Here is a 186,982-nt window from a genome sequence, read left to right as displayed (position 1 = left end):
GAAAACCATTTACAGTGCCAATACGCTCATTGAGGCTGAAATGGCGCTGGATGCCTTTTCTGCCAAATGGGATGGCCAGTATCCATCAATCAGTGCTTCCTGGCGCAGGGATTGGGAGCGAGTCATTCCATTTTTTGATTATCCAGCGGATATTCGACGGGCGATTTACACCACCAATGCGATTGAGTCATTGAATATGACCTTGCGGAAAGTAATAAAAAACAAGCGCATGTTTCCTTCTGATGAATCCGTTTTTAAATTGCTTTATTTAGCGATTGAACGAATCTCTCGGAAATGGACCATGCCGATCCATAACTGGAAACCAGCTATGAATCGCTTTATGATCGAATTCGGTGATAGAGTCACCGGGTAATAGAATGGCTAGTTACACAGAATTTCGGATAGACTCGATTTTTTAACTATGGAACGATAGGTGCTACTTAGGTGTAGTAGTTCAAACTTGATCTGACAGTTGCCGGTTTTTCAGAAGTGTCTGTCAGGTCAAATTTAGTTTATAAATTTTTCCTTCCAGATTTGTTTTCCATCTGTCAAAGTTAGCATAGGAGTTCGTCCACAGCACATTTTGCCTTGATGGGTGCGCTCATTATTATAATAATGAAGCCATTCGTCCAGATCTTTTTGCAATTCTTCAATGTCATTATAGATTTTCTTACGAAATGTGACCTGATAAAACTCCTGTAAAATAGTCTTATGGAAGCGTTCGCAAATGCCATTCGTTTGTGGTGATTGCGCCTTGGTTTTAGTGTGTTCTATATTGTTTATAGCTAAATAAAGCTGGTAATCATGCTGTTCTATCTTCCCACAATATTCTGTGCCACGATCGGTTAAAATTCGCAACATAGGTAATTGTTGTTGTTCGAAGAATGGCAATACCTTGTCATTGAGAATATCAGCTGAGGTAATTGGTGTTTTGGTGGTATACAGCTTAGCAAAAGCGACTTTGCTATAGGTATCTACAAATGTTTGCTGGTAAATCCTACCAACCCCTTTGAGCGTTCCAACATAAAAGGTATCTTGTGAACCAAGGTAACCAGGGTGGGCGGTTTCAATTTCACCGCAAGCTTCATCGTCGTACTTCTTCCTCTCTAACGCTGCTATTTGCGCTTCTGTAAGAAGAATCCCTTCCGATGCTACTTTTACTTCCAGCGCTTTTAATCGGTCTTTAAAATTGGCTAAATTATGTCTAAGCCAGACACTCCGCACACCACTCCCTGAAACAAATACTCCTTTCTTACGTAGTTCATTACTGGTGCGCTGTTGGCCATGAGCAGGATATTCTATGGCATACTCTTTTACAGCAAGCTCAATAGACTCTTCAACTCGATTCTTGTGGTTAGGTTTTCTGCGGGTTTGATCGAATAATGCATCTACTCCACCAGACTCCACGGCTGATTTATAGCGATAAAAAGTATCTCGAGACAAGCCCATTACTTTACAGGCTTTCGATACATTACCCAGTTCTTCTGCTAAGTTTAACAGCCCAACTTTATGTTTAATGATTTTAACGGTATTATCTATCATGAGAGTTTTCCTCTTGGTTTGATTAAAAGTTCGCACTTCTATCAAAACCGGAAACTCTCACCTTTTCAAGGGGTTATGTCAGATTAAGTCAAAACTAATTCATCTAATACCTATAATCAACACCTGTTTGAGTCACTGCATTCTGTACAGTGACTCAGTAAGTACCAAGGCCCAACCTTGTGACTTTTTTAATGGTACAAATTTAGTTAGTTCTTTGAGAAGGCAAGGTCTGTACCAAACAATTTGATATCACTCTCCAAAGCTTTAAATGTCTCAGATTGGACTGCTTTATCAACATTACCAAGAATTCTCTTATTAATTTTTTCCTGTTGAACTGGTGAGATTGAGTTTTTTAACTTTTGCGCATTATCTGCTTTTTGTTGAATGATATTCCAAAGCTCTGCTGGAAAATTATAATTCATAGGCATTATTTGCCCCTGATTTACACAAACCCTTGTTTTTCTCCACTCTCTAGAATTACCTAAATTGATATACCCTATGCTCAATAAACCAGGTAATTTATTATACACAAATGCAACTTCTCCATTACTGATTACATCTATTTCAACCGCTCTTTGCAAATAACGGTTAATATTCGAAGACATTTCCATATTTGGGCTTTCTATCTCACCAAAAAAATTATACAAATGTTGCTCGTATCTACATGGATGATGAATATTATCAAAAAGGAAGTTTTTCCAAGTAACAATTGCTCTGTTAGATGCAGTTACAATCTTGGGGCTGAAAGAATCTATTGCCCTTAATTCTATGGAATAGGCTAATACTCTCCATGATAGTGAAACTAAAAACTTCAACAAATTTTGATTATAATTTGCTCGATCTTTTTTGCGCAATGTGTGAAAAATAGACTTGGCAAAATATGACTCCCATCGACTAAACCTCTGTTCGCAATCAAAGCAAAGCCACTGCAACTTTAAACCATCTTGAATAGGTTTATTAATTTCAGTTCCTTTACGTAAGAGACCAGTTGCAGAAGTTTGCTTGAGCCATCTGAAAATTAGTTTCGGGATTATATGGCTTTCTTTTAATTCAGCTTCCTTCTCACATAATTTACAAATATCTGCATTCATATTTTTCACTAATTTTAAATTCTCAATCCATTATTTCATAGCCAGCGCTATTTCAAGTGTCAATGATTATTTCAACAATAGATCTTTTTCTTAACGTGTGAATTGGATCATTGCTCATTACTATCTTTGTCATAATTAAATTTCTTCATCAACAAACAGCCGGCGTAGCCTGGGAGTAGGCCCAAAGGGCCGTATCCCAGGTTTTCATTTTAGTTCCATAGTTCAACAAACCCCTATAAAATTCCATTCACAGGAAATCCAACTTTAAAAACAATGATGGTTTATTTTCGCAGAGACTTTACGCCTGGCGGCACTTATTTTTTTACTCTTGCCTTGAGAAATCGGAAATCACAATTATTAACTAGCCATATTGACCTGTTGGGTGAGGCATTTCGAAAAATGAAACAAAAATATCCTTTTAGTACAGAGGCTATAGTCGTATTGCCTGATCATTTGCATGCTTTGTGGAAACTGCCAGTCGATGATTTTAATTACTCATTACGCTGGCATCAGATCAAATCGTATTTTACAAAAAGTTTAATCAAGGAAGGCGTAAAAATAACAAAAGATCAACGAGGAGAGTATCATCTATGGCAACGTCGGTTCTGGGAGCATCGAATACGTGATGAATCAGACTTTCAAGCACATATCGATTATATTCACTTTAACCCCGTTAAACACGGATATGTATCCTCAGCTAAAGAATGGCCCTATTCCAGTTTTTATCGTTATGTTCAGAATGAAGTATTACATGAAAATTGGGGGTTTGATGGTGGCCAAGGTGGGTTTGGGGAGTAAATGAGTGGTGAATGTAAACCTGGGATACGGCCCCTTTGGGCCTACTCCCAGGCTACGCCAGCTGGGGCAGCTCAACCCAGTAATGATGCGGGTGTCCCGCTTGTCCCCGATGCCCCGTGGTCTTTCCGTTATGACGCCGTTCGCTTAAATGCCATGGAGATATCAAAACCACATGCATGCGCGTATTTTTCCAATGTTTTCCAGCTTGGGTTGCTACTCCCTTTCTCCAATCGAGAAATGTTCCCTTTTTGCGTTCCCATTCGCTCCGCAAGCTCTTCTTGCGTTAATCCGGCTTTTTGCCGCATCGAAAGTAATGAGTCAATCAATGCAAATTCTGACTCTAGTGCGTCATAGGCTTGCTTTACGTCCTCATTTTTAAGGGCTTTCTCTTTTAAGGTTTTAAGGCTCATAATTTTTCGACCTCTCGTTTTCTCTGCAAAGCCAAATTCAACTCCGGCTTTGGGGTTTTTGCACTTTTCTTTACAAAAGCATGTAAAACCATAATATGCTTACCCTTCATATAACAATAAAGCGATCGGCCAATGCCTTCCTGAGCTTTTGCACGAACTTCAAACAAGCCATTACCCATCGCTTCTGTATGGGGCGGCCCAAGATTAGCGCCATGCGTTTCAATTAACTCTAAAAGCTTAATCATTCGAGCCTGAATTTTTGGAGGCATTGCCAAGATAGCCTCCTCTACAGACTCATTATAAAAATCAACAGTCCAATGCACTTAATTTAATTCCAATGTTATCTTATATGATAACCTACCGTTATCATTTTTTCCAGTTTGATGACGCTTTATAAACATATTAGTTCCCAAGGCCAACTAGATCTGTAGACCAGCTCCTCGCAGTTAGGGATGCTTCTTTCTCAATTGAATCAAACTCTGTATATTCTAATTCACTCTTGAATGTACATAAAAAAACTTAATTGTCCGTATCTTTTGAAAGCGACTTTCAAACATAGGTAAAACCCATATAAATAAATGCATTGAGATAAGAAAATAAATAAATAAAATATGCATTTTATTGATTGATTCCCAAATGGTATTCCCAAGTATTAAGGTAGCAATAGCTATAAAAGCACCCGCTATTGGATGTTTATATAAAGAAGCATTACTGTTAGATTCTAAAAGCAAGAAAGCTTCGCATTCCGCTAAGGATTTATTTAGAAAATTTTTTTCATAGACTCTATCTTGCTGTAAATTTTTTTTAATTGAATATAACTTTAAGCTGCGATAACGGTGGTTTAATAATTTGTGAGTTTTAGGTGGGATAAATGATGCATAGTCTTTATCCATTGTATGGAAAACAGTATAGAACTGGAAAAACATTGATAGTATTAATAATAGAAAAATCGCTTCATGGACTGTGAAAGCTAAATAACACAATTCAAATAAAATTATAAAAATCCAACTTATAAGGAACATAGCCTTTCGAAAGTTATTCTTACAAACAGTTTCTCTAAGAAAATACCAATGATTAAATTTATTTAATAAGTCATATAAATAGCATAGATTTTCCATTTGTCCCTGGGCCTCACTTTTTGATTTACATAGGCATTATAACGACTATCCTGAATCATCTGCATTAATACTCATAATGCGCCTCTAAGGCAATTGCGAAACAGGCTGTTTCGTATGAACCTCTTGTTGAGGTTGGATCTCTAATACAGGGGCAGATGATTGAACACCCATACACTTCAAAGAATAATCGGTAATCTGCTGCATTGGTCTTCTCAACCGCTCAACGTCGGTTACGATGTACCCGGCAGTGATATCACCACTCTATAATTTTCAAAATGTCTAAACCCATAAGCCCTTCGTTGAATCAATTTTCATTTTTCGATGAAAGTCTTCAGTTATGTCATTTTTTTAGGATCCCCTGAGTTTGAACATCATCCTCAAAAAACTTAACAAAGAACGTTTTGCTCAGTTTTGGATTTTTCTTATTTTCACGCGTGAACTCTGCTGTAAAGCCACATTTTTTGTAAAATTCTGGTGCCTGAAAAGCGCTTGTAACCAGATTGATATTGTTAAATCCCTTTCCTTTGAATTTATTTTCCAATGTAAACATTAACTGCTTGCCATAACCTTTACCTCTATGCGCGCTATCAACCCATATATCATCAATATAAATTTCAGAAAAAGCAGTATAGGCATTTAACACACCAATGACTTCTTGCGATTCATTTTTTAAGACGAGGGAGAATCTTTTATAGTTAACATCAACTCCGTTACTTGCTTCATAGACTATAAGATCGTTTTGCATCTTATTTTCAACAGCCTTGGAAAGTTCATTGACCATTTCAATATTTATCATTAGTAATACTCTGTTTTAGTTAGGTAATAACTTTCTTTTTTGACATTCATTGAGAAGCCATTCAACATCATCCATTACCTTGGGTTGATTCAATATTTTCTCGATATGGTCAAAATAGATGGCAATACCCTCATAACATCCTGTAATCAAATTATGGTTGTCATGCCAAAAATATTCATATATAAGCTCCGTATGGCCCGTACAGGGTTCTGTAATTGCTCCAAGGTAAACGAGCTCTTCAGGTGATACCTTCGCCCCCAATTCCTCATATAGCTCTCTGACTATTGCCTGACTCGGTGTTTCCTCTTTTTCAATTCGACCACCAAAGGTGGTGATGTATCCCGGATATGGGTGCCAGTATTCAGGGCGCTTTTGCAATAAAATTTGCTTATTTTTGCTCAAAATAATGCACCCTGTAAAACATTTATTGTATTGACTGCGGTTTGGGTTATTGACTACTTTAATGTCCAGATCGTCTCTTTCAATAAGCATCAAACCTATTTCCTCATTGCCTTGATATGGGCATTCTTTAAATCCAATTTTTTCATAGGCTTTTACTGCTCGAATATTTGATTTTGTGGGATCAATGAATATGGTTTTGTACTTTTTCGGGATGATATTTTTGATAAAATCATGAATAATAACTTTGCCTAGTCCTAGCCCGATAAGCGATTCTTCACCAATAAACAAATCCATTCCAACGCTGGCGCGCATATCCACATTAAGCCGCATGGCTTCGTCATAGCCTAGCCCTTCAGGCATCGTAGTTTTTGAAAGAAGGTAATATTGAATAAAGCCAATTTTTTTAGAATCCAGATTAATAATAAAACTGGGGATGTTCTCCTGATCAATCAAGCGCGGTTTGTATTTGGCTTCGATATCAGCCAATGACCATGCTTTTCCTTGTGCGTACCACTTATTGATCTCAGGCACTTTAAACCAATTAAACATGCGTTTTAAGTCACTGGGCTTAAGGGGTTTAAATTCTAAGCCTTGTCTGGCATGACTCATAATTGATGCCTTGTTTTAAAATTGAGCAGTCAAAATAAATTTTAAATGGCAACAAGCTTGGATTGGAACGGCTCATGCCTGCATTTTATACCGGATTACCCCAGAAGAAACCAAAAAAATAACCGGTGACTAATCAATAATATGATAGCCGCTATCGATATAAATGGTATCGCCCGTTATGTTTTTGGCATAGTGACTCGCGAGAAAAACCAGCATGGCCCCCACATCGTGAATATCGGCCAGGGCATTAAGCGGTGACTTTTCTTGCGCCTGCTGCAATAAATTTTCAAATTGATCAAGCCCTGAGGCGGCCCGAGTCTTAAGCGGTCCCGGAGAAAGGGCTATCACACGAATATTGTGTGAACCTAACTCAACGGCCATGTAACGTACCGAGGCTTCCAGGGCGGCTTTTACCGGCCCCATTAAATTGTAATGTTTAACCACTTTTTCCGCGCCATAAAAAGACATGGCAAACAACGATCCGCCCTGTTTCATCAGTGGCTTAGCAAGATTGGCCATCCTTATAAACGAATGGCAGGAAATGTCCATGGCTAATAAAAAACCATCTTTTGACGAATTAACCAATGGCCCCTGCAAATCCTGTTTAGGCGCAAAAGCGATGGAATGGACGACGATATCCAGTTGCCCCCATGTTCTGGCAATGTCTGCAAAAAGAGCCGGTAAATCCTCTGGATTGGTCACATCACAAGGTGCATAAATAGAAGGCTGCAGGGCGTCTGCAACGTCATCTACAAAGGGTTTCGCTTTTTCATTTAGATAGGTGATAGCGAGTTCAGCGCCGGCTTCCTTCAGCATCTTCGCACAACCATAGGCAATAGAATGATCGTTGGCGATTCCTACCACCAGAGCTTTTTTTCCCACGAGTAACGACCGCTCCATATTACCCCCCTTTAATAAGTGTGTAGCAATGATTGGCAACGACCCATTCTTCATCCGTTGGAATGACATACATATCGACTAAACTATCATGAGCATGAATCCGTTGCTGATTACTTTGGTTTAACGAAACATCGATTTTAATTCCAAGCCATTCATTGTTCTGGCAAACCGCTTCACGAATTTGCCAGGCATGTTCACCAATCCCGCCTGTGAAGACCAGCATATCAAGACCGCCACAGCGCTCAGCGCGCCTAACTCCCGACGTATTCGGAAAACAAATAAATCGATGGCTTCTTGAGCGGATGGATGCTTGTCCGCAAGCAATTGCTGCATATTGGAGGAAATACCGGAAACACCCAGCAGGCCGGATTGTCTGTACAGTAAATCCTGAATTTCAGCGTACGACATTTTTTTTGCCTGTAAAAGATAGAGAATGACGCCTGGATCCAAATTGCCGCATCGAGTCCCCATCACCAGACCATCCAGGGCTGTAAATCCCATCGTACTATCCAGGGATTTGCCATTTTTAATCGCACACATACTGGCGCCATTCCCTAAATGGGCAATGATGATGCGGCCCTGGCGCCTTTCAATCCTCAAGGCCTGTAATTTATGCATAATCGATTCATAGGAAAGACCATGGAAACCATAGCGTTTCACGCCTTCTTCTGACAGACTTTTTGGGATACCGAAGGCGTCTGCTATGGGAAGATGGGTGGCATGAAATACCGTATCAAAACAAGCGATTTGTTTTAAACCTGGATACACGTGCGAAATGAGGGTAATGGCCTCAAGATTATAAGGTTGGTGCAATGGGGCAAAGGGGATGAACGCTTCTAACTGTTGGACTATCTCATCGGTAATCAGTAAGGGCGTATGAAATTCACGCCCGCCATGAACAACACGATGGCCAGCTGCCATAATCTGCAGTTGCTCTGATGCCAATAAGGAAAAGAGCAATTCATAAAAAAATCGATACTCGCACCCCGGGTCAAACGCCGCTTGCCTGATTAATTGATTGCTTTTATCAAACAGCTTAAGGGTCGGTTCAAGCTTTATGTTTTCCACCATGCCATACAGGCATTTCTCCAAAGGAACCGCCATTTCATACACTGCAAATTTAATACTGGATGAGCCGGCATTAATGACAAGCAAATGCTTATTATCCATCATTTCAAACCCTTACATGCCATCCTATGAATAATCCTTTCGAAAAACTTATCTATACTAACCTTAATTGCAGCCTAAAACGCGTTTTTTAGCAAATAGTGGCAGGATAACCAGCTTTCTTGATGCAGGTGAGTCTGTTCGTGACCTACAGAGCACCATAAGGCCAGTCTGTTCACGCTATTCTCTTTTTCAATCAATGGCTTAATTATCAGCTATACTCATAATGAATCCCTGCGGATTGATGGGAGAGTTATCATGTTGAATGAAATGAAGAAAATGGATTCTATTCTCAGAAACATTGAAGCATCCTCTGTCCGAGCGATCTTAAATGGCGATGTGGGGGATTTTATTTCCACTCAGCAACGCCTCAATAAATTAAATAGCGATTTCAGGTTGATGCTATTAAAATACCTGGAAGCGGCAGAAAAAAACGGGTTAATGCTACCGGAGCGTTAACCCTGTGGAGCAATAATGACCCAAACCATGGCCGAAGAGGCCTTTGCTGTTATCCAGACCTTCAATCACCTGAATGCGTCACGCGCACCCATCACCGCATTCGAGGCTATTATTGATATTGAACGTTTTGAAATCCGTCTGCGCGGCAGCGATATTTATTTTAAAGGCATTGCAGGCTTTGCCGATCATCAGATTGGGAAGCTCATTTATTTTGATCAGCATTTTGATTGTGAATTACTGCGCCACGAGCAAGAAGGTAACCAGATAACTGTTCATACCAAAGGGGCCTGGCATGCCAGATTGTGGCAATCCCCAGCCGCCTACAGTCAGCAATTAATTGCTGACATGACCCACACCTGGATTTTGTCGCGGCAAAATAAGGATTCGCCTCTATTAATCATATCCCATGTCTGTGAATCCTTTGCTTACCGCCAGGGTTATTCGCCGACCGATAAAGCCGAAGATTTCCACCTTCGGCTCAAATAACACGGCACTTAGCGGCCTGACATGTCACTGTAAGCGCGGCTCATTTGATCATAAACTGCGGCACCCCCATTGATGATATTTCGGAACGTGTTATTTAAATCATTATTGTTACTGCCTGCCACATGTGAAAAAAAACGATTGGCGGCATTCAGCAAATTGGAGCCCGGGCGTCGGCTTTGCCCCAAATCATGGAACGCCTTCAACAAGACCATGTTCAGCACAACCGACGCGGCCAGCCCAAAGGACGTGTCGATACAATAAAAGGGTAGAACAATAAGATTGGCAGCAACAAAGACCTGCCCAGTCTTTAATGTTTTATCTTCAATGGATTGCTTGGCTTCCTGAGGCATAATAACTCCTTTCAATTAGACGGTTACAGATTACTAAGCAATCGAGAAAGATGCAATCTTGGCACACATTGCCCATGCAAGGAACGGACGGAACTTACAAGGCACGATCTATACTTGTTATAAACAGAGAGGCGGCGCCATGAATCAAGTTGAACAAAAAATCAACGAAGCCATTAACAATCACCAGCGTTTAATATTTCATTACCAGAGGCATAGGCGTTGTGCAGAGCCTCATCATTATGGGCTGTTAAACGGCGTAAAACAGGTGCATGCCTATCAGGTATCCAATGGCAGCGCCAGCGGCCACATTCCGCAATGGCGTAATTTCAGGTTATCAGAAATAACACATCTGGCAGTTGATACCGTTTGCTTTAACCCCCGCCATGATCACCACCCGGACAATGCCCATTACAGCCAGATTTTTAACTCGGTTACCCCACTAAAGCGTAATTGACGCCTGAGAATCGTCCCTGTCGCGGGTAGGCAAGCGCGCAGCTTCCTCTTCCTGAGGCTGTAACTGTTCCTGATTTAAGTGATCATTAATCAGCGTCAAATAATGCGTCAGCGGTTTGGGCCTTGACATATTTAATTGAAGAATGAGGGACTTGATTAATTCGCCTTCTGGTGATTTGAAACAATCCTGATTGAAATTGTATTTGTATTTCCAATCGATGTAATGCCCCTTAATACTGACGGGTAATTGACCGGTCGTTAATTGATAAAGAGTATTAGCCAGTGTTTGGCGCTGCAGGCGTTCGAGATTGATGGCTTTACCCTCAAACACGGAGGATTGGTAATAGGCTTTCGAGGTATTGGTTTTGGAAGAAACCACTTTGGATTCATGGGACGGCAACAACCCTTTGATGTCGCTTATCACGATACCGCCCTGGCTATCGAGAAGGATATTGCTGGGCTTAAGATCGGTATACCAGACACCTCGTCTATTTAAATCCAGATAGAATTCAAGAAATTTGCGCGCATAAAGCAACACCATGGTCTCCTTGTCGGGAGAATCTTTCTTGTGGGCGTTTAGCTGTTTGAACAGTTCGTCAATGCTGCCCTGGGGATAGTAATGGCCAAATTCAATGTATGTCTTTTCTTGAAAGTCGCTTGCGACAAAATGCATAAGAAAGGGCTGAGGAACCTCTGGCATGCCGCTGGCTTGTTCCCGGGCCTGTTTTGGTGAAACTCCACGGTCTTCATCCTGACTGTCGACCCTGACAAACCGCATGATAAACTGCTGATCCTTATTAAGCGTTATCCGCAGAATAGGGTTATTGCCGCCGCCTAAGGACGTCACTTTATAACTTGTATCAAGTGCCATCAGCCTATCTTGCACCAGGCGTTTGAAACTGTCTTTATTGGTGTATTTACTGTATAAATTGTCGAGATCCAACTGTTTGACCAGTTTTTTAACCTTTTTTTCGAGTTGACGATGCTTCACCAATTCAATAATCTGCTGCTGGGTTTTATACAGAGGATGCGTGAGAAACCACTGTTTAATCACGTGGTCGGCTTCCCCTTTGCCCATGATCTTGCGATGCAAAGCCTCAAGCTTGCCATAATAATACGGTAATCGCTCCGGATCGCTTTTTTGGGTGTGATTCATTTTCTTCAGAATATCATTCAGAAGAACAATCTGTTTTCGTTTTTGGCTAAGCAAGCCGCCTTCGACAGGAAGTAGGTCAAACATAAGTCACCGTCCGTGATAACCCCATGTTTAAACTATAGTCAAGATTTAAATCTATTTGTTGTATTTTTGACCTTATTGGTTAATTTTTATAGATTTCAGGGGTGGTGATGCCGGCAGACCAAGCCCGGCATCGCACGTGAATACTACGGCGTCTGAATCTGCTCTTTAATGTAGAGGCCAGCGGGTTTTAAGTTACTGTCAACCCAGGCGCCACTGGCGCAAGTGTTGGTTTTCCAAATGGCTCCGGAACGAAAATCATCAGAATAATTCCAGTTCGTCCAGCCAATTTTTTTAGCAGTCATCAACGCCATGTAGCGATCAGCCATGTCAAAATCATTGTCGCCATCGCCGCTGAAGGTTTGCGTACCAAACTCCGTTACGAAAATCGGTAATACCTGTGACGCATTGTCGAGTGCCGCCAGGTAATTATCGCGATGCGACGCCGCATAGAAATGGAAGACATACATGATATTGGGGAATTGCACTGGATTATTGACTATTTCCTGATACGAACCCCCTTCCGATACCCCTAAAGAACTCCATGCGCGTGTGCCGACCAAGATAGGCGCTTTCGCGTCAATTGCGCGAATAACCGGAATAATTTCATTGGCATAGCTTCTAATTGTACTCCAGCTCACGCCATTGGGTTCATTGGCAATTTCATAAAGGATATTATTTTTATCTTTATGGGCGGTGGCAATGGCCGTAAAGAATGTCTTTGCGCGGGCCAGGTTATAATTTGGATCACCCGGGTTTAAGATGTGCCAATCCACAATCACATAGATTCCACGTTCATAGGCTTCATCAATGAGATGGCTGACCAGATTGGTGAATTGGGTCGGGTTGGTTTCGTATCCCCCTTCCTGGACATACAGGGAAACCCTGACCACATTCGCTTCCATCTGATCGGTCAGGTAGTTTAACGATGCTGGCGTAATGCAGTTTGCATACCACTGCAAACCATGCGTACTCATACCCTTTAGTTGAATGGGTGTGCCGTGCTCGTTACACAGCTTAGTGCCACAAACCGTGAGCTGACCATTGGCGCCAACCGGGGTGCTGGTATTAATCGGGGTCAGGGTGATGGTTTCAACCGCCTGGGGCGTGGCCGTCAAGGGTTGCGGTGAAAAGTGGATGATATAACCGGGCACGGCATCCGCGGAAAGGGTATAAATAACACCGTCCGTTAAGGTCATGGTCAACGAACCGCTGCCATTATTTAAGTCAATGGCGGTTGACAAAACCTCAGACCCATTATTAGGCGTTAGATGAATGGTTAATGCGGTTAAGCTGGCCGGTGCGCCGCTGACATTCATCGTGACGGAATCTTCTGCAACCTGAAGGCACTGATAGGTCAACTGGGTCACTGGCGTTGTTGAGGCGCTGGCGGTAAGGGTTGCTGGCTGGAAACCCGGCGTACAGCGATAGCCATTGTATTCAATCAACGCGGTAGAGAAGGTATAAACCGCTTCCTCTCGAAGGTTTAAAACGGTGGTGGACGCATTCCAACTGACTCCTTGCGTCACCGATTGCCCGGTTTGGCTTTGCGTAATCAGGACAAGCGGATTGCCGCTGTAACCGGATAATTCGGCCGGCAAAGCCTGCAGCTGAATAGCCAGTTTCCCCTTGGGCTGTAGCTGGGTGTAACTAACCGACGCATGGACTGTCTGATTCGCTGCCACGGTCAGCGTGCTGGGAACCACACTGCCCTGATAAACGTCGCCATTGCTGGCAGTGATGGTTTCCGCAGCCAGTGAATAATTGCCGACCGCCAATCCCGATAAGGTTTTTGGAGAAGACCAAGGCAATTGAATGCTATTGACTATCTGACCATTCATGGACAAGTGAACCAAGGCATAGTTCGCTGACACATTCGCTGGTTTGGTTGAAGCATTATTTAAAATCAGCGTTCCGGACTCCACCACAGTTCCAGTGTATACATTGACGCTGCCTTCGACATGGTTGTCACTGCTAACGCCATAGGTAATTTGGAAGGCGCTTCCTGGCGGCAAGGTGGAATTGGCCCCGGGATACGTGGGGAAATGCAAGGTCAATGTGGCCAGAAATTTCCCGTCTGTCTGAGGCTGGGAATTAATATTCAGGGCATTATCGGGGTAAGACAAGGGTGAAAATTCGCCCCAAAACGTAGTCGTCAGCGGCGTCGTACTTTTAAAGGTGATGGTCGAATTCTGAAAATCAACCGCCTGATTGCACTGATTGGTCAATTTTAAATTGACCGTTTTCCAATGCTGGTTTCCTGTGGTACTGAATTGGGACGTGATGCAGGCAGTGGGTTGTGCTGCGGTAATCTGAATCGGTTGGGCGGCAATGGCCGGTGTCAGGGCCATGAATGGGATTAAACACAATAGAGGATATTTCATGAATGTTGCTTCCTTTTAATCAATCAATCTTCGGGAAAACTACAACATGAAAAAACCCGTCTTGCGAATTTTTTCAGGCCTAAAATAGCCTAAAAAATCAAGAATGTAAAATAAGAGAGGGGGTAATTTATAAGCGTTTTAGAACAATCCGGAAACAGGGTGCATCTGACTGTTTCCGGACAGGTTAGTCATTACTGCTGTTTAGGCGCATACTCTTCTGAATAGGTTTTGGCCAGATCTTTAGCCTTCTGCAACTGCTCAGGCGTTAAGTTTTTTTCCAGATCGTCGCGGTTTTTAGTGGCGTCAGTAAACTTGTTATTGACGGCTGCGCTAAACCAGGCATAAGCCTCGACTGGATCAGCCGCCACACCAATTCCATCACGGTAAAACACACCCAAACGGTTTTGGGCGCGGCCATAACCCTGACGTGCGGCCTTGGCAATCCAGTCCACCGCTGTGGCTAAATTTTTCTCAACTCCATCGCCATAAAAATACATGTCGCCAATGTCGTATTGGGCGGTGGCATTGCCCTGATCCGCGCTCTTTTGATACCAATAAGCCGCTTTTTTCAAATCGACGCCGCCATATTTACCCGTGTCGTAAATATTACCCAGTTCCAGTTGCGATTTCGCATGGCCTTTCTCAGCTGCTTTGCTTAAATACTCAAAGGCTTTATTCATGTCTTTTGGTACACCGTCACCGTACTCATAAATGGTACCGAGGTTGAATTGGGCGCTGGTGTTACCTAAATCAGCGGCCTTGGTATACCATTTGACCGCCTCAGGGATGCTCTTGCTCACCCCAGTCCCCATGTCGTACATATACCCAATAGACATCATCGCATCCGCATTGCCTTTGGCCGCCGCTTTTTGATACCACATCATGGCCGTATCATAATTTTGTGCCACGCCAGCGCCAAAATTGTACATGTAACCGATGGCGTATTCGGCATTTGAGCTGCCTTGAGCAGCTGCTTTTTCATACCAGTTTAAGGCTTTGGTATAACCTTCGGGTGTTTTTTGGTACCAATAAAAATCAGCTAACAAAACCTGGGCATCGACATTGCCCTGATTGGCCGAGGCCAGCAGCCATTGTTCCGTTTTTTCAGCACTGTAGGGAACACCCTGGGCATGATAATACATGGAGCCAAGCAGGTATTGGGCTTTGGCATCACCTTTTGCCGCTTCCTCGGAAAGAAGCATGTACGCTTTGTCGTAACGTTGCTGATTATAGGCTTCCTCTCCTTCAGCTGTGGTTGCAAAAACAGGATAATTGCTCATTAGCGCGGCAAACGAAACAGCTAAAAGGCTCTTTTTCATCTCCATGATATGACCTTATTAAAGTGGTTTCAGCTTACTAATTTATAGATAATGTTTGGAAATTTTGCCAATAATCAAAGGAATAAAAAAAGAGATGGGGAAAATCCTAATCAGAATCAGAATCAGGATCAGGATGAAAGGTTTCAAAATCACCATCGGCCAAGGAATTGTATTCACCCACCCGTTCGTCACGTGTGTCAATGTCCCTGGGCGGCCCCTTCACCAAATCCTGATTTTCCGGGCGGCTGCTCTGATGGCTCTTTTTCCACTCCTTCAACGACTCTTTATTCAAACCAGCCATGATGATTGTCTTTTAATAAAACTTATTCAAAGCATAGTCAGAAATGTGCAATTCTGCTTCAAACTCCCGGCTAATCAGGCTACCATTACCCTATTCTTTTAAATGAAATGACGCCTATGGCCCACAATCTCATCGACAGGCTGCTAAACCATGTAGATACCGCTCTCAGAACGCTCTGTCCGCCAGAGCATCGGGTGTGCAGCCGCCCCATACCCAATGACGGGATCGTCAATACCGTCCCCTTAAGCGAACATGAAACCCGGCATGTGGCAGGCCTTATGCGGGTTAATCATGCCGGCGAAGTCTGTGCCCAGGCCCTGTACCAGGGTCAGGCACTCACCGCCCGCCTGACCGAAGTGCGTTTGCAGATGGAGCAGGCCGCGGCCGAGGAAGTGGATCATCTGGCCTGGTGCGAAAAACGCCTGGAGGAATTAAACAGCAGGCCCAGCCTGCTCAATCCTTTGTGGTATATGGGCTCTCTGTGCATCGGCGCGCTGGCAGGGCTTGCCGGGGACAAGTGGAGCTTAGGCTTTGTCGCCGAAACGGAACGTCAGGTAGGCGCCCATTTGCGTGAGCATCTCGATAAATTACCGGCCACTGATTTAAAATCCAAAGCCATACTCACCAAGATGCACGAGGAAGAGCGCCATCATGCGGAAATGGCCCAGGCGGCAGGCGCTGCCGCATTGCCCTTCCCCATTCAGGCCATGATGACGGCTGTATCCAAATTAATGACTAAAACGAGTTATCACCTGTGAGTCTTTTTAACCTGTTTCTGATTCTTGTCGGGCTGGCACTGGTGCTGCTGAACGGTTTTTTCGTGGCAGCAGAATTCGGCATGGTCAAATTGCGCAATACCCGCGTCGCGGCATTGGTGGATGAATACCCCATCCGCGGCAGCATACTCGCGAAAGTCCATGAGCAGCTGGATGCCTACCTTTCCGCCTGCCAATTAGGCATTACGCTGGCCTCGCTGGGCTTGGGCTGGATAGGAGAACCCGCTTTTTCGAGGCTTTTGACCCCCTTATTGCACGCCATGGGGTTTATGAGCAGCACTGTTATCGAATTCATCAGCTTTATCTTTGCCTTCTCCCTGATTTCCTTTCTGCATATCGTGGTTGGCGAGCTCATGCCCAAATCACTGGCCATCCGTCAAAGCGAACAAATTTCCCTGTGGACTGCCGTTCCGCTTTATGGCTTTTACTGGCTGATGTACCCCATCATCTGGGTGCTTAATTCCTGCTCCAATTTTTTATTGAAATTACTGGATCTCGATGTCATTCATCCCAGCGAGCAGGCCTACTCCAATGATGAAATCAAATTAATCCTGCGCTCAAGCCAGATTCATGGCGAATTAACCCCGCAAGCCAGCAGCATTCTTGCCCATACCCTTGAATTGGCGGATTTGCAGGCGATGGATGTCATGCGTTCTTCCGATGATATCGTCATGATTCATACCCCCATCAGCAAACGCCAACTGGTTGAAACCATTACCCGCACCCGCTTTAGCCGCTACCCTGTGTATGATCGCAAAAAAAAGCAGATCATTGGGCTGTTGCATGTTAAAGACATCCAGATGCTGCTTGAAGAACATCAGAGTGAAGACACCCTGCCCATACAGGATGTCATTCGCCCCATTCCCAAAGTGTCCTATCGCCTGCCCGCTCTGGCATTGCTAAGGCAGTTTCAGCGTGAAATTCCCCATTTTGCGCTCGTCTATGGCCGCCAGAAAAATATCATCGGCTTTATTACCCTTGATAATCTGTTGCATTTGGTTATCGGAGTAATTAAAGATGAATTTCACAAAACCCAGGATGCCTGGATTAAACATGGCGACGGCTCATTAACCGTGAAAGGCGATTGCCCTCTTTACGCGCTTGAGCGGGCTTTGGATATTGAAATCCTGCTCAACAATGAGGAAGAGGAGGAAGTATCCACCATCGCCGGTTTGATTTTATACAAGCTCGGCTCACTCCCCAAAGAAGGGCAGACGGTTCAATTTACTGATTTTTCCGCTACTATAGAGAACATCCAGGGTGCGCGCATTACCCAGATCCGTATCGTTCCTCGCAAAAATGAATTTGAGGATACGGTCGATAAAGAATAAGGATGACCTATGGACAGCGGCACATTATTTATCCTTCTTGTGATTGCCGTGGCCTTTATTTTTGATTTTATCAATGGCTTCCACGATGCCGCCAACTCCATTGCCACCATCGTCACGACCGGCGTCCTAACACCGAAAAAGGCCGTGCTTTGGGCTGCGTTTTTTAATTTCATTGCCTTTTTAGTTTTCAGCCTGTCTGTGGCCAAAACCATAGGCAGCGGTTTGGTGAACCCCGATGTAGTGAATCCGGCATTGATTTTCGCGGCCTTAATCGGGGCCATTTTCTGGAATTTAGCCACCTGGTATTATGGGTTGCCTTCCAGCTCCTCCCATGCCTTGATTGGCGGTTTAGCCGGGGCCGCGGTAGCCAAAGCGGGTTTTTCAACTCTTATCCTGGCCGGTTTTGTCAAAGTCATAGCGGGCATTTTTATCTCACCCCTGGTTGGCATGCTAATTGGTTATTGGTTAACAATGACCCTGACGCGTTTCGCCAAACGCCATGACAAAGCACGCATGGAGCACCTGTTTAAAGGTTTCCAACTCGCTTCGTCGGCTTTGCTCAGCTTGACTCATGGAGGCAATGATGCCCAAAAAACCATGGGGATTATTGCCGTTCTCCTTTATTCTGCCTCCTGGCTTAACGGCGACTTCCATGTGCCTTTCTGGGTGGTGGTTTCCTGCCATACGGTCATCGCCCTGGGCACATTGGCGGGGGGATGGCGCATTGTTCACACCATGGGGAAAAAAATAACTGAACTCACGCCCCTTCGCGGCTGCGCCGCTGAAACCGGGGCTGCTGCCATGATTTTTGCCGCGACAGAACTGGGTGTCCCGGTTTCTACGACGCACACAGTTACGGGGGCTATCGCCGGTGTCGGTTTTGTCAATGGGCCAAGTCTTACGCATTGGCCGGTTCTAAGACGCATTTTTTTGGCCTGGTTACTGACCATACCTGCTGCAGGCCTTGTCGCCGCCGGCATCATGCTGACTATCCAGTAAAATAATGAATCACTTCCCGCGTCAAGCCAATGAGCACCAGGGCATACACCATTGTACCGGCGTAGGCTAATACTAAAAAAAGCCCGTCTCGCTCAGCAATACCCAAACCAAACAGGATAATAAGCGCAGCAAAAATAAAATTGCTGAACGGAATAGGCAGCAATAATAAAATGCTTAACAAAAGCAGGACAGCCCCATGCACTCTTTCCATGAGCGGCGTAGAAAAAAAAGTCAGCCGCGGCCTAAGCAACCGTTCCACATACATTAAATAAGGCCGCGTTTTAGTCACCACATCGAGTAAAGTACCGCGTTCGATGCTGCGAGCGGCTAATTGTTTCGGCAACCACAGGCTGCGGCGGCCAATCAATAAATGAATGGCAATAAACAGAATGGGCAAACCAAAAATAAATGAAATACCCGGAATGGCAGAAACAGGCAAGGCACTTGGCAAGGCAAACAAAATCATAATCAACCCGAAGGCCTGATCACCCAATTCCCTGACCAACTCCCCAAACTGAAGGCGGCTTTCCTTTGCATGCGCCTGTGCAATTTTCTTAAGCAGGTGGGAAATCGAACGTTTTCTGCTGCCTGGTTTTAATTTTTCCTCATTCAAACGTAACTCCTGGCTGTTGGCCCTGCTCAATGCGATTTAGACGGCTGGCGAATCGACTGTAGCTAAAATAAATCACGATCCCCACCAGCATCCAGATGAAGAACCGCAGCTGTGTTACCCAGGGAAGGTTGATCATGAGATAAGCGCAACTCACGATGCCAAGAATGGGGATAACCGGCATCCAGGGCGTCTTAAACGGCCTCGGCATCTCAGGATGAGTATAGCGCAGAATAATAAGACCCAGGCAAACAATGGCAAACGCAAACAAGGTGCCGATATTCACCAGTTCCGCCAAATCAGAAATGGGAATTAAGGCAGAAATCAAGGCCATGACAATACCGCACAACAACACAATGCGGACCGGTGTTTTGGTGAGGGGATGTGTTTGGGCAAAATATTGCGGCAAAAGCCCATCTCGCGCCATGGCAAAAAACACCCGGGTTAATCCATAGAACAACACCAGCATGACTGTCGTTAAGCCGGCGATTGCCCCCACACCAATAAAACCGGCCGCGACTTTGTAATTCAGCATGATCAGCGCATGACTGATTGGCGATGACACATTCAGGGTGCTGTAGTGAGCAATGCCGGTCAGCAGGGCGGCCACAATCATGTAAATAACCGTGCAGATAATCAATGAGCCCAGGATACCGCGCGGCAGATCACGCTGCGGATTAATCGCTTCTTCCGCCGCCGTCGACACCGCATCAAAACCAATGTAGGCAAAAAAGATTAAGGCAGCGCCGCTCATCACGCCAGTCCAGCCAAAAGGCATAAAGGGCGACCAGTTGGCTGGATTCACATTCATGGCGGCAATGATGATGAACAACAGAATAACCGTGAGTTTAATCAGCACCATGACGTTATTGGTGCGCGAGCTTGATTTAACGCCGAGAATAAGCAAGGCGGTCAAAAACAGAATAATGCCCAAAGCAAATACATTGAGCCAGCCATCATTGAGCGGACCATGCAGAAGGTATGGCGGCAAATCCAGTTTCACGATTTTAAGCATGTCATTAAAATATCCGCTGAAACCAACCGAAACAGCAGAAACCGAAATGGAGTATTCAAGAATAAGATCCCATCCCACAATCCAGGCAATTAATTCACCAAAACCGGCATAAGCATACCCGTACGCACTGCCGCAGCCGCCAATTGAAGCCGCAAGCTCAGCATAGGACAGGGCTGAAAAGGCACAGGCAAACCCGGCCATCACATAAGAGAGAATAATCGCAGGCCCGGCATGGGTTGCCGCTACAATGCCTGTCAACACAAAAATACCCGCACCGATAATCGCTCCGACACCGAGGAACATCAGGTCAAAAGCCGTCAGGCACTGGGCCAGACGGGGCGCGCCATTGACTGAGTCATGTATGGCTTTTTTGCGAAACAAGTCCATGATAGTATGCTCTTTGTGCCGTTTTAATGTTGAAAGCAATAAGTGATCCAACATCTGGCCTTCGTGAGTTGTTATATAAATACGGAAGCGCAAAAATTAATGAACAAACAATCACTCATTTTTGTCTTATCTTTCCTATTGATGTGGCAACCGGCTTATGCTGATGAACTTAGCCCCTGTGCCAGAAAGCCCTGGTTGCTAAAAAAAATGTGTTTAAGGCTTCATCAAATCTGGTATGAGGGAAATAACGAGGCTTACCTGCCCTTTTACGCCTGGCATAACCGTTTTATGTATACCGAAGAAAAACTGCGCACCACCCATTACAATGAAAACGCCTGGGGCGCAGGCATGGGCAAAGGATTTTACGATGAAGACGGGGATTGGCACGGCCTCTACGCCATGGCCTTCCTAGACTCCCACAAACATGTGCAGCCGGTAGCGGGTTATGCCTTTTTAAAAACCCTGCAACTGTCACCCAACACCCGCGTTGGCGGCGGCTATTCCGTGCTGGTCACCATGCGTCCGGATATTTTTGATGGCTACCCATTCCCCGGGGCCGCCCCCTGGATAAGCTTGACCTACAAGCAAGCGTCATTGTCTGCAGCCTATGTTCCAGGCGGCACCAATATTGGCAATGTGCTCTTTGTTTTTGCACGCTTTGCCTTTGACAAGGCATAAAAATATTTATGCCCTGATGTCTTGCATCTTCTCCCGCCCCTTGCTACGCTGACCCGGCATTTTGCAACCTAAAGGAGAATTTTACATGAAGTTTACAGCCAAACTTGCTGCCTTTGCGAGCGCGTTATTTTTGGCCGGCGCCACCTATGCGGCCAGTCCAAACGCATCATCTTGCCCAGATACCGGCGCCATCAAGAGTGAAGGATTGGACATGGCCATGATGATCACATCCGATACGTTCCTGACTTACCACATGAGCCAATACAACACCAATAATACCTGGATTTTTGCGATGGCTCCTGTACCTGGGGCTGATGAAGACGAAGCCTTGCAGGAAGGCAATGCCTTGCTGTATACCTTATCCGGCCATCCCACACCCGAAGATGATGGGGAAGGTTTTACCGTGTGTATGTATGACTTAGACTCTGGCAGCGATATTCAAGCGATTGCCATTCGCCAGGCTGATATAACATCCATTCACCAACTCAGAAAATTCTTACACAAGTAAGCCAAAACCAGGCATGGGGAAACCCATGCTCATTGGAGTCTATTGTGGTCACACGCTGCGGGTGGTGTAAACAGGATCCCTTATACACCGCTTATCATGATGAGGAATGGGGCGTTCCGGTCAGGAATCCCGGCAAACTCTTTGAAATGCTCGTATTGGAAAGCATGCAGGCCGGATTGAGCTGGATTACCGTCTTGAGAAAACGCGAAGCCATGAGACAGGCTTTTATGCAATTCTCACCTGAGCATTTAGCCCAGGCGTCTGATGATGATCTTGCAGCCATGCTTTTAAATCCTGACATCATCCGTAACCGTTTAAAGGTACGATCCGTACGCACCAATGCTCAGGCTTTTCTACGCATCGCTGGCCGGGAAAATGCCGTGGATTATTTTTGGCAATTTAGCGACGGCGTCGTGAAAAAAAATCAGTGGAATGACCTAAGTCAAATCCCAGCGGTCACTGATGAATCAACCCGCATGGCCAAACAACTCAAGAAAGACGGCTTTGCTTTCATGGGACCAACCACCTGCTATGCCTTTATGCAGGCCGTGGGCATGGTCAATGATCATGTAACCAGTTGTTTTCGCTGGGCAAGACTTTAATACAAAAGTGGAGCTTTTAAACAGGGTGTGCTAACTTTTTAAGAAAAGAAAGCAAGGACTTCAGGATGAAAACCTTTATAGAACAAGCCCGTTTTTATGCGCAATATCACCAAAAAACGGCCACTTTTTATACCCATATCATTGGTGTTCCACTCATCATTCTGTCACTGATGATCCTGCTTGGGTTCGTAAGACTTGTCATTCCCCCGAACGTGTTGAATATCAGTTTCGCCGACATCGCCACCTTGCTGCTGTGGATTTACTACATGCGCCTTCACTGGCGTCTGGGGCTGCTTATTCTGCCGGTTCTTGTCATTCTACTCTGGATTGCCGACCTCATAACCTCTGCCGGACTCACCAGCGGCGCGTTCTGGACGTTTGTCGTTCTGTTCGTGTTGGGTTGGCTGTTGCAATTGGCTGGTCATTTCATTGAAGGCCGCCGCCCGGCTTTAATCGATAACTTCTATCAGGCTCTGGTCGCGCCTTTGTACTTAACCGCCGAAGTCTGCTTCATGGCGGGCTATATGCAGTCATTAAAACAGGCCATGCACGGTACTTCTGAGCATACCGAGATAGTCATGAAAGATCCTGAATCAAAAGAATAAGCTATAAAATTCCCGTCCTGATCGCCTCCGATCAGGACGGATTGATTACCCAACACGATAAAAATAATTAAACCCTGTTCTTCATTTTTACGGATTGCAATCATCACAATAAGTCGGTTCGGCCTTTAGCAGACCATCCCTTCGTTCTTTAAACTCCTGATAACTACACTGGACACAGGCTAAGACTTCTTCTTTATAAAAGGAGGTGGGTGCCTCACAGAGGCGGCAAGGCAAATGCCCCTGTGTTGTTTTGAAACCAAAACCGGGAGCCTGGCACTTCGGGCATAACGTTGCAATCCGTCGGGTCAGTTTATCCGCCAGCTCCCCCAATAAGGTCATCCGGGTAGGATTCATCATCGCCCTCATATCCGTTCCTAAAAGCAAGGTTTCTTCGCTTTTAAATCCATGCGCCATCCATCCCTTTAAAGAGGCTAAATCCTGAATGCCTTTAGCCAGCACACGTTTATCCGAACCGGTTTGCAACGTCAAGGCATGAGAAGGAAACGCTGCCCGGTTAAGAAAGGCCATGATATCGGTTGTTTTGTCGATGGTTATCATGGCATAGTTGGTTTTTTGACTGATTAACTGTTCTGCAATGACCCAACCCTGGTCTCTATCCACAAATACCATCCACTCTTGGGTGCTGGCGACAAAAGGAATGGCGGGATGCGGTCCGAAGCTTCCTTCGCTGGCAACCGACAAGCGATAGCCATGTTGGTCTGCCGCTGTCTCAGCCTTAAGCCGGCATGTTTCATAAGGGCTTAAGCGGCGTTCAACCTCACCCGTGAAGGTACCAAATTGATCCGTATTAAAATCATGAACCGCCAGAGTACAGCACAACCTGTCTAAAAATGGCCTGGCAATGGCCTGTTCTTTTCCATGCATGGAAGCGAGAAGCACCGTTTGATGATCATAAAGCATCCCTTTTCTCCCCTTGAGTGTCATTCCATAAAAGCCATTGACCCTGGGCATTGAGCTGATAAGGCAATTGGTTGGCTGGATCAATAACGATCAGATGAACCCATTGATTGAAGAACAGATGTTTTAACTGCTCATGCTTTGCAATAATGGCCAAGACCCGTTCTCTGGGCGCATAAACTACTGCGAGTAAACGCTGGGGTTGATGATAGGGTTGTTCATCACTCAGCATAACAGATTGCAGCGGAAGGCCATGCATTAAATCGCTGCCATTACCCTGCATAACCCCCACACGTCCTACAACGTTGTGCGTGATTTTGCTGCCGCTTCCGAAAGCCAGATGATCAATCGTCGAAAATAAGTACTGGGTGTTAATCCACTCAGCCACCACCAGGGGAGCGGTTAGAATCGTCTCCAGCAAGTCCCCTCCCTCATCGTCCTGCCAATGATAGGAATGCAGAAAACAGCGCCCCTCGAGTGACATATTCCTGGTTAGATCGCGCGGTGCGGCAATAAACGCAGCGTTTCGCGCCAATCCCCATTCAGGACGGGTTTCAGACCAATCGAGACTCCTGCGAATGGCATCCTGAGCAGGCTTTTTACTCTGTAAGGTCAGCCCGCGTTCCTGATTTGTTTTAAGTTGCGCCTCCCTTAAATCGCCTTGAAGCTGCTTTAAAAGCGCTGGATAAATGGGGGCAGGGCAAGCCTTAAGATCAATCTCAACAGCATCGGTGGTGGTATTATGAAGTGCGCCGTAGACGATTGTATCGAGGGGGATGTGAATGCCGCGCTCTTCAAGCCCCCACCGAACCCTGGGTTGATTGAGAATGGATGCCAATAATTGTGCATTAAGGCCGCCCTGATTACCGCCGCAGGCGCCACAATCCAGCGCAGAGGCATAAGGGTTATTTTTGGCCGCTCCCCCATGGCCGCAGAGAATAACCAGCCTCGCAAAATCAGACGTCAATCCCATGAGGCGCAAGGCCGTCTCGGCATAGTCCACCTGTTCTTTAATGGACAAACCCTGTTGTAAATCAGTTTCGTTCCATTCATAGGCTACCCGGGTTGGCAAAGAGGGAGCAAACCCCTGTTTGATTGATTGCACAGCTCGTTCAGTCAACCGCGGCGACAATGATTTAAACGCCAGGCTGACGCCACACCAGGGGCCTAAACACTCAGCCAAAGCAAAAGGAGATGATACATTATGTTTGATCTGAGTGTAGAGTCCCTTTAATCGCTGAATGAATGCGTTCCCTCGCTGGGAGCGGGCAAACAGGGCTCTATCCGCAGGGATTGGTGTTTCTTTGATTGTGAAACGGGGCTTAATCAATACGGGACAACAGGCTTTGGCCTTGCCCGTATCCCCTGTACGGACACGGACTGGAATCCCAAAAAAACCTGCAAACCCAAATGTTTCGTAGTCTCCCAGTGCCTCAATGGCGCGACGAAAAGGCTCTGAGCGGACATCAATACAAAACACCAATTGCGCGTTTTTTCTCGCCCTTTTAACGGCGGTGGTTTTTAATTCCGGCAAAAGCCGACCAAGCAGTGCCTGGCTATAGGCCCTTTCATTGACCTCCAATTGCTCAACAAGGGCTTTCGTCGCAGCCTGGTTATGGATAGGCTGTTGTTCTTTAGCCGCTGAAGGCGACAGCAAACAGGTCAGTACCAGACGAACAGCAAGAAAATCAATCAAGGTTACCGGTTTTTCCTGTGCAGGGTCGACGCACCACTCGGCATGCCATTTTACAAACCCACCCCATCCCGGCAAAGCAAGCAATGCCTGTGCACAAAAAGCCTCTTCTTGACCGGGCAGAACCCCGAGCATTGACAGGCAATGGATAATGGCCCCCTCCGCTTGGTCTGGCAATTTCCGTAAAAAATCCTTTGCTTCTCTTTTATTGCGGTGAAGCAATTTATCAAATGGGGCTAACTTTAAAAAAGCCCGATAAAAACCCGCCTGCCGGTTCGGCATGGTAATGCGGCTTTGCCCCTCATCAAAAAAGCCGGCGCACCATTTGATCATCTGCTGGTTTACGGCCAAAAGTGAAGCGGTTGCCTTTGGGCATTGCCTTTGTCTTTTTGCAATCGCCTCTTTAAAATCAAGCAATTCATACCCCTGCAGGGGGTTACAGGCAATAAATGTTTCAAGTGGCCACACCGGTGCCAACACTTCGGCAGCCCTTGTAATCAGCGCAGGAATGTCAAGTGATCTATGTCTTACCCGATAAGGAAGAACCCTGTCTCTATAGCCCCATTCCACCTGTTTTTCCGAAGTCATTTTTGCTCTAGTCATCTTTACTCCTCAATGCGCTTAGTAGCGATAATCCGTCCGTAAGGCAGTAACCGTCTTTGCAGAAGGCTGACTTGCATTGAACAGTGTCATGTAAAGCCAACCCCCAAACTTTGTTGCAAGCCACTTCTCAGAGACGCGCCAATTAAATCCAATCCACAAGATCCCAAACAGGATCATGATTGCCCAGTGCAACGACGACAGCGGCCGTGATGGCGATGCCATCACCTGAGGCAGCAACTGTTCGATACCACGAATGCTGAGTCCATATAAAATCCCGGCCAATGCTGTAGCGAATAATCCGGTAACCAGGCTTACCCAGCTTCGATAAGGGCTGGTCCAGGACAGCATGAACTGGACGCCAGCAATGAATGCAAAAAACAACACGAAAGCTGGCGCTTGCATCAACGACAAGGATTGGCTGGTCATCAGGTCAAACGTGTAAACCGCGGTGAACCCGCCGATAACCGAAACCACGAGGGAAATAAAAGAGGGCTTTAACGCCTTGTTTGTGGATTGATTTTGTGCAATCACGGACCCTGAACCTAAAAATAGATAAGCTTTAAATAAACCATGCCAGCAGAGGTGGGCAATCGCTGCGGCAAAAAGCCCCAGCCCGCATTGCATCATCATAAAGCCCATTTGGGCCATGGTTGAGCAGGCCAGCATTTTCTTAATGTCATGCTGCATCAGTTTAAAGATCGTGCCCAGCAGCGCTGACAATGCACCGAGCACAAATAAACCCGTTAATAATCGAGGGTAGGCCAATATAAGTGGCGCAAATTTAACCACAAGAATTCCACCCCCATTGATAAGGCCTGCGTGCATGAATGCAGAAACAGGCGTTGGGGAATTCAAAGAGCTGAGAAGCCAGCGATGAAACGGGAATAAAGCCGATTGAGTCAGCGCGGCAACAAAAAGAAGGCCGATTGACACAGACATCATACCCGCCTTGGGTGATGGAGGTGCTGCCGTTATGGCCTGAATAGAGCCCTTTAAACCGCACAAGTGAAAAAATACAAAAGCCAGGAGTAAGGCTAAGGCGCCGGCTGCCAGCGTGTAAAACGCCAGCATCCCGGCATTTTTTGCCGCAGGCCATTCCTTTTTATGCACCATCAACAGCACCAACAGCCCATTGGCAAACGACCAGAATACCCAAAACAAGACGACATGGTCTGCAAAAACCATCAAAAGCAAGCTTAATGTTAAGGATGACAACAAAATAAAAAACCGTCTGTAAAGCCGGTCTCCTTGCATATACCGGAATGAAAAACGATGCACGGCAAAACTGATGAATAACACCAAACTGCCTAACAAGGCATTTAAAGTATCGATATTTAGCCAAAACCAGAGCAAAGGCTGCTGAAACCGGGATAAATAATATAACAACGCGATGCCGGCTAAAAACCCTACTCCCATCAAATACCCCGCATATTGCGCACTGACTTGGGGACGCGTCAAAAAGACCCGGTGAAGGCCAAGGGCCATCAGAGGGCAACTGAACAGGACAGTTAAAAAGAACAGAATCATTCCTACACCATTAGAATTTCTTTTGTTAAAATGAAAAATATTAGATATACTGATATAAGTAAAGTTAAAAATATTTATTTTACCCATTAGGAATTCTAATGTCTCTGGATACAGTTACCTTACAATGCTTTCTTGCTGTGGCAGAAACACAGAGTTTTACTAAAGCCGCCCTGCGTGTTGGTCGTACCCAATCAGCTATTAGCCAACAAATTGCCAAGCTTGAACAATTGGTCGAAAAGCAACTCATTACTCGCGGCCGTGAACTTTCATTAACCCCGGATGGCGAACTTTTTTTAGGTTACGCCAAACGCATTTATGAACTTCACCGGGAATCGCTCGATCGCTTCAAAGCGCCCGAGCTTCAAGGTGAACTTCGCTTTGGCCTCCCTGAAGACTTTGCCGCCATGATGCTTTCGGATGTTTTGGTGGAATTTTCAAGACTTCACCCACGGGTCATGTTGAATGTAGAGTGTGACTTGACACTTCGTTTGGTTGAGCGCTTTCATCAGGGTGATTTTGATTTGATTTTAATAAAAACCAATGAACGGGATACCGCGGCAAAAGGACTTAATGTATGGAACGAGCCGGTGGAGTGGGTCGGAAAAAAAGAACTTCTCACCACCCTGAATCATCAATCCGTTATTCCTTTAGTCTTATCCCCTTCTCCCTGCGTTTATCGCGGCAACGTCATCAAATCGCTGAATCAACACCATTTGAAATGGCGTTTAGCCTTCAGCAGCCCCAGTTATGCAGGCAAAATGGCCGCCATTCGGGCAGGATTAGGGATTACAGCCATCCAACGCAGCATGATTCCCAGCTATCTTGATCGATTAGATAACGAATTTCTACCCTCTTTGGATGACATTCATGTATCGTTATTAAAAAGGGAAGAAGAAAGCAAAGCCATTGAGTCTTTAGAATTCTTTATCATGGATAAATTAAGGCATTAAGCAAAACACAGGTAGTGAATCAATGAGCCGCACAGATATGAATTCCATTACAGAGGTGTTGGATAAAACGACGCTCGCCTCCATCATCATGATTAGCGTACTCGTGAGCTTATTAACCTTAAGCATACCGATTGCCGCCCAAACATTAATAAACCTCATCGCCTTTGGCAAATTACTCCAGCCTGTGGTGACCTTAAGCCTCATTGTCCTGGTGTTAATGCTTGCTTTGGGGGCGTTAACCATTTGGCAGAGTGTCATCATTGAGGTCATTCAGCAAAAATTAATGGTCAAAATCAGCTTAAATCTTACCCGGCAATTTACTCATCTTTCCCTGGACAACTTCTCCGTTCACCACGGCCCTGAACTGGTCAACCGCTTTTTTGAGGTAACCAGCATCACTAAAGCCCTGGCCAGTTTGCTATTGTATGGGGTTAATTTAAGCCTGCAGCTGTTTTTTGGACTGGTTCTTCTTCTATTTTATCATCCACTCTTTCTGATATTTGACGGGTTTATCATTCTTGGCATCCTGCTTATTGTTTTTATTCCCTATCGCAAAGGATTGGCGAGCGCAAAGGAAGAATGTGCGCAGAAACATCAAATTGGGGCTTGGTTAGAGGAATTGCTCACCAATCGCTTTTTATTTCGCTTTAACCATTACGCCCAATACGCCACCCATCAGGCGGATAAACGCCTGGTTTCCTTTTTAAAAGCTCGTAATGCTCATTTTAAGCAGCTGATTAAACATCAGTTTGGTTTTTACCTTCTCTCCGCTTTGGCGAGCAGCCTGCTATTGGGTTTAGGTGGTTATTTAATTATTAATAACCAACTAAGCCTGGGCCAGTTGGTTGCAGCCGAGATTGTCCTCGGCGCATTAATCTATACCTTCAAGCGCTTCAGCGTTTTACTTGAAAATTACTATGATCTCGTTGCATCCGAACATAAAATCGATACCGTGTTAAACCTGCCTTGCGAATCAATTAAAACAGAACTCAGTGAATTGATTATCCCCATCCATAGCCTGACCTTGGTCACTCAAGACCAGAAAAAAGCCTCAAGCCGAATCGGGGAACCCCTTGTTATTGGTGTGGATGAATCAAAACCCGGTCAATACATCGCGGAATTAATCCTGGGGTTTAAAAACAGCCTGCCGATAACCATTCTGGTTAATGATATCCTCTGCCTTGAAGAGCATAGGCGCTCACTTCGGCAACAGGCCTTGTTAATTCGAGATCAAGAATGGTTTGCCGGCAGCATTTATGACAACTTAAGACTGAATCAACCTTCTTTTTCCACGGAGCAACTTAAGGAATTGCTCATTGCTTTCGGGCTTATGGATAAAATCATGCGTCAACCGCATGGTTTAAAGAGCATCATCTATGATTGGGAGTATGTATTTACACCCCTTGAACTCGTTCAACTCATGATCATTCGTGCGATTATGGCAAAGCCACAGCTCCTCATCATCGATGGCATCCTGGACAAATTAAATGAGAAAGACATTGAACAAATCCTGACGCATATTGCTGTACTGAATCACACCATCCTCATTCTCATCACGCGCTTCCCGGCCCTTATTCCGCTTTCTAACCGTCTGGTGCTCTCATGAAGTTACATGCTGACAAAATGATTGGCAAATTACCGAATCCACGCAAAATTGCCAAGATTATTTCTTTAATCCTGCTGATTTTATTCCTGTTTTTAAGCTTTACCCCCTGGCAACAGTTTGCTTTAGGGAGCGGTAAAGTGATTGCTTATTCCCCTACTGAACGGCTCCATACGGTCAATTCTCCCATCAACGGCCGCATAAAAAAGTGGTTTGTCGATGAAGGCATGCGCGTTAACCCCGGTGATCCGCTGGTGGATATCAGTGATAATGATCCACAACTACTCAAACGCCTCGCCCTCGAAAAAAAGGCGATTCTGTTGCGTATAGAAGCAGCAAAAAAAGCCTTGCTTGCAGGAAAAGCAAACCTCATACGCCAAAAAAACCTCTATGAGCAAGGGATTAACTCCAAACGCCAATACGAACTCGCTCAAATTGAATACACCAAATATCAAAACGAATTGGCTCAGGCCAATATCGATAAAGTCAATATCGATGTCCGCATTGCCAGGCAGCAATCACAACGCATCAAGGCCCATGTTAAAGGCATTATTTTTAAACGCTTAACCGGTCAGGAAAGCGTTGTTGTCAAAGAAGGCGACATATTAGCCCAGATTATTCCAGAGACTGAATCGCGGGCCGTGGAGCTGTGGATTGATGGAAATGACATTCCCTTTGTTCATTTGCAACAGAAAGCCCGGTTGCAATTCGAAGGATGGCCTGCCATTCAATTTCGAGGATGGCCACAGATTGCTGTCGGTACGTTTGGCGGGAAGGTGGCTTTTATTGATCCGACTGATAATGGTTTTGGCTTATTTCGCGCGGTGATCATTCCTGATGAGCCCTGGCCATCCCCGCAATTTTTAAGGCAGGGCGTACGTGTTCATGGCTGGGTTCAATTAGGAGAGGTCCCTCTATGGTATGAATTATGGCGCCAGTTTAACGGCTTCCCGCCTGAAAGCGTGACTGGGCAGGCAACACCATGATGGATGTCTACTTAAAAAAACAAGGCCTTATCCTCTTGGCTGGATTGGGTATTTTATTAAGCTCTCACGGCACCCATGCCTCACCGAACCCCCAAAAGCTTTATTTAACCGATCTGTTGCAAAGCATTGATCATCATTACCCTCAGGTGAAAATCGCTCGTCTTGATATTGCCAAAGCACATGGCGCATGGATAAAAGCCAAGGGGCAATTTGATCCTGAATTGGAGGCGTCCACCCGTTCCCAACCGGCAGGCGGTTATATCAACAATTATGGCGACACGCAATTTACGGTGCCTACGCTTTATAACGGCATCAAACTGTTCGCAGGTTATCGCAATGGAGAGGGCGATTGGCCTATTTATTATAAAAATTATCTGACCAATTCCGGCGGTGAATACCGGGCAGGATTATCATTGCCTTTGCTTCGAGATCGATTAATTGATAAACAACGCACTGATTTGCTTTCCTCTACGGAATTGATTTTGATGAAACAACAGGATGCCGAGGCAGTAAAAATTAAAATTTACCAGGAGGCCATCCAGGCGTATTGGCAATGGGTAGAGGCGGGCATTCAGCTGCAGACATTTAAGCAACTCCTGCAACTGGCACAAAAACGTCAGCATGCCATTGAACAGCAGGCACGCCAGGGCGATTTGCCCACGCTGGCTATCAGTGAAAATTTACAACAGATTACGCAAAGGGAACAATTACTCAACCAGGGGCGGATGATATTCGAACAGGCCAGCGTCAACCTATCGCTTTATTATCGCGATAATAAAGGGCATCCAATCACGCCGTCAGCCAACACGCTGCCTTCGTTGACACAAGCCGCCATACCTCTGACTAAAAACGGTTTACCGCTTCGCGAACATCCAGAACTTAAAAAGCTCAATCATTATGCCAACATCATGAGACTGAAGCGTGACCAGGCACGGAATGAACTCTTGCCGCAATTGGATGCAACGGCCTATACCTTCAAACAAAACGGCACGGGAGGCGACCCCTTGCTAATTCCTCAGGCAGCCATGGTCGGTTTATCGTTTAAATTCCCTTTACTGCAAAGGCAGGCGAAAGGAAACTTGATTCAGGCGCAAAGTGAACTGCATCAGATTAAGGTGGCCAGACGTTTCTTCTATGATCAATTACACAATGATTATCTCAACATGCTCATCGGCATCAGGCGGGGTATGCAACAAATAAACCTCCTGCTCCGGGAATTGAAACTGGCACAAACGGTACAACACGGGGAAACCAAAAAATTTTATGAGGGCGACAGCACGCTGTTTTTAGTTAACCAGCGCGAGCAAGCAACCACCCAAGTGCAGCTCAATACCCTGCATGCGCAAGTTGCAGTCGAAGAACTAAAAGCTAAAGTCCGCTATTTTGCTTCTACACAACGTGCACCTTGCGCCTGCGCGCCATGTCAACAGAAAACGGGCACTAAAGATAAGTAGCGCCCTGATGCCCACCTTTATTACCCGTGCTTCTTCTGAATCAGGAAGCATTGATGGATGCGTTTGTTTCGCTTGAAATCCTCATCAATGGTCTCAGCGGAAATGTCTTTGACAGCATACTGGCCGCTTAACATGGGCGACAATTTAAATTGCCTTAAATTGGTGGAAAAGTAGAGACTACCCTCAGGATTTAGCAGACGCATGGCCGCATGAATCAGCATTTCATGATCCCGCTGAATATCGAGGGTCGCAGACATACGCTTGGAATTAGAAAAACTCGGTGGATCAAGAAAAATGACATCAAAGCGATCCCTCGCCATTTTTAACCATTCCATGCAGTCAAACTGCACCAGTTGATGCCTGGAAAGATCAAGATGATTGAGTTTAAAGTTATCCTGCGCCCATTTCAGATAGGTATTGGATAAATCCACACTGGTCGTAATGGCACCCGCTAAAGCCGCCTGCACACTGGCCGTCGCCGTATAACAAAAACAATTAAGGAAACGCGTGCCCGGCGCCAGCTGTGAAAAACGCATGCGTAAGGGGCGATGATCCAAAAATAATCCGGTATCAAGGTAATCGAATAAATTGACAATCAATTTAGCCCGGCCTTCGGTCACGGTTAAGGTGCGTTTAAACTCACCCATTTTCTGATACTGATTACTGCCTTTCTGTTGTTTGCGCTGTTTGACAATCAGTTTGTCCGTGGATACGTTCAAAATCTGCGGCACCACCTGCATCACTTCAAGACTACGTTTTTCAGTCTTGTGAGCCGCAATCGATGCGGGGGCTGCATACTCCTGCAGCACCGCATAGTCGTTGTATAAATCAATAGCAAAATTATATTCAGGTAAATCCGCATCATAGACACGGTAGCAGCTGATGTGGTTACGTTTTGCCCATTTTTGCAAGTGTTGCGCATTCTTTTTTAACCGATTGGCAAACATTTGCGCACCACCGGATAGATTATCTCCAACCGAACTTTTAAGCAGATTAGTCTCGCTTAGGCTCAGGCAATACAATTTGCATTCAAGTGCCCCATTATAAAGGGTGTATTGTTTACCAGAACGCAATCCCGTGGCTTTAGCCAGCAACGGATTGGATGTAATGAACGCAGCTTCCCAGCCTTTGAAATGAGCATGCCAGGTAGCGCCTAATTGTTGATACAGTGGAATAAGCTGGGTGCTTTCCCCTAAACGCTCACCATAAGGCGGATTGCACAGCAATAATCCCTTGCTGCTGGCCGGACGAATCGCCGTAATGGCCTCTACGTCAAACTCAACCAGGCGCGACAAGCCCGCGCGCTCGGCATTCGCCCGTGCCAGGTTAATCATTTTATTGTTGTTATCCGTTCCTTTGATAGACACTTTCGGCGGCTTGACTTGCTGTAAGGCTTGGGCACGCAACTTTTCCCACAAGGACTGTTGATGCTGCACCCAATGGATTAACGATTGATCCTGTCGCAATAAGCCGGGTGCAATATGACTGGCCATCATCGCCGCTTCAATTACCAAGGTTCCTGAGCCGCAAAAGGGGTCGTGAAAAGCATAACCACTTGCTGCCAGTTGCGGCCATTTGGCGCGCAGCAACATGGCCGCAGCGACTGTTTCTTTAAGTGGCGCCTCACCTGCCTGAGTCCGGTAACCGCGTTGATGCAGGCTAAAGCCCGTTAAATCCAGGCTCACCGTGACCTTATCCTGCTTTAAGTGAGCCTGCAGACGAATCTGAGCCTGCTCCCTGTCAATGGAGGGGCGATTACCCTGTTGTTTACGGAAGTGATCCACAATGGCGTCTTTAATCACCTGTGCGCCAAACATGGAATTACGGATGTGGGCAGACGAGCCATGGAATTCAATGGCCAGCGTTTTATCCACGGTAAACACCGTTTGCCAGGGAAATTGATAACACAATGCATACAAACTTTGCTCATTATGGGCTTCACCGCTAAAGAGCAACAAATGTACACGATTGGCGAGACGTGACCAGATGCACAGTTGATAAATGACAGCCAGGCTTGTCTCACCAAAAACACCCTGTGGACTGACACGTTCGACATGCAACCCCAGTTGACACACCTCGTCTTCAAGCAGGTACTCAAGCCCTTTGGCACAGCTAATAAAAAGAGAATAATTCATTATAAACAGGACCTTAAAAAGCGAAACAACGCTTTAGATGCGCCGGTATGGGTATCCTTATCCCGTTCTTCAATGGCTTTTTTAACCAATTGGCGTAATTGCTGCACATCGTCTGGGTGATAGCAATCAATAAATTGCGTCAAAGCATCCTTCCCCTCCGTGATTAATCGATCACGCCATTGCTCCAACTCATGAAACGCTGCTGTTTTAGCATTGTCTTCTTCAATAAATTGATTATAGGCTTCCGCGATGGCCTCATAGTCGGACGCTCGCATTAATTTACCGATTAACTGGGACTGACGGCGTATTGCACCATGACTCTTGATGGTTTTAGCATCCATAATCGCCTGCCGCAAATTGGGCGGCAAGGGCAATTGATCCAGCTTGGCCTGACTTAAGCCAATTAATTCAACGCCCAATTTCTGTAATGCATCCGCCTCTCGCTTTTTTTGTGATTTACTTTTCGATTCTTCCATCAACTGGCCTTCTTCATCTTATTGTCAGGCAATACCGCCAACAAACCCGCATCATCAATGAGAGCCTTTACCTTGTCGGCAATAAAGCGATGCACAGTCGTGGTCGGATGAACACGATCCCAGAAAAGGTAGCCGTCGCATTGTAAAGGTTCATCCTGAAGTCGAGCGGGAAGTAACGCATGCAAATAATCGGTTAGCATGGCTTCATGCAACTCGGGGTTGGAGTTTATCATTAACCGCTGCTCTTCAGTAAGCTTAGGATAACGTTTCTGCATGTTTTCATACAAAGTGGCCTCATCCGGCATCAAAGCTTTAACCCAGCCCGTGTAGCCTCCCAGGTAGCAGGGTTCCTCGGTATTCGTCAATCCATAATCATTAGCATGCTGGGTGGCCTCTACAAAATAGCTGTAGATATCAAAATAGATGAAAATAACATCCTGGTATTTCGCCTTCAATCGCTCGACTTCGTCTTTCAGTTTGCGGTTGTGGGTCAGGGTCAATTGCGTCAATAACGCCCCATTATTATTTTCTTTGGCAAACGGAGCATGACCAATGTCTGGCAGGTTCACAATTAAAAATTTATTGCCGCCATAACTGATAAGCCGCTCGGCAGCGGAACCAATCGCCGCCACCACGCCATCCGTCAACGGTTCGACATTGGTTGGACCATTTAAATAATTATTGGCACCGATCCATAGGGTATATAATGTGGTTTCCTTATGCCCATAAGTATGCCAATACAAGTAATTGTCCACTTCAAACGTCAGAGTAAACGGCAGATTTTCCTTGTAGGACAACACAGCCCCTGCACCACCGACAGCATAATCCTGAAAGCCGATGGTGTAATCAGCGGGAAAATAATGCTGATAAAGGTATTCTATCCACAGGGGGCCATTGGAAAATCGGCCTTCGTAATAAGGAGGCGATGCCGGTAGATAATGCCAGAGGAAGCGGTAAATATTGCCATTGTCAGACATACTGTCCCCCAAAATAACCATGGTATCAAAGCGGTTATTTAAAGCATGACTTGAAAAACTTAACAGGATACTGGCTACAATGCTTGCAATTTTTTTCATGACTTCATCCTTAAAGCTTATCCAAAATTAACGGCTCAGGTGCACATCAGCAATGCCTGACTGCGGGCCCTTGTACGGTTTTGAAAATAGGTGCGGCTGATAGCATAAAGATTATAAATTAAAATAACCAGTAATAATGAATGCAGCCAAGTCACCGTTAACGACGTGAACACGGGAATGGTAATAAGAACGCCGATACAGCCGGCTAAACTTAAGACCAGCGTTTTTTTCATCGGTATTTTGTCATGTTGTAAAAAAACCAGCGTGGTCAATGGCTGCTGCATGGCTCCAGCCGTGGTCATAATGGGGAAGGCAACCACCGGCGACACATTTAATAAAAATAAAACGCTTTGCACCATCACAAACAGACCAATGCCCACCGAAGTCAAAGCACCGCAGACTATCATCGCCAAAAACCCAATGAGTAACTTGTAGCTATGCAAATCCACGGCGTCACCTCCGAATGGGATGAGGCGCAATTGATGGCATACCAGTAAGGCAATTAACAAAGGAAAGCAACACATCATGGCTAAGCGAATGGCTTGTTTACTAAGCCGGCTGACCACCGTGCCACCGATTAGTCCGCCCAGGCAGGCGCCGGAAACGAGGGTGATTAATGTCGTTAAATTAACATCAATGAGTTGCATAAAAAACAAAGACTCAATGGTACCCGGGATGACCTGGGCGCCGTTATTAACGGCCGGGAGTTCATCATCCGGGAACGTCCCTAAAAGTTTGGCAAGGGCCACATTCACAGCAAAGCTGCCAACCCCCAAGGTATCGGCAATGAAGGCAATAACGCCGCTCGCCATTAATTTAATGTAATCCAGAATGGACAAAATCACCTTAGGCTGGGTATAAAGACGATACAGCATCGCCGCCACGCAAATCATGCTTAAAAGAAGTATGGTAAAAATAATAAGAGGAATTGCCATCAGCCCCACAAGCCATAAAAAGTTAAGCTTAAGCCATATCAATTGACCAAGAAAAGCTAAACTAGCCATCGATATGCCGGAATGACCAGTGATTATACATCATTTGGCCATACCAGCCAATAACTCAATGGGCAAATTGTGCATTATAAGGGCAATTAAGACGAGTATCAGCCAAATAACCGTTTGGCCAGGGAGGCTACGTGGCGCCCTTGCGCACGAGCAATCGTCAGTTCAATGGCATTGGGTTTCAGTTTACCATCCGACCCGGCAATCGTTCCGGCGCCAAAGGGCGAACCACCCCGCATTTGGCTTAAGTCGGTCAATGCCGATTCCGAATAGGGAACACCCACTAACACCATGCCATGATGCACCAGGGTATTCCAGAACGACATGATGGTGGACTCATTGCCTCCGCCAGTCCCTGTCGAAACAAACACGCTGCCGACTTTGCCAATCAGGCCGCCCTTAACCCACATGCCGCCGGTTTGATCAAGAAAATTGCGCATTTGTGCCGCCATGTTACCAAACCGGGTCGGGGTGCCAAAAATAATCGCGTCATAATCAACCAATTCCTGCGGTGTCGCAACAGGTGCAGTCTGGTTGAGTTTGACACCGGCTTTTTTAGCTACTTCTTCCGGCATGGTTTCTGGTACGCGTTTGACCACTACTGTCACCCCATCCACTTCCTTCACCCCCTTTTCGACTTCATAGGCCATGGTTTCCACATGACCGTAACTGGAATAATACAATATCAATACCTTGGCCATTGACTCCTCCTTGATTAAAAACGGTTATTGCGAAAATCATCCAGAGCCTGCATGACTTCCTCCTGAGTATTCATAACAAAAGGCCCCAATCGGGCAATCGGCTCATGCAGTTTTTTTGCCGCGATGAGCAGACAACGCGCTTCCCCATCCATCGCCCGCAGCAGTAAATCGCCGCCGTTACTTAAGACAGCAAGGGTATGGGCCATGACCACATCACGGCCCACGGCTATTTTTCCTTTTAGAACAAAAAGCAGTGCCTGATGATCATTGGTAATCACGTCGCTTACTGTCTCTTCGGCTGATAGAGAAATATCAAGAAACAAGGGCTTGGTGGCTATGCCATGGATAGGTGACCGGCTTCCCTGCCGTGTTTCGCCAGCAACGACTTTGATTTGCCCGCCTGCCGGCAATTCTTCCACCGGCAATTCATCGGCAGTAAATTCCTGATAGCTTGGTTCAACCCATTTGCTGGCAGCCGGCAGATTAAGCCATAATTGCAAACCAGTCAGGCGGCCATCCGCCTGTTGCGGCATTTCAGAATGAATGATGCCTTTACCGGCCGTCATCCACTGCACATCACCAGGACCAATCAAACCATGCCGGCCGTTATTGTCCTCATGAGCGATTTGCCCCGCAAGCAGGTAAGTGACGGTTTCAAAACCACGATGGGGATGGGGTGGAAAACCCGCCATAAAATCCAGGGGATCCTCACTGTCAAAAAAATCAAATAATAAGAATGGTTCATAATTGTTTTGCCTGTCCGCCCCGATGTAACGAAACAGTTTTACCCCTGCGCCCTCACGCACCAGCGTACCCTGCAGGCGTTCTTTTACTTCGATTTGATTCATTGGCCTCTCGCTTCAATCCGAATGACTTTAGCATAGTTTAAAAACCTGAATATAGGGATGGTTATAAGCTGATTTATTTACCCCTGGTCTTTTTGCCGTTTTAAGATCCCTGTTCTATGATTACTATTCTGAGGCTCGCTCACTCAAACCTCAAGTTGCATCGCCGTTTCTACTTTATTCAACAACAAAAGGAGTTGTCTGTGGATACCAAGGAACATACTGCATTAGGCAATGCTTTAACATTTAAGGTTAAAAACAACCCTTATTTAAAAATCGGTGAGCAGGGGACATTACATCTACGCCTGATGCGTTTTTCCAACACGGGTTTTCCTGAGCCCATGGCGATGGAATTGTCTTTTGGTGAAATCATTGCCATGGCCGGCGATTTTTTTACCGATGCAACTTGGGTCATGGATTTAAATTTGCCGAAATGCCATGGGCAAAAAACCAAATCAATCGGTAAAAAATTAATCAATCAACCGGTCAGGCCAGAAGATCATCAGGCTTTGCTGCGGGCTTATAACAATCTTGCTTCGCCTGAAGTCAGCCGCGGTGACATTGATAAAATTTATCGCATTGACCAGACACGCTACCTGCCTTTTTCAGATACCTTAAATGATTATGTCAAACAGTTGATGTTTTATCTGCGTGTGAAAGATTATGGTGAAATGTTAAACCGTAACCAGACCCATTTCACACCCTGGTCCGTCCGGGTTTATACAATTGGCCATCATCTGGCCCTGGAGTTCACCCGCATTGCCTATGAACTTCAGCAATTGGCAAATGATCCAAACAGCATGCCCAAACAGGCGGCCACGCGTGACTTATTGGATCGTTTGAATAAAGGCAAGTCTTTAACTGCTGATGAATTGCGCGATCTGGCCTATCGTTATCAAGCCATGGGACTGGGACTGGAATTATTTACCCTCCATTATTACTCCGATCATTTTGCCTCAGGTCATATGTCCATGGTCAGTGATCTGCGTGTATTACTTCAGGAACGGTTTGGCATATTAGGCGGTATTCTAGCTAACGACCTCCATAACGAACTGAATCGTGTCGGTGTTTACACGACCCGCGCCTACGATCCAACCCCAACCCCGTCCGATCCGCCGAATCCGGCCCGAGGCGACAGTGATTTTGATGAGTGCATCAATCACTTTAATAAAACAGCCTGTCTTAGCGGCATGCAAAAATCACTGGGCGACCTGGAACGGGTTTTTCAGGGCGGTGAATTGCCCGCGCAGGATCAGTATGCCGGTCTTGAAGACCTGCCGGATGTTGATAAAACGTACCGTCAACCCCAACCCCTGCTTGTGCTGGATGCAAATGAGGGAATTTTTTATCGTAATGATTTAAGCAAAATCCATTTACTGTCGCCTTCGGATTACCAACAGCTGCGTGAAAATCCTGGTGCGCATGGTTATTCACCATTAACCAGCAAATGGAGCGCCTTCAATCTGGTCGCTAAATTAAGGCTTTTTCCTTATGTTTACCAAGGGAAGCTGCAAACGCTTTCACTCAATGAATCATTGCGTATTCAAAAGGAAGAGCAGGATTTAAATCCCGAACGGCAGCCCATTCCTATCCCGCCCTGCACAACACCATCCCTTCAGGTCAATGCCGATTGGCGCACACCGGTTACGGGAGCCTCATTGCAACAAGCCCTGCGCAAACATGGTTTGCTTGCAGCACCCGTAGTTAACTTGAAGGAAAAGGACGAGACACTGGAGACGACGCTTGCCCTCGGCTCCTGAATAAATAAATAGCCATTGAGGATAAGCAGCTCCTTAATGGCTTACCGATAGGGGCCCTCGCAATCAAAGCCTTTGGTTTGACCATTAATTCATAACAAAAGTGGGTGTTGGAAGCTCGTCGTCCACTGGGTAGGAGTATAGGAAATCCCCTTCCTTCGCTTTTCCTTCAGCCAATTTGGCAATGACGCTCATAATCATGTAAGAGGCTTCATACAATGCCCAAAGGAATGGGGAAAAATGAAATTTTTCTTCCGATTTTTGCGCGAGAAGATCAGAGACATCCTGATCATGCTTAAAATCTTCGTTGCGAATGGTCATAATATGAGCCGCCATGACAGTCTTGCCAATGCCAGGGAACGGTAAACCCTCTACTCGGTCTTTGCGATATTGTTCGATTTTGCCATTATAACTGACGGCCCTGTTTACTTTTATGTTGGGTTTACCCCATTGACCGGACAAAAACTCCACTTCTCCAAATCGTCGAATATCATCTTCTTCATGATAATGATGATAAACCCTTAAAAAATTATCGTCATGTGCGTAAGTTAATGCGGTAGCATCTTCATCTGTGATTCTGCCGACACCCGGAGAACCCAGAGCATAAACGGTGACACCTGCTAATTTTTTCAAACTATCCAGTTTTCCAAACTCTTTACGGTCAGCATCGAGTTTTTTTCTTAACCGCTCCGGATTGGTTGGTTTAAAACCTGCCTCTTCTATCTTACTGATAATACCTGCACCGTCTAGAGTATCCTGTTGCACCACGCAGGCTCGTTGAACGGTATGAGCAAATCCCTTGGCCAATGATCCACCGAGACTATGGCCAGCTACCCTTAATCTTATTTTTTTATCCGGGTGTTGTTTGGACAGCTGCAAAATCATGTCATTTACTTTTTTAATCAAGTCGCTTTCATATTTCTTTAACAGGTGCTGACCTGGACCCTCTTTGTCCACATCGGCTCTGAGGGAGGCGAAATCAATAGTGCCTAAAAAGTTAATATGAAGCTCAACTGTATCGCCTTCAATTTTATTGGCAACAGCGGCAGTGCAGCGAAATCCCGGCTTATTCAGTACGGGATGGACTGTATAACCCTGGACCGCCTGAGTCCTGGATTGGAAAATACTGCGGCGATGGTTATAGGTAAATTGGTACAGTTGATCGCGATAACTACCGTTAACAATATAATCCCTTTCTCTATGTTCATCATAAGGCGGTACAACAACCTCTACCGGTTCCTTGAGTTTTGCATCTTTTTTAAGGTGGACAACAGGTCCTCCCTTTTTATTAGAGCGGTTATCCTTATTTAACAGGTCCGGATTGTTTAAAAGTTGTGTTAATGAATAGTCTGGCATTGTTGGTTACGGGTTAGGTCTCTTGAAGTCATTATAAATAATAATGCTTAATAAATATTAACTATTTGTCACTTATTTCTCCATGTCATGGGTAGAGAAAGACCAATTGAATCCATAAAGAAACTGCCAGAAAATAAATGAACTATGATAACATAATTGATTTATACAAGAGCCTTCAAAACCAGAATCCCAATCGATTCCCCACGTCGTGGGTATTTGGTCTGGGTTACAGGCAACGCTCAATTTATTCTGGATTCTACCATGCCACTAAAAAAAATTGTTTTCCTTGGTTTACTTCTACTGGCTCACTGGGCACATGCCGGCGTCGTGTTAACCGACATTCAGGGTAGAAAAATTGCCATGAATGACCTAAAAGGTAAATGGGTGATGATTAACTACTGGGCCAGCTGGTGCCAGCCTTGTGTAGACGAAATCCAGGAATTTAATCGTTTTTACCGAATAGAAAAAGACAGGGTTGCTTTGTTCGCCGTGAATTATGAAGGATTGTCCGTAGCCGAACAACGCACTTTAATCAAACAACACCGTATCCGCTACCCCAGTCTGCAAAAGGATCCTCGCCATGCCCTGGATCTGGGGGATATTCGCGGGGTACCAGTAACCTTTGTTTTTAACCCGCGAGGAGAGTTTTTGACCGCGCTGTATGGCAGTCAAACCCTGGATACATTAAGGGAAATCATTAGTCGCGGCTAATACTCCGCTTCCTGTTCCTGATTATCGCTGCTCGAAGCAAACAAGCGCTGCTTTTGGTTTTGCGTCATGTTGATGGTGAGTTGCCACCCGCCATCCTCGTTACTGACTTCTTCTTTCACAGCCCCCAACTGATAGAGTTGAGCACGCAATCTGGCCTGCTCAGGGCCAAGGGTAACGGTTTCCTCAACGCTAATCCCATGAAGTTGCGTGGCGATGGCCCTAATCAATAAATCAAGTCCTTCACCGCTTTTGGCTGAAAGCCAAACCTTACAGGTGTCTTCCTGCTGATCCAGTTTTGGCTGCCAGTCGTCGAACTGGTCAATTTTATTAAAGACCTGAATAACCGGTATATCATCAACACCGATTTCTTTTAATACTTGCTGCACGGCAAACACCGTATCCCGCCAATGCGGATCGGCAATATCTATCACATGCAGTAATAAATCAGCCTGTGCTGTTTCTTCCAGTGTAGCGCGGAAGGCTTCCACCAGATCATGAGGTAAATCACGAATGAAGCCCACCGTATCGGCAAGAATGATGGACGAAGAGCCAGGAATATCCAGTTTACGCATGGTGGGATCTAAAGTCGCAAACAACTGATCGGCCGCATAACTGTGACCGCCAGTCAGTGCGTTGAACAGGGTTGATTTGCCGGCATTGGTATAGCCCACCAGCGAAACGGTTTTCAGATCGGCTTTTTGACGGGCGCGACGGTTTTGATCGCGGCTGCGCCGAACTTTTTCAAGCCGTTTATTGATGTATTTAATGCGCTCCCGCAATAGACGTCTATCTGTTTCAAGCTGGGTTTCACCAGGACCACGCAGACCAATACCGCCTTTTTGGCGCTCAAGGTGAGTCCAGCCGCGGACCAAGCGTGTGGAAAGATGCTGCAATTGCGCCAGTTCTACCTGTAATTTCCCTTCAAAAGTACGGGCGCGCTGAGCAAAAATATCGAGTATCAGGCCGCTTCGATCGACCACGCGGCATTGCAGCAGTCGCTCAAGATTTCGTTCCTGGGAAGGCGACAATTCATGATTAACCAAGACCAGTTCGGCCTGCTCGGCCAAGACCAGAGCCTGGATCTCCTCAGCCTTGCCCAGACCAACATAATACTTGGCTTCAGGGGTAGCGCGGGTGCCGGTAACGCAGGCTAACACTTCCGCCTGAGCCGATACAGCCAGTTCTTTAAATTCGGCTAAAGCCTTGCCGGCATCGACACCGGGAAGCGCCAGTTGCACCAGGATAGCGCGCTCGCCACCTTGCGGTCGTTCAAACAATACGTTAATTCCACTGCATTCAAAAGGCGTCAGTCTGCCACATTTTCATCCTCATCACCAGTAGGTACCTTGACCATCCGCGACGGCACCACCGTGGAAATGGCATGTTTGTATACCATTTGCGTGACAGAATTTTTTAACATCACCACGTATTGATCAAATGAATCAATCAAGCCGTGTAATTTAATACCATTGACTAAAAAAACCGATACCGGAACCTTTTCTTTACGGAGTTCATTCAGAAAGGGATCCTGCAGCAAGTGATTTTTATTAGACATTGCCTTCTCCTTGTTCTTGTTTTTTAAGGCAACCACACATTCATTAGTATAGTCGGCATTCGGTGAGAAAACTTAACAGCCGAATGAATTATTTATGAACGGCAGGTTTTTTAATAAAGCAAAAGCAGGGATTAATTTTTTCTTGCTGTTGGAGAGACAACTTTCGCCTGTTACACTCTTGATTGACCTCAATCGACCATTTGTGCATCAATACAAGGAGTATACAATGCCAACATATACACCAGAACAATTACGCAATTTAAAACCAATCGACGCCCATGCCCTGCTTGATGATGAGGATTCGCTGATTGCCAGCCGGGATGCTTTTGACAAACTCTCGGATAATGAAAAAAGACAACTGGTTTTTAATATGTTGTCCAATAGAACGGATATAAAAAACTTAAGCCATCTATCGGATGCGCTGCGTAACCCTACCCTGCAAACGGATAATTGTTTCCATGCCATGTTCTCAAGAGCATTAGAAATATGCCGTCGTCTTGATTCCATTACAGACACAAGAAACAACAATCCCGGACGAATATTTATCGGTAAAGAATTTAACGCCGATTTATACAATGAACACGCTAACCTCGTTCAGCATCGCCTGGCAGGACATGAAGATCAAATAGCCCAATGCCTGGCCAAATCGCCTGATTCTCATGCTGAAATTGCCAGAAGCTTAAGAATCCTGTCTATACAACCCACCGGCGATGTGTTTAAAACGATTAATGAGAAATTTGGGAAAATTGTTCGTGCCAAGAAAGAATCAAAAGAAGAAGAAATCAGTTTACTCGACGAGGATCTGTCGACCTTAGATGAGCATAAAAGCCCGTGTTGTACGTTGTTCTAATGGGTTTGATATTTTGACGCACCAAGCATGCCGCGGCCCGTCCGCGGTATTTCCATATCTCCTGGCGTACCATTTTTAGCCCACTATCAACACACCCTTGACGAAGTATAATCAATTGCTTAGCCCCAGTGCTCTAAGAGGAAGCAAACTGTGTTTTGAGATATTTCTTACAATTCATCGAGAAGTAATCATCAAGACTTTTTATGTGGACTGAGTAATACTTGAAATCAAAGGATGACACGGATTGTCTGACAGGAAGTCAAACAAGGGACCAGCACAATGGACGTGCTTTGCCGTAAGGATGCGGCTTTTTTGGAAAGGAATAGGTGATTCTGGCTTCCTCCGAGTGATTCACCTATCCCTTCACAATTTCAATAATATCCAGCCTTAAACATCAATATTTTCAGCTTCCAAAGCATTAGACTCAATGAAATCGCGCCGCGGTTCAACTTGATCACCCATTAAGGTCGTAAAGATTTGATCAGCCGCAACGGCATCTTCAATGCTGACTTGCAACATGCGTCTGACTTCTGGATCCATGGTGGTTTCCCAGAGTTGTTCTGGATTCATTTCACCCAATCCTTTATAACGTTGAATGCTTTGTCCGCGTTTTGCTTCGTCCATGAGCCAGGCCAGTGCATCCTCAAACGTCTCGGCGACTTGCTTTTTCTCACCGCGCTGGACATAGGCTCCCTCTTCAATGAGGTTAGCCAGTTTTGTACCTAAGTTATTGATTTCTTTGTAATCTTTCGAAGCAAAAAATTCGGGGCTTAGAGTAAGATAATTTTCTATGCCATGCTGCGTTATTGCCACGCGTGGGAAATAATAGTTATTGTCCTGATGGTATTGCGTATCCACGGCATATTGCTGACTCTTGTTATCGAGTTGTTGCAGACTGAGATGCAGTTGTTGAGCCCATCCGGCAACGATTTCCTGGTGACTAAAATCATCACTTTGTAATGAAGGCAGATACATGATGCGTTTCAGTACATGGTGATTATAACGGCGCGACAACCTCTTGATTATTTTTTCTACACGCCGATACTGCAAGACCAACTCTTCAAGCGCTTTGGCGATAATGGCAGGCGCGTCTTTGGCTGGGTAAAATGCGGCCTCATCCAATGCAGCCTGTGTTAAGTATTCATACAAAGCCTCATCATCTTTTACATATTGTTCCTGTTTTCCTCTCTTCACTTTATAGAGAGGTGGTTGAGCAATATAAATGTAGCCGCGCTCAATTAACTCTGGTGTTTGTCGGTAGAAAAAGGTTAGCAGCAAGGTGCGAATATGAGAGCCGTCAACATCGGCATCGGTCATGATGATGATGCGATGATAGCGAATTTTCTCAGGATCATATTCATCAGGACCAATGCCACAGCCCAAGGCTGTAATTAATGTGGCCACTTCCTGCGACGACAACATTTTATCAAAACGCGCCTTCTCAACATTAAGGATCTTACCTTTAAGCGGCAGAATGGCCTGAAATTTACGATCACGACCTTGCTTGGCAGAGCCACCCGCAGAATCACCCTCGACGATGTAAAGTTCTGACAGGGCAGGATCCTTTTCCTGGCAATCGGCCAATTTACCGGGAAGACCGGCAATATCAAGAGCCCCTTTCCGACGGGTCATTTCTCTTGCACGTCTAGCGGCTTCGCGTGCGCGGGCAGCATCAATAATTTTGCCAACGATTGATTTGGCCACAGAGGGGTTTTCTAAAAGGAAGTCGTTGAATTTTTCTGCAACAACCGACTCCACAACAGACTTTACTTCCGATGAAACCAGTTTGTCTTTCGTCTGGGAAGAAAATTTAGGATCGGGAACCTTCACAGAGAGGACAGCTGTGAGGCCTTCACGGGCATCATCGCCTGTGGTCGTGACTTTTGCCTTCTTAGCATAGCCTTCCGTTTCTATGTAAGTATTGAGGGTTCTGGTCAGCGCCGCTCTGAAACCAGCTAAATGGGTCCCACCATCTCGCTGTGGAATATTATTCGTGAAACAGAAAAATGTTTCTTGAAACGAATTGTTCCATTGCATGGATAAATCGACTGTGATGTTGTCCTTTTCAGCGGTTAAACTAAAAACCACCGGCATAATGGGCGTTTTATTTCGGTTGAGGTGCTCAACAAACGCCTGAATTCCCCCTTCATAACGAAAAGTATCCTGTTTTTGTGTCCGCTCATCAAAGAGATGAATGCATACACCAGAGTTTAGAAACGATAATTCTCTTAATCGTTTGGCTAATATGTCGTAATGAAACTCAATGTTGTTGAAGGTATTGGCACTGGGTTTGAACCAGACTTGGGTTCCTGTGGCATTGGCATCGCCGGTAATGGCTAAAGGCGCATCTGGAACGCCATTACGGTAGTGTTGCTCATGTACTTTGCCATTGCGTCGAATGGTTAAATGCAATTCTTCTGACAAGGCATTGACCACGGAAACACCCACACCATGCAAGCCGCCTGATACTTTATAGGAGTTATCATCAAACTTGCCGCCAGCATGCAGTATCGTCATGATAACCTCAGCCGCCGAACGCCCTTCTTCCTTATGGATATCAACCGGGATACCACGGCCATCATCTTTTACTGTGATGGATTCATCGGCATGAATCGTAACAAATATTTCTTTGCAATATCCAGCCAGTGCTTCGTCAATGGAGTTATCGACTACTTCAAAAACCATATGATGCAAGCCTGTGCCATCATCGGTATCGCCAATATACATCCCAGGTCTTTTTCTAACGGCATCCAAGCCTTTTAAGACTTTAATATTGGACGAATCATAGCTAGCATTAACAGTCATAAGTTTTCCTCTGTTACGAATTCTGCCTGTGCAAACCTTGGATTATAGCACTTTTCACCACAGGATTATACGTTCCGGCTATTTCTTTACATGGTTTTGTTAATTTGTTTCACGTGAAACAAAGAATGTTTAAATGGCCTGTTCATGGAGAAACCGTTCTATAGTTGCTGACCTTTATTCATGGTTATCAACTGATAATGATGCTCTGAGAAGTAGTCCGCAAACCACTCAGAGGTATTTGATGTGATGATAAATTGAGCCATATTCGTTTTAATATATTCCATGACCCGAGACAGGTGTGTTCGATCTAATTCTGCATTGATATCATCGATTAAATGAATGCAATGATGAGGTAATAATTCAGCTTGTGCCAATTTAAGAGCAAAAAGCACCACTTTTTGTTGTCCGCGTGATAGGTGTGATCGTGCTTTATGATCATCAATAGTAATGATTATATCCGCATGATGTGCACCATAATGGGTAAACTGCCGTTGCTTATCCATGTCTAATGTCCCTTCTAAAACATCACATAGACTTTTACCTTCTTGTTTCCTATCCCATCCCTTGTAATAACCAAGATGACAGGACAAATCAGAGAACGCCTTCAATATCAATTTAAATCGCTCATTTAGCGTCAGCAAATAACTGTTGCGTAACGCATCCAGCTGGTTGGCCAAATCAGATAATAGGCTATCCCAAGGCTTTAATTGCAGCATTGGTGCCTGTTGTTTGAGTAAACTATTCCTTTGCTTTAAAGCCCGACGATAATTTTTCCAAATGTGATGATAAGTATGTTCCACGTGAAACAATCCCCAATCCAATACACTGCGGCGAACAGTTGGACCGGAATCAATGATCTGAAAGATGTCCTGATAAAAAATCTGCGTTGGCAAAAGATAAGCAAGCTGACTGCTGGCAAGACAAGGAGCCCCATTGATTTTAACCATCGTCGCAGCCAAAAGCGATTTACTGATAGATATCGTCTGTTCATCTGCCGTTTTAGTAAAAACCGACAAAGCCGGTTGATGATAAGAAACGAGCTTAGAAATTTCACGGGTTCTGAACGAATGGCCATTCCCTAACAAATAGATCGCTTCAAGGAAAGAGGTTTTACCACTACCATTTAGGCCCGTGATTAAGTTAATGTGAGGATGCAATTGCTCCCGCAACGCATGCAGGTTTCGAAGGTTATGAATCTGTAATTCACTTAAAATCATAACTTCATAGGCATGATGATGTACTGGTAATTGCTATCCTGTAATGACTCAACCAAAATACTCTTATCTGTTGTGGACATGGATAACCGCACCAGGCCATCCGGTAAATACCCCAGCACATCCAATAGATAGCTGGCATTGATACCAATCTTGAGTTCATGACCATCCACGTGCGCCTCGAGTGATTCACTGGCCTCTTCCTGTTCCTGATTATTAGCAATCAGGTTGATGGTATTGGCCTGAATGTGAATAAGAACTGCACGTGATTTTTCATTAGCCAGGATTGCAATTCGAGACAACGACCGTTTAAGGATATCGCGGTCAATCAGGACATATTTATCCTGATCCGTTGGAATGGCTTTGGTGTAAGGAGGGAAACGAGCTTCAATCAATTTGGTTGAAAACGTATATTGTTCGGTCATTAACCGGAAATGACCTTTGCCTGCCGATAGAGCAATTGACTCATCACCAACTGCATTCAACAATCTGAGCATTTCCTGAACACCCTTGCGCGGCAGCAAAATACGTTGTGACGGCAAATGCTGATCACATTGAAATTTACAAATAGCCATGCGGTGACCATCGGTAGCTACTGTGGTTAAAAGCGTTCCTTCAATATCCAGCAACAACCCGTTAAGAAAAACACGAACATCTTGCTGTGACATGGCAAAATGGGTGGACTGCAAAAGATGTATAAGTGACTCACGCTGAATAGTAAACTCAATGTCACTTTTATCCAGATCATTCACAGGAAACTGATCCGCGGGTAATGTAGCTAACTTAAATTGGCTGCGTCCCGAGCGGATAGCTACTGCGCCAGCTGCTAACTTGATATCGGCAACTGCATCGTCATCAAGCGAGCGGATAATATCAATCAGTTTTTTTGCCTGTACTGTGATCTTGGCTGCAGCTTCAGCCGAATCACAGTCTAAAACAGCAGACATTTCAATTTCCAAATCAGTAGCAGTTAAAATCAGGCGATTATCAGATACCGCAAGGAGGATATTAGATAAAATGGCAAGGGATTGTCTCTTATCCACCGCCCCAGCCACGGTTAATAACGCAGGGAGCAACTTCCGCTTTTCTATAGCAAGTTGAAACATGTTCTTTTCCAGTTAGGACGACAAAATGCGTAACAGGTTTTTATAGTCTTCGGCAAAATCATTTTCTATCTGTACCAGTTCTTTGACCTTACGGCAGGCATGGATAACCGTGGTATGATCACGGCCGCCAAAATGATCACCAATTTCTGGCAAACTATGATTGGTTAATTCCTTTGCCAAAGCCATCGCCATCTGCCTTGGCCTGGCAATTGAGCGGCTGCGACGTTTTGACAACAAATCAGCAACTTTGACTTTGTAATATTCAGCTACTGTTTTCTGTATATTTTCAATGGTAACCAGTTTATCCTGCAAAGCCAGCAAATCCCGCAAGGCATCATGCACAAAGTCAATGGTGATGCATTTCCCGGTAAAATGGGCATTGGCTATAACCCGGCGTAAAGCGCCTTCCAGCTCCCGCACATTGGAGCGAATTCGTTTGGCGATAAAAAAAGCCACTTCATAAGGCAATTCAATGTTCGATTGCTCCGCTTTGCTGATTAAAATAGCAACGCGTGTTTCTAATTCGGGCGGTTCCACCGCAACCGTCAATCCCCAGCCAAAACGCGATTTCAAGCGTTCTTCAACCCCTTCAATTTCTTTAGGATAACGATCACTGGTCAGAATAATTTGCTGTTGACCCTCAAGTAAGGCATTGAAAGTATGAAAAAACTCTTCCTGGGAGCGATCTTTTCCCGCAAAAAATTGGATATCATCAATTAACAACGCATTCAATGAACGGTAAAAGCGCTTAAATTCATTAATCGTATTGGTCTGCAGCGCCTTGACCATGTCGGCAACAAAACGTTCGGAATGCAGATACAATACCTTGGCTTCTGGATTATTTTTTAAGATGGCATTACCAATGGCATGCATTAAATGCGTTTTACCCAGTCCCACCCCACCATAAATAAAAAGAGGGTTATAAGCATCACCAGGACGCTCGGCAACCTGAAGGGACGCCGCACGGGCCAGTTGATTTGAATTCCCTTCGACAAAGCTGTCGAAATGAAATTTTTTATTCAGATAGCTGTTTTTATAATCAGCAGTCTTTTTAGGAGTCGATTTAGCAACAACTGCAGCAGCATCAGCCGGGGCCTGACGTTCAGTTGCGGCAACGGGTTGGACAGATGGCTTACTGCCAATTTGAATGGTCACAGCAGAAATCAACTCACCGCCAATTTGCGTCGCCAATTCTCTTATTCGTGCAAAAAAATGCTTATTGACCCAGTCCACTACAAAACGGTTAGGTGCTAATAAAATAAGATTGTTGTCTTGCACTTTCGCATGCAACGGACGTAACCAGGTATTAAATTGCTGTGGAGGATACTCCTCCTCCAGAAGACCCAGACATTTCTGCCAAACGTTCGCAGACACAAAAACTCCCCTTACCTACAAAGGCCGCACTGAAAGAAAGGCAACCCGAATTTAAATAGTGCCACTATCATGTATAACGAGCAAGCTCAGACAAGTAAATGCCTGTGCTCAACTAACCAAAAGGATTCACCGCAATGAAGGAATGTCATCGACACATGAGAAATCATTATACCCACCAAAACACAAAAGAACAGAGTTATCCACAGGATTATGGAAAATATTCATGAAGCACCCCAGGCAAATTTATAAATAAAACAAACCATGGGATTTCCGTCTAATAAAAAAATACCAGGAATAAATAGAGGATAACCTGATACAAACGGCGTGGATAAAAGGCGTATAAATACAGGAAAAAAACAAATATTAAATCTATCAAGAAGATATCCTAGCGATTACAGCTGTATTATCAACACCTTTAATCATGAGATAACTTTATGATTATATTATAAAATACCAGGATATTAACAGTTATGCGCTTCCTAATAAAAAAAACAAAATTTTAAGATCTTAATTTTTTATGTTAATTGACAGCGCCAATAAATGATCGATCCATCGTATTCTTAACGGGATGGTTTGACAGAAGATGTAAAGTTTTCTATCATTGCCACCCTCAAAATTTAATTTTTTAAACAGGTTCATCATGAAACGCACCTTTCAACCCAGTAATCTAAAACGCAAACGCGATCATGGTTTTCGCCAACGCATGGCAACCCGCGGTGGTCGTCTGGTTTTAAAGCGACGCAGAGCTAAAGGACGTAAACGTTTATCTGCCTAAGTGTATTGTTTTGACAAGAAACGTCGATTGTTGAAAAAAAAAGACTTCGATGTTGTATTTAATCAACCCAATAAAACAGTAACCTCAGAATTTGTGCTCTTACATAGAGCAAATACTCTGGGGTATGCTCGTCTGGGTTTGGCTTTGTCAAAAAAACTGGTGCCCAAAGCGCATCAGAGGAATCGTCTGAAGCGTTTACTCCGTGAAAGTTTCCGCACCCATCCATTGCCAGCAGTAGATGTTATCGTTCTCGCCAGACATGGGGTGGCCAAAGTAGAAAATAAAGTCATTGCAACCAAGCTAGGTTTAACATGGAACAAATTAATCGCATTTTACGGCAACTAGTTGCTTTACCGATTATTATGTATCAGTTATTCATCCGGCCTGTCATGAAACCTAGCTGCCGATTTTATCCAAGTTGTTCACAATACGCCCTAACGGCTATCCGCAGTTACGGCGTACTAAAAGGCATTAAATTAGCCTGTTGCCGTCTAATGCGGTGTCATCCCTGGTGTGATGGCGGCTACGATCCGGTATTACCTAACGAAGAGAAACATTAATGGATACAAGACGAGTTATTTTATATGCTGCACTGGCTCTGATTGTCTACTCCCTTTGGACGAGTTGGCATCAGGATTACCCTGGAATACCAGCAACGCAGCCGCAAACGCAGGGTATATCAAACGAGCACCAGCTTCTTCCTGATGTGGACACGGGTTCATCGTCTGAAAATCAAAACCCGAAAGAGGCGCTCATTACTCCTGATGCAAGCGCTAAAAAGACCCACGCAGGCAATGTAAGGGTTAAAACGGACGTTCTCGATATCCAGATTGATACGGAACATGGCGATATCGTCAATGCTCGTTTACTGGATTACCCTGCCAGTGTTGAAGAAAAAAACAACCCCATCACGTTACTTAACAATAATCCCGATGAACGGTATGTAGCCAACAGTAACCTCCTGGTCAGTTCAACGAAGGGGGTCTTGCCGGTTGATCTCAATTTTACCAGTCAGGAAAGTGTTTATCAGCTGGAGAACAATCAAAAGACGCTCAGGGTGGTATTGACGGGAAAAAGTGCCAGCGGCCTTGATGTGAAAAAAATATTTGAATTCACCCGCGGCAGTTACCTCATTCAAGTCAATTATCAGATTGCAAACGAAAGCAATGCCGATTGGCAGGGGTATCTGAACGCGCAATTGCTGCGAGATTCCCCTAAAGAAGATCAGTCCAGCATTTTCCATGTCGGTTCTTATGTCGGAGCCTCCTATTCAGTGCCTGGGCAGCATAAGTATCAGAAAGTCACGTTTAAAGACATGGCCAAATCCAATCTCAACACAGACAGTACTGGCGGTTGGGTTGCCATGCAGCAGCATTATTTTTTAAGCGCCTGGGTTCCTGATGCGTCAAGCAAAAATGTGATTTATACCCGTTCAGCGGACAATAATTACACCATTGGGGTTGTCAGTTCACCGATTACCATTAAACCCGGTGATAGCAAAACCATCGGTGCAAAATTATATGTCGGTCCTGAAATTACCCATGTTTTGCAAACGATTGCTCCGGGGCTCGATTTGACGGTGGATTACGGATGGCTATGGTTCCTTTCGTCTGCCCTGTTTGCCGTCATGAAAGCTATCCATGGCGTGGTGGGTAACTGGGGATGGTCTATTGTTCTGGTCACCTTGTTGATTAAGCTCGCCTTTTACCGTTTGTCTGCCAGCAGCTACCGCTCCATGGCCGGAATGCGTCAGTTGCAACCGAAACTTCAGGCTTTACGTGAGCGTTATGGGGATGACAAAGCCAAAATGAGTCAGGCGACGATGGAGCTATATCGTCAGGAAAAAGTAAATCCCCTGGGCGGATGTTTACCCATTTTAGTCCAGATCCCCGTATTTATTGCACTTTACTGGGTCTTACTGGAGAGTGTTGAGTTAAGGCAGGCTCCGTTTATTCTGTGGATAAACGATTTGGCTGCAGCTGATCCTTACCATATTCTTCCTATTATCATGGGGGGAACCATGCTCATTCAACAACGATTGAATCCTGCTCCACCCGATCCGATGCAGGCAAAAATCATGATGTTTTTACCCGTGTTATTCACTGTATTATTCTGGAACTTCCCTGCGGGTTTGGTCCTTTACTGGATTGTCAACAACACCTTGTCCATCCTGCAACAGTGGCATATCACCCGTAAATACAGTGATGACAAGCCCAGTCAGAAAAAGCTTGCAACAGCCAAATAGCCATGCAGGAAGAAACCATCGTTGCTATCGCCACTCCGCCCGGCCGCGGCGGAGTCGGCATTATCCGCCTCTCTGGCCCAAATGCTTATGCGATTGGTTTGCATTTAACCCTTAAAAAACAATTATCTCCCCGCTTGGCGACCTACGCCTCTTTTTTAAATGATTTCGGTGACGTGATGGATAGTGGCCTTATCCTTTTTTTTAAGGCACCGCATTCCTTCACTGGCGAAGATGTGGTTGAAATTCAAGCCCACGGCTCTCCGGTCGTTTTAGACATGCTGATGAAGCGATGTGTGAATTTAGGTGCCCGTCTGGCTCGACCGGGAGAGTTTTCTGAGCGTGCGTTTTTAAATGATAAAATGGATTTAACCCAGGCCGAAGCCATTGCCGATTTAATTCATGCCAGCTCCGAAACAGCGGCACGATTGGCCATTCGTTCTCTTCAGGGTGATTTTTCTAAAAAAATCAATGCATTAAATGAAAAATTAATTTACCTTCGCATGTATGTTGAGGCCGCTATTGATTTTCCAGAGGAAGAGATTGATTTTCTTGGCGATGGTAAAATTGCAGGCATGCTCTCTGATTTACTGCATGATGTGAAAGCGATACGCTCGATGGCAACTCAGGGCTCGTTGATTCGTGAAGGCTTAAGCGTCGTTATTGCTGGAAAACCCAATGCCGGAAAATCAACGCTAATCAATTCCCTGGCTGGTCGAGATGTGGCTATTGTGACTGATATTGCCGGTACGACCCGTGATGTGATGCGTGAACACATCCTTCTTGATGATTTACCCCTGCATCTCATTGATACGGCCGGTTTGCGGGAAAGTGATGATGTCGTCGAGAAAGAGGGGATAAAACGAGCCTGGCAGGAAGTCAGCCAAGCAGATTGTGTGCTGATGGTGATTGATATTCATGATAAAAACAAGGCCGCTGAACTCAGCCAGGCAATTCAGACAAAACTTCCACCCCATGTGCCTGTAATAAAAATTTTTAATAAAATTGATACGGCCAATCTTAAACCCTCCCAACGGGGCAATGATATTTTCCTGTCAGCGAAATCAGGCCTTGGGATTAATTTATTGAAGGCCAAAATCAAAGAGTTGGTTGGTTACCAACCCGCTGAAGGGCAATTCATTGCGAGACGGCGTCATTTAGTCGCACTTAATCAGGCAGAGGAATTATTGCTCAATGGCCAGTTGCAATTGCACGACGCAAGGGCTGGTGAGTTATTGGCAGAAGACTTGCGTTTAGCCCACCTATCCTTATGTGAAATTACCGGCGAATTTACCTCAGACGATCTTTTGGGAAAAATATTTTCCAGCTTCTGTATTGGCAAATAAGGTTTCATTAATGTTCGTGGTGTATATTAATTACACATTTTGTAATTAAGCTATTACCATGCAAACCAAATCCGAAGATAAATCATCCATTAAGCGGATTAAACTGGAACCCCCTTATAATGCCGGGGACTGTGGTTATTATGCCCTTTTTACCGGAATACTCTATCTTGCCTTACGGTCTGAAAAGGATAACGGCATAAAAAAAACACTTGATGACAGCCATGCCTTATCTGAAATACTTGAGATAATGCGGAGCAATACGTCTTTGTCGAATTCGAATACAACAATCTTGAAACAAATGCTCGATTCCCTGGCATCAGGGGAATGGGACAAGATTAGTTATTCTGAATTATTGGATGATTTCAGCAATGCCTTGCGTAACAGGCTGATGAATAGTTCCTGGGGTAGAGGCTATTTTAAAACGGTCATTCAGGAAGGTGCTTGGAGCTTTGATCATAGCAGCTGGAGTGAGCTGCCATCCTTTAAAAAGCTTGAAAATCGCATATTTGATCGCATGCTCGAAATCGTAGGGAATAGTATTGTCGAGGCCGAAGAGGCGGGGGAAATACGCTTCAGGGCAACGCTTGAAGTCTGCAAGAAACTGAATGAAAACGAATTAGAAAAAATGGCCGAAGAAGTCGTTAAGCAGCATTATGGCCCTGGTTCCCAGAAAGTATGGGTAAGTCGCGATTTCCTTGAATTCCTTTGTCAAACCCTGTTCTCGTCCACAACATTGTTATTTGATGAGAAAGGCGTTGAAATAAGCAGTAAAGGGGTTTCGGAATGCCATTGGTATCTCGATTTGCCGGATGATCAACCAGCCACTGCACTAATTGATGTCGCGAATAAGGGATATATGAAGGACTTACGTGTCATCGATCGTTTTGTCATCGTTAATAAGCCCATTGCAAACCTTAACGAAAAAAAAGAAGCCTTGAAAGAATTAGACCAAGTCTGTCAAAGTAATATTGCCGAATTCAAAGAGACGCTACAAATTGTCCAGTTGCAAATCAAGCCAGGCAACGAGCTTGTCACCGCTCTTGGCTATTTTGACAAGGAACCGCCGGATGAGCCAACCATTTCCACGGCTATTCTGCCCTTTTTGGCGGAAGAAGACAGCTTAATGACACATTACACCCAACTGGTGCTTCTCAGTAAAGCTATCCATCAAAGTCAAACAAAAATTGCACAGTTGCAGGAAGACATTAAGGTCATGAAAACACAGAGCTCTAGTAAGGTCACGGGCGTGACCGGGTTTTTCGCGACCACGTCAACAATCTCCCACATTGAGAAAGACTGCGATAACAGTCCTAATTGCTCATGAGATAAAATTCAGGGTGGTCACGCCGCTCGTTTCATTGTTCTTGGCTAACGATGCTTTAAAAAAGCCGTTAGCACGGGTAAGATGAATGCCCTGGATAGTAAGCGATTTCTGGTAACCTAGTTGATATAAGCCAATGAGCTTCTGCGCGGCCTCGTCGAAGGGTAAGTCAATAGACCAATGGTTATTATCGGTGGCACACCCGCTGATCATAGCCCCGTCATCATTAAACAAAAGGTCAGATGAACCCAATAAATCAGCGGTTATCGCTTTTAAAAACTCACTATCCACCCAGGCTTTTTGGGTGGATTCCTGATAATAATAGCGGATGACCTCGTTAACCGGCTCAAGCAGCTCGTCGTCCCTTAAGTCATTACAAACCATAACACGGGCATTAAACAGGATAGCTTGTATTTTTTCACTGTCGGATGCATCCTTTTTACTTAATTGGTTGTAAAGTTTGTCGATTTGATTGGTTATTTTCTTGTTGATTGATTTAAAGCTGGTGTAGTTTTCCCAACAACGGTAATCGTCAAACCAGAGTCCGCTTTTAATTTTTTGCTTCACCTGGTGACTTAACCAGGATGATTGATAGGCTCGCTGTTTTAAGGCCACCGTAAAGGCGGCTAGAATTTCATCAAAGCCAGGATTGTCCCACCTGTCTTTTAGGGCAACAGCGTGCAAATGGTTAAGCAGATTTTGTACGTTGTCTGACGGTTTCGACTGAGGCAGGCAGTGTGGTACGGGTGGGACTACCTGCTTTAATAAGTTCGTGAGGGACTCACTGCCATTGAGGATTTCTTGTAAAGCGGGTGAAGATTGACCTCGCAAGGCCAAGTAAAAAAGTCCCAAGGTTATGACCTGATAACCGCAATCGCCATCTTGTTGCTGGGGCGATAATTGGATTCTTTTTGGCAGCGTTTTACTTAACATGCACCCTCCTGGTTATTCCATTGTTGTAAAAAATAAGCAATATAACCTAAATTAATGCATTCGGTCTAATGAGAGTATGCAATTGACATATCGCAATATTCCGATATAATCCTTATTATGAATATTAATTTAGTCCTTAAAGCCCTGGCTAATGAGAAGCGCTTAAAGATTCTTGGGTGGCTTAAGGAACCGGCAAAACATTTTAGTTCATCGCATTGTGATGTGATCACCGATGGCGTTTGTGTCGGTTTGATTGAAAAAAAATCAGGGTTATCGCAATCCACCGTTTCGCAATACCTGTCGCAACTGCAGCAGGCTGGTCTTATCACCATGGAGCGACGCGGCCAGTGGACTTATTGTAAACTAAACCAAACACTCATTGAGGAGTTCCTTGCGGCATTAAAAACCGTGCTATAAAAAAATTTGGGTCAATATATCGGAAATTTGCAATATTTAAATTAACCGATTAATGGAGGCAGTATGTCATTACAACCGTTGTTTCAACCCTATCGCCTGAATGATGACATTCAGTTAAAAAATCGCATCGTCATGGCACCGATGACCCGGAATATGGCCCATGATGATTTAAGCCCGACGCAGGTCATGGCAGATTATTATGCAAGACGGGCTGATGCCGGATTAATCATTACCGAAGGAACCATCATCCGGCCGGATGGGCGCGGCTATAGCCATGTTCCAGGGATTTATACCGAAACGCAAATGAAAGGCTGGCGGGCGGTTACCGAGGCCGTTCATGCCCAGGACGGCAAACTGTTTTTGCAGATTTGGCATGTTGGCCGGGTATCTCATCCTGTCTTTCTTGACGGACAATTGCCGCTTTCTCCCTCAGCCACAACGATGACGGGGAAAGTCGCGCGGACAAAGGATTTGCATTACGGGACATCTCGAGCGGCCTCGCTTAATGACATTCGCTCATTAATCACAAGCTATGCCGCTGCGGCTAAAAATGCCATGGAATCCGGTTTTGACGGCATTGAAATCCATGGCGCCAATGGCTATTTGATTGATCAGTTTCTTCACTACCATACCAATTTACGTGAGGATGATTACGGCCGTACGACTCGCGATAAAGCCCGCTTTGCTCTGGAGGTGGTCACGGCCTGTATCACCGCCATCGGCAATCATCGGGTGGGTTTGCGTTTGTCGCCTGGTGCCTATTTGAATGAAATCGTTGGTGATTCGCGCGATGCGGAAGTCTTTCAGTATTTATTACAACAACTCAATGAAATCAAACCGGCCTATGTCCACACGGGTAATTTTAATGACAGTGTCGCCTTTAAGGAGCTAGGAAATCAAACCATGACCGCCTTTATTCGCCAATACTACACAGGGACGCTGATTGCCTCCGGCAGTTATACACCGGAGAGCGCATCACGAGGTCTTGAGCGACAGGATTTTGACTTAATCGCTTTCGGCAGGCCGTTTATCGCCAATCCCGATCTGGTGGCGCGCTTGAAAACGCAACGCCTGTTAACAGCTTATGATGCCAGTATGCTATCCACGCTGTGGTGAATACAAAAATTAGTTAGATATAAACACAACTGTTTGTATGCTTGCAACATGAAAAAAATAAATACATAATGATTTCTTTGTTGACTTTGAGTTGCAGTGATATTAACAACTTAAAAAGGGGAGTTACGCCTTGCAGTATGATTCGTTGTATCAAGATAAAATAGGTTTTTTTGAAAAGGCTGCTGCAAAGGCTAGTAAAGGAAAAGATCTTATTCAATTTGCCGATAAATATGTTGGTAAGGCAGAATATCCTTTTATTGCCAGGAACTACACCCTTCTACAGCGAGAGTTTGAACAATTGTTTACAAGCTTGGAGGCCAGAAAGAAAAATCCTAAGGACTTGTGGCTTTATTGTTATTATCGCGCCATGTTATTGGCTACTTACCATGAGCATTATGGTCAAAAGGCGAAAGCGGAAGAATACAAAAACACTGCTGGAAAAATTATAACCATTTGTGAACGTAATAGGGAAGTGAAAGAAAGAGAAGAAGAAAGCGCTGTAACACACCTTAAAAAAGAGACGGCTCTTGAGTCTTATGATGGGGCTATGCTATCTACTCTTTGGTAATTGTAAAAAAATTAAAAAATTTAACCCTTAATCAATTTAACTTACTGCATGTTTGCAACATGAAAAAAATAAATACATAATGATTTCTTTGAAAGCTTTAACGCCGCACGTCTTAACATCAACATAAAAAGGGGGCAATAAGATGGTCTACGCCTTGCCGGTTCAAGCGTTTTTCGACAATAAAATGGGCTTTTTTGAAGGGGCCGCTGCACGGGTTAGAGACGGCCGCGATCTCCTTGCCTTTGCTGATGAATATGCTCAACTATCCAAATACCCTTTCGTTGCCCGATCCCATATTCTTTTACAGCAGGAATTTGAGCAGCTTTTTGCCAGCTTGAAAGCAAAAAAGAAAAATCGCCGGGATTTGTGGCTGTATTGTTATTACTGTGCCTTGATGCTTGAGACTTATCATACCCATTATGGCCAAAAAGCCAAAGCGCAGGAATACCGGGCTATTGCTGATAAAATTAAAGCCAGCTACAAGGGTGAAAGACCGCCCAAAAGGGAAAAAAGCGAAGACGCCTTTTTTACTCGTGTGGGTAAAGCGATAAGTCAGGATCTGGTTGAGATGGCCAAGACACCCACTCAGGTATCAAAATTGCGGGATAAAGTCGGGTTTTATAATATTGTCCGTATCTATTGGGTTTTTTGCCGCCTGACGTTCACTAATTCTCTGCGCTTGCTGCGTGATGTCAAAATTCTCGAGTTGCTGGAAAACGCGATTGGTAAAAACATCGATGTGGATGCGGTGGTTGAAACCCTTGAAGCGCCTAACTCGATATTCAGAGCATTTAGCGTTGGGTTTTTCCTGGCTCGATTAATTCTCAACGGTCTGGTTGCGGCGAAACATATGGCAGGTTCTTCCAAAGAAGAGCGCACGCTGCCCTTTAAAGAACGTTTTGTTCTGGAAATGTATAAACGTCATCCGGTGTTCCTTAACGATGTAGTGTGGGCTGTAGTGAATGGCGTGACCAACTATGCCCAGGTGTTTCATATTTCCGCCGCCGCGGCGGGCTGGATAACCGCAGGGTTTATGGTTTTCGATTTTGCCCTGATTCTTTGGCGCCGCCATTTAGCAGAGCAAGAGTACCTGGCCAAAAAGGCGCAGTACACAGCCGAACTTGCCCACTGTGAACATCATCGGGATATGGAACGTTATGCCCTGGTTGTTGAGCAACTTAAAAACCTTGAAATCAATTGGCAGGCAAAAAATTCTACCTTCTTATTTAATGCCACCGCGGCCCTTATGCTCGGTGCTGGATTTTCAGCGTCCATGCTGTTTACTTCCCCGGTATTGATTGTTCTTTCCTATGCTGTGTGCATGGTGGCTGTTGCCATGTATCTGTCCGATGGGGCTTATAACAATTACAAAGAAAAAAGCTTAAGGTTACAGCAGATGCAGGTGGAGCAGCAGTTAGAGCAGGCGCATGAAAAAAATATCGTTGGCGAAGATCTGGCCCGTGTTTTAAAAGAATACCAGGCAGCAAGGAATGAGTTCATTTTTACCATGATTAAAAACACGGTGATGCCGACTCTGATTCTTGCGACCTTTGCTGTATGCTGGCAAGCGGCACTCGTATTGATTGCCGTGTATGCCGCCTATGAGTTATGGAATGCTTACTGCAAGAAAAAGGGCACACCCCAGGAACCGGATGTTTTTGAAATGGTACCTGCAAGGAATGAAAACTCGGTTGTTTTGATTGAAAGGGACGAAAACCCCGAGGTAGATGATCCTTATTGCGATAATGACCTAAAGGGTTTTTACGCGATTTAGCCTTTGCTCAAGGTGCCGCTGACTTTTTCGTATTTGCGGTTTTCACGTACGGAAAAAAGCGGTACCTGCAGAAATTTGCCATCACTGTTGCCTGCCAGGTAGACTTTAAGATTCACCTCGGCGCCGTCACGGTTACGGTAGAATGTGACAGCGACGGATTTATCGGAGAGCACCTGACAGGCGGCTTCATTAACGTCATAACCCCGGTTTTGCAATCGACTGTCTACAAACTGAATAAATGCCAGTTTCGTTTGCGTGCTTTTTGGCGCAATGGTTAATTTAACTGCACTAAAGGGCGATAATGCCCCTTGCCAGATGCCATCAAGATGACTGCAATTCATGGCCGCCAGCGCAGGGTTAATCCCTGCGACCAACGCGGTGGGCAACAACCAACGGTTAGATGTCTGGATACATGGCATTAATCGCTGCAATATCTTTTTCACTTAAATGACTCCTTTGGCCAATCTCAACCCCCTCTACCAATGGAATAATGGTTTTTTGTCCATTTTTTGAAAAGGCATACGGGCCATAATGCATAATCGACTGGTAGTCATACTCGCCGATATCTTTGCCGTCTGTCAAATGCTGATCGAAGTTATAGCGGTTATCCTCATCAATATTTTCCCATAGGATGTGGATATAATTAGCTCGATCGGCACGGGATTGTTCATGCCACATGCCCAAGGCATGGCCGATTTCATGCACCGTACTCATGGTCGTACAGCGGGGGGCCAGATTAATCTCCTGCCGCCCGCCCTTTTTACCAACATAAGAGGAACACGTGGTGCCCTCAGCTGGAATAAACGCGATAAAATCAGGATAATGTTCACGATTTTTTGAGGTCAATTCAACGAATTCAAGCGCGGTATGCTCTTGCCAGTGGGCAATAGCCTGCATGACGGCGAGTTTATTTTTAAACGGTAAATCTTCAGCGATTTCAAAAGGGACAATCCCGTGCGTCCAACGGCTGCCGCCGACTTTAGGGCGGATGACTGCACTGTGTCGCTTTAAATCAGATGCTTTGCCAATCAGAATATCACCTTCAACAACGGCATAGTCATTGATTTGTTCATAAACCAATTGCCGGCTGCCCAATACGGGATCAGCGACAGTAACTTGCCCCAGTGTAGCCGCTGTTAATGTGCTTGAAGCAAGGAAAGACAGGCTGAATAGAAAATAGCGGTTCGGCATAAAAGTCCTTAATTTCATGATTAAAATGTGCTTATATCACTGTCTTTGATGATTTGAAAGAGGGCTTAAGCGTTTTGACGATAACGGAGGGCGCGTTTGTCCATAGCAGCAAACCAGAGCGGTGGTACCAGGGACAGCATGACCATGCCCAGATAACCAGACGGCAGTTGTGGGCTCTCCTCGCAATGATGCAAAATCTGGTAGGGTTTTGCTCCCTGTGCATGGTGATCGGAATGACGCTGCAGATGAAACAAAATCACGTTGCTCAACCAGTGATTGGCATTCCAGGAATGCAAGCTTGAAACCGGTTCGTAACGGCCATTAGCGAGGCGTTTGCGTTGCAGGCCATAATGTTCAATGTAGTTGACTATTTCTAACAGGAAAATGGCGACGAAAGATTGCAGAAGAAAGAAGCCGAGAGCCAGCCACCCTCCATAAGCAAAAATGGCTATCATGAGTAACAAGGGTGCGCCGATTATCCACCAGAATTGATTGTGGATGCTGTGAACGGAAAAGCCCTTTTTATGCAGGCGTTGTTTTTCCAGGTGCCAGGCCGATTGGAATGAACCCATTACAGAGCGAGGGATAAATCGATAAACGCTGATGCCTAAAGGGGCGGAGGCCGGATCGTCAGGGGTTGCTACCCGCACATGGTGACCGCGCACATGTTCTATCATAAAATGCCCGTAGCAGACCATTACCAGCAGGCTTTTGCTGAGAAATTGCTGCAATTTCCCGCTCTTATGCATTAATTCATGCGCCAGGGTAATCCCCAATCCACCGGTGATTAATCCAATGGATAAACTGTAACCTAACCATTCATACCATGTAAGCGTCGTATGGCTGACAGCATACAGGGAAAATAATAATAACAGGGACTGAATCGGTACATACAGGTAGATTATCGCTGAAAAATAAGGATCATGGGCGAGCGCATTTTCTTCGGCGGTAGAGACATTACTGCCATCCCTAACCCAATAATCAATCAGGGGTACGGTGGTAAACAAGATAAAAAAGGCGAGGAAATTGTAAATTCCACCCATAAAAAATCCAGCGACCGGCAATAAGAGTAACAGGTAACCGGTAAGAAAGCTGAGTTTTTTGCCAAACGACATAATCCACCCAAAGCAAGGCCCTTCTCTTATAACTATAGATGAATTCCTTATCCTCTGCCCCATACGGGTTAAGACTGGCCCTGCAATTTAAGAGCCAGTTTATATAATTCGTTTTTCGGCGCATGGCTAAGGATACTTGCCAGCTTAACCGCTTGTTTTAATGGCAATTCGCTGAGCAGAATCTCCAATAGCTCTTCCTCTTTACCCGCATCATTCTGCCTGGGTTGCACTGGAAAAATCAGGACAAACTCCCCTTTGCATCGTGCTTTATCATCCATAAGCCACTGTTTAATGGTCAAAGCATTGCCATGGATAAACTGCTCAAACGCCTTCGTCAATTCTTTAGCCAGTACAAACCTGTAATCCGGACTGAATAGTTCCAGGATGTCGTCAATGCAGTCTAGGATGCGATGCGTGGATTCATAAATAACCGTGGTGTGCTGGCTGCGGCCAATGGCGTTCAATTGTTCTCGCCGGGCCTGCTGTTTGGCGGGTAAAAAACCCATGAATGTAAAGGTATCGCAGGGCACGCCGGCTGCAGACAGGGCGGTAATGGCGGCACAGGGGCCGGGGATGGGAATCACCTCAATCGCCTGGGAGCGTGCCTGCCGCACCAGCTCAAAGCCCGGATCGCTGATTAAGGGCGTTCCGGCATCGCTGACAAGAGCAAAGGATTTGCCGTTAAGAAGTGCAGCAATAATGCTGTCGCTGTGGCTGCCTTCATTATGGGCATGATGCGATAACAGCGGCTTTTCAATGCCCAGCGCATGAAGCAGTTTACCGGAGTGGCGGGTATCCTCAGCTAATACGGTATCTACTTGCTTCAAGGTATTGATGGCACGAAGACTGATGTCTTCCAGATTGCCTATAGGAGTGGCGACGATATAAAGGCAGCCTTTAGAGCTTGCTGAACGTTTATCCATAGTTTATCCTATTGCGTTCCTGCGTTTTGGACCCTTTCTTCATGGTAGCGAATTCAATCATTAAAAAACTCACGCTGATGATTATTTCAGCCATTATACTGGCTGGCTGTACAAAAGTTGCAGAAAATCGTCCTCAATCCACCCGTCAACAACCCACACCCTACACCATGCCGTCAACGGCTTATCTGGCCATGGCAAAAAACCAGGGAGGGGATGAGCGGCAGAATATGCTTATCATGGCCGCCGGCCGCGCCATGTATGACGGACAATGGCGGCAAGCCTTATCTATCCTGTCTGAAACGGACAATTTATCGCCCGTACAAGCCAGCGAAAAAAATATTCTTTTAGCCAAGGCCGATTTGTTACGGGACCAACCCCGTTCGGCTATTGCCAAACTGTCATCAGTGCGTAATAGTGCCAGTCTGCCGGCGTTCTATCAAGCGCAATACCATGAAATTCTGGCCACAGCCTACGAGTCGATAGGCAATTCATCCTATGCGGTTCCTGAGCGGATTAAATTGGAGCACTTGCTCCCGGATGAAGCGTCCCGCACCAATAATCGCCGTATTCTCTGGCTGACGCTGACACGCTTGCCGACAGCGGAGCTCAATACCCTGGCTGTTGAAGCGGAAGACGGTTCAGAATTGCAGGGTTGGATGAAACTCGCACTTATCCCAAGGCAGCAGCAAACCAGTCAATCCATCCTCACACAGGTTGAGGAATGGCAGGATAGTTTCCCAGGGCATCCGGGGCGCAATTTATTACCCTCCCCTCTGGATGCGGTAAAACCGTATTTGCACCGCAAGCCGCATAATATGGCCCTGCTGCTGCCGGTTACCGGCCCGCTGGCCGGCCCCGGCGGTGCCATACGTGATGGATTTATGGCTGCATATAACAGCAATGATTCAGGCAGGCGAGTGAGTGTCAGGCTGTATGATACGGCCGCCCAGGATGTGACCGTGCTGTATCAACAAGCTGTTGAGGACGGCGCTGACTATATTGTTGGTCCCTTAGCCAAAGCGGATGTCGCTAAAGTGGCCAAACTTAATCACCCGGTCCCCACCCTGTTTTTGAATGATATCGATGTCGGCTCAAGCAATAATGCGTACCGCTTTGGTTTATCGCCCACCAACGAAGCACGGCAGGTGGCCGCTAAAGCAAGTAAACAGGGGTTAAAGCGCGCGCTGGTGATTGCTCCGGCAGGTGCCTGGGGGGATGAAATTGTCGCCGCATTTAATGAGCAATGGCGTACGGGCGGCGGGGTCATTGTTGAACGCCTGGCTTTTGATGATCATACTAACCTGACTGCCGCTGTGCGTGATTTTTTGCATGTGTCTGAACGGCAGGCGCGGCAAAAGCAATTCAGGCCCGGTGCCGAACCTGAGGGACAACAATTGCCTAAGCGGCGACAGGATTTCGATATGATTTTTCTCCTGGCTTACCCCTCCAAAGCACGGCAGATCATGCCGCTGCTGAAATATTATTTTGCAGGCGATGTGCCTGTCTACGCGACGTCGTCAGTGTACGGAGGCAGCACCAATACCATGCGCGACCGGGATCTCGATGGCATCATCTTCTGCGATATGCCCTGGGTATTTAACCATCAATTGGCGAATAAAAACTGGCCTGAACAGTTAAACAGTTATAACCGTCTTTATGCCTTGGGCATGGACAGCTATGCCCTGGCGACTCAGTTAAATCAGCTGATCCTTTTTCCCGCATTGGGTATTGATGACAAAAGCGGTGTTTTATATCTGAATCGCGCCCAGCAGGTGGCCAGGGTTCTGGCCTGGGGTAAATTTAAGGGTGGTGTGGCCGAGCTCACCAGTCAAACCATCTAACAGGCGGGTTTGGCTGCGAACCCCCTTTCCTGCGAGTAGTCCATGTCAACAGGAGTTGGTGATAAGGCGGAGTTACTGGCCTGCCGTTATCTTAAACAGCAGGGTCTGTCGCTGTTAACCTGTAATTACCGTTGCCGTTTTGGAGAAATTGATCTCATTATGCGCGATGGGTGCTACCTGGTGTTCGTGGAAGTGCGGGCTCGTCAATCAAGCGCTTTTGGCGGCGCGCTGGCCAGTATTACTGCCAGTAAGCAAAAGCGGCTTATCCAGACTGCCCTGCATTACCAGTTAGCGCAAAATCAACAAAACCCATCACGCTTTGATGTGGTCTGTCTGCAAGGTACGCCTTTTCAGTTGGAATGGATAAAAGACGCGTTTGGATTGGATTATTAAATTGAATGAGGGTCATCTATCATGTCAACACCAATGGAAGACAGGATCAGGCAATTGTTTGGAATGAGTATCGAAGGAACCATTGCTGCCGCTGATATCTTGTCAGCTCCTATCGCCAGAGCTGGACTCCGGTTAGTCAATTGCTTATTAAATGACGGCAAAATTCTTTTATGCGGTAATGGCGGTTCTGCGGCGAATTGCCTGCATTTTGCCGCAGCGATGCTTAATCATTTTGATGTTGAACGCCCACCCTTACCAGTAATTGCTTTAACTGCGGATGTCGCCTCCATGACCTCCATTGCAGGGGATAGCCATTATGATCATGTATTTGCCCGCCAGATCCAGGCCTTGGGCCAGGAGGGCGATGTGTTAATGGTGTTGTCGACTTCTGGTAACACAGACAGTATTCTTCATGCGGTCAATGCGGCGAATGATCGCGGCATGGATACCATTGCTTTAAGCGGTCGCGATGGCGGCGTGTTAGCTAACCATTTAGGACCAGAAGACATCGAAGTACGAGTAATGGCCGATACGGATGCGCGCATCAGAGAAACGCATTTATTGATACTGCATTGTTTTTGCGATCTAATTGATCAATCATTATTTGGCCAAATGTTGGGGTAAGTATGAAGTTGCGAGCTGTTTTATTTTTGTTTGTCAGTGTTTTGTTAACCGGTTGTGTCGCTGCGGTGGTAGCCGGCGCAGCAGCAGGGATGGTTGTTTACGATAAACGCAGCGTGGTGACGCTGGAAAGCGATGCCCGCATTTTCCATCTGGTTCATACGGCCATTGTGACGGATCCAAGGTTTCGTGGTTCACGCATTCTGGTGAGCAGTTTTAACCGCGTTGTCCTTCTGGTCGGTCAAACCCCGACGGCGTCATTGCGGGTTGTGGCTGAAAAAATTGCCCAGAAAACACCCAATGTCCGTCGCGTCTATGATGAGGTCACCATCGAAGAGCCCCTATCCGTAACGCAACGCACCAAAGATACCTGGATTACTGGTCAGGTACGCAGCAAAATGCTGACTAAAAAAGGCCTGGAGTCCGGTTCAATTCGGGTTGTGACTGAAAATTCTGTGGTTTACCTCATGGGTATCGTGACTCAGGAGCAAGGTAATCTTGCTGTGGAAGTCGCCCGGCAGATTAACGGCGTTGGCAAGGTAGTTAAAGTATTCCAATGCATTAATTAATATGAAAAAACAGGGACGTTTCATTCTGGTCAGTCTGGTCTTGACCCAATTATTGGGCTGTGTGAGCAACCTCTGGACCGGTGCGTCCCTGGTTTATGACCGGCATAATGTTTATAAAAAGCTGGATGATTACAATCTGGCTGCTGTCGCACATCATGTCTTGTTTGACGACAAGGTGTTTAAACAGCCGGGTTGTTATCTGGATTTGGCTGTTTTTAACAATGATCTGTTATTGGCAGGGCATGTGCCTACGGATGCCCTGCGCGAGGTGGCGGCCAATCGCCTGCGGAAATTGGGTGGTTATCGGGAATTTTTTAATCAGGTAGCCGTGAAACAGGACAAGCACAATGCGCTGCAGGATACCTGGATCACGACCATGATCCGAACCCAGATGTTTGCTGATGCTGAAATTAATCCCAAAGAATTTAAAATTATCACTGTCGATGGCATTGTTTATCTCATGGGGGATGTTATTCCTGAGCAGGCTGAGCGGGTTATTGCTATTTCACGCCAGACTCGAGGGGTTGTGCGTGTTGTAAAACTGTTGAATTACTATAATTTGAGCGACACACCAAAGCCAGGCAAGCATTAATACTGTGGCCTGGGTTGAAACAGGCCACATTGTACTGCCCCGTACCAGGAAGTGGCTAACCTGGAGGTTATCCTTTACTCTATCAATGGAAACGACCTTTATCCAGTCGTTTACGAATTTTTCTTGCTTTAAATTCTCTTAAGAGTCCCGTCGATGTATTCACGCTGGTTTCATCTGAGCCATTTAAAGCCTTTGTGACGGGGTGGGATCGACAATGTTGTCGGTAAGGGTGGTGATTTTTATCGTGTTTATGGTGGGTTCCATCACCATAGCGGTTTAACATGCGTTCGCGCATACTCACTGAAGTACGCTGTTGCTTTTCAGACATAATCCATTCCTTATAACCTTGATAAAAGAGAGATGATCAACAAACATCCCGTTTCATATAAAAATATAGACAAAATGGTCATTTTTTGCCATTAAGGCGGTTTGTAAGTCGAAAATTAACCAACTGACATTGCTTCTCAAAATTGATTACTTTATAATTCGCCGCGAAGATGAACAGGTGAACAGTGAAAAACCAGCAGGCGACAAGCGTTGTAAGGTCCTTACTCATTACACAACTTTTAAGCACAGCTGTTATAGCACTGGTTTTATGCCTGTTTTATGGTCGTCACGACGCCCTATCCGCACTGTTGGGTGGTTTGGTCGCTGTGCTGCCATCGTTTTATTTTGCCAGGACGTTGTTCAGGCATCAGGGCGCCAGGGCGGCAAGAAAAATTATTAAAAGTTTCTATGCTGGAGAGGCCTTAAAAATCCTGATATCCATTGGGCTGTTTATCCTGGTGTTTGCCTTCTATAAGGTAAAGCCGCTGGCATTTTTTTTAACGTACATTGTGGTGGTTTTGAATTTCTGGTTCACGCCACTGTTTTTAGCAAATAAACAAAATAGGCCAAAAAGTGACTGAAATGGTATCAAGCACAGACTATATTAAACATCATTTGACATACCTGACTTACGATCTCAAATCAATGGAATTTGGTACGCATGGTGGTTTCTGGACTTTAAACCTTGATACGCTTTTCTTTTCAATTACCCTGGGTTCTGTTGTGCTCCTGCTGTTTTACATGGGCGCACGTCGCGTGACAACCGGTGTGCCGGGTAAGCTGCAGAATTTTGCCGAAATGCTGCTTGAGTTTGCCGACAGTCAGGTTAAAGACTGTTTTCATGGCCGTAACAAACTGATAGGTCCCCTGGCTTTAACAATTTTTGCCTGGGTCTTTTTAATGAACTTTATGGACATCATTCCGGTCGATGTATTGCCTCTGGTTGCTAAATCCATGGGTATCCATTACCTGAAAGTCGTGCCTACCAATGACTTGAACCTGACATTCAGTCTTTCACTCACGGTCTTTTTACTCATTCTGTTCTACAGCATCAAAATAAAAGGGATTAAAGGTTTCACCAAAGAGCTGACGCTGCAGCCGTTTAATCACCCTGGCTTTATCCCGTTTAACCTGTTGCTTGAATTAGTTGGTCTGATTGCCAAGCCAATTTCACTGGCCTTGCGTTTGTTTGGAAACCTGTATGCCGGTGAGCTCATATTCATTCTGATTGCCCTGTTAACCTTGAATGCGACAAGCACATCGGTTGCCGGTACAGCCACCTTAAGTGTGGCACAATTCCTTCTGGCCTTGGCCTGGTCCATCTTTCACATTCTAGTGATTACCCTGCAAGCGTTTATTTTCATGGTGCTGACTATTGTGTATTTAAGCCTGGCTCATGAAGAACATTAACCTGCATTTTATTGATTTTTAATTTAAACATTGTCCATTAAGGGGATTTATATGCAAGCTGCAAATTTAATCGCACAAGTTCAAGGTATGACTGTCATTGCCGTTGCGCTGTTGATTGGTCTTGGCGCTCTTGGAACGGCTATTGGATTCGGTCTGTTGGGCGGTAAATTTTTGGAAGGTTCAGCACGTCAACCTGAAATGGTTCCCATGCTGCAGGTTAAGATGTTCATCGTAGCCGGTCTGCTTGATGCTGTGACTATGATTGGTGTTGGTATTGCTCTGTTCTTCACCTTTGCTAACCCCTTCTTAAGCAACCTGGGTTCTTGATAACACCAAAGTGGGGCGCTTGGCGCCCTGAATTGTTACAAGGAGACTACATTGGATATTAATTTAACACTAATTATTCAAATGCTCGTATTTGCAGCATTTGTCTGGTTCACCATGAAATTCGTATGGCCTCCATTGGCCAAGGCGTTGGAAGAGCGTCAGGATAAAATTGCTGATGGGCTTTCTGCTGCGGAACGTGGCCGTAAAGAATTGGAGTTGGCTCAGCATCGCGTCCGCGATGAATTAAAGCATGCCAAGGCTCAGGCTAACGAGATCATTGAAAAAGCCAATCGCCGAGCCAATCAATTAATCGAAGAAGCCAAAGAAGCGGCTAAACTTGAAGCGCAAAAACAAGCCAAGCTGGCGCACGATCAACTGCTTCAGGAAGTGAATCATGCGAAAGAAGGGTTGAGAAAACAAGTGGCTCAACTGGCGATTGCAGGTGCCGAAAAAATTCTTATGAAAGAAATCGACGAGCAGGCAAACAGTAAATTGTTGGATAAACTGATAGAAGAGATTTGATATGTCCGAGACGATTACCATTGCCAGACCTTATGCAAAAGCAATTTTTGAGCATGCCTTGCATCAGGGAAAATTGACTGAGTGGTCAACGATCCTTTTTGCAGCCTCACAAATTGCCTTAAATGACCAGGTAATTAGTTTTATTAATAACCCGGCTGCCACTGTTGAGCAGCAAATAACCTTGATGGCTGAGCCTCTGAAAAAAATGGCAGATACCGGAGAAATCCCGGCCCTGGACAATTATGTCCGTACGCTTGCCGAAAACAAGCGCCTGCAGATTTTACCCGATATCTATGTCTTGTTTGAAGCCATGCGCTCAGAGCAGGAAAAGACATTAACCATCAATGTCACGAGCTATTCCACCCTTTCCAGCACACAGGAAAAAGAACTCATCGATGCCTTAAGCAAGCGCCTGCAACGTCAGGTGACACTCAAGGTAGCCATTGATAAATCCTTACTGGGCGGTGCAATCATAAAGGCCGGTGATTTGGTAATTGATGGTTCAGTCCGTGGAAAATTAAATAAACTCGGTGCCGGTTTGGCCGCGTAATAGAGAGGATAGTATTCATGTCAGAACATGTTGCATTAAACCCCGCTGAAATCAGCGATTTAATCAGAAAGAAAATAGAACAGTTTAACGTTGTTTCTGAAGCAAGAAACGAAGGAACTATTGTCAACCTGAAAGATGGTATCGTGCGCATGCACGGACTGGCCGATGTGATGCAGGGTGAAATGATTGAATTCCCTGGTGAACGCTATGGTCTGGCTCTTAACCTGGAGCGTGACTCGGTTGGTGCCGTTATTCTTGGTGATTACGCCGGATTGTCCGAAGGTCAAAAAGGAAAATGTACTGGCCGTATTCTTGAAGTACCTGTCGGCAGAGGTCTCCTGGGTCGTGTGGTCGATGCTTTGGGTAACCCCATTGATGGCAAAGGTCCTATTGACGCTGAAAAAATGTCACCCATTGAGAAAGTAGCGCCTGGTGTTATTTCCCGTCAATCGGTTGATCAACCTGTCCAAACCGGTCTTAAGGCAATTGATGCCATGATTCCCGTTGGACGTGGACAGCGTGAGTTAATCATTGGCGACCGCCAAACCGGTAAAACCGCCATTGCCATTGATGCCATCATCAATCAAAAAGGCACTGGCATTAAGTGTATTTATGTTGCTATCGGCCAAAAGGCTTCTTCTGTTTCGGCCATTGTCCGTAAATTGGAAGAACACGGTGCATTGGAGCACACCATTGTCGTGGTTGCTGGCGCCTCTGATTCGGCTGCATTGCAATTTATCGCACCTTACACTGGCTGTGCAATGGGTGAATACTTCATGGAAAATGGGGAAGATGCCCTGATTGTTTATGATGATTTGACCAAGCAAGCCTGGGCTTATCGCCAGATTTCTCTGTTATTACGCCGTCCACCCGGCCGTGAAGCTTATCCGGGTGATATTTTCTACCTCCACTCACGCCTGCTTGAGCGTGCGGCACGTATTAATGCCAGTGAAGTCGAGAAATTAACCAATGGTCAAGTAAAAGGCAAAACAGGATCCTTAACCGCATTGCCTATTATTGAAACGCAAGCAGGTGACGTATCTGCTTTCGTGCCGACTAACGTGATTTCCATTACCGACGGTCAGATCTTCCTGGATGTTGACTTGTTCAACTCTGGTGTTCGTCCTGCAATTAACTCCGGTCTTTCTGTATCGCGGGTCGGTGGTGCGGCGCAAACCAAAATTATGAAAAAACTGGGTGGCGGTACGCGTCTGGCACTTGCGCAATTCCGCGAGCTGGAAGCTTTTTCGCAATTCGCTTCCGATTTGGATGACGCAACACGTAAACAATTGGAGCGTGGTCAGCGTATCACTGAATTAATGAAGCAGAAACAGTATTCTCCAATGTCTGTCGCGGAGATGGGTTTATCGCTGTTCACCATTGAGAAAGGTTATCTGGATGATGTGCCTGTCGCTGAAGTGAGAGCATTTGAAGCAGCGCTGCAAGGCTACATGCAATCATCACATGCAAGCTTGATGCATAAAATCAATGAAGCTGGTGCTTATGATGCTGACATTGAAGCGCAATTAAAAGCAGCAGTTGAGGAATTCAAAAATACTGGAAGTTGGTAATGAATAGCCGCCCGCAACGACTGGCGGCTCAATAATTAAACAGGATGAGTTGAATCATCCTGGTAATTAAGGCGAAGCAGATATGGCTGGTGCAAAAGAAGTCCGTACTAAAATTGCAAGTATTAACAATACTAAAAAAATCACCAAGGCTATGGAGATGGTTGCCGCAAGTAAAATGCGTAAAACGCAGGATAGAATGCGCGCATCAAAACCGTATGCCTCTAAAATTTATGATGTGGTCAAGCATATTGCCCGTGCAAACTCCGAGTACCGTCATCCCTTTATGACCGGTCGCGATATCAAGCGCGTGGGTGTTATTGTGGTAACAACCGATCGCGGCTTGTGCGGCGGTTTAAATGCCAATTTGCTGCGGGAAACAGTCCGCCACATGCGACAATGGCAGCAGGAAGGCAAAGACATTGACATCAGTGTTGTAGGCCGCAAGGGTCAGGCATTCTTCAAGCGTTTTGGCGGTAAAGTCATCGCTTCAGTGGATCAATTAGGTGATAAGCCCGGCGTGAATGATTTAATTGGCGTGGTTAAGGTCATGCTCGATGCCTTTTATCGGGGTGAAATTGATGCACTGCACATCATTTACAATGAATTTGTAAACACCATGACCCAAAAGCCCATGTTGAAACAATTGCTGCCGCTTCCCGTTGCTGACGAAGATACACAGCGCTTGGGGCATCATTGGGATTATATCTATGAACCGGACGCCAAAGAATTGCTCGATGGTCTGTTAGAACGCTACATCGAATTACAGGCTTATCAGGCTGTTGTAGAAAACATTGCCTGTGAGCAGGCTGCCAAAATGATTGCAATGAAAAGTGCGACCGATAATGCCGGTGAATTGATTAAACAGCTTCGCTTGATTTATAACAAAGCCCGACAGGCTGCCATTACTCAGGAATTGGCTGAAATTGTCGGTGGCGCTGACGCTTTATAACGAGGGTATATCATGAGTTTAGGAACAGTAGTTGAAGTAATTGGGGCGGTTGTTGACGTGGAGTTTCCTCGTGATGAGGTTCCCAAAGTTAACGATGCCCTGCATTTGGTTGATGGCGATTTAACGTTTGAAGTACAACAACAGCTGGGTGATGGCGTTGTTCGTACCATTGCAATGGGATCTTCCGAGGGTCTAAAGCGCGGTGTAAAGGCTAAAAACACCGGCAAGCCGATCCAGGTTCCTGTCGGCAAAAAAACCTTAGGCCGTATTATGGATGTATTGGGACGTCCTGTGGATGAAGCGGGTCCTATTGAAGCAGAAGAATACTGGTCCATTCACCGTAAAGCACCCAGTTACGAAGAGCAGGCCGGCAGCCAGGAGTTGCTGGAAACCGGTATTAAAGTAATCGACTTGCTTTGCCCGTTTGCGAAAGGGGGTAAGGTCGGTCTGTTCGGTGGCGCGGGCGTAGGTAAAACAGTCAACATGATGGAACTTATCCGTAACATCGCGATTGAGCACAGCGGTTACTCCGTATTTGCGGGAGTGGGTGAGCGTACTCGTGAGGGTAATGACTTCTACCACGAAATGAAAGACTCCAATGTACTTGATAAAGTATCCCTGGTTTATGGTCAGATGAATGAGCCGCCAGGAAACCGTTTACGTGTGGCATTGACCGGCTTGACCATGGCGGAAAAATTCCGTGACGAGGGCCGTGACGTACTGCTCTTTATCGATAACATTTATCGCTATACCCTGGCTGGTGTGGAAGTATCCGCTCTGTTAGGCCGTATGCCCTCTGCCGTAGGTTACCAACCGACTCTGGCTGAAGAGATGGGCATGCTGCAAGAGCGTATTACGTCAACCAAGACAGGTTCCATTACCTCTATTCAGGCGGTTTACGTTCCTGCGGATGACTTGACTGACCCGTCTCCTGCAACCACCTTTGCTCACTTGGATGCGACCGTCGTTTTGTCACGTCAGATTGCTGAGTTGGGTATTTACCCTGCAGTTGATCCCTTAGACTCGACTTCCCGTCAATTGGATCCATTAATTGTTGGCCAAGAACATTATGATACGGCCCGACGCGTACAGCAAACGCTGCAACGTTATAAAGAACTGAAGGATATCATTGCCATTCTGGGTATGGATGAATTGTCTGAAGAAGACAAACGGGTTGTAACGCGTGCCCGTAAAATTCAGCGATTCCTTTCTCAACCGTTCTTCGTTGCGGAAGTATTTACCGGTTCCCCGGGCAAATACGTTTCACTGAAAGATACCATTAAAGGTTTCCAAGGCATCCTGGCTGGTGAATACGATGACTTGCCTGAGCAAGCATTCTACATGGTGGGTAGCATTGAAGAAGCCGTTGCCAAAGCGAAGACCTTATGAGGCAGGATAATATGGCGATTACCACGCATCTGGACATTGTCAGTGCTGAAAGGGAAATCTATTCAGGCGTTGTTGAAATGGTTGTGGCCACCGGTGAGCTTGGCGAAATCGGGATTACGCCAGGTCATGCGCCTTTGCTGACAATCCTTAAGCCAGGCGAAATCAGAGTGACTCTGCCTGGCGGTCAGCAAGAAATTTATTATGTATCAGGTGGTATGTTGGAAGTACAACCGCATTGCGTGACTGTATTGGCTGATACGGTCGAGCGTGCTGATAGTCTTGATGAAGCGGCTGCTCTCGCGGCAAAAACCAGGGCGGAAGAAGAGATTGCCAACAAAAATGCTGATCTGGATTACTCGCGCGCGGCGGCTGAACTGGCCAGAGCCGTTGCTCAAATCAGAGCTATTCAAAAAATTCGCAAGAATTTAAAGTAAGTCTGATTGATAAATCCCGCCCAGGCGGGATTTTTTTTACCTGAATCGTGGGCCGAAGACCAAGGTCTGTTCAGATGGATCTAGAAATCGATGCTTGCTTACCCATCAAACATGAGGATTAAACCAACCCTGAGCTTGTCGATAGACAGAAGCATTAGTTCTGGATTGCCAGTTTGTGCAAAAGGGTATAGCAGGAGCCCTGACGGGACGGTTTACTTTCCCACAAACAAATGTCTCGCACCGGGATAGTAACGGGCTCCGCACCGGTTAAATCCGGCGGTAAAAGAACTTTACCCTTGTGGCGCAGGCGGCCGAGGGTGAGGTGGGGACGGTAAGGCCTTCGCTCAATCGCATAGCCTGCCCGTATGATTCCCTCTCCTACACGCCCGGCCAGATTCGTCAGGGTGTCGTGAGCTTGCACCTGAAGGGAAATGACATGCGGCTTATGAGGCGAGGGAAATAATTCAACATGGCCCAATTGAACAAAGAAAGAATAAAGGCCCTGCACCTGCTGAGTCACCTGCTCAATTAAGAAAGGTATATCCTCCTTACCAACGGACTTTAAAAATTGTAAAGTAATGTGTAGATTTTCTGGTGCAGACCATCGAATATTTGTATCGGCCAAACGGGTTTGCAGAGAATGGACAAAGCCAATCAGTTTTTCGTTCGCTGCCTGTGGCAGTTGAATACCCCAAAAAGCCCGGATCGATGTCATAAGTAAAAGAAAGAGTTGATCACTAAGGACAGTGTAACACACAATAAAAAACCAATAGGAAAAGGAATGGCACTCAAATTTATTGACGTGGATGTTGATCTTAAAAATCACCCTGACAAAATCCTGTCTTTAAGGGAAGATGATGAAGTGACTATTGGAGATGGTCATGGAAATGCCTTGAAGATTGTCCACTTTTTGATAAAAACCGGCATTATGACCCTTGCACGCGGGGCAGAGGATTATCAACGCGTTGTGGCGATTTATGAACAGGAATTGGATCCGGAAGCGGTCGATTATGCACCTTATGAGAAAGCCATGGCAGATTTTATTCACATTCTTAAGCAGGCGAAATCGTGTCCGGTGGGCCTGTTACGATTTTTAGGTGATGGAGTAGGCGATCGAGGCAATAATGATCTTTATACTTTATTGATTTATGAGTGGCTTTTAATAGCCAAAATCCGGGTTGAAACCATGCTGTCCAATCACGACCTGGCCTTTATCAGCCTGGTTTTGAATGGTGAGTACTCCCCGCACATTGCGCTGACCGTGGGTTATGACCGAGTGGCCAAACATCAGATGCGCTCCACGTTTGGAGCCTTATTTTTTCTTTATAACAAGCTGTTTTCTGAAGATCGGTTTATTCATCTGTTTAGTTTGTATCGTTCCACTATAACCCTTTTTTCCTACAGCAAAGGGGATGGCAACGAACTTATCCTGTATGCCCACGCACCGGTGGGACTGGAAACGCTGCATGCGTTTTATAATGAATATAAACCGCGCATGACGGATGCGTTACTGGCAACGCTTAATCTGCCGGAAGAAGATGCAGAGGCTGATTTTTATCATCTGGGAGCAAATGAGTTATGCAAGGTCATTGATGCCGTGAATGCGGTCTTTGCCAGCCTTGATTTAAGACAAGCGATTGAGTTTGAGCGGTGTTATTTAGAGATCTTTTATCGTCATGGCCTCCCCAGACGGATACCGGTCGAGTGTCCGCTTTTTCGTCTGTGCTGGAATCGCGACATTGATCAATTGCAGGCTGGAACCACGGTTAAATTAACCCTGATTCATGGCCATGATCTGGCGTCACCGGCCTGGGGATACAGTCTGGATAATAATCTCGGAAAAAATTCAAAAGGCGGCTTGATTAACCTGATTGATTCCTGGTATACCCTGCCCCAGGGTGGATTGTCGTGTTTGAATGGTTACCGCTATGGTTCCCTGGCGTTGGCTGAAATCCCAATGGAAAAGGCACAATTGAGCTATGTCGTGGTTCATGCCAGGCCTGAGCCTTTGCTAAAGAAACGTCAATCCATTATTGGTTTTTTTGAAAAGAAAGACGATGACATGAACGCATTGCTACAGGCTAAACCAGCAGGTTTAACCCTTTATTACTAAGGTGAATCACATGACAGACAACGCGTTACAACACCTGTTGAATGTGGAAAAGGAAGCCCGTGATTTTGGTTTTCTCTGGCCCGATGCTGAAATGATCATTGATCAGGCCTTGAGTGAATGCGAAGAAGTTAGAGAGGCCCTCCGTCAGCAACAAACACAGCAGCGCGTGCAGGAAGAGGTGGGTGATTTATTACATACCGCCATTTCCCTATGCTTTTTTCTGGGGTTTGATGTTCAGGAAACCCTGGCCAAAACATCCGTTAAATTTGCAACACGTATGGAGGCGTTGAAAGCTGTCGCCAGGGAGAGAGGGTATGTTGATTTAAAGGGGCAATCCATCGCCTTGTTAGGTGAATTGTGGCAACAGGCTAAACTCGAAACGAAAGACTTGTTAGGATAGAATCAAACGGCGTTAACAGTAATTTCAGGTAGAAACCATGACTCATCTTAATCCAGTTGCAGGGTTTAAAAAACTAATTATTCTTTTCTGGTTTTTCTGGTGGCTCATTGCGTTTTGGACCGACATCGTGGGGGTTCTTGCGCACAATGGGTGGTTAATTAAAACTTGGGCGCCCGATGCCAACTATCCTTTCCTGGTTGAATCATTAAAAATGTATCCTGTGCCTGCCTGGGTGCCGCAGTGGTCCTTTGCCGGTATTATCCTCTGGTCTTTACTGTCGACCCTGGCTTTCGGCTGGGCAGCCTTGGCCTTATTCAAACCTGACGCGCGATGGAGGCGAAGGGCAGATTGGGCTTTTATTATATCGTTGTGTTACTGGCTGGCCTTTTTTCTTGCCGACCAACTGGTGATGAAATTTGATTTGGAAGAAAATCACATGGTTCAGGGTGGATTTGAACTGTTAACCTACTTGAGCCTGTATCTTCTGCCTGAAGCCCAAACTCAGGAAAAGACTGAAGTATAACAAACACTTGCATGGTTTATACGGATAAAATTCACAGGGTTATCCACAGGATATCGAACGGATTCGCAAGCGGTCTTTTATAAAAAAACATGTATAATCAAAAGGATAAGCATTTTTATATGCAAAATAAAGCAAGGCTGCTGAAAAGTTATTCACATCGGCGGCCTTTTTTGTTTCTTGCTGACAGCAGAGTTTGATAAAATAGGCTTTGCCAACTGGCGGTAGAGTACACTACGATAAACATTGAATAGGCCAGCCGATGAATACTGTTATGAATGATGCCATAGAGCGCAAACCGATTACGGAATTTACAGAAAAAGCGTACCTTGATTATTCCATGTACGTTATTCTGGACAGAGCCTTGCCTCATCTTGCCGATGGGTTAAAACCGGTGCAGCGCCGTATTGTTTACGCGATGTCGGAATTGGGCCTTAAAGCCACAGCAAAGCATAAAAAATCCGCACGGACAGTGGGGGATGTTCTGGGTAAATTCCACCCCCACGGGGATTCCGCCTGTTACGAGGCCATGGTGTTGATGGCTCAGCCCTTCTCTTACCGTTACCCGTTTGTTGATGGTCAGGGCAACTGGGGTTCTGCAGACGATCCAAAGTCCTTTGCAGCCATGCGCTATACCGAAGCACGGTTATCGCCCTATGCGGAGTTGTTGTTATCGGAGTTACAGCAGGGGACCGTGGATTGGGTGGATAATTTTGACGGTACACTGAAAGAGCCGTCTTTGCTGCCCGCCCGCCTGCCGAATGTGCTGTTAAATGGCGCGACAGGCATCGCGGTGGGTATGTCGTCTGATATCCTGCCGCATAATTTAAAGGAAGTGGCGGATGCTTGTGTGCATCTGCTTGACAACCCTAAGGCGAGCCTGGATGACATTTGCCATTATATTCAGGGGCCTGACTTTCCAACCAGCGCCGAAATCATTACGCCTAAAGATCACATTCGTACTGTGTACGAAACCGGTACCGGCTCCATCAAAATGCGGGCCGTATTTGTCATGGAAAAGCAAAATATTGTCATTACCGCCCTGCCGTATCAAGTATCTGGCGCGAAAGTGATTGAACAGATTGCAGCGCAAATGCAGCAAAAAAAATTACCCATGGTCGACGATCTGCGCGATGAATCCGATCACGAACACCCGACCCGCATTGTCATTATCCCCCGTTCCAATCGTATTGACGTGGATGGATTGATGTCCCATCTTTTTGCGACAACCGAGCTGGAGCGAAGCTACCGCGTCAATTTCAATATGATTGGTCTGGATGGCAAGCCCCGGGTAAAACCGTTATTGAGTTTGCTCAATGAGTGGCTGGTTTATCGTTTAATAACCGTCAAACGGCGCTTACAGCACCGGCTTGATAAAGTCCTTGAGCGTTTGCACGTGCTTGAAGGATTAATCATTGCGTTTCTTAATATTGATGAGGTCATTGCCCTCATCCGTGAGAGTGACGAACCGAAACAGGCATTAATTGAGCGTTTTCATTTAAGCGAGAGACAGGCTGAGGCAATCCTTGAAATGAAATTGCGCCATTTAGCCAGGCTTGAGGAAATTCGGTTGCGAGCTGAGCATGATGAGTTAAGCAACGAACGGGATATGCTTGAAAAAACACTGGCCAGTGAGGCGCGTCTTAAGACCCTTGTTAAAAAAGAAATTATGGCCGATCGCGATGCCTTTGGTGATGAGCGCCGTTCACCGTTGATGGAGCGTCATGATGCACAGGCTTTGAAAGAAGAAGATCTGTTGCCCAACGAACCGATCACCGCGGTGCTTTCACAAAAAGGCTGGATCCGCGCTGCCAAAGGACACGATGTCGAAGGGCGGGAATTAAGCTACAAAGCCGGGGATGAATTTAAAGCGCAGATTAATGCCCGCAGCAATCAGCAGATTCTCTTTTTTGACAGCGAAGGCAAGGTGTATACCCTTCCAGGCCATGCGCTGCCTTCTGCGCGTGGTCAGGGAGAGCCTCTTACCAGTAAGTTAAACCCGGCGGATGGGATGATGTTTGAAGCAATGGCCAGCGGCGAGGCCGATGATTGGCTTGTCCTCGCTTCGGATGCGGGTTATGGTTTCATTACCCGCATGGGTGAATTGTATGTTAAAAACCGCAATGGCAAGGCCTGCGTCAAACTGCCCGAAGGCAGCAGGCTGTTGATGCCGCGTCTTTTGGCGGACAAGGAAAATCAATTCCTCGCCTGTGTGACCAATGTCGGCCGTTTACTCGTTTTCAAAGCGTCGGAATTACCTGAACTCAATCGCGGCAAAGGGAACAGGATGATTAGTATACCCACCGCCAAAGTCGTGACGCGTGAAGAGTTTGTCATGGATATCCAGGTATTGCATCCTGAGGATGCCTTGACGGTGCATGCCGGCAAGCGCCATTTCACCTTAAAAAACGAGGATTTGAATCATTACATGGGTGAGCGGGGTCGACGCGGCAACCGCTTGCCGCGCGGGCTACAGAATGTGACGGCCTTGCAAATCACGGCCCTTAAGCCGGCTAACACATGAAGTTATCGGCAAACCAGTTGCGCTGGATTTTAAATGCCTGGCCCCCTTTTTGGGGCGCCGGCATCAAGGTCGAAGAACTTCACGATGATTTCTCGTATGCTCGTGTCTCCTTGGCTTTTCGCTGGTATAACAAAAACTACATGCGTGTCCAGTACGGCGGCAGCCTGTTCTCCATGACCGATCCCTTTTTTGTCCTGATGTTGATTAAACGGCTGGGGAAGGGCTATGTGGCTTGGGACAAGCTCAGTGAAATTAATTATCTTCGCCCCGGTAAAAGCCGGGTTTATGCGGAATTCAGGTTAAGCGATGAGCAAGTCGCTGACATCCGTGAAGCGGCCATACGCGATGAGAAGGTTTATCCTACGTTTGAAGTCGCCATTGTCGATGAGCGGAAGCAAGTTATCGCCACCGTGAAGAAGACGTTATATGTTCGGCGGGAAAAAACAACCTCCCCTAATCACGCGAAATCGCAAGACCCTGAATCGAGTGATTAGGCGGTATAGCGGCTTGGCATTCTCAATTGCCCACGGGTTAACTCATTGACTGGATTGCAACTGCCGGTAAAAATCAAAGGTGGAGCCGGTTAGATTATCGCTGTATATCACCCTCTCCTGAGTCTGCATGGGGCAAATGTAAATTACATTGCTTAGGGTACTCCAATCAAGGGGAATGATATTGCAAAAAGGGAAAATGCTTAAAATCGTATTATGGACCCGTTTGCTGAATGTGTTTTTAAACAACGGATTAGCGATGATATTAACCACTAAAAGCCCCGATGGTTTCAGGTGCGACGACAATTGCGCAAAATAATCCGCCGTGAGCAGGGAAGCCGGGATGTTTTGTTGGTGACTGTAAGCATCTGACACAATGACATCGAATTGCTCCTGCGTCTCATGGAGGTACCGCCGGGCATCCTGACCAATAAAACGGCCATTGATTTTACTTTCCAGAAAATGCTGCTCAGCCAGGTCCTTAATTTGTGGATCAATGTCGACATAGGTCACGTCATTCGTTTTAGCTCCCGCCGCTGTCAGAGAAAAACCGCCGGCTCCGATCACCAATATTTTTTTATGTTGCAAATGGAGCTGGTTAAATAAAAAATGACGGATAAATTCAATGTAGGCAAAGCCCTCTTTTTTATGGGTAATCATTGAACTGCCGGATAAATTAATTCTCAGCAGGCGCGCCTGTTGAGTCGTAATGATTTCATAATTACCGTAATTGTTGGTTAATTTAAAAAATTGCTTTTCATAATTGACGTTCAATAATTTGATAAAATACAAAATCAAGCCAAGAACAATCAACGTGGACAAGGATAGGCCGCTTTGGGGCTTTAGCAAAATAATCAGTAAAAAAAGAAGCGCACAATTCACCACCACCGTCCAGGCTACGCCAGCAAACTGAAAAAGCAGCAGGGAAGTAACGAGCGCCCCTGAAAAAGACCCCAGGGTACTTAAAAACAAAGCTTTGCCACTGATGCGGCTGACACGTTGCTCCTGATTGAACAAATTGGTTGTTAATGGAATGGTTTGTCCAAGCCAGAAGACAACGGGTGCTAAAATGAGCAGCAGGTATAGCGTCAGGCTCGCTAAAAAGGGTAAGGACAGCTGGTTGATAGTCCAATGGAAAAAGCTGCCGATGAAGCTGTAATTCAGCCCTATCCCTATCCAAATGAAGCTAACCATGAAATTGCGGCTCAATTTTTTATAAAAATCGTTGGGATGCATACCGCCGCGCCAATACCCCAGGGCGAGAAATAACAGGAAAACCCCAATGATAATGCTGGTAATAACCACGCTGCCGCCGAAGAAAGGCAACAGTTGCCGTATCGTTAAAATTTCTACGGAAATCGTGACAAATCCTTCGAGTAAAAGAATGGCCAGTAAAGTATGAAGCATGGTCTGGGTTTAAGGGGAAAATGTTAAGAGTATACTGAAATATCAAGCAGAAAGCATGCGTAAGACGTCCCTTCGCCTTTCACCGAAAATACTGGTAAATTGAGCGCTGAAAAGATGGGTCGGTTTGACCATTTGCGTATCAATCAGGACGATGTATGAAAATCAGAATGCTTTTTTTTGTCTCTCTGGGATGCCTGGCAAACCTGGCTTATGCTGCTTCAGAAAATCTGTTGTGGGGTGAAAGCAGCCGTCTTTTGCAGCAATACCAACGTATTCCCCTGCAGAAACCCGCCATCCTGATGCCGCTTAAAGGCATGTCAAATAGCCCCTATCAGTTGCGTTTGCAATCGGCTGTTCCTCATCATGCCCGGTATCAAATCCTGTATAAGGGGCTCCCGGTCTGGGGTTATCAACTGGTCTTTCATCAACAGGATAAACAGCCACCCTGGGTGACTGGTGTGAATGTTTACGGCATCGAAAAAGAAATTAAAACAACGCAGGGACTCATTTCAGCACAACAGGTTACACAAGCGGTTTTAGCGCAAGCCAAAGGACCGGTGAAGTGGCTTCATCATCAAAAAGTCATTTACCTTGATAATCAGCAGCGAGCTCATCTTGCCTACCACATTGCCTATTATACCCACACGCCGCACAAGCTGTTGTCAGCGCCCCAGACGCTGGTGGATGCCAATACCGGGCAACTTTTAAAGGCATGGGATGCTGTTCACCGCGAGCAATGGGGGCAGGGACTTGGCGGCAACGCGTTTCCCTTGCCGTATCGGCCCGGGGCGTTTCAACATGGTGATGCCTTGCCTGGCTTACCCTCATTAGGAAAATTTGAAGTCAAGGTGAAAGACGGACGATGTTATGTCGAAAGTGATTCTCTGCGCGTTATTAATATGGCCAATTTGCCGCTTGGTTATGAAGCCTTCCCCATCAGTACCGAGGATGAAAATACGTATGGATTAACGGCATTTTCCTACGCCTGCGATCCGTCATCGTATTATCTTAATTACAATGACGCGAACACCGGACCGGTGAATTATTCGTTTTCCCCCGTGAACGATGCCATGTATTTTGCCGCACAGACTTTAGCCATGTATGAAATGAATTATCAGCAACCCAAGCCCCTGGGTGCGGATTTGCCTTTGCGAATTTACACGCATTTGTCCGAAATGGACAATGCGTTTGCCATTCCAACCGTTTCACTGGATGGTCAATTGCTGGCTCATCAGCAAATCATCATCGGCAATGGCCATCAGTTTCTCACCGCTCCAGCGCAAACGGTCATCGCCCACGAGCTATCCCATAATTTTACCACGCTGCATTCGGCGCTGATTTATGAGGGCCAGCCGGGGGCCATTAATGAAGCATTTTCTGATATGGCGGCTATTGCGTTGCAGGACTATATACGCCAGAGCTATCCCTGGTATTGGGACGGTCAGGATTGGACTATAGGCCGTGAAGCCGTGCTGGGTGGATCGCCTTTGCGTTATATGGATGAACCCAGCAAAGACGGCATGTCCATTGATCATGTGAAGGATTATACAGACGACCTGGATGTGCATTTAAGCAGCGGCGTCTACAATAAAGCCTTTTACCGTCTCGCCAATAAACCCGGCTGGACTGTGCAGCAGGCCTTTCAGGTGATGATTGATGCCAATCGCTTCTATTGGTCACCCATTGCTTATTACGATTTTGCAGCGTGTGGCGTTATTCAGGCCGCACGGGATCGTCACTGGAGCACGGCAACCGTCAAAGAGGCTTTTGCAGAGGTGGGGGTTGTTTGTCCGGTTTCTCCTAAATAGGGCAACGGAGCAGAAGGGTAAAAAGCTTAAATTTACATCAATGGGGATGTTTTTTTTTCTAAATGAACAAGTATGAAGTATAATGGGCGTCCAGCCTGAAGGGGAGGATTTTCGATGGTTTATTTTATACACGGAACGGCAAAAAATGTAATTATTGACCTTAATCGTACCTCGCTGCTTATGAAACCGGAAAAGGACAGACGCAGTATCGTTGGCGATATCACACGCACGCTCTTTTTGGGAACACGCAGTGAATTAAATGTACACCTTAAGCGCTGGCAGGATGAGACCATACCCAATCATTTGTTTTACTGGCAAGGGGATATGAGTGCGGGCAATATCCAGATGCTTTTTCCTGACAGTGCATTTAAACGAGCGGATGAACCCAAAGAGCTGCTGAGCGAAGCCTATTTTAAACAAAAGAAAACCGCTTCGTTTGCCTATGTCGATAAAGCCGGCATTCCATCAGGATTCGGTTTTTGTTACCGTGCCGATGATCCAAGCCTCTGGCTGATTGCCATTACAAAAAACACCCACCTTCCGGTGGAGCAGCGCGAAGTCTATGTTCTCACCAGCTTTAATCCCGAACCGTATCTGGTCGAATCCGGTAAACGAAAAGTCTCAGTATCCTCCCAAACCCTTTTTCCCATTTCTGGAACAATCAAAACCCACATCAACTCGCCTCGTATGGAGTCCATAGCATGTAGTCTGGTTACAAATTTCAACAAATTTAACGTCCAGGCCGATATACTTATGCTCTGTGCTCAATACGTAACATCGGAGTCGGACCGGTTTGAGGATAACGAAACACTGCTGAACCTTTTGGAAGAAAAACCAGAACGAATTATCAATAATGCGCTTTTGCAAAAGCTTAACACCGTAGGCAGTCACTTAAGTCCCCGCCAGGTTATTGATTGTCTCACACCCGAATCGGCCTTACATAAGGTTTTGCTCCCCCTGGTCGACAAGCAGGGCATGACGCCAGATGTGCGCGAACGGGCCTATGTCATCTTAAGACTCGATAGGCTTGGTCTTTTGAAGCAATATGAATGGATAACTGACGATGATTCGCTGCTTGATTTTATCAAAAGTCTGCTGAATGAATTTGACGATCGATTAATAGCGCATTTCACCACCGAAAAGCAGGTCGCTTTTTTCCGCTTTTTAAACCGGTCCCCTTATAAAATGGAAATGGCCCGCTTATTGATAACGCAGAAAAAGAAACCCACGCCAGTGGTATGGAAAGCGGTCGAGTTTTTTCATGATGCGTTTTTAAAGCAGGATGACGATTATATTCAGGCGGTTGTTTTTCGCTTACTCCTCATTAATCCGGAGTTAACTCCACAAGAGCTGCTTGGCCTTATCAAAGCGCTTACGCCATCCAAATTCCTTGCCCAGGTGTTTAATCCGGTGGTGTTGGCCGATGATTTGGGTAAATACCCATTTAACCAGCAGCTGGAGCGCATCAGGGCCATGCAGAGCTATTTTGCGACTGTTCTACCCAAATTTGAACAGGCTCAGGCGTTGCGTAAAAAAAGCCTGCAATCTGATTTTTTAAAAAGCCTGGGAAAACGCTACACCGACGGACAAGATCTCAATGTGCTGGCCATTTGTGAAAACGAGGAGCAAATCAAGGCCTGTCAGGTTTTACTGGAACTTGAATTTTCAACCGAAATATTGGCTTTTACGGTACATAATGAGGCACTGGTAGCGGCCATTAATCATCTGGATGCCTTGAATCTTAAATCAGCAATCAGGCCTTTACTCGGTATGCCCCTATTCCACGTCATACTCCCCACACTATTTAAATGCCCCTTTTTACACCAACGTGCCTTGTTGATTTTTATTGCTCAGAAGCTAATCAAAATTGAGGAAATGGATGAATTAAGGCAGCGACTTGTTGAAGAGCCTTACCTGGCTAGCCTTATTATCGCGCTCCATGAACAGAAGCATTCCCCATCCGAGATTCTCAATATCAGTGCCGATCCGGTAAAATCTCGTGCCCTTCATCTCTTGATGACGCTAAAGCTTTCTGTCGAGCCCTCTGCCCTGGAGTCACCCATCGGTTATTTGGTGAGTCTGCTTTATAGCGCGTGTGAACATGCGTTGTATAAAGAGGAAGTCAAGGACTATTTAATCGATGTTTTACCCGGGCTTTTAAAAAACCAGTTTCCTGCGCCGGTGGATAAACCCGCTATGATTGCCCAGCTAAGCCAGATTATCTGTGATTATCAACAGGTTGTCACGGTGGCGGCTTCTTTAGCCATCAATTTGGACTGGCTAGACTTGCTTAAAAAGAAGCCAAGACTTCAGGCGATGGCGGTTGCTTTACGCGAGTTTGATGTCGATGCCAGGGAGCCAGGAAAAAAGCCAAGGCTTACCCCCTTGCTATTCACCGAGTTCGCATCGTATTTTATCACGCTGCATGATAAACCCGAGGACGATTCAATACGGCATGCGGCTTTGGCACTTACCATCACGCATAGTGAAGACCAGAGCAGTCAGGTAACGCATCATTTACCCGCCTTGATGACCAAACCGCAATTGGCTCCTGCCGTTTTGGCGGTTCATGGTCGAAACCTGCCGGTACTTCCGCTTTTCCAGGAAGACAATCAGGCTTCGCGCGTGGCACTGGTCACTCATTTGGCAAAGCTCGATTGCAGGAAGGCTCAGCATTATCAATTGGCTATGGACACGAGTGAACAAGGTTATGATTTTCGCAAAATCATGGATAACGTGAAGTGCTTTCCGGAGGTGCTGCAGCAGGATGCCACACAGTTTGTTGTCGACGCCATTATCCAGCGTCAACGTGGCGGATTTTTTAAACAGGGGCAAAAAAACCTGCTTGCAGAGGAGAAGAACCGCAATTATGGTAATGCCCTGGCGATGCGCGTCTTGTTAGTCAACCGCTTCCGACAGTTGGGCCTCGGTAATCACTTAATCGATCTTCTGCTTGAAGAAAGTGAAAAAGGCAGGCACTTTTTCAATTTAGTCACACAGGTTGAAACCCGGTTTCAGACTATTCGTAGGCGATTATTATCTCATGCCCCGGACAAACAGGCGCGTTACCTGGAGCCCGAACGTCAATACCGCACCCAACTTTACAAGATGATATACGATGCCTTATGCCATGAGCCGCGCCCAGACAAAGACGCTTTTTTACAACGCCTTAAGCATGCAGAGGCACCCTTGATGGCCATAGCCAATGAAGACAGGCATCCGCTGCTGCGCAAAACCTTGATGATGGTGACTAATCTACTGACCCTGATTTTTACGGTCGGTATAGCTAATGCCTACCATTACCGCCAATGCGGCGATTTCTTGTTTTTTGAACGGCCAGCTACCAGCGAAGGGATCAACGCGCTGGATATTGAGCTTGCTAAAACGATTGGAGCACCAGCGGCATGAAACGAAATGCCTTATTCATTGTCCTCGCCTTGATCTTCCTGGAGTGGTTGGATTTCAGCCTTTATTTGTATTTGGCCAAATCGGTTTTTGCCAAAGAATTCTTTCCGCCGTCCTCTTATAGCCTGCTGTTATCGTTCGCGCTTTTTGCCGCGGCGTTCCTTGCGCGCCCTCTTGGCGGTTGGTTGTTTGGTCGACAGGCAGACGCCAGCGGCCGGCGAAAGCCTATGGTCTTATCGGCGGGGTTGATGGGTCTTGCGACGGTTGGCATTTGCTTATTGCCGGATTACAACACCATTGGCATTGCCGCTGCGTTTGGCCTTTTATGCCTGCGTGTGGCGCAAGGTTTGGCTTTAGGGGGCGAAATCAATACGTCGGCTATGTTTCTGATTGAACATCATGCGCGACACCCATTGAAAGCAGGAAGCCTCGTTGCGGCCAGCGGTGCGGCGGGCATGTTTCTAGGTGGAGCAATGGCTGCTCTTTTGCAATACAGTCATATCCCGTGGATGTGGCGAATCATCTTTGCCAGTGTCGGTCTTTTGTCCCTGTGGGTTTGCCGGTTGCGCAAGCGGTTGACGGAGTCACCGGAATTTAAAACCAATCATGCCCCCATTATTGAGATTTGGCGTGAGCATGCCCAGGGATTGCTCAATATCGCCATGCTCGGTGCTTTTGTGAGTGTTACTGTGTACATTTGTAATGCATTTTGGGTTTCTTATGCCATTGACCAAGCGCTTTGGAGCAGTACGCAGTGTGCCTGGATTGGCTCATTGGCGCAGTTGAGTTCTGCCTTACTGGCCCTGCCATTGGCGCGCCTGTGTAAACCGGTGCATGTTTACCTGTTATTGCGTCTTGGAACCATGACTGCGCTATTCACTGCCCCGATGTTATTTTATTGTACAACAATAGCTTATAAACCCGGCGTGATCGTTGCCTTGTTTGGTTATGTTTTGACCAATGGCTTGATTTGTTCATCCATGTTCTATTTTCTGTATTTGCAATTACCGGCCCAATACCGTTGCCGTGGCGTGTCCACGGTTTGGGCATTGGCAGCCAGCATTGGTGCTGTAAGCCTGCCGCTTGCCGAACAGGCTGTCCAGTGGCAATGGTTTTGGGTTCCGCCATTATTAGAATGCGTGTTTGCTACGATTGCTTTTTTATTTCTTTACAAATCAGCGCCCAAGCCAGCGTCACTCCATGTAAAAACAGTCTAGATTGCTCAATTAATGGCTAATTATGGAGCTCACCGGTTTTATGTCCACGGAAAATGCAAACAATTTCATGTCCATGCACATTTGTTATAGAAAATACTATTGAATTACACCTTATTTTCTGCTTAATATGATTATTCTGCACCGACGGAAACTTAAGGATGAGCCATGACTCTGCCAAAGAAGGCGTTACGGTATGGCCAGTTAAAATTTACCAATGACAAGACAGTACCTTCCTCTGGTCATAAAATTGAAAAAGCAACTTTCGTAGATGCTGTTGATGGTGAGAAAACTGGATTTTTTAAACCCATAAGCGACTCTTATCCACGAGTACTGGCTCTTTACTCTGTAGCCGTCAGCGTTGTGCTGCGCAATTCATTGGGCGATAGTGCCGCGGAAGAGCGGCTGGTTTACGACGAAAAGGGCGAGATTTGTGGAACCTTGTCCATTAAACTTAAAAAATACAACCCCATGGCCGCTTCGGGCGCTACCCTGCCCACCAATGCCAGTGAGCGGGAGGAAGTTTACCCCAGCTACAATACCCTGTTATCGCACAATGTCGCCAAGTGGCTGATCGCCGCCTGGCGATACAAGTGCGACGATCGCCATCCTGGGAATACCGATCTGGATACTATTCTCGATTACGATATGATGCTTTGGGGCATTACCTGGATAATGAAAGGTGCCCGTGTTGTCGATGGGATTATCAAAGAGCATCCAGAGACGTCCATGGGTTTAAAAAGCACGGATCTTGATAATTTCCCCATCATTGATAGCCGTACTCACTGGCCCACGAATACCATGCCGGGCAATTTAAATCTTGCCAAGCGCCATATGTGCTATCAGGCCTTTCGCGATCTGGCCGCCAATCCGTCCATCAAGCTGGATTCAAGCAGCGAGCCGGTGAGTTTCCAGGAGCAGTTTTTTGGTGCCATTTTGCAGGAATTATTAACCTATGAGCCGGCGACCTTAAAAGAGCGTTTTGTCGAATATTTTGGTACCGAACCACTAAACTACCTGTCACTGCCGAGCGATAAAGCCGAATTATTAGCCAAAACTTACTCTCAGTGGTTTAATACCGAAACGGATAGGCAGCCTTTTGTTAATCATATCCTTGAGATTATGCAGAATGGCTATGATGAGTTTTACCGTAACACCGTGTTTTACAGCGGCATAGAAAAAAACAGTGCCGGTGTTCCAGTCATGAGTTTTTGTGATTTCCTCCAGGCTAAGCCTTCTGCGTTTAATCGAACCAAAGCATGGGCCGAGCAGGAAAATAAATTCATGGAGCAGTATTCACAGGAATATAAAAAGCGAGTCGATTCAGCGCCAGAGACAGCGGATGCAACGCATTATTATTGTTTACCCGAGGCAGCAAGGTATAATTTGAAGAAAATGGATGGCCGTTACCATCAAATATGGCGCGATGCTCACACCCTGCAATTTAAAGCCATTCTTTCCAATATTGACAAATTATTGGAAGGCTTGTGGGAAGAATTAACCCGTAAGACCTCTTTGGCCAACAAAGCGTTGGAAACAAGTAAAACCTTGCCCAAGCCCATGGAAGATATTACGCGCTCCATTCAACTGTTTGATTCGGATATGGCCTTGCCTAAGCTCGATTGTGATGAGGAAAATCCTCTGGCAAAAGGGTATCTGGAATTAAAGCGGTTAAGGCAGGAATTAACAAAGTGTACCGACCGGTATTTTGATCTCCAGGCCAGGGAATTAACAGACGAAGCCAACATACAGTTTTGCATTGACATTACCAATTGCTGCCACCGGTATGAAAATCCCCTGTTAAAATTATTTGGCCAGACGCCCAGCGCAGACGCCTGGCTTAACATCATTAAACAAATGCTGGAATTTAATAACAATTTTGGTTTTGTCCGACACCTTAAAGGCAAAGATGCACCGCTTGGCCGCCAGGATAAGCCTGAGAAAACCTCATTCGTTATGCGTAATCACACGGAAAAAGCGGTCATTGCAGCGACCATGCAAGCGCTATTTGACTGGGCAAACGACATTGACCGTTCGACGCTGGATGGTTACATTGGCGAGGTGATAGAGCACCAATACAAGCCTTCTGCTCTGAATGTGTTATCTAATAAATACCGGGTTGATCTTTTAAGCTACCTCAAAGACAGCAGTAAGGCAGAGAAAGGGGAAAATATTCTGGGTTATATCTTGGCTAAAGGTGGCACAGAAAGCAATTCACTGAATACCCTGCTCATCAAATACCTTGTGCCCAAGATGCTGGAACACCGGATTGGTCAAAGCGATGTCAATTTATCGTCGGTTTTGCGTGCTGTGCAAAAAGATGAATTCGAAATCAGGACGTATGCTGCGGAGGCGCAGAAATTTGTTCAGACGGATCAACGTTTTACTCATATATATTCTGCCGAAGCCCGGCAAGTGTTCACAAAAAGCCTGTATCAATGGGTCAGGAACATGGATGCTGAATTTAAAAAATTAGTCAGGGGTGTTTTAAAAGACTATAAGCCTTCCACGTTTAATATATTCAGTCCAAGGAAACGGGGCAAGGAAGTGGAGGGTTATCTCGCGGATACAAGCAACAGCAATGAAATGATACTGACCAAAATTTTTTGCGGGGGCGGGTTAGACAGCGCACTCACTCACGATTTGTTTAAAAAACTGGTGGAGCAGATGCAGGCCAGAAAAGACGATTACCCGCTTGCTCGTCAGGTGATCAATGATGAAACGCGGTTGCATTTTTTTAATGCAGTATATGAGGATGCGAAAGCGAAAAGCTTCAGCAGCAAAACCAAAACAACGTCGACGGAGTTCAGCCATTGAGGCTGACTCCCTGAGGCTGTAACGGAGACAGCGTCTCCTTTAACTCGTCCACTAAATCGCGCATGGATTCATTGTTATAATCCTGTGATGTTTCTGCTCTGCTCTTAAGGTAGTCAAATTCTTCCTGCATGCAGGAAGTTTCCATTTCTGGAAGCAGGTGCGAAGCAGCGGCTAACAAATCTTCGGCCTGCGTGGTCAATTGCTTAAAGTCCTCTTTGTTATTTGGTGTCTGTCGTCTTGGTGTGGGAGTCTGCCAGGCATCATACAGTAATTTGAGGCCAATAAAGACTAAAGGCAATAAAACCAGCGTACCCAAGAGGACCGGGGCGGAGATAGCGGCCGCTTCCGGACGGATGGCGGCGCGGGTTGATGGGTTGCTCTGGGCTACGGTGGTATTGCCTGAGAGCAGCGGTGCGGTACAGGGTTGATTAAGCGGGCAGGATGAAACCCTGACTGGCGTTTGCTGGGATTGCGCCTGGAAAAAAAGCGGTGCTTCCACCCGTTGGGTAAACGAAGTCTTTGGCAGGGATTTCGGTTTGGGGGCATCCGGTTGAAAGGGTTTAATGCCTAAGTCGGTTGTTGGTTGTTCCTGGTGGTGACTGATGGGCAGTGCCGGCTTATCCGGAATAGGTAAACCATTTATCTCCTGTTGGTGCCCAACCCAGGCATGCATGGAATCCATGACATGCTGTACAAGCTCGCGGGTGGAACTCACCATGGCAATTTGTTGTGTCTCTGTCCCTTGCTGTTTAAGATGATTAAGCACCTCATGGACGCCATCCAGTAACTCCTTGCTGGCTGCGCTTAAATCCGAAGCTGATGTCGGAAAGCGGGCCAGGTTATCCTGATTTTGAATAAATCGATCGATTTTTTCAACTTTGCCGGAGGTCATTCGTTGCCACCAGCTTAAATCCTGTTTGTCCTGAATCAGTTGATGATAAAGCCTTGAGTTAGCCTCCACCACGTTGACGATGTGTTGTTCCGATTGTTGAATAAATTGTTCTATTCCAAGCAGCAGATTGTTCATTTGCCTGCGAAACTGAATGAGCGTAAACACTTCGCCGGCTTGATCAAACAATTGCAGCAAGGAGTCTAAAATATGTTGAAAGCGCAAGACCTCCTGCAAATCGCTGATGCTCTGCCCATAAGCGGCTTTCGTCTCGGTCGTGGTTCTGTCAATCAATCCCAAGGCAGGGCAATCATCCAGAGTATGCGGCGTCAGCTTTAATTGACTTAATTGTGTATTTCCGGGCTGAGTCAAGGCATCGCTGGTTTTTTCTGCACAGCTTTTAGCGGATAAGGTAGGAAATTCTTGTTTACCCTCAAGCCCCCTGGGCGTCTCGGAAAAATGCTCCCAATAAGGGTGGGGATTAACCGACCCATCGGTCAGGGCAAAATGAAGCACCGTATGCCGTAATTCCGCAACGTGGTTTAATTGGTGTCTAACCTGCTCAAAATGGAGTCTTAATTGTTGTGATTGTTGCTTGGTTTTAATATCCCGGGCAATCCGATGCTCCAGGGTGTATCGGCAATCGGCGAGGAACAGGCGATCGCTCCCCTGCGTTGGTGAAACATGCGTTTCAACCACACGCAGGTATTTATTTAATAATTGCAATTGTTTATGAACATACCGTCCATCATGAACAACGGCCATCCGGTTAAGAATTTGCACGGTATCGAGATAGACATAATTAAGCGGCTGATTGAGGTGCCGGTCATCCAATTGATTATTGCGTATTAACAGGTAATCGCCAATGAAGCGGGTCATGGTGTTAAGCGCCGGCCAATGCAGTTGGCGGTTAATGAGGCCGATGTGAAAATCATCACGACTTAAGCCCTGTCTTGGGCGGTATTCGCTGCCAAAAATCCAGGAGCCTTCGTTGACATTGACTAAGGCTACCTGATTGTCAGGGGAGAACCAGGTCATGTCAGTCCGCAACAAATCGGGATCAAGGCCGCTTTGGCTGCGGGCGTTGAGAATGGTGTCGCGCAATTGCAATTCTTCCTGGGTATAGCAGGATTCATCATGGAGCGGGCGTGTAAACAAGCCAAACCGGGCTTGTTGTGGCATGGCGCGATAGGTAATTTGATGATGCCCTTCCCGCATAAATCCTCCCTGATTTCCTATAGAGCAATAACCATCCTAGTTGAGCTCTGATGCATTCATTTGTAGAACCAATTATTAATTAGCCATATAATTATCCAATTGTAAAATGATTTCTAAGCCGTTATTCACAATAGGCTATAATTCATGACAAACAGCGTATTTTCGAGGTATATTTCCTCATCCTGCTTTTTTAATGAATGCCCATGTCCCGTGATTTACTGAAAACCCTGCCGCAATTCATTGCGCCAAAACATACGTTGACGTCCATGGCTGGAAAGTTGGCCGAAGTAAAAGTCCCGGCGGTTAAAAACCGTTTAATCAAACGCTTCATTGCCAAGTACAACGTGAACATGAGTGAGGCCTATGAAGAAAATCCTGAGCGCTATGCCTGCTTCAATGATTTTTTTATTCGCCATTTAAAACCCGATTGCCGCCCCTTGGCAGATGCTGACATCGTTTCTCCGGTGGATGGTGTCATCAGCGAATTGGGTCGCATTGAAAGGGGGCAGTTATTGCAAGCCAAAGGACGCTATTATGCCGTGGATGAGTTTCTGGCTTGTGATTCGTCTCGGTATGAACCGTTTGTCAATGGCCGTTTCGCCACGCTTTACCTTTCACCTAAAGACTATCACCGCATTCACATGCCAATCAAAGCAACGTTACAAAGCATGATTTATGTTCCCGGCAAGCTGTTTTCTGTGCAGCCTGCAACGGCGAGAACGGTGCCGCGTCTTTTTGCGCGCAATGAGCGGCTTGTGGTTTTTTTTGAGACACAGGTGGGCTTGATGGCCATGGTATTAGTGGGGGCTGTCATTGTTGGCGCAATCGGCACGGCCTGGGAAGGGGATTTAAAGCGTCTGCATCAGGTGCAGGCCTTTAACTATGCTGACCAACCGCTTAGCCTTGAGCAAGGTGACGAGATGGGGTATTTCAAGCTGGGGTCAACGGTGGTGTTGATGTTTGCTGATGGGGAAAACGTGAACTGGCTTCCTTCGTTGAAGGCTGGCGATAACATTCGTTATGGCGAGGCTTTAGCCACTATTTCTCCTGAACCGGTTTAACGCTGCTAACCGGGATTGCTTTGGCTATCTTTCGGTGTTTGCGATGCACCATCAGGCTCTTCCAGTTCCCCTTTGTCGGTTATCTCGGTCTTGGGGGTATTTTGGAGGGGCTGCGCTTCATTGATAAGTACCGTGTATTTTTCACGCCAAAAAAGATTTTTATGCTCACTGTTGGGCTTTTTATCTGTAGTTGCCTTGCGTTGTTGCCATACCTTCTGCCATTGCTCATCCTGCCAGAAGGGTTTGACGACTGTGAGTACGTAACCCTTTTCTGAAGAGCTTAAGTGGACAAATTGAAAGGTGTCTTTAGCGACCTGACTTAATCCTTTGCCAAATTCATGGGCCAGTTTGTAACAGCGGCGCAATTCAGTCAGGGTGACGCCTTTGGCGAACTCATCATCGCTTCGTTCGGCTATCCTGGGTACATCATAGGTGTCGTCGCCTAAACCCACAATAAACAAGAGCGGGATGATGGGCTCGTTTTTAAGTTGCCGCTTGTAATTTTCAAGGACCAAATCATTGAGGATGTATTTAAAATGGTTATACATGGTATAGTGGGTTCGTTTATCCATGACCTCATTTTTTTCAACATAGTCATCAGAATGATACGCTTTCATGCCCTGTAGCTTGTTAATGGCTTCGCACAGTTCAAGGTACTTAAAATGACCGAAACCATACACAACCACTTCTTTGCTATCACCACAAATTACCCGCAACGAGCGCTCATCTATGTTCATATTTTGACTAAATGAAACTTTATATGTTCAGTATAGTTCAAAAAAAAAATCACATTCCGTCAGGTAGCAATGAGATGATAAAGGGAGACTGATAGCAGACTGAATAAACCGTTTTCTGATTCAGGGCAATGACGTGAGCCTAAAGTGATGTGATTTTGTCATGGATAGATGTGAGTAAGTCCGTATGAGTCAATGATGAGGGCATAAGACCGATTACCATGCACATTCCATGAGATCTTGCAGGCTGATTGATGTTATTCAACAAACGAATAGGGTAGAAGGATTTGATTGGAAGAAGTCAGTATTAGTCAATAATACTTAATAAACATGCGCGTTCTAACAATTAAGAATTGTTTTAAAAACGATCAATGGTACCGAGAAGAGGACTCGAACCTCCACGGGGTCACCCCCACTAGCACCTGAAGCTAGCGTGTCTACCAATTCCACCACCTCGGCATAGGACGGTAAATTACTGAAGAACGTTTGGTCTGTCAATGATTATTCCACAATTTTTTTGAAATAAAATGGTTTTTCGTCTCTTCATCGCCTGTGTATTCTTGTTATAGTTTAATTTTTACCAAAATACACGGTTTAAACCAGGGAAATCCATGTCATTACTGACGGTGATTGAAAATTGGATAAACAACCTCATGGCGGTCATTCCACGGCAAAGGCCGTCTTGTGCCATGCTTCAACAGGCGCGCTTGATTGCCCATCGCGGTGCACATGACCGTACCCTTGGTATTATCGAAAATACCGATGCCGCATTTGCCCGCGCACTGAGTTGCCAGTGTTGGGGTATTGAACTGGATGTGCAGTGTACGGCGGATGGCATGCTGGTTGTTCATCATGATTCTAACCTTTTTCGATTATGGCAGCGGCCTGAGGCGATTGCCGATCTGTCTTTTCAAACCTTGCGGGAAAAGGTGCCCGATATCCTCACACTGACTGAGGTCATCAGCCGTTATGGGAAAAGCCTGCATTTGTTTATTGAATTGAAAGTCTCAGTGGATGAAGCCATCTTGTATGAAACCCTGAAAAATTTAACACCCATTGATGATTATCACCTGATTAGCCTGGATGAAGCCTTGCTTCGCCCCTTAAAATGCTTCCCGCGGGCTGCTCTCCTGCTGGTGCCGGAGCACAATAATGTGAACCAGTTCTGTACTTAGAGTTTAAACGAAAACTACGGTGGGGTTTTAGGTCATTATTTGCTCTTAAGCAATAAAAAAATCAAGGCGCTTAAGGCTGCTGGCCAGCAAGTCGGTGTGGGGTTTATTGATTCTAAAAATAGCCTGTACCGTGAACTGAATCGCGGTATTCGGTGGGTGTTTACCAACAGGGCAGAACACATCAGTGCCCTGTTGAGTAAAATAAAGAGTAGTGGCAATGCTTAGCGGGGTGAAATCATCTCCTCTGGTTTAACATACTCGTTAAATTGTTCAGCGGTGAGGAAACCCAGTTTAACCGCGGCCTCCTGAAGCGACGTGTTGTCATGATGAGCAGTTTTGGCAATTTTGGCGGCCTTGTCGTAACCGATGTGTTGATTTAATGCCGTGACCAGCATGAGTGAGTTCTTAAGGTAATACTCAATTTTTGTCTGGTTGGCTTCAAGTCCCTCCACACAGAATTCCTGGAATGAATGGCAGGTGTCTGTCAGCAGATTAAGGGAGTGCAGGACATTAAAGATAATGACTGGTTTAAAGACGTTGAGTTCGAAGTTCCCCTGACTGGCGGCCACCGCGACACTGGTGTCATTGCCTATCACCTGGGCGCATACCATGGTCATGGCTTCGCATTGGGTAGGGTTGACTTTGCCAGGCATGATGGAGGAGCCGGGTTCGTTTTCAGGTAGAATCAATTCGCCTAAGCCGCAACGGGGGCCTGAACCCAACCAGCGCACATCATTGGCAATTTTCATTAAGGCACAGGCTAAGGCCTTTAAGGTGCTATGCGCCATCACCAGCGCTTCGTGAGAGGCTAGGGCTGCGAATTTATTAGGTGCCGACACAAAAGGCAGTTGCGTCAATTTTGCAATGTGGTTTGCGGCTTTGTCGGCAAATTGTGGATGAGTATTTAAACCGGTGCCGACGGCGGTTCCACCCAAAGCCAGTTCATACAGTTCTGGCAGCACGGCCTCAAAACGATGCAGACAGGCATCGAGTTGGGCCACATAACCTGAAAATTCCTGGCCCAGGGTCAGGGGGACCGCATCCTGCAGGTGGGTACGGCCAATTTTAACGATACTGTTAAAACGATCCATTTTGGCGGCGAGCGCATCGCGCAAATGGTGCACTGCGGGTATCAATTTCTGCTTAAAAGCCAGCGCGGCAGCGATATGCATGGCAGTAGGAAATGTGTCGTTGGACGATTGCGACATGTTGACATGATCATTGGGATGAATCGGCGTTTTACTGCCCATGACCCCGCCGGCCAGTTCAATGGCGCGGTTGGAAATGACTTCGTTGGCATTCATGTTGGATTGGGTGCCGCTGCCGGTTTGCCACACGTGCAGGGGGAAGTGCTCATCAAGAAGACCGGCACTGACCTCATCGGCGGCTTTGATGATTAAATCGGCTTTATCCTGACTTAATTTGCCAAGTTCAAGATTGGTTAAGGCCGCTGCTTTTTTCAAAATACCAAAGGCATGGGTGACTTCCCGCGGCATGATGTCGCGGCCAATGTTGAAGTGATGCAGCGAGCGTTCTGTCTGCGCGCCCCAATACCGGGAGGCGGGCACGGCAATTTCGCCCATGCTGTCCGTTTCAATGCGTGTGTTGCTCATAATGGGTTCCTGATTAGCAAAATGCTAATCTTAGCACAGCCACGGAGGCGGGCTGCAACAGAATCAATAAAAATCAACCCGCTTCTTCAACGTCGTTTAATTTCCAGCGCCGATGCGGCCATAACCATTGGGCTGGATTGGTCAGGATGAATTGTTCAATAGCCTGATTATACAATCGTGTGTTGTCATAAACCGCCTGTTGCCAGTCCTGGTTTTCTTTCCAGGGTAGTGCGGGGTGAAATTCAAGCACGTGATTCCCCGTGTTTAGCCTGTAATAGGAAGTCGGAACCACCTGGGCGCCTGATTTTCCAGCCAGAAAGGCGAGTGTTTTATAGGTTCCGGCTTTTATACCAAAAAAATCAACCGCAATACCATGGTTTTCATCGGTATTGGCATGTTGATCAAACGTGAAGAGAATGATCTTGTTCTCACGCAGCAGTTTAGGCATCGATTTAAGCATGCCCCGGCTTTCAAGAATCGGCAGATTGGCCTGCTCAAAGCGTTGGAACAGGGTTTTCTCCAGCCATTTACGGCGAATGGCGCGGCGAACGATATAAAAATGCCCCTGCAGGGTGGTTAAGGTGGGTAGGGCCAGCAGCGGCACGTATTCCCAATTTCCTACATGCCCCGATAGCAAAATGACCCCGCGTTGGTGTTGATGGGCTGAGAGAAGGTGGTGAAGCCCTTTGATGTCTATTTTCTTCCGCAGCGTTTCCTGATTACACCACCGGATTGATATAATCTCTTTAATGGTTGTTAAAAAATGGCTGTAAAAGGCTTTCGCCAAATTGATTTTCTGCTGTTTACTGGCACGGCTTTTAAAAACCCGATCAATATTCTGCATGATAATGCGTTTGCGTAGCGGAAAAAAATAATACATCAGGCGGCCAGAGAGGGTAATTTTAAGATTATCAAGAGAAGACGACACCGTTACATCCTTGTCAATATGAGTTAAGGCGAAATGTGCCAGCGATTATAGGACCAAATCCATTGTTCGGGATAGCGCAGAAGAATGTTCGCCAGCGTCTCATTGTAGCAAGCTGTATTTTTTAGCCAGGCGGCGGCTGGCTCTGGAGCGTCCTGCCAATGAAGCGCCGGGTAGAATTCGATGCGATGCTTTCCCTTTCCCACTCGATGACAGGATATCGGAACGACAGGCGCCCCCGTTCGTTTCGCCAATACGGCGAGGCTTTTGTAAGAGCGGGCCGGCAAGCCCAAAAATTCGCTGTCTAACCCTTCTTTGGAGCCTTCGGGTACGCGTTGGTCAAAAGGAAAAAGGATTAAACCCTGCTGCTTTAAGGCATGGGTGATGCTGCTTATGGCGTTGTCTTTGTGAATGACGGAAATCCCATATTTTTGATAGCGGCCAAAAAATAATTTCTCCGCCCAGGTTACTTTAAGGGATTTACGGATAGCGTACATTGGGTTAGGGATAGGAAGCATGTTAAACCCCAGCGGGGCGGTCAGTTCCCAGTTGCCAAAATGACCGGTGAGCAGCAGGACGCCCTTTTTCTTTTCTACAGCATCTAATAAATGTTCAAGACCTGCCATGTCTACCCGCTTTTTCAGGCGCTTCACGCCCCATAGCCAGGATATAAAGAATTCCTTGAGCAAGGTGAGCTGATGGGAATAAAAAGCCATGATTAGGCGTTTTTTTTGTTTGTCCGATAATTGTTTGCCGAAGACCGCGTGAATATTAAGGTGGGTGTGAGAGGCTGGTTTATGGAAAGCATAATAATACAGCCGACCTGCCCAGGTGACTGGTAGGGTATCGTATGATTTTTCTTCATGAGCCACCCGGCAAACTCCAATGCAGGCTAAACCCGGCATTTTATCAGTTTCAGGTGGATTGTAAAAAGCGTCAAGGTTCACTATATTGGCGTTTCATTGCACCGCCGTGAGTTTTGATGGAGCGTCCGATTAAGATAGCCATTGTAGCAGGGGAGCCTTCAGGCGATTTATTGGGGGCGGGATTAATGGCCGCACTCAAAGAACGACTCCAGCAGGTAAGCTTCGTTGGCATCGGCGGACCGCAAATGCAAAGTCAGGGTTTTCAGTCTCTTGTTCCCATGGAATACCTCTCGGTTATGGGAATTACCGATGTCTTGCGCCGTTACCCGCAATTGTGGTTATTGCGGAAAAAATTAATCAGGGAATGGACGATGAATCCCCCCGATGTCTTTATTGGTATCGATTATTCTACTTTTAATCTGGTTATCGAAAAAAAACTTAAACAACAGGGGATAAAAACCATCCACTATGTCAGCCCAAAAATCTGGGCATGGCGGCAAAAACGGGTTTACAAAGTCAAGGAGGCCGTGGATTTGGTCTTGACCCTGTTCCCCTTTGAAGCGGCATTTTATCAGCAGTATGAGGTGCCTGCCCGTTTTGTAGGTCATCCACTGGCGGACATGATTGACACGCAAATAGACAAAATGCGCCTGCGAAAGGAAGCGGGTTATACGGCGTCCGATAAAATCCTCACCCTGCTGCCTGGCAGCCGTCTGGGGGAGCTTCGTTACTTAGGTCCGCTGTACCTTGAGGTGATGAATCGCCTGCATCAGAAGCAGCCCGATATCACCTTCATCGTGCCGCTGGCTACACCAAAAGCCATCGTGCTATTTAAAGAGCAATGGCATGCATCAGGCTATTCCCATCTCAACATTAAACTTCAGCAGGGCGGAAGCAGAGAGGCGATGGCGCTCGCCAATGTCGTCCTGGTAAAATCGGGTACGGCAACCCTTGAGGCCATGCTGTTAAAATGTGATATGGTGGTCGCGTATAAATGGAGCGCCTTGAATCACCTGATTATTACCCCGCAACTTAAAGTCAAACACATTTCTTTACCTAACTTGTTGGCCAATGAGGCGCTCGTCCCGGAGTTCTTTCAAGAAAACGCCAGTCCGCTGACCATTAGTCAATGCCTTTTAGAGAAATTGAACCAGGTCGAAACCCCAGTCAAGGTGATGGAAAAATTTAATCATCTGCATTGGCAGCTGAAGCAGGATGCCAGTGTAAAAGCGGCGATGGCGGTTATGGCGCTTATCAGCAAAGAACCCTCATCGGCATAATTTTTTCAACATTAATGACTGTTTGTGCCATTGACGGGCTTCCATGGCTGGCGTTCCCCCGGCTTTAACGCCCGGGGCTACGTCCTTAATCACCAGGGCGTGCGCGAATACCATGGCTCCTGGGCCTATCTTGGCGTGATTGACGACGCTGACGCCGCCGCCTAATACGGCGAACTCACCGATTTCTGAACTGCCGGCAATGCCGGTATTGCCCGCGATAATGCTGCCGCGCCTGATTTTGACGTTATGGCCGATTTGCACCAGGTTATCGATGCGGCAGTGATCTTCAATGATGGTGTCTTTAACGGAGCCCCGATCCACGCAGGTATTGGCGCCTATTTCCACGTGATTGCCGATGATGACACTACCGACATGGGGGATACTGTAATGGCCTGCCTCATCCGTCGCAAAACCGAAGCCTTCCTGTCCGATTTTAGCACCGGTATAAATCACCACGTTATCACCCATCAGGGTATTGGTGATGCTGACATTGTTTTCAATGCGGCAATTTTTGCCAATGATCACATCATGTCCAATATAACTGTTAACACCAATTTTACTGCCCTCGCCAATGACGGCACGGTCACCAATATAAGCTCCATGCTCAATGGTGCATCCGGGACCAATGGATGCGCTTGCTGCAATGAAGGCTTTTGGGGAAATGGCCGGTTCTTCTCTTGAGGATGAGTAAAAATGCTGCATGACCAGCGCGAAGGCTTTGTAGGGGTTTGGATGAATCAGTAATTTCATCGAGGCCGGGGCGTGCTTCACTGCGTCGTTAAAAACAATGCAGGCCCCGGCGCGCGCCTGTTTAAAGGCCTGAATGTATTTGAGGTTATGTAAAACCGCAATGTCAGTGCGGTCAGCCTCATCCAGAGGGGCTGCATGATGGATAAGGAAGCGGCTATCCTTAAGGTTATGCAGGGTTGCGCCGGAAACCTGAGCCAGCTCCGCCAAGCTGAAAGGGCCGTGATTTTGATTAAAGCGCAATGATTTCATTCCCGGCTCCCCCGGCAAATGCCGCGCTCACTGTGACGAAGAAAGTGGAGCAAGTGAGCGATTTGCTCATCAGGCATCAAGTCCTCTTCAATGTCGGCTATGGCCGTGGGTAAATGATAATTGACACGATGTAGAATCTTGTATGCGCGCTGAATTAGCAAGCGTTGCTGGGGTTTAAACTGGTTGCGGCGCAGGCGCTCGATATTAACCCCGTATAATTTCGCTGGATTTCCCTGGACTAAGGCAAAAGGCGGGATATCTTTATTAATGTAACTCTTGGCGCCTATCATACTCATGCAGCCCAGTTTACAAAATTGATGGATAACGGCGATACCGCCAATGGTTACCCAGTCCTCAATAATCACATGCCCGGCAATACCGACGGCATTGGCAATAATATTATGACTCCCCATCTGCACGTCATGACCCACATGGCAACTGGCCATTAATAAATTGGCATGGCCAATGGTGGTTTCACCGCCGCCACCGGCGGTACCACGGCTGATGGTGACGTATTCACGCACGATATTATCATCACCCATGAATACAAAACTTTTTTCACCCTTGAATTTCAAATCCTGCGGGATAGACCCTATGACAGCGCCGGTATGAATGTGATTGCGTTCGCCAAGGGTTGTCCAACCCTCAATGACGACATGGGATCCAATGACGGAGTTAGCACCGATGGAAACATGTTCGCCAATCACAGTAAACGGGCCAATGCTGACATTTGCCCCGATTCTAGCTCCCTGAGCTATCAGGGCAGTGGGATGGATTTGCTGATGAATAGGAATAACTTTGTCGCGTACATGCTGCTGATCCAACTGACTCATTTGCACGACCATACCTCCAAAAAAACGAAACAAGGCTTGATAAACATCAAGCCTTGTGAGGATCCATTAGCAGAAATAACTGAATTTGATAAATACGCTTCTAATGGAAAAATGTTGAGGAATATAAAGGGTATTGTCCCCTTCCTTGCTGTGGTAGGAGTCGGGTGACAGATGGGGCAGATATTGTTCAGAACCGATACCGCCTTCAATGCGGATATGATTGCTGCTTCTGACATCAAAATCAGCCGCTACGGCCAGATTGCCGGCCAGCACAGGCGATACCCAGGCCCTGCTGTTGGTGACTTGCGTGTAGTTATGTACAGGACCTGCCGGGAGCTCGCCGAGGAACGCATCAACAGCCAGCGTTTCATTCCACTCGTTTTTATAAGAGCCGACTAAAATGGATGCCGACACATCACCGCCGACGCTGAAAATGTGATTTAAGCGCCACTTGCCGCCCATACCGATACGAGGACCGATACCATAATACTTGGCGGAATAATTGATGCTATCTGTTGAGGGTAAGTTTGCCGCCGGGAAAAGCGTGATAAATCGGCCGTTGTAATTGGCTGTGAATCCCTTTTTAAATTCCGTAGCTTTAATCCCATAAAAGCGGGAAAACTCGACGCGGTTAAACTGCTCAGACGGGAAATAATGATTGGTGATCAAATCGGCTGTTTGGTATTCATAATCGGCATTAATACCGGCTGATGCAGGACCTCTGACGTACTGGGGGCCAAAATTGGCAAGCTGGCTTAAACGGTTAATGATAAGGCCATCTTCACCCACCGCAATGCTTTTGCTGGTTTCGGTTGATAGGTGGGAGTAGCTCAGCACCAAATCGCGCTCATGGTTAGGATCAAACGCATAGCCCAGACTTAAGGTATAACCCCAGTCGGATTCACCATCAGGTAAAAAGGCTGTTACCTGGCCTGAGGGTGTTGCTTGCTCGGCAAAGACCAGTTTGTTAATCCCTTCGTCCGTGATGGCCCCATAAAATGGAGCGACGCTAAAGAAGAAATGATGGCCCTCATCGGTTGCCGCACCCATCGTCCCTGAAAATGCGGGGGCTGCAAAAGCTAAAGCCCAGGTTAAACAAGCAGTTTTTTTTACAAAATACGTCACGTTATTTACTCCCTTAAATCATTACATTACTTCCTGAAAAAGCGCTGTAATGATACCATTCCAAAAGACTTTGTCTATTCCTTATCACAAGCATTTAAATGACTGATTTAAAAATGGTCATGGTGGTCGGTAACAAGGGGTCCTGGTTTGAAATGTCGCTTTAGCCAAGGGAACCATTCAGGCGATAAAAGGAAACAACACATGTTAAAACGCGATATTTCAAGAACAAATATCCTGGTGGCTTCCGCAGGCGGCATGATAGGTTCAGGCTGGCTGTTTAGTCCATTCATCAGTGCGCAGATGGCCGGAAGCAATGCCTTGATCAGTTGGGTTATCGCCGCCTTGTTCATGTTGTTCATTGCGCTGCCCTTATGTGAACTGGGCACCATGTTTCCGGTGGCGGGCGGTATGTCCAATTACCCGACGTTTACGCATGGCCAGGAAGTAGGCTTTTTGTTCGCCTGGACGTCGTGGCTTTCCTATGTGGTTATGACGCCGATTGAAATTCAGGCCATATTGCAATACTCCAGCCATTTTTTCCCGGCCCTGATGACAGGCGATCCGGCATCGCTTAGCTTGTCGGGGTATGGGTATTTCGCGGCTGGCGCCATCATGCTCTTTGTGGTGATTCTCAATTCCTATGGCATTAAAATGCTGGCGGAATGTAACAAGTATGCCAGCATCATTAAATTTATTCTTCCCAGTATCGCCATTATCGCTTTGCTGCATAACAGCCCCTCACTGGCTAATATTTCTATCCATCTTGGGGATAAGCAAAGCTGGGTACAGATTTTTACCGCATTGTCCGCCGGCGGTGTGGCTTTTGCGTTCACCGGATTTCAAAATGGTCTGATTCTGGCCGGGGAAGTAAAAAACCCGCAGCGTAATATTCCCATTGCCATTCTGGGGGCGGTGTTAATTGGTTTTGCGCTTTATTTCATGCTGCAATTCAGTTTCCTTGCTGCCATGCCGCAAAAATACCTGGCTAATGGCTGGCAGGGGCTTCACTATCCTGGCGACAGTGGGCCTTTAGTCGGCTTAACCTTGCTGCTGGGCTTGACCGTGGTGGCTACCCTGTTAATGATTGACGCAGCGTTTTCGCCGTTTGGTACAACCCTGGTTTATACGGCGGCGACGTCGCGCATAGTCTACGGTATGGCCTTGAATAATCACCTGCCTAAAATCTTCCTCAAAGTAAATCGCCATAAAATCCCCTATGTCACGCTCTATGCCAATTTTCTGGTGGGGTTTTTTTCATTCCTGCCGTTTCCCGGCTGGCAAAAACTGGTGGCATTTCTGTCGTCAGCGAGCATCCTCTCTTACGGCATCGGCCCCATTTGTCTTTTGGCAATGAGGAAATTGCAGCCTGATACCCCGAGGCCGTTTAGACTGCCTTACAGCGGCTTTTTTTCGCACACTGCCTTTTACGTGTGTAATTTAATGTTGTATTGGTGCGGTTTCGCCATTTTATGGAAACTGTACGCCGCTCTGCTCGCGGGTCTCGTGATTAGCCTGATTTACAACCGCAAACCATTAAGTGCTTGCGGTCAGAGTTTGCTCTGGTTTTTATCCTACATGACCGTGTTGCTGGTGATTTCGTACCTGGGAGCCTTTGGCGGCCTCGGTATTTTGCAGTTCCCCTGGGACATGGTTTGTCTTTTGCCATTCAGTGTCATCATGCTGTACTGGTCAGAGCAGGTTATCGACAATGCGCACCACGAACGCATTGAGTTCGATATGAATGATGATTTAACCGGTGAGGCTGCATCATAGGGCTTAGAGGTAATCCGTGAGAGAAGTACGTATTTACCAGCCAGGTTATTATCTGGCTGGTCAGGAAATTACCCTGTCTGAAGAGGCGGGTCAACACGTCGGAGTGGTGCTTCGCATGCAGCCTGGTGAGGCATTGACCCTTTTTTCAGGGGATAACCGTGAATTTAAAGCCGAAATCACCTCGGTGCACAAAAAGCGCGTGACGGTAGCGCTTAACAGTGTGCATGCCGTTAACAGAGAGTCGCCGCTAAGGCTCCATTTGGCGCAGGGGATTTCAAAGGGTGACAAGATGGAGTGGGTGGTGCAAAAGGCGGTAGAGCTCGGTGTGGCAAGCATCCAGCCTGTTCTCACCGAGCGCTGTGCCGTCAAGCTCGATGGGCCGCGTCTTGAGAAGAAGCAGGCGCAATGGCAGGCGATTGCCGTGGCGGCTTGTGAGCAGTGCGGCCGAAACCAGATCCCGCTCGTGCACCCGCCGGTATCATTACATGATATGTTGGAGAAGAAAAACGGCTTTCCTGCTTTTATCCTGCAACCCGGTGCCTTGCATCGCTATCAAACCTATAAAGACCTTAAGATGGGCGAAGCGATGCTGCTGATTGGCCCTGAAGGCGGCTTAAGTCCCTCTGAATCAGCAGACGCCCAGCAAGCCGGTTTTCTGCCTTTAAGTCTTGGGCCGCGCATTTTGCGTACTGAAACGGCAGCAATTGCGGCTATAAGTGTTTTGCAAGCGGTGTTCGGTGATCTATAATTGCTATACTTTTTCAAATACCTAAACCAGGGGCTATATCCATGAGTGACTATATAAAGACGGTAACTGACGCGAGTTTTGAACAGGATGTGTTGAATTCTAACAAACCCGTTCTGGTGGATTTTTGGGCAGAGTGGTGCGGCCCTTGCCGTGCGCTGACCCCTATTCTCGAAGAGGTTGCCGCAAGCCATGGGGACAGTGTGACGTTTGCCAAAATAAACATCGATGAAAATCAACAAATGCCGTCCAAGTACGGAGTGATGAGTATTCCTACCCTCATTCTGTTTAAAAATGGACAGGTAGAGGCCGTCAAAATGGGATTGTTATCCAAATCCCAATTAAGCGCTTTTGTTGAAAGCAATGTGTGATGGGGGTTGCCCTGGCTGCCTGGCGCGGTCAGGGTAAAAAAAGATGGCTTTCATGGCCAAGGTGTGGTACGATAAAACTTCAATATGTGGCCAATTCTTCAAGGTCGCCAGTCCCAAGTTATTCTGACTTACTAAATTACACTGACCCTTCGTAATAAGTTATTTCAGAACTGAGGATTGGTTAACTGACGAATGACCCGTAGGCAGCAGTTTCCTTGCTGGCTTTCCCATAAAAATTTTCCTGGAAAATTCATTTCATTTAACAACACATCAAGTGAGAAGTATGAATCTTATAGAACTTAAGCAAATGCCCATAGGTGACCTCGTAACTATCGCCGAGGAAATGGGGGTCGAAAACACGTCACGTATGCGTAAGCAGGATATTTTATTCGCTATCCTCAAAGCGCACGCCAGCAAAGGGGAGGATATCCTCGGCGGCGGTGTGATGGAAGTATTGCCCGATGGGTTTGGCTTCCTGCGTTCAGTCGATGCCTCTTATTTGGCCGGTCCTGACGACACGTACGTCTCCCCCAGCCAAATTCGCCGTTTTGGGTTGCGTACTGGCGACACGGTGTACGGTAAAATCCGTCCCCCCAAAGACAGCGAACGCTATTTTGCTCTGTTGAAAGTTGACCAGATTAATTTTGATTCCCCAGACAGCACCAAGCGTAAAATCTCGTTTGAAAACTTAACGCCGCTGTTTGCTTCTCAACGCCTGGTGATGGAACAGGGTAACGGCAGTACAGAAGATCTGACCGCCCGCGTAGTCGATTTATGCGCCCCCTTTGGTCGCGGCCAGCGCGGTTTGATCGTGTCTCCCCCAAAAGCGGGTAAAACATTGATGCTGCAAAACCTTGCTCATTCTATTGAGAAAAGCTACCCCGATTGCTACCTGATTGTGCTGTTGATTGATGAGCGACCTGAAGAGGTGACCGAGATGCAGCGTTCCGTTAAGGGCGAGGTGGTTGCCAGTACATTTGATGAGCCCGCCAACCGCCACGTTCAAGTGGCCGAAATGGTCATTGAAAAGGCTAAACGTCTGGTCGAACACAAGCGCGATGTGATCATCCTCCTTGACTCCATTACCCGTCTTGCCCGGGCATACAACACCGTGATCCCATCTTCCGGTAAAGTGCTCACCGGGGGTGTGGATGCCAATGCCCTGCAGCGTCCCAAGCGTCTTTATGGTGCGGCCCGTAATGTCGAGGAAGGCGGTAGTCTGACAATCATCGCGACGGCCCTGGTGGATACCGGCTCCAAAATGGACGAAGTGATTTACGAAGAGTTTAAGGGAACCGGTAACATGGAAATCCACTTAAGCCGTAACATCGCTGAGCGCCGCGTGTTCCCTGCCATTAACATCAATCGCTCCGGTACTCGCCGTGAAGATCTGCTCTTAAGTCCGGAAGACCTTCACCGCACCTGGATTCTGCGTAAAATTCTGCAGTCAATGGAAGAGTGTGAAGCGATTGAATTCCTGCTTGAGCGCATGAAAAATCACAAGACCAATGCCGAGTTTTTTGATGCGATGAAGCGTCAGGAATAAGGCAGGTAGGCAAGCGCACATGAAGACTACCTTGATGTGCGTGCCGTCCCTTAACTCACCCAATCATTAAGAACAATGCCAATGCCGGCACTGGTGGTGCGGTGATTGTATTCAATCAGACTCTGTCCATAACCACTAAACACCTGGCCGTAAATAGACAAGGATTGCAGGATGGGGTAAGACAGTGTTACCTGCACAAATCCCCGCTGCAAACCGCTTTCAAGATTTTGCAATTCCAGACTGGCTTTCCAGTCGCCGAATAGTTCATGCGATAAAACCAGATTATCGTGCCCCAGGAAATGGGCGATATCGGGGTTATGCAAATCACTGGATTCCGCTTTATCAATCAAAGCCCACAGACGTAAATTCACCAGCCACCGGTCGCCGGTCAGTTTAAGCTGGGTGTAGGCGCGATTCCAGCTGCGCTCAAGCGAGCCGCCCCGACCATTGGATTGATGATTAAGGCCAAGTTGGGCGGCAAAATAGGGATTAAAGTAATTTTCCAGGAATATTTCCGGTTCGTAATTGGTTTCTCGAAAGTACTGTGATTTGGCATACACCTGCCAATACATTAACTGCGTATAGGAAAAATTAAGCGCTAAGGGTTTATCTTTGATGATGTGGCGGAAAATAGGAATTTTTAGGCTGATTTGTGCTTTGAATTCATCATTCTGAACTTCCTGATTATTGGGTGTCGCATTCTGATAAATGAAGTGATAGGGCTTGTTGGTGTAATAATAGGGTAAGACGTAGTTGGGACGATACAGTTCGATTAAGCTGGGGCTATTCTTGGTTTTTTTCTGCTGCATCACCTGTTTTTCCAGAAGAGTTGGTCTCGGCGATGCAGGTATTTCCCCATTTGTTGCTGCACGGCTTGCATGAGGAAGCATCAGATGGGTACAAAAAAATAAAAAATGTATTTTTCTCACAGGTCAATCTCAGACACAGACAACCTGACTTTATATCAATTTGGCAAGCAAATTTCCACTATGACGATTTTAGCCGCGTTTTGGCGTCAGCCAAGTCTTTAATTAACGAATCGTAAAAATTAAAGGCATTAACCTGGGCAAGCAGTTGTGGGTTGGTTTCAAAATAGTCAACCAGGGCCTGAGCCACCTGTTCATTGTCGGGGTAAAAAATGATGGCATTGTAGACTTTAGTGATGCCTTCATGCTGAGCTAAAATGTCATGTTCAATCGCAGCAACCGTTTGAGCATCATCCGCTTCTTTAAGGCGTTGCCGAAATAGTTCTTTTTGCGCCTCAAGCAATTGGGCAATGGAACTCAATTGTTTAAGCCGTTGCATAAAATCCTTGGCCATTTGCAGTTCATCCCCGCTTAGCTTGGCATACAGGGTTTGCTCGCCCAGGCGCTCACGGGTTGTGGTAATCAGGTTGGCTAAGCTGTTGTCCCCATTAAACACATCCATGATTTCTTTTAATTCATTGTCGTTCTGACTTTGTTGGGTAATAGCGTCAAACAGAGATTTATCTATTCCGGCGGCAGCCTGACGCAAGACCTGATTCAATTCGTTTTCCCGTTGGTTAATGTCCTGTACAAGCGTTGCCAACTCGTTCTCCTCATTGACGGTTTCAAGGCGCTTTTTAAAATCCTGCATGGATTCTTTAAATAAAATGATCTGGGGTTTAAGCTGCTTTAAGGCCTTAATGAGCGTTAGGAGTGTTGTTTGCTGGTTGTTGGGCATCATCAATCCGGATGGTGGGAACGACTGTATGGTAGCACAGAGTGGCGGTTTAAGAGAAAAAGGTTCTTAAGTATCGCCCAAAAGCATCTTGTGCGATAATCCTGCTTCAATCAACTCCTGTACTATGGCATGAAATATACTGATTTACGTGATTTTATCGACCAGCTCGAATCACGTCGTTTGCTGCAACGCATTGATTACCCGGTGTCGCCCATTCTGGAAATGACCGTCGTCAGTGATCGGGTGTTACGCAAAGCCGGTCCCGCCTTGTTATTTACTCAACCGAAAGAGGCGGCGATGCCGGTACTGACCAATTTATTTGGTACCGTCGAACGCGTGGCGCTGGGAATGGGCGAAGAAACGATCAGTGCCCTGCGGGAAGTAGGCGTTCTGCTGGCGGCGCTCAAGGAACCGGAGCCGCCTAAAGGATTTAAAGATGCGTTCAGTAAATTGCCTTTATTGAAACAGGCGTTGAATATGGCTCCCAAATACATCAGCCAGGCTCCCTGCCAGACCCATGTTTTTGAAGGGGACGCGGTGGATCTTGGCCGTTTGCCTGTCCAGACGTGCTGGCCTGGCGATGCGGCGCCCTTAATTACCTGGGGATTGGTCACGACGAAAGGGCCGCATCAGGTGCGTGAGAATATGGGTATTTATCGTCAACAGGTTATCGGCAGAAATAAATTGATTATGCGATGGTTATCCCATCGCGGCGGCGCACTGGATTACCAGGCCTGGCAAGCGGCCAACCCCGGTGAGCGTTTTCCTGTGGCCGTGACGCTGGGCGCAGACCCTGCCACGCTGCTCGCAGCGGTGACGCCTGTACCGGATAGCTTGTCAGAATATGCCTTTGCCGGCCTGTTACGTGGGCAGCGGACGCAATTAACGCAATGCCTGGGTAATGAACTTCATGTGCCTGCCAGTGCCGAGATTATTCTTGAAGGTTACCTTAAACCCGGAGAGGACGCCGCAGAAGGTCCCTTTGGCGATCACACGGGCTATTACAACGAAGTTGAAAATTTCCCGGTATTGACCGTCGAGCGTATCACCCATCGATCTGATCCCATTTATCACAGCACCTACACGGGCCGCCCGCCCGATGAACCGGCTATTTTGGGGATGGCCTTAAATGAGGTGTTTATTCCTTTATTACAAAAGCAATTTCCTGAAATTGTCGATTTTTATTTACCGCCGGAGGGTTGCTCCTATCGCCTGGCCGTGGTGACGATCAAAAAGCAATATCCCGGTCATGCCAAACGCATCATGATGGCGGTCTGGTCTTTTTTGCGGCAATTCATGTATACCAAATTTGTCATTGTTTGCGATGAAGACATTAACGCCCGTCAATGGGAGGATGTTGTCTGGGCACTGACTACCCGGGTTGATCCCGTGCGGGATACCGTCCTCATGGAGAATACCCCCATTGATTACCTCGATTTTGCCTCACCTGTCTCGGGATTAGGCTCCAAAATGGGTATCGATGCGACCCATAAATGGAAAGGTGAAACCCAGCGTGAATGGGGTAAGGCCATTGAAATGGATGACGAGATTCTTCATCGAGTCAATGGATATTGGGATTCTTTGGGGTTATCGCTATGACTGTTAAAAAGACCCTGGCGCAGGTGGATCGCGTCACTCCGCTAACGGATAGCATCATTGAACTGATTCTTTCGCCGCAGGACTTTATCGACTATCAACCGGGACAGTATCTAAAAATTCTCTGCGGTGAAGAGGCCTTGAGTTTTTCCATAGCCAATGCCCCATTGGGCTCGCATAAATACGAATTACACATTCGCCATGATCAGGGCAATCCCTATAACCAACCGCTGTTTGCAGCAATTAAACGCGAGGGCCGCGTGCAGGTCGCCCTTCCTTATGGCGATTGCTATCTCAATCAATTACAGCCTGACAAGCCGGTCCTGTTCATTGCCGGCGGCACCGGTTTTGCACCCATCAAAGCCATGATAGAGCAAATGCTGGCAACCGGCGATACCCGTGCGTTTGCACTGTATTGGGGAGCCCGTTCACAAAGCGATTTGTACATGGATGATAAAGTCAGGCAATGGCAGGCTCATGTCAGCCGCTTTCGCTACGTGACGCTTTTGTCGGGGGAGAGCCGTGAAAACCTCGCTTCGGTCGTGAAGATGGATTACTCGGGTAGCCTGCTCGACCATCAGATTGTTATCGCTGGACCGTTTGACATGGTGTATGCCATTCGTGACGCGCTGGTGGCGTCTGGCATGCCGCGCGAGCAATTATTTTCAGATGCATTCAGTTTTGAATCGGAGGGCAATTAATGGAAACGTTTTATCAATTACTTGGGCTTATTGGGGCGGGATTAATCATTTGGTATTTATTTCGCACGGTCAAAGGGCGGCCTGATTTATTCACCCGTGAAAATTTCAGTAAAAGTTTCGCCACCATGGGTCTCCTGGCCCTGGTATTAATTGCTTTTGTTGCCTTTCTGGTGTTCATGGTGCGAAGCACGTAGTTTAGTGGCGTTTGGAATTACTAAAATACCCGTTTTTCTTTTCAATGAGGTAATCACCGACGTTGGGATTGTCTATCCACAATGGGATATTATCGGGCCTGAGATGGCATTCTTCCACGTAGGTGATTTGGCTGCAATTGTCGACTAAAAGCCTGTACCAGGGATTACGGGTCGCAAAAGCCCGTTTACTGGCCTGGGGGTTATAACGTCCTGAAGCCTGAAAAACAGGATCGGCATCAATAATCACGGCACGGTAGCCCAATTGCTCATGCCATACACGATCGCCAATATTAAATTTTGCATTTTTAATCATGATACACCTCAACGCTTGATCAAATTTGCCTTTTAATTAATTTATCGGTTAGCCTGTGCAGATCTTGAATGCCAACGCAAGAATTAATGAATAAAGAGCTATTTCGGTATAAAACCGCCTTTGTGACCTGGGTTCTGGTTATAAGCTACGCCTTTATGCACGTGCGGTTAACGGGCATCTATATTGATACTGAGCTTGAAAAACTCTTAAACCTAAGCGCACGATTGCCGTTCGGCCAACGTGTGCTGGTGCCTGCTCTGGCCAATCTTGTGCATCGCGCCCTGCCCTTGTCTGCACAAGAGGTGTTTTTTCTGCTGGAAGTCTTATTTGTCGGCCTGTTATTTTTTACCCTGACGCGTTTGTTTCAGTTTGCATTTAACAAAAGCCAGTCGTTACTTTTCAGCTGGCTTTTTCTCCTGTTGCTGCCGTTGATGAGCGTGGTGAACTATCGGTTTACCAATGGGGAAGCCACGTTTTTTTACCCTTACGACAGTGCCTGTCTTTTTTTTATGGCGGCGGGTTTTTTACTGTGCCTTAAAAAACGCTGGATGCTGTTCATGGTGGTGGTGCTAGTGGCCACGTTTAATCGTGAAAGCAGTTTTTTGCTGGTCCTGCTGATTCCAGCGCTGCATTGGCAGGAGCGCCGGCAAATCTTAAAACCCTTATTGCTGGCTGCCATGGCCTATGCTGTCGCCCGGTTGATTATTTTCTACCTGGTACGTCATTTACCCGGCGCCTGGACGGAATGGTATTTCCTGTCCTTTGCGGAAACACATTTCAACAGCAATTTAATCTGGTTATTTAATCAGCAGCACCTGTTGCTGTTTATGTTCTGTTTTGCCGGGTTGCCTTTATTCTGGTTTGCTTTTTATGATTACATTCCCCTGCGGTACCGGCCGCTTCGTTATGTCGCTTTTTTTTATTTCATCGCGCTGCTTTTCATTGGTAATTTTATTGAAGCCCGGGTCTTTCAGGAAATTCTGATTTTACTTTATCTGCCCGTCTGTATTGCCATCTGTCACTGGTTGAGCGGTCAGGAACCGGATGACCAGACGCCCATGAATTTCCCTGCGTACCTTAATCGCTACGCGATCTTTATAATGATGGCTTTAATCCTGCTGCTCCGCCACCCGTTACAGGCATTGGCGGTCTGGCTGTCGGCCTGATGTTAGCTGCCCTCTGGCCCGGATTGGGTTATGATCCGGGTATGACTTTTCTGCCAGCCGGCAAGCCAGATTCCGGTTTCATACAAAAGACATAAAGGTACCGCCAGCATGACCTGAGACAGCACATCCGGCGGCGTTAGCAGCATGCCCAGAGTAAAGGCCGCGACAATGACATAGGGTCTAATCTGCTTTAAGGTCGCAACATCAAGCCACTCCAGGCGGACCAGGGTCGTACACAGCAGGGGTACCTGAAAGCACAAGCCAAAGAGAATCAGCATGCGGGTAATAAAATCGATGGCATCATTCATATCCGGCATAAGCCGTACACCCTCTGGAACCGCATGGGCAAAAAATTGAAACATAAAAGGCAGCACAATATAAAAGCAGAAGAGCAGACCCACTATAAATAATGCCAGGCTCAAACTCAACGCACCCACGATGGATTGGCGTTCATGACGATATAGCCCCGGGGCAATGAATAGCCATAATTGGCTTAAAGCAAAGGGGGCGGTAACCAGCAGTGCCGTATCAGCCGCAAGCTTCACCGGGGTGAGTACCGGTGAGGTAATGCGCGTGGCAATCAGCGTATGATTTGCAGGTAGTTGCTTGAGCAATGGGGTAACCAGGGTATGGAACAAGGCATGGGCATAAAAAAAGAAAAAGCAAAACAGCACCAGAAAGAAAATCACAACGTTCAAAGCCCTGTGTCGCAACTCGATTAAATGCAGCAGCATGATAAACATTCATGAAAAGATGGTTCTGATAAGCTAACACGTAAGCCCGTGATCCGGTAGTTAATCCAAGTGGTAAATCAGACAAAAGCAGAAAAATCGGGTATAATTGGGGCGATTTAAACGAGGTAAATCCGGTGAGTCATCGTCCACGCAAGCGTTTTGGCCAGAATTTTTTACAGGATCAGGTCGTCATTGGCCGGATCATCGATGCCATTAATCCGCAGCCGACCGATTCCATGGTGGAAATCGGGCCCGGACTTGCGGCGTTGACCCTACCCTTGCTGGGTCGGCTCAATCAACTCATTGCCATTGAAATCGATACGGATTTACAGCAGGGATTGCTTGAATTACCGCAAGCGAAAAACAAATTGCAACTGGTGGGCGCGGATGCCTTAACGGTTGATTTTTCACAATGGGGCCGGTCGTTGCGCGTGGTGGGTAATTTACCTTATAACATTTCTACGCCGCTGCTGTTGCATTTGCTGCACCAGATTGAGTTCATCAGGGATATGCACTTCATGTTGCAAAAGGAAGTGGTTAGCCGCATCGCGGCAAGACCGGGCTCCAAAGCCTATGGGCGCTTAAGCATTATGGCTCAGTATTACTGTGAAGCGACTTTTCTTTTTGAGGTTCCTCCGGAGTCGTTTTACCCGAAACCCAATGTGGATTCAGCCATCCTGCGCCTGGTGCCCTATCAGCAATCGCCTTATGCGGAAGTGGCCTATGACTTACTGGAGAAGGTGGTGGCCCTAGCTTTTGGCATGCGTCGCAAAACCCTGGCTAATAATTTGAAACCCTTATTCAGTGCAAACCAGTTGCAAGATATCGGTATCAATCCGGGTATGCGGCCTGAGCAGTTGACTGTAGGGGATTATGTCCACATCGCCAATGCCGTGGGCAATAGTATAAAATTATAACTGTAGCACTATTTTGGAGACACCCTTGTTCCATCGTCCTGGCAAAAAAGGCAAAGCCCTTAAGGCCCGCCCCTTAAAAGATATGACTCGAATTCTTGCTGCCGAAGTCTTGTTGGCTGAAGAAAAAAGAGTCTCGTTACTGAATCAGATTAAAGACGCCCTGGCGCTGGATTCAACCCGTTTGGAAACACTTTGCCAGGGTTTAATCAACAATTATGTCAACCATTGCCAGAATTTGCCTGAAACGTCCAACAATTATTATTCACAACCCGGTGGCTTTCTTGATCATGCATTAAACCGTACCGAGGCGGCGCTGAATTTATTTAAGCAGTTTCTATTGCTGGATAATACGTCTGAGCTGTCTGAAGAGCAAAAGCTCTGGCAATACACCCTGTTTTCGGCAGCCCTGCTGCAGGGCATAGGTAAATTGCAAATTGATTTAAAAGTCGAGCTTTTTGATAACAATGGGTTGTTTTTAAAACAATGGAATCCTTTGCTGGAGAGCCTGGCACTCGTCGGAAGCCACTATACCTATGAGTTTTTGAAAGAATCGGATGTTGAGTTTCGTCGTCGCCTCAATCTGTTGCTGGCTTCCCGGTTAATGCCAGCAGCGGGATTTGCCTGGATTGCTTCGAACCCCACGGTGCTGGCTATCTGGCTGGCGTTGTTAAATGAGGATCATTATGCGGCAGGAACCTTGGGTGCTATTCTTATTCGTGCCGATGCGATTGCTATTCAGCGCTATTTCAATCAGTTAATCGCCCGCAATTACGGGTCGCGCGGCGGCAACCGCTATGGCCGCGTTGGTACATTTGCCGGGGGCGTACCGGAATCCATCAGTAATATGGAACAGCAGCTTGGTCTGGAATTTATCCAATGGCTGACCAAATCCCTGGAAAGCGGCCTCATTATGATCAACAAGGCGCCTTTGTTTATGGTCCCAGGCGGCCTGTTGATGTCGCCAGAAATATTTAAATGGTTTGTGCGTGAGCACCCTGAATTTAAAAACTGGCAGGCGATACAGAATGGTTTTCTATCCTTAGGCTTGCACCGGGCAGGTCCTGACGGCCAGGTGATTTCACGTTTTGAGCAATTGAACAACCAGCAGATGCATAGCGGTATTGTGTTTGCCGATTACGCGATTGCCTTGCCGGCGGACGTGTCGGTTCATTCCTTGCAATCAGGAAAAGTAAGCACCGTTTCGGCGACTGAATTCATCCATCAGGCTCAGACCAATTATCAGTTTATCAGCCATGCAGCCCCGGCAACGACCCAGACGCTGCATCACCTCAATGCTGAAGGCCGTTGGCAGGCCGTCATCGCGGCCTCACCTCAGGTTAAACCCGGAGTATTAAACGGTGCCTGATTACGCAATAGGCGATATTCAGGGCTGTTATGAGCCATTGCTTCGTTTACTGGATCACATTCAATTTAATGAGCATAGCGATCGGTTGTGGTTTGTCGGCGATCTGGTCAATCGTGGACCGCAATCGCTGGCCGTCTTGCGTTTTGTAAAAAACCTGCCGCTGACGCCATACGTTACCTTAGGCAATCATGACTTGCATCTCTTGGGAAAATTATTTACCGACTCTCCCCGCCAAAATCACGATGACACTTTGCAAGAAATCCTGGCCGCCCCTGATCGCGACGAGTTGGGGCACTGGTTACGCCGACAATCCATTCTCCATCACGATGAAGCCTTGAAAGTGGTGATGTGTCATGCTGGCATTGCGCCAGTCTGGAATTTGGCACAAGCAAAACAGCATGCTCTGGAACTTGAATCGGCTCTGTCTGGCCCAGATTATCAAATCTTTTTGACGCACATGTATGGTAATAGCCCTGATCATTGGTCAGATGAATTACATGGCATGGAGCGGCTTCGTCTGATTACCAATTATTTTACCCGCATGCGCTTTTGTGATGCAGGGGGGCGATTATTGTTGCATTACAAAGGCACTTTAGCCGCGGCCTCTCTGGATATGCTGCCCTGGTTTGCCGTACCGAATCGATGTGACATTGACGCAGACATTGTGTTTGGTCATTGGGCGGCATTACAAGGCCATTCGCCGAATCCCCGTATCCACGCCATCGACACGGGTTGTTTCTGGGGCGGGCCTTTAACTGCGCTCAGGTTGCAGGATAAGCAACGATTCCAGGTGTCCGGATTAAACCCGGCATAAGCTTCAAGCGTAACGGCTACGTGATGATCAAATTAAATACATATGGTAAACTCCTGCCGCCACAATCAGTGGTCATTAGGAGATTTAAATGAAAATAACGCAAGCAATCGCATTAACCCTGCTGACGAGCAGCAGTGTTATGGCCCAAGACATTCATATTCAAGGGACTTTTTCCAAAACCATCAAAGCGCCTGTCGCTCAAGGGAAAAACAGCCTGCAAACGGTTAAACCAAAAACAATTAAATTACTTAAAGTCGAACTGTCCAGCCATGCAAAGCAGGTTCTGGCAGCCAAAGCGGCGGCAGCCGTTAACAAACCGCAGCAATTGATGTCCTCATCTAGCAGCAAATACCCTCCCCAAGTCGAATTGGGCATGAATGATGTCCCGGTACTGGATCAAGGCGGTCATGGTTCCTGTGTGACCTTCGCATCCACGGCAGCTGTCGATGCCGTGTTTCAACAAGGCGACTATGTCAGTCAATTATGCCAATTGCAGCTAGGCAATTACCTGGAAGAACAAGGCTATGCCATGAGCGGCTGGGATGGCTCTCTGGGGCGATTTGTTTTAAGCCAGATGGATATGTTTGGGATTGTACCTAAAGAACGGGAAGCGACCCAGGGATGCGGCGGTTTGCATGAATATCCGCTTGAGGGTGAAAGGCCGGTTCAAGGCATGACGCCAGAGGAATACCGGGAAAGCAGCCTGCCTATGGACAACCGCGTGGCCTGGTCTCCCGTGCTGGATATTATGGATGCTTTTGATCGTTTTGATACCAATCAAACCCTGTCTCAGGTTAAAGCGTCTTTAGCAGCGGGTGATCGCGTGACATTTGGCGTTTTATTACTCGACTTTGATCTGGGTACCATGGGCGCTGTAGGTACTCGCAATTCCACCAATGACAGCTGGGTATTGACCCCGCAAATTGCCCGTGACGTTTACCAAAGACCTTTCTTTGGTGGTCATGAAATGGTGATCACCGGTTATGACGACAATGCAGTCGCTATCGATGACGAGGGCCGTGAGCATCGGGGTCTTTTAACCTTGCGTAATTCCTGGGGTGATCGACTGGGGGATCATGGTAATTTCTACATGTCTTACGATTACTTCAAGTTGCTGGTTATCGAAGCACAACGCATTCGCGATCTGGGTGAAAACGAGGATGGTGGTGATGGCGAAGACCATAGCCAAAACCATTAATGCCCTGCAGTAACCTGGCCCTTATCGCGGCCTGCTCATTGGCCGCGATAAGCATTAGAATGCGGTTCTTCGGCTGAGCAAACCGCAGAGTAGGAATGTATTAATTGCCGCGGCCAAATCGCGTTTTGCTAAAGGCTACCCGCGCCGGGACAGATTCTTTACCTAACGCTGCCCGTGCTTCTATTTCACGGTAACGCGTCAATCCCCCTTCGCGATTGGCAATTTGAATATTAAGACCAGGACGGGCATTTAATTCGAGCATGAAAGGACCATGCTCCTTATCGAGTACAATATCAACACCAAGATAACCAAGCCCAGTCAATTCGTAGCAGCTGGCGGCAATTTCAAGAATTTTATCCCAGTAAGGCACTTCAATGCCGACAATAGCATTAAGCGTATCCGGGTGGAAATCAATGGCATCGTTGTGGAATACGCCGCCTAAGGTCTTGCCGCTGGCTAAATCAACCCCCACCCCTATTGCGCCCTGATGCAGGTTAGCTTTACCGCCAGATAAACGCGTGGGCAACCTCACCATGGCCATGGCCGGATAACCTAAGAGCGTAATAATACGGATATCAGGGATACCTTCGTAACTGACTTCTTTAAAAACAGGATCCACCACCACCCGATGCTCAATAATGGCATAATCAGCATGGCCGCCCAGACTGTATGCCCCGGAAAGCAGGCAGGATAAATGGTAACTTAGTTCCTGGCTTGTGGTTAATTTACCATTGATCTGACGGTAGCGTCCAAAAACCCGATCGGTAAACACAAGAATGCCATCGCCGCCTGCACCATGGGCCGGTTTGACGACAAAATCCTTATACGGCGTCAGCAATTCATCAATTTGCTTGATTTGATGCTCATTCTCAATGGTGAGATACAATTCCGGCACGGCAATGCCGGCTGCAATCGCTAAGCGTTTGGTTTTTAATTTGTCATCAACCAGTGGATAAAGCTTGCGATCATTGTAGGGCAAAACATAATCACAGTTGCGTTGATTGATGCTTAACACACCGCGCTCGCGCAAATGGCGATAGAGTTTCCACATTATTTCTCTCCGCCCAGGACTTTAAAGCGCTTCAATTCCGATAAACGATAACCCCGGTATTGGCCGAACCAGATAATCAGAGCCAACAGGACCAGTAGTAATTCCGGGAAGGCAAAAACCAGATACTGCATGGGAGCATAATTCATGGCGCCAAACGCGATGACGGCTGCAATCAAGCTGCCGATACCGGATTTAATGGCTTCCGCAGCGCCGCGTTCATCCCAGGTGATGCACATTCTTTCAATGGTCATGGTTAAAATAACCATGGGGAACAAAGCCACGGACAAACCCGATTCGAGGCCTAAATTCTGACTCATGACGCTGATGAAGATCATGAGCAGAATAACCACCGTCAGGATAGCGGCTAATCGCGGCACCAGCAAAAGCCGCAATTGATCCAGGTAGAATCGCGCCAGCAAACCAAATGAAACAATCATCACGAACAGGGTGATCCCCCAAATGACATGAGTTTCGCGGAACGCCAGTGCAATCAATACCGGCATGAAGGTGCCGAAGGTTTTCAACCCGACAAAATTTCGCAGCAAAAGGATAATAAAGGCGCCGATAGGAACCGTCAGAAGAATTTTATAGGTTTCCTGGACATTAACCGGCAATTGCAGCAGTGAAAAGCGCAATAACTGCGAATCGGTTTGCAGTCCGCGTGCCTTGGCGATGCTTAGGGCATTAATCGGGGTGGGGGAAATGGTCAGATTAAATACCGGTTTCTTACCGCCGATGACCTGGAACAAGGGCTCAAAACCGTATTGCCATACCAGGAAATTCCTGGGAAATCCGGCACCGCCGGTCTTGGGATTGATATATATCCAGTCCTTGCCGTTGTATACCACCAGATAGGATTTGAATTCCGCCTTATTCTGCTGACTTAAATTCAAGCCCTTCACCGGCATGGCATAAATTCTTGCCTGATTAAGCACGGTGATTGCGGCTTTAATCACATTGTCATCGGTAAAATCAGGTCCCACCAGTAACTTGGCATTGCCGTCTTTTTTATTGAGTTCCTTGATGGTTCCCTGGGCAAAGGTCTGTATATCAGCTGACGATTGCCGTACCAGCGTGGTGATGGTATCGACGGCCGATTTCTGGTTTTCAGCCAGGGGTTGGGCTTTGACAATGGGTGGCTTGCCCAGACTCGATTCATTGCCGTCTGTTTCCCGGAAAATGGCGCGATAATACAGGGATTGCGCACCGCTGCCGCGACGGAGCGACCAGACGGTTTGACGGTTAAAGCCACTTAAGTTGGTGGTAACGCCATAATTGTGGGAAACGAAGTATTCATCGAGGATGGCAAAGTAAGGCGGCATATAGGGGATAATGAAGTTCGCTTTGACCGGGGTATTGCGGTTGGCTACGAAACGTAAATTCGCTTCAATCATCCAACTGTTGACTGTTTCTGTATCCGTAAGAGGAACATCCAGCGCCAGGTGGCGGTAGAAAAAAATACCCATGCCAATGACAAACAGCGAGATAATCAGACCATACACATGGCGTTTGTTTGATTTCATTTTGGTTCAACTTTTTCGGTTTTAATGGTAAAGGCTAAGCCGGGATCGACTAGGCCATCAAAGGATTTAATGGCATCGCGTCCCAATAATAACGGGTAATTGAAGCGTTTGCGGTTGGTTAAATTGACAGCGACAAGGCGTTCTTTTTCCCCAATTTTAATCCGGATAAGCACGACAGGCCGCTTGATGGGAGCGATTTTGGAGAGGCCTTCATGGCGCTCGCCAGCACGCACTTTAATTTTGACTTTCCCGATGTATTCCGATGTGAATTCCACATTGCCGACTTTGCTGGGTACGATGTAGCGCAAGTAAGATTTGCCGTCTTTTTCAAATTCCTGAATGTTGATGGCGCTTAAAGACGCTGATTTGGCGCCGGTATCCAGTTTGGCTGATAGAACCAGATTTTTATCGACCAGCGTCGCTTTTTCGACATAGCCATAAATTATTTTTTCATTTGCTGCCATGGAACACCCCGATAACACGGTCCAAATCACACAAATCAAACCACTCAACTTCATTAAACCTGACCTTTCGATAAATGACGACAAGACTGCTAATACTAGCAGGTTAGCGCAATTACGCACAGTTCCGGCAAGGCAAACGCTTTTAAGCAAATCTTTAGGCCGCAAAGGACCAACGTTTCGCACGTTATGAGCCGAATCGGATTTCCATCCGATTCAGGAATCGATGAAGCAGTGCATGACGCACAGAACGCCGACCAAAAAAGCGCGTTTGATGTTCACCATTCAGAGGCATTTGCCTGTATTTCCGGTAAGGGAATTGCGTATAAAATCAGTGCCGTACTATATCATTATTCTTGCGTCAGGGGGAGTAATTGTCATTTTTTTAAGCTAAAATTGTTTGCAATTTAATCAAAAAAACAGCCCCTTGTGCGGGTGGACATGAAACATCATGATTTTTAAAGCCAATTGGGAAACGGCAGGTCAATGTGTTGCCTTACCGGATGCCGTTATCGATGCGATGATCTCCCGGGCCTTGCCGGGAAAGACCGGCTGTCGATGGGAGAGGCTTGGCGGGGGATGCGCCAATCTGTCTATACTCATTCGAATGGAGGAGAATCCGATTTATGTTTTGCGGGTTTATCTGCGTGATAAAGAGGCTGCCTGCCGTGAGCACCAATTGGCTGGCCGTTTTGGCTCACAACTGCCGGTCCCGCAAAGCCGGTTTATCGGTACCGAGGCAGGGTACGATTTTGCGTTAATTGATTATTGCCGGGGCATCAACCTTCGTGAGGCCTTGCTTGGCAAAGAAAAAGCAGACGGCGATTCCCTTTTTTATCAAGCCGGTGTGTTACTGGGCAAAATACAGGCTCATCGCTTCGACACTGCGGGGTTTTTTGACCGGGAATTGCGGATTAAACGCCTTCAAAACCCTGATCTTGCGGAATTTGTGGCCAGGATCCTGACTCATCCAGTTGTGCTGGCCACGCTTCCTGCCGGACAAAAGCCGGTGATTGCCGCGTGTTTTAGCCGCTTCGCCGCTTGCCTGCCCGATGACCACACAGCGCATCTCGTTCATGGCGATTATGATCCTGCCAACCTGTTGGTGGATGAAATAGAGGGGAAATGGCAAATTTCGGCCGTTCTTGATTGGGAGTTTGCCTTTGCCGGATCGCCGCTTTGGGATGTGGCGACCATGTTGCGCTATGCTCATGCGATGCCGACCTCATGGACATCCTCGTTTGTTAGCGGTCTACAGACCGTTTGGCGCCTGCCAAACCAATGGCAGACGTCTATCCATTTGTTAAATCTGGCGTCTTTGCTCGATTGCCTAAGCCGTACGGATCCACGGACGCAACCTCGGCGATTGCAGGATATCCTGGCCTTGATTGACTGGATTAGCGGCCAGTTATCCCCTTGGGTTTAAGCGATGGTCTTCATCGACCCAGGGTCAGGGTTTGCCGGTGCGGGAAGTTGCTGTTTAATGGTTTCTAAATTGGCGCGCAGGCTCAATGCATAGGGAGCGCCTTTCGGTGCTCGCGGTGAAAAATGCTTAATCCCTTGATCGAGAAGCGCAATGAGCGCATTGTACTGGGTAAGCGTCGGTTCCTTTTGATACGCGTCAAACTCAGTCTTTAAGTCAAAAATATAACGGCTACGCTTATCCTTCTCGCTTCGATAACCGCTACAGGCAAACAAGGTGCCGGCCCATTGACTGATTTTATCCCTGACAGAGTAGGTCCTGGAACGCGCCAATAAATAATCATCGAGTTGCTGCATATAGCGGCTCACATCCACCCCTTGATGTCTTACCGGAGTACGGGGAATGGTGGGTAAAACCGGGGATGGGGGCGCTTCGCCAAATAGCCGACGAGCTGTCACGGTCTCAGGTGCCATGATATCCCGTTGCATTTCCATGGCGCTGATTCTGGATAATAACGCATCGACAACCGGTGTACTCTTTTTGGACCTAAGCCGCTTTAAAAGCTGTTGAATCGCGGCATTGCTAAAAAAATCTTCATAAGCCTTGTACAAACCGATGCGGTTGTGATGTTGATTAAAGCGGGTCATTAAGGCGTCGCAATCATCCAAAAGGGCTTGGGCTTCGCGCTTGTCGTTTTCTTCCTCATAACGTGTCAAGTGAGGTTTGAGCTGAGTAATCAGGGTGTTTAGCTCGTCCTGTTTGACCATGACTTCTTTTGCCTGGTTTTTTTTCGTGGCGTCTAACACGGCGGCAGCCTCTTTGCCGAGTGCCGTTAATTCGTTGAGGCGCTCACCCGGATTGCTGTTGCTGATCTGCTCATTGCTTACTGTTCGCAGCGCTTGTTCAATCCTTTGCTGCTGTTTACTGAGTTGCGCTAAATCCTCGTTTGTCTGGTAACGCTCAAGGTGAGATTGAAGCGAGGCTAAAGCCTGACTGACGTGTTTCGCTTGACAGACAATAGCCGGGTCAGCGTGTTTTTCCATGGCTTGAAGAAGCTGGGTTGTTGCCCTCTGTTGCTGCTGCAGTTCACTGAGCGCAAGTGTGGGGCCGGGGGGGTGTTCTTTGCTGGTCAAGCCAGTTAAAACCCGTTCAAGCAGTTGCCGCTGCTTCATCAGCCGCATGTAATCAGACATGGCCTTAAGCTGCTGTGCTTTTTCCCTTTTTAAGGCTATCAGGTGCATAGCCTTTTCCTGCAAAAGAGTAAACTCTTCCAGCAAGTCACTCTGAAGTGTGATGGGTTGTTGATCCGGGCCAACATCGCGGCAGCAATCGACCAGGCTTTTGAGATTGTTTGCTTGCCGGACCTGCTCCTGTTCAATGGCGACGGTCAATTCATTGAGCGAGAGCTCATGAAACGATGGCCGAGTAGTCATGCGAGTCACTGCATCAATGGCTGCCGTTACCTCAGGCTCGGCGATGTTTAAAAAACACCGGAATGCTTCGTTAGCATCGTTTGCTTTTAATTGCTGAAACTGCGTAAGTTGTTGGTCTGTTTTTTCCTTGACATCGAGCAGGCCCAATTCAAGGGTTAGGCTATTTAAGGCCAGTCGTGCCTGGGCATGTTGGCAATGATGGAGCTGCTCGGTATATTGGCTTTGCAGCAGTTTTTTTTCGGCGGCTTCCATGTTTTGACTGGATGGTTCAAGGGCCTGGGCTTTCTGCGCCTGCAACGCCTGCTTTTCTTCAAGTATCGTTTTATGGGTTTTGCTGATTTCTTCCCTTTCCCTAAGCAGTCGCTGTTCTTCCTGCTTCATGGTCCAGAGATTGTGTGCGGGCAGAAAAGGGGAGCCCCTGGGGTGTTCATCGCTGGCGTCCTGTTTAAGCGCTGTGTCTTCGTTACAGGCTGCTAATTCCTGATCAATCCATTTCAATTTTTCATTAAGGTAGCCCAACAGATCAAAAAGTGCTTCTTCGGCCTCGGTGGGTTGGAAAAAGGTTGTGTAATAAAGCCAGTGCTGGTGAAGATTGTGACGGTTGAAACCAAAATAAGCATGACCCTGGCGCTGATTGTCATAGATACTGTCAATGGCTGCGGTGATGGTTGAATCGGTGCATTCCAGGTACATTTGTAATTCCTGCGCAGGAATTTGGGTTGGAATATAGAGCCCTTTATCGTTGCTTAAAAGCGTATGGAATGCGCTTAAACGCTTTTTTCCTGTCATCAGGCAGGTTTTGCGGTTTTTAATCTGCAACGCTAATGTTTCTATTTCCGAATTTAAAGATTGCAGTTCTTTTTCTGCCTGTGACAGCTGTTGTTGCTTTTTGTTAATGAGCGGGTCAAATTCATGATCAGCGTTCCTCTGTGCTTTTCGATGTTCCTCACGGAGTCTATCGTGAATGGCTGTCTGGCGAACGCGCTTTCCTTTGGCCTCACTCAACCCCTTAAAGGCCTCACTCACACGCTGGCTGGCTTCCCGCAATCGCTCTGTCCGAGCTTTAGCCCATAGGTCCTGGTTTTTACATTGCTGTACTTCGTTGCTCATGTGATATCCGTTTAGGTGTTGCTTATGCCATTGATATGGACAGCAATGGCTTTGGGCAGCAGTCAGGCATTTACCTGCTATAACTGTGCCCGCATTCGGATTGTATGATCAATGAATTACCATGAATAGTACCTGATTAGCGCACGAGTGAAAGCCCGGTTATCAATAAGGTTATCAATGTCATGCTGTAAAAGGCGAGCCCTTTCAAGGCGGGCTTTTTGCGTAGTACAAGACCAAGTAAAGTCAGGGCAATCACGCCTGGATAAGTCAACTCAAGGACTGGCGCTAAAAATGCGGCTATGCCTCTGAAATCGAGCAGGGAGACAATAAACGACGTCAGGGTGGTGCCGGCAAGGAGCAGTGGAAAGCGGCGCTCATCCAGTTTCAGGGAAGAATGCAGATAACGAGCGAAGAGATTATTCAGTGCAACTGCCGTCGTCAGGCAGGAGAAAAACATGGCGATACCCATGAGCAGGGTGGCCTTGCTGCCCAGGGTGTTGGCCGCGATCGCCGGTAACATCAGTTCCGGTTTAACGTGTTCAAGCAACGTCTGGTAATGAGCGCCCATGTAGACAAAACCCAGGTACACCAGGGCTAGAAGGCTGGCACCGAGCAGACTGGGTTTGATGGCAAAACGTATGATTTCTTTCTGGCCAGCTTCAGGATATTGCTGCTGGATCTGATTAAAGATTAAGGCAGAGAAAAAGAAAGCAGCAAACAAATCCATGGTTTGATACCCGGTCAGAAAGCCATTCGTCAGCGATTGGGACGGTTTAATGGCCTCTGAAGTGTCCGGGGACTGGATAACCGCCATACCAATGAGAATGAGCAAGGTTATTATTAATATCGGACTCATCCATTTGCCGAGAATTTTTACCATGATGCGATCATCAAGACAACAAAGAAAGGTAATGAAGCAAAAGAATAGGCTAAAGGGCAGCAGATGAATAGCAGGCATTAAATAACTCATGCTGCCATAAGCGACAGTGATGCAACGCGGCACGACTCCAAATGAACCGAGTAAGGCCAACATCAACAGCGGCAGCAACCCGCCTGCCAGTTTTCCAGCGCCATTAAAAAAAGCACGGTAATCGCCGTGATGTAATTTAATCACAAACAACCCGGCTAAGGGCAAAAAAATACCGGTCAGTAATAATCCAAAAAAACCATATAACCAACTACCGCCTGCGGCATGGCCTATTTGCAGGGGGAACACCAGGTTACCTGAGCCAAAAAACATGGCAAAAATGGCAAAGCCATAGACAAAAATGGATTTATAGTGCGACATAAAAGCGATTCCTCAACAGGGTTAAAATGGGCAGTCTGAAATGGTTGGGAAGTAAATGGCCTAAGCGGCCACATTCACCACGTAAGGAATGCTTAAGACAATAAGGTCATGGAGGTCGCGGCGCTGTAGCGCCTTGGAAGGGGGCGTCGAATAGGATAAATGGCTTATTAACATGTGGTTTGATTAAATAATTGGCAAACAATTCTCTTTATACTCAATTTTTTGCGGTTTGGCAAGCCAGTCATTGGGTGCATGAAAATAAAAAGTAATTATGAATATTGATTTTTTTTGTGTTACCATACGCAATGGCCTCGCTAATTTTGACTTTTTTTGAGTCATTGTGCAAATTTTCTTGTCAAAAGTGCAGGGTTTCGGTAGAATGCGCGCATCTTTGGCAATGCACAGACAAGATTAAGCATGACCGAGGTCAATCCCAATACTGCTAATACCCAAAACGATCCGGATGAAACGGTTTATCTGATTGCTGGCAGAATGGATGCGCAAAGCCGGTTAATGGCTAAATGGTTACATGCGAACGGTATAATATACCGGGCTTATGCTTGTCTCGACGGCTGGAATCTTTCCTATAGTACGCTCAAGTACTTTTTTGATGTGGTCTTAACCAACAGTGACCGATCCTCTTCGGATGTCATGCACGAATGGCTGGTGTCTCCTGCCGGTATCGCTGTCGCCGCAACAGAATCCATTACCCTCATCGTTTTTGCCATGCTGGCTACCCATTTTGATGACAACCCCGACAAATTGAAGCGTTTCATCGCGGTGGTCTGGCCTTATTGCCGCGATACCATGAAAGGCTTGAAAAACGCTTACAAAGGGGTGCGCAGTACTATTCAGATGCTGAATGTACTGGGCGCGACCAACCTTAATTTTCTCATGTTGCCTCTGGCTTTGGCGCTTGGCGGCATTGCCATAGCCAACCGCTTGTGGTTCCGGTATATGCTGAACCAGCGTAAAGACATGATGAAAAACAACAAGCTTTTGCTGGAGGAGATTCAAAACGCTGAATCCTTAAGTAAGGAAGAATGTCAGCTAATAAGGGAAAAAATACAGCGCCAGACCATCAATACCCGCCGTGCTGCCTTGTTCTCGGCGGCGTTAGGGGGTGTTATCGATAGCCTCTACCTGTATGTTGGTATCCTCTTTTTGGCCCCGACTTCCTGGCCGGTTTTTGTTACCCTCTCCGTTTTTTGCATGGTTTTCTCGCTCGTTTGTGTGGCGACCCGTATTTACGAGGAATACGATTTTCAAAAGAAACTGTTGATAGCCCAGGCGAAAGTTGAATTCGCGCTTTACAGCAAGGAACACGGGCAGGAAGTTATTGATTTACTGACTGAACTGCAACAGATTTCCCTTGAATTGTCAAAATTTGCCCCTACAGAGGCAACACGGCAGGCGATTGAGGAACTGGAAGAAAAACGCACCCGGCTTTCTGCTCAAATCCATCAAATTAAACAGGAATTTGAAGACAAGCGTGATGAATTACAATCCTTGCTGACCCTGTCCTATACGTCCGCATTTTTAGCCGGGGCTAAAAATGGCCTGGCAGCGTTTAGCGCTGTAACCAGTATTTTATTTACGCTGGGCACTGTTTTTATCCTTGCCTCTGTCCCTTTCCCGCCGTTGCTGTTAATCCTGGGAGCAAGCCTCGGTATGGCCTTATTGATTGGTTTTATCAGTCATTCCCTGATTCAGAACTGGCGCCATCATCAAACGCTTCAGCAACGCGAGAAGCCCTATGAGCCGCTCGCCGAGATGCTGGAAAAGATTAAAGACATTAAAAATGCCGCCCAGGACATGAATGTCGATGAGGAAGTGAAAAGTGCCATTCACCGTGGCTTGACCATGGATTATTCGCCTCAGTACTTTTTTCAGGAATGGTTTGAAGTTGTTCGCTCTTTCTTTTCAGGGTTAGGGAAAGGCTCCAAAGCGGTGGATTATTCCATGAATCCCCTGCAGGAAATGAATGACAAGGGCCATTATCAGGATACGCCAGTGATGCTTGGCGTGAGCGCCGTCATGTCCCTGCTTTATGCCGTCGTCCTGGCATTGAGGGCGTTGGCACGCGGCTTTGGACGTCCGCCGCTTGATCAAATGCCTTTAATCAAGGAGACAGAAACGGAGGAAAATACTGCCTCGCTGTTACTGATTAATGAGGACGATGAATTAGACAGGGAACAGGCGCCCGGCATGAAGGCTTCATCGCCCGATTCGTCGAAACGGGAGCCAAATGCGCCGGTGCAAAAATTTGGTTCCCGTTCTGGTCTTACCTCGTCCTGGCCCGGCTTTTTCTCTCCCCCCCAATCCAAACCCATCGCCATCCCTCGCCGTACCACATCCGAACAGTCTAATTTTGATGCTGATAAATCTCCGGGTTTAAACTAGGATCATTATACATTTTGAATTGGTGATAGACCCTGAACGTTCGCTGTTTCGTTTTAACCTCATCCAGCAATTGGCTTAAGCAGGCCATTAATTGATGTTGCTGCGCATGAATGGTCTGTAATTTACGTTGGCAGGTTTGGCGGTGTGATTCCTCGACATCCGTACGCTCAGCCTGTATCTGCATATGGTATGCCTTTAACGCCAGAATGGAGAGTCTGTCTATCATCATACCGGGTGTTTCAGAATGCACCGGGCAGGCATCCGGCGCTGCGGGTTGCAATTGCTGATAAAGCCATTGATCCATAGCCTCCATGCGATCATTACGCTGTTGGTTGCAATAATCAATTTCACGTTTGGCTTGGTACACAAATTCAAAGCCCATGTCCTCACGCCGGGCCCGATCTTCCGCATGCCACAGCTGATAATTAAAGGCGTGGTTTTGTTCCACCAGGCCTAAAAAGCCTTGCTCACGGGTGTTGATACCCTGCTGTTTCCACTCAATAATGCGGTTACGATGAAGTTGTTCAATTGACTCGATTAAGGTATTCATGAAGTCGGACCCTGGCAAAAGATTTAAGTGTACCATGACTTAACTGAGGTTGTACTTTTATAGAATTACAAACTCAGGGTTCCAAAATAACGCGAGTACAGCTTCAGGTAGTCGCCATCGTTTTCCATGGCCAGTAATTGCTTGTTGACAGTTTCAATTAAATCGCGGCGGTTTGGGTTGGCCATGATGCCATAGCCGAGGCCAACGGGCAAACTGTCGCCGATGGCTTTGAACAAGCCGCTGTTATTGGCTACCCAGTACTGAGCCGCGCCGGTATCAATCAACACGGCATCGACATCATCATTGCTTAAGGCGTTCAATACATCCTGCTGAGTCGCATAGTCGGTGATGGTAATGGCATCCTGGTATTGCGCCTGAAGCATCTGTTTAAAGACCGTGCCGCGTTCAATGCCGACGCGCTGGTTGCGGATATCCAGAATGGTGTTGATGGGCGATTGACTTTTAGTCAAAAACTGGCCGCCACTCGCCATGTAAGGCAGGCTGAACAGGAAATTTTTCTGCCGTTCGCTGGTTATGCTGATGGCACTGATGGCCAAATCAATGGTATTGTCTTTCAGTTCAATGAACAGTTGTTCAAAAAGCATCCCTTTAAATTGGCATTGCCAGCCTGCCCGCTGGCAGATGGCCTGCATGAGTTCAATATCAAAACCATACAGGTTCTTCTTATTGTCGGCTTGCATCTCAAACGGGGGCGCATACAAGCCAGTGCCCACACGGATGGTTTGGGCATGCAAATTGACACAGAGTAACAATAAAAACAGCCTTGCAAAGAATCCCACGCTTAATTTCCTGAATTTTTTACTCAAGACTACTTTACTTGTACCGGATTGCCAAGTTAGCTTACATGCAAATTTTCAAGCGTATCGATGAGGAGTTATTCATGAAGTATCTATTGGCTTTATTTATGCTGGTTTCAGCTGCGGTGAACGCAGAAGACAAAACGCCTGCATCTTGCCAACCGGTGGCGGTGCAGGGGGAGTCAGTGATGTTGTCGGCTAAAAAGCCGCTGCTGATTCTGATTCATAATTTATCAAAAAATGATCTCTGGATTACCCACCCCGTTTCGGATCCAGGGGCAAGCGCTGGGTGGAGCAGCCGTTTACAAAGCGATAAATGGTCGGCTCTGGCGCTGGATAAGGAATCCTTTGAACTAAGCTGTATCGAATCGAAGCCGGGACATGAGCAGCAAATCCCCTGCACCGGCGCGATTGCTGTCTGCCAATGGTCGGCTGTGACCATGCCTGCGCAATCGAGCGGTACCTATTGGGCGGGTGAAGACATGACGCTTGCAGCATTATTAACGCATTTGGGTGGGAATGGATTTGGATTACCGCCTTCCTCCTAATCAGTGATAGACTGTAGGGAATCAGTTTAAAGACAGGTGACTGTGAGTAAGAAACGCAAAGATCCCCACTATAAGAGGGAAAAGGAAAAATACAAGCTGCCCATTCCAAGCCGTGAATGGATTATGCAGGTACTGGAAGAATACGGGCGTCCCATGTCTCGAAATCAGTTAATCGACAAACTGGAAATCGAGGAGCAGGAACAGGAGGCCCTGGGTTTCCGCCTAAAGGCCATGGTACGGGATGGGCAGATCATGCAGGATCGGCGCGGCCGCTACTGCCTGCTCGGGCGCATCAATCTGCAACGCGGGACGATTCAGGGTCATCCTGATGGCTATGGCTTTTTTATCCCGGATGACGGCAGTGACGACATGGTTGTTTCGGCCAAGGACATGCGCGAAGTCATGCATGGCGATGTGGTGCTTGCTTACCAGAGCGGCGTGGATCGCCGCGGCCGGCCGGAAGCTAAGATTCATGAAGTGGTCGAACACGCCAACGCCAATGTTGTCGGCCGATTTTTTACCGAACACGGCGTTGGGTTTTTAATTCCTGACAACAAACGTCTGACCCAGGATATTTCGATTCCCATTGAATTTGCGGCAGGCGCCCGTAACGGCCAGATTGTGTTGGCTGAAATCATCGCCTTTCCCACCAAACGCAACCAGCCGATAGGGAAAATTATTCACATCCTTGGCGAGCACATGGCGCCGGGGATGGAAATTGAAGTGGCTATTCATGCGCATGGCATTCCAGCTGCCTGGCCGGAAGACGTGCTGACCGAAGTGGCTAAAATCCCCATGCAGGTCCAGGAAGCCGATTTAAAAGGCCGCACTGATTTACGGGATTTACCCTTCGTGACCATCGATGGGGAAGATGCCAAAGATTTTGACGACGCGGTCTATTGCTACAAAAAAGGAAAAGGCTACCAACTGTATGTGGCGATTGCGGATGTCAGCCATTATGTATCCAAGGATTCAGCCCTGGATAAAGAGGCGGCGAATCGCGGCAACTCGGTGTATTTTCCAGGCAAGGTGGTGCCAATGCTGCCAGAGGCCTTGTCGAATGGCATATGCTCGCTCAATCCCAAGGTAGACAGGCTCTGCATGGTCGCTGAAATGTCCATCAGCGCCGAAGGAAAAATTACCCGCAGCCGTTTTTATCGTGCGGTATTTCATTCTCAGGCGAGGCTGACGTATACCCAGGTTGGGCAGTGGATGGAAAGCAATACCATCGATCCGCAATACCAGTCTCTGCAACCGATGCTAAGTTCTCTCTACGAGTTGTATCACGTACTACACAAGGCGCGTAAAATCCGCGGCGCCATTGATTTTGATACCACCGAAACCCGCATTGAATTCGATGACAACCGCAAAATTCAGCGTATTCTGCCGGTAATAAGGAACGATGCGCATCGATTGATTGAAGAATGCATGCTGGCGGCTAACGTTGCGGTGGCACGCTTTCTCGAGAAAGCGTCCATTTCTGTCCTGTATCGGGTTCACCCGGTGCCTGAAGAAGACAAGATTCTGGCGCTGCGCCAGTTTCTGGGCGAACTGGGCCTGACCTTGGGCGGGGGTAAAAAGCCGCACCCCAAAGATTTCCAAAAAACCATGGGTATGATTGACAACAGGCCGGAAAAACATCTGATTGAAACCGTCATGCTGCGTTCGCTTAAACAGGCACAATACCATGAGAGCAACGATGGCCATTTTGGTCTGGCTTATTCCGCCTATACCCATTTTACTTCTCCTATTCGCCGCTATCCGGATTTATTAATCCACCGTGCTATCGGCCACCTCATCGATAATCACGCTGCCGATCAATTCATTTACAGCGAGGATGACATGAATCGACTGGGGCGGCATTGTTCCGCCACCGAGCGGCGGGCGGATGAAGCCACGCGCGAAGTAGTGGCCTGGTTAAAATGTGAATACATGCAGGATAAATTGGGGCAGGTATTTCAGGGCACTATTTCTGCGGTCACGGGCTTTGGCATTTTTGTGGAACTCGATGAAATCTACGTCGAAGGCCTGGTCCATGTGACCTCGCTGCGCAATGATTATTATGCCTTTGATGCTGTCAAACACCGTCTTGTCGGTGAGCGCGGCGGGCATGTCTACCGCCTTGGTGACAAGATGAAGGTGTTGGTGGCGCGCGTGGATCTCGATGAACGGAAAATTGATTTTGAGCCGGTTGAGTCAGAGAATAATCATGAGTGAGCAATATGTTTACGGCCTGCATGCCGTTAAGGCATTGCTGAGCAATCCGTATCGAACCACTAAAAAACTTTACGTCAATCAGGAGCGCCTGGATCAGAAAATACAGGCTATTCTGGAATTGGCGGAACGCCGCCATGTTGTGGTGGAAAAAGTCAACCAGCAGACCATGAATCAACGCTTTTCAGCCTTTACCCATCAGGGGGTTGTTGCAGAAGCGGCCCCCATGCGCGATTTTAATGAAAGTGATTTGAAAGAATTATTGGCAGCAGGCCAATCACCAGTGCTTATTCTGATTTTAGACGGCATTACCGATCCGCATAATCTCGGCGCCTGTTTACGCTCAGCCGATGCAGCCGGGGTTAATTTTGTCATGATTCCCAAAGATAAAAGTGCCAGCATCACACCTGTAGTCAGCAAAGTTGCCTGTGGGGCGGCGGAATCGGTGCCGCTGGTGCGGGTGACCAATTTGGTTCGGGCAATGGAAATCATCAAACAGGAAGGCGTCTGGATTTATGGTGCTGCGGGTGAAGCGACTGAAAGCCTTTATCAACTCGATTGCCGCTCGTCCATCGCGCTGGTCATGGGCGCGGAAGGTGATGGCCTCAGGCGGTTAACCCGTGAACATTGCGACGGACTTTTCTCACTGCCCATGCTGGGCAGTGTCGACAGTTTAAATGTGTCAGTGGCTACAGGCATTTCTCTTTATGAAGCTATCCGCCAGCGTCTAAGTGGCTTACAGGGTTAGATCCATAACGATTTCCTGAGTGGGGTAGTGGAAATGCGCGGGTAACGGGATCTTCAACAGCGGTCCGCGGCTCACAAAAGGACGCAGGTAGTCATAATGGTGCTCATCCGTATGGAGCGGGTAATGGTATTTCTTTAAAAGATTATCCAATCCATCGCGAAAGGCATGGCGCTCGGTTTTATTTGAGACCAAGACGAGTTGGGTCCTGATGCAATAAATTCCTCCCACTAACTCATACTCGGATAAGGGTTGGGTGGTTAGCTCTTCAAACCATTGCAATAAGGCATTGTATTGTGATGAGCGCCAGGATGAACAGGCCTGAAAGAGCCCGCAACACGTAAAACGATGCTCATCAATGAAGCGATTGCAAAAGGCTCGTAATCGCATCAGTTCATACTTTATTTCAATAACGCGCAAATAGCCTGTCGCGTTACTTAGCGTTTGATGAGCCTGATGCAGGGTTTTTGTGTCTTCATCTGTCAGGGTTTTATTCCCTAAAACCATGGCCAGCAGATTGGCATAATGATCGATGGCGGTGGCCACCACATGGATTTTGATTTCCAGGGATTTGCGGCTATCGTTATCAGCAGGATTTTGCGGTTTAATAGTCACTTCAATTTCAGCATTGTTGAGTGCTTCCTGCAGGTAATCGTTGAATTTGCCCTGGACGCTGTCTTGAAGCAGCAGCAAAATATCCTTAATGGGCAGTATGGCGCTCTTAAAAAGCCCATGCTGGTTTGATTTATCTGTTACAGACGAGAGAAACGGTGCGAGCGGGCTTTCATCGACCGCCTTGCGTTCCTCATCGGACAATTGCTTCAAATCCAGGCATTGCGGCAATACCTGCTTGCGAAGGTTCTCGAGGCTTTTTAAGGGATCGCGGTTATCGTATTTCATGGTGAATCCTTTCATGTCCATGCGAAGTTTTAGTGTAAAGGTTGCTCACTGGTATTAGCAAGTCACAGGAATGCCTTGACTTGACGCTGTGATCAAGTCTGCCTATGCTAATTGAAACTAGGGAATGGTTATGGCTAAACACGCAAAAACAATCAATTTGGCCTTGCAGGGCGGCGGCACGCATGGCGCCCTGGCCTGGGGAATATTGGACAGGCTTCTTGAAGATGGGAGCATTGCCATGGATTGTATCTCAGCGACCAGTGCGGGGGCGATGAATGCCGTCATCCTGGCGCAGGGGATGGCCAATGGAGGACCTGACGAAGCCCGTGCCCTGTTAGCCCATTTCTGGAAAAAAATAAGCGACGCCGGCGCTTTTTTTAGCCCGGTCAAAGTGACCTGGCTTGAACAATGGATGGGGATTACGCCTGAATTCTCCCAAGGCTATTTCCTGTTTGACATGATGACCAAATTATTCTCCCCCTATGAATTCAACCCCGCCAATATCAATCCTTTGCGCGACATCGTGCAATCCCTGGTTGATTTTAAACAGATTAGTCAAAGCCGCATGCTGCGGCTGTTTATTTGTGCGACGAATGTAAAAACCGGCAAGATCAAAGTCTTTCAAAATGGGGAAATCAGCCTTGATGCCGTGATGGCTTCCTCCTGCCTGCCTTTTCTTTTTCAGGCCGTCCAGGTTCAGGATGATTATTACTGGGATGGCGGGTATATGGGCAATCCAGCGCTGTTTCCTCTCATATATGAGTCCCACCACAACGATATTCTGATAATTCATATCAATCCCATTCAGCGTGAAAAAATTCCCCAAAAGGCCTCGGAAATAATCAATCGCATGAATGAAGTGAGTTTTAATTCCTCGCTGATGCGTGAAATGCGGGCGGTCGCCTTTGTCAGCAAAATGCTGGATGAAGGCTGGATTAAGGATGAGTATGCCAAAACCATGAAGCGAGTCTACATGCATGCCATACGGGCGGATAAAGCCATGGAAAATTATTCAGTGGCCAGTAAATTAAATACCGATTGGGAATTTATTCTGCACCTGTTTGACCAGGGACGTCATTTGGCTGATGATTGGTTAAAGGAAAACTTTATCCACCTGGGTAAACGCTCAAGTATCGATATTAATGAATACCTCTAAAACCAGTGCAATCACTACCGTGTTTGCAGGATTGCTCCTGGGCACTCTGGTGGCCGTGGATTGCCTGTCCTATGCCTCGTTAATTTTCAGCGGTTCGTTATCCTCTGATCTCTTGTATGGGATTTCCGCCGGTTTATTGGGATCGGGTATTCTGTTGATACTCATGGCCTGGTTTAGTTCTTCCCGATACACCATTGCTGCCTCGCAGGATATTTTTGCTATTATCACTGCTCTGGTGGCCGCATCCCTTGCCCAGGAATTGCTGAAACTGGACAGTGGAATTGATCCGCTGCCGACCGTGATGATGGCGATTGTCATTATGTCCCTGCTGTTAGGGTTGACCATGTATGGATTAGGGGTTTTCAGGCTTGGAAAGCTGGTTCGTTATATCCCCTACCCGGTCATCGGCGGCTTTCTGGCCGGGACTGGATGGCTGCTCCTCGTCAGTACCTTGCAATCCATTGTCGGCGGCCACTCCACCCTGAGTATGTTTAAAGCGCTCACTCAGGAATCAACGCTGGCGCTCTGGATTTTACCGGCAGCACTGGGCGGCAGCATCCTCATCCTTGAGCGGCTGCTGGCCAGCAGCCGGGTGTTCCCGGCCATGGTTATTTTAAGTTTTCTCGGGTTTTATCTCTATTTATTGTTTCAGGGTTTTTCACTGGGTGACGCTAAAAAAGCGGGTTTAATGCTGGGGCCTTTCCCAGAGGGCCAACTCCCGTTGTGGCCCAGTGGAAAAACGCTTAATCAGCAGGTGCAATGGCACCTGCTTTTTAATCACATGGCTGATTATTTTGCTCTGGCCGTGCTCGGCATGATCAGCATGCTGCTTAATATATCCAGTTTTGAAATAAGCAGCCGCGAAAACATGGACATTAACCGTGAATTAAAATGCAATGGCCTCGCCAATGGTTTAATTGGCTTGGGTGGCGGGTTGGGGGGGTATCATATACTGTCTTTCTCCAAAACCAATCTTCATTTTCGTCTGGGTCAACGCGCGGTGGGTATCCTGGCCGGTATTTTCTGCCTGTTGTTACTGATAGCCGGGGCAGAATGGCTGACCTTATTGCCCAAATTTATTTTCAGCGCGCTGCTGCTTTATGTCGCTTTTGATTTTTTGCTGGAATGGTTGGTCACCATCAAAAAGAAAATTTCCTGGCTGGATTACCTCATCGTGCTGATGATTATGGCAACCATTGTGTTCCTGGGGTTGCTGACCGGTATCGTTATCGGCCTGCTCCTGTCGTTAGCCATCTTCTTTTTCCGTTATAGTCGTATTCCGGTGGTGTCTTCCATGCTGTCCGCGGATGTATTGCACAGCCATGTTGAACGCAACGAGGCCGACAAGCTTTTACTGGAACAACACGGCAACAAAATTCTGATTGTCAATGTCCGGGGCTATCTCTTTTTTGGCAATGCCTATGACATCCTCAATCGCATTCGCAAACAGCTGGATAAGGGCCTGCCTTGTGATTATTTAATCATTAATTTTAACCAGGTCACCGGAATTGAGGTATCGGGTGCTTTAAGCTTCATTAATTTGCTCAATTATGCCCAGAAACAGCACGTTAGGGTTCTGTTTACTCATCTTCCCCGAGTGATTGAACAGGAAATCCAGCGGTTTGCTGCAACCGAACACAAAAAACTGCCCTATAAAAAATTCGCGGATCTTGATCATGCACTTGAATGGTGTGAAAACGCGTTGATGCGGAAATACCAGGCGGGGAAGCAGGATGATTATAAATCGCTTTTCAACTTAAGTTTTCCTGAAATCAAACAAATAGATGATTTGTTGTCTTATGGGGAGCGGCTGGTTTTCAGCCGGGGAAGTATTGTCTGTGAAGAAGGCGAGGAAACACGGGAACTGTTTTGGATAGCCCAGGGTGAACTGGAAATCATTTTAGGCTATGGCACAGCAAGAGAAAAACGATTGCGACGCCTGCTTGCCGGCACCATCGTCGGCGAAATGGCTTTCTATTTAAACCAGCCCCGTACGGCGTCAGTCGTGGCGGCCCATGAGTGTCTGGCCTATCGCTTTACTGCTGAAAGTCTTGGTAAAATGACGGAGGAACAGCCGGAACTGGCTGCCGCGTTCCATAAGGGAATTGTCAAAATAATTGCCAAGCGCCTGTTTTATGCAAATCGCCTGCTGGCCAATGATTCCCTGTAATGCGGTTGACGATGTGTAATAAGGCAGAGTACGATTGCTAACTTATGAGGGAATTCAGGGACACACTCACATGAAAAAATTGCTCTTTTTTTGCTTATTGGGTCAGGCCTTCGCTGCTTACGCACAGCAGGCTATCGGCACTGTTCTGTTTGCCAGCAATCAGGTGACGGTTGAGCGCAATAACCAAAAATTGCCGTTAACACGCGGCGCTTCCTTTTATGTGGGTGATACCATTGTGACCGGCGCCAATGCCCAGGCCCAGATTCGCTACAGCAACGGGACCCTGGTTGCCCTGCAACCCAATTCGACTTATGAGATTACCAGCTACACACCGCAGAGTAAGGGAATTCAAAGCCAGGCGAATTTAAAAAGCGGGGGTGTGGAGTCCACGACCAAGAGCCAGAAAAAAGCTATTTTAAAGACCCCGGTGATTGCTCTGGCAATTTCTGGTACCTCTTATCGGGCAATGGTGGTAAAATCGCCAACATCAGAAAAACGATGCAAAAACAATAGGAATCTCAAAGCCACACGCGTTGCCACCCAGGTTTATCAGGGACAGGTAACCATGGGTGACACCCGATTGGGGCCTAAGGAAAAATACAAAAGCGCCACGTACGACTGCGTTTCAGGCCAAGTGACTCCCGGGTACATCTCCTGGGGCGCCTTGGGTTGGGTCGTCAGTGCAGCCTCTAAAGTGGAGCCGGCTTTAATGGCGATTGATGTGATTGGTCAATTGGTTCCAAGTAACGTGATCGATACAGCGGTAGAGTCACCGCTTGGGCCAACATTAACGATAACGCCTGATTTTCCGCCATTCTTTGCTACCTAGTTGCAAGGAATGATTTAATAATAATTTTGCTCGATTCTGCTGAATAAAAAGCATTATAATTTTAGGTTAACAGGGGCCTGATGCCAAACTGGCAGCCTTTTTAGGGCCAAGTAACCTGCATGGAGTAGCTATGAATAAGAATAAGTGGTTATGCTATGCCTGTCTGCTGTTCCCTTTGATGGCGGCTGCCGGCACAGGCCAAAGCAACGAAGATGATGCTTCATTGGACAATGGTCCTTCTGTAAGCCGGTATGATTTGGGTGCGGCATACAGTTACCAGGATTTTAAATTTGATTCTTCCAAATTACTGACCTTTAACCGGTTTAATGGCCATTCCAACCTGTATGGCGTCGGCGGGAATAATTTTCAATTCAACCAGCGCATTTCCGGTGGTTTTTTTATTTATAAACTGGATACGGAACTGAGTTCTCAGCTGCAACTGCTTTCCCTGCCGCTGGTGTCTTCCTCGCAATCGATTCGTAACAACAGCATTTACGCCCATGTACTGACGCGTCTGATGCAACATTTATTTTTTGATTTGGCCGGCGGTTATGGTCAAAACAGCTTGAGCTACAATACCAGCACGCGCTTTGAATTCCAGCAGAAAAACGGCTATGCCAACGCCATCAGTAAAAACTGGTTTGCCAGCGTCTCTGCCCTGTTTACCCATACCTGGAAGGAGTTTGTATTTAACGCCAATCTGCGTGCCCTTCGCACGGAAGTGGACCAGGATCCCTACACGATTCATTTTGCCTTTGATCCAGCAACGCAGGGAGTTCCTTCGTTAACCAATAAAGTGTCTTATTTGCAGGAAAATGCAGAGCTCGGTTATAAAATCAATGACAGCGTTCAACCCTTTGTTGAGGGTGGGTTATTACAGGTTCTTGATTTTTCCAACAGTCGACCGGCATTGACAGGCGTGATTCTGGGACCTGTCCCGGAGTTTAACCTGGATATGAATGGTTATAAAGTGGGCGGTGGTATCGCGTTCAATTACAAACAGTATGTTTTCCGTTTGGAACAACAGTACTTCCAGCGCGGCAGCGTTTACCACAGCAACCAGTCGACCTTGTCAGTGAAAATGAACATAGGATAACCAACGAGTGAGCAATCGTTGGTTGTAGCGCATCTTGCAGGAACTAGCATGAAAGTGACTGGATATGGATGTTAAGGCTGCTTTCAAAGCCAAACGATTGCAAATTCTGGCCGGTTTTCTTGTGTTAATTGCCAGTCTCGGTCTGGAACAATTTCGTCTTGTTGCATCAAGCCATTTTTTGAACAGATTGGATAACTATGTTTATGATATTCTGGTGAGGAACAGCTTAAGGCCAGTGCCTCATTTTCCTCGCGTGGTGATTGCCGATATTGATGACTATTCTGTAGCCCAAAAAGGCCGCTGGCCATGGCCTCGGGCTATTTTTGCCCAGTTAATTGACCGTTTAAAAGAGTATGGCGTCATCATTGTCGCCTTTGATGTTGTTTTTTCCGAGCCCGAAATCAATTACGCACTGGGTTTAAAAGACAAAGTGCTTCATTTGCCTTCGGCCAATTCCTGGCAACCCTTGATTGATACGCTGGATAAACTGGCACCGGCTGTTGACAATGACTTACTGTTTGCCAAAGCCATGCAAAACCATGAAACGGTTCTTGGGTATTTGTTTTATCAGGCTAAACTCAACAAAGGCGCGCTTCCCCCGGGATTAGTCGACGAAAAGCAAGCGGCTATACAATCTGATCAGTTGTCCGTTATTCAGTTTCAAGGCTATCAATCAAGCCTTAAACCATTCATGGAGGCGGCTCGTTTTGGCGGCTTTGTTTCCAATTTTCCCGATGCTGATGGGTTGGTGAGACACGGCCTTTTAGTTGCCGGCTTTGAAAACAAGCTCTACCCAAGTTTGAGTCTGGCTGTGGTTATGCGCTACCTGCTGGTGGATCATGTATCAGTTTTAACTCGGCAAAATGGTGAAGGGAAGGCTATTTTAACGGGGCTTAATGTCGGTGGAACGGTGATTCCCTTGAACCCGTCAGGACAAATCCTCATTCCTTTTTTTGGTGAGCCAGGCTCACTTCCCTATTACTCCATTGCCGATATTCTCGACAAAAAAGTACCCGCTGAGGAATTGGCCGGGGCCATTGTCATTGTCGGTTCGTCCACTATTCTTCTTTCCGATCGCCACCCCACGCCAGTTTCCGAGACGTTCCCCGGGGTGGAGATCAATGCCAATGTGATTGCGGCAATCCTGAATCAGCAAATCCCAACCATCCACCATGCGAACCAGGGCATAAAGCTATTGGAAATGTCGCTCCTTGGGGGTGTGCTCACTCTGGTGCTGCCTTTTCTTGGACCGGTGTGGCTTATCATTCTTTATCTTTTCCTGACCGCAGCTTTTCTACTGGGTTCCTTTTTGTTGTTTATTTATAAAAACCTGTATTTTTCGGTGGCCAGCTTCTGCCTGCTGCTTTTATTGCTGGTATTGGTCAATTTTCTTTATGAATTTGTGTATGAACGGCGGCAAAAAAACAAGATCAAGCGCTTGTTTGGCCAGTATGTTCCTCCCTCGCACATCGAGGAAATGACCAATGCGGCTGAGCAGTTCAGCATGGAGGGAGAAACGCGGGACATGTCGGTGTTATTTTCCGATATCCGCAATTTTACTGCCATCAGCGAAAGCCTGGATGCCAGTACCGTCAAATGGTTGTTAAATGCATTGTTTACTCCCATGACGCGCATTATTTTTGAGCATCAGGGCACCATCGACAAGTATGTGGGTGATATGGTCATGGCCTTTTGGGGAGCTCCTCTGCATGATGAGCGCCATGCGTTCCATGCCGTGGCGGCGGCCTTGGCGATCAAAACCACATTACCGACAATTATCCATCATGGACAGGTCACTTTTCCTGAAATTAAACTGGGCATCGGCATTTCCACCGGCAAGATGGATGTTGGGGATATGGGGTCGGAGTTTCGACGAGCCTATACGGTGATTGGCGACACCGTGAATTTAGCCTCGCGGCTTGAGCAACTCACCAAATTTTACCGTGTGGATATTTTAGTGAGTGAAGCAACGAGGGCCTCTCAGGATGATTTTGTGTGGCAGATGATTGATAAGGTAACCGTGAAAGGTCGGCAGCAACCTGTGGCTATTTATGAGCCATTGGGTTATCAGCAGGAAGCGGATGCTGGCTTACTGGCGCAATTACAACACTATGAGGAGGCACTGCATTATTTTTATCAGCAGCGCTGGGCAGAGGCCTTAACCGCATTTGAGGCGTTGCGGACATGCTATCCTGATAGGTATCTGTATGAACTTTATATCCAACGGATTATGCACCTGCGCACCCAGGATTTACCGGCGGATTGGGATGGGGTTTTTGTGCATACGCATAAATAGGACTGAGCATGAAATTATTATTTTTGGGTACAGCCAATGGATTGTCGGAGAATCCCGGTAATTTCCATTCCAATATGCTGCTCATTATGGATACAGGTAAAACACTGTTAATTGATTGCGGCACTGATATTCGTTTTTCCTTGGCGCATGCAAACTATACCGCAAAGGATATTGATGCTGTTTACATCAGCCATCTGCACGGGGATCACTGCGGCGGCCTTGAATGGCTGGGATTTAAGCGTAAATTCACTACCGATTTGCCGAAGCCTGAGTTGCTGCTCCATGAGCACCTGGTTGATGCCTTATGGGAACATCGCCTGAAAGGCGGTATGGCAACCTTGAAAACAGAAGAAGCCACACTTTCCAGTTATTTTAATGTCATCGCCATGCCGGATAATACTCCTGTTGTTTGGGAAGGCATTACGTTGACGCTGGTTAAAACCGTGCACATGATTTCCAATGGGGTGCTCAAACCCAGCTATGGTGTGCTCATTCAGGGGGAGGGAAGCAAGGCCTTGCTAACGACTGACACGAAATTTAATGTGCCCAGCCTTCTGCCCTACTACCGTCAGGCTGACATTATTTTTCATGATTGCGAAACGTCCTCGTATTTAAGCGGGGTTCACGCCAATTTTGTTGAGCTTAGGCAACTGGATGCCGATATAAAAAGCAAAATGTGGTTATATCATTACAATGACGGGCCACTACCTGACGCAGAGCGCGAGGGTTTTTGCGGTTTTGTTCAACCTGGGCAGGTATTTAATCTCACGTGACAACCCGGCCCCATAGCAGCGCCGGGATTGATTTAGCTGACTTCTTTTGCCTTTGAGGCGATGAATTCATGGATGGTTTTTGAGACACGGGAAACCAGTTGTTCAATTTCGCTTTCACTGATAATTAAAGGCGGCAGCAAACGGATAACGTTTTCGGCGGTGACATTAAACAGGACGCCATGCTTAAGACCAATGCCCCGGGCGTCATTCGCCGGTCTATCGAGCTCGATGCCTAACATAAGACCGCGTCCCCGAATGGCACGTACCGCAGGATGATCGTTGAGTTCACGCATGAGTTTTTCTTTTAGGACGTTGCCGTTACTCGCGGCCTTTTCGCATAGCTTGTCGCGCTCAATCACGTCAAGAACAGTCAGCGCCGTCGCACAGGCTAACGGATTGCCGCCGAAGGTTGAACCATGATTGCCCGGTTTGAAGAGATTGCAGGCACGATGGCTCATTAAGCAGGCGCTGATGGGGACGCCATTGGCCAGGCCCTTGGCTGTTGTGACGATATCCGGGCGGATATTGGTGTGCATGTAGGCAAACAGTTTGCCGGTACGGCCGTTACCGGTTTGGATTTCATCAAGGATGAGCAGCCAGTCGTGTTGATGGCAAAGTTGTTCCACTGCCCGCAAATAAGAGTCATCGGCGGCAAAAATACCACCTTCACCTTGAATCGGTTCAAGCATAATAGCGACGACATCGTCTCGATTGGCCGCAATGGTATGCAAGGCTTCCAGATCATTAAACGGTGCGCGAATAAAGCCGGGTACCAGCGGCTCAAAACCGGCCTGCACCTTGCGGCTGCCGGAAGCGGTGAGGGTGGCCATGGTGCGGCCATGGAAAGCACGCTCCATTACAATAATGGATGGCGTCTCAATACCTTTTTTATGCCCATACAGGCGCGTCAGTTTAATGGCGGCTTCATTGGCTTCGGCACCTGAATTGGCAAAAAAGACTTGCTCCATGCCGGTAAGCGCTGTTAATTTTGCGGCGAGTAATTCCTGTTCCCTGATATGAAAGGCATTGGACGTGTGCAGCAGTTTAGCCGCCTGAGTTTGAATGGTTTTAGTGACGTCGGGATGAGCATGTCCCAAACCGCAGACCGCAATGCCGCTTAAGCCATCAAGATAGGCCTTGCCTTCTTCATCATAAAGCCAGATACCTTCGCCATGGGTAAATGTAATCGGCAGCGGGTTATAACTCGTAATTAGTGCCATTAAAACTCCTTATTAATCATCAGGCGGTTAAACCTGCAATATTATTGCAGGTTATCTTCTACAAATTGCCAATTCACCAGATTCCAGAATGCGCTGACATAGTCAGGACGGGCATTGCGGTAATCGATGTAATAGGCATGCTCCCAGACATCACAGGTCAGCAAGGCATTTAAGCCTTCAGTCATCGGGGTGTTGGCATTGCTGGTACTGGTGATTTTAAGTTCGCCGTCCTTGTCCTGCACGAGCCAGGCCCAGCCTGAACCGAAAGTGGTAATAGCAGCTTGGCTGAATTGTTCTTTAAAAGCGGAAAAGGAACCAAATTTTTTATTAATCAGATCGGCAAGACGCCCTTTTGGTTCGCCGCCGCCGTTGGGGCTTAAACAATGCCAGTAGAAGGTGTGGTTCCATACCTGAGCCGCATTATTAAAAATGCCCCCGGATGATTGTTTAATAATGTCTTCAAGGCTCAACTGCTCGAATTCGGTTCCTGCAATTAATTTGTTGAGATTGGTCACATAAGCATTGTGATGTTTGCCATAATGATATTCCAGGGTTTCTTTGGATATGGTGGGTGCTAATGCTTCAAGGCTATAAGGTAAGGGGGGTAAGCTGAATGCCATGAGTCTTCTCCAGTTTTATTTTTGAGTAGTAAGTGTAGCAGGATGTTCAACATATTCAATGCGGGTAAGGGCTGACCCCAGTTGCTAACTGGTCTTATTTTCGCCATAATTGGCGGTGTTTTTTTAATTTTCAAAAATGTAGGTGACTTTGTGGATACCATTGATAAAATCAAACAACAAATTGCTGAAAATGCGATATTGTTATATATGAAGGGCACGCCTAAAATGCCTCAATGCGGTTTTTCCGCCCGTGCCGTCCAGTGCATTGATGCGTGTGGTGTTGATTTTGCTTATGTCGATGTACTTGCCAATCCTGACATCCGTCAAGCGCTGCCTCAGTATGCCGATTGGCCAACCTTCCCACAGCTTTATGTAAAAGGTGAATTAATCGGGGGGTCTGATATTATTGCCGAACTCTACCAGCAGGGTGAATTGGAAGCCTTATTAAAAGACGCGATTGCTCTTTAAGCATCGTGCCCTGCACACCGTGAATTTAAATCCGCGTACTTAGTACGCCTTTCCTAAGGAGAAGCAGAGATGAGTGTTTTAGTTGGAAGAAAAGCCCCGGACTTTACTGTACCTGCCGTACTGGGTAATGGTGAAATTACTGATAAATTTAATTTGCATGACACCATCAAAGGGAGATACGGACTGGTTTTCTTTTACCCGCTTGATTTCACGTTTGTATGCCCGTCTGAGCTGATTGCTTTGGATCACCGCATGAATGAATTCAAAGAACGCGGTGTGGAAGTTATTGCTGTGTCCATTGACTCGCAGTTTACCCACAACGCTTACCGTAACACGGCAGTTAAAGACGGTGGCATCGGCGCAGTCAAATTTACGATGGCTGCAGACATCGCGCACACCATTTGCCAATCCTACGGCGTCGAGCATCCGGTCGCCGGCGTTGCATTCCGCGGGGCGTTTGTTATTGATAAGAATGGTGTGGTTCGTTCGCAAATCGTGAATGATTTACCCATTGGCCGTAATGTGGATGAGATTCTGCGTATTATTGATGCGGTTCAATTCTTTGAAGAGCATGGCGAAGTATGCCCCGCTGGCTGGCAAAAAGGCAAGGCTGGAATGAAGGCCTCTCCCAAAGGCGTTGCCGAGTACCTGGCTTCTCACTCTGATTCCCTGTAAGGGGTTTTGCCGGCTATATATATAGCCGGCAAATGCTTCGCTTATTCCTGCACGGTTTTAGCCAGCGTTTTATGCCAGGTATTAATCATCCGGCAGAACAATTCCGCTGTTTTTTCCGCATCATAAATGGCTGAATGCGCTTCATTGGTATTAAAAGCAATGCCTGCGGCGGCAGCTGCTTTGGCTAAGACGGTTTCGCCATAAAACAAGCCCCCCAGGGTGGCTGTATCAAAACAGGTAAAGGCATGAAAAGGGCTTTTCACGGCGGTTCGTTTCACGGCTTCCTTAATAAAGAGCAAATCAAACCAGGCATTATGGCCGACAAGGACGGCCCGCTGGCATTTACTTTTGTCCAGTGCCGCCTGGATGGGCGTAAACAGGCGCTCTAAAGCAATTTTTTCATCCACTGCGAAGCGTAAGGGTTGAAATGGATCAATTTGATTGAAGGCCAGTGATTTGGCATCCAGCTCCGCGCCATCAAAAGGCAGAATGTGTTCAAAGTATGTGGTAGCTGGATAATAATGCCCCTTCTCATCCATATCCAGAATGACAATGGACATTTCCAGTAAGGCGTTTTTACAGGGATCAACCCCCGCTGTTTCGATATCAACCACAACGGGGAGAAAGCCGCGAAAACGGTTTTTAAGGTTGGACTTTAATAATGCATTAACCTTCATGAACACTCCAGGCTAATTCTTCCCCTGCGGCCATTGGAATGACGGTGTCTGTGCCGAAATGGAGATACTCAGGGACTTGTTGCGGCTGCTTTTGCAGCACCAATTGGGCTTTATTGATGGGTAATTGATAAAAGGAAGCGCCAAAATGACCCATGAAATGATTCAGTTTTTCAAGCTCACCCAGTTGCTCAAATACCTGAGCGTAAAGGGATACGGCATAGGGAGCAGAATAAATGCCCGCGCAGCCGCAGGCGTTTTCCTTGGTCTGACGGGCATGCGGCGCACTGTCGGTGCCAGCAAAAAATTTAGGGTTGCCGCTGACTGCCGCTTGTTGTAACGCCGCTTGATCGCGCTCCCGTTTAAGGATCGGTAGGCAGTAATAATGGGGCTTGATGCCGCCGCTCAGCAGTTGATTGCGATTATATAATAGATGGTGGGGTGTGATGGTCGCTGCCACCTGCTCACCGGCCTCACTGACAAAATCAACGGCAGCTCGGGTGGAGATATGCTCCAGTACCATGCGCAGCTTAGGGAAATCACGCGTTAAAGGCAGTAGCCCTTCGGTAAGAAAGGCCGTTTCGCGGTCAAAAATATCCCCGTGCGTTATTTCTCCATGGATCTGCAATACCAGATCGCGTTGCTGCATGACCTCTAGCACAGGGTATAAAGCACGTAAAGAACGTGCCCCTTCGTCTGAATGGGTGGTGGCGCCGGCGGGGTAGAGTTTAGCCCCCAGAATCGCATCGCCCGGTTTAATGGCTAACATCTCTTCGGGCTTTACCTGTTCATTAATATAAAGCGTCATGTAAGGGACAAAATCGTAAGAAGACGGCAGAGCCTTTAAAAGGCGCTCCCGATAAGCCAGCACGGCTTTAACCGATGTTAAGGCAGGCTTTAAATTGGGCATCGCAAGCGCACGGCCAAAATGCCTGCCGGTAGCTGGGACGGTGTTCTGAAGTGCATCGCCGTCACGAAAATGAACATGCCAATCGTCTGGGCGAGTAATAACCAGTGTTTGCAAAATAAAGGTTCCACAAAGTTAGCCGATAATAGGGAGCATAACACGGAATAACAAAGCAGGATGAGCAAAAAATGGCTTTGAAGCAGTTTTTTACACGTTCAGTTTTGCCCATCATCGTGATTGGCAGCCTGTGGGGTGAACAGGTGAAGGCGGTGGTGCCTGTTCAATATAAAAGCCCCATGGGTTATGAAAAATGGAAAGTGACAGGCAACCGGCTGCGCTGCGGCTTGTCATTGGTTATACCCAACTACGGTATTGCCTATTTTGAACAGTATGCCGCCAGGCCTCCACATTTTATCATGAGTAAATGGGAGCAGGTGCAGAGAGAATTGCCGGCGGTGGTCTATGCCAAAGAACCTGTCTGGAAGCCGCGGGGCATGCATTTTCCGATTGCGAAAACGGCGCTGACTCCCGGTGAGTTCGCCCTTTTTCTGCCGCGTGATCCCGCCCTCAGTGCGTTGACCTATCTAGCCAGGGGGTTTAACACGCGTATTCACTACCGTTCTGAACAAGGGTTTCCTGTTACAGTCATTCTGTCGCCAATCCATTTTCAGAAGGTCTATGGCAAATATCAGCGTTGCCTGGGTAACCTGCTGCCTTTTAATTACGAGCATGTTAAAACCACGGTGGTCTTGTTTGAGACCAATGATTACAAATTGGAGGAGGTACAGCTGCGACAACTCAAACGCATCGTGACCTATGTGAATGCCGATCCGCAGGTTAAAAAAATCAACATTTACGGGTATTCTGACGATCGGGGGCGCAAATCCATTAACAACGCCATGTCAGAAGCCAGAGCCAAAGCCGTTGAGAAATTTCTGTTAAGTCACGGCATCAACAAGGACCTGATTTATACCACCTGGTTTGGCGTTTTGGATCCGGTCGCGCCCAATACGACGGAGGCCGGAATGGCTTTAAACCGCCGCGTCGTGGTCGAAATAGAGAAAAAAATATAGGCTGCTTCGATTAATCGGCTTCGGCATACATTATATATATACGCAGGTCAATAATCCCCCTTAAACACCCATCTGCTGATAATTAGCAATAATGCTATTTAAATTATCTTATTGTTTCAATAAGATGCATGATTGGTTCTCTCTGCAGAAAAAAGCAAAAAAAAACGTGAATTCAGGTGGCAAAAGGAAAAAAATTCATGTAGCCTTAACCATTAAGCCTGCTTGTGTGAGTTCTGCATTATATTTTTCAGGCTGAATAAAATATGAGCGAATTCGAAGGAAATATTAAGATTGTTGATAAAACTTGCAATTTTAATGTTGACTTTACAAGAATTGGACTAGATAATTTGCCTATGTACGTTCTCGGATAGAGCGATGATTGCGTACTGTGGTCAACACCTTGTTGTGCTTTGACAGCAAAACGGAAAGTTAATAATAAAAAGTGGAGATGAAGCAATGTTAAATTTGAAAAAAACAGCGGTAGCTGTTCTTGCTTTAGGAAGCAGTGCAGTGTTTGCTGGTACCATGGGTCCTGTTTGCACCCCTGGTAATGTCACCGTTCCTTGCGAAAGAACTGCTTGGGATTTCGGTGTACAAGCTTTATATTTGCAACCAGTTTATGATGGCGATTTCGGTTACCGTTTCGCTACTACTGATGCTGCTAACAACACCTACTACCATGACCTGGATCTGGATTGGGGATGGGGCTTCAAGTTAGAAGGTTCTTACCACTTCAGCACTGGTAACGACATCAACATCAACTGGTATCACTTCAGCAAAGATACTGACTTCAATTTCACTGACGATTTATTCGCTTTCGGTGGGGTTGCTAGCGTTGAGCCAAAATGGGATGCTGTAAACTTTGAATTCGGTCAACACGTTGACTTCGGTGAGTTCAAAAACATCCGCTTCCACGGTGGTGCTCAATACGCTCGTATCGACACTGATTTCTGGTCTCAAGTTAACGCTTTAGCTATTCGCGATACAGCTGACCTGCGTTTCAACGGTTTCGGTCCTCGCATCGGTGCTGACATGTCCTACGATTGGGGTAATGGTTTCGCAGTTTACGCAAACGGCGCAACAGCTATCCTGGTTGGCGACAGCAAGTTTGACACAGCTCGTGTGATCAACGGCACTACTGTTGCTACGACTCACGGCTCTAGAACAGCTATCGTTCCTGAGTTGGAAGCTAAACTGGGTGCTAAATACACTTACGCTATGGCTCAAGGCGATTTGACTCTGGATGCTGGTTACATGTGGGTTAACTACTTCAATGCTCAGCATCTTGGAACTAGCCCAGCAATCGTTGGTACTAACGTTATCGAAACGGACTTCGCTCTGCACGGTCCTTACGTCGGTCTGAAGTGGGTTGGCAACGTTTAATTAGCGACTCGGTAAGATTTAAGCCCATCACCTGTGATGGGCTTTTTTTTGATTAAGGGAGTAAAAATGCTTAAAAAAATAACCCTGGCAATTCTAGGAATGAGTATCAGTGGTTTTGCAGCAGCGGGTATGTACGGTACTCCACCTGCTCCAACCTGTACCCCAGGCGATGTCACTGTCCCCTGTGAAGCAAAAAAATGGGATCTGGGAATTCAGGCATTGTATTTAAAACCAATTTATGACGCTGACAAGGCCTACGGTCTCGCCGCCTCCTCATTAAGCGAATACAAAGACGTGGACAATGAGTGGGGATGGGGATACAAACTGGAAGGCTCCTACCATTTCCGCACGGGTAACGACCTAACGGTCGATTGGCTGCATTATGATGTGGACAGTAACAACGGTTCGTTCACTGGCGTATTTCCCTCCCCTCTGGGTGGTGTTGTAAACGCTAATTTTACTCACACATTCACTAACAAGTTTGATCGTGTCAATGCGGTATTGGGTCAGCATGTGGATATGGGTATGCGTAAAAACGCCCGTTTTTATGGCGGTTTCCAATACGCAGATATTCGTGTCAACAGCAATTTGGCTTACAGCGTTGTTTCCCCCACGATCCTGTTGTTGACGTCTGGGGTGTTTGGTACGCAAAATACCGACTTCAATGGAGTGGGTCCTGTCGTTGGCGTTGATTTTTCCTATGACTTAACGGAAAACTTCAGCATTACTGCCAATACCTCTGGATCTATTCTTTATGGAACCGGACGTTATAACGAGGCAACCTTCTTTGGTAATAATCTGGTTGCATTTACTCGTTACGGTACGCAAAAATCGGTGGTTCCCAGCGTGGAAGCCAAGTTAGGCGCCAACTATGCTTATGAAACCGCAAATGGCACATTGAATATTGAAGCAGGCTATCAAGTCTTTAATTACTTCAATTCCTTGCAGCACATTAATCCATTGTGCGGTTGCTTACGAATTGATATGTCTGACTTTGGTATGTATGGCGTTTACGGCGGCCTTAAATGGGTTGCTCCTGCCTAATATTATCCAGACCTTTATAACCCATCTTCGGATGGGTTTTTTATTGGATCTGCGGAAAACTACGTTTTAGACAAATATATTGAACAATCGCTGGCCAGCCTGGCTGCCTCCAGTTATAATCGATTCGCCGAAGCAAGCGGAAGATTGAATTATAATCAGGAGTATCGGTTGTGAAACACAAAGTATTATTTGTAGCCCTGGCTGCCTTGTCCAGTCCGGGTTTTGCTGTAGCCAATAAGGAATTGTTGCAAGAGATTCAACGCCTCCAAAACCAAACCAAAGCCCTTCAGAGTCAGATTAATCAGTTACAAAAGAAAGTGGTGGCTCAAACCACCCAACCGGTGAAGGCCCCTGAGCGGAAAGACAGACAAGCCAAAAAAACCGCTGGAAATACCGCCAACAATAAAAAGCCAATACCCCGGGAAAGCCCGTTGGCCTTTCATAGCAGCCTGCTCTCGGTGCATGCGATTGATAGTCATCCGGAGTCCATCGGTTTTTATCCAACCGCGCTGGTGGCAGATGAACAGGTGTTGACTTATATTGCCGGTACACCGGTCGTATCATCTCCCTACCTTGGTGACAGGCCTGCGTTTGACGGCTCGGATTATATTGTCAATATCTCCAGTATTAACCGGGATATCCGTTTGATGCAGCAACGTCGGCGTCTTTACCGCGCGTACGAACGAATCGGTTACCCAGCGCCTACCATGCCCATCATCGCCATCAGTGGAAAAACCGAACCGGTTGCTACCTTTTCAAGACCGTTCATAGGTAACTCCCAAGGCGACATTACACTGGGCTCCAGTGAGTTGGATGTGGCCGCGGCGTTAAATGATATGGTGGAAGCGTTTATTGGCATCGCTTATGATGAATCGCCGCCAGATTTAAGCAACCAGCGTGTCGCCAATTCGTCTTTTGATTTGAATCTGGGCTTTGTCAACATCGGTAATCTGGACAAGTCGCCGTTTTACTTTACGGCTGGCCAATTGTTTGTTCCCTTTGGTAAGTATTCAAGTGCGATGGTTAGTTCACCCATTACGATGATCATGGCACGCACAAAGGCGAGACCAATTATTTTTGGGTATAAATCACAACAAGGTACAGGTCCTTATGCTGCCGCCTATGCCTATCGCTCCGATACGACTCTGGGCCGTGACGGGGTAGGCGGTATCAATGCCGGTTATACCCTGGAGCAGGGTGATGTCACTGGCGAAATTGGCGCCGGCTACATTGGTACGATTGCCGATGCTGGCGGGATGCAGAATACCGGTTCCCCTGCAGGCACCACCTTCGGCGGGTTTGGCTCAATCACCAATGGCTCTGAAGCGGTTGGCAAAGTGCCTGCCTTTGATATCCATGGCAATGTGAGCTTTGATCGCTACACGCTAGCGGTAGAATGGGTTGGTGCGACTAAACCGTTTAGCCCTAATGCTTTAAGTTTTAATGGCCGAGGCGCAAAACCTCAGGCTGCTCAGGTTGAGGGTGGGGTTACATTTAAAGCATTTGATAAGCCCGCTTCATTGGCGCTGGGTTATCAATGGTCTAAAGACACCCTGGCGCTCAATTTGCCGCGTGAGCGCATCAGCACCGTCTTTAATATCTCACTGTGGAAAGATACGGTCGAAAGTCTGGAATATCGCCATGACATTGATTACCGCAGTGGTGATGTTGCCAATGGCATTGCGCCTCCGGGCGTAGTCAACGCCAATACGCTCGGCACGGGTAAAACCGCCGATACAGTAGTGGCTCAAATTGGTGTGTTTTTCTAAGCAATAAGTCAGCCCTGTGTCTGATCCTAAACAACACCTGTTCGTCTTGGCTCTCCGTGTTAAGTGCTATGCTTAACATATGAGAAGCGAACAGGAAGTTGTATGAGCCCGCACAAAAGGCCGCCCTGGGTTATGCGATGGGTTCTTTGTTTGGCCCTGTTTCTCATTCCCGCAATCACTTATGCAACCCGAATTGTTATTCTCCATGTGGATGGGGCTATTGGCCCCGCCATGGCAGATTATATTCATCGGGGTATTTCCGGGGCAGATCAGGCGTCACTGATTATCCTGCGCATCAATACCCCAGGCGGATTGGATAAGTCCATGCGCCAGATCATTCAGGACATTCTTTCATCGAAAGCCCCCATTGTTGCCTATGTGGCTCCCAATGGCGCCCGGGCTGCAAGCGCTGGAACCTATATCCTCTATGCCAGTACCATCGCTGCTATGGCACCTGGTACGCATTTGGGCGCGGCAAGCCCTGTGCAATTGGGTGGCAACAACAGCCCGGGTGGCAAGAAAAATGATTCGACGATGAGCAAAAAAGTAACTAACGATGCGCAGGCAACCATTCGTTCCCTGGCGCAGTTGCGTGGCCGCGATCCGCGATTCGCTGAACAAGCAGTGACAGATGCCGCGACCATGACCGCTCAGGAGGCATTGCAGGCTGGCGTGATTAATATCATTGCCAGTAATGAACAGGATTTATTGCGAAAATTGCATGGCAGATTCGTCATGCAGAATGGCTTGAAAATTCAACTGGAGACTGAAAATAAACCCATTAATCACCTGAATCCGGATTGGCGTACCCAATTGTTGCTGGTGATTACCGAACCCACTATCGCTTACCTGTTATTGCTTTTAGGCATTTACGGCATCTTTTTTGAATTGATGAACCCGGGCTTTGTATTGCCTGGCGTGATTGGTGCCATTGCGATGCTACTCGCCTTGTATGCCTTGCAGCTTTTGCCGATTAATTACGCGGGTCTGAGCTTAATTCTTCTTGGCCTTCTTTTTATTATTGCTGAAGCGTTTTCTCCGAGTTTTGGCGTCTTAGGTATTGGTGGCAGTATGGCTTTTGTACTAGGCTCTATTCTGTTAATGGATACCGATCACCAGGGTTACCAGATAGCCTGGTCTGCTATTTGGGCCATGGCCGCAGTCAATATTCTGGTGCTTTTTACGTTGCTTGGGATGGCAATCAAATCGCGGCGGCACGACGTTCAACATGGCCTGTCCATCCTGGTTGGCGCTGAAGGCCGCACTATTGAGACGATTAATTTACAGGGGCAAGCCATTATTCGTGGCGAAATCTGGCAGGTGCAGTCTAATTATCCCATCGCTAAGGATAAAAAAATAAAAGTCATTGCCGCAAGTGGTTTGCTGTTAGAGGTCGAGGAAATGAAACCCTCTCAAAAATCAGGGCAGGAAAGTCATGCTGCTCAAGGTAAACAGGATTAATCGAGGAGGTTACTATGGGACAATTTCTCGTTTTTGTTGTCATCATCATCGCCCTGTTGTTGCTGTCTGCATTTAAAGTACTGCGAGAATATGAGCGCGGTGTGATTTTTATGTTAGGGCGGTTCTGGCAGGTAAAAGGCCCGGGTTTAATTATCGTAATTCCGGGTATTCAGCAGATGGTGCGGGTAGATTTACGTACGGTGGTTATGGATATTCCCAGCCAGGATGTGATTTCTCGTGATAACGTGTCAGTCCGAGTCAATGCGGTCTTGTATTTTCGTGTGGTTGAACCCAAAAACGCGATCATTCAGGTGGAAAATTATTTCGAAGCCACCAGCCAATTGGCACAAACCACGCTGCGCTCGGTTCTAGGGCAGCATGAACTGGACGAAATGTTGGCTGAACGCGAGCAATTAAACAGCGACATTCAGCGCATTCTGGATGCGCAAACCGATAACTGGGGAATCAAAGTCGCCAATGTGGAAATCAAGCATGTTGATTTGGATGAAAGCATGATTCGCGCGATTGCCAAACAAGCCGAGGCTGAACGGGATCGTCGCGCTAAAGTTATTCATGCGGAAGGCGAATTGCAGGCATCAGAAAAATTATTGCAGGCGGCCAACGTTTTGGCGCAACAGCCACAAGCCATGCAATTACGCTATCTACAGACTCTGGCAACCATTGCCGGAACGAATAATTCCACTATTATTTTCCCCATGCCGATGGAGTTGGGTGATTTGCTGCGTAAACTGAATACTTAAATCGATGGCTTGTCCATGGGGCTTGAAACCTGAGGTTGCAGTGAGATCGGGGCGGGGAAAAAGTGGCCATAGGCTTTCGTTAAACAGCGTTTTAAAATGGAATCATCATCTTTTATTGTTGGCGAGGGTTGAAAAGCGTTGATGGCATTGATTGCTGCCTCATTATTATAAACCATGGCAAGCGCCAGAATGGGCTTGCCCTCGGGGGACAAGGGATTGGCTCCCCGTTTAAGCAAGGCTGAAAAAAGATCCCAATTAGTGGTTGTACATTCAGAGGTACAGGCCAGCATCAATGGCGTTTGCCCCTCCTTGTTGGCGTAATTGACATTAACCCGTGGGTCATCAAGCAATTCCATTACCGCTTCCGTGTGTCCTTCCCGGCAGGCAAGACACAGCATGCTGTTTTGGTCGGAATCACAGGGGCTATTCATATCAAGGCCGGTTTTTTGACGGAGCATGTTTAGAATAGCTACGTGATTGTAGGCTGCTGCATAATAAAACGTTCGCCTAAGCTGAGTTTTATCGAGAGCAGTAGGCTGACTGCCCAGTGTCAGTACCTCTCTGACCGTGGGGATATCGTTACTTTGAGCGGCGATGGGCAGCAAACCGTACCCACGGGAATTGGTGATAGCCATGTTTTTTTTAGTCACCGGGAACATCAAATCCAGTTTCTTTAAGCGATGCAGTAAACTCGCATGGCGGTTGGCAATAAAGCAAGTGGATAAAATGAAATGGTCGCCTTTTTCAAAAAGCGTTTCATACAAGCGTTCTGTGAGTGCACTGGTTGACAGGATTTGTTGCGGATAGTCCTTTGACTGTTTGTAGAGGTTATTAATGTCCATAAATAACCAGCCGTTGGGATGCACCCGAAAACCCAGACTATGCTCTTCACTGCCGGCGACAATGGCCACATGATCCTCCAGTCTGACCAGCAGACGGGTTTGTTGCAGATACTCATACAACTTGGCCTTGGACGCACAGGGTAATGTTTTCTGATAGACACATTGGGCCGTTTTATGTTCTGGCGTTTTTTGAAAACGAATCATTTTAAGAATGGCATTAATATCGCTTTGTGCCAGGGGTTTATTGTAAACCTCATGATAAACATCCGGGGACTGAGCGAGGCAGATAAGACCCAAAAGTGACGGTAATTCGGCTATGCGTCTATCGTTTTGATTAAGGGCCTGGTGATTTTTTACTTTGTCGCTGATAGCCATCGACTTATCAAGCAGAACGGCTTTGTGTTGCTTTAACGTGTTGAGCAGGCTAAAAAAATAGTCTTCTGACTTGTTGGCTGCGGCTAAAGCCCAATTTAAGGTAAAACCATGGCAGACACCATCGATTTCAACCGGCCAATAGTCTAAACGTTGCAATAGCTGCAATATGTCCTGGTGGGTCAGCGTATCGGTGCCTTTTAAGGATTTATTACGCGCAAACAGTGGGTAGCCCGGGAAGATAAGAGATGTTAACAGGTAAGCGAACGCGCCGATTAAAAGCAAAATGATGACTTCAATCATGCTATGGGTCCTGTTGCCTCTTTCTTACAATAAACCACAAAGAAAATGGTATTGCAACGCGGAATTAAAGCGATTTGTACTCTATATCTGAATGGCTGGATGCATGTTTTACTGAAGTCCGTTTGATTCCTTCATGGAAAATGACCCGATAGCTTCCCCTTAGGCATCCTTTGTGGTAGAAAATCGTTTTTATCGTTATACAGGGTTACCATGTCAATTAAGTCAGATCGCTGGATAGAAAAAATGGCCATGGAAGAAGGCATGATTTCTCCCTATGAAAGCCGGCAGGTGAGAGAAACCGGAAATGGCCGTATTATTTCCTACGGTGTTTCCAGTTATGGTTATGATGTGCGGTGTGCGGACGAATTTAAAATCTTTACCAATATCAATTCCGCCATCGTTGATCCTAAAAATTTTGATGCGAACAGTTTTGTCGATGTTAAATCCAATGTTTGCATTATTCCGCCCAATTCATTCGCGCTGGCCCGCACAGTGGAGTATTTCAGAATCCCGCGCAATGTCTTAACCATTTGCCTGGGGAAGTCCACCTACGCGCGATGCGGTATTATTGTGAACGTGACGCCGCTTGAGCCGGAATGGGAAGGGCATGTGACACTCGAGTTCTCCAATACTACGCCGCTGCCAGCCAAAATTTACGCCAATGAGGGCGTGGCGCAAATGTTGTTTTTGGAGTCAGATGAGGTCTGTGCAGTGTCGTATCGCGACAGGGGCGGTAAGTATCAGGGGCAAACCGGCGTGACCTTACCGCGGACCTGATGAAGCGTTTTACTCATCCTCTTTCGCAAGGGGTATTTTGCCCCGGGAGGCATCCACCCGTTCGCGAAGTTCTTTACCGGGTTTGAAGTGGGGGCTGTATTTCGCTTCGGTCACCACTTTTTCGCCGGTTTTCGGATTATGGGCATTGCGTGGCGGACGATAGTGCAGGGAAAAGCTGCCAAATCCCCTAATCTCAATGCGTTTCCCATCAATCAGTGCCTGGCTCATCAAGTCGAGAATCCGGTTAATGCCGTCAGTCACTTGCTTCTCAGGAAGGCGTGTCATTTCAGCAGCAAGAGTTGCAATGAGTTCCGATTTAATCATACCCACCTCGGTTAGCCGCGTTCTAAGGTCCATCATTACCAGGGAACTGCAGGTAATGCCTATTTTATTGTTTTATATTCAGTATAGACCCGAGAATAAATTATTCAATGTTATCAATTAACTGTACCAAGATTTCGCTAAATAATACAAATCAGGGCGCAGCCACTTGTTTATTACTTGCTCACACGGTCCTGTAAATAGGCTGTAACCGCGCCCCAACTCATTTGCAGACTGGTGGTTTTTTGCACGTTAAACGCGCTGGAATCCAGCGGTTTGCTGGTACTGACCACTTGGGTTCCCGGTTTTAACTGCTCTAAATGGCGAATGATTAACCGCCAATAATCGCCAAAGAAGGCGGTGGAATTAATAAAAATCAGGTCGGCCTCCTTTAAATCCGTTTCCAGAAAATCGGCCTGTTTGAATTCAATGCACGTTGCCTTAAGTGCGTAGTCAGGCCATGCCTGCAATTGCAGGCGCCGCTGCTCGGCGGCTTCGTGAAGCGGGGTAAACAATTCAATGCCGCAACTGCGCTTTGGTGAATAAACCATAGCGCAGGCGAGCACCGCTTTGCCGCTGCCGCTGCCTAAATCATAGAATACAGTGTGAGCCGTGATGCGGCAAAGAGACAGCAAGGCAATAAACGGTTCAAAATCGATTTCCCCATACACGTATTCAAGCGCATCCTGATTGGCGCGGCTTAGGCGGGATAAAGCGAAGCCATCCACATCCTGGTAAAGCGCCTTGAATCGTTTCGCATGATAAGGCAGGGCAAGCGACTGCCGCCATCGCCTCAGGCGCCGGCGCCGTTTCAAGGCAGGCCAGTTTAAAGCGAGCAGGGACGTGATGGCGGCAAAGACTAACCCAGTCAAGATTTGTTCCTTTTGCCGCCGGAGACGATGTTATCTTTTTCCTGTTGCGACAGCATTGGCCAGGCCTTCATCAGCAGTTTACCCGCCTCGCGTTCATTGCGTGCCTGCTGGTGCATCTCCCATGGCAATTCATTGTTGACATATAATCCAACGCCAAAGGCGGTGAGCAGGGTGGTTAAGCAGGCGAGAGCCGCAGCCCGCCATTGAAATGTTTTTAGAAGACGGGTGCTCTGGGCAATGGCCTGGCTGGCTGCCTTTTCCACGTATTCGCAACTTTCATTGGCCACCCGTTTAAAATGCTGCACATCATAGTCAGCCAGTAACGAGCCAATTTTTTGAAGTGCCGTGGATGTGTAATCATCGAGCTGCGCTAAACTTTTCTCGACGGCCCTGGTAAATTCCCGGTGTTGGGATTGCATATCGGCAAGCATGTGCTGGCTGATTTTTTGCAATGAATGGAGTTGGTTTTCCCCCTGTTTAAGCGCCTGTTCGGTATGCAGGCGGAGTCGTTCCAGCCCTGACTGAGTTAATACCTCATGAAGATGATCAAGTTCTTTATGCAGACTTTTTAATTGTTCCTGTGTTTGTTGCTGCTGCAACTGCGTTTGTAACTCGATATCCTGCCGCCATTCCATCATTTTCACTTCAGCCAATTCAAAATAGGCAATGAATTCACTGGTATGGCGCAGCAATTCCTTTATTCTCAGCAAATCTTCTTCCCGCACACCGTCCATACAATCTCCTTGCTGGGTACAGTATCTCCTGGGTTGTATATTGTTTGAATGGAGACCCTGCTTTAAAGTAAAGGACTTCGCCTGTTAATGACGCAATTATGAAACAATTTCTTTGGGCGCTCGCCTTTGTTTTCACGCTGGTTATGTTGCTTTTGTATTTCTTGCAACGGCATCTTATCTATTTTCCAGCAAAACAAATGCCAAGTCGACAGCATTTCCATGCACAAGGAATGGAGGATGTGAAGTTAGTGACATCGGATGGTCTGCATTTAAACGCATGGTACCAAAAGGCCACGCCGGGAAAGCCAACCATCCTCTACCTGCACGGCAATGCCGGACATATCGGTTTTCGCATGCCGTTAGTTTCAGGGTTTTTAAATGCCGGTTATGGTGTATTGCTGCTGGAATACCGTGGTTATGGCGGTAATCCGGGAAGCCCGAGTGAACTGGGCCTCTATCGTGATGGTGAGGCAGCGATGACCTTCTTGTTAAACGAAGGCGTACCCTCTGAGGCTGTGATTCTTTATGGCGAATCCTTAGGCAGCGGTATCGCCACGAAACTGGCTGAACAAACCCGATTTTGCGCTGTCATTTTGCAATCACCCTACACGTCAATGGCCGAGGTGGCGCGATTTCATTATCCCTGGATTCTGCTGCCTCCCTGGGATAAGTTTGATTCCTTATCAAGAATTGATCGCATCAATGCGCCCCTGCTTATTCTGCATGGTCGTCTGGATCGCCTTGTTCCTTTTGAGCAGGCGCAGGTTTTGTATAAAAAAGCCAAAGAACCCAAAAAATTGATTGAATTTGCAGATAAAGATCATAATAATTTGTGGGATAAGGATTTTTTTGCGCAGCTTATGCAATTTATTCACCTTCACTGCTCGAAAAATGATTAAAATTTGATTTTTTAGGTAATTTAAGAAACAATATTTCTATTAATATTTCCTTAATCTAGTTTGATTAGAATGGAAGAATAACCAGTATATAGAGGTGTGCGATGAGTACATCAAGTTTTTTTAGAAACCCGGCTAAGGTTAAGCCCATGAAGGGCCGCATGCCGGCTTCCTCTAAAGTAGTCAAACTTCAGGAACCTGCCTTTGTTGATGTCGGCGGCCGAGGTGATTGCGGTTTTAGAGCCATTGCCGCTGCCTTAATTGATAAGCTGTTAACCAAAAACAACTACCCCATTCATTCTCGCCCGCGGGCGGTCGAAGATTTATTCAAGGTGCTATTGGCCCGGCACTTCAAATTGTTTCCCATGAAACATGCTTCCGGCTTGAAAACAGTGACTGAGCGTGTGCGTGATCTGGTCGATTCCCCCGCGAGAATGGTGGATTCACCCGCTAAAATGGCTGAGTTCATCGATAAACTGGCTTACACGCTGCGTCAGATTGCGGTAGATGAAATGGTGGCTCATCCTGAAGATTACCGCGGCGCTTTCGTTGACAATGCAGAAGGCACTACACCGGCTGAAATGCGTCAACAATCCACCTGGATTGATGAGACGGCAATTGCTGCCTTGGCTAATGCCCTGCACGTACCAATTACTGTGAAAATTGTCGAGCCGAACAAGGAAATTCCCGCCATGAAATACCATGGCAAAGAAGCCTCTCAAGGCGTAGGCGAGGTTGTGATTCAGTTGCAGGCACAACATTATATTCCTCGCGTCTCCCAACCCGAGCGCTTCCAACTGGTTGCCAATCAGCCGGTTCCCTCGCTTGAGCCGAATCATGAACAAAGCAAACCCGATCCGGAAATGCCGGCTATCCTGGCCCGGATTGAGGCGGAAGACAAGCGGTTGCTGGCAGAGTTTGATTATTATAAAAGCCTGCTGACCAACATGGTGCAGTATGGTAATTTAAACAGAGAACAATTGATTTCCATGTATGTCAAAGGCATGGGCAGCAGCGATTACCTGCGCGGACGCATCCGCCAGGTTGGGCTTGAATACGGTAATGAACATTTCTTTGCTGAAATCATAGCCAAATCGCAGAGCAAGCCAGCCATCATTACCCTGGGCCAAGGATCGCATGAGACCCTGGTTATTCAGGAGCTTGTTCATGCTATTGCCCGTGCGGTCAGCATTGGCCAGCTGGATGCCAAACTCGTTCTCAATATGATTGAAAACGACAACCTTGACAATACGCGCAGCTCTGTTTCAGCCATTAAATAATAGATGACTCCCCGTTTCCGGGGAGTGGGTTTCTTATAAAAAACCTTGCTCTTTCATCCATTCGTCATTGGCGAATTTGGACATGTAATTGCGGATGGAATCAGGGAGAATGACTAAACATTTCTGATGCTTGCCAAGTTTTTTCGCCGCCCGCAAAGCCCCGCACATGGCCGCTCCACAGGAGCCGCCGACCAATAAACCCTCTTCGCGAATCAAGCGCCTTGCCATGGCAAATGAATCCGCATCGTTGGTTTTAATGTACTGGTCTATCAATTGATTGTTTAATACATCAGGAAAAAAATCATAGCCAATCCCTTCAACGAGATAAGGCTTGATTTCGGTCCCACCGCCAAGAATCGAGCCTTCTGGATCAACGCCCACAATCTGAATGGCCGGGTTATATTCCTTCAGGCGACGGGCAATCCCGGTGATGGTGCCCCCTGTCCCTACGCTGGCGACAACCATGTGCAAGTCCTTACCAAAATCATCGATAATTTCCTGGGCGGTGCCGTAATAATGAGCATTGGGATTATCCGGGTTGGCATATTGATCGAGTATATGGGAATTGGGGATTTGCCGCTGTAAATCCTTAGCCAGCGAAATATGGCTGTCCGGATCGCTGGATGCCGCTTCGGTTGGCGTTCTATAAATGGTAGCCCCAAGGCGTTCAAGTACGGCCTGTTTTTCCTGGCTCATTTTGTTTGGCATGGTGATAATGACACGATAGCCTAAGACGGCACCCGCCAGGGCAATGCCTATCCCTGTATTACCTGAGGTCGGCTCTATCAGGGTATCACCCGGTTTAATGCGTCCGGATTCTTCCGCTTTTTTAACCATTTCATAGCCGATGCGGTCTTTTACCGAGCCGCCGGGATTAAAGAATTCACATTTCGCGTAGAGTTCGCAATCCAATTCCTGGCTGATCCGATTAATGCGGACAACAGGGGTGTTGCCAATGGTTTCAAGAATAGTTTGGTAAATCATGAGTAATCCTTTTAATGATTTGGTTGCGCAGTATACGCATAAGACATATTTATCCCAATTTTATCGCATTAACAAGTTGGCGTTTTACAACGTCCGGAGCACCCGCTAGAATCTATACGACTGTATCTCCAATTATTTCAAGGATGATGATATGCAAAAATTGAAATTACGCACCGTTTATATGTCTTCATTGTTATTGGTATCCCCCCTGTTCATGACGGGTTGCGACACCATGCAGAGCATGATGGGCGGCTCCAACACCAGGGATGATGCCACCTATCATGGCAGTTCATCGGCCACGGTAACGACCTACGATCGCACCAATGCGCCGAGTAGCGCATCCAGCACGGGGACTCAGTCATCTTCTGCTTCCGCAGGGCCTGCGCCCAAACCGGCTGGTCAATCCATGACCACAAAACCGGCGGTGCCGATGTCAGCACCCACTGTTGGTCAGTAATGATACCAATGCCTCGGCGCTAAGGACTAAACATGGCTACTGTTGCGGATGTTTTCGTGGAATCGTTGGAAAAGGCAGGCATAAAACGCATTTATGGGATTGTGGGCGATTCTTTAAACGGCATTACCAATGCTTTGCAAAAACGCAAAACCATCCGCTGGGTTCATACCCGCCATGAAGAGGTGGCGGCTTTTGCTGCCGGCGCCGAAGCACAATTAACCGGTGAGTTGACGGTATGTGCCGGAAGTTGCGGGCCAGGTAATGTGCATCTGATTAATGGGCTTTATGATTGCCAGCGCAGCAATGCCCCGGTTCTAGCCATTGCCGCGCATATTCCAACCCCTGAAATTGGCGGGGATTATTTTCAGGAAACCCATCCGAATATTTTATTTAAAGAATGCAGTTGTTTTTGTGAAGTCATTTCATCGGTTGAACAAGTGCCGCGTTTGCTCAAAATTGCCATGCAGACTGCCCTGGCCAAACGCGGCGTGGCCGTGTTGGTGATATCTGGCGATTTGGCTTTGCAGGAGATGCGGGCAGAGGCAATGCCTGAGTGGATGCCCATGCCGCAACCGGCGGTTATTCCTCAACCGGATTTATTGCAGGAATTGGCCAAGCGGTTAAACGACGGTAAAAAAGTCACCATTTTTGCTGGCATTGGGGCTGCCAATGCCCATCAATCGCTGATGGCATTATGCGAAAAATTGCGTGCGCCCGTGGTTCATACGCTGCGCGGTAAGCCCTATGTAGAATATGATAATCCTTATGACGTCGGCATGACGGGCCTTATTGGATTTTCTTCAGGTTATTATGCGATGGAGTCCTGCGACACCCTGCTGTTGCTGGGAACCAGTTTTCCCTATCGGCAATTTTATCCGGGTAAAGCGGATATTATTCAGATTGATTTGCATGGCGAGCAATTGGGCAAACGCGCCGATATCACACTCGGTGTGGTTGGCGATATTGATGCCACCTTAAAAGCCCTGCTCCCCTTGATTCACACCAAAACAGACAGCAGTCACTTGGAACAAGCCGTCAGTCACTATAAAAAGGCGCGGCGTGATCTGGACGCGCTGGCGAATTATAACCCTGGCAAACAAGTGATTCACCCGCAGTTTTTAACGCGCCTAATTAACGAGGAAGCCCATGATGACGCGATATTTACCTGCGATGTCGGCACGCCCACGGTCTGGGCGGCGCGCTATCTCGCCATGAATGGCCGGCGGCGTTTACTGGGCTCTTTCAATCACGGATCCATGGCCAATGCGCTGGCTCAGGCGATCGGCGCGCAAACGGCCTTTCCTGCCCGTCAGGTTGTCGCTTTATGCGGCGATGGGGGCTTCAGTATGCTGATGGGGGATATCCTGACCCTGGTGCAACAGAATCTGCCTGTCAAGGTCATTATTTTTAATAACAGCACCCTGGGTTTTGTGGAGATGGAAATGCATGTCGGCGGTATGCTGGAATACGCCACGGAATTAGAAAACCCTGATTTTGCCAAAATGGCTGAAGCGGTGGGGATTAAGGGATTTCGGGTGGAGGAGCCTGAACAATTGCAACAGGCTTTACAGGTTGCATTCAGCCATGCTGGACCCGCCTTGGTGGATGTGCGGGTTAATCGCAATGAGCTGGTCATGCCGCCAACCATTACCACGGCCCAGGTCAAAGGGTTTAGCCTCTACATGATGAAAGCCATTATCAATGGGCAGGGAACTGAAATTCTTGATTTGGTGAAGAACAGTTTATGGCGTTAGAATGCGGTTTTCACCCCATTTGAGCTTTGTATGAATGAATTAAAGCAGCAGGCGGCCAAAGCGGCTCTGGCCTTTATTGAGGACAACATGATCGTTGGCGTAGGCACAGGCTCAACGGTCAATTTTTTTATTGATGAATTAGCGGCCATTAAACACCGCATTGATGCCTGCGTCGCCAGTTCAATCGCTACCGAGACCCGTTTGCGGGCTGCTGGTATTCCGGTGATTGATTTAAATGCGGCGGGTGAATTGCCGGTTTATATCGATGGGGCGGATGAGATTAACCCCCAGAACGACATGATCAAGGGCGGCGGTGGTGCCTTAACACGGGAAAAAATTATTGCCACGGTGGCTTCTGAATTTATCTGTATCGTCGATGAATCAAAAATCGTTAACCGCCTGGGCGCATTCCCGGTTGCAGTCGAAGTGCTTCCCTTGGCTCGAAGCTATGTGGCGCGTGAACTGGTCAAGTTAGGCGGTGATCCAGAGTACCGTGAAGGATTTAAAACGGACAACGGCAATATTATTCTGGATGTTTATCATCTGGATATCACCACCCCGATAGCTCTTGAAGAATCCATCAAACTCATTCCTGGCGTCGTGGAGAGCGGTCTTTTTACCAAACGCAGAGCCGACAAAGTGATCGCTGCCTGCCGCAGCGGTATAAACATCAGGTAATTTTATCCTGAACAGAAATACTGGCTGCTATGGCAGCCTTTTTTTAAAAAATAATTCAAAATCAAAGCATTAGATTAGTCGTCTACAAAAATATTTATCACGGCTAACGCACCTGATTTTTAAAACGCTGTAAGAAAAAGATCAAGTGGGTGCAAGAAAAAGATCAGGGCAAGAGGAGAATTTGCTGATATACACTTTAGAATGCATAAACGATACTTCATGCCCATATTCAATCCATGGAGTGTTCTAAATTGACAATCGACACCTTACTTTCTCACTTTTCTACATTAATTGATCCCCGAGTTATTAATCACAATAGCCGTCATGAAATGAAGGATATTTTAATTATTTCCTTATTAGCAGTGATATGTGGTGCAGATAGTTGGGTTGATATCGAGCTCTTTGGAAACTGCAAAAAGGACTGGTTAGAGACCTTTTTAAATTTGCCAAATGGGATTCCATCTCATGATACGTTTAGACGATTCTATTCAATATTAGATGCCAAAGAATTTGAACTATGTTTTATGTCCTGGATAGCCACTTTAATTGAGAAACATCAAGGAGAAATAATTGCGATTGATGGAAAAACATCACGAAGGAGTGTTGATAAAAATCGTGGATTGAAGGCTCTGCATTTAGTTAGTGCCTGGGCAAGTGAGAATGGACTTGTTTTAGGGCAAGTCAGATGTGACGAGAAAGGCGGTGAAATTGCAGCAATGGAGGCTCTTTTAAAAGTACTCGACTTGAAACAGGTTACCGTAACGATGGATGCGATGGGTTGCCAGAAAAAGTTAGCTGCTCAAATTATTCAAAAAGGGGGACATTACATGCTGGCAGCCAAGGGAAATCAAGGCTTGCTACATGATAAAATTAAAACGATTTTTGAAAAAGCTGAACAAATGGAATTTAAGGCTATGGTTTACTCCCAGGATACCCAAGTAGATAAGGGGCATGGTCGGGTTGAACAAAGGGATTGCACGGTATTTCATGTCATGTATGCCCCTGAATTTAAAGAAAAATGGGTGGGACTAAATAGTCTAATTAAGATTAACAGTAAAGTATTTAAGCAAGGACAAACAACCACGCAAACGCGCTATTACATTAGCTCCCTTTCTCCAGATGCTGCAATTTGTGCACATGCCATACGACAACATTGGAGTGTTGAAAATAGTTTGCATTGGTGTTTAGACATGAGTTTCAATGATGACTATGCAAGGTCCAGGATAGGTCATAGTGCGGAAAATTTTGCTGTGCTTCGCCGAATTGCTCTAAATTTACTAAAAAAGGACAATTCTAGAAAAGCTAGCATTAAAGGTAAACGAAAGATCGGTGGATGGGACAATTCCTTTTTAGAACATTTGCTCAGTTTGATTGAAAATTGAAGTGCGTAGGCCGTGAAGGACGCAGCAACAAACACCCCGATTTAATATTGCGCTAATAATTGCCCATTATCATGGGGATCCAGTTATTATTTCATAGTGTTGATGATGCAAAAAATTGCCTTATTCTTTTTAAGCCTGCTGCTGATTAACCCACTGCCTGCCCAAACCCTGGACACCAATCACCTTTACTATCATATGGGATTCCCAGCGGTTCTTGAGGAACAGACTGAAACGCTGACCCTTGATGACAACACGCGTGATTTGTTGATTTCCAATCTGGTCGCGGGAGCCTTGTATGCCTATTTGATTCATCAGCATGATCCGAAGCTGGCCTTTAATTCGGACTACATAACGGGTTCCCTGTTTGGGCAGCTGCTGCAGGAAAACCTGCAAACCACCGCATACAAGAGCACATCGCCCTGGATAAATCCTGATCCAGCCATCCGTTCCATGCTGCTTGCACCGGGACAAGGCGGGCCTTACCAAATCAATGATTATGGCAAACGTCTGGAAAGCGGCATTGGCTTAATCAATTTTACCGTGCTGCAAAAAAGTTTAGGCTATCGCATTGACGATCAGGACAGCGGTCAACAGACAATAAAAAAAGGCCCTGACAGCCTTGATAATAAATACTTTGGTCCTCTGGCAGCGGCTTATTTTCAATACAATACCTTATTAAGGTTTTATGCCATCAATCAGGATCCCTGGGGCCCTTCCGCCACGGATTTTCCCGATTGCCTGCGTAACCTTCAAAATCCCGATAACAACATCCTCGACATGCTCCTCAATGCCGGCTACAACGCAGGCCCCTGGGCACCCATCACCAAAACCTATTTCAAGCTCTGCGCCAATGCCAATAATCCCGCGTTTAAGGCTAAAATCAACCGCATCAATGATTACACCTTGAGTGACAAGGCTTACCAGCAAGCCATTGATACCCAGGAAGCTGCGGGCAGTACCTTTATTCTTTACCCACGGCAAATTCGTTTCTATTTAGATGAGCTTTACAATAATCCCACCGCTTTGCCGACGCATACGGCATTAGCCTTGCCTGTCAGTGAGCTGCGTTTCGTCTTTGCCCAATCCATGCACACACTGGGCCGGGTCAATAATAACCGCTACGAAACGATAACCGTGAAGGACGCTGAGATGGCCTTTGATAACGCGGCACAACAATTATCCCTCCCCTTAAACGCAAACCTGGACATTGGCGTAACCCGGGAAAGGCAGCAATTGTTTCAACTACTGGGAGGCGCGATTGATAACCTCGCCTTACAACTCAACCTGGATTTCAGTGAGACGACTGAAAAGGATTGGGCCACTTCCCAAGGCTAAGCCTGGACGAAAATGCAGTAAAAGCGCTATTCGCCATGGTGCATGTGGGTAAATTTTTTAATTTCCGGCAGAATAATATGGGAAAATTTTCTGCCGTTAAACAGCCCATAATGGCCGACGCCCATGGCCAGAAAATATTCCTTCATGCTATCTGGTAAATTTTTGCACAAATCAATCACCGCGCGGGTTTGGCCAAGGCCGGTGATATCATCATGCTCCCCTTCAATCACCAGAATGGCAGTCTTTTTAATATCCTGCAGGCGGATTGTCTGTCCCTTCGATTTATAGCGGCCCTTGACCAACAGGCTTTCCTGAAAAACCGTATGAATGGTTTGCATGTAAAATTCCGCGGTTAAATCCATGGTTGCGAAATATTCCATATAAAATTCGATGATTTTAAACGCCTGATCCCTTTTCTTTAAAGCGAAATTATCAATGGCGTTTTTAAGTGATTCCAGATGCCGCTGCATGTTCATGCTTAAAAAACCCGATAATTGCATAAAGCCGGGGTAAACCAGCCGCATGGCGCCGGGAAATCGGGCAGGGACCATGGTAATCACATTCTGCTGAAACCAGTCATCGCCGCGGGAAACAGCCAGTTCATTGACCGAGGTCGGCGATTGGCTGGTATCAATGGGGCCGCCGAGTAAGATAGCGCAATGCGGTGTTTTGGGATCATTTTGAGTCGACATCATGGCGAGTGCCGCCAGAGTCGGCACAGTTGGCTGGCAAACCGCCATGACATTCACGTCAGGCCCTAAAAGCTGAAAATAGGAAATCAGGTATTCAATAAAATCATCCAAATCAAATGCGCCTTCTTTTAACGGCACATCGCGGGCATTTTTCCAGTCGGTGATGTAGACATCGTAAAAAGGCAGCATGGATTTCACGGTTCCGCGCAGCAAGGTAGCGTAATGCCCGGACATGGGTGCCACCAACAGCAATTTGGGGAGTACCTTGTCCAGCCCCTTCTTGCGAAAGTGCAGCAGATTGCAAAAGCTTTTTCTGTCAGCCGTTTCCTCTTCGATATCATAATACTCATCGCCTATTTTAACTTCAGTAATATTAAAATGGGGCTTGTCGTAGAAATTGGTCATCATGTGAAAAACATAAAAATAACCAGCCAACTCACGGTTAAAACGTACGCCAGAGTCTAGAAAACCGGCCATGAGCTGCGTTTGATCATCTGAAAGATAGGGAATTCTCACCGGCAAATCCATGCTATCGGCAACGCGTCTGAAACGGCGGGACATCGTCAGACAATAGTCAGAATAAGGCTGCAGGGCACTCATGCCCCAATCATACCAATTGTAAATCGAACGGTTATCAAGGGGGTGCAACATGGTTCGCTTCCTTTCTTTTCTTTGCCGCATGCTCTGAGTTAGCTAAAGTATAGATCAGTCTGGTTTTTTTGGTTTAGCAGCCGTCAACGATTGACATTTCAATTGCTTAAACACCCTATTCATAGTAAAATATTTGGACTTAATGATTCATTTTTTACCAATCATGCAAGACAAGTATTCCTTTTTTACACCAAAGGCAACAGGCCTTTTACCACTTGCGGCTGAGCATACCCCGCTGCATACTACAATTGACTTGTGTTCCTGTGCAAAGGAAGTCATGGATTATGTACAAAAATTGGAAAAAGACCAAATCATTAAGATGCTTCACACGCCCAATAAAAAAGGGCATTTGCCTATTCATCTGGTGGACGATTTACGCCTTGACTCTCGGGAAAAGGAAAAAATTTATCAATTGTTGCTGCCTTATATGAAACCCGCCCTTCCCTCGCTGAGTACACCAGTGGACTTCAAAACCATTAGCCATCAGTATGAAATCCTGTCTGACAGCCCATTGTATCAACCGTTGAAAATCGCTTGCCTGTTAGTCAATCAAATCCGCCAAACGGCTTTTTTATCGTCTACTCATCCGGATATGACTGGCAAAGACGCCGAGGATGTTGAATTATTGCATAGAGAAATAAAAGACTATCGCAATGAAGCAGACAGGGCAAAATATGAATACCTGTACACTTGCGAAGACGTTACTTACCATCAAGACATAAGGGAAGACGACGATTATGGTCATATTACGGCCCATTTCAAACCGTCTGTTCGTGATGCGGTGCTACAAACCTATGCCGAAATCCCCTTATCGACCAAAAGAGCCAACTGCACTGAGTTAAGCGACATTTTTGTTTACCTCCTGAACAAGATGAACCTGAAGGATATACGCATTGAAATTTTCTCGATTGAGAATGGTGATCATACCCTGGTTGTATTAAATCGTGATCCCAAGAGTGACCCTGGCCAGTTTAAAACCTGGGGCAGTCGAGCCCTCGTTGTTGATGTCTGGGCAGGAAAAATCTACCCGGCAGCCTCTATTCCTGAACAATTAAGTAATTACTGCTCAATGGACGTCACTGTGGATAAGAAGACTAATCACCACATTTTTATTCTTCCTTTTATTCCCGCATACCATACTCTGGTCCTGGATACCGATGTTTCGCTTTTAGAGGATACCGTTTCATTCAGGTTAACGCCGGACTCTTTTGTCGGTCGATTCATTAAAAATCTGAATCTGCCCGAACAGGAACTTTTTTTATTTCATAGTTATATTAAACCGCTCCTCAAAGAATTAATCGCAAGAAGAAAACTTGAAGCGTATGAACTGGCCGAACTGGAATATCCTGTTGCAACGCTTGTTTATGCGTTCCTTGATCCCTATTATTTAAAAAAACTGACTCACCGTGATGTCTACTTAAAAGATATTGAAGACAAGCATATTATCGACGAAGCCCCCCATCCCCTGGACTCTGAGGTTCAATGGCCGCAAAGCTCAAACGAAACGACCGAAACAACCTTTTGTGTCCAAAGCTTAACCGGTCAATAACCCCCTGGTGTATTGAAGATTTCTGCTACTTCCGATAAATTGAATCAGTTATTTTATGTATCCGTGTTCATAAAATCATCGCCAGGGCATCCGCCAGGCTATCAGTCAAAGGAATGAGTATGGAGTCAGGTATCGAATCGGCAAAGGATGTCGACAGTGTATCCCCCTGGTGGCGCAGAGCCGTCTTTATTATCATGGCGATTGGTTTTAGCCTTCTGGTTACACTAACGGCCAAAGTCTACCGCGATGCGCCCCCTATCCCTGATCGCGTGGTCAACTCCCAGGGACAGGTGATTTTTACCAAAGACAATATCTTGGCCGGGCAGGCCGTTTTTCTAAAATATGGCTTAATGGACAATGGCAGCATCTGGGGGCATGGCGCTTATTTAGGTCCCGATTTCTCTGCCCAATACCTCCATAATCTAAGCCAAAACCTGCATGACGCATTCGCCGTCTCACGCTATCAAAAAACCTTTAAACAACTGAACGCAGGGGAACAGGCCATCGTCCGCTCCCTCTCGCAACTGGCTTTAAAAACCAATCGTTACAATCCAAAGACAGGTGTTTTAACCTTAAGCGACAGCGAAGCCGCATCCTATACCCAACAGATTGACTGGTGGGCGGCCTACTTTACTAAAACCGCCGACAATGGCGGTTTACCGGCCAATTTCATCACGCCGGGTGAGGAGTTAAATAATCTGGTTGCCTTTTTTGCCTGGACCGCCTGGGCATCGGTCACCAACCGCCCGGGGCAAGCCACGACCTACACCAATAATTTCCCCTATGATCCCGACGCAGGCAATTTCCTGGGGGGATCGGCTGTGCTTTGGAGCGCCCTAAGCCTGATTGCTCTTTTGGGCGGCACTGCATTAGTGCTTTTAGCCTTTGGCAAATTTGATTATCTGGGGTGGAAACGAAGCCGGGAAAAAATCTTGCCGCGATTTGCGATAGGCAATCCCACGCCGAGCCAAAAGGCGACCATCAAATTTTTTGTAGTGGTGATGCTGCTCTTTTTAGCACAAACCCTAGTGGGTGGGCTAACCGCGCATTACCGTGCTGAACCGGGTGACTTTTACGGTTTGGACTTATCATCTGTTTTCCCAAGCAACGTAGTACGAACCTGGCATCTGCAACTCGCCATTTTCTGGATAGCCACCTCCTATGTTGCCGGCGCCCTGTTATTATCCCGCGAATTGGGCGGACGTGAAGTGAAACATCAAACCCTCTTTACCCACTTATTGTTTGCCGCCCTTTTCGTTGTGGTAGCCGGCAGCTTACTGGGTGAATGGGCAGGAACTTTCCAATGGCTGCAAGACTACTGGTTCTGGTTTGGCCAGCAGGGATGGGAATACCTTGAACTTGGGCGATTCTGGCAAATCCTTTTAGCTATCGGTTTGATTTTCTGGCTCTTTTTGCTGATACGCAATGTCATGCCGGTGATCCATGATCCTGAATTACGTGAAATATCCCGTCTTTTTCTCTTTGCAGCCCTTGCCATACCGGTTTTTTACCTGCCGGCCATGTTTTTTGATAGCACCACCCACTTTTCCATCGTCGATACCTGGCGGTTTTGGATTATTCATCTCTGGGTTGAAGGGTTTTTTGAGTTTTTTGTGACCGTGCTTGTCGCGCTTATCCTGTTAGGCCTTGGCGTTGTTGCGCGCACCACGGCGATTCGTGTGATTTATCTTGATGCCATTCTTTATTTTGGCGGCGGCCTCGTAGGCACCGGCCATCATTGGTATTTTAATGGCCACAGCGAAGCCAACATGGCATTCAGTGCGATTTTTTCCGCCATGGAAGTCATTCCACTGACCTTACTGACCCTGGATGCCTGGGATTTTATTCGGGTTACTGAAATGGAACGCCTGCCCTCGGGCGAGCGAGTGCATGTGCCGCATAAATGGACGTTTTATTTTATTATGGCTGTCGGTTTCTGGAATTTTGTCGGTGCCGGCATCTTGGGCTTCCTCATTAATCTGCCAGTGATCAGTTATTTTGAAATCGGCACCATGCTCACACCCAACCATGGCCATGCCGCAATGATGGGTGTTTTCGGCATGCTGGCCCTGGCTTTGCTGGTCTTTGCCATGCGCCATGTGTCGACCGATGCACAATGGCAATCGCTGGAGCGTTACGTCAAAGTATCCTTTATCGGTCTAAACACAGGCCTTGTCCTGATGCTGGTCATGAGCTTATTCCCGGGCGGCATCATGCAGCTTCTCGATGTGCTGCACCACGGTTATTGGCATGCCCGAAGCCTTGAATATACCGCCACACACAGTGCACGTGTTGTCGAATGGTTGCGCACACCAGGGGATCTTATTTTCATTGTATTCGGCGTGCTTCCCTTATTGATTGCAATCATGCGCTGTTATTTCAACATCCGAACCAGGCCCTCGCAAACAGTGACGATGTCTGCGGCCCTGCCTACGGGTGAATAACCATAAGCGGATACCCATGAATACTGGCACAAAGGATCAAATTCATTTGGCTTTCCCCGATGAGGAGCCGCCTGTCGAGTCCTCTGAGCCCGTAAGCCCCCCCGTTCCTGTTGTAAGACCATGGGTTCGCTTGTTTGCCCGCTGGGTGGATGAAACACTATTTGCTTTTGTTCTTGCTTCACTGTTTTTTTATCTGTCCCCCCTCTTTATGGAGGGTATGCCGGCTATACTTTTTGGAATGATTGTTATTTTTTTCTGGATTTTTGTTGAAACCTTGCTCTTGTCCACTATCGGCACTACCCCCGGTAAATCCCTGCTCAAGACACGCCTTCGGACAGATGAGAATCAGCGACCCGGGTTGATCCCAGCATTTAAGTGCAGCATCAGGGTCTGGTTTTTTGGACAGGCTATTGGTTTTCCATTTATCTTCATCTTTACTTACTTTTGCGCCTATTTTGAATTGGCAAAAAATAAAAAGACAACCTGGGATCGTTCATTACATATGACCATCACGCATGAGGCCATTCCTATCTACCGCGGCGTCATTGCCGCGTTGATCATTCTTGTTCCAATCGCCGTCTACCTTGAACAATCATACGTCAGTCATTCTATTTATTCTTAACTCACCCAAGCACCACTCTCTGGGTAACTCCTGTACACCCAGGTATTTCGTCTCTGCGCAAAGGGTTTTACAGGGTATACACAGACTTATCCACAGTTATTGTGGATAATCGCATTTCAAGTCGGCCAATTCATTGTATAAAAAGGGCAAGCACAGTCTGGTATTTCTAATGGTTGCGATGAATCGGTTATGAAAAAAGACGAGGTGTTTAAAAAAGATATCCACAGGCTCTGTGGAAATATTTTGGCAAGAGAAACTGCCAAAACAGAATAACAGAAAACAAATTAAAATACAGTCTTGACATTGATTAATGGATAACAATTGTTGTTGCTAATCCTGATATTGTCCTATTGCTGCGTTTCCGTGTCCCGGGTTATATATAACCCGGGTGCAGAAGACAGCAATCGCAATTTATTTGACTCGCTTTCCGGAAGCGTCGTAGATTTGCACATCGACGGCTTTGTCAGCCTCTTTATTGCGATATACCACGCGGGCGACCACGTAGCCGCGATTGTTGGAAATCGCACTTTCAATCGGCGTACCGGCGACTTCCCAAATACCAAGTGTCGCGACATCCAAAGCCCCATGGCCAGCCGCACGAATATAGTTTAACCCACTTTTTCGGGATTGGGCGCGGTAAATTTCCAGATACTGGCCGTTTTTAAGCTGACTGTGTTCAACCGGCTTCATGCCATGGGACAAAAAGCACACACGCGTATCACAGCGGCTGATGTCATTAGGGGATACCCCTTTGTTTTCCGCGGCCTTGTAAACCGCACAACTGCTCAAGAGCACACTGGCAGCTACAATCATATAGTTTGCACATCTCATACAGGCAACCCCATTTGTTATAATTTTGGGCATTCTGACGGTATTAGACACTGAAAGTCAAGACACAATGCCCTGGCAGGGATGATTTATTTTTTAGCCTGCTTGTTGATTTTTTAGCTCAGCATAAAATTCATGCTCCTTTTTGGCTATGTGCTGTTTAAATCCTTCGGGATCAATAAAGGGATTTGTGTTTTTAGTCTTTAACAAAGCATATTTTTTAGCGAGGTCAAAATACCCGGCATGCGCGCCTAAAAAAATATCGCAGGGTAATGCTTTCATGACCCGGATAGCCTGCTCAAAATCCCTGGCAATGTCAGGATAAGTTTTATTGTTAACCAGTTTATAACCCGGATTGACGTTAAGGCTGCCCACCATGACAACATGATAAGGCTTGCCGTGATCCGTAACCGTCATCGTCCAGGTTGTGCATCCTTGGGTATGACCAGCCGTACGATGCGCGGTCAGGACAGTTCCTCCGAGTTTCACTTCATCGCCATCATGCAGAACTTTATCCACCGATGTGGCAGGAAAATACAGGCTGCTGTCATTGGCATAGTGAAAATCGGTTTGCCCCCCTGACTCCACAGTCGCCACATCGTCTGCCATAACCAGATATTGGGCATGGGTTTGTTGTTTAATCAGCTTGCTCCCGCCTGCGTGATCCAGATGGGCATGGCTGATAAGTAAAATTTTAGTATCAGTGAATTTGAATCCCAAGGCTTCAATACTCTTTTTAATCATGGGAACATTGGCTTCAAGGTCGCTATTGACGAGGATGTTTCCTTCAGGGGTAACGATTAAATAACTCGCCAAATCATCAGTGCCTACATAATACAGGTTGCCGGCAATCTGAAACGGGGGAAATGGATGACCAACAGGATAGGAAAAACACACAGAAGTCATCAGGGCAGACAATAAGAGCAATGAACGTAGTATAACTTTCATTATTTCACTTCAATTTACTGAAAGCGAAAGTGTAAACGCCTTGCCCTGGGGCCACAAGAGTATAATTTACTAAAATCAGCTCGTTGCGGCTATTACTTTAAGGTAGGCGGCTCATAGCCTGAATCCGGCTGATGCATGGTCATGCCTGCAAACATATCGACAACCGGTTGCCCCCTGACTTCCCAATTCATGCTGTGATCATGGGTAACGGCTGTGCGCCCTAAAACATTTTTGATAATAACCGCCGGCACACCGGTAAACATCGGTTCAACCCCCTGCTCTGTGCATTGTTCCGTGTAATCGCCGATTGCCTGTTGCAGCACCATCACCTGCTCATCAACCTGATCAGCAATATCCTCAGAGCGGGCCTGGGCCAGATTCTGCCCTCTTTTTTCAAGCGCACGCAGCCTAAAAACCACCGACGCCATAAAGTCAATGTCCACTTTCAAAGGGCCTTCTTCCCGTCCGGGCGGTACACTATCTGAATAATTGAGCGTGATCGCTGTTGCTTCTCCCTGGCGATTATCCAGGTATCTGCCCAGCAAGGATCCCACCTGGCCGGAGGTATTATCCATCCAATCACGCGATACATTCATGAAACAACCCCGTAAAATCATTTTCCCGGCATTGTTTGGTCCAATTTCATATTCAGGTTGTATTCTATTGGGCATGATGGCATCCTTAGTCCATTATTTGATCAAATTATAGAAAGCCGCCGTCACTATTCAACCTGAGACCGATTAAGTTCATGATAAAAAATAAAATCCTGCTTTTGATATACTAAGCAATAAACTTCAACAGCCGGTTATTATGATTAGCAAAGACAAATGGGATGGCCTTAAGGCACGCATGGCTCAACTGGGGATTGAAGAGACTCACCTTACTGAAAAATTTATCATTGGCAGTGGCAAAGGCGGCCAAAAGCTGCATAAGACCGCTTCGACTGTGTATATCAAACACGAGCCTACCGGATTTGAAATAAAATGCCAGGAATCGCGCTACCGCGAAGACAATCGCTACTTTGCACGATTGCGTCTTTGTGAAAAACTGCAAACCCTGCTCAGCGACGAAAAATCCAAAGAGCAATACGCCATAGAGAAGTTAAGACGACAGAAAAAACGACGCTCCCGGCGTGCGAAACAACGCATGCTTGAAGACAAATCCAGACAAAGCCAGATTAAACAATTACGACAAAAACCCGCATCCGAGTAATAAGTCTCCTATCCCCAGCCTTTTCAGAACTATTGGACTATAATTTAAATGTCTCCGCTTTTATGAGGTCCGCTATGAAAAATCGTCATCAAGAGAAAAAATCCCTCCGCAAAATTTCCAAACAAAATCTCGAAAACATAGTTGGTGGTAATCGCGATATCAGAGAAATAATCAATCCCGATGAATTTCGTCAGCAATTTAGAGATTTGGTTAACCGGTTCCATCGCCGGTAAGTGCCTGCGCGGCATGCGGATATTTTAATTCCAATTGTATCCACGTTTTACAACAGCACTGGATTTTGCACAAGGCGCGGAACGTAGGCACTGGGATATTATCCAGCCTAAGAGAGAAATGCCGGGCTCCAGCACAGTTCCCTGCATACCCCATCTCCCTGCATACTCCCTCTTCCTGCGTACCGTGAACATATTTCCAACGTACTAGAGCGTACTACCTGCCGCGGCTTGTCCATGAGATATACTTTAATCCACAGGTTATTTTATCGGATAATGGTAGCCACCGATTTCTTCCTAACAGAAAAGGCTGTTGCAGGCTAAAGATGGCTATTCATTAATTTAATGGGCGTTCCTATGAATCCAACACGAAAAATTATTCATATCGACATGGATTGTTTTTATGCCGCCATTGAAATGCGTGATTTCCCGGAGCTCGCCGACAAGCCCATTGCCGTAGGGGGTGATGTTAAGCGCCGCGGTGTGATAGCCACATGCAATTACGCCGCACGCCAATTCGGGGTGCGCTCCGCCATGCCGACAGCCCAGGCCCTGAAGCGCTGCCGTCAATTAGTCTTGCGTCCTGTCCGTATGGAGGTTTATCAACGCGAAAGCCAATACATCAGAGCCTTGTTTGCAGAATATACTGACCTCATTGAGCCGTTGTCGCTTGATGAAGCTTACCTCGATGTGACCCATGCCACCCGCTGTCAGGGCAGTGCCACGTGGATTGCCGAAGAAATACGGCAGCGTATTTACGAATCAAGGCAACTGACAGCCAGCGCGGGGATTGCACCCAATAAAAGCCTTGCCAAAATAGCCAGTGAATGGAATAAACCCAACGGCCAGATGGTGATTCGGCCCGAAGATGTGAGCACCTTTATTCTTGACTTACCGGTACGCCAGTTATTTGGCGTGGGGCCCAAGATGGAAGAAAAGCTCAATGGACTCAACATTAAAACCTGCGCTGATTTGCAACAATATTCCGTTGAATACCTCACGGCTAAATTTGGCAGCGCAGGTCTTCGGCTTTACGAATTGGCGCGCGGTATCGATGAGCGCCCGGTTAATCCTGAGCGCATTCGCAAATCCATCAGCGTTGAAGAAACCTACCCAAGTGATTTACCCAATAGTGAAGCCTGCCTTGCCGCCTTGCCCGATTTAATGACCCGTCTTGAAACACGCATACAACGCTCACGCGAACAGGCCGGTATTCATCATGTATTCGTCAAATTAAAATTCAATGATTTTCACCAAACCACGGTAGAACGGGTCAATCATACGCTTGATTTTGAACTGTTAAGCCAATTGGTACAGGAAGGTTTCGCCAGGCACAACCTGCCTGTTCGCTTATTGGGTATAGGGATTAAACTCAAACAAGAACAAGGTCAGGAGGGAGTACAGCTATCCTTACTGGATTTATAATCAATCTTTTCTGAGCATTGAGTGATTTATTCTCCTTGTTATTTTCAGCAAACCGCATCAGGACTCATAAACACTAAAAAATTTACCTTGAATAAGAGACATAGCAACATGATAAAATAGTAGCAAAGCCAACAATGCGGCCAATTGCCATGATTACCCTACGCGAACCCTCAGCCCAGGATGAAACGCCATTTATTTCTACCATGGCAAAGAGTCGTGCATTTCATTTTCCTTTTATCACGGCGCCCTGCACAGCTGAAGCATTCGAAATTTATTTACACAAAAGCCAACAGGACAGTGAGCAATACTACCTTGTCTGGGATGAAGGCCAACAAAACATTATCGGTGTTTTTAACATCAGCAACATGGTGCACGGCGTATTTAAAAGCGCTTATTTAGGTTATTACGCCGCTTTGGACTATGCAGGGAAAGGATTCATGAGTCAGGCACTAAAATTAGTCCTTAAAGAAATATTCACAACGCTTGATCTTCACCGGATTGAAGCCAATATCCAGCCGACCAACACAGCATCCATCCACCTGGCTAGAAGAAACGGTTTTATTAAAGAAGGGTTTTCCCCTCGCTATTTGAAAATCAATGGCAGTTGGCAGGATCATTTTCGCTTTGCGCTGACGATTGAAGATTGGTTAGCTCATCAGGCTAAGGAGGCATAACGTGCACACGATCAACACGTCCCGTCTGCTCTTAAGACCCTGGGATAAAAAAGATTGCAAACCATTCTTTGAAATAAACCAGGATGATAAGGTTCTTGAGTTTTTACCCGGGGCAATGTCTCAGGCACAAATCAAGGATTTTATGCGCTATCAAAATTTACAATTAAAAAACCGTCACTACATGTTATGGGCAGTCGAATTAAAGAAAATGGGGCAACTAATAGGCTTTATCGGTCTCAATTATTTTGATAAACCGGCTCATTTTGCACCCGCCGTGGAAATTGGCTGGCGTTTAGGCTCGCAATATTGGGGACAAGGCTACGCGCCGGAAGGCGCATTGGCCTGTCTTGAATACGGATTTAAGCAACTGGGAATCCATGAAATCGTTGCGTTCACCGTACCAGACAATCAACGCTCACGAAAAGTCATGGAAAAAATTGGCATGGCCCAGGATATGGAAGGCTCTTTCGCCCACCCCAACTTGCCGATGGCGCACCGGCTGTCGAACCATGTTTTATATCGGATTCAAAATAGTAGATAATGCTTAGTATATAGGCGCATGAATGCATGCTGGTTTTGAGGCCAGTATTTTTAAGCACCAAAATGTAACAGGGATTGAATTATCGCGGCATTCAACGTGTGCTAAATAACTCGAAACAAAATCCTCTAAAAATTCCTGCTTTCTCCATTCTTGAATTTGGTTTATATGCGCACCTGAAGCATTGAAAAATCCTTTTAATTCGTCTTTAGATTTAAAGTGATATGTTATTTTCTCTTCGACTAAATGGTGAATGGTCAAGCCTGCATGTACAAGCATTTTTTCATATTCTTCCAAAGCAAAAAAACAACGGGGATTAGAAAAATTTTCAAAATAAACTGCCCATTTGGGATTTGAACAAAGGCGTTCTAACGTATCATGGTATATTGATTTTCTGTGCGACAAGAGAAGCCCTATGCTTGCTCCAGGTACAGCCGCTTGTGCTATCCCATGCAAAACTTTTTGCTGCTCCTTTATCCAATGCAAACAATTAAATGAGGTTATGATATCAAATTGATCTCTAAAAAGGTTGTCTGCGGCATCCATTGTCAGAAAGCGCAGATTGTTTTTTGCACTGTATTGGCGTGCTGCAAATTCAATCATTGGTCTCGAAATATCCGTCCCAATGACAAAGCCTTCTTTTACTATTGAAGCAATTTTATTGGTTATTAAACCGTCACCACAACCTAAATCCAACACGCTGGATTTTGAATCAAGACATAATCTGTCAAATAACTGCATTGCAAATGTATACTGCAATGCATTATTTTGACTATATTGATTGGGGTCGCGATAACGATGAGAAGTCATAATCAATAGTGGTTAGCCGGTGCTTTATCGATGAAAAAATTTAGGGTACATATTAATCATTTAAACCCATGGTTTCTAAAATTGGGGGCAACTCAGGCCTTGGCATATCAAAACGATCGTGTATAGCGGTATAACTATGATAACCCAGGCGAGCCAAGGGCTTAAATCGAGCCGGATCAATTCGTTGTTCCTCATCCAAAACGGATTCACAGACATGGATGCCAACCACTTGCCCAATGACCATACGGTTAATTAATTGTTCTGGATTGGAGGTAGGCAATTGCACGGATAAGTGATACCGACATTCCAAACTAACCGGTGCGGCTTTAACTAGCTTGGCTTGGACTATTTTGGCGGGACTCTGTTCAATACCCACCATAGAAAATTCACTGGTATGGCGTGGAAAATTCATCGAGGTCCTATTCATTTTTTCTTTTAATGCATAAGAAGTGATGTTTACAACAAATTCTCCCGTTTCTTCTACATTACGCAGCGTATCTTTTTCACCCTTTTCCACATGCGCCTCAGTGGTGGAAAACATGACCATCGGTGGTTCATCGGCAACAATATTAAAATAGCTAAACGGCGCCAGGTTATCTACTCCGGACTTGCTGACGGTGCTTATCCAGGCAATAGGCCTTGGAATAACACAGGCCTTAAATAGTCCTTTAGGCAACTTCTTGGTTGAATCGAAAAACATGGCTTTCCTGAAATCTCTTGGGTTCGGTCAAACACTCTATCACCGTGTTTATGAAATTTTCAAAAACGTCATAAATCAAAGTGAACCTTGCTCAGCAAAAACAGGCTAAGAAAGCCCTGAAAGTATACAACAAGACGATAAAATCATAACTATAAAAAAGACTGTGTTATTGAGAAAAAGTGTTCATTGATTACGGTTGTTGCAGTAAGAGCGGGTATTATTTGTTCACAAGAACAATATAAATACAAAATAGAGTATTTGCAGACAATCATTTGTGTGCCCTTAGCCCTGTAATACGTCGTGCCATTAAATCAATCACTTAATTTTTTCTTAATCTATAGTCATTACACTATCAATCAGAAAACCAACCATGAGGCAAAAATGAAGCTAAAAGAGTTAGTAATGGCGCTATTCAGCAAGAACAACAGCATTGCAAAAGTTGAAAACAACGGCTATTTATCACTGTTACCTCCTGAGCTGTTAAAAATAATATTCAGTCATTTGGACTCAAAATCCCTGCTCAAGGTTAGAGGCCTTTCAAAAGAACATTTGGAAAAGGTTCATCAATTTTTAAGTCATCTCGAAACAGCCAAAAAATTTGGCCTGATTAGCCTAGACCCGCAGGATTTAATTGCTGTTGGCGAAAATGTCATGCATAGGAAATATGGAATTTCTGATATCTATGGTAAACCCAAGGAACCCAGTGCAAGTGAAATACAAAAATCGTTTACACATAAGGTTACATTGTTTAAGACCAATGCTGATGCTAATACTCATATCAAGAAAAGAACCCAGTACACTGAATGGGACGCTCTTGAGAGTAAACCACATCAAACGACAGTCACCGTAAAAAATCCAAATACCCTGTTCCGAATGGCAGAAAACTCGACCTTATCTGTTCGTGATGAAGAAATAACCGCAAAACTTACATTCAAATAAGGCAAGCCGCGGCATTCCCTCGCAAGTGCAGGTCAGGCCCGACCTGCGCTTGTTATTCATTCGCTCTGTTCTGAGAAGATTATAACATTCTGGTTTCCCCTTCTTTTCCGGGTGCTTTATTTTGATATACCCATCACGCGATACACCGGTTTATGCCATGGTTACATTAAAAAAACAAAAGCATTATGTGCAACAACACGATATGATGATCATATCTTAAACATTTTGGGTGAGTTATGCTTAATGAACTGATAAAAAAATTGTATTCTGCATGGCAGACGTTTGATCTAGGCAAAGGGGATTATGATTCGGAATTATTTAAATCTTATAAAAACAAGTTTTTAACAGAGGCATTGGATTCGGTTTCAAAGGCAACGGTTTTAATGGAAATGGCCGGTAAAAAACTACCGCCTGATGCAGCCATGTTGGCAGAATTAATCCAACATTTAGCCACGGATGCAAAAAAAACAAACGATATAGCCATTTACATTCACATCGAGCAGATTTACGACCTTTTTTGTCTACTGTTTGTACCAAACGATGAGTTACATAAAGTCACCTACACCGCGCTTAAAGAAGGTAAGAGAAACAAGGGTATAGCTCAAGTTAGAACATTAAAAAACTACAGCCAAGAGATGAACAGTTTTTTTGAAACGGAAAAGATAAGAATTGATAAAAGCCGCATACAAGCTAAAAAAACCGAGGCAACCAGCCGAGCGGAATCATCCAATAAAAAGCCCAAGGAGAAAGGGATAACTACAACTGCAAAACCCCAGCATAAAGAGTGTTCAAACCCTAAGCTACAAGCCATTATCAATTTATTCCCATCTCCTTTATTCAATAAAAAGATATATTCAACTTTAGGAGATTGTGAAACCATTCATGCCAATGAATTCATGAACTTACGCCTTGCAGACATGAAAGCTAAATACTATAACTTTCTTTTACTTCCAAGAGCGCTAGATTATCCTGAAGCCCATGCTCAGGTACTAGTCAATTTACTGGATGAACAGGACAGGGATCTAGATTGGAAACTTATCCTTGCAATTTACAATAATGCCTGGGTAATCCCCCCGAAAAATAACTGATGC

The 186,982-nt window shown here is 46.5% G+C and carries 179 protein-coding genes, 1 tRNA gene and 3 pseudogenes; 105 read left to right on the top strand and 78 right to left on the bottom strand.

The window, feature by feature from the left end:
- Nucleotides 1-373 (top strand): transposase (locus Lery_RS14900; protein WP_193392316.1); only part of this gene is annotated, 373 nt, incomplete at its 5' end.
- Between the two features lie 67 nt (nt 374-440).
- On the opposite strand, the pseudogene Lery_RS14455 reads toward Lery_RS14900, so the two are convergent.
- A pseudogene (locus tag Lery_RS14455) lies at nt 441-1,542 on the bottom strand (IS481 family transposase).
- Nucleotides 1,543-1,748: 206 nt separating this feature from the next.
- Nucleotides 1,749-2,633: a hypothetical protein gene (locus Lery_RS14450; protein WP_058527925.1), complete on the bottom strand. Its 885-nt coding sequence runs from the start codon at nt 2,631-2,633 to the stop codon at nt 1,749-1,751.
- 273 nt (nt 2,634-2,906) lie between these two features.
- Between Lery_RS14450 and Lery_RS14445 the strand changes: the two genes are divergently transcribed.
- Nucleotides 2,907-3,431 (top strand): REP-associated tyrosine transposase, encoded by a 525-nt coding sequence (locus Lery_RS14445; protein WP_242604109.1) that lies wholly within the window; start codon nt 2,907-2,909, stop codon nt 3,429-3,431.
- Between the two features lie 128 nt (nt 3,432-3,559).
- On the opposite strand, the gene Lery_RS14440 is transcribed toward Lery_RS14445, so the two are convergent.
- The 9 genes and pseudogenes from Lery_RS14440 to Lery_RS14410 form a co-directional block, all read right to left on the bottom strand.
- Nucleotides 3,560-3,841 carry a helix-turn-helix domain-containing protein gene (locus Lery_RS14440; RefSeq protein WP_058527924.1) on the bottom strand — a complete coding sequence of 94 codons (282 nt, stop codon included), beginning with the start codon at nt 3,839-3,841 and terminating at the stop codon, nt 3,560-3,562.
- Nucleotides 3,838-4,164 carry a type II toxin-antitoxin system RelE/ParE family toxin gene (locus Lery_RS14435; RefSeq protein ID WP_058527923.1) on the bottom strand — a complete coding sequence of 109 codons (327 nt, stop codon included), beginning with the start codon at nt 4,162-4,164 and terminating at the stop codon, nt 3,838-3,840. The genes Lery_RS14440 and Lery_RS14435 overlap by 4 nt, the downstream gene beginning before the upstream one ends.
- Nucleotides 4,165-4,329: 165 nt before the next feature.
- A complete protein-coding gene (locus Lery_RS15390) occupies nt 4,330-4,734 on the bottom strand; it encodes a hypothetical protein (RefSeq protein WP_131750990.1) in 405 nt (134 codons plus the stop codon).
- Between the two features lie 455 nt (nt 4,735-5,189).
- Nucleotides 5,190-5,304 (bottom strand): annotated as a pseudogene (locus tag Lery_RS15900) (transposase); the annotation flags it as partial.
- A pseudogene (locus tag Lery_RS14425) lies at nt 5,300-5,746 on the bottom strand (GNAT family N-acetyltransferase); the annotation flags it as partial. The pseudogenes Lery_RS14425 and Lery_RS15900, both read right to left, overlap by 5 nt.
- Nucleotides 5,747-5,770: 24 nt before the next feature.
- On the bottom strand, nt 5,771-6,766 hold the full coding sequence (locus tag Lery_RS15140) for a GNAT family N-acetyltransferase (protein WP_082657221.1): 996 nt from the start codon (nt 6,764-6,766) through the stop codon (nt 5,771-5,773).
- A 129-nt stretch (nt 6,767-6,895) separates the two neighbouring features.
- Nucleotides 6,896-7,666, bottom strand: a complete 771-nt coding sequence (gene fabI, locus Lery_RS14415; protein WP_058527921.1) for an enoyl-ACP reductase FabI — start codon at nt 7,664-7,666, stop codon at nt 6,896-6,898.
- A 1-nt stretch (nt 7,667) separates the two neighbouring features.
- Entirely contained in the window at nt 7,668-7,889 is a 222-nt protein-coding gene (locus Lery_RS15820) for a hypothetical protein (protein ID WP_272946899.1), read from the bottom strand.
- On the bottom strand, nt 7,787-8,839 hold the full coding sequence (locus Lery_RS14410) for an acetate/propionate family kinase (protein ID WP_058527920.1): 1,053 nt from the start codon (nt 8,837-8,839) through the stop codon (nt 7,787-7,789). Before Lery_RS14410 ends, Lery_RS15820 begins: the two co-directional genes overlap by 103 nt.
- Nucleotides 8,840-9,091: 252 nt before the next feature.
- On the opposite strand from Lery_RS14410, the gene Lery_RS14405 reads away from it, so the two are divergent.
- Together Lery_RS14405 and Lery_RS14400 are read left to right on the top strand one after the other, a co-directional pair.
- Nucleotides 9,092-9,292 (top strand): hypothetical protein, encoded by a 201-nt coding sequence (locus Lery_RS14405; protein WP_058527919.1) that lies wholly within the window; start codon nt 9,092-9,094, stop codon nt 9,290-9,292.
- Nucleotides 9,293-9,307: 15 nt separating this feature from the next.
- Nucleotides 9,308-9,778 carry a hypothetical protein gene (locus tag Lery_RS14400; protein WP_058527918.1) on the top strand — a complete coding sequence of 157 codons (471 nt, stop codon included), beginning with the start codon at nt 9,308-9,310 and terminating at the stop codon, nt 9,776-9,778.
- Nucleotides 9,779-9,786: 8 nt separating this feature from the next.
- Here the strand turns inward: Lery_RS14400 and Lery_RS14395 are convergent, their stop codons facing one another.
- Nucleotides 9,787-10,128, bottom strand: a complete 342-nt coding sequence (locus Lery_RS14395) for a hypothetical protein (RefSeq protein ID WP_058527917.1) — start codon at nt 10,126-10,128, stop codon at nt 9,787-9,789.
- Between the two features lie 139 nt (nt 10,129-10,267).
- Between Lery_RS14395 and Lery_RS14390 the strand changes: the two genes are divergently transcribed.
- Nucleotides 10,268-10,582, top strand: a complete 315-nt coding sequence (locus Lery_RS14390; RefSeq protein ID WP_058527916.1) for a WYL domain-containing protein — start codon at nt 10,268-10,270, stop codon at nt 10,580-10,582.
- Here the strand turns inward: Lery_RS14390 and Lery_RS14385 are convergent.
- From Lery_RS14385 to Lery_RS14370, 4 genes are all read right to left on the bottom strand, one after another.
- A complete protein-coding gene (locus tag Lery_RS14385) occupies nt 10,568-11,821 on the bottom strand; it encodes a protein kinase family protein (protein WP_058527915.1) in 1,254 nt (417 codons plus the stop codon). The two genes, Lery_RS14390 and Lery_RS14385, sit on opposite strands and share 15 nt — an antisense overlap.
- Before the next feature lie 143 nt (nt 11,822-11,964).
- A complete protein-coding gene (locus Lery_RS15555; RefSeq protein WP_065230306.1) occupies nt 11,965-14,202 on the bottom strand; it encodes a glycoside hydrolase family 5 protein in 2,238 nt (745 codons plus the stop codon).
- Nucleotides 14,203-14,393: 191 nt separating this feature from the next.
- Nucleotides 14,394-15,527: a tetratricopeptide repeat protein gene (locus Lery_RS14375; RefSeq protein ID WP_058527914.1), complete on the bottom strand. Its 1,134-nt coding sequence runs from the start codon at nt 15,525-15,527 to the stop codon at nt 14,394-14,396.
- A 100-nt stretch (nt 15,528-15,627) separates the two neighbouring features.
- Complete coding sequence (locus Lery_RS14370) at nt 15,628-15,822, bottom strand: hypothetical protein (RefSeq protein WP_058527913.1); 195 nt, start codon at nt 15,820-15,822, stop codon at nt 15,628-15,630.
- Nucleotides 15,823-15,938: 116 nt separating this feature from the next.
- On the opposite strand from Lery_RS14370, the gene coq7 reads away from it, so the two are divergent.
- The 3 genes from coq7 to Lery_RS14355 are packed head-to-tail and all read left to right on the top strand — an operon-like array spanning nt 15,939 to nt 18,928.
- Complete coding sequence (gene coq7 / locus Lery_RS14365) at nt 15,939-16,580, top strand: 2-polyprenyl-3-methyl-6-methoxy-1,4-benzoquinone monooxygenase (RefSeq protein ID WP_058527912.1); 642 nt, start codon at nt 15,939-15,941, stop codon at nt 16,578-16,580.
- Nucleotides 16,577-17,929, top strand: coding sequence for a hemolysin family protein (locus Lery_RS14360; protein WP_058527911.1), 1,353 nt, complete (start codon nt 16,577-16,579; stop codon nt 17,927-17,929). Before coq7 ends, Lery_RS14360 begins: the two co-directional genes overlap by 4 nt.
- 9 nt (nt 17,930-17,938) lie before the next feature.
- A complete protein-coding gene (locus Lery_RS14355; RefSeq protein WP_058527910.1) occupies nt 17,939-18,928 on the top strand; it encodes an inorganic phosphate transporter in 990 nt (329 codons plus the stop codon).
- Here Lery_RS14355 and Lery_RS14350 read toward each other — a convergent pair.
- Both Lery_RS14350 and Lery_RS14345 read right to left on the bottom strand, forming a co-directional pair.
- Complete coding sequence (locus Lery_RS14350; protein WP_058527909.1) at nt 18,918-19,541, bottom strand: exopolysaccharide biosynthesis protein; 624 nt, start codon at nt 19,539-19,541, stop codon at nt 18,918-18,920. The two genes, Lery_RS14355 and Lery_RS14350, sit on opposite strands and share 11 nt — an antisense overlap.
- Complete coding sequence (locus Lery_RS14345) at nt 19,534-20,940, bottom strand: amino acid permease (protein ID WP_058527908.1); 1,407 nt, start codon at nt 20,938-20,940, stop codon at nt 19,534-19,536. The genes Lery_RS14350 and Lery_RS14345 overlap by 8 nt, the downstream gene beginning before the upstream one ends.
- A 99-nt stretch (nt 20,941-21,039) precedes the next feature.
- Between Lery_RS14345 and pagP the strand changes: the two genes are divergently transcribed.
- From pagP to Lery_RS14325, 4 genes are all read left to right on the top strand, one after another.
- On the top strand, nt 21,040-21,618 hold the full coding sequence (pagP, locus tag Lery_RS14340) for a lipid IV(A) palmitoyltransferase PagP (protein ID WP_082657229.1): 579 nt from the start codon (nt 21,040-21,042) through the stop codon (nt 21,616-21,618).
- 85 nt (nt 21,619-21,703) lie between these two features.
- On the top strand, nt 21,704-22,126 hold the full coding sequence (locus Lery_RS14335; RefSeq protein ID WP_058527907.1) for a DUF4949 domain-containing protein: 423 nt from the start codon (nt 21,704-21,706) through the stop codon (nt 22,124-22,126).
- A 44-nt stretch (nt 22,127-22,170) separates the two neighbouring features.
- Complete coding sequence (locus Lery_RS14330; protein ID WP_420324171.1) at nt 22,171-22,728, top strand: DNA-3-methyladenine glycosylase I; 558 nt, start codon at nt 22,171-22,173, stop codon at nt 22,726-22,728.
- Between the two features lie 65 nt (nt 22,729-22,793).
- Complete coding sequence (locus Lery_RS14325) at nt 22,794-23,333, top strand: Mpo1 family 2-hydroxy fatty acid dioxygenase (protein ID WP_058527905.1); 540 nt, start codon at nt 22,794-22,796, stop codon at nt 23,331-23,333.
- A gap of 87 nt (nt 23,334-23,420) precedes the next feature.
- Here Lery_RS14325 and Lery_RS14320 read toward each other — a convergent pair whose 3' ends face one another.
- From Lery_RS14320 to Lery_RS14310, 3 genes are read right to left on the bottom strand one after another with little or no spacing between them, the layout of a single operon-like run.
- Nucleotides 23,421-24,254, bottom strand: a complete 834-nt coding sequence (locus tag Lery_RS14320) for a DUF6671 family protein (protein WP_058527904.1) — start codon at nt 24,252-24,254, stop codon at nt 23,421-23,423.
- On the bottom strand, nt 24,244-26,547 hold the full coding sequence (locus Lery_RS14315) for a DUF2309 domain-containing protein (protein ID WP_058527903.1): 2,304 nt from the start codon (nt 26,545-26,547) through the stop codon (nt 24,244-24,246). The genes Lery_RS14320 and Lery_RS14315 overlap by 11 nt, the downstream gene beginning before the upstream one ends.
- 18 nt (nt 26,548-26,565) lie before the next feature.
- Entirely contained in the window at nt 26,566-28,074 is a 1,509-nt protein-coding gene (locus Lery_RS14310; RefSeq protein WP_058527902.1) for a proton-conducting transporter transmembrane domain-containing protein, read from the bottom strand.
- A gap of 98 nt (nt 28,075-28,172) precedes the next feature.
- On the opposite strand from Lery_RS14310, the gene Lery_RS14305 reads away from it, so the two are divergent.
- Genes Lery_RS14305 through Lery_RS14290 form a run of 4 tightly spaced genes read left to right on the top strand, consistent with a single transcriptional unit; the run spans nt 28,173 to nt 33,067 of the window.
- The gene (locus tag Lery_RS14305) at nt 28,173-29,024 is read left to right on the top strand and encodes a LysR substrate-binding domain-containing protein (protein WP_058527901.1); all 852 of its coding nucleotides are present in this window, start codon (nt 28,173-28,175) and stop codon (nt 29,022-29,024) included.
- A gap of 22 nt (nt 29,025-29,046) precedes the next feature.
- Entirely contained in the window at nt 29,047-30,630 is a 1,584-nt protein-coding gene (locus Lery_RS14300) for an ABC transporter transmembrane domain-containing protein (protein ID WP_193392315.1), read from the top strand.
- Nucleotides 30,627-31,613: an HlyD family secretion protein gene (locus tag Lery_RS14295; protein ID WP_058527899.1), complete on the top strand. Its 987-nt coding sequence runs from the start codon at nt 30,627-30,629 to the stop codon at nt 31,611-31,613. Before Lery_RS14300 ends, Lery_RS14295 begins: the two co-directional genes overlap by 4 nt.
- Nucleotides 31,610-33,067 (top strand): TolC family protein, encoded by a 1,458-nt coding sequence (locus tag Lery_RS14290; RefSeq protein ID WP_058527898.1) that lies wholly within the window; start codon nt 31,610-31,612, stop codon nt 33,065-33,067. The genes Lery_RS14295 and Lery_RS14290 overlap by 4 nt, the downstream gene beginning before the upstream one ends.
- A gap of 20 nt (nt 33,068-33,087) precedes the next feature.
- Here the strand turns inward: Lery_RS14290 and rlmKL are convergent, their stop codons facing one another.
- The 6 genes from rlmKL to Lery_RS14260 all read right to left on the bottom strand — a co-directional run bounded on the left by rlmKL (nt 33,088) and on the right by Lery_RS14260 (nt 39,304).
- On the bottom strand, nt 33,088-35,202 hold the full coding sequence (gene rlmKL, locus Lery_RS14285) for a bifunctional 23S rRNA (guanine(2069)-N(7))-methyltransferase RlmK/23S rRNA (guanine(2445)-N(2))-methyltransferase RlmL (protein WP_058527897.1): 2,115 nt from the start codon (nt 35,200-35,202) through the stop codon (nt 33,088-33,090).
- Nucleotides 35,202-35,678 carry a ribosome biogenesis factor YjgA gene (yjgA, locus tag Lery_RS14280; RefSeq protein ID WP_058527896.1) on the bottom strand — a complete coding sequence of 159 codons (477 nt, stop codon included), beginning with the start codon at nt 35,676-35,678 and terminating at the stop codon, nt 35,202-35,204. Before yjgA ends, rlmKL begins: the two co-directional genes overlap by 1 nt.
- Nucleotides 35,678-36,754, bottom strand: a complete 1,077-nt coding sequence (locus tag Lery_RS14275; protein WP_058527895.1) for an SGNH/GDSL hydrolase family protein — start codon at nt 36,752-36,754, stop codon at nt 35,678-35,680. Before Lery_RS14275 ends, yjgA begins: the two co-directional genes overlap by 1 nt.
- Nucleotides 36,755-36,789: 35 nt before the next feature.
- Nucleotides 36,790-37,689 (bottom strand): hypothetical protein, encoded by a 900-nt coding sequence (locus tag Lery_RS14270; RefSeq protein ID WP_058527989.1) that lies wholly within the window; start codon nt 37,687-37,689, stop codon nt 36,790-36,792.
- 167 nt (nt 37,690-37,856) lie between these two features.
- Nucleotides 37,857-38,456, bottom strand: coding sequence for an NAD(P)H:quinone oxidoreductase (wrbA, locus tag Lery_RS14265; RefSeq protein WP_058527894.1), 600 nt, complete (start codon nt 38,454-38,456; stop codon nt 37,857-37,859).
- Between the two features lie 14 nt (nt 38,457-38,470).
- Nucleotides 38,471-39,304, bottom strand: a complete 834-nt coding sequence (locus Lery_RS14260) for a pirin family protein (RefSeq protein ID WP_058527893.1) — start codon at nt 39,302-39,304, stop codon at nt 38,471-38,473.
- A 200-nt stretch (nt 39,305-39,504) separates the two neighbouring features.
- On the opposite strand from Lery_RS14260, the gene Lery_RS14255 reads away from it, so the two are divergent.
- Nucleotides 39,505-41,061 carry a hypothetical protein gene (locus Lery_RS14255; RefSeq protein WP_058527892.1) on the top strand — a complete coding sequence of 519 codons (1,557 nt, stop codon included), beginning with the start codon at nt 39,505-39,507 and terminating at the stop codon, nt 41,059-41,061.
- An 84-nt stretch (nt 41,062-41,145) separates the two neighbouring features.
- On the opposite strand, the gene Lery_RS14250 is transcribed toward Lery_RS14255, so the two are convergent.
- Nucleotides 41,146-42,414 (bottom strand): alpha/beta hydrolase family protein, encoded by a 1,269-nt coding sequence (locus Lery_RS14250; protein ID WP_058527891.1) that lies wholly within the window; start codon nt 42,412-42,414, stop codon nt 41,146-41,148.
- Between the two features lie 261 nt (nt 42,415-42,675).
- On the opposite strand from Lery_RS14250, the gene Lery_RS14245 reads away from it, so the two are divergent.
- Complete coding sequence (locus Lery_RS14245) at nt 42,676-43,125, top strand: TlpA disulfide reductase family protein (RefSeq protein WP_058527890.1); 450 nt, start codon at nt 42,676-42,678, stop codon at nt 43,123-43,125.
- On the opposite strand, the gene hflX is transcribed toward Lery_RS14245, so the two are convergent.
- Both hflX and hfq read right to left on the bottom strand, forming a co-directional pair.
- Nucleotides 43,122-44,402: a ribosome rescue GTPase HflX gene (hflX, locus tag Lery_RS14240; protein WP_058527889.1), complete on the bottom strand. Its 1,281-nt coding sequence runs from the start codon at nt 44,400-44,402 to the stop codon at nt 43,122-43,124. The two genes, Lery_RS14245 and hflX, sit on opposite strands and share 4 nt — an antisense overlap.
- Nucleotides 44,403-44,431: 29 nt before the next feature.
- Nucleotides 44,432-44,680 carry an RNA chaperone Hfq gene (gene hfq, locus Lery_RS14235; RefSeq protein WP_058527888.1) on the bottom strand — a complete coding sequence of 83 codons (249 nt, stop codon included), beginning with the start codon at nt 44,678-44,680 and terminating at the stop codon, nt 44,432-44,434.
- Nucleotides 44,681-44,906: 226 nt separating this feature from the next.
- Between hfq and Lery_RS14230 the strand changes: the two genes are divergently transcribed.
- On the top strand, nt 44,907-45,530 hold the full coding sequence (locus Lery_RS14230; protein ID WP_131750987.1) for a hypothetical protein: 624 nt from the start codon (nt 44,907-44,909) through the stop codon (nt 45,528-45,530).
- A gap of 387 nt (nt 45,531-45,917) precedes the next feature.
- On the opposite strand, the gene gyrB is transcribed toward Lery_RS14230, so the two are convergent.
- The 4 genes from gyrB to dnaA form a co-directional block, all read right to left on the bottom strand.
- Nucleotides 45,918-48,335 (bottom strand): DNA topoisomerase (ATP-hydrolyzing) subunit B, encoded by a 2,418-nt coding sequence (gene gyrB / locus Lery_RS14225; protein WP_058527886.1) that lies wholly within the window; start codon nt 48,333-48,335, stop codon nt 45,918-45,920.
- Nucleotides 48,336-48,493: 158 nt separating this feature from the next.
- Nucleotides 48,494-49,552 carry a DNA replication/repair protein RecF gene (recF, locus tag Lery_RS14220; RefSeq protein ID WP_058527885.1) on the bottom strand — a complete coding sequence of 353 codons (1,059 nt, stop codon included), beginning with the start codon at nt 49,550-49,552 and terminating at the stop codon, nt 48,494-48,496.
- The gene (dnaN, locus tag Lery_RS14215) at nt 49,549-50,655 is read right to left on the bottom strand and encodes a DNA polymerase III subunit beta (protein WP_058527884.1); all 1,107 of its coding nucleotides are present in this window, start codon (nt 50,653-50,655) and stop codon (nt 49,549-49,551) included. Before dnaN ends, recF begins: the two co-directional genes overlap by 4 nt.
- Before the next feature lie 12 nt (nt 50,656-50,667).
- Nucleotides 50,668-52,029: a chromosomal replication initiator protein DnaA gene (gene dnaA / locus Lery_RS14210; RefSeq protein WP_058527883.1), complete on the bottom strand. Its 1,362-nt coding sequence runs from the start codon at nt 52,027-52,029 to the stop codon at nt 50,668-50,670.
- A 640-nt stretch (nt 52,030-52,669) separates the two neighbouring features.
- On the opposite strand from dnaA, the gene rpmH reads away from it, so the two are divergent.
- The 6 genes from rpmH to Lery_RS14185 are packed head-to-tail and all read left to right on the top strand — an operon-like array spanning nt 52,670 to nt 57,716.
- Nucleotides 52,670-52,804, top strand: coding sequence for a 50S ribosomal protein L34 (gene rpmH / locus Lery_RS14205; protein WP_019215662.1), 135 nt, complete (start codon nt 52,670-52,672; stop codon nt 52,802-52,804).
- A 27-nt stretch (nt 52,805-52,831) separates the two neighbouring features.
- Complete coding sequence (gene rnpA, locus Lery_RS14200) at nt 52,832-53,149, top strand: ribonuclease P protein component (protein WP_237759236.1); 318 nt, start codon at nt 52,832-52,834, stop codon at nt 53,147-53,149.
- Nucleotides 53,116-53,364: a membrane protein insertion efficiency factor YidD gene (yidD, locus tag Lery_RS15130; protein WP_082657220.1), complete on the top strand. Its 249-nt coding sequence runs from the start codon at nt 53,116-53,118 to the stop codon at nt 53,362-53,364. The genes rnpA and yidD overlap by 34 nt, the downstream gene beginning before the upstream one ends.
- Nucleotides 53,364-55,049, top strand: coding sequence for a membrane protein insertase YidC (gene yidC / locus Lery_RS14195; RefSeq protein ID WP_058527881.1), 1,686 nt, complete (start codon nt 53,364-53,366; stop codon nt 55,047-55,049). The genes yidD and yidC overlap by 1 nt, the downstream gene beginning before the upstream one ends.
- Nucleotides 55,050-55,051: 2 nt before the next feature.
- A complete protein-coding gene (mnmE, locus tag Lery_RS14190; RefSeq protein WP_058527880.1) occupies nt 55,052-56,392 on the top strand; it encodes a tRNA uridine-5-carboxymethylaminomethyl(34) synthesis GTPase MnmE in 1,341 nt (446 codons plus the stop codon).
- A 58-nt stretch (nt 56,393-56,450) separates the two neighbouring features.
- Nucleotides 56,451-57,716, top strand: a complete 1,266-nt coding sequence (locus Lery_RS14185) for a hypothetical protein (protein ID WP_058527879.1) — start codon at nt 56,451-56,453, stop codon at nt 57,714-57,716.
- Here Lery_RS14185 and Lery_RS14180 read toward each other — a convergent pair.
- The gene (locus tag Lery_RS14180) at nt 57,711-58,646 is read right to left on the bottom strand and encodes a hypothetical protein (RefSeq protein ID WP_058527878.1); all 936 of its coding nucleotides are present in this window, start codon (nt 58,644-58,646) and stop codon (nt 57,711-57,713) included. The two genes, Lery_RS14185 and Lery_RS14180, sit on opposite strands and share 6 nt — an antisense overlap.
- A 117-nt stretch (nt 58,647-58,763) precedes the next feature.
- Between Lery_RS14180 and Lery_RS14175 the strand changes: the two genes are divergently transcribed.
- The 4 genes from Lery_RS14175 (at nt 58,764) to Lery_RS14160 (ending at nt 62,521) form a co-directional block, all read left to right on the top strand.
- Complete coding sequence (locus tag Lery_RS14175; protein ID WP_058527877.1) at nt 58,764-59,063, top strand: ArsR/SmtB family transcription factor; 300 nt, start codon at nt 58,764-58,766, stop codon at nt 59,061-59,063.
- A gap of 63 nt (nt 59,064-59,126) precedes the next feature.
- Nucleotides 59,127-60,179, top strand: coding sequence for an alkene reductase (locus tag Lery_RS14170; RefSeq protein ID WP_058527876.1), 1,053 nt, complete (start codon nt 59,127-59,129; stop codon nt 60,177-60,179).
- Between the two features lie 130 nt (nt 60,180-60,309).
- Nucleotides 60,310-60,747, top strand: coding sequence for a hypothetical protein (locus tag Lery_RS14165; protein ID WP_058527875.1), 438 nt, complete (start codon nt 60,310-60,312; stop codon nt 60,745-60,747).
- Nucleotides 60,748-60,889: 142 nt separating this feature from the next.
- Nucleotides 60,890-62,521: a hypothetical protein gene (locus tag Lery_RS14160; RefSeq protein ID WP_058527874.1), complete on the top strand. Its 1,632-nt coding sequence runs from the start codon at nt 60,890-60,892 to the stop codon at nt 62,519-62,521.
- Here Lery_RS14160 and Lery_RS14155 read toward each other — a convergent pair.
- The 4 genes from Lery_RS14155 to rsmI all read right to left on the bottom strand — a co-directional run bounded on the left by Lery_RS14155 (nt 62,518) and on the right by rsmI (nt 65,750).
- A complete protein-coding gene (locus tag Lery_RS14155) occupies nt 62,518-62,964 on the bottom strand; it encodes a hypothetical protein (RefSeq protein ID WP_131750986.1) in 447 nt (148 codons plus the stop codon). The genes Lery_RS14160 and Lery_RS14155 overlap by 4 nt on opposite strands.
- Nucleotides 62,918-63,712 (bottom strand): Dot/Icm T4SS effector Zinc-dependent metalloprotease LegP, encoded by a 795-nt coding sequence (legP, locus tag Lery_RS14150; protein ID WP_272946898.1) that lies wholly within the window; start codon nt 63,710-63,712, stop codon nt 62,918-62,920. The genes Lery_RS14155 and legP overlap by 47 nt, the downstream gene beginning before the upstream one ends.
- Before the next feature lie 65 nt (nt 63,713-63,777).
- The gene (locus Lery_RS14145) at nt 63,778-64,827 is read right to left on the bottom strand and encodes an alkane 1-monooxygenase (RefSeq protein WP_058527871.1); all 1,050 of its coding nucleotides are present in this window, start codon (nt 64,825-64,827) and stop codon (nt 63,778-63,780) included.
- Between the two features lie 68 nt (nt 64,828-64,895).
- The gene (gene rsmI, locus Lery_RS14140) at nt 64,896-65,750 is read right to left on the bottom strand and encodes a 16S rRNA (cytidine(1402)-2'-O)-methyltransferase (RefSeq protein ID WP_058527870.1); all 855 of its coding nucleotides are present in this window, start codon (nt 65,748-65,750) and stop codon (nt 64,896-64,898) included.
- A 41-nt stretch (nt 65,751-65,791) separates the two neighbouring features.
- Here rsmI and Lery_RS14135 point away from each other — a divergent pair, with 41 nt between their 5' ends.
- From Lery_RS14135 to Lery_RS14115, 5 genes are read left to right on the top strand one after another with little or no spacing between them, the layout of a single operon-like run.
- Nucleotides 65,792-67,591 carry a penicillin-binding protein activator gene (locus Lery_RS14135; protein ID WP_058527869.1) on the top strand — a complete coding sequence of 600 codons (1,800 nt, stop codon included), beginning with the start codon at nt 65,792-65,794 and terminating at the stop codon, nt 67,589-67,591.
- A gap of 42 nt (nt 67,592-67,633) precedes the next feature.
- Nucleotides 67,634-67,984 carry a YraN family protein gene (locus Lery_RS14130; RefSeq protein WP_058527868.1) on the top strand — a complete coding sequence of 117 codons (351 nt, stop codon included), beginning with the start codon at nt 67,634-67,636 and terminating at the stop codon, nt 67,982-67,984.
- 21 nt (nt 67,985-68,005) lie between these two features.
- Nucleotides 68,006-68,608, top strand: coding sequence for an SIS domain-containing protein (locus tag Lery_RS14125; RefSeq protein WP_131750985.1), 603 nt, complete (start codon nt 68,006-68,008; stop codon nt 68,606-68,608).
- A gap of 2 nt (nt 68,609-68,610) precedes the next feature.
- Nucleotides 68,611-69,174: a BON domain-containing protein gene (locus tag Lery_RS14120; RefSeq protein ID WP_058527866.1), complete on the top strand. Its 564-nt coding sequence runs from the start codon at nt 68,611-68,613 to the stop codon at nt 69,172-69,174.
- Between the two features lies 1 nt (nt 69,175).
- Nucleotides 69,176-69,766 carry a BON domain-containing protein gene (locus tag Lery_RS14115; RefSeq protein ID WP_058527865.1) on the top strand — a complete coding sequence of 197 codons (591 nt, stop codon included), beginning with the start codon at nt 69,176-69,178 and terminating at the stop codon, nt 69,764-69,766.
- 82 nt (nt 69,767-69,848) lie between these two features.
- On the opposite strand, the gene Lery_RS14110 is transcribed toward Lery_RS14115, so the two are convergent.
- Nucleotides 69,849-70,094, bottom strand: a complete 246-nt coding sequence (locus tag Lery_RS14110; RefSeq protein WP_058527864.1) for a hypothetical protein — start codon at nt 70,092-70,094, stop codon at nt 69,849-69,851.
- Nucleotides 70,095-70,278: 184 nt separating this feature from the next.
- On the opposite strand from Lery_RS14110, the gene Lery_RS14105 reads away from it, so the two are divergent.
- The 9 genes from Lery_RS14105 to Lery_RS14065 all read left to right on the top strand — a co-directional run bounded on the left by Lery_RS14105 (nt 70,279) and on the right by Lery_RS14065 (nt 77,245).
- A complete protein-coding gene (locus Lery_RS14105; protein WP_058527863.1) occupies nt 70,279-70,674 on the top strand; it encodes an ATP synthase subunit I in 396 nt (131 codons plus the stop codon).
- 1 nt (nt 70,675) lies between these two features.
- Complete coding sequence (gene atpB / locus Lery_RS14100; protein WP_082657219.1) at nt 70,676-71,503, top strand: F0F1 ATP synthase subunit A; 828 nt, start codon at nt 70,676-70,678, stop codon at nt 71,501-71,503.
- A gap of 51 nt (nt 71,504-71,554) precedes the next feature.
- The gene (gene atpE / locus Lery_RS14095; protein WP_028385819.1) at nt 71,555-71,830 is read left to right on the top strand and encodes a F0F1 ATP synthase subunit C; all 276 of its coding nucleotides are present in this window, start codon (nt 71,555-71,557) and stop codon (nt 71,828-71,830) included.
- Nucleotides 71,831-71,881: 51 nt separating this feature from the next.
- The gene (locus tag Lery_RS14090; protein ID WP_058527862.1) at nt 71,882-72,352 is read left to right on the top strand and encodes a F0F1 ATP synthase subunit B; all 471 of its coding nucleotides are present in this window, start codon (nt 71,882-71,884) and stop codon (nt 72,350-72,352) included.
- A 1-nt stretch (nt 72,353) separates the two neighbouring features.
- A complete protein-coding gene (locus tag Lery_RS14085; protein WP_058527861.1) occupies nt 72,354-72,902 on the top strand; it encodes a F0F1 ATP synthase subunit delta in 549 nt (182 codons plus the stop codon).
- Nucleotides 72,903-72,919: 17 nt separating this feature from the next.
- Nucleotides 72,920-74,473, top strand: coding sequence for a F0F1 ATP synthase subunit alpha (atpA, locus tag Lery_RS14080; protein ID WP_058527860.1), 1,554 nt, complete (start codon nt 72,920-72,922; stop codon nt 74,471-74,473).
- An 82-nt stretch (nt 74,474-74,555) separates the two neighbouring features.
- Entirely contained in the window at nt 74,556-75,422 is an 867-nt protein-coding gene (atpG, locus tag Lery_RS14075; RefSeq protein ID WP_058527859.1) for a F0F1 ATP synthase subunit gamma, read from the top strand.
- 12 nt (nt 75,423-75,434) lie between these two features.
- Nucleotides 75,435-76,811, top strand: coding sequence for a F0F1 ATP synthase subunit beta (gene atpD / locus Lery_RS14070; protein WP_058527858.1), 1,377 nt, complete (start codon nt 75,435-75,437; stop codon nt 76,809-76,811).
- Nucleotides 76,812-76,822: 11 nt separating this feature from the next.
- Nucleotides 76,823-77,245, top strand: a complete 423-nt coding sequence (locus tag Lery_RS14065) for a F0F1 ATP synthase subunit epsilon (protein ID WP_058527987.1) — start codon at nt 76,823-76,825, stop codon at nt 77,243-77,245.
- A 154-nt stretch (nt 77,246-77,399) separates the two neighbouring features.
- Here the strand turns inward: Lery_RS14065 and thpR are convergent, their stop codons facing one another.
- Nucleotides 77,400-77,960: an RNA 2',3'-cyclic phosphodiesterase gene (thpR, locus tag Lery_RS14060; RefSeq protein WP_058527857.1), complete on the bottom strand. Its 561-nt coding sequence runs from the start codon at nt 77,958-77,960 to the stop codon at nt 77,400-77,402.
- Nucleotides 77,961-78,026: 66 nt separating this feature from the next.
- On the opposite strand from thpR, the gene Lery_RS14055 reads away from it, so the two are divergent.
- The 5 genes from Lery_RS14055 (at nt 78,027) to Lery_RS14035 (ending at nt 83,296) form a co-directional block, all read left to right on the top strand.
- Entirely contained in the window at nt 78,027-79,358 is a 1,332-nt protein-coding gene (locus Lery_RS14055; RefSeq protein ID WP_058527856.1) for a hypothetical protein, read from the top strand.
- A 10-nt stretch (nt 79,359-79,368) separates the two neighbouring features.
- A complete protein-coding gene (locus Lery_RS14050) occupies nt 79,369-79,758 on the top strand; it encodes a MazG nucleotide pyrophosphohydrolase domain-containing protein (protein ID WP_058527855.1) in 390 nt (129 codons plus the stop codon).
- 37 nt (nt 79,759-79,795) lie between these two features.
- On the top strand, nt 79,796-80,281 hold the full coding sequence (locus tag Lery_RS14045; protein WP_058527854.1) for a hypothetical protein: 486 nt from the start codon (nt 79,796-79,798) through the stop codon (nt 80,279-80,281).
- 271 nt (nt 80,282-80,552) lie between these two features.
- Nucleotides 80,553-82,802, top strand: a complete 2,250-nt coding sequence (gene parC, locus Lery_RS14040; RefSeq protein WP_131750984.1) for a DNA topoisomerase IV subunit A — start codon at nt 80,553-80,555, stop codon at nt 82,800-82,802.
- On the top strand, nt 82,799-83,296 hold the full coding sequence (locus tag Lery_RS14035; RefSeq protein ID WP_058527852.1) for a DUF4442 domain-containing protein: 498 nt from the start codon (nt 82,799-82,801) through the stop codon (nt 83,294-83,296). The genes parC and Lery_RS14035 overlap by 4 nt, the downstream gene beginning before the upstream one ends.
- A gap of 42 nt (nt 83,297-83,338) precedes the next feature.
- Here the strand turns inward: Lery_RS14035 and Lery_RS14030 are convergent, their stop codons facing one another.
- Entirely contained in the window at nt 83,339-84,700 is a 1,362-nt protein-coding gene (locus Lery_RS14030; protein ID WP_058527851.1) for a fused MFS/spermidine synthase, read from the bottom strand.
- 155 nt (nt 84,701-84,855) lie between these two features.
- Here Lery_RS14030 and Lery_RS14025 point away from each other — a divergent pair, with 155 nt between their 5' ends.
- The 4 genes from Lery_RS14025 to Lery_RS14010 all read left to right on the top strand — a co-directional run bounded on the left by Lery_RS14025 (nt 84,856) and on the right by Lery_RS14010 (nt 93,944).
- A complete protein-coding gene (locus Lery_RS14025; protein ID WP_058527850.1) occupies nt 84,856-86,508 on the top strand; it encodes a M4 family metallopeptidase in 1,653 nt (550 codons plus the stop codon).
- A 114-nt stretch (nt 86,509-86,622) separates the two neighbouring features.
- A complete protein-coding gene (locus Lery_RS14020) occupies nt 86,623-89,916 on the top strand; it encodes a hypothetical protein (RefSeq protein ID WP_058527849.1) in 3,294 nt (1,097 codons plus the stop codon).
- Nucleotides 89,913-91,130, top strand: coding sequence for an MFS transporter (locus tag Lery_RS14015; protein ID WP_058527848.1), 1,218 nt, complete (start codon nt 89,913-89,915; stop codon nt 91,128-91,130). Before Lery_RS14020 ends, Lery_RS14015 begins: the two co-directional genes overlap by 4 nt.
- A gap of 165 nt (nt 91,131-91,295) precedes the next feature.
- Nucleotides 91,296-93,944: a hypothetical protein gene (locus tag Lery_RS14010; RefSeq protein ID WP_058527847.1), complete on the top strand. Its 2,649-nt coding sequence runs from the start codon at nt 91,296-91,298 to the stop codon at nt 93,942-93,944.
- On the opposite strand, the gene Lery_RS14005 is transcribed toward Lery_RS14010, so the two are convergent.
- Nucleotides 93,934-96,051 (bottom strand): hypothetical protein, encoded by a 2,118-nt coding sequence (locus Lery_RS14005; protein ID WP_058527846.1) that lies wholly within the window; start codon nt 96,049-96,051, stop codon nt 93,934-93,936. The two genes, Lery_RS14010 and Lery_RS14005, sit on opposite strands and share 11 nt — an antisense overlap.
- A gap of 203 nt (nt 96,052-96,254) precedes the next feature.
- Here Lery_RS14005 and asd point away from each other — a divergent pair, with 203 nt between their 5' ends.
- The gene (gene asd / locus Lery_RS14000; protein ID WP_058527845.1) at nt 96,255-97,112 is read left to right on the top strand and encodes an archaetidylserine decarboxylase; all 858 of its coding nucleotides are present in this window, start codon (nt 96,255-96,257) and stop codon (nt 97,110-97,112) included.
- A 5-nt stretch (nt 97,113-97,117) separates the two neighbouring features.
- Here asd and Lery_RS13995 read toward each other — a convergent pair whose 3' ends face one another.
- Together Lery_RS13995 and Lery_RS13990 are read right to left on the bottom strand one after the other, a co-directional pair.
- Complete coding sequence (locus tag Lery_RS13995) at nt 97,118-97,849, bottom strand: hypothetical protein (protein ID WP_131750983.1); 732 nt, start codon at nt 97,847-97,849, stop codon at nt 97,118-97,120.
- Between the two features lie 369 nt (nt 97,850-98,218).
- Nucleotides 98,219-98,305: transfer RNA gene (locus Lery_RS13990), tRNA-Leu, on the bottom strand.
- Nucleotides 98,306-98,457: 152 nt separating this feature from the next.
- On the opposite strand from Lery_RS13990, the gene Lery_RS15755 reads away from it, so the two are divergent.
- Together Lery_RS15755 and Lery_RS15750 are read left to right on the top strand one after the other, a co-directional pair.
- Nucleotides 98,458-99,021 (top strand): glycerophosphodiester phosphodiesterase, encoded by a 564-nt coding sequence (locus tag Lery_RS15755; protein WP_237759235.1) that lies wholly within the window; start codon nt 98,458-98,460, stop codon nt 99,019-99,021.
- A 39-nt stretch (nt 99,022-99,060) separates the two neighbouring features.
- A complete protein-coding gene (locus Lery_RS15750; RefSeq protein WP_237759234.1) occupies nt 99,061-99,246 on the top strand; it encodes a hypothetical protein in 186 nt (61 codons plus the stop codon).
- Here the strand turns inward: Lery_RS15750 and fumC are convergent.
- From fumC to Lery_RS13970, 3 genes are all read right to left on the bottom strand, one after another.
- Nucleotides 99,243-100,634, bottom strand: a complete 1,392-nt coding sequence (fumC, locus tag Lery_RS13980) for a class II fumarate hydratase (RefSeq protein ID WP_058527843.1) — start codon at nt 100,632-100,634, stop codon at nt 99,243-99,245. The genes Lery_RS15750 and fumC overlap by 4 nt on opposite strands.
- A gap of 73 nt (nt 100,635-100,707) precedes the next feature.
- On the bottom strand, nt 100,708-101,562 hold the full coding sequence (locus Lery_RS13975) for a lysophospholipid acyltransferase family protein (RefSeq protein ID WP_058527842.1): 855 nt from the start codon (nt 101,560-101,562) through the stop codon (nt 100,708-100,710).
- 23 nt (nt 101,563-101,585) lie between these two features.
- Nucleotides 101,586-102,506 carry a lysophospholipid acyltransferase family protein gene (locus Lery_RS13970; RefSeq protein WP_058527841.1) on the bottom strand — a complete coding sequence of 307 codons (921 nt, stop codon included), beginning with the start codon at nt 102,504-102,506 and terminating at the stop codon, nt 101,586-101,588.
- A 35-nt stretch (nt 102,507-102,541) separates the two neighbouring features.
- Between Lery_RS13970 and lpxB the strand changes: the two genes are divergently transcribed.
- Nucleotides 102,542-103,705, top strand: coding sequence for a lipid-A-disaccharide synthase (gene lpxB / locus Lery_RS13965; protein ID WP_058527840.1), 1,164 nt, complete (start codon nt 102,542-102,544; stop codon nt 103,703-103,705).
- Here lpxB and lpxD read toward each other — a convergent pair.
- The 3 genes from lpxD to Lery_RS13950 all read right to left on the bottom strand — a co-directional run bounded on the left by lpxD (nt 103,694) and on the right by Lery_RS13950 (nt 106,662).
- Nucleotides 103,694-104,704 carry a UDP-3-O-(3-hydroxymyristoyl)glucosamine N-acyltransferase gene (gene lpxD, locus Lery_RS13960; protein WP_058527839.1) on the bottom strand — a complete coding sequence of 337 codons (1,011 nt, stop codon included), beginning with the start codon at nt 104,702-104,704 and terminating at the stop codon, nt 103,694-103,696. The genes lpxB and lpxD overlap by 12 nt on opposite strands.
- On the bottom strand, nt 104,701-105,537 hold the full coding sequence (lpxA, locus tag Lery_RS13955) for an acyl-ACP--UDP-N-acetylglucosamine O-acyltransferase (RefSeq protein WP_337589167.1): 837 nt from the start codon (nt 105,535-105,537) through the stop codon (nt 104,701-104,703). The genes lpxD and lpxA overlap by 4 nt, the downstream gene beginning before the upstream one ends.
- A 66-nt stretch (nt 105,538-105,603) precedes the next feature.
- Nucleotides 105,604-106,662 (bottom strand): Lpg1974 family pore-forming outer membrane protein, encoded by a 1,059-nt coding sequence (locus Lery_RS13950; RefSeq protein WP_058527838.1) that lies wholly within the window; start codon nt 106,660-106,662, stop codon nt 105,604-105,606.
- Between the two features lie 201 nt (nt 106,663-106,863).
- Here Lery_RS13950 and Lery_RS13945 point away from each other — a divergent pair, with 201 nt between their 5' ends.
- From Lery_RS13945 to rho, 4 genes are all read left to right on the top strand, one after another.
- Complete coding sequence (locus Lery_RS13945; protein ID WP_058527837.1) at nt 106,864-108,435, top strand: APC family permease; 1,572 nt, start codon at nt 106,864-106,866, stop codon at nt 108,433-108,435.
- 16 nt (nt 108,436-108,451) lie between these two features.
- Nucleotides 108,452-109,183: a 16S rRNA (uracil(1498)-N(3))-methyltransferase gene (locus tag Lery_RS13940; RefSeq protein WP_058527836.1), complete on the top strand. Its 732-nt coding sequence runs from the start codon at nt 108,452-108,454 to the stop codon at nt 109,181-109,183.
- Nucleotides 109,184-109,224: 41 nt separating this feature from the next.
- On the top strand, nt 109,225-109,551 hold the full coding sequence (gene trxA, locus Lery_RS13935; RefSeq protein ID WP_058527835.1) for a thioredoxin: 327 nt from the start codon (nt 109,225-109,227) through the stop codon (nt 109,549-109,551).
- 283 nt (nt 109,552-109,834) lie between these two features.
- Nucleotides 109,835-111,097 (top strand): transcription termination factor Rho, encoded by a 1,263-nt coding sequence (gene rho / locus Lery_RS13930; RefSeq protein ID WP_058527834.1) that lies wholly within the window; start codon nt 109,835-109,837, stop codon nt 111,095-111,097.
- Nucleotides 111,098-111,147: 50 nt separating this feature from the next.
- Here the strand turns inward: rho and Lery_RS13925 are convergent, their stop codons facing one another.
- Both Lery_RS13925 and Lery_RS13920 read right to left on the bottom strand, forming a co-directional pair.
- Nucleotides 111,148-111,987, bottom strand: a complete 840-nt coding sequence (locus tag Lery_RS13925) for a phospholipase A (protein WP_272946900.1) — start codon at nt 111,985-111,987, stop codon at nt 111,148-111,150.
- A gap of 97 nt (nt 111,988-112,084) precedes the next feature.
- Entirely contained in the window at nt 112,085-112,804 is a 720-nt protein-coding gene (locus tag Lery_RS13920) for a hypothetical protein (protein ID WP_131750981.1), read from the bottom strand.
- A 126-nt stretch (nt 112,805-112,930) separates the two neighbouring features.
- Here Lery_RS13920 and ubiD point away from each other — a divergent pair, with 126 nt between their 5' ends.
- Genes ubiD through Lery_RS13905 form a run of 3 tightly spaced genes read left to right on the top strand, consistent with a single transcriptional unit; the run spans nt 112,931 to nt 115,292 of the window.
- The gene (ubiD, locus tag Lery_RS13915) at nt 112,931-114,400 is read left to right on the top strand and encodes a 4-hydroxy-3-polyprenylbenzoate decarboxylase (RefSeq protein WP_058527831.1); all 1,470 of its coding nucleotides are present in this window, start codon (nt 112,931-112,933) and stop codon (nt 114,398-114,400) included.
- The gene (locus tag Lery_RS13910; RefSeq protein WP_058527830.1) at nt 114,397-115,098 is read left to right on the top strand and encodes an NAD(P)H-flavin reductase; all 702 of its coding nucleotides are present in this window, start codon (nt 114,397-114,399) and stop codon (nt 115,096-115,098) included. The genes ubiD and Lery_RS13910 overlap by 4 nt, the downstream gene beginning before the upstream one ends.
- Nucleotides 115,098-115,292: a hypothetical protein gene (locus tag Lery_RS13905; protein WP_058527829.1), complete on the top strand. Its 195-nt coding sequence runs from the start codon at nt 115,098-115,100 to the stop codon at nt 115,290-115,292. The genes Lery_RS13910 and Lery_RS13905 overlap by 1 nt, the downstream gene beginning before the upstream one ends.
- A 1-nt stretch (nt 115,293) precedes the next feature.
- Here Lery_RS13905 and hspQ read toward each other — a convergent pair whose 3' ends face one another.
- Nucleotides 115,294-115,605, bottom strand: coding sequence for a heat shock protein HspQ (gene hspQ, locus Lery_RS13900; protein ID WP_058527828.1), 312 nt, complete (start codon nt 115,603-115,605; stop codon nt 115,294-115,296).
- A 68-nt stretch (nt 115,606-115,673) separates the two neighbouring features.
- Between hspQ and Lery_RS13895 the strand changes: the two genes are divergently transcribed.
- On the top strand, nt 115,674-116,771 hold the full coding sequence (locus tag Lery_RS13895; protein WP_237759233.1) for a hypothetical protein: 1,098 nt from the start codon (nt 115,674-115,676) through the stop codon (nt 116,769-116,771).
- 2 nt (nt 116,772-116,773) lie between these two features.
- Here Lery_RS13895 and tatC read toward each other — a convergent pair whose 3' ends face one another.
- The gene (tatC, locus tag Lery_RS13890) at nt 116,774-117,505 is read right to left on the bottom strand and encodes a twin-arginine translocase subunit TatC (RefSeq protein WP_082657217.1); all 732 of its coding nucleotides are present in this window, start codon (nt 117,503-117,505) and stop codon (nt 116,774-116,776) included.
- A 134-nt stretch (nt 117,506-117,639) separates the two neighbouring features.
- On the opposite strand from tatC, the gene rsmA reads away from it, so the two are divergent.
- From rsmA to Lery_RS13870, 4 genes are all read left to right on the top strand, one after another.
- Complete coding sequence (gene rsmA / locus Lery_RS13885) at nt 117,640-118,422, top strand: 16S rRNA (adenine(1518)-N(6)/adenine(1519)-N(6))-dimethyltransferase RsmA (RefSeq protein ID WP_058527825.1); 783 nt, start codon at nt 117,640-117,642, stop codon at nt 118,420-118,422.
- Between the two features lie 25 nt (nt 118,423-118,447).
- Nucleotides 118,448-119,788: a TraI domain-containing protein gene (locus tag Lery_RS13880; protein WP_193392314.1), complete on the top strand. Its 1,341-nt coding sequence runs from the start codon at nt 118,448-118,450 to the stop codon at nt 119,786-119,788.
- Nucleotides 119,781-120,602, top strand: a complete 822-nt coding sequence (locus Lery_RS13875; RefSeq protein ID WP_058527823.1) for a symmetrical bis(5'-nucleosyl)-tetraphosphatase — start codon at nt 119,781-119,783, stop codon at nt 120,600-120,602. Before Lery_RS13880 ends, Lery_RS13875 begins: the two co-directional genes overlap by 8 nt.
- An 88-nt stretch (nt 120,603-120,690) precedes the next feature.
- A complete protein-coding gene (locus Lery_RS13870; protein WP_058527822.1) occupies nt 120,691-121,800 on the top strand; it encodes a C1 family peptidase in 1,110 nt (369 codons plus the stop codon).
- A gap of 100 nt (nt 121,801-121,900) precedes the next feature.
- On the opposite strand, the gene Lery_RS13865 is transcribed toward Lery_RS13870, so the two are convergent.
- The 3 genes from Lery_RS13865 to Lery_RS13855 are packed head-to-tail and all read right to left on the bottom strand — an operon-like array spanning nt 121,901 to nt 124,838.
- Nucleotides 121,901-122,851, bottom strand: coding sequence for an alpha-L-glutamate ligase-like protein (locus Lery_RS13865; protein WP_058527821.1), 951 nt, complete (start codon nt 122,849-122,851; stop codon nt 121,901-121,903).
- A complete protein-coding gene (locus Lery_RS13860) occupies nt 122,851-124,374 on the bottom strand; it encodes an inactive transglutaminase family protein (protein WP_058527820.1) in 1,524 nt (507 codons plus the stop codon). The genes Lery_RS13865 and Lery_RS13860 overlap by 1 nt, the downstream gene beginning before the upstream one ends.
- On the bottom strand, nt 124,371-124,838 hold the full coding sequence (locus tag Lery_RS13855) for an ATP-dependent zinc protease family protein (protein WP_237759232.1): 468 nt from the start codon (nt 124,836-124,838) through the stop codon (nt 124,371-124,373). The genes Lery_RS13860 and Lery_RS13855 overlap by 4 nt, the downstream gene beginning before the upstream one ends.
- Before the next feature lie 448 nt (nt 124,839-125,286).
- On the opposite strand from Lery_RS13855, the gene Lery_RS13850 reads away from it, so the two are divergent.
- Nucleotides 125,287-126,261: a phosphotransferase family protein gene (locus tag Lery_RS13850; protein WP_058527818.1), complete on the top strand. Its 975-nt coding sequence runs from the start codon at nt 125,287-125,289 to the stop codon at nt 126,259-126,261.
- Here the strand turns inward: Lery_RS13850 and Lery_RS13845 are convergent.
- Together Lery_RS13845 and Lery_RS13840 are read right to left on the bottom strand one after the other, a co-directional pair.
- Nucleotides 126,258-128,801 (bottom strand): hypothetical protein, encoded by a 2,544-nt coding sequence (locus Lery_RS13845; RefSeq protein WP_058527817.1) that lies wholly within the window; start codon nt 128,799-128,801, stop codon nt 126,258-126,260. The two genes, Lery_RS13850 and Lery_RS13845, sit on opposite strands and share 4 nt — an antisense overlap.
- A 136-nt stretch (nt 128,802-128,937) precedes the next feature.
- A complete protein-coding gene (locus Lery_RS13840; RefSeq protein WP_058527816.1) occupies nt 128,938-130,089 on the bottom strand; it encodes a branched-chain amino acid transport system II carrier protein in 1,152 nt (383 codons plus the stop codon).
- Between the two features lie 417 nt (nt 130,090-130,506).
- Between Lery_RS13840 and Lery_RS13835 the strand changes: the two genes are divergently transcribed.
- A complete protein-coding gene (locus tag Lery_RS13835; protein ID WP_058527815.1) occupies nt 130,507-132,492 on the top strand; it encodes an AAA family ATPase in 1,986 nt (661 codons plus the stop codon).
- On the opposite strand, the gene Lery_RS13830 is transcribed toward Lery_RS13835, so the two are convergent.
- Both Lery_RS13830 and Lery_RS13825 read right to left on the bottom strand, forming a co-directional pair.
- A complete protein-coding gene (locus Lery_RS13830; protein ID WP_058527814.1) occupies nt 132,455-133,042 on the bottom strand; it encodes a DUF4254 domain-containing protein in 588 nt (195 codons plus the stop codon). The genes Lery_RS13835 and Lery_RS13830 overlap by 38 nt on opposite strands.
- Before the next feature lie 65 nt (nt 133,043-133,107).
- Nucleotides 133,108-133,842 (bottom strand): transporter substrate-binding domain-containing protein, encoded by a 735-nt coding sequence (locus tag Lery_RS13825; protein ID WP_058527813.1) that lies wholly within the window; start codon nt 133,840-133,842, stop codon nt 133,108-133,110.
- A 101-nt stretch (nt 133,843-133,943) separates the two neighbouring features.
- Here Lery_RS13825 and Lery_RS13820 point away from each other — a divergent pair, with 101 nt between their 5' ends.
- The 3 genes from Lery_RS13820 to rlmB are packed head-to-tail and all read left to right on the top strand — an operon-like array spanning nt 133,944 to nt 137,370.
- Nucleotides 133,944-134,408 carry a hypothetical protein gene (locus Lery_RS13820; RefSeq protein WP_058527812.1) on the top strand — a complete coding sequence of 155 codons (465 nt, stop codon included), beginning with the start codon at nt 133,944-133,946 and terminating at the stop codon, nt 134,406-134,408.
- Between the two features lie 42 nt (nt 134,409-134,450).
- Nucleotides 134,451-136,625 carry a ribonuclease R gene (gene rnr / locus Lery_RS13815; RefSeq protein ID WP_058527811.1) on the top strand — a complete coding sequence of 725 codons (2,175 nt, stop codon included), beginning with the start codon at nt 134,451-134,453 and terminating at the stop codon, nt 136,623-136,625.
- The gene (rlmB, locus tag Lery_RS13810; protein WP_058527810.1) at nt 136,618-137,370 is read left to right on the top strand and encodes a 23S rRNA (guanosine(2251)-2'-O)-methyltransferase RlmB; all 753 of its coding nucleotides are present in this window, start codon (nt 136,618-136,620) and stop codon (nt 137,368-137,370) included. The genes rnr and rlmB overlap by 8 nt, the downstream gene beginning before the upstream one ends.
- On the opposite strand, the gene Lery_RS13805 is transcribed toward rlmB, so the two are convergent.
- A complete protein-coding gene (locus Lery_RS13805; RefSeq protein ID WP_058527809.1) occupies nt 137,359-138,267 on the bottom strand; it encodes a hypothetical protein in 909 nt (302 codons plus the stop codon). The genes rlmB and Lery_RS13805 overlap by 12 nt on opposite strands.
- Before the next feature lie 130 nt (nt 138,268-138,397).
- On the opposite strand from Lery_RS13805, the gene Lery_RS13800 reads away from it, so the two are divergent.
- From Lery_RS13800 to Lery_RS13775, 6 genes are all read left to right on the top strand, one after another.
- Nucleotides 138,398-139,423, top strand: coding sequence for a patatin-like phospholipase family protein (locus tag Lery_RS13800; RefSeq protein ID WP_058527808.1), 1,026 nt, complete (start codon nt 138,398-138,400; stop codon nt 139,421-139,423).
- Nucleotides 139,410-141,593 (top strand): SLC26A/SulP transporter family protein, encoded by a 2,184-nt coding sequence (locus Lery_RS13795; protein WP_058527807.1) that lies wholly within the window; start codon nt 139,410-139,412, stop codon nt 141,591-141,593. The genes Lery_RS13800 and Lery_RS13795 overlap by 14 nt, the downstream gene beginning before the upstream one ends.
- 70 nt (nt 141,594-141,663) lie before the next feature.
- Nucleotides 141,664-142,422 carry a FecR family protein gene (locus Lery_RS13790; RefSeq protein WP_058527806.1) on the top strand — a complete coding sequence of 253 codons (759 nt, stop codon included), beginning with the start codon at nt 141,664-141,666 and terminating at the stop codon, nt 142,420-142,422.
- 130 nt (nt 142,423-142,552) lie between these two features.
- On the top strand, nt 142,553-143,518 hold the full coding sequence (locus Lery_RS13785; RefSeq protein ID WP_058527805.1) for a hypothetical protein: 966 nt from the start codon (nt 142,553-142,555) through the stop codon (nt 143,516-143,518).
- A 64-nt stretch (nt 143,519-143,582) separates the two neighbouring features.
- Nucleotides 143,583-145,814, top strand: coding sequence for a CHASE2 domain-containing protein (locus Lery_RS13780; RefSeq protein WP_058527804.1), 2,232 nt, complete (start codon nt 143,583-143,585; stop codon nt 145,812-145,814).
- Between the two features lie 8 nt (nt 145,815-145,822).
- Nucleotides 145,823-146,587, top strand: a complete 765-nt coding sequence (locus Lery_RS13775; RefSeq protein ID WP_058527803.1) for an MBL fold metallo-hydrolase — start codon at nt 145,823-145,825, stop codon at nt 146,585-146,587.
- A 32-nt stretch (nt 146,588-146,619) separates the two neighbouring features.
- Here Lery_RS13775 and Lery_RS13770 read toward each other — a convergent pair whose 3' ends face one another.
- Both Lery_RS13770 and Lery_RS13765 read right to left on the bottom strand, forming a co-directional pair.
- Nucleotides 146,620-147,807, bottom strand: a complete 1,188-nt coding sequence (locus tag Lery_RS13770) for an aspartate aminotransferase family protein (protein ID WP_058527802.1) — start codon at nt 147,805-147,807, stop codon at nt 146,620-146,622.
- Nucleotides 147,808-147,848: 41 nt separating this feature from the next.
- The gene (locus Lery_RS13765) at nt 147,849-148,427 is read right to left on the bottom strand and encodes a superoxide dismutase (protein ID WP_058527801.1); all 579 of its coding nucleotides are present in this window, start codon (nt 148,425-148,427) and stop codon (nt 147,849-147,851) included.
- A gap of 150 nt (nt 148,428-148,577) precedes the next feature.
- Here Lery_RS13765 and grxD point away from each other — a divergent pair, with 150 nt between their 5' ends.
- Together grxD and Lery_RS13755 are read left to right on the top strand one after the other, a co-directional pair.
- Nucleotides 148,578-148,895: a Grx4 family monothiol glutaredoxin gene (grxD, locus tag Lery_RS13760; RefSeq protein WP_058527985.1), complete on the top strand. Its 318-nt coding sequence runs from the start codon at nt 148,578-148,580 to the stop codon at nt 148,893-148,895.
- Between the two features lie 69 nt (nt 148,896-148,964).
- A complete protein-coding gene (locus Lery_RS13755) occupies nt 148,965-149,570 on the top strand; it encodes a peroxiredoxin (RefSeq protein WP_058527800.1) in 606 nt (201 codons plus the stop codon).
- 41 nt (nt 149,571-149,611) lie between these two features.
- Here the strand turns inward: Lery_RS13755 and rnt are convergent, their stop codons facing one another.
- Entirely contained in the window at nt 149,612-150,247 is a 636-nt protein-coding gene (gene rnt, locus Lery_RS13750) for a ribonuclease T (RefSeq protein ID WP_058527799.1), read from the bottom strand.
- Nucleotides 150,237-151,268: a dihydroorotase gene (gene pyrC, locus Lery_RS13745; protein WP_131750980.1), complete on the bottom strand. Its 1,032-nt coding sequence runs from the start codon at nt 151,266-151,268 to the stop codon at nt 150,237-150,239. Before pyrC ends, rnt begins: the two co-directional genes overlap by 11 nt.
- 71 nt (nt 151,269-151,339) lie before the next feature.
- Between pyrC and Lery_RS13740 the strand changes: the two genes are divergently transcribed.
- The 6 genes from Lery_RS13740 (at nt 151,340) to Lery_RS13715 (ending at nt 158,642) form a co-directional block, all read left to right on the top strand.
- A complete protein-coding gene (locus Lery_RS13740; RefSeq protein WP_058527797.1) occupies nt 151,340-152,224 on the top strand; it encodes an OmpA family protein in 885 nt (294 codons plus the stop codon).
- A 456-nt stretch (nt 152,225-152,680) separates the two neighbouring features.
- Nucleotides 152,681-153,607, top strand: a complete 927-nt coding sequence (locus Lery_RS13735) for an Lpg1974 family pore-forming outer membrane protein (RefSeq protein ID WP_058527796.1) — start codon at nt 152,681-152,683, stop codon at nt 153,605-153,607.
- Nucleotides 153,608-153,673: 66 nt separating this feature from the next.
- The gene (locus Lery_RS13730) at nt 153,674-154,651 is read left to right on the top strand and encodes an Lpg1974 family pore-forming outer membrane protein (RefSeq protein ID WP_058527795.1); all 978 of its coding nucleotides are present in this window, start codon (nt 153,674-153,676) and stop codon (nt 154,649-154,651) included.
- 170 nt (nt 154,652-154,821) lie between these two features.
- On the top strand, nt 154,822-156,420 hold the full coding sequence (locus Lery_RS13725) for an LbtU family siderophore porin (protein WP_058527794.1): 1,599 nt from the start codon (nt 154,822-154,824) through the stop codon (nt 156,418-156,420).
- A gap of 102 nt (nt 156,421-156,522) precedes the next feature.
- On the top strand, nt 156,523-157,881 hold the full coding sequence (locus tag Lery_RS13720; protein WP_131750979.1) for an NfeD family protein: 1,359 nt from the start codon (nt 156,523-156,525) through the stop codon (nt 157,879-157,881).
- A gap of 14 nt (nt 157,882-157,895) precedes the next feature.
- On the top strand, nt 157,896-158,642 hold the full coding sequence (locus tag Lery_RS13715; protein WP_058527793.1) for a slipin family protein: 747 nt from the start codon (nt 157,896-157,898) through the stop codon (nt 158,640-158,642).
- On the opposite strand, the gene ankG is transcribed toward Lery_RS13715, so the two are convergent.
- Nucleotides 158,639-160,159: a Dot/Icm T4SS effector AnkG/AnkZ/LegA7 gene (gene ankG / locus Lery_RS13710; protein ID WP_058527792.1), complete on the bottom strand. Its 1,521-nt coding sequence runs from the start codon at nt 160,157-160,159 to the stop codon at nt 158,639-158,641. The two genes, Lery_RS13715 and ankG, sit on opposite strands and share 4 nt — an antisense overlap.
- Nucleotides 160,160-160,369: 210 nt before the next feature.
- On the opposite strand from ankG, the gene dcd reads away from it, so the two are divergent.
- Nucleotides 160,370-160,936: a dCTP deaminase gene (gene dcd, locus Lery_RS13705; RefSeq protein WP_058527791.1), complete on the top strand. Its 567-nt coding sequence runs from the start codon at nt 160,370-160,372 to the stop codon at nt 160,934-160,936.
- Nucleotides 160,937-160,945: 9 nt separating this feature from the next.
- Here the strand turns inward: dcd and Lery_RS13700 are convergent, their stop codons facing one another.
- The 3 genes from Lery_RS13700 to Lery_RS13690 all read right to left on the bottom strand — a co-directional run bounded on the left by Lery_RS13700 (nt 160,946) and on the right by Lery_RS13690 (nt 162,863).
- Nucleotides 160,946-161,260, bottom strand: a complete 315-nt coding sequence (locus tag Lery_RS13700; RefSeq protein ID WP_058527790.1) for an integration host factor subunit beta — start codon at nt 161,258-161,260, stop codon at nt 160,946-160,948.
- A gap of 173 nt (nt 161,261-161,433) precedes the next feature.
- Complete coding sequence (locus tag Lery_RS13695) at nt 161,434-162,129, bottom strand: class I SAM-dependent methyltransferase (RefSeq protein ID WP_058527789.1); 696 nt, start codon at nt 162,127-162,129, stop codon at nt 161,434-161,436.
- A complete protein-coding gene (locus tag Lery_RS13690) occupies nt 162,126-162,863 on the bottom strand; it encodes a hypothetical protein (RefSeq protein ID WP_058527788.1) in 738 nt (245 codons plus the stop codon). Before Lery_RS13690 ends, Lery_RS13695 begins: the two co-directional genes overlap by 4 nt.
- 98 nt (nt 162,864-162,961) lie before the next feature.
- Between Lery_RS13690 and Lery_RS13685 the strand changes: the two genes are divergently transcribed.
- The gene (locus Lery_RS13685) at nt 162,962-163,762 is read left to right on the top strand and encodes an alpha/beta hydrolase (protein WP_131750978.1); all 801 of its coding nucleotides are present in this window, start codon (nt 162,962-162,964) and stop codon (nt 163,760-163,762) included.
- A gap of 101 nt (nt 163,763-163,863) precedes the next feature.
- On the top strand, nt 163,864-165,039 hold the full coding sequence (locus Lery_RS13680; RefSeq protein ID WP_082657215.1) for a hypothetical protein: 1,176 nt from the start codon (nt 163,864-163,866) through the stop codon (nt 165,037-165,039).
- Between the two features lie 33 nt (nt 165,040-165,072).
- Here the strand turns inward: Lery_RS13680 and Lery_RS13675 are convergent, their stop codons facing one another.
- A complete protein-coding gene (locus tag Lery_RS13675) occupies nt 165,073-166,023 on the bottom strand; it encodes a pyridoxal-phosphate dependent enzyme (protein ID WP_058527785.1) in 951 nt (316 codons plus the stop codon).
- A gap of 151 nt (nt 166,024-166,174) precedes the next feature.
- On the opposite strand from Lery_RS13675, the gene Lery_RS13670 reads away from it, so the two are divergent.
- The 5 genes from Lery_RS13670 to Lery_RS13650 all read left to right on the top strand — a co-directional run bounded on the left by Lery_RS13670 (nt 166,175) and on the right by Lery_RS13650 (nt 171,629).
- On the top strand, nt 166,175-166,480 hold the full coding sequence (locus Lery_RS13670; RefSeq protein WP_058527784.1) for a hypothetical protein: 306 nt from the start codon (nt 166,175-166,177) through the stop codon (nt 166,478-166,480).
- A 32-nt stretch (nt 166,481-166,512) separates the two neighbouring features.
- The gene (gene poxB / locus Lery_RS13665) at nt 166,513-168,234 is read left to right on the top strand and encodes a ubiquinone-dependent pyruvate dehydrogenase (RefSeq protein ID WP_058527783.1); all 1,722 of its coding nucleotides are present in this window, start codon (nt 166,513-166,515) and stop codon (nt 168,232-168,234) included.
- 30 nt (nt 168,235-168,264) lie between these two features.
- Nucleotides 168,265-168,912 (top strand): ribose-5-phosphate isomerase RpiA, encoded by a 648-nt coding sequence (gene rpiA, locus Lery_RS13660; protein WP_058527782.1) that lies wholly within the window; start codon nt 168,265-168,267, stop codon nt 168,910-168,912.
- A 251-nt stretch (nt 168,913-169,163) separates the two neighbouring features.
- The gene (locus Lery_RS13655) at nt 169,164-170,294 is read left to right on the top strand and encodes an ISAs1 family transposase (protein ID WP_162262972.1); all 1,131 of its coding nucleotides are present in this window, start codon (nt 169,164-169,166) and stop codon (nt 170,292-170,294) included.
- Nucleotides 170,295-170,396: 102 nt separating this feature from the next.
- Entirely contained in the window at nt 170,397-171,629 is a 1,233-nt protein-coding gene (locus Lery_RS13650; protein ID WP_058527780.1) for a hypothetical protein, read from the top strand.
- Nucleotides 171,630-171,655: 26 nt separating this feature from the next.
- On the opposite strand, the gene phaZ is transcribed toward Lery_RS13650, so the two are convergent.
- Nucleotides 171,656-172,972 carry a polyhydroxyalkanoate depolymerase gene (gene phaZ / locus Lery_RS13645; protein WP_058527779.1) on the bottom strand — a complete coding sequence of 439 codons (1,317 nt, stop codon included), beginning with the start codon at nt 172,970-172,972 and terminating at the stop codon, nt 171,656-171,658.
- A gap of 277 nt (nt 172,973-173,249) precedes the next feature.
- Between phaZ and Lery_RS13640 the strand changes: the two genes are divergently transcribed.
- The 3 genes from Lery_RS13640 (at nt 173,250) to Lery_RS13630 (ending at nt 177,587) form a co-directional block, all read left to right on the top strand.
- Entirely contained in the window at nt 173,250-174,521 is a 1,272-nt protein-coding gene (locus Lery_RS13640; protein WP_058527778.1) for a hypothetical protein, read from the top strand.
- 119 nt (nt 174,522-174,640) lie between these two features.
- Nucleotides 174,641-176,965: a nitric-oxide reductase large subunit gene (locus tag Lery_RS13635; RefSeq protein WP_202814041.1), complete on the top strand. Its 2,325-nt coding sequence runs from the start codon at nt 174,641-174,643 to the stop codon at nt 176,963-176,965.
- 16 nt (nt 176,966-176,981) lie between these two features.
- Nucleotides 176,982-177,587: an RDD family protein gene (locus Lery_RS13630; RefSeq protein ID WP_058527776.1), complete on the top strand. Its 606-nt coding sequence runs from the start codon at nt 176,982-176,984 to the stop codon at nt 177,585-177,587.
- 411 nt (nt 177,588-177,998) lie between these two features.
- Here Lery_RS13630 and Lery_RS13625 read toward each other — a convergent pair whose 3' ends face one another.
- The 3 genes from Lery_RS13625 to Lery_RS13615 all read right to left on the bottom strand — a co-directional run bounded on the left by Lery_RS13625 (nt 177,999) and on the right by Lery_RS13615 (nt 180,034).
- Complete coding sequence (locus tag Lery_RS13625; RefSeq protein ID WP_131751187.1) at nt 177,999-178,418, bottom strand: hypothetical protein; 420 nt, start codon at nt 178,416-178,418, stop codon at nt 177,999-178,001.
- 93 nt (nt 178,419-178,511) lie between these two features.
- Entirely contained in the window at nt 178,512-179,363 is an 852-nt protein-coding gene (gene bla, locus Lery_RS13620; protein ID WP_058527774.1) for a subclass B3 metallo-beta-lactamase, read from the bottom strand.
- A 92-nt stretch (nt 179,364-179,455) separates the two neighbouring features.
- On the bottom strand, nt 179,456-180,034 hold the full coding sequence (locus Lery_RS13615) for a hypothetical protein (protein WP_058527773.1): 579 nt from the start codon (nt 180,032-180,034) through the stop codon (nt 179,456-179,458).
- Between the two features lie 139 nt (nt 180,035-180,173).
- Here Lery_RS13615 and Lery_RS13610 point away from each other — a divergent pair, with 139 nt between their 5' ends.
- The 5 genes from Lery_RS13610 (at nt 180,174) to Lery_RS13590 (ending at nt 183,445) form a co-directional block, all read left to right on the top strand.
- The gene (locus Lery_RS13610; protein ID WP_058527772.1) at nt 180,174-180,575 is read left to right on the top strand and encodes a peptide chain release factor family protein; all 402 of its coding nucleotides are present in this window, start codon (nt 180,174-180,176) and stop codon (nt 180,573-180,575) included.
- Nucleotides 180,576-180,649: 74 nt separating this feature from the next.
- Nucleotides 180,650-180,808 carry a hypothetical protein gene (locus Lery_RS15745; RefSeq protein ID WP_156412492.1) on the top strand — a complete coding sequence of 53 codons (159 nt, stop codon included), beginning with the start codon at nt 180,650-180,652 and terminating at the stop codon, nt 180,806-180,808.
- Between the two features lie 354 nt (nt 180,809-181,162).
- Nucleotides 181,163-182,230 (top strand): DNA polymerase IV, encoded by a 1,068-nt coding sequence (gene dinB, locus Lery_RS13600; RefSeq protein ID WP_082657214.1) that lies wholly within the window; start codon nt 181,163-181,165, stop codon nt 182,228-182,230.
- Between the two features lie 134 nt (nt 182,231-182,364).
- Complete coding sequence (locus Lery_RS13595; protein ID WP_237759231.1) at nt 182,365-182,904, top strand: GNAT family N-acetyltransferase; 540 nt, start codon at nt 182,365-182,367, stop codon at nt 182,902-182,904.
- Nucleotide 182,905: 1 nt separating this feature from the next.
- Complete coding sequence (locus tag Lery_RS13590; RefSeq protein ID WP_058527769.1) at nt 182,906-183,445, top strand: GNAT family N-acetyltransferase; 540 nt, start codon at nt 182,906-182,908, stop codon at nt 183,443-183,445.
- A gap of 3 nt (nt 183,446-183,448) precedes the next feature.
- On the opposite strand, the gene Lery_RS13585 is transcribed toward Lery_RS13590, so the two are convergent.
- Nucleotides 183,449-184,252, bottom strand: a complete 804-nt coding sequence (locus tag Lery_RS13585) for a class I SAM-dependent methyltransferase (RefSeq protein WP_058527768.1) — start codon at nt 184,250-184,252, stop codon at nt 183,449-183,451.
- A 52-nt stretch (nt 184,253-184,304) separates the two neighbouring features.
- Complete coding sequence (locus tag Lery_RS13580; RefSeq protein WP_058527767.1) at nt 184,305-184,952, bottom strand: flavin reductase family protein; 648 nt, start codon at nt 184,950-184,952, stop codon at nt 184,305-184,307.
- A gap of 381 nt (nt 184,953-185,333) precedes the next feature.
- On the opposite strand from Lery_RS13580, the gene Lery_RS13575 reads away from it, so the two are divergent.
- Both Lery_RS13575 and Lery_RS13570 read left to right on the top strand, forming a co-directional pair.
- Entirely contained in the window at nt 185,334-185,891 is a 558-nt protein-coding gene (locus Lery_RS13575) for an F-box protein (RefSeq protein WP_131751188.1), read from the top strand.
- Nucleotides 185,892-186,127: 236 nt separating this feature from the next.
- The gene (locus Lery_RS13570; RefSeq protein ID WP_058527765.1) at nt 186,128-186,979 is read left to right on the top strand and encodes a hypothetical protein; all 852 of its coding nucleotides are present in this window, start codon (nt 186,128-186,130) and stop codon (nt 186,977-186,979) included.
- Nucleotides 186,980-186,982 lie beyond the last annotated feature (3 nt).

This window comes from Legionella erythra (assembly GCF_001467615.1).
GTDB lineage: Bacteria > Pseudomonadota > Gammaproteobacteria > Legionellales > Legionellaceae > Legionella_C > Legionella_C erythra.
This window is presented reverse-complemented; position numbering and strand designations above follow the sequence as displayed.

What these genes read in the sequence shown, in the direction of transcription:
- Lery_RS14390 (WP_058527916.1), top strand. Translation starts at nt 10,268, where the DNA reads ATGAATCAAGTTGAACAAAAAATCAACGAAGCCATTAACAATCACCAG.
- fabI (WP_058527921.1), bottom strand. Translation starts at nt 7,666, where the DNA reads ATGGAGCGGTCGTTACTCGTGGGAAAAAAAGCTCTGGTGGTAGGAATC.
- Lery_RS14020 (WP_058527849.1), top strand. Translation starts at nt 86,623, where the DNA reads ATGGTTTATTTTATACACGGAACGGCAAAAAATGTAATTATTGACCTT.
- Lery_RS13675 (WP_058527785.1), bottom strand. Translation starts at nt 166,023, where the DNA reads ATGATTTACCAAACTATTCTTGAAACCATTGGCAACACCCCTGTTGTC.
- Lery_RS15555 (WP_065230306.1), bottom strand. Translation starts at nt 14,202, where the DNA reads ATGAAATATCCTCTATTGTGTTTAATCCCATTCATGGCCCTGACACCG.
- Lery_RS14395 (WP_058527917.1), bottom strand. Translation starts at nt 10,128, where the DNA reads ATGCCTCAGGAAGCCAAGCAATCCATTGAAGATAAAACATTAAAGACT.
- Lery_RS14400 (WP_058527918.1), top strand. Translation starts at nt 9,308, where the DNA reads ATGACCCAAACCATGGCCGAAGAGGCCTTTGCTGTTATCCAGACCTTC.
- Lery_RS14305 (WP_058527901.1), top strand. Translation starts at nt 28,173, where the DNA reads ATGTCTCTGGATACAGTTACCTTACAATGCTTTCTTGCTGTGGCAGAA.
- Lery_RS14035 (WP_058527852.1), top strand. Translation starts at nt 82,799, where the DNA reads ATGAAGTTATCGGCAAACCAGTTGCGCTGGATTTTAAATGCCTGGCCC.
- Lery_RS14270 (WP_058527989.1), bottom strand. Translation starts at nt 37,689, where the DNA reads ATGGCAATTCCTCTTATTATTTTTACCATACTTCTTTTAAGCATGATT.
- mnmE (WP_058527880.1), top strand. Translation starts at nt 55,052, where the DNA reads ATGCAGGAAGAAACCATCGTTGCTATCGCCACTCCGCCCGGCCGCGGC.
- Lery_RS14410 (WP_058527920.1), bottom strand. Translation starts at nt 8,839, where the DNA reads ATGATGGATAATAAGCATTTGCTTGTCATTAATGCCGGCTCATCCAGT.
- rlmB (WP_058527810.1), top strand. Translation starts at nt 136,618, where the DNA reads ATGAGTGAGCAATATGTTTACGGCCTGCATGCCGTTAAGGCATTGCTG.
- ankG (WP_058527792.1), bottom strand. Translation starts at nt 160,159, where the DNA reads ATGATTGAAGTCATCATTTTGCTTTTAATCGGCGCGTTCGCTTACCTG.
- wrbA (WP_058527894.1), bottom strand. Translation starts at nt 38,456, where the DNA reads ATGGCCAAGGTATTGATATTGTATTATTCCAGTTACGGTCATGTGGAA.
- Lery_RS13845 (WP_058527817.1), bottom strand. Translation starts at nt 128,801, where the DNA reads ATGAGCAACGAAGTACAGCAATGTAAAAACCAGGACCTATGGGCTAAA.
- Lery_RS13905 (WP_058527829.1), top strand. Translation starts at nt 115,098, where the DNA reads ATGGAAACGTTTTATCAATTACTTGGGCTTATTGGGGCGGGATTAATC.
- Lery_RS15755 (WP_237759235.1), top strand. Translation starts at nt 98,458, where the DNA reads ATGTCATTACTGACGGTGATTGAAAATTGGATAAACAACCTCATGGCG.
- Lery_RS14450 (WP_058527925.1), bottom strand. Translation starts at nt 2,633, where the DNA reads ATGAATGCAGATATTTGTAAATTATGTGAGAAGGAAGCTGAATTAAAA.
- Lery_RS14405 (WP_058527919.1), top strand. Translation starts at nt 9,092, where the DNA reads ATGTTGAATGAAATGAAGAAAATGGATTCTATTCTCAGAAACATTGAA.
- Lery_RS13770 (WP_058527802.1), bottom strand. Translation starts at nt 147,807, where the DNA reads ATGGCACTAATTACGAGTTATAACCCGCTGCCGATTACATTTACCCAT.
- asd (WP_058527845.1), top strand. Translation starts at nt 96,255, where the DNA reads ATGTCCCGTGATTTACTGAAAACCCTGCCGCAATTCATTGCGCCAAAA.
- trxA (WP_058527835.1), top strand. Translation starts at nt 109,225, where the DNA reads ATGAGTGACTATATAAAGACGGTAACTGACGCGAGTTTTGAACAGGAT.
- parC (WP_131750984.1), top strand. Translation starts at nt 80,553, where the DNA reads ATGAATGATGCCATAGAGCGCAAACCGATTACGGAATTTACAGAAAAA.
- Lery_RS14245 (WP_058527890.1), top strand. Translation starts at nt 42,676, where the DNA reads ATGCCACTAAAAAAAATTGTTTTCCTTGGTTTACTTCTACTGGCTCAC.
- Lery_RS13575 (WP_131751188.1), top strand. Translation starts at nt 185,334, where the DNA reads ATGAAGCTAAAAGAGTTAGTAATGGCGCTATTCAGCAAGAACAACAGC.
- dnaN (WP_058527884.1), bottom strand. Translation starts at nt 50,655, where the DNA reads ATGTTTCAACTTGCTATAGAAAAGCGGAAGTTGCTCCCTGCGTTATTA.
- rho (WP_058527834.1), top strand. Translation starts at nt 109,835, where the DNA reads ATGAATCTTATAGAACTTAAGCAAATGCCCATAGGTGACCTCGTAACT.
- gyrB (WP_058527886.1), bottom strand. Translation starts at nt 48,335, where the DNA reads ATGACTGTTAATGCTAGCTATGATTCGTCCAATATTAAAGTCTTAAAA.
- poxB (WP_058527783.1), top strand. Translation starts at nt 166,513, where the DNA reads ATGGCTACTGTTGCGGATGTTTTCGTGGAATCGTTGGAAAAGGCAGGC.
- Lery_RS14015 (WP_058527848.1), top strand. Translation starts at nt 89,913, where the DNA reads ATGAAACGAAATGCCTTATTCATTGTCCTCGCCTTGATCTTCCTGGAG.
- Lery_RS14355 (WP_058527910.1), top strand. Translation starts at nt 17,939, where the DNA reads ATGGACAGCGGCACATTATTTATCCTTCTTGTGATTGCCGTGGCCTTT.
- Lery_RS13920 (WP_131750981.1), bottom strand. Translation starts at nt 112,804, where the DNA reads ATGATGCCCAACAACCAGCAAACAACACTCCTAACGCTCATTAAGGCC.
- Lery_RS13795 (WP_058527807.1), top strand. Translation starts at nt 139,410, where the DNA reads ATGAATACCTCTAAAACCAGTGCAATCACTACCGTGTTTGCAGGATTG.
- Lery_RS14300 (WP_193392315.1), top strand. Translation starts at nt 29,047, where the DNA reads ATGAGCCGCACAGATATGAATTCCATTACAGAGGTGTTGGATAAAACG.
- Lery_RS13715 (WP_058527793.1), top strand. Translation starts at nt 157,896, where the DNA reads ATGGGACAATTTCTCGTTTTTGTTGTCATCATCATCGCCCTGTTGTTG.
- Lery_RS13995 (WP_131750983.1), bottom strand. Translation starts at nt 97,849, where the DNA reads ATGAACATAGATGAGCGCTCGTTGCGGGTAATTTGTGGTGATAGCAAA.
- rnt (WP_058527799.1), bottom strand. Translation starts at nt 150,247, where the DNA reads ATGAAGGTTAATGCATTATTAAAGTCCAACCTTAAAAACCGTTTTCGC.
- Lery_RS14050 (WP_058527855.1), top strand. Translation starts at nt 79,369, where the DNA reads ATGACAGACAACGCGTTACAACACCTGTTGAATGTGGAAAAGGAAGCC.
- Lery_RS13755 (WP_058527800.1), top strand. Translation starts at nt 148,965, where the DNA reads ATGAGTGTTTTAGTTGGAAGAAAAGCCCCGGACTTTACTGTACCTGCC.
- Lery_RS14320 (WP_058527904.1), bottom strand. Translation starts at nt 24,254, where the DNA reads ATGCTTTATGATCATCAAACGGTGCTTCTCGCTTCCATGCATGGAAAA.
- Lery_RS13740 (WP_058527797.1), top strand. Translation starts at nt 151,340, where the DNA reads ATGGCTTTGAAGCAGTTTTTTACACGTTCAGTTTTGCCCATCATCGTG.
- Lery_RS14025 (WP_058527850.1), top strand. Translation starts at nt 84,856, where the DNA reads ATGAAAATCAGAATGCTTTTTTTTGTCTCTCTGGGATGCCTGGCAAAC.
- Lery_RS13895 (WP_237759233.1), top strand. Translation starts at nt 115,674, where the DNA reads ATGCCAACGCAAGAATTAATGAATAAAGAGCTATTTCGGTATAAAACC.
- Lery_RS13775 (WP_058527803.1), top strand. Translation starts at nt 145,823, where the DNA reads ATGAAATTATTATTTTTGGGTACAGCCAATGGATTGTCGGAGAATCCC.
- coq7 (WP_058527912.1), top strand. Translation starts at nt 15,939, where the DNA reads ATGGCCCACAATCTCATCGACAGGCTGCTAAACCATGTAGATACCGCT.
- Lery_RS13640 (WP_058527778.1), top strand. Translation starts at nt 173,250, where the DNA reads ATGGATTATGTACAAAAATTGGAAAAAGACCAAATCATTAAGATGCTT.
- Lery_RS13680 (WP_082657215.1), top strand. Translation starts at nt 163,864, where the DNA reads ATGAGTACATCAAGTTTTTTTAGAAACCCGGCTAAGGTTAAGCCCATG.
- Lery_RS14010 (WP_058527847.1), top strand. Translation starts at nt 91,296, where the DNA reads ATGACTCTGCCAAAGAAGGCGTTACGGTATGGCCAGTTAAAATTTACC.
- lpxA (WP_337589167.1), bottom strand. Translation starts at nt 105,537, where the DNA reads ATGAGTCAGTTGGATCAGCAGCATGTACGCGACAAAGTTATTCCTATT.
- Lery_RS14055 (WP_058527856.1), top strand. Translation starts at nt 78,027, where the DNA reads ATGGCACTCAAATTTATTGACGTGGATGTTGATCTTAAAAATCACCCT.
- Lery_RS13780 (WP_058527804.1), top strand. Translation starts at nt 143,583, where the DNA reads ATGGATGTTAAGGCTGCTTTCAAAGCCAAACGATTGCAAATTCTGGCC.
- Lery_RS14180 (WP_058527878.1), bottom strand. Translation starts at nt 58,646, where the DNA reads ATGTTAAGTAAAACGCTGCCAAAAAGAATCCAATTATCGCCCCAGCAA.
- Lery_RS13820 (WP_058527812.1), top strand. Translation starts at nt 133,944, where the DNA reads ATGAAGTATCTATTGGCTTTATTTATGCTGGTTTCAGCTGCGGTGAAC.
- Lery_RS14175 (WP_058527877.1), top strand. Translation starts at nt 58,764, where the DNA reads ATGAATATTAATTTAGTCCTTAAAGCCCTGGCTAATGAGAAGCGCTTA.
- Lery_RS14370 (WP_058527913.1), bottom strand. Translation starts at nt 15,822, where the DNA reads ATGGCTGGTTTGAATAAAGAGTCGTTGAAGGAGTGGAAAAAGAGCCAT.
- Lery_RS13735 (WP_058527796.1), top strand. Translation starts at nt 152,681, where the DNA reads ATGTTAAATTTGAAAAAAACAGCGGTAGCTGTTCTTGCTTTAGGAAGC.
- atpA (WP_058527860.1), top strand. Translation starts at nt 72,920, where the DNA reads ATGTCAGAACATGTTGCATTAAACCCCGCTGAAATCAGCGATTTAATC.
- Lery_RS14250 (WP_058527891.1), bottom strand. Translation starts at nt 42,414, where the DNA reads ATGCCAGACTATTCATTAACACAACTTTTAAACAATCCGGACCTGTTA.
- Lery_RS13855 (WP_237759232.1), bottom strand. Translation starts at nt 124,838, where the DNA reads ATGGCAGCAAATGAAAAAATAATTTATGGCTATGTCGAAAAAGCGACG.
- Lery_RS13840 (WP_058527816.1), bottom strand. Translation starts at nt 130,089, where the DNA reads ATGTCGCACTATAAATCCATTTTTGTCTATGGCTTTGCCATTTTTGCC.
- Lery_RS13625 (WP_131751187.1), bottom strand. Translation starts at nt 178,418, where the DNA reads ATGAGATGTGCAAACTATATGATTGTAGCTGCCAGTGTGCTCTTGAGC.
- Lery_RS13700 (WP_058527790.1), bottom strand. Translation starts at nt 161,260, where the DNA reads ATGATTAAATCGGAACTCATTGCAACTCTTGCTGCTGAAATGACACGC.
- Lery_RS13860 (WP_058527820.1), bottom strand. Translation starts at nt 124,374, where the DNA reads ATGAAATCAAACAAACGCCATGTGTATGGTCTGATTATCTCGCTGTTT.
- Lery_RS14230 (WP_131750987.1), top strand. Translation starts at nt 44,907, where the DNA reads ATGCCAACATATACACCAGAACAATTACGCAATTTAAAACCAATCGAC.
- Lery_RS13805 (WP_058527809.1), bottom strand. Translation starts at nt 138,267, where the DNA reads ATGAAATACGATAACCGCGATCCCTTAAAAAGCCTCGAGAACCTTCGC.
- Lery_RS15820 (WP_272946899.1), bottom strand. Translation starts at nt 7,889, where the DNA reads ATGCTGGTCTTCACAGGCGGGATTGGTGAACATGCCTGGCAAATTCGT.
- pagP (WP_082657229.1), top strand. Translation starts at nt 21,040, where the DNA reads ATGAACAAACAATCACTCATTTTTGTCTTATCTTTCCTATTGATGTGG.
- Lery_RS13720 (WP_131750979.1), top strand. Translation starts at nt 156,523, where the DNA reads ATGAGCCCGCACAAAAGGCCGCCCTGGGTTATGCGATGGGTTCTTTGT.
- Lery_RS14315 (WP_058527903.1), bottom strand. Translation starts at nt 26,547, where the DNA reads ATGACTAGAGCAAAAATGACTTCGGAAAAACAGGTGGAATGGGGCTAT.
- Lery_RS13925 (WP_272946900.1), bottom strand. Translation starts at nt 111,987, where the DNA reads ATGCTTCCTCATGCAAGCCGTGCAGCAACAAATGGGGAAATACCTGCA.
- Lery_RS14145 (WP_058527871.1), bottom strand. Translation starts at nt 64,827, where the DNA reads ATGTCGTTTGGCAAAAAACTCAGCTTTCTTACCGGTTACCTGTTACTC.
- Lery_RS13910 (WP_058527830.1), top strand. Translation starts at nt 114,397, where the DNA reads ATGACTGTTAAAAAGACCCTGGCGCAGGTGGATCGCGTCACTCCGCTA.
- ubiD (WP_058527831.1), top strand. Translation starts at nt 112,931, where the DNA reads ATGAAATATACTGATTTACGTGATTTTATCGACCAGCTCGAATCACGT.
- yidC (WP_058527881.1), top strand. Translation starts at nt 53,364, where the DNA reads ATGGATACAAGACGAGTTATTTTATATGCTGCACTGGCTCTGATTGTC.
- Lery_RS14085 (WP_058527861.1), top strand. Translation starts at nt 72,354, where the DNA reads ATGTCCGAGACGATTACCATTGCCAGACCTTATGCAAAAGCAATTTTT.
- Lery_RS13835 (WP_058527815.1), top strand. Translation starts at nt 130,507, where the DNA reads ATGACCGAGGTCAATCCCAATACTGCTAATACCCAAAACGATCCGGAT.
- Lery_RS14385 (WP_058527915.1), bottom strand. Translation starts at nt 11,821, where the DNA reads ATGTTTGACCTACTTCCTGTCGAAGGCGGCTTGCTTAGCCAAAAACGA.
- Lery_RS13870 (WP_058527822.1), top strand. Translation starts at nt 120,691, where the DNA reads ATGAAAATAACGCAAGCAATCGCATTAACCCTGCTGACGAGCAGCAGT.
- yjgA (WP_058527896.1), bottom strand. Translation starts at nt 35,678, where the DNA reads ATGGAAGAATCGAAAAGTAAATCACAAAAAAAGCGAGAGGCGGATGCA.
- Lery_RS14275 (WP_058527895.1), bottom strand. Translation starts at nt 36,754, where the DNA reads ATGAAAAAAATTGCAAGCATTGTAGCCAGTATCCTGTTAAGTTTTTCA.
- lpxD (WP_058527839.1), bottom strand. Translation starts at nt 104,704, where the DNA reads ATGAAATCATTGCGCTTTAATCAAAATCACGGCCCTTTCAGCTTGGCG.
- Lery_RS13580 (WP_058527767.1), bottom strand. Translation starts at nt 184,952, where the DNA reads ATGTTTTTCGATTCAACCAAGAAGTTGCCTAAAGGACTATTTAAGGCC.
- hfq (WP_058527888.1), bottom strand. Translation starts at nt 44,680, where the DNA reads ATGTCTAATAAAAATCACTTGCTGCAGGATCCCTTTCTGAATGAACTC.
- Lery_RS14185 (WP_058527879.1), top strand. Translation starts at nt 56,451, where the DNA reads ATGCAAACCAAATCCGAAGATAAATCATCCATTAAGCGGATTAAACTG.
- Lery_RS14295 (WP_058527899.1), top strand. Translation starts at nt 30,627, where the DNA reads ATGAAGTTACATGCTGACAAAATGATTGGCAAATTACCGAATCCACGC.
- Lery_RS14290 (WP_058527898.1), top strand. Translation starts at nt 31,610, where the DNA reads ATGATGGATGTCTACTTAAAAAAACAAGGCCTTATCCTCTTGGCTGGA.
- Lery_RS13785 (WP_058527805.1), top strand. Translation starts at nt 142,553, where the DNA reads ATGAATAAGAATAAGTGGTTATGCTATGCCTGTCTGCTGTTCCCTTTG.
- atpB (WP_082657219.1), top strand. Translation starts at nt 70,676, where the DNA reads ATGGTATCAAGCACAGACTATATTAAACATCATTTGACATACCTGACT.
- Lery_RS13670 (WP_058527784.1), top strand. Translation starts at nt 166,175, where the DNA reads ATGCAAAAATTGAAATTACGCACCGTTTATATGTCTTCATTGTTATTG.
- yidD (WP_082657220.1), top strand. Translation starts at nt 53,116, where the DNA reads ATGGAACAAATTAATCGCATTTTACGGCAACTAGTTGCTTTACCGATT.
- Lery_RS14045 (WP_058527854.1), top strand. Translation starts at nt 79,796, where the DNA reads ATGACTCATCTTAATCCAGTTGCAGGGTTTAAAAAACTAATTATTCTT.
- rpmH (WP_019215662.1), top strand. Translation starts at nt 52,670, where the DNA reads ATGAAACGCACCTTTCAACCCAGTAATCTAAAACGCAAACGCGATCAT.
- Lery_RS14030 (WP_058527851.1), bottom strand. Translation starts at nt 84,700, where the DNA reads ATGCTTCATACTTTACTGGCCATTCTTTTACTCGAAGGATTTGTCACG.
- Lery_RS15140 (WP_082657221.1), bottom strand. Translation starts at nt 6,766, where the DNA reads ATGAGTCATGCCAGACAAGGCTTAGAATTTAAACCCCTTAAGCCCAGT.
- Lery_RS14135 (WP_058527869.1), top strand. Translation starts at nt 65,792, where the DNA reads ATGGTAGCGAATTCAATCATTAAAAAACTCACGCTGATGATTATTTCA.
- Lery_RS13685 (WP_131750978.1), top strand. Translation starts at nt 162,962, where the DNA reads ATGAAACAATTTCTTTGGGCGCTCGCCTTTGTTTTCACGCTGGTTATG.
- Lery_RS13650 (WP_058527780.1), top strand. Translation starts at nt 170,397, where the DNA reads ATGATGCAAAAAATTGCCTTATTCTTTTTAAGCCTGCTGCTGATTAAC.
- Lery_RS13610 (WP_058527772.1), top strand. Translation starts at nt 180,174, where the DNA reads ATGATTAGCAAAGACAAATGGGATGGCCTTAAGGCACGCATGGCTCAA.
- rsmI (WP_058527870.1), bottom strand. Translation starts at nt 65,750, where the DNA reads ATGGATAAACGTTCAGCAAGCTCTAAAGGCTGCCTTTATATCGTCGCC.
- Lery_RS14110 (WP_058527864.1), bottom strand. Translation starts at nt 70,094, where the DNA reads ATGTCTGAAAAGCAACAGCGTACTTCAGTGAGTATGCGCGAACGCATG.
- Lery_RS13945 (WP_058527837.1), top strand. Translation starts at nt 106,864, where the DNA reads ATGTTAAAACGCGATATTTCAAGAACAAATATCCTGGTGGCTTCCGCA.
- hspQ (WP_058527828.1), bottom strand. Translation starts at nt 115,605, where the DNA reads ATGATTAAAAATGCAAAATTTAATATTGGCGATCGTGTATGGCATGAG.
- Lery_RS13615 (WP_058527773.1), bottom strand. Translation starts at nt 180,034, where the DNA reads ATGCCCAATAGAATACAACCTGAATATGAAATTGGACCAAACAATGCC.
- phaZ (WP_058527779.1), bottom strand. Translation starts at nt 172,972, where the DNA reads ATGTTGCACCCCCTTGATAACCGTTCGATTTACAATTGGTATGATTGG.
- Lery_RS14005 (WP_058527846.1), bottom strand. Translation starts at nt 96,051, where the DNA reads ATGCGGGAAGGGCATCATCAAATTACCTATCGCGCCATGCCACAACAA.
- bla (WP_058527774.1), bottom strand. Translation starts at nt 179,363, where the DNA reads ATGAAAGTTATACTACGTTCATTGCTCTTATTGTCTGCCCTGATGACT.
- Lery_RS13765 (WP_058527801.1), bottom strand. Translation starts at nt 148,427, where the DNA reads ATGGCATTCAGCTTACCCCCCTTACCTTATAGCCTTGAAGCATTAGCA.
- Lery_RS14160 (WP_058527874.1), top strand. Translation starts at nt 60,890, where the DNA reads ATGGTCTACGCCTTGCCGGTTCAAGCGTTTTTCGACAATAAAATGGGC.
- Lery_RS13630 (WP_058527776.1), top strand. Translation starts at nt 176,982, where the DNA reads ATGAATACTGGCACAAAGGATCAAATTCATTTGGCTTTCCCCGATGAG.
- Lery_RS14065 (WP_058527987.1), top strand. Translation starts at nt 76,823, where the DNA reads ATGGCGATTACCACGCATCTGGACATTGTCAGTGCTGAAAGGGAAATC.
- atpD (WP_058527858.1), top strand. Translation starts at nt 75,435, where the DNA reads ATGAGTTTAGGAACAGTAGTTGAAGTAATTGGGGCGGTTGTTGACGTG.
- tatC (WP_082657217.1), bottom strand. Translation starts at nt 117,505, where the DNA reads ATGCTGCTGCATTTAATCGAGTTGCGACACAGGGCTTTGAACGTTGTG.
- Lery_RS14310 (WP_058527902.1), bottom strand. Translation starts at nt 28,074, where the DNA reads ATGATTCTGTTCTTTTTAACTGTCCTGTTCAGTTGCCCTCTGATGGCC.
- Lery_RS14325 (WP_058527905.1), top strand. Translation starts at nt 22,794, where the DNA reads ATGAAAACCTTTATAGAACAAGCCCGTTTTTATGCGCAATATCACCAA.
- Lery_RS13830 (WP_058527814.1), bottom strand. Translation starts at nt 133,042, where the DNA reads ATGAATACCTTAATCGAGTCAATTGAACAACTTCATCGTAACCGCATT.
- Lery_RS14170 (WP_058527876.1), top strand. Translation starts at nt 59,127, where the DNA reads ATGTCATTACAACCGTTGTTTCAACCCTATCGCCTGAATGATGACATT.
- Lery_RS13585 (WP_058527768.1), bottom strand. Translation starts at nt 184,252, where the DNA reads ATGACTTCTCATCGTTATCGCGACCCCAATCAATATAGTCAAAATAAT.
- Lery_RS13570 (WP_058527765.1), top strand. Translation starts at nt 186,128, where the DNA reads ATGCTTAATGAACTGATAAAAAAATTGTATTCTGCATGGCAGACGTTT.
- Lery_RS14260 (WP_058527893.1), bottom strand. Translation starts at nt 39,304, where the DNA reads ATGAATCAAATCGAAGTAAAAGAACGCCTGCAGGGTACGCTGGTGCGT.
- Lery_RS14335 (WP_058527907.1), top strand. Translation starts at nt 21,704, where the DNA reads ATGAAGTTTACAGCCAAACTTGCTGCCTTTGCGAGCGCGTTATTTTTG.
- rlmKL (WP_058527897.1), bottom strand. Translation starts at nt 35,202, where the DNA reads ATGAATTATTCTCTTTTTATTAGCTGTGCCAAAGGGCTTGAGTACCTG.
- Lery_RS14115 (WP_058527865.1), top strand. Translation starts at nt 69,176, where the DNA reads ATGAAAAAACAGGGACGTTTCATTCTGGTCAGTCTGGTCTTGACCCAA.
- atpG (WP_058527859.1), top strand. Translation starts at nt 74,556, where the DNA reads ATGGCTGGTGCAAAAGAAGTCCGTACTAAAATTGCAAGTATTAACAAT.
- Lery_RS14345 (WP_058527908.1), bottom strand. Translation starts at nt 20,940, where the DNA reads ATGGACTTGTTTCGCAAAAAAGCCATACATGACTCAGTCAATGGCGCG.
- Lery_RS14130 (WP_058527868.1), top strand. Translation starts at nt 67,634, where the DNA reads ATGTCAACAGGAGTTGGTGATAAGGCGGAGTTACTGGCCTGCCGTTAT.
- Lery_RS14445 (WP_242604109.1), top strand. Translation starts at nt 2,907, where the DNA reads ATGATGGTTTATTTTCGCAGAGACTTTACGCCTGGCGGCACTTATTTT.
- Lery_RS14440 (WP_058527924.1), bottom strand. Translation starts at nt 3,841, where the DNA reads ATGAGCCTTAAAACCTTAAAAGAGAAAGCCCTTAAAAATGAGGACGTA.
- legP (WP_272946898.1), bottom strand. Translation starts at nt 63,712, where the DNA reads ATGCCGAACCGCTATTTTCTATTCAGCCTGTCTTTCCTTGCTTCAAGC.
- lpxB (WP_058527840.1), top strand. Translation starts at nt 102,542, where the DNA reads ATGGAGCGTCCGATTAAGATAGCCATTGTAGCAGGGGAGCCTTCAGGC.
- Lery_RS13865 (WP_058527821.1), bottom strand. Translation starts at nt 122,851, where the DNA reads ATGTGGAAACTCTATCGCCATTTGCGCGAGCGCGGTGTGTTAAGCATC.
- atpE (WP_028385819.1), top strand. Translation starts at nt 71,555, where the DNA reads ATGCAAGCTGCAAATTTAATCGCACAAGTTCAAGGTATGACTGTCATT.
- Lery_RS14375 (WP_058527914.1), bottom strand. Translation starts at nt 15,527, where the DNA reads ATGGAGATGAAAAAGAGCCTTTTAGCTGTTTCGTTTGCCGCGCTAATG.
- Lery_RS13850 (WP_058527818.1), top strand. Translation starts at nt 125,287, where the DNA reads ATGATTTTTAAAGCCAATTGGGAAACGGCAGGTCAATGTGTTGCCTTA.
- recF (WP_058527885.1), bottom strand. Translation starts at nt 49,552, where the DNA reads ATGATTTTAAGTGAATTACAGATTCATAACCTTCGAAACCTGCATGCG.
- Lery_RS13800 (WP_058527808.1), top strand. Translation starts at nt 138,398, where the DNA reads ATGGCTAAACACGCAAAAACAATCAATTTGGCCTTGCAGGGCGGCGGC.
- Lery_RS13595 (WP_237759231.1), top strand. Translation starts at nt 182,365, where the DNA reads ATGCGGCCAATTGCCATGATTACCCTACGCGAACCCTCAGCCCAGGAT.
- Lery_RS13635 (WP_202814041.1), top strand. Translation starts at nt 174,641, where the DNA reads ATGGAGTCAGGTATCGAATCGGCAAAGGATGTCGACAGTGTATCCCCC.
- Lery_RS13730 (WP_058527795.1), top strand. Translation starts at nt 153,674, where the DNA reads ATGCTTAAAAAAATAACCCTGGCAATTCTAGGAATGAGTATCAGTGGT.
- Lery_RS13790 (WP_058527806.1), top strand. Translation starts at nt 141,664, where the DNA reads ATGAAAAAATTGCTCTTTTTTTGCTTATTGGGTCAGGCCTTCGCTGCT.
- rpiA (WP_058527782.1), top strand. Translation starts at nt 168,265, where the DNA reads ATGAATGAATTAAAGCAGCAGGCGGCCAAAGCGGCTCTGGCCTTTATT.
- dinB (WP_082657214.1), top strand. Translation starts at nt 181,163, where the DNA reads ATGAATCCAACACGAAAAATTATTCATATCGACATGGATTGTTTTTAT.
- Lery_RS13690 (WP_058527788.1), bottom strand. Translation starts at nt 162,863, where the DNA reads ATGGACGGTGTGCGGGAAGAAGATTTGCTGAGAATAAAGGAATTGCTG.
- Lery_RS15390 (WP_131750990.1), bottom strand. Translation starts at nt 4,734, where the DNA reads ATGGATAAAGACTATGCATCATTTATCCCACCTAAAACTCACAAATTA.
- thpR (WP_058527857.1), bottom strand. Translation starts at nt 77,960, where the DNA reads ATGACATCGATCCGGGCTTTTTGGGGTATTCAACTGCCACAGGCAGCG.
- fumC (WP_058527843.1), bottom strand. Translation starts at nt 100,634, where the DNA reads ATGAGCAACACACGCATTGAAACGGACAGCATGGGCGAAATTGCCGTG.
- Lery_RS14125 (WP_131750985.1), top strand. Translation starts at nt 68,006, where the DNA reads ATGTCAACACCAATGGAAGACAGGATCAGGCAATTGTTTGGAATGAGT.
- Lery_RS14120 (WP_058527866.1), top strand. Translation starts at nt 68,611, where the DNA reads ATGAAGTTGCGAGCTGTTTTATTTTTGTTTGTCAGTGTTTTGTTAACC.
- Lery_RS15745 (WP_156412492.1), top strand. Translation starts at nt 180,650, where the DNA reads ATGAAAAATCGTCATCAAGAGAAAAAATCCCTCCGCAAAATTTCCAAA.
- dcd (WP_058527791.1), top strand. Translation starts at nt 160,370, where the DNA reads ATGTCAATTAAGTCAGATCGCTGGATAGAAAAAATGGCCATGGAAGAA.